Source organism: Pseudomonas sp. PDM14 (assembly GCF_014851905.1).
GTDB lineage: Bacteria > Pseudomonadota > Gammaproteobacteria > Pseudomonadales > Pseudomonadaceae > Aquipseudomonas.
On record NZ_JACVAQ010000002.1, the window covers coordinates 1,126,601 to 1,353,865 of the forward strand.

The following is a 227,265-nucleotide window of genomic DNA, read 5'->3' on the forward strand; positions in this document are numbered from 1 at the left end:
CGGCCGACCTGCGCACCGAACTGGAAGGCAATGTGAGCTTCTGGTTCAAACTGCTCGGCGGCAAGGGCATGGTCTGACGCCCGCCTCAACCGGCCTTGTCGAGCGGCTGGTGTTCGCGGCAGATCAACTCGATGGCCGCAGGCGCCAGCGGTTCCTGGGTCAGCCCGCAGAACGGCTGGCCATCTCGCTGCTCATGAAAGCGGCAGCTGTGACACAGGCCGAAGCCCGGCACATCCTGATTGCGCTGGATGGTGCGTAGCAACGTGCCGAACAGCCGCTCCAGCTGCACCGCCTGATCGCCCATCTGCGCCAGCGCTTCGGTGAGAAACGCCGGGGGCGCAATCGCCGCCACCAGATCCAGCGCCGGCGCCGTCAGTTCCAGGTGCACGCTGCGTTTGTCCCGCGGGTCCTGTGCCTTGACGATCAAGCCCTTGCCTTCCAACGCCTTGAGCGACTGCGACACCGTGCCCTTGGTCAGCCCCAGGTACTCGGTCACCGCCAGCGGCGTGTTCGAGTAATGGTTGCAGCGCGCCAGATACAGCAACGCACTGACCTGGATCGGCTGCAGATCCGCCAGCAGCGGGTGCTGGCGGTTCCACACCCGCATCAGGCTGGTGAGCCGTTCAAACAGATCGAATAGTGCAGTGCCGGTCATGGGAATCACTCCTGTCGATAAATAGTATCGAATAAAAACCATATTGACAAAGAAGCGAACGAGAGTAGCCTTCGCATCAGTATCGATTCGATACCAAATCATTACTACCAGCACTTCAGGAGATTAGGAAATGACCAACGCACGCTTCTACCATGCCGGCTGTCCCGTTTGCGTATCGGCTGAACAGACCCTGCTCAACCTGCTCGACCCGAGCGTCAAGGTCGACGTCATTCACCTCGGCGATATCCCGGCACGTGTTGCCGAAGCCGAAGCGGCCGGCGTGCAGTCGGTTCCGGCACTGGTGGTCGACGGTCAGGTGCTGCACCTGAACTTCGGCGCCGCCATCGCCGACCTGAAATAAGGGGCTGCCATGAAAGCCCCTTTCGTATTCGCCCTCAGCGCACTGCTGGCGAGCCAGGTCTGGGCCCACGGCCCGGGCGGCATCCACAGTGAAAAAGGCCAGGCCGACGCCGCCTTCGATCTCGTTCACACCCGCGTCTTCAGCGAAGGCGACAACCTGGTGTTCGAACAACTGGTCGACGGCAAGGCCGGCAGCCGCATCCCGTCCGCCACCGGCAGCTTCGCCAAGGCCGAGGTCTATAGCTACGTCTGGCCGACCAGCCTGGACAGCGGCTCGGTGGGTTTCGAGCAGGGCTCGGGCATCCTCGCCCTGGCACTGACCTCGCACCCGGACTTCGACGACACCCCGCAGTTGGATGAAAACGGCGACGGCAAGAAGGACAACGACGGTGGCCTCTGGCACTCGCACTAGGTAGTGCTGACCAAGGACGCCAGTTGCGGCCCGAGCGGCCTCAAGGTGCGTGACATCCCCGAAGGTGCCAAGCCAAAGCTGCCGGCGACCTGGCCCGGCGCGCCGATCTACATCGACTCGCCCGGCTACGACCTCAGCGTGCAGAACGACGCCGCGCAGATCCGCGTACCGCTGGCCGCCGTTGGCTTCCCGCAGAGCTTCAACTACGACGGCGTCACCGCGGCGCTCAAGGTCAACGCCGACCTGCACAACCCGCTGCTCTGCGTGAGCAGTGTGTGGGACGTGGCGTCCGGCGACCTGTCCCTGCCCGGCACCTGGAAACTCAAGGAGAAGCAGTGATGAACGTGAAAGTTTTCGACACCCACGTACGCACGAGTGACGGTCGTTATCTACATTTCGATGTGTTGACCAGTGGTGGCGACTCGGCGCAAGCCGGGCAGTTCGCCCGCAGCTGGCTGGCCCGCCAAGGTGTACAGGAGGCGGACATCGCGCAGAGCGAATGCCAGTTCTGTCACAGCGAGTTCGCCACCCCGGCGGTGGCGGAGTCGATCGACAAACAGGGCTACTACATCATCCCGCTGCAAGGCTGCTAGGAGCACGACATGGACGCGTATCAGCCCCTCAACTGCGATCTGCATGACTACCTCGAGATCGCCTGTCTGTACGGCTACCGGTTGCTGGTCGAACAGGTAGACGGCTCGAGCTTCGAAGCCAAGGCGCTGACCACACGAACCAACGCCGCCAAGGAGGAGTTCTTCGTCCTGCTCCGGGACGACGGCCCCTGCGAGGTGCGCCTGGACCAGTTGCTGGCGATCACGCCGCTGATCGCCAACGGCCGCTTCGGACGTGTCGAGCTCAATGGCCTATCTGCGCCATCTGATTTCGCAGTCGTTACAGCAAAAAACCACGGCCCTCACGGGTCGTGGTTTTCTGCTGTCTGGCTGGCTGATTTGAGCAGATGAATCAGTCGAGCAGCACGGCATGGCCGGCCAGCGGGTCGATGTCGCCAGCGATCAGGGCTTCCACCAGCTGCTGCGCCGCGTCCAGACCGGCGTGCTGGTTGATCTGCATCCACGCGTGCTGCGGGTCGCTGACGCGGCGAATGAACGCCAGCTGCGCCTCGTTGAACCGGCGCGTCACCTCCTCCGGGCCCCAGTCGGCGTTGCGTTTCTTGATCTGGTACGGGGCAAAGTACGGCTGCGGCTGCGGGCCCGGCAGGCTCATGTCCGCCTCGCCGATGTGCTCGTGGCTCTGCGCCGAGCCGGCGTAGCAGTCGTGCACCAGGGCGCTGCCGAAATGCTGGTGCACCCGCGCGCGCAGGCTGCGGTTGCCAGAGAAGTCCACGTACAGGGTCGGCAGCGACGGATCGAGCTTCTCCACATCGGCGTATTCAACCGCGCGGGCGTAGCAGCCAAGTTCCTCGACGAAGCCGGTGTTGCCAGCCGAGGTCAGGCCGATCAGCTCGACGCGCGGATTGCTCTCCAGGCAGAAAGCAGTGCCGTAGGCAGTCTTGCTCGACGCGCTGGATACCACCACTTGGCGTGCGCCGAAGAAGTCGTTGTCGTCGAGGAAGTCCGCGAGCATGAATGAGGTGATGAACAGCGGACGCAGGAGCATCTGATAGTCCTCGTCCGCCGCCCGGTAGGCCGCGTCAGTGCTGATGCGCTGGTACTGGTTGTAGGCCGAGGTCAGTTGCAGGCGATGCTCGGCACCATCGTAGAAACCCCGCTCGCCAATGCGCACCGGCTTCATCACCACGTGGCTGGCGATCGGCCAATAGCCGTAGAAGCGCTCGCCCTTGGCAATGCCCTCGACGGTGGTCTCGACCACCTCGGCAAAGCCCCAGGCCGGCATGTGGAACCACTCGGCCGCGCCGGTGGGGAAGAAATCCCAGTAGCGCAGGTGCGGTGTTTCACCGAACGCGGCGTAGGTGATGTTGTTGGTGGTCAGGGCCACGCGGCTGATGCGCAGCAGCGCCTCGCCGGGCTGCAGGGTCGGCAGCGGCTGGGTGTGGATGCGGGTCTGCTGCATGTCCGCTTTGTTGTTCTGGAGCTGGCTGATCACTGTCATGAGGGCGAACCTTGAGGGCGTGAAACGACGGAGAAATGACTGTAGCCTGTGCCGCTGACTGACGGGTTCGGAAAGCCATGACCAGCAAAGCACCTGCCGAAAGCCGCGCCAAACCGCTCAAGCGCCCGACCCAGGCGCGGGCGAAGGTCACCGTGCAGGCGATCTTCGACACCTATGTTCGGATTTGGCAGCGCGATGGCTGGAAGCGCCTGACCACCCGCGCCATCGCCCTCGAGGCCGGGGTCGCGGTGGGCACCCTGTACGACTATTTCCCCAGCAAGCACGCCCTGCATTCGGGTTACGTGCGCCACTGCATCGAGTCCCTGCTGGAGGCCATCGAAGTGCAAGCGGTGCAGCCCGGCGACCTGAGCTGGCAGGCGCGGGTGAGCAAGCTGGTGCGCATCCTCTCCGGCGTGGAGGGCAACCAGAACTGGTTCCACCCGGACATGCTCGAACTGGAATCGCAGGTTGCCGAGCAGAAACACCAGCAACGCGCCTACGAAGAAATGCGCGGCATCTGGCGCCGCGTACTGGATGCTGCCGCCGATCTGCCCGCCATGCCCGACCCGGCCACCATCGACGCGCTGCACCTGGCCGTATGGGGCGGCCGCCGCTACGCCCTGCTGCTGCAACTGGATCAACCGGGCATGCAGCGCTGGGCGGAGCAGATGGAGCGCTTCTGTCAGTTGGCAATCAGCAACTCGGTGGCAGACGGGGCCTAGATCCCACCGCTTACACCGCGCCCAAACCTCTTACCCCTGGTGCAGCGCCCGGTAATGGCTGGGCGCCATCCCCACCACCTTTCTGAACAGCCGGGAAAAGTAGTAGGGGTCGTCGTAGCCCAGCTGTTCGGCGACCTGCTTCACTTGCGCCGCACCCTGGTCGAGCAGGCGGCAGGCGTGAGCCATCTTCAGGTTGATGAAGTCCTCGATCGGCGCGTGGCCGGTCAGCGCGCGGTAGGTCTTGGCGAAGTGAAAGCGCGACAGCTTGAACTGCGCCGCCAGCTCGTCGAGGTTGAGGCTGCCATGCAGGTGCGCGCGCATCACCGCCTGCACCGCGTCCACGTCGAGCACCCGCCCGGATTTCAGCTTGGCCCGCGCCGGCAGTACCGCCAGCGAACTGAGCAGCGCCTGCAACTGGTGCGCGGCATGGAGGAAGTGCGCCGGGTTCAGGCCCTGGCGGTGCAGGCCGAGGAGCGCCTCGAAGTCGGCCAGCAGGCGCGGTTGCAGGCCGATCCGGCGCAACCGTGCGGGGCCGAGCAGGCGCAGGAAGTCCTCGCACAAGGCGCCGTCGAAATGCACCCAGTAGATCGTCCAGGGCCGCTCGGCATCGGCGCCGTAAGTGTGTGCCTGGCCCTTGGGCAACAGCAGCAAGTCGCCGCCGCCGACCTCCAATCGTCCATCCTCTTCCTGCAGCCAGCCCCGCCCGGCGCGGCAGTAAATCAGCAGGTGATCGTCCGGTTGCGGGCGCTGCATGCGGTGCCCCGCGGCTTCCGGGTAAAAGCCCAGAGCCAGCGGATAACAGCCACTGGACAACGCATGGCGGGCCAACACGCGACGCAGGCGCGGCGGCGTGACGAAGCGCACACCGTTGGCCGGCAGCGGCCAGTTGGAGGTTTCCACTCGGGTGCTCAAGGTCCCGCTCCGCAGACTGAATGCCAAGATCGTCCATCCTTGACGCAAGATCGTCAATCCACAGTGTCGCCTTCACTGGCTATAAAGGGGCACAAAACAAGAATCAGGAGGCCCGCGATGCCCCGTGTGATCCCCCAGTTGATCGATGGTCAATGGCAAGCCAGCCAGGCCGGCGAACTGATCGAAGTTACCGACCCTGCCACCCAGGAAGTCCTGGCCCTGGCGCCCAAGGCTACGCACGAGGAAATCGAAGCGGCCATCGCCAGCGCCAAGACGGCCTTCCTCAGCTGGCGCGAAGTGCCGGTGCCAGAACGCGCGCGGCTGATGCTGCGCTACCAGCACCTGCTCAAGGAACACCACGACGAACTGGCGGAAATCCTCGCCGCGGAAACCGGCAAGACCTTTGCCGATGCCAAGGGCGATGTCTGGCGTGGCATCGAGGTGGCCGAGCACGCCGCCAATATCTGCAGCCTGATGATGGGCGAGACGGTGGAGAACGTCGCCCGCGAGATCGACACCGCCAGCTACATCCAGCCGCTGGGCGTATGCGTCGGCATCACCCCGTTCAACTTCCCGGCGATGATCCCGCTGTGGATGTTTCCGTTGGCCATCGCCTGCGGCAACACCTTCATCCTCAAGCCGTCCGAGCAGGACCCGCTGACCCCCAACCGCCTGGCCGAACTGTTTATCGAAGCTGGCGCACCCAAAGGCGTGCTGCAGGTACTGCATGGCGCCCGCGAGGTGGTCGACACCCTGCTCACCCACGAAGACATCCGCGCCATTTCCTTCGTCGGCTCGGTGCCGGTGGGCCAGCACATCTACCGCACCGGCACCCAGCACTTGAAGCGCGTGCAGGCCTTCGCCGGGGCGAAGAACCACATGGTGATCATGCCGGACGCGCCAAAGGACCAGGTCATCAGCAACCTGCTCGGCGCCAGTTGTGGCGCGGCCGGACAGCGCTGCATGGCGATCAGCGTGGCGGTGTTCGTCGGTGATTCGAAAGCCTGGATCGACGACCTCGCCGCGCAGATTGCCGACCTCAAACCCGGTTACTGGAAAGACCCGAGCGCCGCCTACGGCCCGCTGATCAGCCAGCAGGCCAGACAGCGCGTGCTGCGCCTGATCGCCGAGGGCAAGGCCGAGGGGGCGCAGTGCCTGGTCGACGGTTCGCAGTGCACGGTCGAAGGCTATCCGAACGGCAACTGGCTCGGCCCGACCCTGTTCCGTGGCGTGACCAGCAAGATGGGCCTGTACCGCGAGGAGATCTTCGGCCCGGTGCTGGTGTGCATGGAAGTCGACACCCTGGAGCAGGCCATCGAACTGGTCAACGCCAGCCCCTACGGCAACGGCACCTCGATCTTCACCCGCTCCGGTGGCGCGGCGCGGCGCTACCAGCACGCTGTGGAAGTGGGCCAGGTCGGCATCAACGTGCCGATCCCGGTGCCGCTGCCGTTCTTCTCCTTCACTGGCTGGAAGGGCTCGTTCTATGGCGACCTGCACGCCTACGGCAAGCAGGCGGTGCGTTTCTACACCGAGACCAAGACGGTCACCAGCCGCTGGTTCGACGACGACGCGGCAAGCACCGCACTGGGGCCGAACATGACCATTCAGCTCAAGTGAGATTCCTTGACGCACTGCAATGCAGCACGTCATACGACCAAAAGAGAATGCCTCCTCGCGCGTTGCGGCCTCACAGTCGGCAGCAACATAACAAGAACATGGAGGATCACGATGAAACGACTGACTGCCTGCCTGGCCCTGTGGGCCGGGCTCGTTGCCTGTGTACAGGCTGCTGAGCCGATCACCCTCGGCCTCAACTACCCGCGCACCGGCAACTACAAGGAGGAAGGTTTGGCCCAGATGCGTGGTGCCCTGCTGGCCATCGACGAGCTCAACGCCAAGGGCGGCGTACTCGGTCGACCGCTGCGCCTGTCCAGCTACGACAGTGCCTCGCGCCCGGAAAAGGCGGTGAAGAACGTCGACAAGCTGGCCGACGAAGGCGCGGCGATGCTCTTCGGCGGAGCCTCTAGTGCGGTGGCCATCGCCGCCGGCAAGCGCGCCCAGCAGCGTGGCCTGCTCTACTTCGGCACCCTCACCTACTCCAACGACACCACCGGCAAGGACGGCCACCGCTACCTGTTCCGCGAGTGCAACAGCGCCTGGATGAGCGCCCGCGTACTCGGCCAGTACCTGGCCAAGACCCTGCCGGGCAAGCGCTACTTCTACGTCACCGCCGACTACACCTGGGGCACCACCAGCGAGAGTTCGCTGCGCGAAACCACCGCCACCCAGGACACCGCCAACAACCCCGGCGTGAAGGTGCCATTCCCCGGCGCGCGCCTCTCCGACTACCAGAACGCCCTGACCCAGGCCGCCGCGAGCAAACCCGACGTGCTGGTGCTCGTGCTGTTCGGTGACGACCTGGTGCGCGCCATGCGCATCGCCGAGACCCTCGGCCTGACCAAGAGCACGCAGATTGTCGCGCCGAACCTGACCCAGGGCATCATCGAGCAGGCCGGCCCGAGCCTGATGGCCGGCGTACTGGGCACCGAGCCCTGGACCTGGACCGTGCCCGAGCGCGAAGGCTCGGAGGCCGGCAAGGCCTTCGTGCGCAACTTCACCGAACGCAACGGGGTCTACCCTTCCAGCTCCGCCGCCTCCGCCTACAGCATCGTCTACCAGTGGGCCGATGCCGCCACGCGCAGCAAGAGCCTCGACAGCGAAACCCTGATCAAGGCCCTGGAAGGCCACAGCTACAGCCTGCTCAAGGGCCCGCAGCAATGGCGCGCCTTCGATCACCAGAACGTGCAGACGGTCTATGCCGTGCGGGTCAAGCCGCGCGCCGAGGTGATGAAGGACGGCCTGCACCAGGACTACTTCGAGATCGTCCACCAGCTGGACGGCGAACAAGCCGCGCCCAGCCTTGCCGAATGGCAGGCCGAGCGGCGCGCCGCCAAGCAACCACCGACATTGCAGTGAGGGCCCATGGACTTTGAGCTGACCGAAGAACAACGCCTGCTGGTCGACAGCGCCCGCGCCTTCGCCGCGCGGGAGCTGGCGCCACACGCGGCCGACTGGGACCGCGACCATCACTTCCCGGTGGACGTGATCAAGCGCGCCGCCGAACAGGGTTACCTGGCCCTGTACCTCAAGGAAGAGGATGGCGGCCTCGGCCTGTCGCGGCTGTCCAGCTCGCTGATCTTCGAACAGCTCTCCGCCGGCTGCGTGGCCACCACGGCGTTCCTGACCATCCACAACATGGCTTCGTGGATGCTCGCCTCGTTCGCCGATCAGGCGTTGAAAGACGCCTGGCTGCCGCGCCTGGCCAGCGGCGAGCTGCTGGCCTCCTACTGCCTGACCGAACCGGACGCCGGCTCCGACGCCGCGCGCCTGCGCACCCGCGCCAGGCGTGACGGCGACGACTATGTGCTCGACGGCAGCAAGTGCTTCATCTCCGGCGCCGGTAGCACCGATGTGCTGATCGTCATGGCGCGCACCGGCGAGGACGGCGCCAAGGGTGTGTCCTGCTTCCTGGTACCGGGCGACGCGCCGGGCGTGAAGTACGGGCGCAACGAACTGAAGATGGGCTGGCGCGCGCAGCCGACCCGTACCATCACCTTCGAGGGCGTGCGCATCCCGGCGGGCAACCGCATCGGTCCGGAAGGCCAGGGCTTCGTCTACGCCATGAAGGGCCTGGACGGTGGGCGCATCAACATCGCCAGCTGCTCGCTCGGCGCGGCCCAGGCGGCGCTGGAGCAGTCGCTGCGCTACGTCGAGGAGCGCAAGCAGTTCGGCAAGGCACTCAGCGAATTCCAGGCCCTGCAGTTCAAGCTGGCCGACATGCTCACCGACCTCACCGCCAGCCGGCAGATGGTGCGCCTGGCCGCCCACAAGCTCGATCACGGCCATGCCGAGGCCAGCCTGTACTGCGCGATGGCCAAGCGGTTTGCCACCGACCACTGCTTCGACCTGTGCAACCAGGCCTTGCAGCTGCACGGCGGCTACGGTTACCTCAACGACTACCCGCTGGAGCGCTGGGTGCGCGACAGCCGTGTGCACCAGATTCTGGAAGGCACCAACGAGATCATGCGGGTGATCATCGCCCGCCGCCTGCTGGATCAGGGCGGCCTGCTCGATCGCCTGTTGTAGCCTTTGATTAGGCTGTTGAACCGCAGGCAACACCGCACCTGTAGGAGCCAGCTTGCTGGCGATCAGTGCCCTGCAGGTATCGACTTCGCTAGCCAGGATCGCCAGCAAGCTGGCTCCTACAAACGCAGACCGTTGTGAGGATATTCATGAGCAACGCCATCGAAGCCTACAAACCCGGCGTCTTCGACCTGACCCACAAGCTCACCGTGGAGAAGCACGGCCACACCGCGCTGATCACCATCAACCACCCGCCGGCCAACACCTGGGACCGCGACTCGCTGATCGGCCTCAAGCAGCTGATCGAACACCTCAACCGCGACGACGACATCTACGCCCTGGTGGTGACCGGCCAGGGCGGCAAGTTCTTCAGCGCCGGCGCCGACCTCAACCTGTTCGCCGATGGCGACAAGGGCCGTGCCCGCGAGATGGCCCGGCGCTTCGGCGAAGCCTTCGAGGCGCTGCGTGATTTCCGCGGTGTGTCGATTGCCGCGATCAACGGCTACGCCATGGGCGGCGGCCTGGAATGCGCCCTGGCCTGCGATATCCGCATCGCCGAACGTCAGGCGCAGATGGCCCTGCCGGAAGCCACCGTGGGCCTGTTGCCCTGCGCCGGCGGCACCCAGGCGCTGCCCTGGCTGGTCGGCGAAGGCTGGGCCAAGCGCATGATCCTCTGCGGCGAGCGCATCGACGCGGAAACCGCGCTGCGCATCGGCCTGGTCGAGCAGGTGGTCGACACCGGTGAAGCACGCGGCCATGCCCTGCTGCTGGCGGCCAAGGTCGCACGGCAAAGCCCGGTGGCGGTGCGCACCATCAAGCCGCTGATCCAGGGCGCCCGCGAGCGGGGCGCGAACACCTGGCTGCCCGAGGAGCGCGAGCGCTTCGTCGACCTGTTCGACGCCGACGACACCCGCGAAGGGGTCAACGCCTTCCTGGAAAAACGCGACGCGCACTGGCGCAACAAATAATCCGAGCCCACAGGGCCCCGAACCACGCACGGTGGAGCCCGCGCCTCCACCCCATGATGGAACCGAACATGAACGTGCACTTCGAAGAACGCCCCGGCCTGCACGGCTACCGCATCGGCATCGCCAGCCTGGATGCGGAAAAGAGCCTCAACGCCCTGACCCTGCCAATGATCGAGGCGCTGAACGCCAAGCTGCGCCAGTGGGCCGAGGACGAGCACATTGCCTGTGTGCTGCTGCGCGGCAACGGACCCAAGGCCTTCTGCGCCGGTGGCGACGTGGTGCAACTGGTCGAACAGTGCCGCGCCCACCCCGGTGAAATCCCGCCGCTGGCACGGCGCTTCTTCGCCGACGAATACCGCCTCGACCACCTCATCCACACCTATACGAAACCGCTGATCTGCTGGGCCCACGGCCACGTGCTGGGCGGCGGCATGGGCCTGATGCAGGGGGCCAGCGTGCGCATCGTCACCCCCGGCAGCCGCCTGGGCATGCCGGAGATCAACATCGGCCTCTACCCGGATGTCGGCGGCAGCTGGTTCCTCGCCCGCCTGCCAGGCAAGCTCGGCCTGTTCCTTGGCCTCACCGCCAGCACCATCAACGCCCGCGATGCCCTCGACCTCGACCTCGCCGACCGCTTCCTGCACGACGCCCAGCAGGAGGTGCTGATCGAAGGCCTGGTGCAGATGAACTGGCAGGAACAGGCCCCGGCACAGCTCAACAGCCTGTTGCGCGCGCTGGAACACGAAGCCCGCGACGACTTGCCGCCCGCGCAGTGGCTGCCGCGCCGCGCGCGCATCGATGCGCTACTCGACGTCGGCGACCTGCCGGCCGCCTGCCACGCCCTCACCGCCCTGCACGACGACGAAGACGGCCTGCTGGCCCGCGCCGGCAAGACCGTCGCCGCCGGCTGCCCGCTCTCCGCGCACCTGGTGTGGCAGCAGATCGCCCGCGCCAGGCACCTGTCGCTGGCCGAGGTGTTCCGCATGGAATACGCCATGAGCCTGAACTGCTGCAGCCACCCGGAATTCCCCGAGGGCGTGCGTGCACGGCTGATCGACAAGGACCAGACGCCTCGCTGGCACTGGCCGGACGTGGCGAGCATCCCCGCCGCGGTGGTCGACGCGCACTTCGCCCCGGCCTGGGACGGCGGCCACCCGCTGGCGGACCTCTAGCATGTCCGCCCAACTGCAACGCGCCCTGGCCTTCCAGGCCCTGCATCAGCGCGAGGGCTGCTTCGTCTTGCCCAACCCCTGGGACGCCGGTTCGGCCAAGGCCCTGGCCGGTCTCGGCTTCGAGGCACTGGCCACCACCAGCGCCGGGCTGGCCTTCAGCCTCGGTCGCGCCGATGGCGCCAACCGCGTGAGCCGCGAAGAAACCCTGGCCAATGCGCGGGCGATCATCGAAGCCACGGGCCTGCCGGTGGCCGCGGACCTGGAAAACGGTTTCGGCGACAGCCCCGCCGATTGCGCTGAAACCATCATCCTGGCCGCCCGCGCCGGCCTGGTCGGCGGCTCGATCGAAGACGCCAGCGGCCGGCCCGATGCACCGATCTACCCCTTCGAACTGGCGGTCGAGCGTATCCAGGCTGCCGTCGCCGCCGCACGCAGCCTGCCCTTCCCCTTTCTGCTCTGTGCCCGGGCGGAAAACTTCCTTCACGGCCGTGCCGATCTCGACGACACCATCCGTCGCCTGCAGGCCTACGCCGAGGCCGGCGCCGACGTGCTGTTCGCCCCCGGCCTGACCACCGCGGAGCAGATCGAGGCGGTGGTACGCGCTGTCGCGCCCACGCCGGTCAACGTGGTCATGGGCCTGGCTGCCGCGCGTTTCTCGGTCGCCGAGCTGAGCGCACTGGGCGTCAAACGCGTCAGCCTCGGCTCCTCCCTGGCCCGCGCCGCCTTCGGCGCCTTCCTGCGCGCCGCTGAGGAAGTGCACAGCCATGGCACCTTCGACTTTGCCGAGCAGGCCGCCCCGTTTGCCCGCGTCAACGCCCTGTTCGAGACGTGATCCGCGATCCCTCATCCACCCCGGCAAGGAGAACAACAATGACCACGATTGCCTTCATCGGCCTCGGCCACATGGGCCTGCCCATGGCCCGCAACCTGCTCAAGGCCGGCCACCGCCTGCGCGTGTTCGACCTGGTCACGGCAGCGGTGGAGGAACTGGCGGGCGAAGGCGCAACGCCTGCGCGCGACGCCGCCGATGCCGTGCGCGACGCGGCCGTGGTGGTGAGCATGCTGCCGGCCAGTCGCCACGTCGAAGGCCTGTACCTGGGCGACCAGGGCCTGCTGACGCAGATCACCCCCGGCACCCTGGTGCTGGAGTGCTCGACCATCGCCCCGGATTCCGCACGCAAGGTCCACGCCGCAGCCGCCGCACGCGGCATCGCCCTGCTCGACGCGCCGGTGTCCGGCGGCACGGCAGGCGCCACGGCCGGCACCCTGACCTTCATGGTCGGCGGCAAGGCCGAAGCCCTGGAGAAGGCCCGGCCGATCCTCGATGCTATGGGCCGCAACATCTTCCACGCCGGCCCCGACGGTGCCGGCCAGGTAGCCAAGGTGTGCAACAACCAGCTGCTCGCGGTGCAGATGATCGGCACCGCCGAAGCCCTGGCCCTGGGCGTGGCCAGCGGCCTCGACCCGGCGGTGCTGGCCGAGATCATGCGCCAGAGTTCCGGTGGCAACTGGACCCTGGAGAAGTACAACCCCTGGCCTGGGGTGATGGAGAACGCCCCGGCCTCCAAGGGTTACAGCGGCGGCTTCATGGCCGAGCTGATGACCAAGGACCTCGGCCTGGCCCAGGAAGCCGCCCAGGCCACGGCCAGCAGCACACCGATGGGCGCCCTCGCCCTGCAGCTGTACCGCATGCTGCTCAAGCAAGGCGACGGCAAGCTGGACTTCTCGGCAGTGCAGAAGCTGTTCGTCGAGTAGCGTTTGACACGCCCCGCTGGCCGTAGTCGGCGCCATGCGCACCGCATAACAACGATTGGCATGGTGGGCGCCGCTGCGCAGAGTGAGGGAAACGACCAACACGGCGTGCCCACCAATGAAAACGCCGCACTGCTGCGGCGTTGCTCTTTTCCGGTACGTGATCACCGCTCGCGCAGTGCCTCGGCGCGTGCACGGATGATCGGTTTGAGCAGGTAGCTGAGGATGCTCTTCTTGCCGGTGATGATGTCCACCGAGGCCACCATGCCGGGGATGATCAGCAGCGGATGCTCGTCTGTGCCCAAATGGCTGCGGTCGGTGCGCAGCTGGATCAGGTAGAAGCTGTTGCCTTCTTCATCGGTGATGGTGTCGGCACCGATCTGCTCCAGCTTGCCCTGCAGGCCGCCGTAGATGGTGTAGTCGTAGGCGGTGAACTTGACCACCGCCTTCTGCCCCGGATGAAGGAAGGCGATGTCCTGCGGACGGATGCGCGCCTCGACCAGCAGCGTGTCGTCCAACGGCACGATTTCCACCAGATCGCTGCCCGGCTGGATGACGCCACCGATGGTGTTGACCAGCAGCTGCTTGACGATACCGCGCACCGGTGAGGTGACCAGGGTGCGGTTGACCCGATCCTCCAGCGCCTTGCCAGTCGACTGGATCTTGCTCAGTTCGGTACGCGCCTCGTTCAGCTCGGTCAGCGCATCACTGCGAAAACGCCCGCGGGTCTCGTCAACCTTGCGCTGCACTTCCTTGATCGCCGACTCGGCGCGCGGGATGGCCAGCGTGGTGGCTTCGAGCTGGCCGCGGCTTTCCACTTCGGCGCGCTTGAGGCGCAACACTTCCACCTGGGAAATCGCCCCCTCGGCCACCAGCGGCTCGGACATCTGGATTTCCTGGCGCAGCAGGTTGAGGCTGTTGCGGTACTGACCCTGCTTGGAGGCGAACTCGCGAAGCTCCTGCTGACGCTGGATCAACTGCTCTTCGAGGCCGGCGATCTCGTCCTTCAGTTGCTGCTGGCGGCTGACGAACAGCGCGGTCTCGCTTTCCGCCAGGCCCGGCGCCTTGCTGCGCACCTCGTCGGTAATCTGCAGCTCGCGCCCGGCCACTTCGGCGCTCAGGCGCTCGACGCGCATCAGCAGCGACAGGCGGTCAGCCTCGGTCTCGCCAACGTTGGAAGCGAAGCGGGTGTCGTCCAGGCGCAGCAGCGGATCGCCGACTTCGACGATCTGCCCTTCGCGCACGAACAGCTGGGCGACGATGCCGCCCTCGAGGTTCTGGATCTTCTGCAGCTTGGATGAGGGAATGGCCTTGCCGTCGCCGCGGGTCACCTCGTCGATCTTGGCGAAGTGGGCCCAGATCAGGCAGAACGCGACGAAGCCGATGAGCCCCCAGATGGTCAGGCGGATGACCCGTGGCGCATCCTCGATCAGCGCCTTGCCGACTTCCGGCATGGGCTCGTCGCCCTGCCCCGCGCGCTTGCCAAAGTAGGCGCCGATGGAACGCTTGGCGCTGTTGACGTTGTCCTTAGCCGACACTGATCTGCCCCTTCTTCAGCGCTTCCATGACCGTGCTTTTCGGGCCGTCGGCGATGATTTCGCCACGGTCGACGATGATCAGCCGGTCCACCAGCGACAGCATCGAGGAACGGTGCGTGACCAGCAGCAGGGTCTTGCTGCCGATCACCGCGCTCAGGCGCTGCTTGAGGCGCTCTTCACCAGGGTTGTCCATGGCGCTGGTCGGCTCGTCCAGCAGCAGGATCGGCGGATCGAGCAACAGCGCACGGGCCAGCGCCACGTTCTGCCGCTGACCACCGGAAAGGTTCTGACCCCGCTCGCCAACCTGCAGCTCGTAGCCCTTGGCGTGCAGCCGTACGAACTCGTGCACGCCGGCCAGCTCGGACGCCTGCAGGACCAGCTCGTCTTCGACATAGCGGGCGCCGGACATCAGGTTGTCGCGCAAGGTGCCGGAGAACAGCTGGATGTCCTGCGGCACGTAGCCGATGTTGTGGCGCAGGTCGCTGACGTCCAGCTGGCGCACGTCGATGCCATCCACCAGCAAGCTGCCGGAATCGGCCTGGTGCAGGCCGACGATCAGCTTGGCCAGCGAGCTCTTGCCCGAGCCGCTGCGGCCGATGATGCCGATCTTCTCGCCGGGGCGAACCACCAGGTTGATGTTCTTCAGCGCGGCCTGCTGCTGGTCCGGATAATGGAAATCCAGCTGGCGGAATTCGATGGCACCCTGCAGCGCCTGGCGCTTGAGCGGGCGCTCGTCGGGCTGGCGCTCCTGCGGCAGGTCCATCATCTGGTTGACCGAGCCCATGGTGACGCGCGCCTGCTGGTAGCGGGTGAGCAGGCCGGACATCTGCGTCAGCGGGCCGAGTGCGCGGCCGCTGAGCATGTAGCAGGCGATCAGGCCACCCATGCTCAGGTTGCCGTCGATGATCTGGTACACGCCAAAGACGATGACGATCACCCCGGCCATCTGCTGCAGCAGCACGGTGGCGTTCATCGCCAGGCTCGACAGCATGCGCACGCGCAGTTCGAGGCGACTCAGCGTGCCGATGGTCTGCTCCCACAGGTACTGGCGCTCGCTCTCGGCGTTGTTGACCTTGACCGCATCGAGGCCGGACAGGGTTTCGATCAGGCTCGACTGGCGCTCGGCGGCCAGCGCCATGGTGCGCTCCATGGTTTCCGCCATCGGGCGCTGCAGGCTCCAGCTGATCAAGGCCGCCAAGGGGAATGCCAGCAGCGGAATCCACACCAGGTGACCGCCGAGCATGGCGATCACCGCGAGGATCAGGATGGTGAACGGCAGGTCAATGATGCTGGTCATCGTCAGCGAAGCGAGGAAGTCGCGCAGCGACTGAAACTCATGGATGTTCTGCGCGAAGCTGCCGACCCGCGCAGGGCGGTACTTCATGGACATGCCGGCGATGCGTTCGAACAGCGTGGCGGAAATGATCAGGTCGGTCTTCTTGCCGGCCAGGTCCAGGCACAGGCTGCGCAGGGTCTTCAGCAGCAGGTCGAAGGCGAAGGCGCCGGTCACACCGATGGCCAGCACCCACAAGGTGGCAGCAGCTTGGTTGGGCACGACGCGGTCGTAGACGTTCATCACGAACAGTGGCGTGACCAGGCCGATCAGGTTGATCAGCAGGCTGGCGGCGACGGCGTCGACATACAGCCAGCGCGAACGCTTGAGGGTGTCGCGAAACCAGGACGTGGTACGCGGAATCAGCTCGCCGCGGTTGAGATCGAATTTGTGCTGCGGCTGGGCGAAGAACACCTGGCCACTGTAATCGTCGTTCAGCGCTTCCAGGCTGACCAGCACTTCGCCGCCCTCGCTCTCGCAGGGCATGACCCGGGCACGCTTCTCCTCGTCCCAGCCCAGCAGCAAGGCGCTGCGCCCGTCGCGCAGCAACAGCAGCGCGGGCATGGCGATGGCCGGAATCTGCTGCAGGTCGCGGCGCAGCCAGCGCCCCTGCAGGCCGGCACGCGCAGCAGCGCGCGGCAGCAGATCGGCACTCAGGCGTTGTTCGGGTAACGGCAACCCCGCCGTCAGCATGGCGCGGCTGACCGACTTCTGATGCAGGAGGCAAAGCGACAGCAAGCTGTCCAGCAGTGGATCGTCATAGCGGTCCCGAGGGTCGCTACGGGTCTGGGTCTGACTGATATCTACTGCCACAGGGGTCACTCTTGCGCCGGGGAAAGCTGACTCAAAGCCACGGGGAGCATAGACCGGAACCCACCAGCGCAAGGTCTGGAACCTTGCACGGGTGTGGCTCGCGATGCATCGGCCGGCGAGGGACTCAGTTCAGACCTGGCAGCGTCGCTTCGGTCTGGATCTCGTCCAGCGGTGCGGAGGCCATCGGTGCAACCACGCCCTGACTCTTGAGCAGCGCGCCTATGGTGGCCTTGATGCGGTACTGAGTAAACAGCTCCGTGAAGCGAACTTCTTCCAGTCGACGAGATGCAGTGAACAGCTCGTTCTCGCTGTCCAGCAGGTCGAGCAAGGTGCGCTCGCCGAGGCTGAATTGCTTCTGGTAGGACTCACGCACGCGGCTGCTGTGGTCGACGTACTGTTGCGCGATGGGCAGTTGCTGACGGGCATTTTCCAGGGCGTTCCAGGCCAGGCCCAGTTCCTCGTTGAGAACCCGCAGGGCGTTGTTACGGATGTCCATCGCCTGGTTGGTCAGGTGTGCCTTGGATTGCAGGTCGGCCTTGTTGCTGCCACCGGCAAACAGGTTGTAGCGCATGCGCACCATCGCCTGCCATTCGTTCGAGTGACCGGTCACGCCATCGATGTTGTTGTCGGCACCGTGCGACAGCTCGGCGTCGAAACGCGGGTAGAACGGCGACTTGGCGGCTTCGTACTGCTGCTCGGTGGCCTTAACGTCGGCCTCGGCGGAGCGCAGCAGCGGGTTGTTGGCGAGCATTTCACTGCGCGCAGCCTGCAGGTCCGCCGGCAGTTGGCCCAGCAGGCCGGCCGGCAGGCTCAGTTCGGTCGGCTCGAGACCCACCACGCTGTAGTAGTTGACCCGCGCATCGGCGAGGTTGGTCTGCTCGGTGATCAGGTTGTTGCGCGCCTGCGCCAGACGCGCTTCGGCCTGGTCGAGGTCAGCCATGCGCCCGACGCCGCGCTCGCTGCGCAGGGAGATCTGGTCGTAGATACGCTCGTGGCTGCTCAGGTTGTTCTGCGCCAGACGCACCATCTCTTCACGGTTGATCACGTCGATGTAGGCACGCACTACATCCAGCGCGGTGCGCTCGGAAGTCCCCATCAGTTCATAGGCGCGCGCGTTGACGGTGGCACGCTGGCGAGCGACCTCACTCTTGGTGGCAAAACCGTCGAACAGCATCTGCTGCAAGCGCAGGCTGGACTCGCCGCGCGTCAGGGTTTCATAGGAATGATCACCACCACCGCGAGTGCCCGGACTGTCGGTTCCTTCGCGGCCATAACCGGCCAGCAGGTCGACTCGCGGAAGGTAGCCGCCCTTGGCTACATTCATCTGTTCTTCCACGGACAAACGGGCATTTACGCCGGCCTGGATCTCCGGATGGTTTTCCAGGGCACCCTGGATGGCTTCGCTCAGTGTCTGAGCCTGGGCAGAAAGAGAAAGAGTGAAGATCAACGGCAACGCGACGGATGAAAAACGCATGATGAATGAAAGTCCCTAGTGCAGTGGCAAGACGGGTAGGCGCAGCTGAAAAGTCGCTTAAAAGCCCCTTATTAATGGCGCTGATTAAGCCGCCGCATTAAAGCGACGCAGTTCACAAAATAAACTTATCGATATCAAAGTGACATCAGGGGTGGCGATTGTTTATGATCATCAGCGAGCGGTCAATACTTTGGCATATTATCAATTCCAAATCGAAATAAGCCATTTTTCTGGCGAGTGTTTTTTGTCACCTGATTAATCGATTTTTGACGCCTACCCCTACACTATCTGCGTGCGCAACGGACTAAGTGCGCAGCCTTAAGGAGCAAACCCATGAGTGTTGTCGCCATCATCAAGAGCATCGTTGGCCAGGTTTTCGCCGTCTCTGTGGACGGATTCAAACGCCAGGTCTTCGAAGGCGACCAACTGCTCGCAGGTGAACAGCTCCTCACTGCCGCTGGCGGCAGCGCCACACTGCAACTGGTGAATGGCGACGTCATTCAGCTCGGTGCCAACGCCACCTGGCAGGCCGGCAATTCCGATACGGCAACGGCCGCAGACGACCAACCGAGCGGCGATCTGGAGCAGGCACTGGCAGCCGGCTTCGACCCTACCACGCAACTGGATGAAACCGCCGCGGGCGCAGCAGCCGGCGGTGCGGGCGGTGCAGCAGGTGGCGGCCACAGCTTCGTGGTGCTGGATGCGACCGGCCAGCAGTTGGATCCGACCATCGGCTTCCAGACCGAGGGACTTGGCTTCGACGGTGTGGCACAGGATGAGCTGAACGGTTTCGCTGACACGAATACTGCGCGTGCCGTGCAACCTAACCGCGCGCCGACGGCTCAGGCCGACACATTCACCGTCAATGAAGACGGCACCATCACCATCGACGTGCTCGGCAACGACAGCGACGCCGACGGCGACACCCTGAGTATTTCCCAGGTCGACGGCCAGGCCATCGCCGAAGGCGGCACGGTCAACGTCAGCAATGGCTCGGTCACACTGACCAACGGCCAGCTGGTCTTCACCCCGAACGCCAATTACAACGGCCCGGCCAGCTTCACCTACACCGTGACCGATGGCGCACTCAGCGCAACCGGCACAGTCAGCGGCACGGTCACGCCGGTCAATGATGCACCGGTAGCCGTCAACGACAGCCTCACCGCCACCGAAGATACCCCCGTCACCTTCTCCGCGGCTGATCTGCTCAGCAATGACAGCGACATCGATGGCGACACCCTGACCATTGCCAGCGTTACCAGCGGCAATGGCGGTACCGCTGTGCTCAACGCGGATGGCACGGTGACCTTTACCCCGAACACCAACTTCAATGGCACGGCGGACTTCACCTACACCGTCACCGACGGCAGCCTGGTATCCAATACCGCTACTGCCACCATCACCGTTGCAGCTGTGAACGACGCACCGGTAGCCGTCAACGACAGCATCGTTGTCACCGAAGACACCCCGTTCACCGGCAACCTGCTGACCAATGACACCGACGTCGATGGCGACTCGCTCAGCGTTACCCAGTTCAGCCTTACTGCCCTGCCCGCCTTCACTTTTGCTGCTGGCAGCACCGCGACCATTCCGTTCGTTGGCCGCCTGACTGTCGCCAGCGACGGTACCTTCACCTTCACGCCAAGCGCGAACTACGCGGGTCCGGTGCCGCAGTTCACCTATACCCTCAGCGACGGCTCGCTGACGGATACGGCCACCCTGAACATCAGCATCACTGCGGTGAACGATGCGCCAGTCAACAATGCTCCGGGGGCAGTGAGCGTCAACGAAGACGCCACGTTGCGCCTGAACGGCGGCAACCGCATCAGTGTCGGCGATGTGGACAACCTCAATCTGAGCACCACGCTGAGCGTCGAGCACGGTATCCTGACGCTGGCCAATATCCCCGGCATCACCATCACCGGTAGCGGCACCGACACCATCACCCTGTCGGGCAATCAGCTGCTGATCAATCTCGCCCTCAACGGCCTGCGCTACATCCCCGACGCCAATTACAACGGTGCCGACCAGCTGACCATCACCACTACCGATGGCAGCCTGAGCGATGTAGACACCGTCGCCATCACCGTCAACCCGGTGAACGATGCCCCCACCAACTCGCCAGTGACCCTCACCGCCATCGCGGAAGACAGTGGCCCTCGCGTGATCACCCAGGCCGAGCTGCTGGGTAACGCCAGCGACATCGACAGCCCAACACTGACCGCCAGCAACCTGAGCATCAGCACCGGTAATGGCACCCTGGTCGACAATGGCGACGGCACGTGGACCTACACCCCTGCCGCCAACGATGACACGCAAGTCAGCTTCACCTATACGGTCAGCGACGGCGTCGCATCGGTGCCTGGCAGTGCCAGCCTGGACATCACCCCGGTCAATGATGCACCGACCGCCGTCAATGACAGCTTCGTCGTCACCGAAGACACGCCTTTCACTGGTAACCTGCTGACCAACGATTCCGACATCGAGGGAGATTCACTCAGCGTTACCCAGTTCAGCATCACTGCGCTGCCCATCTTCACGTTTGCCGCCGGCAGCACTGCAACCATCCCCTTAGTCGGTCAACTGACGGTCGCCAGCGACGGTACCTTCACCTTCACACCGGCTCCTAACTACAACGGCCCGGTGCCGCAGTTCACCTATACCCTCAGCGATGGCTCACTCACCGACACGGCCACGCTGAACCTCAGCGTCGCTGCCGTGAACGATGCACCGGTCAACAACGTACCGGGCGCCCAGAGTGTCAATGAAGATGGCTCGCTGCGTCTGAACGGCGGCAACCGCATCAGTGTCGGCGACGTGGACAATGCCAACCTGAGCACCACGCTCAGCGTCGAGCACGGCGTGCTGAATCTCAGCGGGTTCCCGGGCGTCACCATCAGCGGCAGCGGGACCAGCAGCCTCACGTTGTCCGGCAATCAGGTGCTGATCAACCTGGCACTCAATGGCCTGCGCTATGTCCCAAGCGCCAACTACAACGGCGCCGACAAACTGACCGTCACCACCACCGACGGTAGCCTGACCGATACCGACACCGTCGACATCACCGTCAATGCAGTTAACGACGCACCTGTCACCGTTGCCGACAGCATCGTCGTTGCCGAAGGCGGCACCGCAACCCTGTTGGTGGGGGGCGCCACCAGCCTGCTGGCCAATGACACCGATGTCGATGGTGACGCCTTGACCGCCATACTGGTGTCCGGCCCCACCAACGGCACGCTGACCCTTAATGCCAACGGCACGTTCAGCTATACCCACAACGGCAGCGAAACCACCACCGACAGCTTTACCTATCGCGCCAACGACGGTACCGCCAACGGCAATATCGTGACCGTCAATATCGGCGTCACACCGGTCAACGATGCACCGGTTGCTAACGATGATTTCTATACCACCAACGAAGGCCAGCCTCTGGTTATTCCGTTCAGCACGCTGACAGTCAACGACACAGATGCTGATGGCGATACCCTGCATGTTGCCTCGGCATCCAACATTGTAAACGGCACCCTCTCTGTAGTGGGTGGCAACCTGGTCTTCACGCCTACTGCGGGCTTTAGCGGCACAGCAAGTTTTACGTATAGCGTAAGTGACGGAAAGGGGGGCAGCTCCTCGGCTACGGCATACATCACCGTTAACCCGGTGAACGATGCACCCGTCGCCGTCGCCGACAGCATTACCGTCGCCGAAGGCGGTACCGCCACCTTCCTGATCGGCGGTGCGACCAGCGTGCTGACAAACGACACTGATGCCGATGGTGATTCTCTGACCGCCATTCTGGTCACCGGCCCCATTAATGGCACGCTGACACTGAACGCCAACGGCACGTTCAGCTACACCCACAATGGCAGTGAAACCACCACTGACAGCTTCACCTACAAGGTCAACGACGGCACCGTCGACGGCAACATCGTCACCGTCAACATCGGCGTCACACCGGTCAACGACGCGCCTGTTGCTAACAATGACACCGCGACAACCAACGAAAATGCCTCCGTCACTATCGCCGTTCGCTCCAACGATACCGACGCGGAAGGCAATTCACTGACCGTCACCGGAGTCACCCAGGGCGCTAACGGCTCTGTAGTGATCGACGCCGTAACGGGCAATCCGATCTACACCCCCAACGCAGGCTTCGTGGGCTCGGACAGCTTCACTTACACGATCAGTGACGGGAACAGCACGTCTTCGGCGACGGTAAATATCACCGTCGTCGACGTACTGCCGACCGTGACCATCGCCGACATCACCACCACCGCCGACAACACCCCGACCTTCAGCGGCACTTCGTCCAATACTTCGGGCAACCTGACCCTGACCGTCAACGGTTCCGACTACACCGTTACCCCGAACGCCGATGGCACCTGGTCCTTCACCCTGCCAACCAACGCTGCGCTGGCAGACGGTGACTACACCGCCACCATCAAAGGCAGCGATGCACAGGGCAACGAGGCCGATGACAGCGACGCCTTCACTGTCGACGTACTGCCGACCGTGGCCAGCATCGTCATCGCCGACCCGGCCCTGAGCATCGGTGAGACCACCAGCGTCACCATCACCTTTACCGAAGCCGTCAAAGACTTCGATAACAACGATGTCACCGTGCAGAACGGTACCCTCGGCACCCTCACCAGCACCGACGGTGGCGTGACCTGGACCGGGACCTTCACCCCGACAGCCAACATCGAAGACACCACCAACGTCGTCACCATCGGCACCGGTTACACCGATACCGTGGGCAACGCCGGTAGCGCCGCTACCAGCGACAACTACACCGTCGACACCAAAGCCCCGACCCTGAGCGTCGACATTGCGGCAACCAGCCTGGCCATGGGTGGCACCTCGACCGTCACCTTTACCTTCTCCGAACCCCCGGTCGGCTTCGCCGTGGGCGATATCAGCTCGCCGAACGGCAACGTCAATAACCTGGTGCAGAACCCGACCAATCCGGCTGTCTGGACCGCAACCTTCACGCCGAACGCCAACTTCACCGGCACCGTGACCGTTAGCGTCGCTAATGGCACCTATACCGATGCTGCTGGCAACGCCGGCACCGGCGGTAGCGATTCGGTGGCCGTCGATACTGCAGCGCCGACAGCAGCCATCGACATCGTCAGCATCTCCGACGACACCGGCACTCCGGGCGATTTCATTACCCGCGACAGTACGCTGACCGTCAGCGGTACCGTTGGCACCCTGGGTAGTGGCGAGAAAGCACAGATCAGCATCGATGGTGGTGCTAACTGGACCGACCTGACCGTCAGCAATGGCAACTGGAACTATGTCGACGGCCGTACCCTGGCGCTGGGTGACCACACCTATCAGGTACGCGTCGTGGACACCGCCGGCAACGTCGGCGCCAGCGACACACAGAAAGTGACAATCACCGCCAACCAGGACCCGGTTGCGGTAAACGACCCAGGCACACTGGGCGGCCTGACCGGCCAGTACTACGCCTACCACGAAGGCCCGGACGGCGGAAACCTGAGCTCCCTGGCCCAGGTACGCACCTTCATCGGCGCCAACGCGGCAGATGCTTCGTTCGTTGCCAACAACATCAACTACACGCTGAGCGGTGGTGACCTAGGCGGCAACAATAACCTGCAGTCCTTCCTGGGCTCCGATGCGGCTTCGCTGAATGGTGTCGACCCCGAGAACAGCAGCGATGCCATCATTCGCCTGAGTGGCACCGTGCAGCTGCAGGCTGGTAGCTACCAGTTCCAGGTCCGTGCCGACGACGGCTACAGCATCCTGATCGATGGGATCGTCGTCGCTCAGTTCGACGGCAACCAGTCGCCGAGCTCCAACAGTGGTGCATTCACCATCAACGACTCGGGCTCCCATACCATCGAGATCATCTACTGGGATCAGGGCGGCCAGGCCGTGCTGCAACCGACACTGAGCTTCAATGGTGGGGCCTTCCAGACGCTGGACAAGTTCTCGCCGCACCAGGCCAACTCGGCACTGGTAACCGCGGAAGACACCAGCCTGAATATTTCGGCGGCCACCCTGCTGGGCAACGACACCGATGCTGACGGCGACAGCCTGAGCATTGTCAGCGTTGGCAACCCAACTCATGGCACCGTCGTGCTCAACACGAATGGCAGCATCACGTTCACACCAGCCAGCAACTACTACGGCCCAGCCACATTCACCTACGTGATCTCCGACGGCCATGGCGGCACCAGCACCGCCACGGTCACCGTCAACGTAACCTCGGTGAACGACGCGCCCGTTGCAGTCGCAGCGCCTGCATCCGGAAACGAAGACAGCGTTATCGCCGTAACCCTGAGCGGTACCGATGTGGACGGCACCGTCGCCAGCTTCAAGCTGGCCAGCATGGCTGCCAACGGCACTTTCTACAGCAACGCATCCGCCACCACTGCGCTGACCCTGAACAGCGTGATCAACGCTACCAGCAACGCAGCCACTATCTACTTCAAGCCCAACCAGGACTGGAACGGCAACACCAGCTTCCAGTTCACCGCCACCGACAACAACGGGGCCGTCAGTACCGCCACAACCGGCAACATCAACGTGATCTCCGTGAACGATGTACCGGTGGCTGTCGCCACCCCAGCATCGGGCAACGAAGACAGCGTTATCGCCGTGACTCTGCGCGGCACTGACGTGGACGGCACCGTCGCCAGCTTCAAGCTGGCCAGCATGGCCGCCAACGGCACCTTCTACAGCGATTCCAGCGCCACGACAGCGCTGACCCTGAACAGCGTGATCAACGCTACCAGCAACGCAGCCACTATTTACTTCAAGCCCAACCAGGACTGGAACGGCAACACCAGCTTCCAGTTCACCGCCACCGACAACAACGGCCTTGCCAGCCCGGCTGTTACCGGCAGCATCACCGTCAACCCAGTCAACGATGCGCCTGTAACCCGCGCCGACAGCATTACCGTCGCCGAAGGCGGCACTGCGACCGTACTCGTGGGTGGGGCCACCAGCGTCCTGGCCAACGACACCGATGCCGAGAACAACACCCTGAGCGCAGTATTGGTTTCCGGGCCAGTCAACGGCATGCTGACCTTGAATGCCAATGGCACCTTCAGCTATGTGCACAACGGCAGCGAGACCACTAGCGACAGCTTTACCTACCGGGCAAACGACGGCACAGCCAACGGCAACATCGTGACCGTCAACATCGGCGTCACGCCGGTCAACGATGCACCAACCACCACACCGGTGACCCTGACCGCCATCGCTGAAGACAGCGGTGCTCGGATCATCACCCAGGCTCAGTTACTGGCCAACGCCAGCGACGTCGACGGCCCGAGCCTTACCGCTACCAACCTGAGCATCAGCTCTGGCAACGGCACGCTGGTCAACAACGGCAATGGCACCTGGTCATACACCCCAGCAGCCAACGACGACAGCAACGTGACGTTCAGCTACACCGTCACCGATGGGAGCGCCTCGGTTGCCGGCAGCGCCACGCTGGATATCACCCCGGTCAACGATGCACCAACCACCACACCGGTGACCCTGGCCGCCATCGCTGAAGACAGCGGTGCTCGGATCATCACTCAGGCTCAGTTGCTGGCCAACGCCAGCGACGTCGACGGCCCGAGCCTTACCGCTACCAACCTGAGCATCAGCTCCGGCAACGGCACGCTGGTCAACAACGGCAATGGCACCTGGTCATACACCCCAGCAGCCAACGACGACAGCAACGTGACATTCAGCTACACCGTCACCGATGGCAGCGCCTCGGTTACCGGCAGCGCCACGATGGATATCACCCCGGTCAACGATGCGCCTGTAACCCGCGCCGACAGCATCACCGTCGCCGAAGGCGGTACCGCGACCACACTCGTAGGTGGGGCCACCAGCGTTCTGACCAATGACAGCGATATCGAAAACAGCCCGCTGAATGCAGTGCTGGTCACCGGCCCAGCCAACGGCACCCTGACGCTGAATGCCAATGGCACCTTCAGCTACGTGCACAACGGCAGCGAGACCACCAGCGACAGCTTTACCTACCGGGCGAATGACGGCGCTGCCAACGGCAACATCGTGACCGTCAACATCGGCGTCACGCCAGTCAATGATGCGCCGACGATTTCCGCCAGCAGCGCACGTGTGTCCGAGGAAGGCCTACCTGGCGGTCGCACTGACACCGCCGGGGTTTCCGACACCACCAACGCCACTACAGTCTCAGGCAAGATGAGTATCCAGGATGTTGATAGCAGCAGCCTGAGCGTCACCCTCAATGCCCCGACCGCGACGGTCACCTCCGGTGGTCAGACCGTTATCTGGGCCGGTGTCGGCACAGGCCTGCTGATTGGCTATGTAGGCAGTGCTGCCCCGGCCAACGAAGCCATCCGCGTCAGCATCGACAATAGCGGCAACTACAACGTCACCCTGTCGAAGCCGCTGGACCACAGTGGCGCCAATGTTGAAGACGTACTCCAGCTCGGCATCGGGGTAACTGTCAGCGATGGTGCGCTGTCTGCTAATAGCACCCTCACCGTGGGTATCGAAGACGACATGGCGAGCGGCGCCATCGTGCGCACCTTGGAGGTTCCGGTCGACACTATCGTCATCAAGAACCTGCAAGGTGGCTGGACTGGCCAGACGTTCGACTCAGGCACGCAGTCTTCCACCACAGCCAACCGAGATACAGACAGCCTCACCGACGCCATCTACTGGGGCAACTCCGATGGTCGCTCAGGCTACGAGCTGGTGGACAACACTGCGCTGACCAACTCCACTGGGCAAACGGTCACTGCAGGATCACTCTTCAAGCTGGCGGACTTCTCGCACGTCAACCAGCCGGTAGACAGCGATATTGCATCGCTGGACAAGGTCAACATGACCATGAGCATGGATGTGGTCATCAACGGCACTACGGTCAAAGTACCGTTCACCGTACTGCTCGATCACACGGAAACACCGAACGGCAACAACTCCAACTCACTTGCCGCGCGCGACATCATCACTCTGCCGAGCCAGGACGTGACGGTGGTGCTAAACGGCCAGACTTACTCGTTCAGCCTCGAAGGCTTCAAAGACAGCACCGGCAGTATCGTAAACACGATCTACACCAACGAAAATGCAACCAGCACTTTCGAGGTTTACGGCAGCCTCAATACCACCCTGGCTATGCCGAGTGTCTCCGGTAGCGTTGCCGGTACCGCAGGCGCGGATGGCTTCGGTAGTGTGACCTGGGGCAACCTGGCCAATGACTACGGCACCCTGACCACCACAGCCGACGGCGGCTACCGCTTCGTCCTTAACGAGGCCGGTTATGCCTTGATCCAGAAGGGCACTGCAGTACCTGCTCCGACGTTCAGCTACACCGTTCGCGACAAGGACGGTGATGCCTTCAGCAGCACGCTGACCATCAATCTGCAGGCAGATAAAGACTCCACGCCGGTGGCGAATGACAACTTTGCCCAGGCGGTAGTGACTCAGAGACTCATCGACAGAACAGATGTCACAGGATTTTCGGTGACTGATACTCGCAGTTTCGGGGGCGATAATGATCCCAACGAAGGGTCTTCTGTAGTCACCAGCGGATCTATGACAGTTTCCGGCGGTACTGGCATCATCACCTTCAATGCCACATTGAGCGGTAGCAACAATGACTACTACCGGTTTGCGCTGGAAAAGCTGAACGGCAACACGTGGACTACTGGAAACTATACGGACCTAGCCAGCAGCAATACCGTCAGCAATCTGGCCGCTGGCACCTATCGACTTCGCCTGCAGGTGCTGGATCGGTCCTCAGGTAGCGGCAATGCCACTGCAACGCTGACCAACATTGCATTGGTCACCACACTGCTTACGCCAATGATCGAAGCGGCAGCTGCGAGCGGCAATGTGCTCACCGACACCAACAACCATGTCGGCAGCACTAACAACTGGGGCTCGGTAGACAGCCTCGGCCAGGAAGCCACCTTCATCAGCGCGGTCAACGGCCAAAACGTGACGAGCAGCGGCCTTACTACCATCAACGGCCAATACGGCGTGCTGTCGGTCAAAGCGAACGGTGACTACACCTACACACCGATCGCCAATATCAGCAACGTCGGCAAAAGCGAGACCTTTACCTACACCCTGAGCCAGGCGGATGGCGATCACGACACCGCCAACCTGGTCATCAACATTGGCAGTACCCCCTACACCGAGCCTACGCCGATTACCGGCAGCGGCACGTTGAACGGTACTAGTGGCGACGATGTGATCCTGGGAAGCGCCAATACCGACACTCTGACGGGTAACGCTGGCAACGACCACCTTGAAGGCAAAGGCGGCAACGACACCCTGTACGGCAACGCTGGCAAGGACATCCTTATCGGCGGCGAAGGTGATGACATCCTCTACGGCGGCGCGGGCAGCGACACCTTCGTCTGGAACGCTGGTCATCTCGGCAAGGACGTCATCAAGGACTTCACCATCAGCGGTACCGAGCGCGACACCATCGACCTGCGCGACCTGCTGCAGGGCGAGAATGACGGCAACATCGGCGACTTCCTGCGCGTGGTGACTACCGGAACCGAAACCAAGCTGGAAATCAGTACCCATGGCGAGTTCGCCCATGGTGCCGTAGCAGATGTCACCATCACCCTGGAAAACGGCGGTGCACCGGTGGATCTGTCCAGCTATGGTTCCACTTCGTCGCAGATCATCAACTCGCTGATCGCAGGTGGCGACAACGCCATCGTCAAAGTCGACCACTGATGACAAAGGCTCCCGCTGCCGCCAGGCAGCGGGTACGCTTGGGCGACGTCAACGGCCGAGGACAAGATCATGCTGTATGTGAAACGCGACGCCTGGGGCAACCTGGAGCGGGTGGAGCCGGCGCCATTCGATGGGATGGATGGCGAGCTGGTGGCCGACAGCCAGGAGGCTCAGGCCTGGTTCGCCAACCAGACCGTGGAAAACAGCCTGCTGCAGCTCAAGCAGAGTGACCTGGATATGATCCGCGTGCTGGAGGACCTGATCACCGCGCTGATGCACAAGGGCGTGGTGCGCATTACCGATCTGCCGGAAGCCGCCCAGGCCAAGCTGGTCGGTCGCAGCAAGGCGCGTGATGCCCTGGGTGGGGCGCATAGCCTGATCAATGATGAAGAAACCGGGCTGATCTAGGCGTTTACCACTGCTCGCTTGAGCCGCTGCAAGACTCGTCGAGATCAGCTCCGGCTGCGTTCTTGATCGCTTCCCGTATTTGCTCGCCCCACGTGGTGCTCTTGGGCAGAAATGGCCGGATCACACGGGCGCAGAGCCTCCTGCCATGCATCCCCTCACAGAGCGAACCGGGCTGAGAAACACCCCGATCCTGTGTGCGTAGAGTGCGCCGTGCGCACCGCCAAAGCCGAAGACAAGTTACCAGCGCACCTGTGCAAATAGGTCCGGCGCCCACGCCCTACGTATACTGCCGACCGCGTCTATCAGAAGCGACCCGTGCCGTTAATGGTGCGCACGGCGCGCACCTTGTGCGCTCCTAACAGCACGCCGCGAGATTGGTTGATTACTCCCAGGGTTGCGGCTCGCCGAACAGACGGCCCTGCACGCCGAGAATGCCCATCGAGCGCAGCACCTGCCACTCGCCTTCGGTTTCCACACGCTCGGCAATCAGCGGCAGGTCGATGCTGTTGGCCGCACGCTGCATGGCTTCGATGAACAGGCGTTTGTCGTCTTCCTGATCGATGGCGCGAATGTGGCTGCCATCCACCTTGATGTGGCTCAAACCGAGTTTGGCCAGGTTGCCGATCATGCTGAAGCGCCCGCCGAAGTGTTGCAGCGCCAGGCCGAAGCCAAGCGCGCGCAGGCGCTGGGCCAGCGATTGCAGTTCGTCCTGCTCGGGTAGCTGGTCTTCGTCCAGCTCAATGACCAGGCGCCCAGCGAGTTGCCCGTGCTGGCGCAGCTTGTCGTAGAGGCTGGCCAGTGCCTGCGGATCACGCAGGGTGCTGCCGGACAGGCTCAATGCGACGCTGTCGCTGCTCTTGAGCAGATGCGCCAGCACCTGATCGAGCATGCTCAGGTCCAGGCGCGCGGCCCAGCCGAAGCGCTCCAGCCAAGGCAGAAAGCGCCCGGCCGGCAACAGGTTGCCCTGGTCGTCGAGCAAACGTGCCAGCACCTTGTGGTGCAGCACCCGCTCAGGTTGGTTGGCGTCGACCACCGGCTGCGTGTACAGCTGCACGCGGCCCTGGTTGAGGGCAGCATCCAGCAGGCGATGCCAGACCTGGCGCTCATCCGCCGCCTGCTGCGGCACCTCGTGGTCGTGGCAGGCCCAGTTCCGTTCAGTCTGGCTGGCCGCCTGGGCCAGGGCTTCATCGGCAGCCTGGTAGATGCCGGCAGGCTCGTCGGTCGGTGCAAAGGCGGTCATGCCGATATGCGCCACCGGCAGGCTGTCGGTCACGCCGGTCTGCTGCAGCGTGCTCAGGGCCTGGTCGAGGGTTTCGGCCAGCTGCTCGGCCTCGTCGCGCTGCAGGCCGACAGCAAGCAGGGCGAACTCGCCGCCGCGGTTGCGCGCCAGCACATAGCGGCCACGGCTGAGCAGTTGCAGCTGCTCGCCGACCGCCTTGAGCAACTGGTCGGTACGCTGGCCGCCGATACGCTGGTTGAGCCCGGCCAGGTCATTGATGCGCAACAGCAGCAGGAAGCCGCTGCTGGCCTTCTCGCCACTCAGGCGGTTGTGCAGCTGCAGGTCGAAATAACGGCGGTTGGCCAGCCCGGTGAGGCTGTCCTCGTAGGCATCGGCCCGCAGCTTCTCACTGCGCGAAGCCTCTTCGGCAAACAGCGCCTTGAGCTTCTCCACCATCTGGTTCATGGCGCTGACCACGCGGCGGAACTCCGGGGTCTTCGGCAGCGCCGGCAGGCTAAGGAACTCGCGCCGGGCGATGGCATTGGACTGCTCCACCAGGTACTCCAGCGGGCGCAACTGGCGTTTGAGGAACAGCACGCCCAGGCAGATGCACAGCACGCTGCTCATGGCCAGCCAGGTCAGTATCCCCAGCGCGCTCTGCCAGAGCTTGCCGACGGCGAACAGCGGGTGGCTGATCACTTCCACCCGTGCGGCCTGGCGCCAGCCATCGCTGACGATGGCATCGCCGCTGGCCGGCGCGAGGTCGACCAGCCGGGCGAACCACTCCGGCGCAGTCGCGACCACCGGCACACCGCTGCGCTCGACCAGCACCTCGCCACTCTCGCCATCCAGCACGCGGATGCTCTGGAAATAGCCACTGTCGAAGATCGAGCTGACCATCAGCTCCATCATCGGCACATCCTCGGCATGCGGGCTGAGCGACAGGCCCAGCGCCGTGGCAGCGTCCTGGGCATGGGCACGCAGCTGGTTGACCTGCTGCTCGCGCGAGCTCTCGACGCTGACCAGAAAGCTACCGGTGAAATTCACCAGCATCAGCACGCAGATGGCGATGAACAGCTGTTTGAACAGTGACATGAATGACCCCCTCGGCCGAACTCAGGGAAAGCCCTCGGCACGCATTTTTCTCAAAAGATCCTGCCAGCGCGACAGACGCTTGGCATCGCCGACCTGCTTGCCGCCGCCCGCACCGGGCAGCCACAGGCCTTCGGCATTGAAGGCATAGACCGGCACCAGATCGGTCCGGCGGTTGGCCGGTTCGATGGCATCGATCAGGTTATCCAGCACCAGCGGTATCGCCGATGGCTGCGGGTAGTAGGTCAGCACCATGTGCGCCTGGTTCTGGCGCAGTGCCTTGACGTAGGTGATGCGCAGTTTTTCGCTGGGTACACCTAGCTGGCGCAGGCTGAAATACTTGGCGATGGCGAAGTCCTCGCAGTCGCCGGCACCGCGAAACAGTGCCTCGACCGGCGTGGCCCAGTAATCCTTGACCCGCCAGAGCACGATGTCGTCGCGAAAGCGCAGGCGCAGGTTGAAGAACTGATTGACGGCCTTGAGCTGCTGCTGCTCGGGCTTGCCCTGCTGCTGCTCGAGCAGGCGCTGCCAGTCGCTGATGCGCCCGCGCCCTTCGCCCAACGGGCCGTAGAGCTGCTCGGCACGCGTGTTGATCAGGGTGAAGTCCCAGTCGGCCTGCAGAACGCCAGCAACAACCAGGCAGACCAGCAAAATGAGCGCTTTTGCGGGCCTACCGAGATGCTGCTGAAAGGACACCAGGCGACGGAGCGGCAAAGCCGGCACACCCATACCGATTAACGGCAGTCATGGTGAGCGGCGCAGGCTGAAAACACAATCCTCCGCCCGCCGATCAAGGGCCGCTACTTACCTCAGGTTACGCCGCTCTCTGCCCTCCGGGCGCTGCTGCGGTGGGCGAAAGTCGTGGCGCTGCTGGCGAGGGTCCTGGCGGTAGCCTTGCTGCCAGCGGTCGTGGCGGGGTTGCCAGGACTGGCGGCGGTCGCGGTCATGTTCGCGGCGTTGCTGCCAGGTGTGCTCGTGGTAGGCACGGGGCGCGCCACGTAGCTCCTGATTGCGCGGGCGACCGTCCTGCCAACCGTAACGCCCGTCATAGCCTGGGGCATAGTGGGAGTGGCGGCGGTCCTGGTAACGGTCGCGGTGCCAGGCACGGCGATTGTCATCGTAATAGCCACGGTAGATCGGCCGTGACTCGTAGCGCTGCACGTGGCCACCGTAATAGCCGTCGTACTGCCGGTAGTAGTTGCGATCATCGCCACCGTAGGCGACGCACCCGCTGAGGCTCAGACCCAGTACTGCACCAAGAATCAATTTGCTGGACATGGCGGCCTCCTTCGACCGCTGGGACAGCGCCGACCAGTGCCGGCACCCGGGATCGCTCCCACTGGCTTTGACTGCTCGCCAACAGCTGAAGTGCGGCGAGTGCCGCGCGCATAAGTTGTATCCGCGCGTTACTCCTGCGCACCAGCACGGCGCCCGCATGGCGCCTTGTTGGTGCAACGTGCCGATGCAGAGCGCTCGCGTGTGCCAAGCGGAGCACACAATCACGGTCGATCCGGCGATTGGCACGCCGTTCGCTTGGCAGCCGTTGCAGGATGCAGCCCATCGAGGGCCAGCCGTCAGACAATCAGCAATGGTCGACTAGGGTTCCGATCTGCCGCAGGCAGGTGTCTGGTCCGAGAGTGGGCAACCTCGCGAGGGGTCACACGGAGGGATAAAAGCCCGGGAGAACGCGCAGCGCGGCTGCCGCCATCCTGTTCTTTTTTCCTGGCCCGAGGTTGCAATGTCCCTTCGCTCACTGATCCGCTTCACCTCCTGTTCCATCCTCGCCCTGGCGCTGCTGCAGCCCGCCCATGCCGCACCACAGAAGTCCTTCAAGGTCTGCTGGTCGATCTATGCCGGCTGGATGCTCTGGGGGCAGATGGCCGAACAGGGCATCATCGACAAGTGGGCGAAGAAGTACGGCATTCAGATCCAGGTCGAGCAGGTGCCCGACTACGTGGCCTCGATCGAGCAATACACCGCCGGTGACTACGCCGCCTGCTCGATGACCAACATGGACGCCCTGACCATCCCCGCCGCTGCCGGCGTGGACTCCACCGCACTGATCGTCGGCGACTTCTCCGCCGGCGCCGACGGCATCCTGGTACGCGGCGGCAACCGCGACATCAAGGACCTGCGCGGCAAGACCATCCTGCTGGTGGAAAACTCGGTGTCCCACTACCTGCTCAGCCGTGCGCTGGAATGGGCGCACCTGAGCGAAAGCGACGTCAAGGTGGAGAACGTTTCCGACAAGGATCTGGCCGCCGTCTGGCGCAGTGGCAAGGGTGACGCGGTGGTGACCTGGAACCCGATCCTCTCCGACCTGCGCCAGGACGGCGACACCACCCTGGTGTTCAGCTCGCACCATATTCCCGGCGAGATTCTCGACCTGCTGGTGATCAACAGCGCCACCCTGGCCGCCAACCCCGAGCTGGGCAAGGCGCTGACCGGCGCCTGGTTCGAGGGCATGCGCCTGATGGGCATGCCGACCGACGAAGGCCGCGCCGCGCGCACGCAAATGGCGGTCGCCGCCGGCACCGACCTGGCCGACTTCGAGAATCAGCTGAAAACCATCCGCTCCTTCTACGCACCGCGTTCGGCCTATGCCTTCGCCAGCAGCGAGAAGATGCCGGCACTGATGCAGCGCGTGGCCAACTTCGCCGACGCGCACAAGCTGCTCGGCGCCGATGGCAAGGGCCTGGAGCACCTGGGCATCAGCTTCAGCGGCGCGCGCGTACTGGGCAATCCGGCACAGGTGAAGCTGCGCTTCGACCCGGCGTACATGGAAATGGCCGCCAACAAGAACCTGTAACACAGCGGCACCATAACGGTCCGCTCGAGCTATGCGCGCACCACAACGGCGCAACGCTCACCTAACGCCCCCCATTCGACCCGCGCGAAGCCGCGTCGAATGGGCCCAAGGCGAGCTGGCACGATGTTCGCTTTAACCGATTCATGCAGAAACCCCGCAAGGGGTGCGGCACGACAATTTGCAATGGCTGACTAGGGTTCCGGCTCGACTGCTCCAGGTAGGAGACAGACGAGTGACTGGTCCGAGAGTTGGCGACCTCGTTCGGGGTTACACGGCGGGACAAAAGCCCGGGAGAACGCGCCACCTGTTGATGCAGGAAAGTGTCGCGCCGCTCCTGCCCGTATTCCCAGAACTGGAGGTTCATCCATGCGCAAGTCCCTGCTGTCCTCGCTGATCGCCGCCGGCCTCGCTGCCGCCCTGAGCATCCCTGCTCACGCCGAAAAGAAAGATCACTTCAACGTCTGCTGGACCATCTACGCCGGCTGGATGCCGTGGGAATACGGCCAGGCCGAAGGCATCGTCGCCAAGTGGGCGAAGAAGTACGACATCGCCATCGAAGTGACCCAGCTCAACGACTACGTCGAGTCGATCAACCAGTACACCGCCGGCCAGTTCGATGGCTGCACCATGACCAACATGGACGCCCTGACCATCCCCGCTGCTGGCGGCGTGGACAGTACCGCGCTGGTCATCGGCGACTTCTCCAACGGCAACGACGGCATCGTCATCAAGGGCGAGAAGAAGACCCTGGGCGACCTCAAGGGCATGGACGTCAACCTGGTCGAACTCTCCGTCTCCCACTACCTGCTCGCCCGCGGCCTGGAAAAGGCTGACCTGAGCGAGAAGGACCTGAAAGTGGTGAACACCTCCGACGCCGACATGGTCGCCGCCTTCGCCACCGACGACGTCAAGGCGGTGGCCACCTGGAACCCGCTGCTGGCCGAAATCGAAGCCACCCCGGCGGTGACCAAGGTGTTCGACTCCAGCCAGATTCCCGGCGAGATCATCGACCTGATGGTGGTCAACAGCGAAACCCTGAAGGACAACCCGGCCCTGGGCAAAGCCCTGACCGGCGCCTGGTACGAAATCATGGCGACCATGAGCGCCGATTCGGCCGCCGGCAAGGCTGCCCGCGAGCACATGGCCAAGGCCTCCGGCACCGACCTGGCTGGCTACGAAGCCCAGCTCGCCGCGACCAAGATGTTCTACAGCGCCAAGGATGCCGTGGCCTTTGCCAACAGCCCGAAACTGCCGGCGACCATGAGCAAGGTGGCCAGCTTCTCCTTCGACCACGGCCTGCTCGGTGAGGGCGCGCAGAGTGCCGACGCGATCGGCATGAGCTTCGCCCGCGGCGTGGTTACCGGTGACAAGAGCAACGTCAAGCTGCGCTTCGACCCGTCGTTCATGCAGATGGCGGCCGACGGCAAGCTGTAAGGCAGCTGCCTTTAGCCCCCTCTCCCTCCGGGAGAGGGCTGGGGTGAGGGAGAAACCGTGCAGTTCAAAAGCCCTCACCCCTAGCCCCTCTCCCAGAGGGAGAGGGGAACGTGAACGTCCGAGGAACACCATGCGCCTGATCAACCGACATCCGGACCGCGGCGGCCGTCTGCTGCTGATCCTGCTGCCGTTCGCCCTGCTGCTGTTCGCCTACTTCGTGGGCTCGGCGGCGCGGCTGACGGAGAACCCCAACGACAAGCTGTTGCCCAGCGCCAGTCAGATGGTCAGCGCAATCGACCGCCTGGCCTTCACCGAAGACAAGCGCAGCGGCAACTACCTGTTCTGGGAAGACAGCGCGGCCAGCCTCAAGCGTCTCGCCATGGGCATCGGCATCGCCGCCCTGGCCGGCCTGTGCCTGGGCATCGCGGCGGGTATCCTGCCGCTGTTCCGTGCACCGCTGTCGCCGCTGCTGACCGTGCTGTCGATGGTGCCGCCACTGGCGATCCTGCCGATCCTGTTCATCGTCTTCGGCCTCGGCGAATTGTCCAAGGTGATGCTGATCGTGATCGGCATCACCCCGGTGCTGGCCCGTGATCTGGAGCAGCGCGCCCGCGAGATTCCCACGGAAATTCTGATCAAGGCACAGACCCTTGGCGCCAGCACCTGGACCCTGATCCTCCGTGTGGTGCTGCCGCAACTGCTGCCGCGCCTGCTGATCGCCCTGCGCCTGGTGCTCGGCTCGGCCTGGCTGTTCCTTATCGCCGCCGAAGCCATTGCCTCCACCGATGGCCTCGGCTACCGCATCTTCCTCGTGCGTCGCTACATGGCGATGGACGTGATCCTGCCGTACGTGGTGTGGATCACCCTGCTCGCCTGGCTGATGGACCTGGGTCTGCGCCAGCTCACCCGCCTGTGCTTCCCCTGGTATGAGGGAGCGAAAGCATGAGCGCCTTTATAGAAGTGAAGAATGTGTGGCAGGAATACGGCGATCAGGTCGTATTGGAAAGGCTCAACCTGAGCATCAACGAGGGCGAGTTCTGCACCCTGGTTGGCGCCTCCGGCTGCGGCAAGTCGACCTTCCTGCGCCTGCTGCTGGGCCAGGAGCGCGCCAGCCGTGGCGAGATCCTGCTCGGTGGCCAGCCGCTGGCCGGCGAGCCGGATAGCAGCCGTGGCGTAGTGTTCCAGCGCTACTCGGTGTTCCCGCACCTGAGCGTGCTGGACAACGTCGCCATCGGCCTTGAGCTGCCGCGCTCAGCGCTGCTCGGCCGCCTGTTCGGCGCCGCCAAGCGCGACGCCCGCGCCCAGGCCGAGGTGATCCTCAAGAAGGTCGGCCTCGGCCACGCCCTCGACAAATACCCCAGCCAGCTCTCCGGCGGCATGCAGCAGCGCCTGGCCATCGCCCAGGCGCTGATCATGAAGCCGCGCGTGCTGTTGCTCGACGAACCCTTCGGCGCCCTCGATCCGGGCATCCGCAAGGACATGCACGCCCTGCTGCTGGAGCTGTGGCACGAGACCAAGCTGACCGTGTTCATGGTCACCCATGACCTGAGCGAGGGCTTCAGCCTTGGCACCCGCCTGCTGGTGTTCGACAAGACCCGCATCGACCCCCACGCGCCGAACGCCTTCGGCGCGCGCATCACCTACGACATCCCCCTGAATAGCGACCGCCGCGCCACCCGCGCCGCCGTCGAAGCGCTGCCGGCGCATGTCACCGGCACCGTGCAACCGGCCCTGTAAGGAGCAACCATGACCGCATCCCTGACCCTGCGCCCCAGCCTGTACGAAGAACTCGTCCCCGGCGGTGGCCACACCTCCTTCGTCCTCAAGCGCGGCCAGCTGCTGCGCATCACCGACCTCGAAGGCGGCGCCAACGTCAGCCTGCTGCTGCTTTCCGCCGCCGAGAAAAGCGAGCGCCTGAACCTGCCCGACACCCTCAAGTGCCAGCACACCGCCAAACTCACCGCCGGCCACTGCCTGTACTCGGACATGGGTCGCGTGCTCGCCGCCATCACCGCCGACACCTGCGGCTGGCATGACAGCTTTGGTGGCGTGCTCAACGCCGAGGAAGTCAGCGAGAAGTACGGCGCCGGCCGCTACCAGGAACTGCGTAACGGCTACTTCCGCAATGGCGTGGACAACCTGCTGGTGGAAATGGGCAAGTGGAACCTGAACATCCAGGATCTGCTGATGGCGCTCAATCTGTTCAGCAAGGTCAGCGTCGACGGCGACGGCCGCTTCCACTTCGAGCCCGGCAACTCCAAGGCCGGCGACTACATCGAGCTGTACGCGCCGATGGACACCCTGGTGGTGCTCACCGCCCTGCAGCACCCGCTGGACCCCAACCCGCAGTACGCACCCAAGCCGGTGCAACTGAGCTGGAGCAAGGTCGAGAGCGACGGCATCAGCGTGCTCTGCCGCACCTCGCGCCCGGAAAACGGCCGCGGCTTCCACAACACCGAACGCCTGTACATCTGAGGACGCCGACATGAGCCTTACCGCCAGCGACAAACACGCCGCCACCGCCGTCTACCGCCACGAGATCCCGGCCGGCGAGCCGTTCCTCTGCGAAGTCAAAGCCGGGCAGACCGTGCGCCTGCTCGACCTCGAAGGCAACCAGGCGGTCGACACGCTGTTCTTCAGCGCGAAAAACCCGCGCGAGCGTTACGACCCGCAACGCACCCTGCGCAAGCAGAACAGCGTGTACCTCACCACCGGCACCGTCCTCTACTCCAACCTGGGCAACCCGCTGCTGACCATCAGCGCCGACACCTGCGGCCGCCACGATACCCTCGGCGGCGCCTGCGCCCAGGAGAGCAATACGGTCAGATACGCCCTCGACAAACGCTACATGCACAGCTGCCGCGACAACTTCCTGCGCGCCAGCCTGCACGACGGTCGCCTGGAGAAGCGCGACATCGGCGCCAACATCAATTTCTTCATGAACGTGCCGGTGACGCCCGAGGGCGGCCTGACCTTCGAGGACGGCATCTCCGCACCGGGCAAGTACGTCGAGTTGGTCGCGCACATGGACGTCATCGTGCTGATCTCCAACTGCCCGCAACTGAACAACCCGTGCAACGGCTGGAACCCAACCCCGGCCGAGGTGCTGGTATGGGACTGAACCGGTTTATTCCGGACTTCGTCCGGAGCGCCGGGGGCCCTGCCAACCTGCGCCTGTGGCTGTACCAGCTGAGCCAGAGCCGCTCGGGCCAGTGCCTGGACGCCTCCTCCCCTCTCCCTCCGGGAGAGGGGCCGGGGGTGAGGGATGCGCGATCCAACACTGAAAGCCCCTCACCCTAACCCTGGCTACGCGCCCCGCTCCAAAGGGAGAGGGAGCAAAGCATTTCCCACCCCGGACGACCGTGGTGCAGACCGAATAGCGGCGGGACGGCCCGCCAACCCTTTCGAGGGCAAGCAGATGTTCGACAAACTCCTGATCGCCAACCGCGGCGCCATCGCCTGCCGCATCCTGCGCACCCTGCGCCAGCTCGATGTGCAGGGCGTGGCCGTGTACTCCGAGGCCGACGCCGCCAGCCTGCACATCCAGCAGGCCGATGAAGCCTTCAGCCTCGGCGAGGGTCCGGCCGCCGGCACCTACCTGGTGGTGGACAAGATCCTCGCCGTGGCCAAGCAGACCGGCGCGAAAGCTATCCACCCCGGCTACGGCTTCCTTTCCGAGAACGCTGCCTTCGCCGAAGCCTGCGAAGCCGCCGGCATCGCCTTCGTCGGCCCGACGCCGGAGCAGCTGCGCGTATTCGGCCTGAAGCACACCGCCAGGGCGCTGGCGAAACAGCACGGCGTACCAATGCTGGAAGGCACCGAGCTGCTGGAAAACCTCGACGCCGCGCTCAAGGCTGGTGAAGAAGTCGGCTACCCGGTGATGCTGAAAAGCACCGCCGGCGGTGGCGGCATCGGCATGCGCGTGTGCAACAGCGCCGCCGAGCTGAGCGACGCCTTCGAGGCCGTCAAGCGCCTGGGGCAGAACAACTTCAGCGACAGCGGCGTGTTTATCGAGAAGTACATCCAGCGCGCCCGCCACCTGGAAGTGCAGGTGTTCGGCGACGGTAAAGGTGAAGTCCTCGCCCTGGGCGTGCGCGACTGCTCGGTACAGCGACGCAACCAGAAAGTGCTGGAAGAAACCCCGGCACCCAACCTGCCGGCCGGCATGGCCGACGAGCTGTGCGCGGCGGCAATCAAGCTGGCCAAGGCGGTCAGCTACCGCAGCGCCGGCACCGTGGAATTCGTCTACGACAGCGAGGCCGAGCGCTTCTACTTCCTCGAAGTGAACACCCGCCTGCAGGTCGAACACGGCGTCACCGAACAGGTGTGGGGCGTCGATCTGGTGCGCTGGATGATCGAACTGGCGGCCGGCGACCTGGCCCCGCTCAGCGAACTGGCGAAAGATCTGAAACCCAGCGGCCATGCCATCCAGGCGCGTCTGTATGCCGAAGACCCGGGCCGCGACTTCCAGCCGAGCCCCGGCCTGCTCACCGCCGTGCAATTCCCGAAGGCCGACGGCAAGGCCCTGCGCATCGACACCTGGGTCGAAGCCGGCTGCGAGATTCCGCCCTACTTCGACCCGATGATCGCCAAGGTCATCACCTGGAAGCCAACTCGCGAAGAAGCCAGCGCCGCGCTCAGCCAGGCCCTGTCCGATACCCTGCTGTACGGCGTGGAAACCAACAGCCAGTACCTGCGGCAGATCCTGGTCGACGCCCCGTTCGCCAGCGGCTCGCCATGGACCCGCTGCCTGGAAGGCCTGACCTACCAGGCGCACACCTTCGAGGTGCTCTCCGCCGGCACCCAGACCACCGTGCAGGACTTCCCCGGCCGCCTCGGTTACTGGGCAGTTGGCGTGCCGCCGTCCGGGCCGATGGACGACCGCGCGCTGCGCCTGGGCAACCGCCTGCTGGGCAATGACGAAGGCGCCGCCGGCCTGGAAATCACCATGAGCGGCCCGCTGCTGCGCTTCAACACCGATGCGGTGGTAGCGATCACTGGCGCAGAAATCCCGCTAAGCGTGGACGGTGTGGCACAACCGCTTAACACCGCACTGCTGATCAAGGCCGGCAGCACCCTGAGCCTCGGCACCATCGCCGGTAGCGGCGCGCGCTCGTACCTGTGCCTGCGCGGCGGCCTGCAAGTGCCGGAATACCTGGGCTCGAAAAGCACCTTCACTCTCGGCCAGTTCGGCGGCCACGGCGGCCGCGCCCTGCGTGCCGGCGACGTGCTGCATATCCCCGCTCTGAGCGATGCGAACAACGGTGCGCAACTGCCTGACGCGCTGTGCACCGCCCTGCCCGCCGTCCGGGAAATCCGCGTGATCTACGGCCCGCACGGCGCGCCGGAGTACTTCACCCCGGCCTATATCGACACCTTCCTCGCCACCGACTGGGAAGTGCACTTCAACTCCAGCCGCACCGGCGTGCGCCTGATCGGCCCCAAACCGGAGTGGGTGCGCGACAGCGGCGGCGAAGCCGGCCTGCACCCGTCGAACATCCACGACAACCCCTATGCCATCGGCGCGGTGGATTTCACCGGCGATATGCCGGTCATCCTGGGGCCTGATGGCCCGAGCCTGGGCGGTTTCGTCTGCCCGGTGACCATCATCGAGGCCGACCTGTGGCAGCTCGGCCAGCTCAAGGCCGGCGACAAGCTGCGCTTCGTACCGGTCAACATCGACACCGCGCGCCAGCTGGCCAAGGCGCGCAAGGCCGAAGTCGCCGGGCTGGAAGCCGTCGCGGTGAGCTGGAAGCCGATCCCGCTGGAGCCGCCGGTGATCCTCGACATCGGCAGCCAGGACAAGCGCCTGGTCGCCCGCCTCTCCGGCGACACCCACCTGCTGCTGGAAATCGGCCAGGCCGAGCTGGACCTGGTGCTGCGTTTCCGTGGCCATGCGCTGATGCAGGCGCTGGAGGCGAAGAACCTCAACGGCGTGATCGACCTGACTCCGGGCATCCGTTCGCTGCAGGTGCACTACCAGCCGGAAACCCTGTCACTGGCCAACCTGCTGGCGGTGGTGATCGGCGAGTGGGACGCAGTGTGCAACGCCCAGGACCTCAAGGTGCCATCGCGCATCGTCCACCTGCCGCTGTCCTGGGACGACCCGGCCTGCCAGTTGGCCATCGACAAGTACATGACCACGGTGCGCAAGGACGCACCCTGGTGCCCGAGCAATCTGGAGTTCATCCGCCGCATCAACGACCTGCCCAACCTGGATGAGGTCTACAAGACCGTGTTCGACGCCAGCTATCTGGTGATGGGCTTGGGCGACGTCTACCTCGGCGCACCGGTGGCCACGCCGCTGGACCCGCGCCATCGTCTGGTGACCACCAAGTACAACCCGGCACGCACCTGGACCGCCGAAAACTCGGTGGGCATCGGCGGCGCCTACATGTGCGTGTACGGCATGGAAGGCCCCGGCGGTTACCAGTTCGTCGGCCGCACCCTGCAGATGTGGAACCGCTACCGCGAAGTCGCCGCCTTCCATGGCAAGCCCTGGCTGCTGCGCTTCTTCGACCAGATCCGCTTCTACCCGGTGGCGGCCGAAGAGCTGCTGCAGATCCGCCGCGACTTCCCGCTCGGCCGCTATGAACTGCGTATCGAAGACAGCGAACTGGCCCTGGCCGACTACCAGGACTTCCTCACCGAGGAAGCCGAGGGCATCGACGCCTTCCGCACCCAGCAACGCGCCGCCTTCGACGCCGAGCGCCAGCGCTGGATCGCCTCCGGCCAGGCTCATTACGAGAGCGAGGAAGTAGTCGCCGAACTGGGTGACGACGCCCCGCTCACGGCCGGCCAGCACAGCATCGACAGCCACATCGCTGGCAACCTCTGGCAGGTGCAGGTCGAGGAAGGCAGCACGGTGAAGGCTGGCGATGTGCTGGTGATCCTCGAGTCGATGAAGATGGAAATCCCCCTGCTCGCCCCGCGCGACGGCGTGGTGCGCGAAGTCCGCGTACAGCCTGGCTCGCCGGTGCGTGCCGGCCAGCGCGTGGTGGTGCTGGAAGAGGCCTGAAGCAGTACGGACCCGTAGGGTGGGCCACGCGGTGGATGGAAAACGCCAGCTACGCGCCCCGATCCACCCTACGAATTTGAGCCACACACGGACTACCCCCTCTCCCTCCGGGAGAGGGCCGGGGTGAGGGAGCGAGATCGGTCGCTGCGACAAGGTGGCCGACGAAAGCCCCTCACCCTAACCCTCTCCCAAAGGGAGAGGGAACGAACCGTAGGCTGGGTCAGGCTCTATCGACCCAGCACGAACTCGCAAGAAACGAGGAAGCCTGACATGACCCACGAATTCGACCTGCGCCTCGGCGCGCTGAAAACCGCCTACACCGATGGCAGCCTGACCCCGCGCCAGCTGATCCTTGCCCTGCATGACAAGGCCGCTGCGCTCAACCCGGAATTCCACCTGTTCATCCACCTGCTCAGCACCGCCGAGCTGGAGCCCTACCTGGCCGCGCTGGACGGCAAGTCGCCAGCCGAGCTGCCGCTGTTCGGCGTGCCCTTCGCCATCAAGGACAACATCGACCTGGCCGGCGTGCCAACCACCGCCGCCTGCCCGGCCTTCGCCTATGTGCCCGAGTCCAGTTCCACCCTGGTCGCCCAGCTGATCGCCCTCGGCGCCGTACCGCTGGGCAAGACCAACCTCGACCAGTTTGCCACCGGCCTTAACGGCACCCGCTCGCCCTATGGTGAATGCCGCAACAGCGTGCACCCGGACTACCCGTCCGGCGGCTCCAGCGCTGGTTCGTCGCTGGCCGTGGCGCTGGGTGTGGCCAGCTTCGCCCTCGGCACCGACACCGCTGGCTCCGGCCGCGTGCCGGCAGCGCTGAACAACCTGGTCGGCCTCAAGGCGACCAAGGGGCTGATTTCCACCGCTGGCGTGGTGCCGGCCTGCCGCACCCTGGACTGCGTGACCTACTTCACCGCCACTGCCGTCGAGGCCAGCCAGTTGCTGGCACTGACCGCCAAGCTGGATGCCCGCGACGAATACAGCCGCGCCAACCCGCTGTGGAACGACGCCAGCGCCTTCGGCAAGCCGCGCGCCGGTTTCCGCTTCGGCGTGCCCACGCAGCTGGAATTTCTCGGCTGTACGGAAAGCCCGGCGCTGTTCGCCAGCACCATCGAACAGTTGAAAGCCCTCGGTGGCGAAGCGGTGGAGATCGACTTCGCGCCCTTCCTCGAAGCCGCGCGCCTGCTCTATGAAGGCCCCTGGGTCGCCGAGCGCTATAGCGTCGCCGGCGCGCTGATCGAGCAGCAGCCGGACGCCGTACTGCCAGTGATCAAGGCCGTGCTGGAAAAGGCACCGGGCACCACCGCCGTCGACGCCTTCCGCGCCCAGTACCGCCTACAGGCGCTCAAGGCGATCTGCGACCGCATCCTCGCCGAGGTCGATTGCATCCTCACCCCGGCCTACCCACGTCCGGTGACGCTGGACGAGCTGCACGCCGAACCGGTCAAGCGCAACTCGGACCTGGGCTACTACACCAACTTCATGAACATGCTCGACTACGCCGCCGTCGCTGTGCCAGCAGGCTTCATGGCCAACGGCCTGCCGTGGGGCGTGACCCTGTTCGGCCGCGCCTTCACCGACCAGTACCTGCTGAGCCTGGCCGACGGCCTGCAGCGCCAACACGGCCTGCCGCTGGCCGGTGCGCGCGCGCTGGATACCCCGACCCCGGCCACCGTCGCCCGCAACGACCGCGCCCGCGTGGTGGTGTGCGGTGCACACCTCGACGGTCTGCCGCTTAACTGGCAGCTCAAGCAGCGCGGCGGCCGCCTGCTGCAAGCCACCCAGAGTTCGCCGGATTACCAGCTGTACGCCCTGGCCGGCGGCCCACCCTTCCGCCCGGGCATGGTTCGCGTCGCCGAAGGTGGCGTGGCCATCGCCGTGGAAGTCTGGGAACTGCCGAGCACCGAGCTGGGCTCGTTCCTCACCGGCATTCCCGCGCCGCTGGGGCTGGGCAAGGTGCAGCTGGCCGATGGCAGCTGGGAAACCGGCTTCATCTGCGAGCCATACGGCCTGGCCGGCGCCGTCGACATCACCCACTTCGGCGGCTGGAAGGCCTACATGCAGAGCAAGGGCTAAGCCGCCCGCTGGTAGCTGAGGATGCGCCCCCGAAACGGCGCCTGCGGGTCGTCCAGGTCATTGAGCAGATCGGCCTGCTGCTGGTAGCCGTGGCTGAGCATCTCGCGGCTGAAGCGTGCGCTGTTGCCGCGCCCCGGATCGACGATCAGCACCTCGGCCACCGGTTTGCTGTGGCGGTCGATGAAGCCGGCGAGCAGGCCCGGATGGTCACGCTCGTAGAGCAGGTCGCTGCCGATGATCAGGTCGAACAGACCGAGCTCGAGGTAGGCCTCGGCCCAGTCGCAATCCTGGTAATCGATCGGTTGCAGCTCATTGAGCGTGGCGTTGCGCAGCAGGAACTCGCCAGCCAGCGGGTGATGGTCGCTGGCGGTGATATCGGCGCCCAGGCGTTGCAGCACCAGGCTGCTCAAACCCAGGCCACAGCCCAGTTCGAGAATGCGCAGACCCTCGGTGGGAAAGCGGCTCATGGTCTGCGCCAGTACCTCGCCGGACGGCCACAGCTGGCCGAACAGCGACCAGGTGGCCGAGGAAATCCCCGCTCGCTCGGCCAGACCGTCGTGGTCGGCGAACTGCTGCTTGTCGCGCAGGGAACACAGGTGGAAATCCTCGGCACCGATGCTGAGGGTGGAATACTTGATGCGATAACCCGGCATGGCGACGCTCGGCTTGCTGCAGGCGTCGCATGGCGGCGACAGGTCCGGAACGGATCAGCAAGGGGCAGCGCGGGCGCGCTGCAGGTCACCGAGGAGTACCTCATGCGTGCACGGTATGCCCTGCGCCCACGGCAGGCAAGGAACTCCGCACACCCTGCCCCACGGACTATGCTGCAATGACCCGCAGTCGGCGGCAGGCGATCCCCCGCATCGCTCAGCGAACCGCGTCACCGCGGTGGAAACTACCGCGCGCCCGGTGACGCCAGACGCGCCGGCACGCTAGCATAGCGCCATCATCACAAGGCTTTTCCGTCATGCCGCTGCAGTCGTCCCGCAAGGCCCAGAACTACCTGCTCCTGCTTCTGCTGATCCTCCTGCTCGGTGGTTTCCTCGCCACCAGCCTGGTCAGTTACTACGCGTCGCGCGACAGCATCCGCCACAACATCGTCACCACCGAACTGCCGCTGACCTCCGACAACATCTACTCGGAGATCCAGAAAGACCTGGTGCGGCCGATCCTCATCGCCTCGATGATGTCGCGCGACACCTTCGTGCGCGACTGGGTGCTGGCCGGCGAGGCCGATGCCGAGCCGATGACCCGCTACCTGCGCGAGGTGCAGGAGCACTACGGCGCCTACACCAGCTTCTTCATCTCCGACCGCACGCACACCTACTACCAGGCCAAGGGCGTGCTGAAGACCGTCAAGCAGGAGGAGCCGCGCGACGTCTGGTACTTCCGCGTGCGCGACATGCAGGACCTCTACGAGATCAACGTCGACGTGGACATGGCCAACCATGACGCCATGACCATCTTCATCAACTACAAGGTGTTCGACTACCAGGGCAATTTCCTCGGCGTGACCGGCGTGGGCCTGACCGTCGACGCCGTGGTCAAGCTGGTCGACGACTACCAGCAGCGCTACGAGCGCAGTGTGTACTTCGTCGACACCACCGGCCGCCTGGTGCTCACCGGCGCCAGCGGCGGCCCGCTGAACGCCCGTTCCGGCCAGTCGCTGAACACCATCCCCGGCCTGGAAAGCCTGCAGGCCAAGGTGCCGACGCCCACCAGCGGCAACTTCAAGTACCAGGAAAATGGCCGCAACCACTTCCTCAACGTGCGCTTCATTCCCGAGCTGGAGTGGTACCTGTACGTCGACAAACAGGAAGAAAGCGCCCTCGCCGGCATCCGCCACACGCTCTACCTCAACCTGCTGATCTGCGCGCTGATCAGTGGCGTGGTGATGTTCATGGTGCACCTGGCGATGCGTCGCTATCAGCTGCGCATCGCCGCCCTGGCGACCACCGACGCGCTCACCGACCTGCCCAACCGCCGCGGCTTCAACCTGCTGGCGACCCAGGCCCTGCACGAGAGCAAACGCAGCCGCAATCCGCTGAGCGCGCTGCTGATCGACATCGACCACTTCAAGCAGCTCAACGACACCTATGGCCACCTGGCCGGCGACGAAGTGCTGCGCGGCTTCGCCCAGCACCTGCAGAGCAACCTGCGCCAGTCAGACATCATCTGCCGCTGGGGCGGCGAGGAATTCATCCTCCTGCTCAAGGACACCGGCAGCAGCACCGCGCGCCAGCTGGCCGAGAAGATTCGCCAGCAGACCGCGGACAGTCGCTACAGCTACGGCGGCGTCAACCTGCAGATCACCACCAGCATCGGCCTCACCGAGCTGCACGCCGACGATACCCTCGACCGCCTGATCGCCCGCGCCGACCGCGCGCTCTACCGGGCCAAGCAGTCCGGGCGCGACCGGGTCTGCGAAGAGACCTTCGAGCCCCTGGAATGACCGACACCAACCGCTGCCCGCGCTGCGGCCAGGTCAACGCCTGCGGCATGAGCGAGGTCGAGAACGGTACGCCGTGCTGGTGCTTCACCACGCCCATCGACCGCGCGGTACTCGACGCCCTGCCCGAGGAACAGCGCGACCGGGCCTGCCTGTGCAGCCGCTGCGCCCAGGGCCTGCCCGTCGAGCCGGCCGCCGACTGAGCGATGCGCCTCGACCGTTTCCTCAGCAACCTGCCCCGGCACAGCCGCGCTGACGCGCGTCTGCTGCTCGCGGGCGGACGCGTACGGGTGGATGGTGCAACGGTGCGCGACGGCCGCGTTGAGGTACGCGAGTTCAGCCGCATCGAACTCGACGACGAGCTGCTGCAGGCCGGCAAACCGGCGCGCTACTTCATGCTCAACAAACCGCCCGGCGTGGTCAGCGCCACCGAGCATGCCGAGCACCGCACCGTACTCGACCTGCTCGACGAGCCGGACAAACACGAACTGCATATCGGCGGGCGCCTCGACCTCACCACCAGCGGCCTGCTGATCATCACCAACGACGGCCTCTGGTCGCGCCGCCTGACCGAACCACGCAGCCGCCTGGGCAAGGTCTACCGGGTGACCACCGAACAGCCAATCACACCCGAGTACATCGAGGTGTTCGCCCGCGGCCTGTACTTCACCTACGAAGACCTCACCACCCTGCCTGCAGAGCTGGAAATACTCAGCAGCCACGAAGCGCTGCTGACCCTGCACGAAGGCCGCTACCACCAGGTCAAGCGCATGTTCGGTCACTTCCAGAACAAGGTCATCGGCCTGCACCGCGAGCGCATGGGCCCGCTGCAACTCGACCCGGCCCTGCAACCCGGTGAGTACCGTGCTTTACATGCCGACGAGATCGGCCTGATTTGAACCGAAGTGGGGCCAGGGCGGGGTCAACGCACCTGAACAGGTCGGGCAATCGACCTTCCAGCGGGTAACGCAAAGCAATCGTCCAAGTGACTTGCAGCGGTCATACAAGCCTGCTTGAATCCCAATCAACGGTCCGCTTGTGACCGAAGAGTCACACATAACTTCTAAGACGCTTTTTCCAGATTCAAGGTGCCACGGCACTGCAAACGGGGCTGCCCACATCTCGCCAGCACGGAAGATGCCCGGATCGGAAAAACACCCCGCCTCATAACAAACGCCGGCAAGCCAGTACCTGCCGAGCAAGGCTCCCCAGTTCTCAAGGCATATGCCTACCTGTCGACGTTCGCGCCGCCGAAACCATCCGGCTGCGCGCCCGCAACGCCGTACTCAGGGGCATGCACGATGAGACCAGAAATCGCTGTGTTGGACATTCAGGGGCAATATCGCGTTTACACGGAGTTCTACCGATCCGACAGCGCCGAGCAAACCATCATCCTGGTCAACGGCTCGCTCTCGACCACCGCCTCCTTCGCGCAGTCGGTGCGCTACCTCTACCCGCATTTCAACGTGGTGCTGTTCGACCTGCCCTACGCCGGGCAATCGCGCGAACACAACGACCACACGCGGCTGATGAGCCGCGAGGAAGAAGCCGACATCCTGCTGGAGCTGATCGAGCAGTTCGCCTGCGACATCCTCCTGTCCTTCTCCTGGGGCGGCATCGCCACCTTGCAGGCACTGGCGCGGCGCCCGCGGCGGATCGTCAAGGCAGTGATCAACTCGTTCTCGCCGGTGGTCAACCCCTCGATGCTCGGCTATCTGCAACGCGGCGTGGACGTGATGCGCGCCTGCGATCGCGAGAACATCGGCGCCGTGCTCAACGCCACCATCGGCAAGCACCTGCCCTCGCTGTTCAAGCGCTACAACCACCGCCACGTCAGCGGCCTGGAACCCTACGAGTACGCGCAGATGAGCCACCACGTGGAGACCGTGCTGAACATGGAAGGCCGCTCCTGCGTCAGCTTCGCCGGCCAGATCGACATCCCGGTGCTGTTCGTCAACGGCGAGTGGGACGAGTACACCACCGCCGAAGATGCCCGCCTGTTCGCCCAGTACGTGCGCCACTGCGAGTTCCGCATCATCAACCAGGCCGGGCACTTCCTCGACATGGAACACAAGGCCGCCTGGCTGCAGACCCGTGACGCCCTGCTGGCCTTCCTGCTGCCACCACTGGGCCAACAACGCCCGCGCAGCACCGCGCGGGAGCAGCACGCCCTGGTTGGCTGAGGGGGGATGTCCGAGCTTGCCGAGAAGGTCAGGATCGCGACGTTCAGCAACACAGCGGCATGCCGGGCAGAGGAATCAGCTTCACCTGTGCGGGTGATTCTGGTACAAAGGCAGCCGCTCGAAGCGGGCGTCGTATAATGGCATTACCTGAGCTTCCCAAGCTCATGACGAGGGTTCGATTCCCTTCGCCCGCTCCAGAATCCAAAAGATAAAGCCCTGTTTTTACGGGGCTTTGTCGTTTCTGGGGTTTAGTGGTGTCGAAGAAGTGTCGAGCATTCTGGCGATAGCTAACCAAAAAACGATGCGTTCAACAGGCCATTAGCGCTTGCTCACTGGCATTACATTTCCAAAATGCGATTCGCGATGGCAGTTCGGACACAAGGCGATTGCGTTGGCTACTGTGTCATCGCCACCGTGAGCCAGTTGCTGGACGTGATGCACCTCAAGATACGGTGTGCTGTCTCGGCGGCGTACAAAGGGGGCCGGACGCGAGCACCGTTCGCAATGACCATTAGCTCGAAGAAGAACCTCGGCAACTACATCTGGATTGCGATCATACTCACGTACCACCCTATAAATGACCCCGGGCCTCTGGACTGCTTCTGCCAGTCGTTTGGCACGAGCTGAAGGGCTATCAGTAATTGATGCCTGAACTCTCCTCTCAAGATCACCTGGCAGACTCTCCAGCTCTGCTATCCCTGCCAGTTGCCCCATGTACTTTTGGTGGACTGCTCGCAAACCTCGCTCGACGCTGATCGAGTTGAGCCCTTCTAGGTATTGAATATGCCCCATAAGTGCTTGGAGTGCGGTTAGGAGTGCCTCGGGCCCAAGTGGAAGCAAGTCATCTAGCATCAAGCGAATAGCCGCAGCGCTGACTGTAGCTTTCATCGGCGTGCCATTGCGCAGGTGCTTATAGCAGTTCAGATAAGCATTGGCCGTATGGCCGGCAAAGCCATGTTGTTCAATCAGTTGGGCGTAAGCACTCTGCCGAGACAACTCACCGCGCTCACACTGCTTCGCTAAGCCAAGGGCGATCAAGGCCCGATCTTCGGTTACTAGCCGACGGGGCAAGCTATGTACTCCTACCTATTCGATCCAAGATTGAGCCATATCAAACCGATGAAAGCGCTTGAATGACGTGCTTCGGGTCTTTGTAGATTGCCCGGAGCAACGCTTTTGCAGGGCCGGTAGGTTCACGGCGGCCTTGTTCCCAGTTGCGCAGCGTACCGAGCTGAACATCGATCATGGCGGCGAACTTGGCTTGGGTCAGGCCGGTGGCCTTGCGGATTTCCTTAACCTGCAGGGCATCCACGGCGAACTCCCGCGAAGGCTGACGTTCGCCACGACGGATCTCGTCCATCTGCTGGACGCTTTCCAGAAGGTCGTCAAAGAGCTTGTTCATGGTGATTACCTCCACCCATCAATAATTTGCTTGAGCACTTTGCGCTCATCGGCTGACAGATCATCCTTCTCGTTCTTCGGATAGATCAGCAGCAATGCGATCTGGGAAGCGGACGTGAAGTGGTAGTAGATGACCCTGGAGCCGCCACGCTTACCGTGACCACTGGAAGCCACACGCACCTTGCGGATGCCACCAGTCCCTTCGATCACATCTCCCATATCGGGCCGCTCGGCCAGCAGGCGCTGAAACTCTGCATAGCTGTCGTCACTGAGCAGCTCTTTCAGACGCTTCGTGAAAACCGGGGTTTCAATAAAGATCATGTCAAAATAGTACGCCAGTGGCGCACCTCCATTCAATTGGTTTAACTACTGGCAGTGGTCGGGAAGTCAGCCATGGGCCCCAACCTGATTGCGTCATGCAGATGCTCAGGCGCCAAGTGGGCGTAACGCATCGTCATGCTCAGCGAGGCATGACCCAGGATCTCTTTCAGCGTCACGATGTGCCCACCACCCATGATGAAGTGAGCGGCGAAGGTGTGGCGCAGGATGTGACTAGACTGCCCCTTGGGTGGCTTGATCGAGGTTTCGAGCAGAACCTTGCGGAACACGCCAATGCAGTTAGTGAACGGCCCATGCTCGCTCCAGTGCTTATGGATCGAATCCACCAGGGACTGAGTAACCGGAATCGCCCTCACCCGCTTCGACTTTGTATTGGCGAAGGTTATAACCCCTGAGCCGATCCTTTCCGGGGTCAAAGCCTGGGCCTCTCCCCACCTCGCCCCTGTCGATAAACAGATCACCGCGACCATGTAACTGTGCGGTGCGGTATCTCGAGTACGCAGATCCTCCAGCAGCGCAGCTATCTGCGGTTTGGTCAGGTAGGTCAGCTCACGCTCCTGTAGCCGAATCGGCTTGATACGGGTGAACGGGCACGGATAGTCGATCACGTCGAGCTTGTGCAGTTCGTTATAGACGGACTTCAAATAACCAAGCCGGTTGTTAGCGGCTTTTCCTGTCACGCCCAGGGCAAGCCATCGAGCCCGAACCATAGCGGTCGCAGCACCATCAACCTTGATGGCAACAGGGTCCCGTGATCGCACCCTCGCCTACGCGAAAGCCTTGCGGCTTCGCCCCCGCGCCAATGGTCCAACCGCATTTTCATCTGAAACTCTTCCAGGGGTTCTTGCTCGCTTTTATCAAAGAAAAAGGGTCATTAAGACTCAAAACTAAGTCATAAAGACACCATAGAAAAAGAGTCATTAAAACACTAAATATTTTAACTAATTGATTTTTATCGGTTAATTACTTGGCACAAAATCTGAAAAAGGTAGATCCGCCTTCAATCGAAACCATAAAGGATCAACCATGAAAACCGCTCCATGCCTTGCACTGTGCCTCGGTCTGTCTCTGCCGCTGTTCGCCGCGGCGGACCAGGTGATTCGCGAAGTTCCCGATACCACCGCCGGCAAAGGCGTCGGCACGCTCAGCGGCCTGATGCTGGGTGCGGCTGCCGGCGGCCCGGCCGGTGCCATCGTCGGGGCGGGTGCCGGCTTCTTTCTCGGTGGCGCCACGCAACAGGGTGCCGGCCTCAGCGAGCGTGCCTACGAGGTGGAAAGCGAGGCCGGTGAACGCCACACCGTGCGCTCGCCCAACGCCAGCTTCGCTCCGGGGCAGACCGTGACCCGCAGCGGTTCGCGCATCCACCGTTCGTACCGCTAACAGGAGTCGCATCATGCTCAATGAACAGTTCAACGACCGTATCGCCGTGGTCACCGGCGCCAGTTCAGGCATCGGCCTGGCGTTGACCGAGGGCCTGCTGCAACGCGGTACCCAGGTGCTGGCCATGGCTCGCCGTGAGGGCGGCCTGGCGGATCTGCACGCACGCTTCGGCGACCGCCTGCACTGGCTGGCCGGTGACGTCAGCCAGCAGGCAGACCTCGAGCGCCTGGCACAACGGGCGCGCGCCCTCGGGCCCATCGACTTTCTGGTGCCGAATGCCGGTATCGCCCAGCTCGCCGATGGCCTCGACAGCCACGCGTTCGACCGTCAGTGGGCGGTGAATGGCGCCGGCGCACTGAATACCCTGGCGGTATTGCGCGAGCAGCTGGCCAAGCCGGCGTCGGTGGTGTTCATCGCCACATTTCTCTCGCAGGTGACCTTCCCCGGGCTCGCCGCCTACATCGCCTCGAAGACGGCGCTGAAGGCACAGGCGCGCACGCTGGCGGTGGAGCTGGCCACCCAGGGCATTCGCATCAACCTGGTATCGCCCGGCCCGACCGCCACGCCGATCTGGGGCTCACTAGGGCTGGACGACACGCAGCTCGCCAGCGTCGCCGGCAGCGTCAACCAGCGCCTGCTCAGTGGCCAGTTCCTCGAACCCGGCGCCGTCGCCGACGCCATCCTGTTCCTGCTCTCGGATGCCGCGCGCGGCCTCTATGGCCAGGATCTGGTGGTGGACAACGGCTATACCCTGCGTTGATGCGCCCACCGCGCGACTGAAAAAGCTCCCTTGGTAACCAGGGCCCAAGCTGTGTTGCGGGCCCTGTTTTTTTATACCTGCAGAATGCTCAGCGCGACTGGCGCAGCACACGCGCAGCACTCGCCAGGTTTGCCGTCCGCTGGCGCCGCAAGCGCCGCCAGCCGAGGACCACGCCGGTCAGGCTGATCGCCAGGCCGCCGAGGCTGAAGGCGATGATCAGCACCTCGCGCAGCAACGGCCGCTCCAGCAGCGGTTGCCAATCCCAACTGTGCAGCAGGTTGAACAGCCAGCGTCCGCTGCGGCCACTGGCATCCAGCTGCAGCACCACCGCGCCGCTGCGTGGGTCGAGGTACAGCCAAGTCTGCGCCGGGTCGTCGAAACGCACCTGCAGCACCGGCAGCGGACGTGTTTGGTTGCCGTACATGCTCTGCGCTTCCCGTGCGTAGTAGTAACTGTCGTAACGCTGCAACACCGCGACCTGCTGCTTCCCCTCGGGTTGCATCGCCCGAGCGGCGTTTCGCAGCAACTCGTCGGGCAGCTGCTGCAGTGGTAGGCCGCCCTCCTCCTCCAGGGCCAGTACGCGGCTGCGACCGGCGCCATCGCGCGCGGTGAGGTAGGCCGTGCCGGCCAGCATCCGCCATTCCAGCTCGCGCGCCTGCACACCGCTCTGCTGCATGCGCTGCAGGACGTCGGCAGGTGCCAGCGTCAGGCGTTCGGCGCTCAACGCACCGCCTTGGTAGGCGGCGAGCGACAAGGTCGACTGATTCTCGAACAGGTGCCAGGGGCGCATCGACATCAGGCCGCTGAAGATCCAGGCGATCAGCACCAGGCCGAACAGCATGCCGCCGACGTGATGCCAGCGGGCGAAGCCGCTGTACGGCGTGCGCGCGCCGTTGCGGTAGGGCCGCGAGAAGCGCCAGCGCAGCACGCCGACCACCTGGCCGAGCAGCGCCATGGCGGTGGCCGCGAGCGACAGGTAGATGACGATGTCGGTCCACCAGTTGCTGTCGCGAAAGGCATACAGCCAGTGCAACCAGGCGCCGAGCCAGTTCCACGCGCGCTCGTTCCAGGTCGCGTCGCGCACCACCGCACCGCTGCGGCTGGAGATGTACAGCAGGCGCTGCTCGGCATCGTCGAGCTGCACCACGTGCAACGGCCGATCGCCATCCAGGGCGCGCGAACGACTCCAGGTGTCTTCCTCTACCTGCTCGCGGTAGTGCGCGGCAACGCTGCCATCGAATTGCCGCGCGCTGGCCAGCGCCTGTTCGGCGTCGACCCGTTCGATGCGCCCGCCGCTGCGCGCATCCACTGCCACGCTGCGGCCATCGGCATAGCCGAGCAGGTAGCGCGGCGTGCCCGCCGCCGAGGTCAGGCGCAGGGTCGCGGGCGGCTGCTCGACGCCGCTGGCGCGCAGGGCATCGGCAGCGCTGATGCAGCAGGTGCGCGGGTCGAGCACCGGCAGCCGCGCCAGGTGCTCGGCCGGGGTCAGCTTGGGGTAGCCGACGTACAGCATGACCACCCCGGAGACGAACCACAGCGCCATGAAAAGGCAGAGGACGATGCCCAGCCAGCGGTGCCAGAGGTACAGATGGCGCTTGATCTTCATGGCCTAGAACCGCGTGTCCAGGGCGACTTCGAAGGTGCGTGGCGCGCCCATGTAGTACTGCGTGCCGTAGGCCTGCTTGGCGTACACCTCGTCGGTGAGGTTGCGCACCCGTGCGGTGACGGCGGTGTGCTCGTCGATCCGGTAGCGGGCGAAAGCACCGTACAGGGTGTAGGCCGGCGCCTTGACCGTGTTGGCGTTGTCGGCGAACACCGAGTCGACGTAACGCGCATCCACACCCGCCGCCCAGGCCGAGGTGATCTCGTAGGTCAGCCAGAGGTTGGCGACGTTGTCCGGCACGTTGATCGGCGTGTTGCCCTTGCGCGACACCGACACGCCACCTGCGGCCTCGTTGAACTCGTCATACTCGGCGTCCACGTAGGCGTAGTTGGCTTCGGCCAGCAGCTGCGGGGTGATCTGCAGCTTGCCCGCCAGCTCGATGCCGCGCGAGGTCTGCTGCCCCGCCTGCACGGTCAGGTTGGGGTTGCTCGAATCGCGCACGGCAAAGTCGCGGCGCACGATCTGGTACAGCGCCACGGTGGCCGAGCCACGGCCGTCGAGGAAGTCGAACTTGCTGCCCGCCTCCCACTGCTCGCCCTTGGACAGGTCGAACAGGCCGACGTTGGAGTAGGTCGCCGAGGCCAGCGAACCCGCGGGCAGGTCCGCCGAGGTGCTGTATTGCAGGTAGAGGTTGGCCGCTGGCGTGAGCTCATAGACCACGCCGAGGCGGCCACTGAGCGGCTCCCAGGTGCGCTCGAAATAGGCCGGGCTGGTGGCGGAGACCGTGCCGTAGTTGGTCACCTCCATGTTCAGATGGTCATAGCGCAAGCCGCTGAGCAGCGACAGGCGCTCGCTGAGCATCAGGCGGTTTTCCAGGAACACCGCCGCGGTGGTGATCTCGTGGCGGCGCTGCTTGCGCAGGCCTGCGTTGACGCCAGGAATGTCGTAGAAACTACCCGGATCGAAGTGATCCGGGTCCACACTGTCGCTCCAGCTGCTGCCGGTTGGGTGCAGCGTCTGGCGCATGCGCGAGTAGTCGACGCCCAGCGACCATTGGTTGCCGAGGCCGAACAACTGGTTGTCATGGCGCAGTTCCAGGCGATTGCCGAGTACGTTCTGGTCGTGGCGCTGCAGGTAGGCGCCGGAGCGGGCAACGTCGCCGGCAGCGTTGTAGCTGTAGGTCTCGATGTTGCGATAGTCGCGCTGGGCGTTGTAGTGGTAGAGCGTGTTCTGCAGGCTGCTGGCCTCACCGAGGTGGTAATCGGTGATCGAGCGTACCCAGCGCACGCGCTGCTCGTAGCGGCCATCGCCGGCGTTGTAGTTCTCGAAGCGGCGGCTCTTGTCGATCTTCATCGTGTCGCGGCCCGGAAGGACCGGCGTGCCCCAGTACGGGCTGTCTTCCTGGTCCTCCAGGTACTCGATGGCCAGCGTATGGCTCAGGTCCGGCGTCAGGTCGCTGAGCAGGGAAAAAGCGAAGCTGCTGGTCTCGCGCTGATTACGGTCGATGTAGCCATTGCCGTTGCCACGACTGAAATCCAGGCGCGCGAAGTGGCGCGCGTCGGCCTCGTCACCGAGCGCCTGATTGAGGCCGAATGATACGTCCGACTCATCGAAGCTACCGTAGCGCAAACGACCTTCGACCAGGTTCTCGCGGCTGGCGAGCTTGGAGAGGTAGTTGATCGAGCCGCCCACGGCGCCGGCGCCATAGAGGAAGGTCGACGGCCCGCCGATCAGCTCGACGCGGTCGATCATCCAGGCGTCCACCGGACGGGTCGCGCTGCTGTAGCCGAGATTGATGCCGTTGTAGAGCTGGGTGATCTGGTTCTGGGTGAAGCCGCGGTAGGAGACGAAGCCGCCGTAGCCGGGGTTGGCCGAGGCATTCACCCCGGTCATGCCGTTGATCACGTCCTGGGTGTCCGTAGCCCCGCGCGCCTCGATCACGCTGCGGTCGGCGACGCTCACCGAGGCCGGGGTTTCGCGGGCGGTAAGGCCCAGGCGCGAGCCGGTCTTGATCGGCTGGTCGAGCACCAGGCCCGAGGGTTGTTCCTTGATTGCGCTGACGGTGCTGCCAGGCAGTTGCAGCGCGTGGTCGGCCCACGCGGTGTTGCAAGCGCTGAACAGCAGCGCCAGGCAGGCATATTTCTGGGTCATGCAGCATATCCATGCAGGGAAAATGACTCGCCCGAGCGACCGCGGTAGCGGCCTGGGCGGTGGCGTCATGCAGGGTTATGCGAGAGGCGAAGCGCGGGGATTTAGCGAGGGCCAGAGGTAGCGCGGCGGCGCTTGTGCCCCGTTCGACTGCTCGTTCGGCAGCGCGGCGAGCGGCGCCTGGAAATCCACGCCCCAGTTGGCGGAGTTGAGCGCCAGGGCCATGCCGAAGGAAGAACACAGCGGGCAGGAATAGTCGGCCATGGCATGACCGGTTTCGTCACCGCCCAGCTCGACACCGGAACCGTGGGCGCTTTCCGAACAGAAGCCGCCGTCCAGGCCGCTGAGGCTGAGGCCGCTCATCTGGCCGTGGTGTACGCCGCAGACGAACAGGCTGAAGAGCACGCTGACGAATAGCATCAGGGCGATCAGCGAGCGGTCTGGGCGGGCAATTTTCATGGCGGCGACTCTAGCATTGCGGTCCGGCAGTACAGAAGCGGCGCGGCAAAGACGTTTTGCCGCACCCTGCCCCGTAACCCCGTATGGATTGCCGAGCCGGCAGGCCACGCGGGACGACGCTGAAGATCATTCAAGACCAGCGCGGTGCATCTGGCAACGCCTGGCGCGCGCCGCCGACACGCACCCGCAACCTGGCTGAAAACTGTAACAGGCACCGAGAAAAGCTGAACCGGCGACGACGCGACGGGCTCCAAACTGCAACGAGCCATCGGCTCCCGGCAAGCGAGGATGCAGCCATGTCTACCTGGGCCATCGCCTTCAGTCGTGACAACAGCACCAACAAGATCGAAATCGACAGCGCGACCAAGCCAACCATGGAGAAGGCCGTCGCACAGGTTATGAAGTGGGCCGAAGCCAACGTCGAACCCGAGCACCATGAAGATACGCAGATCGATTCGCGCGAGCGGGCGACCCTGCTGCTCAAGCGCTACGGCATCACCATCACCGGTATCGCCCAGGTGTAACCCACCGGGCACCAGAGAGCGGAGGACACATGCAGAAGTTGGGAGAAGTGGTGTTCACCAAAGGCCGGTTCACGGTCGTCGAACGCATCGAAAACCATGCCGATGGCACCCTGGAGGTCGTCGGTCATTCGGTGCACGGGCCAGGCGCCGATTCGAGTTGGCTGTGCACATTGAACGCGGCAGTGGCCCAGGCCGAGAAGCTGGCGGCCGAAGACACGTCCGCCTGATGTAGAGGCCGCCGACTGGGCGGCCTCGTCTTCCTGCTATCCGTTGCGTTTGCAGCGGCTTTCCTTGGTAGCCACGCCGCGGGCTCAGGCCATCACGTCGACCGAGTTGCCCAGGTTGGGCGGGTTGCTGGCCGGATTGGGAATCGCCTGGATCGCGCCGATGGCGGTTTGCGACTGCATCTCCAACGCCTTCTGCAACATGATGACGGAGATGGTCGCGTTGGTCTGCGCGGCGTTGGCCGTGGATACGGCGCTGGCAATGCCTGATAACTCCATGCTCACCTCCACGAAAAAACAGGGCTGATGGAGGGTCGACTGGGCCGCGCTAACCGAAGTTCCCAGCCCCGGACCGGCGTGCCCTCGAGCGCAGCCGGTTTCACGCCAATCCGCCGCCTTCGCCATCCGCTGTCAACGCGACCGCGTGCAACGCTGCAGCCAGCGAGCCAAGGGTGTCGCCAGCCTGCCCGCCGCCACGCGCCAGCCACCTGCTAACACTGCAACCGACCGCTGGTCGCCGCACCTCGGCGAGGTGCACGAAGGTAGCGGTTCCGTTGCAATTTTTAACTCGCCTGCGCGGCGCCCTTCATGTTATTTGTCCCTGCCACCGCCCAACCTGGTTTGCCAGGGTGTAACGCAGCGACTTCGCCAGAAAACTGCGGCACGGGTCAGGTCATTTGCTTGAACTGTCCTGCGTCTCAGCGCAGATGCCGGACAGGTATTAGGGGATGGGTCGACCACCAGTCGGCCCACGTCAGAACAAGCCAACCGGGGATCGACATGAAAAGGCTTGTGCTGCTGGCCATCGTGCTGGCGCTTGCCGGCTGTTCCGCAACTGCCAAAACCTATGAGAAGAAAGGCCGCAAAGGCTTGCACATCAATTGCTCCGGGCTCACCTCGAGCTGGGAACAGTGCGAGCAACGGGCACGCGATGCCTGCGGCACCAAGGGCTACAAGGTCATGGCCAAGGCGGGCGGCGAGACCGGTGAGGATGACCCGGCAGACTTCGTATTCGGCCTCAACCCTGCAGGCTTCTCCAGCCGCAGCATGATCGTGCTGTGCAAATAGCGCAGTACTGCTGGATTATTCAGATGCGGCGACAGGGCGTGTAACGAGGAATAGTCGAAAAAGACCCTGCCCCATCAAACGACTCATCACAGCCGCTGTTGCGCAGAACAGTGGACGCTCAGCAATCGCTCTCTACAGCCGAAACGATGCGATATCCGACGCCATGCTGCGTATGGAGAAGTGCAGTCGAGAATGGCTTGTCGATAGTTTGACGAAGCAAATGAATGTGGCTGCGCAGGCTGTCGCTGTTGGGTGGCTCATCACCCCACAGGGCTTCCTCGAGCACTTCGCGACGAACGACTGACGGGCTTCGCTGCATCAGGATTTTCAACAGCTGCATCGTCAGACGATTGAGCCTTAGCACCTTGCCCGCGCGCGTTACCTCTGAAGTATCGAGGTCGTAGGTCAGGTCAGCCACCTGCAGCCGTCGTTTCTGGCGCCCGTGGGAGCGTCGAAGCACCGCTTCGATACGTGCCACCAGCTCCGCCAGAGAGAACGGTTTGATCAGGTAGTCATCCGCACCCGAGCGCAGTCCTTCGAGGCGGTCCTCGAGCGTGTCCCGCGCAGTGAGCATCAGTATTGGCACCGCATTGCGCGCTTCGTTGCGCAAGCGTTGGCACAGCTGCACACCGTCCATGCCCGGCAACATGAGATCCAGCACGATCAAGTCGTAATGCGCGCTGGTAGCCAGGTGCAAGCCGGCCAGGCCGTCCTGGGCGCAGTCGACGCTATAACCCTTGATCTCGAGGTAATCGAGCAGGTTGGCAAGAATGTCGCGGTTGTCCTCAATGACCAGAATGCGCATTCACGATCTCTTCACGGAAGTTGATCCTTTTTTCACATTGCATTGACGAGCGCCTGACGAAGGCGACGACAAACTGCGGCCGTTCATCCATCAGGGATCCTACGATGCCACAGTTTCACTACGCCCAACTGCGCTACTTGAAGATCGTCATGCTCAGCTGGCTGGGTGTGTTCACGCTCACGCGATGCCTGCTGTTGATCACCCATTTCGGCGATGCCGACGCGTCGCTTACAGATTTGTTCGGCATGTTCAGCGTGGGCCTGATCTACGACCTGAGTTTCCTGCTCTATGCCGCGGCGCCACTGGCAACCTACCTGCTGCTATGCCCGCAACGTCTCTGGCGGCACCGCTCGCATCAATGGCTCCTACGCGTGCTGCTGGGCCTCAGTCTGTTCGCCATGCTGTTCACTGCAGTCGCCGAATGGCTGTTCTGGGACGAGTTCGGTGTGCGCTTCAACTTCATCGCAGTCGACTATCTGGTGTACTCCGAAGAAGTGATCAACAACATCCTCGAGTCCTACCCGATCTACCCATTGCTGGCTCTACTGGCCCTGATCGCTGCTGGCATTACCGCAGCACTGCGCCATCAACTAACAGCAGCATTCGCGGCGCCTTCAATCAGCACATCGAAAGCAGCAGTGGCACTCGGTGGCCTTGTGCTCATCGCCCTGGCCTCTACCGCGCTGATCGGCCAGAACTTTCCACGCGGCCTAGGCGGGAACGCCTATCAGCGCGAGCTGGCCAGCAACGGGCCGTTCCAGTTCTTCGCCGCGTTTCGCAACAACGAGCTCGACTATCAGCAGTTCTACGCGACGATGGACGACCACGAGGTTGCTCAGCAACTGCGCAGCGAACTGGCCGAGCCGAACGCCCACTTCATCGGTCAGGACCCCATGGATATTCGTCGGCTGATCGACAACCCAGGCGAGCAGCAAAAGCACAACGTCGTCCTCGTCACCATCGAGAGCCTGAGCGCACGCTACCTGGGTAGCTTCGGCGATACCCGCGCGCTGACACCGAATCTCGACGCGCTGCGCCAGCACAGCCTGTTCTTCAACAACTTCTATGCCACCGGCACTCGCACCGACCGGGGGCTGGAGGCCATAACGCTCTCGATTCCACCGACACCAGGCCGCTCGATCGTCAAACGTATTGGCCGCGAATCGGGCTACGGCAGCCTTGGCCAGCAGTTCAATGCGCTGGGTTACGACAGCGTGTTCATCTATGGGGGGCGCGGCTACTTCGACAACATGAACGCCTTCTTCAGCGGCAATGGCTATCGCATCGTTGACCAGAGCAGCGTTGCCGAGCGCGACATCTCGTTCAAGAACGCCTGGGGTATGTCTGACGAGGATCTCTACACCCAGACACTCGCAGTGGCCGATGCCGATAACGCTGCCGGCAAACCGTTTTTCCTGCAGTTGATGACCACGTCCAACCACCGCCCCTACACCTACCCAAACGGGCGGATCGACATTGCCTCAGGCGAGGGCCGTGAAGGTGCGGTGAAGTACACCGACTACGCCATCGGCCAGTTCCTGGCCAAAGCCAAGGAAAAGCCCTGGTTCACCAACACGATCTTCCTCTTCGTCGCCGATCACACCGCGGGCAGCGCCGGCAAAGAAGACCTGCCGGTGGCCAACTACCATATTCCGCTGTTCATCTACGCGCCGGGGCTTATCCAGCATCAGGAGTTTTCCAAGTTAACCAGCCAGATTGACCTGGCACCCACGCTGCTGGGTCTACTCAACGTCGACTACACCTCTACGTTTTTCGGCCGCAACGTCTTGCGCGATGACGCGGCCCCGGGTCGCGCGTTGCTGGGCAACTACCAGCACCTCGGACTGTTCGACGGCGTCGACCTTGCCATTCTGAGCCCGCGCCGAGGCATCCGGCGACATGATCACGCGCAGGGCAACAGCCAGGAGTCGATCAGTACGACAGCGGACGCCTTGGTACGCCGAGACGTGGCGTACTACCAGGGTGCGAGCCATGCCTTCAACAGCGGCTTGATCGCCTGGCATCAGCCAAGCGCACCTGAACGCACTGCCACACATGAAGCAATCAGCGCGCTTGCCCCCTGAGCCAGGAATAACGCCATGACTACCGCTATTGCATTCGCTTCACGTCCGCTGAACTGGCGCCTGGTATTCGGCGTTCCGCTCGGTCTGATGGCGCTGCTGCTGATCGTCGATCCCGTCAGGATAGATTTTGCACTCGCGCATCTTTTCTACCTGCCTGGCCAAGGCTTCATCGGCAAGAACAGCTTCTGGCTGGAAGATGTTCTCCATGATCGTGCCAAGCAGGCGGTCATCCTGCTGGGCGTCCTGTCCATCGCCGGCTTCATGCTCAGCCTGCTACCAACACGCCTGCGTGCCTGGCGGCGCCATCTGGGCTACCTGGTATTGGCCCTGGGACTCTCGACAAGCATTGTCACGCCACTGAAAACGCTCACTGGCGTGCAATGCCCCTGGAGCCTGAGTGAATTCGGGGGCCAGGAAACTTTCAGCTCGCTGATTGGGGAGCGCCCCGTCACCGAGAACCCCGGCCGTTGCTGGCCAGGCGGGCATGCGTCTGCAGGATTTTCGCTACTGGCATTTTTCTTTGTGCTGCGTGATCGGCACCCGCGCCTGGCGCGCATCGCACTAGTCACGGCACTGGCACTCGGTTCGCTGTTTTCATTGGGCCGGATGATGCAAGGCGCACACTTCCTTTCTCACAACCTGTGGACGTTGCTCTTCGACTGGCTCATCTGCGCAACGTGCTATCGCCTGGTGCTCTACCAGCGGGAAAAAACGCCGCGACTGCTTCTATCGGTACCACCCAAACATCTGTCATTTCAAGCACCTGAATCTGCCAACAAGCTCAGTAGACCGCACTGCCACATAAGGTAAAGCAGCATGTCTCACACCTGGCGTCCCCCTCGACCGCAAGCGCTCGCAACCACCTTGATGGGCTTGAGCAGCCTCGCCTTACTGCTCGCAGTGCCGCTTACGGCACTACTCCTGTCTGGCTGCCAGAGCACCCGAGAACACATGCTTGGCGAAGGCTACCCACTCGCCTTCGTCGATGGCTTCGATGCCGGATGCAGCAGCGGCAGAAAGGCAGCGGGCTCACTCGACTCATTCCGTAAAGATGTGCCCCGCTATCTGCAAGACAAGCTTTACGCAGGCGGCTGGGAAGACGGTTTTCGCCAGTGCCATGGCCAGCTGGAAGCCGAAATCGAACGCGACCTGCATGAGCCCAGCGAGCGAGACCGCGAATGGCGTCACCATGTGCAACAGAGCATGGGGCAGGCGTTACGACAGAAGTGAGTGTGCGCCCTGACACCATACGCACCAGGACATACCTGATAACTCGCACTGCAAATCCCCGCACTCGAGCAGCTAGCGGCGGCGCACCGAGTCGGTATAGTTGGCCGCCTTCGGGCCAACTGCCCCCAGCACGAGACGCCACGCATGTACCACGGGGAAAAATTCAACGCCTGGACCCACCTGGTTGGCGCGGTGCTGGCGTGCATCGGCGCGATCTGGCTGCTGGTCCTGGCGGCGCTCACGGGCGAGCCGCTGAAGATCGTCAGCGTGGCCATCTACGGGGTCGCCCTGGTCGTGCTGTACAGCATCTCCACGCTGTACCACAGCCTGCGCGGGCGGGCGAAGCTGATCATGCGCAAGCTCGATCACCTGTCGATCTACCTGCTGATCGCCGGCAGCTACACGCCGTTCTGCCTGGTCACGCTCAAGGGCGCCTGGGGCTGGACGCTGTTCGGCATCGTCTGGACGCTGGGCCTGATCGGCATGCTGCAGGAGATCAAGCCGCGCTCGGAGGCACGGGTGCTGTCGCTGATCATCTATGCGGTGATGGGCTGGATCGTGCTGATCGCCATCGAGCCGCTGCTCGCCGCGCTGGGCCGTACCGGCTTCACCTGGCTGGCCGCGGGCGGCATCTTCTACACCGTCGGCATCGTGTTCTTCGCCTACGACAGCCGCTTCCGCCACTGGCACGGCATCTGGCACCTGTTCGTCATGGCCGGCAGCCTGCTGCACTTCGTGGCCATCCTGCGCTACGTCATTTAGGTCCTACGGGAAAATGCCTGCGCACGGCGACTTCTCGCAGGGTGCGCTGTGCGCACCAAGCAGCCCATCATAGGCCCTGGTGCGCACAACGCCCCCTGCAACAGACGGCCGCACGGCCTGTTGCCCCGCCACCACTCATCGCCGCAAATGAACACGGCCTGCGGCATCCAGTCGGTTACTTAACACCCCTCTCAGGAGAACCGACATGGTTGCATTCGATCCCCAGTCGCGTCGCGCGGCCCGCCATCCCCATCAGCAGCAGAACATTCCCAACTGGGAACGCGCGCTGTCCACCGGCGCCGGCATCATCCTCACCGGCCTAGGTCTGCATCGCGGCGGCCCGGTGGGCCTGGTCAGGATCGCCGTCGGTAGCCTGCTGCTGGCCCGTGGCGGCACCGGCCACTGCAACGTCAAGGGCCTGCTCGACGACCCGCAAACGGAGATCCGCCACCTGCGTGCCCGCATGCGCCAGCTCAGTGCAGCCCTGGCCAAGGCATCCGCGCACAGCACCAACTCCCGTGTACTCCGCCCCGCGCCGAGCGACGACGTGTTCGACGCCACCCAGATTCCCGGCGGGACCTATGCCATCGACCCGGCTACCGCCAGCCGCATGAGCGGCCGCTTCTAAGCATCTTGTTTCGCCACCCAGGGTGCGCATCGCGCGCCCTGGGTGAACCTCGCCGACCTGCAGCCCTGCACATTCAGCCCAACCTTTTGCCCGGCGCGCCGGTCAACTGAACAACGCAACTCGCGCCCGCAGCAGGACTATCGACGTCTCATGGACCTGGTCATCGCCCGCCCCGAGGGGCTCTACTGCCCACCCGGCGACTTCTACATCGACCCCTGGCGCCCGGTCGAACGCGCGGTGATCACCCACGGTCATGGCGACCATGCGCGCGGTGGCAGTCGCCACTACCTCGCCGCGGCTGCCGGCGCCGGCATCCTGCGCACCCGCCTGGGTGCCGACATCAACCTGCAGACCCTGGACTACGGCGAACGCCTCGACCACCACGGCGTGACCCTCAGCCTGCACCCTGCCGGGCACGTGCTCGGCTCGGCCCAGGTGCGCCTGGAATACCGTGGCGAAGTCTGGGTCGCATCCGGCGACTACAAGGTCGAGCCGGATGGCACCTGCACGCCGTTCGAGCCGGTGCGCTGCCACACCTTCATCACCGAATCGACCTTCGGCCTGCCGATCTACCGCTGGCAGCCGCAGGCGCAGATCTTCGCCGGCATCGATGACTGGTGGCGGCAGAACCAGGCGGCCGGACGCGCCAGCGTGCTGTTCTGCTACGCCTTCGGCAAGGCGCAGCGCATCCTCCATGGCATCGACGCGGGCATCGGACCGATCCTCGGACACGGCTCGATGGAGCCGCTCAACCAGGTCTACCGCGATGCCGGCGTGCACCTGCCGCCGACCCTCTACGCCGGCGACTTCAAGAAGAGCGACCCGCTGTTGCGCCAGGCGCTGATCCTCGCCCCGCCCTCGGCCGGCGGCAGCACCTGGATGCGCCGCTTCGGCGAGTACAGCGACGCCTTCGCCAGCGGCTGGATGATGCTGCGTGGCACGCGCCGGCGCCGTGGCGTCGACCGTGGCTTCGTGCTTTCCGACCATGCCGACTGGCCAGGCCTGCTCTGGGCCATCGAGCAGACCGGCGCCGAGCGGGTGTTCGTCACCCACGGCTCGGTCAGCGTGCTGGTGCGCTACCTGCGCGAACAGGGCCTGGATGCCCAGGGCTTCGGCACCGAGTACGGCGACGAAGACGAGACCCCACCCAGTGCGGAAGCGGAGCCGAGCCCATGAAGGCCTTCGCCGACCTCTACGGGCGCCTCGACGCCACCACCTCGAGCAACGCCAAGCTCGCCGCGCTGCAGGATTACTTCCGCGCCGCCAGCGCCGAGGACGCCGCCTGGGCGGTGTTTTTTCTCGCCGGTGGGCGGCCGCGGCAACTGGTGCCGTCGCGGCAGCTGCGCGAGCTGGCGATGCAGGCGGCCAACCTGCCGGAATGGCTGTTCGAGGAAAGCTATTCGGCGGTCGGCGACCTGGCCGAAACCATCGCCCTGCTGCTGCCCGAATCCAGCCACGAATCGGATGAAGGCCTGGCCGTTTGGGTCGAGGAAAAACTCCTGCCCCTGCGCGGCCTGCCGCCGGAAGAGCTGGCCGCACGGCTGCCGGCATTCTGGGCACAGCTCGACCGCCAGGCGCTGATGGTCTGCATCAAGCTGATCACCGGCGCCTTCCGCGTCGGCGTGTCCAAGCTGCTGGTGACCCGCGCCCTGGCCAGCCTTGCCGACATCGACGCCAAGCGCGTGGCGCAGCGTTTGGTCGGCTACACCGACCTCTCGCACCGGCCCAGCGCCGAGAGTTATCGCCGGCTGATCGCCGCCGAATCGGACGACGAACACGCCCAGCGCGGCGGCCAGCCCTACCCGTTCTTTCTCGCCCACGCCCTGCAACTGCCGGTGGACACCTTCGAGGAAAACCTCGGTCCGGTCGACGCCTGGCAGGTGGAGTGGAAGTGGGACGGCATCCGCGCCCAGCTGGTCAAGCGCGACGGTCGCCTGTGGCTGTGGTCGCGCGGCGAGGAGCTGATCAGCGAGCGCTTTCCCGAGCTGGACGAGCTGAGCGCGCGCCTGCCCGACGGCACGGTGATCGACGGCGAGCTGGTGGTCTGGCGCCATCCACCGGCCATCGGCACCGAACAGGCCAGCCTGATGGACGTCGACCTCGACAGCGCCGCCCTGGAAGCGGACGTGGAAGACAACGTCGAGCGCTACGGCATCCAGCCCTTTGCCCTGCTGCAGCAGCGCATCGGCCGCAAGACCCTGGGCAAGAAGCTCCTCGAAGAGGTGCCGGTGGCCGTGCTCGGCTACGACCTGCTGGAGTGGCAGGGCCATGACTGGCGCAGCCGGCCGCAACACGAACGACGCGCTCAGCTGGAACAGGTGATCGCCGCCTGCGCCAGCCCCAGACTGATGCCTTCGCCCCTGCTGCACGGCACCAGCTGGCAGGCGCTCGCCGAGCAGCGCGAAGCGTCGCGCCGCCTCGGCGTCGAGGGGATGATGCTCAAGGCCCGCGATTCGCTGTACGGCGTGGGCCGGACCAAGGACATGGGCGTGTGGTGGAAGTGGAAGGTCGACCCGTTCAGCGTCGACGCCGTGCTGATCTACGCCCAGCGCGGCCACGGCCGCCGCGCCAGCCTCTACAGCGACTACACCTTCGCCGTGTGGGACGGCCCGCCGGGTGCCAGCGAGCGCAGCCTGGTGCCGTTCGCCAAGGCCTATTCCGGGCTGACCGACGAGGAAATGCGCAAGGTCGACGCCATCGTGCGCAAGACCACCGTGGAGAAGTTCGGCCCGGTGCGCAGCGTCACCCCGACCCTGGTCTTCGAGCTGGGTTTCGAGGGCATCGCCCTGTCCAAGCGACACAAGAGCGGCATCGCCGTGCGTTTCCCGCGCATGCTGCGCTGGCGGCAGGACAAGCGTGTGGAAGATGCCGACACCCTGGCCATCCTCCAGGACCTGTTGCAATGAGCCTGGCCAGCGCCTGGTTCGTCCAGCGCGGGTGGAAGGCCTTCGCCTTCCAGAAGGAAGTCTGGCAGGCGGTGGCCAAGGGCGAGTCCGGCGTGCTGCACGCCACCACCGGCTCAGGCAAGACCTACGCGGTGTGGCTGGCCGCACTCAATCGCTTCGCCAGAGTCACACCGGCGATCACCAGCAGCGGCCAGCCACGCAAGCGCCAACCGGCTGCGGCGCCGCTCAGCGTGCTGTGGATCACGCCGATGCGCGCGCTGGCCGCCGACACCCAGCGCGCCCTGCAGGCGCCGCTGGACGACTTGAACATTGCCTGGAGCGTCGGCCTGCGCACCGGCGACACCGGCAGCAGCGAACGCGCGCGCCAGGGCCGCAAGCTACCCAGCGCGCTGATCACCACCCCGGAAAGCCTGACCCTGCTGCTCACCCGCAGCGATGCCGAGGCGCAGTTCGCCGGCCTGCGCATGCTGGTGGTGGACGAGTGGCACGAGCTGCTCGGCAACAAGCGCGGCGTGCAGCTGCAACTGGCGCTGGCGCGGCTGCGGCGTTGGAATCCGGGGCTGATCGTCTGGGGCCTGTCGGCGACCCTGGGCAACCAGCAGCACGCGTTGCAGGTGCTGCTCGGCGACACGCCGGGGCGCCTGGTGCAGGGCAAGCAGGACAAGCGCCTGCGCATCGACACCCTGCTGCCACCGGGCATCGAACGCTTTCCCTGGGCCGGGCACCTAGGCCTGCGCATGCTGCCGCAGGTGGTCGAAGAGGTCGAAACCAGCGGCACCAGCCTGCTGTTCACCAACACCCGCTCGCAGGCGGAGATCTGGTACCAGGCGCTGCTCGACGCCCGCCCGGACTGGGCCGGGTTGATCGCCCTGCACCACGGCTCGCTGTCGCGCGAGGTGCGCGACTGGGTCGAACTGGGCCTCAAGGAAGGCCGCCTGAAAGCCGTGGTGTGCACCTCAAGCCTCGACCTGGGGGTGGATTTTCTGCCGGTGGAACGGGTGCTGCAGATCGGCTCGGCCAAGGGCGTGGCGCGCCTGCTGCAACGTGCCGGGCGCTCCGGTCATGCACCGGGGCGCGCTTCGCGGATCAGCCTGGTACCGACCCACGCCCTGGAGCTGGTCGAAGCCGCCGCCGTGCAGGACGCCGTTGCCGCCGGACGCATCGAGGCCCGGCAGTCACCGGAGCAGCCGCTCGACGTGCTGGTTCAGCACCTGGTCAGCATGGCCCTCGGCGGCGGCTTTCGCCCCGCTGAACTGCGCGAGGAAGTGCGTAGCGCCTGGGCCTATCGCAACCTCAGCGATGAACACTGGCAGTGGGCCCTGGCCTTCGTCCGCCACGGCGGCAACTCGCTGACCGCCTACCCCGACTACCAGCGCGTAGAGCCCGACGAGCACGGCATCTGGCGCGTGCCCAATGCCGCCCTCGCGCGGCGCCACCGGATGAGCGTCGGCACCATCGTCAGCGACGCCAGCATCGCCGTGAAATTCTGGGCCAAGGGCGGCAGCGGCGGCTCGCTGGGCAGCGTCGAGGAAGGCTTCATCGCCCGCCTGCGCCCCGGCGACTGTTTCCTCTTCGCCGGGCGCCTGCTGGAACTGGTGCGGGTGGAGAACATGACCGCCTACGTCAACCGCGCCAAGGCCCGCAAGGCCGCGGTACCGCGCTGGAATGGCGGGCGCATGCCGCTCTCCAGCGAACTGGCCGACGCCATGGTGGCGCGCTTCGGCGAAGCGGCACAGGGCCAGTTTCGCGGCCCAGAGATGCAGTTGCTACGGCCGTTGCTGGACGTGCAGCAGGCCTGGTCGGCGCTGCCCACCGCCGACTCGCTGCTGGCGGAAACCCTGCACTCGCGCGAAGGCTGGCACCTGTTCCTCTACCCTTTCGCCGGGCGCAGCGTGCACCTGGGGCTGGCCAGCCTGCTGGCCTGGCGCCTCGGCCAGTTGCAACCGGCGACCTTCTCCATCGCCGTCAACGACTACGGCCTGGAGCTGCTCTGCGCCAGCCCCGTGGACTGGCCGCGCTGGCTCAACGCCGACCTGCTGCGCAGCGACGACCTGCTGCACGACGTGCTCGCCAGCCTGAATGCCGGCGAACTGGCGCGGCGGCGCTTTCGCGAGATCGCGCGTATCGCCGGGCTGGTGTTCGGCGGCTACCCCGGCGCAGCAAAAAGCGTGCGCCAGCTGCAAGCCTCCAGCGCGCTGTTCTTCGACGTGTTCCAGCAGTACGACCCCGACAACCTGCTGCTCGGCCAGGCCCAGGAGGAAGTGCTGCGCCAGGAGCTGGACGTGCAGCACCTGCAGCACACCCTGCAACGCCTGCGCGGGTTGCGCCTGGACCTGCGCGCGGTGAAGCGCCCGCCGCCGCTGGCCTTTCCCCTGCTGGTCGAGCGCTTTCGCGAGAGTCTCAGCTCGGAGAAGCTCGCCGACCGCATCGCCCGCCTGCTCGCCGACCTGGAAAAGGCTGCCGGCCCTGGTGCCTACCACGTCGCCACCGCGCCACAGGTGGAGCGTGAACGCCCGCGGGCGCGCACCCCGCGGCTGAGCAAGGACGGTCGCCCACGGGTGAAGAAGCGCACCGGCTAACCGACCTGGAGGAACACCGCCATCGATCCGACCCACGCCCCCACACCCGCTCTGGCCGTGCCGATCGCCGGCCAGGAAATCTGGCTGCTGGCCGACAAGGCGCTGTACTGGCCCGCCGGCGAGGCCCTGCTGATCGCCGATATCCACTTCGGCAAGGCGGCGGCCTACCGCGCCCTCGGCCAGCCGGTGCCGCAGGGCACCACGACCCACAACCTGCAGCGCCTGGATGCCCTGCTGGCGCAGTACCCGTGCCGGCAGCTGATCTTCCTCGGCGATTTTCTGCATGCGCGCCAGTCCCATGCGCCAGCCACCCTGGCGGCGCTGCACGCCTGGCGCGAACGCAACGACGAATTGCAGATCCTGCTGATCCGCGGCAACCACGACCGCAGTGCGGGTGATCCACCGGCAACGCTGAACATCCAGGTGGTCGCCGAACCGCACCTGCTCGGCCCGTTCGCCCTGCAGCACGAACCCGATCCGCATCCCAGCCACCATGTGCTGGCCGGCCACGTGCACCCGGTGTGCGTGCTGCGCGGGCGCGGCCGCCAGCGCTTGCGCCTACCTTGCTTCAGCTTGGACGAGGGGGTTTGCCTGCTACCGGCGTTCGGCGCCTTCACCGGCGGCATGCAGGTCGACGCAAAGGTGGGGCGACGGTTGTATGCGCTGGGGGATGGTGGGGTGTGGCCGGTTTAGCAGGCGTGTATTCGTAGCGCGATGCCCTCAGTGTCGGCGGTCGAGCAGGTTCACCACCAGGCGATCCAGCCAGCCCCACAGGCGCTGTTTCAGCCGACGCAGCAGCGGGCGGTTGTGCCAGTCGTCGAGGGTTATTTCGCGGCTCTTCTCGAAGTCCTCGATGAAGCATTCGGCCACCGCCAGGGTCAGCGCCGGGTCGAGTGCCTCGATATTGGCTTCGAGGTTGAAGCGCAGGTTCCAGTGGTCGAAGTTGCACGAACCGACACTGACCCAGTCGTCGACCAGCACCATCTTCAGGTGCAGGAAGCGCGGCTGGTACTCGAAGATGCGCACCCCGGCGCGCAGCAGGCGCGGGTAGTAGCGCTGCCCGGCGTAGCGCACCGGCGGGTGATCGGTGTTGCGCCCGGTGAGCAGCAGGCGCACTTCCACCCCGCGCTTGGCGGCGCGAATCAGGTGGCGGCGGACCTTCCAGCTCGGCAGGAAATACGGCGTGGCCAGCCACAGGCGCTGGCGCGCGCGGCTGACGTTGCGCAGCAGCGACTGCACGATATCCAGGTGCTGGTTGGCGCTGGCGTAGGCCAGGCGACCCATGCCCTGCCCCGCCGGCGGACTCGCTGGCAGATGGGCCAGGCCCGGGCCCAGCGCGCGCTTCCACGGACGACGCTCTTCGCAGGCATGCCACTGGTGGTCGAACAGTTGTCGCCAGTGCGCCACCAGCGGCCCTTCCACGCGCACCATCACTTCGTGCCAGCAGTGTTCGGGGGCATCGGCATCCCAGAACTCATCGGTGGCACCGGCGCCGCCGACGAACACGCTGTGCTCGTCGATCAGCAGGATCTTGCGGTGATCGCGGTACAGGTTGCGCAGGCCGCGGCGCCAGCGGATCGGGTTGTACAGGCGCAGCTGCACGCCAGCGGCGAGCATGCGTTCACGCGCCGCGCGGCTGAGTTTGAGGCAGCCGAAATCATCGAACAGGCATTGCACCTCGACACCGCGCTCGGTGGCGGAGACCAACGCCTGGATCAGCGCATCGCAGCAGCTACCGTCCTCGACCATGTACAACTCAAGGGCCACGCGGCGCTCGGCGCGGGCGATCTCCACCAGCATCGCGGGAAAGAAAGCCGGGCCGTCGACCAGCAGTTCGAAGCGGTTGCCGGGTTTCCAGGGAAAGATCGAGCCGCTCATCGCGAGGTGAAGATCAGCACGGCGCCCACCGGCACGGCGAGGCCGATGCTCGCCAGGCGTGCCGAGGTGCGCAGCGCCTCGACGCCGTCGACCAGGCCGAACTGTTCCGCCTGCAGCACCAGCGGCGCCAGCGTCACCACCTGAAAGCGTCGATCGTCCAGGCGCGTGGCCAGCAGCTCGGCGATGTAGCCGTGCTTGCGCCCGCGGATTTCCACCTGGATCGGCAGGCGCAGTTCCAGCTGCGCGCCGGGTGCCAGGTTGGTGATCGGCGCCAGGTTGAGCTGGGCCATGATGCGCGCCTCGGGAAATTTCTCGACCTCGAACAGCAGGCTGCGCAAGCGCTCGTCGCGCACCGGAATGCCGGTGCTGACCGACTCCAGCTCCACGCGCAGGCGCGCCGCGCCCTTGTCGTCGACCTGGCCGTGCAGGGTCAGGAAGCGGTGCACCTCGGAGAAGTTGCCGGCCTTGGTGGAGATGAACGACAGGCGTGAGGACTCGTTGTCCAGGTACCAGTCGGCGTGCGCTGGCAGGGTCAGGCAGGCGGCGACGAGGAAGGCATACAGCTTGGGCATGGGGGCTCGCGGTTCGGCTGGTTCACGCCACGATAACGGCCCGCGCCGGCAATGCAAAGGCCATGTGGCCGTAGCGGTTTGCCCGGGCGTCGCCCCGCGTGCAGCGCTGCGCGGGGGACGTGTTCGGCCGTACCGTCAGGCGATGCTGCGATCAGGGCAGCGGATCGGCCTGCGGCTGCAATTGGCAACCTTCACGCGGGCCGGTCCAGGCCGCCGTCTGGTTGCTGCCCAGGCCACGTGCGGTCACCCGTTTGCGGGCGGCATCATCGAGAAAGTCGCTGAGCGGCAGGTACTGTTTGACGTAGCCGGCGCAGTACTCCGCCGGGTTGCCGACCACATAGCGGCAGGAGCAGTACTCCTTGGCCGAATACGCGCCGACGATGCCGGGGAAGGCCGCCAGGTGCGTGCGGTTCTGCCAGCTCCACAGGGCCAGCAGAACCAGCAACGCGGTGAGGACGAAGAGCAGCGGATGGCGCTTGATCATGGCTGTGCTCCGGTGAAAGCGGCCAGGGCACGCTTGAGCAGTTCGTTGTGCTGGTAGCTGCCGTCGCGGTCATCGGCGAAGCGCACGATCACCAGGTTTTCCTCGGGCAGCACGTACAACGCCTGGCCCCAGTGACCGAGCGCGGCAAAGGTGCTTTCCGGAGCATCCGGCCACGGCTTGGCGGCATCTGGCAGCGCCACGTTGAGCCACCACTGCCCACCCGGCACCGCGTCGTGCGGTTTCTCCGGGTTGGGCTGGTAATTGGTGAACGGCGTGCGGTTGAACGCCACCCAGGCGGCCGGCAGCAGCTGCTTGTCGCCCCAGCGCCCATCGCGCTGCATCAGCAGGCCGACGCGGGCCAGGTCACGGGCCGTGAGGTAGGCGTAGGACGAGGCGACGAAGGTGCCGGCGGCATCGCGCTCCCACACCGCCGAGGTGATGCCCAACGGCTCGAACAGCGCCGTCCACGGGTAATCACGGTACGCCTGCTCGCCGAGCATCTGCCGCAGCGCCGCGGACAGCACGTTGCTGTCGCCGCTGGAATAACGAAAGCGCGTACCCGGCACCGCATCCAGGCCGTGGCTGGCGGTGAACCCCGCCATGTCGCCGCGCCCGCGGGTGTAGAGCATGGCCACCACCGAGGATTTCAGCGGCGCGTATTCGTAGTCCTCCTGCCAGTCCAGGCCCGAGGCCCAGTTGAGCAGATGGCCCATCTTCACCGACGGGTGCGCGCTGAACGCGGTGTAGTGCTTGGCCACTGGGTCATCAAGGCGGAAACGTCCTTCGCCGAAGGCCACGCCGAGCACGCTGGTGAACAGGCTCTTGCTGATCGACCAGGTCAGGTGCGGGGTCTGCGCGGTGGTGGGCGTGGCGTAGCGCTCGTAGACCAGCACGCCATCGCGGATCACCAGCAGCGCGTCGGTGCGCACACCCTGGCGGGTGGCGTCGTCGCGCGGGGCGAAGGCATAGGCTTCCAGCTCGGCCAGCGCCGGGCTGGCAGGTGCCGGCTGACTGACCCAGTCGGCGGCGGGCCAGGTCTGTGCCAGCAACGGACTGGCGCACAGGCAAAGCAGGCCGCCCAGGGTCAGGCGGCGCAGGGTGGCAAGGGGCATGGGACGCTCTCGTTGGCAACGAAAGCGCGAACCCTAGCATGCACACGATGACCGGCAACAGCGCCGAAGCCGCCGTCCGTGGCGGGCATCCGGCCAGGGTGGCAGCTCAGTCCGGCAGGCGGTAATCCTGCTGGGTCATCAGGTCCAGGCCGCACTCCAGGGTCTCGATCCAGTCGAGGAAGGCGTTGATCATCGCCGCGCCGACGAAGGGCCGGCCGTGCTGCGGCACGATCATCTCCACGTCCATCTCGCGGACCATCTTCACCCACAGCCGGCAGACCTTGTTGCAGGCCATGTAGCGGCGGTGGAAGCCGGCCATGTTGGGGATGTGGTTGACGAAATCGACCACCGGGCTGGCATCGTCGACCATCGAGGCCCCCATGTCGCCGGAGAAGAGGATCTTGCTCACCGGGTCGTAGATCTGGAAGTTGCCCACCGAGTGCAGGAAGTGCGCGGGTACGGCCTTGAGCTTGCACTTGCCGAGGCTGAACGACTGACCACGATCCGGCAGCGCGACGATGCGGTCGTAGGTGTTGATGCCGTGGCTCAGCGACAGGTAGTTGGCCGTCAGGTGCGGCAGGAAGCGCGCCCACAGCTTGGAGCAGATCACCCGCGCACGGGTGTGCAGCAGCCACTTGTCCAGCGAGGCGATGATGTCGGGGTCCTGGTGCGAGGCGAAAATGTAGGTCAGCGACTGCAACGGAATGTGCTTGGACAGCTCCAGCGACAAGGGCGTGTAGGTCAGATCGCCACCCGGATCGAGCAGCAGGTACTGCTCGTTGTCGGTGATCAGGAACTGGTTGGATTGCACACCCTCGCCACTGACCAGGTCATCGAACATCAGGCATTGATGGGTGCCGTTATCAAACAGCACGATAGGCTCGCGGCGCATGTAAACCTCGTAAGGAGAAAGCAAGGCGAGCTTAGGCGCATGCGGGCGGCAGCTTACTGACCTGGGTCAAGTCGGGTGATTTCTACCGGGCGATAAGACCCGAAAAGGCCTGCGCCGTCGCAGGGGCGCAGACAGCGCCACGGACATGTCGGGTGGATGACGCTCTGCCTATCCACCACAGCCCGCTCGGTGGGTCGATGAGGCGCGCGCCTCCTACGCCAAACCCACCCTATGCCTGCAGCGTCGCCAGGGCGTTCTGCAGGCGTTTTTCTCGTGCCGTGCGGGCGATCTCCAGCAGGTTGCAGTCGCGCTGCCACAACGCCGCCCACTGCGCCGGGCCGGCCGCCATGGCCGCGTCGACGTCGTTGCGCAGGGCGGCGAACTGGGCGAACAGCCCGGCCAGGATCACGTGGGTAGTGGCCGCGCCAACGCACAGGCAGCTGACTTCCGCGCAACCGGCAAGCAGGCCGAGCAGGCGCAGCTGCAACGCCGCTGGCCAGCCACTGTCCTCGCCCACGCCGTACAGCCAGGCACCCAGCGCGCTGAGCACATGCAGGTCCTCGATGGTGCGGAAAGGTTTGGCGTAGGCATCCCAGCCATCGCCGGCAAGGCGTTCGCAGTGGGCATTGTCCAGGTGCAGGCGACCGTGGCTGACGTCCGGCATCAGCGCCAGTGCCGGCAGGTTTTCAATGCGCACGCCGGGGTCGCCATTGCGCACCACGCCCAGCGCCAGTTGCGGCGAAGCGCCGGCCGCTTCCACTCGCGCCACCACCAACAGCCAGTCGGCGGCATCGGCGGCGGTGACGAAGTCCTTGCGCCCGTTGAGCTGCAAATCATCCAGACGCGTGCTCATGTCCGCCGGGCGGGTGCTGCGATTCTCGGTCACGCACAGCGCGCCGAGGGTGCGCGGCGCGGCCGGCCACAGTGCCCGCAGGGCGCCCTGGTAACCGGCGAGAAAGGCCAGCCCCGGCGTGGCCGCCAGCCGCCCGCCGAGCACGGCCAAGGTGAACGGCGTGTCCTCGCCAACCTGTGCCAGCAGGGCCGCGTACCAGTCGTCCAGCGCGCCGCCGGCCAGGCGTTCACGGGTGTGCAGCAGGGTTTGCCAGGGCATCGCACCATTCCTCTCTCGGATTTCCCAACCTCGCGCCACCACCGGGCGAGGCACAACACATCAGACGATCAACCGCCCGCGAAGCGATCTGCCACGTCATGAGCGCCTGGCAGTGCCAGCCGCCACGACCGCCGGCGGCTGTCATACAAGCATCACTGAATCTTCATGGTTGTGACACCGCGTGTACCTAGCCTGACTTTGCCCAACAAGGTCGACCGGCCGCAACTCCTTCAAGGCCGGCTTACGGAGGCTACCCCGAATGACCACGATCGTGCGTACCCGCGATACCGCTGCCGAACGCCGCCTGCAGGCCGAACGCCTGATTGGCCCCGATGCCCTGCGTGAGGCCCAGGCCCTGCGCTTCGCGGTGTTCAGCCGCGAGTTCGACGCCAAGCTCAAGGGCGAGGAATTCGGCCTCGACATGGATGACTACGACCCGCACTGCCAGCACATCGGCGTGCGTGACCTGAACAGCGGACGCCTGGTCGCCACCACCCGCCTGCTCGACCATCGCGCGGCCGCCAGCCTCGGTCGTTTCTACAGCGAAGAAGAATTCAGCCTGCACGGCTTGGCTCATCTGCAAGGCCCGGTACTGGAGATCGGCCGCACCTGCGTCGACCCGGCCTACCGCAACGGCGGCACCATCGCCGTGCTCTGGAGCGAACTGGCCGAAGTGCTCAACGAAGGCGGCTACCGCTACCTGATGGGCTGCGCCAGCATCCCCATGCAGGACGGCGGCATCCAGGCCCAGGCAATCATGCAGCGCCTGCGCGAACGCTACCTGTGCACCGAACACCTGCGCGCCGAACCCAAGCACCCGCTGCCGACCCTGGACGTGCCGGGCAACGTCATCGCCGAGATGCCGCCGCTGCTCAAGGCCTACATGCGTCTGGGTGCCAAGGTCTGCGGCGAACCGTGCTGGGACCAAGACTTCCAGGTCGCCGACGTGTTCATCCTGCTCAAGCGCGACGAGCTGTGCCCGCGCTATGCCCGCCACTTCAAGGCCGCGGTCTGAGAACCCGTCCCGGATCTCTTGATCGTCGGCCATGCTGCGTTGAAATCGGCCTCGGAAAGCGGCTTGCCGCTAACGCGCTTTAGCGCGACCCGGAGGGCGAGTGGAGCGAGTACTGCTCATTTACAGGCTGTAAACTCCGCGTCCTCGCCCAATTTCGCCTTGCCTGGCTCTAGCTCAAAAGACCCGAAACAGGTTCTAACAGCCCTCATCCGGAGTCTGAGAGCCATGATGAAGAAACTGCGCCTCTATTTGCGCCTCGCCCGCCTCGGCGCCGTGCTGTTGCTGGGCATGTGCCTGGCCAGCGGCGTCGCCCTGGTCGAACGTTTGCACCGCGGCGAGCTGATGGCACTGCGCCAACGCCTGACCTGCTGGTTCATGCGCCGCCTCAGCGGCGCCCTGCCGTTTCGCCTGCAGCTGCAGGGCGAGCTGCCGCGCGAGCCGATGCTGTGGGTCAGCAACCATGTGTCGTGGACCGACATCCCGCTGCTCGGCCAGTTGCTGCCGCTGTCGTTCCTGTCCAAGGCCGAGGTGCGCACCTGGCCACTGGCCGGCTGGCTGGCGCACAAGGCCGGCACCCTGTTCCTGCGTCGCGGTTCGGGCGACAGCGCCCTGCTCGCCCACCAGCTGCATCGCCACCTGAGCGCCGGCCGCCAGTTGTTGATCTTCCCCGAAGGCACCACCACCGACGGCCAGCAGGTACGCACCTTCCACGGCCGCCTGCTGACCAGCGCCATCGAGGCCGGCGTGCCGCTGCAGCCGGTGGCGATCCGTTACCTGCGCGCTGGCGAGAGCGATCAGCTGGCGCCCTTCATCGGCGACGACGACCTGCTCTCGCACCTGCTGCGCCTGTTCGCCAGCGACTGCGCCACGGTGCAGATCCAGCTGCTCGCGCCCATTCCCAGCCAGGGCATGGAACGCAACGCCCTGGCCCGCCAGGCACAGCGCGCGGTGCAGGTGGCGCTCTTCGGCGAGCCGCAAGAGCAGGAACGCGCGGCGGCGTAAGGCAGGTCCATCGATCGCTCCCACGCTCCGCGTGGGAGCGTAGGTGAGGACGCTCCGCGTCCGCGGACTCACGCTGGCACTGAGTGGCGCGGAGCGCCACCGGCGGCATTCCCACGCGGAGCGTGGGAACGATCAGGCAGCCCGAGTCACGCGATGACCCGCGCGACCAACCTACCGCCCTTGCTCCCGCAGCGCTGTCCCGGCGAAACGCTGCAGCTCGGGATAGAAGCCGTGAAAGTCCTCCAGCAGCGGCTCGTACAACCGCTGCAACTCGTCCATCGCGCCATCGAGCATCTGCGGGCGGGACAAGCGGCGGCTCATGCCGAATAGCACCTGCTCCAGCACGGCGAAGTCGCGGTAGCTGCCTAGCCAATCCTGGGCGGCCATGCGCGGGGCGACGTAGGCCAGGCGTTCGGGCAGGTCGGGCTGATTGGCCAGCACCTGATAGACCCGCGCGGTGAACTGCGCCAGCGGCACGCTGGCGTAGTCCTGCCAGTGCAGCGCCAGGCAGTGGTCGAAGAACAGGTCGAGAAGAATCCCCGAGGTACGCCGGCGGGCGGCCGGAAAGCGTGCGCGGGCACGCTCGGTGAGCGCGTGGCTGTCGGTGAAGGCATCGATACGCCGGTGCAGGCGGATGGCCGCCTCGATCTCGGCGGGAAAGCGCCCCTGCAGCGGGCCTTTGACGAAGTCGCCATACAGGCTGCCAAGCAGCTCGTGAGGCTGATCGCCGCCCAGGTGCAGGTGAGCCAGGTAGTTCATCGCAACACCTCGCTGATACGCCCGCTGCGCCAGGCCTTGGGCGTGGCACCGAGCCAGCGGCGGAAGGTGCGGCTGAAGTTGCTGGTGTCCTGGTAACCCAGACGCTCGGCCACCGCCTCGACGCTCAGCGGGGTGTTCAGCAGCAGCCAGCAGGCCAGCTCCTGGCGCACCTCGTCGAGCAGGTGCTGGTAATGGCTGCCCTCGTCACGCAGGCGGCGGATCAGCGTGCGCTCGGACAGGTGGAATTCCTCGGCCAGCTGGGTCAGCGTCGGGTAGCGCCCTTCGCTGGCGAGCAGGCGCAGCTGCACCCGCGTGGTCCAGTCGCCGCCCTGCTCGACGCCGAGCAGCTGGTGCTCGCAATCACGCAGGGCGATGCGTGCGGCGTTGGCGTCGGCGCTGAGGCTGGGCAGGTCGAGCCAGGCGATGGGCAGGCTGATGCGATACGCCGCGCACTCGAAATGCACGTTGGCACCGAACAGCTCGCGGTAACGCGCGCCCCAGGCCGGCTCGGGGTAGGGAAACTCGAAACGCATGTCACCGGCCGGCAGCGCGCCACACACCGCTTCGAGCAGGCGCAGCAGCGTACCGGCGACGGTGGCCAGCACATGCTCGCGAATGTCGCCGAGGTCGAACTCCTCGTCGCCCTGCAGCCAGTAGCGCTCACCGTCCTGATAGCCACTGAGGCGCATGCTACTCAGGCGCAGCACGCTGAAACGCTCGATCACCTGCAACACGCCACGCAGGTCGGCGCAGGCCACGGCGGCGTATCCGACCGGGCCGTGGGCAGACACCTGGGTGGAGCAGCCGATCTCCAGGCCCAGCCACGGGCATTCGGTGAGCTGCACGGCGCGGCGCACCAGGCGCTGTACCTGGGCAAAGCTCAGGCGGCGGTTATCGCCATGCAGCTGCTGCCAGTCGAGGCCGCAGCCCTCGGTAATCTGCCCTTCGCTGAAGCCGCGCTGGCGCAATGCCGCGCACATCAGGCGGGCGTAGATCGGGTGCAGGTAGGGCTGCAACGGCGAGACAGAAGCTGGCATGGCGTCGTCCGGCGGCGGAATGAGTTGTCACCATATGACGATTATCTGCCCAGCTCAACGGTGTTGTGCCGAGTCCCCGCGCGCCATTCTCGCTACAGGTCGCAGAACCCGAGGAGAACAACAAATGGATACGCTTGCCCCTTCCACACTGCCCTACCGTGACGGCAAACGCTGGCTCTGGCTGTATTCGCTGCTGGTGCCCTGCCTGGGCCTGAGCGGCCCTGCGCTGTACTTGCTGGTATCGCCCGACCAGGCCTGGTTGTGGTTGTCGCCGGCGTTCTTCTACTTCGCCATCCCGCTGCTCGACGCGCTGATCGGCGAGGACCCGAGCAACCCGCCGGAGTCGGAAGTGCCGGCGCTGGAAGCCGACCTCTACTACCGGCGCATCACCTATGCGCTGGTGCCGCTGCTGTGGCTGGGCTTCATCGCCAACGCGGCGTTCGTCGCCACCCAGCCGCTGAGTTGGTACGGCGTGCTGGCGATGATCATCTCCACCGGTGGTGGCCTCGGCTTCGCCATCAACCTCGGCCACGAAATGGGCCACAAGAAACCCCAGCTGGAACGCTGGTTGGGCAAGCTGGCCCTGGCACTGGGCTGCTACGGGCACTTCTACGTGGAGCACAACCGCGGCCATCACCGCGACGTGGCGACGCCGGTCGACCCGGCCTCGTCGCGCATGGGCGAGCACATCTACCGCTTCGCCCTGCGCGAGCTGCCCGGCGGCCTGCGCCGTGCCTGGCAACTGGAGAAGGAACGCCTGGGGCGCTGCGGCAAATCGGTGTGGAGCCTGGACAACGAAATCATCCAGCCGGGGCTGATCAGCCTGGCGCTGTACGGCGGCCTGCTGCTGGTGTTCGGCGTCGACCTGCTGCCCTACCTGCTGCTGTCTGCTTTCTGGGGCGCCTTCCAGCTGACCTCGGCCAACTACCTGGAACACTACGGCTTGCTGCGGCGCAAGCTGGACAACGGCCGCTACGAGATCTGCCAGCCGCACCATTCGTGGAACAGCAACCACCTGTTCTCCAACTGGGCGCTGTTCCACCTGCAGCGCCACTCCGATCACCATGCCCACCCGACGCGGCGCTACCAGTCGCTGCGCAACTTCCCCGACCTGCCGCGCCTGCCCAGCGGCTACTTCGGCATGTACCTGCTGGCGTACTGCCCACCGCTGTGGTTTCGCGTGATGAACCCGCGCTTGCTGGTGGCAGTGCATCGCGATGCGGCACGGATCAACTTCCAGCCCGGCATGCGCGAACAGCTGATGCGCCGCTACGAGCTGCAGGACGCGCCGGCATGAGCCAGCACCGCTGCCCCGAATGCGCTTATCACTACGACGAAACCGCGGGTGACCCGCAGCAGGGGTATCCACCCGGCACCCACTGGGAGGCATTGCCAGACGCCTTCGCCTGCCCCGACTGCGCAGTGCGCGGCAAGGCCGACTTCGAGCACCTTGCCCAAACGGCCCCGCACAATAGCTGAACGAAGCCCGCCCTAACGCCTCTGAAACCTGTGCAGGAACAGAGGCGCCCTCCCCTTCATCATGCCCCTTAGAACCTGTTCAAAGTCTGCTGCGCGTCGGCCCTGCTGCGTTAAAACCAGGCTCGGATGCGAGCCCAGGCTAGGCGCCCCCATCAGAATGCTCATTTACAGCTCGTAAACTCCGCTTCCTCGCCTGTTTTTGTGGGGCCGCCTAGGCCTTACAGGGCTCTAGCTCGCGAGGCTTTGAATCAGGTTCTTAGAAGCAAAAAATCTCGGCTGATTGCAAATTCATATTTGAATATCGCGATCTAACGATATATAGTTCCCTCCATCGCGATAAACCGAACTACCAAGTGACTGCCATGCCTGTCGACATCGACGAAATCATCAAAGCCCTGTCCCACCCGGTCAGGCGCGAAATTCTCACCTGGCTGAAGGAGCCGGAGCAGCATTTCGCCGATCAGGATCACCCGTTGGAATTCGGCGTGTGTGCTGGCCAGTTCGAGCGCTGCGGCCTGTCGCAGTCGACCGTATCGGCACACCTCGCCACCCTCCAGCGTGCCGGCCTGATCAGCAGCCGCAAGGTTGGCCAGTGGAGCTTCTTCAAACGTAACGAAGAAGCCATCCAGGCCTTCCTCGAACAGTTCCGCCAAGAACTCTAAGAACTCAGACCCAGCCACGGCCCAAGCGCCGTGGCATCCAAAAAACCGTTTCCTCAGGAGCAGGCAACATGCCTCTTGCGCTTCTCGTACTCGCTTTATCCGCGTTTGCCATCGGCACCACGGAATTCGTCATCATGGGCCTGCTGCCCGATGTCGCCGCCGACCTGGGCGTGAGCATCCCCGGCGCCGGCTGGCTGGTAACCGGCTATGCCCTGGGCGTGGCCTTCGGCGCGCCTTTCATGGCCCTGGTCACCTCCAGCTGGCCACGCAAGGCCGCCCTGCTGACGCTGATGAGCATCTTCATTCTCGGTAACCTGCTCTGCGCCCTGGCTGCTGACTACGAGCTGCTGATGGTCGCGCGGGTGGTCACCGCGCTCTGCCACGGCGCCTTCTTCGGCATTGGCTCAGTGGTCGCCGCCAGTCTCGTTCCGGAAAACCGCCGCGCCTCCGCCATCGCCCTGATGTTCACCGGCCTGACCCTGGCCAACGTGCTCGGCGTGCCGCTGGGTACAGCGCTCGGCCAGTACGCCGGCTGGCGTTCGACCTTCTGGGCCGTGACCGGGATCGGCGTAGTCGCCCTGATCGGCCTGTGGCGCGTGCTGCCGGCCATGCGTGATGAAGAGAAGGCCAACCTGCGCGCCGAACTCGCGGCCCTGCGCGGCATCGGTTTCTGGCTGGCACTGAGCACCACCGTGCTGTTCTCCGCGTCGATGTTCGCCCTGTTCACCTACATCGCCCCGCTGCTCGGCGACGTCACCGGCGTTTCGCCGCGCGGCGTGACCTGGACCCTGCTGCTGATCGGCCTGGGCCTGACCGTGGGCAACATCGTTGGCGGCAAGCTGGCTGACTGGCGCCTGGCGACCACCATGGCCGGCGTATTCGCCAGCCTGGCCCTGCTCAGCACCCTGTTCAGCTGGACCAGCCAGGCGCTGATCCCGGCGGAAATCACCCTGTTCCTCTGGGCCGTGGCCGCCTTCGCCGCCGTGCCGGCCCTGCAGATCAACGTGATGACCTTCGGCAAAGCCGCGCCCAACCTGGTGTCCACCCTCAACATCGGCGCCTTCAACCTCGGCAACGCGCTGGGCGCCTGGGTCGGTGGCGTGGTTATCGCCCAGGGCCTGGGCCTGACTGCCGTACCGCTGGCCGCGGCGGCGCTGGCCGTACTGGCCCTGCTCGCCACCCTCCTGACCTTTTCCCTGGCGACCGGCACTTCCCGCCCGGCCGTCGCACTCGACTGAATCCATCCAAGGAGATCCACCCATGCCAACGCTTTTCGACCCCATTCAGATCGGCGAACTCGACCTGCCGAACCGCATCGTCATGGCCCCGCTGACCCGCTGCCGCGCTGAAGCCGGCCGCGTGCCCGGTGCCCTGATTGCCGAATACTACGTACAGCGCGCCTCGGCCGGCCTGATCATCAGCGAGGCCACCTCGGTCACGCCGATGGGCGTCGGCTACCCGGACACCCCCGGCATCTGGTCCGACGAGCAGGTCAAGGGCTGGCACAACGTCACCCGTGCGGTGCACGCCAACGGCGGGCGCATCGTCCTGCAGCTGTGGCACGTCGGGCGCATTTCCGACCCGCTGTATCTGGATGGCGAAACTCCGGTGGCGCCGAGCGCGATCAAGCCCGCCGGCCACGTCAGCCTGGTTCGCCCATTGAAGGACTTCGTCACCCCGCGCGCCCTCGACACCGAGGAAATCGCCGACATCGTCGAGGCCTATCGCCACGGCGCTGAAAATGCCAAGGCCGCCGGCTTCGACGGCGTCGAGATCCACGCCGCCAACGGCTACCTGCTCGACCAGTTCCTGCAGGACAGCACCAACCAGCGCAACGACCAGTACGGCGGCTCGCTGGAAAACCGCGCGCGTCTGCTGCTGGAAGTCACCGACGCAGTGATCGGTGTCTGGGGTGCCGGCCGCGTTGGCGTGCACCTGGCGCCGCGTGCCGACTCCCACGACATGGGCGACTCCAACCGCCACGAAACCTTCGGCTATGTCGCCCGCGAGCTGGGCAAGCGCAAAGTTGCCTTCCTCTGCGCCCGCGAGAAGGTCGCCGACGACAGCCTGACGCCGTACCTCAAGGAGCAGTTCGGCGGCGTGTTCATCGCCAACGAGCGCTTCACCAAGGAGCAGGCCAACACCTGGCTGGCCGAAGGCAAGGCCGATGCCGTGGCATTCGGCATCCCCTTCATCGCCAACCCGGACCTGCCCCAGCGCCTGGCCAGCGACGCGCCGCTCAACGAGCCGCGTCCGGACCTGTTCTACGGCAAGGGCCCGGTCGGCTATATCGATTACCCGCGCCTGTAAGTCGCGACCGCAGGGCGGGTCGATGGCGCGTAGCGCGCTCTTCGGCCTGCCGCGGCGATACGATCAGGCAATGTCCCTGTTTCGTGTTGCGTCATCTGCCTAGCCACTTTCGTGCGGTCAGATGCCTCCGGATTCCCGCCGGCGGGATGGCGGAGTGGGTGGAACGACGCGGCGCTACCGCTGCCTCGTCATTCCCGCGCAGGCGGGAATCCAGCTCGGTATGGGCAGGCGAAATGCTCGCTCCGGGCAACGCGTAACAGCGACGTAGCCAATAAAAAGCCCCGCCTAGGCGGGGCTTTTTATTGGGCGACGGTTACTCAGCGGGCGTTGAGCTGCTGCTGCAGGTTCTGCACCTGCGCCTGGAGGGTGCTGATGTTACGCGTCATCTGCCCGCGGAAAGCGTCGAACTCGGCGTTGTTCTGCGAGGCAGCCGGGCGGTTGTCCAGCTCGCTGCGCAGCACCAGCAGATCCTGCTCCAGACGGCCGATGGCCTGGCTCGGGTTGCCCTGCTTCTTCAGCGCCTCGACATCGCTGCCCAGGCTCTTGAGCTGACTTTCAAGCTTGCCGACGCCGGCCAGGCCGCTCTTCTGCTCGCTGGCCAGGGCGGTGAGCTTGCCGTCGAACTGGCCGGTGACGGTCTGCTGGCTCTTCAGGTCGGCGCCCAACTGGTCGATGCGCTTGACCTGGGCGGCTTGCTGGCTGGACACGTTCTGTTGCTGCTTGCTCAACTCGGCGAGCTTGGTCTCCAGCTGTTTGACCCGCAGTTTCACTTGCTCGCTGCCGCTGGTGACGTTGGATTCGGTGGCCACTACCTTGCCGGAGATGTCCTGGATGCGCCCGGCGGCTTCTTCGCTGATGCGCGCGAAGCTTTCCTGGGTAGCGACCAGTTGCTGTTCCATCAGGGAGATCTGCTGGAAGCTCCACCAGCTCACCCCGCCCAGGGCGATGGCCATTGCCCCGACCAAGGCCCACAGCGCGCCGGAACTGCCCGAGCGGGCAACTGGCGCCGCAGCGGTGCTGCGTGCGCCATAAGCCGGCTGGTGGCGGTCGATGGCCGCGTGTCCAGGGGCGAAATCGTCCTGGTCGCGGGTGTCGGTGGTCAGGCTGGGAATATGGTCGAGTTCGTCGCGAGCATCGTTGCGCATGGGGAAACCTTCAGGAAAAGCATCGAGGTCGAAAATCTGCCGGCAGTATACCCGTTAGGGTCCACCACCCGCAGCGCTGCGCCAGACAAGTGCAAGGCGCACCAGCCACGGGCAGCTCTGCCCCTCATTGACCTGTGACGAGCCGCACAGTTCGCGGCCTCGCTGCGTTGGTACGCACCTTGCAAAACCCCTGGCGAGGTATCGGGGGATACCTGGCTGGCGCGAAGCCGGTCACGCTGGATTCAACTGATCAGGGGAACAGCATGGAACTGAATAAAGCCGTACTGGATTGCATGCAGGCCTTGCGCCGTCGTCTGCGTGACGAGCTGTGCGTGGACATCCGCCTCAGCCAGCCCGACGCCGTGGAAGCCATGCTGATGGCCTGCCTGCGCTCGAGCGACCAGGAAACCCGCAGCCTGGGCATTCGCCTGGCCGAAATGAGCGACTTCCAGGCCCCCGCCACGCACGCCGATGACGCCCACGCAGCCCCGCGCCAGCAGTACCGTGGCCACGTCCAGCCGAGCGCCGAGATCATGCCGATCGCCCCGCCGGCCGCCGTCGCCGAAGCCCCACGCGGCTCGGTGCGCATGTACCGCGGCCAGCGCATCTACGCCTGATCGACCCGCTCGCCGAGCGCCGCCGCGACTCGCAGAACCTCGCGCCACTGGACGAGCGTGACGCCGCCAGCTAAAAGTCAGCTGACAGCACCGTCGAGGGATCTCCGATGACGACACGCCCAGCTTGGCTCGAATGCCTGGAAAGGGAGCCCAGTGCTCCGTTCGAAGCGGCCCTGTGGATTGCCGCCGAGCATGACCCACAGGTGCAGCCTGCCGCCCTGCTGCGCGACTTCGGCAATCTGCGCCAGCAGGTCGCCGCCGGGCTGCCGCAACTGCCACCGAACGAGCTGGCGCAACCGCTGCTGCGACGCCTCAATGAGCTGGGCTTCCACGAAGACGACGATTACCCGCTGCGCCCGCACGCGGCCCTGCTGCATCTGGTGCTGCAACGCCGACGCGGACAGCCGCTGTCCCTGGCGCTGATTGCCCTGGAACTGGCGCGGCAGCTGGGCATTGCCCTGCAGGCGGTGAATTTCCCCGGCTACCTGCTGGTGCGCGTGCCCGGTGCCGATCACCTGCTCGACCCGTGCAACGGCCGGCGCCTGTATACCCGCGACTGCCGCGAGCTGCTGGCGCGCGTCGCTGGCACCAACAACGAACTCAACGCCGCCCACCTGCAAAGCTGCGATGCCCGCGCCCTGCTGCTGCGCCTGTCGCGCAACCTGTGTCAGCTGCACAGCAACGACGGCAACCACCTGGCTGCGCTGAAGGACGCCGAGCGCATTCTGCTGCTGGCCGAGCCACGCGCCGAAGACCACCTCACCCGCGCCGCCATCTACCGCGCCCTGGATTGCCCGCAAGCCGAACGCTATGACCTGGAACGCGCGTTGCTGCTGTGCGACGACGAGCCGGAGCGCATCCGCCTCGGCCATCGCCTGCGCGAGTTGAGCAGGACCCCGGCCCTGCACTGACAGCCGCGGGCAGCTTTTCCGCACGCATGAAAAAGGCCGACGAATCGGCCTTCTTATCAAACAGCGAATGGATCAGCCAATGTGCTTCTGCAGGTTGGCCATCATCTCGCGCAGCGCGGTGACGTTGTCATCCGGGTGGACCGCCCCCTCGAAGTCGCCGATCTGCTTCCAACTGGCCGCCACGTCTTCCGGGCTGAAGCCGACGCGCGGGTCGAAACCGGCGCCCAGGCTGCGCTCCCAACGCACCTTGCCCATCCAGCCGCCACCGACTTCGTAGAGGCCGGACGTGTCCTTGCACTGCTCGCTACCGAGGAAGACCACCAGCGGGCTGACCAGCTCGGGCTTGAGCTGCTCGAACACCTGCGGCGGGATCAGGCCTTCGGTCATGCGCGTGCCGCCGGTGGGGGCAATGGCGTTGACCAGGATGTTGCTCTTGCGCCCTTCGATCGCCAGGGTGCGGGTCAGGCCGTACAGGCCCAGCTTGGCCATGCCATAGTTGCTCTGGCCGAAGTTGCCGTAGATGCCGGAGGTGGATGCGGTGAAGATCACGCGGCCGTACTGCTGCTCGCGCATGTGCTCCCACGCCGCGCGGGTCACCTTGTAAGCGCCCTCGACGTGGACCTTGTAGACCAGATCCCAGTCAGCGTCCTCCATCTTGTGGAAGGACTTGTCGCGCAGGATGCCGGCGTTATTCACCACCACGTCGATACGACCGAAGGCGTCCAGCGCGTTCTGCACGATCTTGTCGCCGTCGGTGACCGAATCGTGGTTGGCCACGGCAGTACCGCCAGCGGCCTGGATTTCCGCGACCACCTTATCTGCGGCCGAGGCGTTGGCGCCTTCGCCGTGAGTGCTGCCGCCCAGATCGTTGACCACCACACGGGCGCCATGCTTGGCGAACAGCAGCGCGTGGGCACGGCCCAAACCGCCACCGGCACCGGTGACGATGACCACTTTGTCTTCGAATCGAACGGCATCACTCATGAAGCGGACCTCTTGGCAGGTGGCAAAGCAGCGAGTGTCAGGCAGCGCAGAGCGCTTCACAAGGAAAAACGGGCTGCCTGAATGTCACTCGATAAGACGACGGGATGGTCAGACCCTGACCACCGCTACGCGCCGTTACTGGCCACCGCCGCTGCCGCCACCGCTTGCACCGCCCGCGCCGCCACCTGCAGCACCACCGCCGGTTGCGCCGCCAGTGGAACCACCACTGGTGCCGCCAGCAGGACCGCCAGTAGTGCCGCCACCGGTAGTACCGCCGGTGCCAGTACCCATGCCGCTGCCCGAGCCGCCCATGCCAGTGCCAGTACCGGTTCCGGTGCCAGGCGCAGTTGTGCCAGTGCCGGTTCCAATCCCGGTACCAGTGCCGTTGGTTCCCGGCGCGGTGGTGCCGTTCCCGGTGCCGATACCGTTGCCATTGGTACCGTTACCGATGCCGGTTCCGGTTCCAGTGCCATTAGTACCGGTGCCAATCCCGGTCCCGGTCCCGCTACCGTCGGTGCCAGGCGTCGGTGCCCCCGGCGTTGTAGAGCCCGTGCCAGTGCCGTTGGTACCGGTGCCAGTGGTCGAAGGCGAGCTGGGCGACGTCGGGCCGGGCACGGTCGGGCCCGTGGCGTCGGTTTCGGCGAAGGCTGGGACGGACAGGCTGGCCAGCAGGCCACTGAAGAGCAGTGCGGAAAGCTTGTTGTTGTTCATGGGTCACCTCAATGAAATTGAATGGTTACCCTGAAACCGACTGCCGCTCGGCGAGCGCTGTTCGAGTTAGTGGATCAACGGTAGCCGTCCGCACTGGCCGTACTCGGCGGGCAACCATCGTCATGCGCCGCAGGCGCAGCAACGGCGTCGAAGCGGTAACTGGCGTCATGGTCCGGCGCGCCACCGGCGATGATCAGGAACATGCCGAAGCTGCTCTCGTGCAACTGCATCTGCAGGTGGTCGTCACGCACCCGCACCTGCGCCTCGCGCGACTGCCGCCCCCAAGCCAGCGGTGGCAGGCCGCTGAAGTAGCTCTGCTCGTGGAAGAAAGCTTGCTCGCGCCACTCGCCCTGCAGCTCCATGCGCGCCACGCAGCGCGCCTGGCGGTACAGGCTGAGCTGCAGATAGCCGTCACCGAGCCGGCGCAGGTGCACGTATTCACCCTCGGGTTGCGCCTGACCAATCGGCGCCAGCTCGCGCCACAGGTAGCGCGGCACGGCCGTGGGCTCGGCGAGATTCTGGTACCAGCCGTCCCAAACAGGTGTAGGGGATACACGCTCGTGACCGCCACAGGCGGTCAGCGCCAGCAGCGCGCTGCCAACCAGCCCGGCTCGCCAGCCGATGGGCATCAGCCGGCTCAGGCGACGCGGATCAGGCTGAGGTGGTTGTACAGGTGCATCACATGCGCCTGGGCGTAGTCCTCGGGGCTGAGCAGGCCATAGGCGAAGTGCGGCTGCAGCGCCTCGGTGTGCGCGGCAAAACGCTGCAGGGACTGCTGCAGGCGGGCGATGGCGGCATCGGTGGACGCCGGTTCGGCCAGCGGCGCGGCACCGGGAATCGGCTCGATCAGCGAGTGACGCATGGCGCCACGGGCAGCAAACACGGAAAACGCCAGCGGCCCGACACTCTCGCGGAACCAGGCCGGTTTCAGCTCCGGAAAGCCATCCAGCGAATACTCGACACTCTGCGCGCAGTGGTTGAATACCTCGGCCGGGCTCCAACCCTTGCTGCTCACCAGCTCACGGCCGACCAGGCCGGCGAGCACCTGCTGCGCGCCCTCCAGGCTCAGCGCCGCCGGCGCCGGGCCGGTGGGCAAGGCCCAGAAGCCGCCACCGAGTGCGGCCACGCCGCCAACCGAGAGAAGTGCGAGAAGGTGCCGTCTGTTCATGCGCGGTCGAGTCCCTGACGAAAGGTGAGGTAGTGCTGCAGCACCGCCTGTGGTGCTTCGGTCTGCGGATAGTGGCCGATATCCTCGAGCAGAACCGTGTCCGGGTTGGCGATCAGTTCGCGGTAGCGCGCGACCATGTGCGCCCCGGAAATCGGATCGAGCGCGCCATCGATCACCCGCAGCGGTACCCCGCCCTTTTGCATCGCCGTTACCCAGCGTTCGCGCTGCTCGCGGCGATCGAGGATGTAGCGGATCAGCCGGTGCATCACCGCCGGGCCGTCGTTGTGCGCGATCAGCGCCCAGAAGGCGTCCAGCTCGCTCTCGCTGGGCGGCGTCTGCGGGCCGAACACCTTGGTCAGGTTGGCCTTCAGCTTGGCGCGCGAGAACAGCCTGCCGAGCAACGGTCCCAACGGGCTGAGCAGCAGTTTCTGCATCAGCACCGGGCGATGGGTCTCCGGGAACAGTCCGCCATTGAGGAACACGCAGCTGGCGAGCTGGATGTGACCGTCATGGTGCCGCGCCAGCAGTTCCTGGGCCACGCTGTCGCCATAATCGTGCGCCAGCACATGCACCGGCCCGTCGACGCCCAGGTGGGCGAGCAGCGCCTGCTGCAGGTCAGCCTGTTCCAGCAGGCTATACAAGTGAGCGCGCGGCTTGGCCGAATAGCCGAAACCGAGCATGTCGCAGGCGATCAGCCGGTAGCGCTCGGCCAGGGGCTGCCAGAGGTAATGCCAGTCCCAACTGGCGGTGGGGAAGCCGTGGATCAACAACAATGGCTCGCCGTCTGCCGGCCCCGCCGTCCAGTAGCGAATCGCGTGCCCGCCAAAGCTGAAGCCCTGCCCCTGCGCGCGCCAGTCCGCCAGGGCAATACCAGGCAGCGCCATCAGTTGGCGTAGCCGGGCATCTGCTGATCGAGCTTGCGCAGCAGCGCCGGCCACGGCAGCGCGCCACCCATGCCCTGCGGGCTTTTCATCACGCCGGCGATCATCGCCCGGGCGCCGTCGAGGATCTGCTGCGGAATGTGGATCAGCTCGGTGCCGCCACTCTGCGCCATGATCTGGATTTCGCAGGCGCGCTGCAGGGTGAACATGCCGAGGAAGGCATCGGCGATGCTGCCGAACGCGGTCATCAGGCCGTGGTTGGGCAGGATCATGAAGTTCTTGTCGCCCAGGTCGGCCTGCAGGCGCGATTTCTCGTCGTGATTCAACGCCACGCCTTCATAACCGTGATAAGCCAGGCTGGCGAGCACGAACAGCGACTGTTGCGACAGCGGCAGCAGGCCGCCCTTCTGCGCCGACACGGCGATCCCGGCCGGGGTGTGAATATGCAGCACGCAGCCGGCGTCATGCCGCACTTCGTGCACGGCGCTGTGAATGGTGTAGCCGGCCGGGTTGATGTCGAACGGGCCGTCCATCAGCTTCTTGCCGGCCAGGTCGACCTTGACCAGGCTCGACGCGGTGATTTCGTGGAACATCAGCCCGTAGGGGTTGATCAGGAAGTCTTCGGTGCCCGGCACCTTGGCCGAGATGTGGGTGAAGATCAGGTCGTCCCAACCGTACAGGGCGATCAGGCGGTAGCAGGCGGCCAGGTCGACGCGGGTCTGCCATTCGGCAGCGGACACCTGGTCGCGTACGTTGATTTCGGGAAAGGCTTGTGCAGCGGTCATGGCGAAATCCTCGGTTTGTTGTTGTGCCGAAGAGTCTAGTGACCTGTGCGCCAAGGCATAGTCGCCTTGCAGGCCAGCTTAGTGACCGTGGCGGTCAGCCCCCACTCGCCCGGCCGCGAGTGGCCAGACGGGTGGACTGCCGCGATTAACCCTGCAGCGTGGCGATGAATTCGACCAGCCAGGGCTGGGCATCGTCCTCGGGGGTCACGCTTTCGCTGGCGTCCAGGCGCAGCATCGGCAGTGCCTCGCGCATGCCCAGTTCGAGGAATAGCTCGCGCATCAGCTCGCCGCCGCCGCAGAAGGTGTCGTAGCTCGAGTCGCCCAGCGCGACCACGCCGGCCGGGCGCCCGCTCCACGCCGGAAAGGTGTCACGGATCTCGTAGTAGAGGCCCTGCAGGTTGCCGGGCAACTCGCCCATGCCGGTGGTCGAGGTCACGGCCAGCAGTGCATCGGGGGCGAAGCCCTGCAGGTCGGCGAGGCTGGTGCCGGCCTTGTACCAGGTCTCGAAACCGGCGGCCTGCAGCAGGCTCTGGGCGCGGTGGGCGACTTCTTCGGCGGCGCCGTAGACCGAACCCGACAGGATGGCGACTTTCATGCAGAACTCCGAAACATGTTGATAATCCCTCGCATTATGCCGCAAGTGGACAGTGCATCGGGATGACTTAGAATGCAGCCAACTGCGCCTCCAGAGCCCGAACCATGATCAATGCCAAGCTGCTGCAACTGGTGATCGACGCCTCCAACGACGGCATCGTGGTCGCCGAACAGGAAGGCGACGACAACATTCTGATCTATGCCAATGCCGCATTCGAGCGCCTGACCGGCTACGCCAGCGACGACATTCTCTACCAGGATTGCCGCTTCCTGCAGGGCGAAGACCGCGCCCAGCCGGCCGTGGCCGTGATTCGCCAGGCCGTGCTCAGCCATCAGCCATGCCGCCAGGTGATCCGCAACTACCGCAAGGACGGCAGCGCCTTCTGGAACGAGCTGTCGATAACCCCGGTGTTCAACGACGGCGACCAGCTCACCTATTTCATCGGCATCCAGAAGGATGTCAGCGAGGAAGTCATCGCCAAGCAGCGGGTAACGGAACTCGAAGCCGAAGTTGCCCGTCTCAAGGAAGAGCTCGCAGCCTTGAAGTCGCCACGCTAACCCCGCCCCCAGCGCCCCTGGCGCTTGCCATCGCTTGCGACAGCTCGCCCCCACCCCACGAGCCCGTTCCCCACGAGGGTGAAGTCCGTGTCCGAGCAGTCCGTATTGTCCAGCGAAGAGCTGGATTTCATTCAACACATGTTCGACAGCCCGCTGATCGGCAAGCGCCTGCAGATCCCGACCTTCAATGTCGACGGTGATCCGCGTGGCAACGCCCTGCTCAGCGCACTGGCGCAGAACGCCCAGCTGAGCCTGGATGCGCGCTTCGATGGCTACTGGATGTCGTTCCCGGTGCAGATGATCGAGGACGAACTGCACAACCTGCAGCTCGAACTGGGTGCGCCGAGCATTTTCGAGGAAGGTGCCGTGCAGCGTCCTCTGCGCCTGCACCTGGAAACGCCGTTGCCCCTGCTCGACGACAATGCCCGGCCCAGCGACCTGCAGGTGCAGCAGATTTCCCCCAACGGCCTGCTGGTCAGCGGCGCGGCGCTGCTGCCGGTGCAGTTCGACCTGTGGCTGCCGCTGCCCGAGCAGGACGCCATCGCCGTGCGCGGCCGGCTGGTTCGCCTGGTAGCGCCGCACCAGGGCGCCTACGTACTCAGGCTGCGCCACGCCGAGCACGCCGAGCGCCTGCGTCAGTTCATCTTCGAGCAGCACCGCCGCCAGCACCCGGAACTGCAACTGCCGCGCTGAGCTATTTTCCCGCGATGCGGCAAATGTCTCGCGCGGGAAATATCAATCGTCTAGCCTTGTCCGTCCTGGCAGATTGCCGTCGCAGACGCCGCCGCGCGATGCGTATAGGCCAAAGCAATCGTGCTCATGGCCTCAATCAATTAAGAGATTCCGGCCAACCCCGTTAGGATGGCCTCCATCAAATTACCAACCCCCTGAAGGAGTTCACTGATGTCTCTGATCAACACTCAAGTACAGCCTTTCAAAGCCAACGCGTTCCACAACGGCAAGTTCATCGAGGTCACCGAAGAAAGCCTGAAAGGCAAATGGTCGGTCCTGATCTTCATGCCGGCAGCCTTCACCTTCAACTGCCCTACCGAAATCGAAGACGCTGCCAACAACTACGCCGAGTTCCAGAAGGCCGGTACCGAAGTGTACATCGTCACCACTGACACCCACTTCTCGCACAAGGTCTGGCACGAGACTTCCCCGGCTGTCGGCAAGGCTCAGTTCCCGCTGATCGGCGACCCGACCCACGTTCTGACCAACGCCTTCGGCGTGCATATCCCGGAAGAAGGCCTGGCCCTGCGCGGTACCTTCGTGATCAACCCGGAAGGCGTGATCAAGACCGTGGAAATCCACTCCAACGAGATCGCTCGTGACGTCGGCGAGACCCTGCGCAAGCTGAAAGCTGCCCAGTACACCGCTTCGCACCCGGGTGAAGTCTGCCCGGCCAAGTGGAAAGAAGGCGAGAAGACCCTGGCTCCGTCCCTGGACCTGGTCGGCAAAATCTAAAAATGGATGGAGGGCTGCTGCGCTAGGCAGTGCTGCGTTGAACTAAGACTCGGGCTGCTCATTTACAGCTCGTAAAGTCGCCCGCGACTCCGACCGGCCCTCGTCTTAGTTCGCCTTGCACTGCCGTCGCTCGCGACGCGCTCCACTCCATTTTTCGCCTCACGAAGCCTTACCAGGCTTCAGCAGGCGCCCGAACGCCCGGGCGCGATCCGCCCGGGCGTTTGTTCGTCCGAAATTCGTAAAAGGAAACCTGTCATGTTGGATGCCACTCTTAAAACCCAGTTGAAGGCCTACCTCGAGAAGGTCACCCAGCCGTTCGAGATCGTCGCGTCCCTCGATGACAGCGACAAATCCCAGGAAATGAAGGGTCTGCTCGACGACATCGTCAGCCTGACCGACAAGATCACCCTGAAGACCGATGGCAGCGACGCTCGTGTCCCATCGTTCTCGCTCAACCGTGCCAACGGCAATATCAGCCTGCGCTTCGCCGGCATTCCGATGGGCCACGAATTCACCTCGCTGGTACTCGCCCTGCTACAGGTCGGCGGTCACCCGTCGAAAGCCGCACCCGAGATCCTCGAGCAGATCCGCAACATCGAAGGCGAATTCAACTTCGAGACCTACTTCTCGCTGTCCTGCCAGAACTGCCCGGACGTGGTCCAGGCGCTGAACCTGATGGCCGTGCTCAACCCCAACATCCGCCATGTCGCCATCGACGGCGCGCTGTTCCAGGAAGAAGTCGAGCAGCGCCAGATCATGGCCGTGCCGAGCATCTACCTGAACGGCGAACTGTTCGGCCAGGGCCGCATGGAGGTCGAGCAGATCCTCGCCAAGATCGACACCGGCGCCGCCGCGCGTGATGCCGAGAAGCTCAACGCCAAGGATGCCTTCGACGTGCTGGTCATCGGTGGTGGCCCGGCCGGCGCCGCGGCGGCGATCTACGCCGCACGTAAAGGCATTCGCACCGGCGTTGCCGCCGAGCGCTTCGGCGGCCAGGTGCTCGACACCATGGCCATCGAGAACTTCATCTCCGTGCAGGAGACCGAAGGGCCGAAACTGGCGCGCGCCCTGGAAGAGCACGTCAAGCAGTACGAAGTCGACATCATGAACCTGCAGCGTGCCAGCGCCCTGATCCCGGCCAGCGCCGAGGGCGGCCTGCACGAGGTCAGGTTCGAGAGCGGTGCCAGCCTCAAGGCCAAGACCGTGATCCTCTCCACCGGCGCACGCTGGAGGGAAATGAACGTGCCCGGCGAGCAGGAGTACCGCAACAAGGGCGTGGCCTACTGCCCGCACTGTGACGGCCCGCTGTTCAAGGGCAAGCGCGTGGCGGTGATCGGCGGCGGCAACTCCGGCGTGGAAGCGGCCATCGACCTGGCTGGCATCGTCGCCCAGGTCACCCTGCTCGAATTCGACAGCCAGCTGCGCGCCGATGCCGTGCTGCAGAAGAAGCTCTACAGCTTGCCGAACGTCACCGTGATTACCAGCGCCCTGACCAGCGAAGTGAAAGGCGACGGGCAGAAGGTCACCGGCCTGGTCTACAAGGACCGCAACTCCGAGGCCTTCAACGACATCGAGCTGGAAGGCATCTTCGTGCAGATCGGTCTGCTGCCGAACTCCGACTGGCTGAAAGGCACCGTCGAGCTGAGCAACCGTGGCGAAATCATCGTCGACGCCCGTGGTGAAACCTCGCTGCCGGGCATCTTCGCCGCCGGCGACGTAACCACCGTGCCGTACAAGCAGATCGTCATCGCCGTGGGCGAAGGGGCCAAGGCCTCGCTGTCCGCCTTCGACCACCTGATCCGCCACAACTGATCACGGCACACCAACGAAAAAGCCGGGTATCTCGCGATACCCGGCTTTTTTATTGCCGCCGAATGTTCGGCGCACCGTGCGCACCCTAGGTCATCGCTCTGGCCTCTTGCATCCGCGTGGCCTACTGGGCGCTGAGCACCCGGTACTCATCCTGCGCCAGCTGGTCGGTGAGGCCGCTGACGAAATCCAGCAGCAGACGGGTGCGGTGGTAGAACTCCCACAGCGGCGCGTCGGCGCCTTGCTGCTGGGTCAGGGCCTGGCGGTAGGCACTGAGCAGGTGGGTTGGCAGACGGCGGATCAGCATGCGCAGGTCGGCGCGGCCGCCCCCGGCGAGCATGGCCTGAAAGGCCTCGCCATCCAGGCCAAGCAAGGCGCCATACACCTCGAGCAGGCCCTGCAGGATGCGCAGTCCCTGCAGCTGCAACGTGTCGACCTCGCGGTGGCAGAACACGTGCTCGGCGCCAACGGTCTTGAAGGTCTGCACCACCGCGCAGGCGGCGCTGTCGTCTTCCAGCAGGGCACGGTCGAGGGTGCCGGCGAACACTGCGTCGAGCTGCTCGATGAACTGCTCGGCGGCGTGCTGCACCAGCGGGTGGATCAGGTTCACCCGCAGGCGGATGAAGAACTTGCCGACCTTGTCCACCGGCTCGTCGGCGGCCCGCTGCCAGGCATCCTGCAGCAGCTCGGCGAAACTGCGACCCTTGGCATCGATCACGCTGTCCAGCGGTTTGAAGCGGGCGAAGGTATCACGCAGCAGCTCGCAGAGCCGGTCGAGGTCGAGGATGCCCTTGACCACGGCGTCTTCCAGGTCGGCCAGGCAGTAGGAAATGTCGTCCGCCGCCTCCATCACGTAGACCAGCGGGTAGCGCGTCTGCGGCGCCATGCCCAGGGCCTGCCACAGCCCCTCGACGAAGCCTTCCTCGCTGAGGTAGAAGCCGGGCTTCTTGCGCAAGTAGGCACCGGCGCTGCCCTTCGGTGGGCGGGGTTGATGGGCGGCGCGCACGTACTTGAGCATGCACGCCGCCTGGCTGTAAGTCAGGTTCATGTCGTGCAAACGGTGCACCAGGCGGATGGCCTGGGCGTTGCCTTCGAAGGCGTTGAGGTCGGCGAGCATGCGCTGGCGCAGCTCGTTATCGCTCGGCGTTGGCACCGCCGCGGCGAACAGCCCGTCGAGGTGCCGGGCGCACCAGTCGCCGATGGCGAATTCGCCGAAGTGGCCGAACGGCGGGTTGCCCACGTCGTGGGTCAGGCAGGCCATTTCCACCAGGGTTTCCAGGGCGCCGTCGAGGCCGTCGAGGCCATGTTCGGCAGCCCGCGGCCCGAGCTTGTGGAACAGCGTGCGCACGATGTGCCGACCGACCTGCTGCACCTCCAGCGAATGGGTCAGGCGGCTGCGCACCGCGGCGTTGCGTTCCAGCGGGAAGACCTGGGTCTTCTGCTGCAGTCGGCGTACCGCGGCGCAGTTGATGATGCGCCCGCGGTCGCTTTCCAGCCGCTCGATCAGCTCGTCCCGCCACTCCGCGCCGTGCCCCGTGGGCAGCTCGCTGCCGTCACGCGGACGCCGCAGGGAAATCTTCGCCTTGAAATCCACTCACCCACTCCCTCTGCCGATTGCCCTGCAGAGCCTACAGTGACCGCCTGCCCTTGGCCACGCGGCGCCGGCACCTTATCCTCTCGACCTACCCTATTCCGCGATCCGGCCCACCGATGAACCCCGACGATCTCCTGCTCCTGGTCACCCGCACCATGCCCTTCGGCAAGTACAAGGACCGCCTGATCGCCGACCTGCCCGGCCACTACCTCAACTGGTTCGCCCGCGAAGGCTTCCCCAAGGGCGAGATCGGCCGCCTACTCGCGCTGATGCAGGAGATCGACCACAACGGCCTCAAGCCGCTGCTCGACCCGCTGCGCCAGCGCCGGGGCTGATCCGCCGATAGCGCACCATTTGCATCCGCAATAACGTCACCTCGGGGCTTCATCGCCGCGCGCCGGAGGATTAGGGTGAGGCCTTTGCCACTCCCTGCCACTTGCCCGAGGACTCACCATGCACCCCTACTTCAGCCTCAAAGGTCGCACCGCCCTGGTCACCGGCGGCACACGCGGCATCGGCCGGATGATCGCCCAGGGCTTCCTCGAAGCCGGCGCGCGCGTGTTCATCTGCGCCCGCGATGGCGCGGCCTGCATCCAGGTGGCCGAGGAACTGTCGCTGTACGGTGAGTGCATCGGCCTGCCGGCGGACCTGTCCAGCGAGGAAGGCGCACGCGCCCTCGCCGAGCACCTGGCCATCCACGCTCAGCAGCTGGACATCCTGGTCAACAACGCCGGCACCACCTGGGGCGCGCCGCTGGAAAGCTACCCGGTGCGCGGCTGGGAGAAGGTCATGCAGCTCAACGTCACCTCGGTGTTCAGCTGCATCCAGCAACTGCTGCCGCTGCTGAAAAAGGCCGGCAATGCACAAAGCCCGGCGCGGGTGATCAACATCGGCTCGGTGGCCGGCATCAGCGCCTTCGGCGAGCAGGCCTACGCCTACGGGCCGAGCAAGGCCGCGCTGCACCAGCTGTCGCGGATCCTGGCCAAGGAACTGGTCGACGAGCACATCAACGTCAACGTCATCGCGCCGGGGCGTTTCCCCAGCAAGATGACCAAGCACATCGCCCAGGACGAAGCGGCCATGGCCGAAGACGTCGCGGTGATCCCCATGAAACGCTGGGGCCGCGAAGAGGAGATGGCCGCCCTGGCGATCAGCCTGGCCAGCGCGGCTGGCGCCTACATGACCGGCGCGATCATCCCCATCGACGGCGGCTTCACCCTGTAACCCCCATGTATCCCTTGCGCGCAGTGCTGCGCGCCAAGGGCACCACTGTCCCCGCCTCTCTTGCCCAGCACGCGCGCTGCAGCCGCCTTGGCAGCAATGCCCAGCCCTGCGGCGCACCCGCACAAATGCCATGAACCTTACCGACTGGCCCTCTCACTAACGCAAGAGAGCCGGCAATTCGCCGCCTCGCTGCCGTGCGTTGTCCCGTCCAAGTAAGGATAAAAAAATGATCACTACATCCGATATTGCTGCAACTGCCCTGGATGACCCCGCCAACACCTCCGGCGTTTCCTGGGCCGCGATCTTCGCTGGCGCAGCCGCTGCGGCGGCGTTATCGCTGATCCTCATCCTGCTCGGCTTCGGCCTCGGCTTCAGTGCGGTATCGCCCTGGAGCAACGAAGGCATCAGCGCCGAGGGACTGGGGATTTCGACGATCATCTGGCTCGCCTTCACCCAGCTCCTCGCGGCGGGCATGGGCGGTTACCTGGCCGGTCGCCTGCGGCTGAAGTGGACCACCCTGCACAGCGACGAGGTGTTCTTCCGCGACACCGCCCACGGCTTTCTCGCCTGGGCCGTGGCCACTCTGCTGACCGCCACCGTGCTGGTCGGCTCAGTCAGCGGCATCGTCGGCGCCGGTGTTCAGGCCAGTGCGCAAGTCGCCTCCGGCGCGGCACCCACGGCTCTGGCTGGTGCCGAGGACGAGTACGGCTATTACATCGACGGCCTTTTCCGTGACGACCGCCCGGCGCCGAGCGCCGATGACGCCGCGCACAGCGTGGTTGCCCGCATCCTGGCGCGCAGCCTGGACAACGATGGCGAGCTGGCGCCAGCCGACCGCGCCTACCTCATCCAGCTGGTGAGCCAGCGCACCAACCTGTCCGCCACCGAGGCCCAGGCGCGTGTCGACGCGGTCTACGCCCAGGCGCGCGAGAGTGTGCTACAGGCCAAGCAGACCGCCGACGAGGCACGCAAGGCCGCCGCACACGCGACCCTGTGGATGTTCGTCGCCCTGCTGATCGGCGCCTTCGTCGGCAGCTTCGCCGCCACCCTCGGCGGTCGCCACCGTGACACCGCGGTGATTCTGGTCAGCGACTACCGCACCACCACCGCCCCTCTTCGCTGATAGACAAGGAGAACAGACATGCGCTCACTTCTGCTGTGGTTCCTCGGTGTACCGATCCCGCTGATCATCCTGATCGCGCTGCTGACCTGATCATCCGACAGGTCGAAAAAAAGGCCGCGTCCCTGCCGGGACGCGGCCTTTTTCATGGTGCGCTGCGTTACTCCGCCTGGGCGGCCTTCAGCGCCTCATAGGCCGGCGCAGCGTAGATGCCGACGTCCACCGCCAGCTCCAGCACGCGCGGCAGGTCGCTGGTGTAGACCAGCACCGCCTGCAGCTCGTCATCCAACGGCTCGCTGATGTCCAGCAACACGTAGCCGCTCTTCTCCTTGTACAGCGCCGAGAGCTGCACCTGAATACGGTTGAGCGCCTTCAGCGGCTCGACCTTGACCAGTTGCTTGGGCTTGAGGTTGAACGCCACCTCGGGACCGAAAGACTCGACGATCTGCTGAAACAGCGCATCGTAGCTGTCGGCCTGGAACAGCACGGTTTCCGGCAGGCTGCCGATCACCACCCACTCGCCCAGCGGGATGGGGAAACTGTCGTCGTAGTTGATGTCCGGGTTGGCGGCGAGAAAGGCCTGCGGGTCGGCGTAGGCCTGCGCGGCTTCGTCGGCGATGCGCGCGATCTCCTCCTCGGTCATGCAGCCGGAGCTGATCAGGGTGATGAGTTCGAGGAGTTGGGCTTGCATCGGGGTCATCCTGGCGCCTTGGGTGGGCGCTTAGGATACAGGGCCGACGCCGGGTGGGCGAAATTCGCTCTATATGACGCGGGCCTTTTTCTGCGCCCTTGCATGACGACGGCTTCTTTCCCTTCCAGCACCGAGTCCCTTCCACGCCCCCGTGCGAGGGCGATGGTGCGAAGGATGGCAGCGTTCGGCAGACGTCGACGCTGCTTCGTTATCAACCCGTCATCCCCCGCGCAAGCAGGGACGCCGAGGTCACCTGCTCTCAGCGCAGCTTCTCCAGCATCTGGTAATACCACATGCCGACCGACAGCATCGGGTTGCCGAAGATATCGCCCAGCGGCACCTTGATGTGCTTGCAGCTGGCGAAGGTGTCGAACTGGCCCAGGGTGCCGGTCAGGGCGTTGGCCATGATCTCGCCCATGATGTGGGTGGTGGCGATGCCGTGGCCGGAGTAGCCCTGGCAGTACCAGACGTTGTCCGACAGCTTGCCCAGCTGCGGGATGCGGTTCATCACGATGCCCATGGCGCAGCTCCACTGGAAATCGATCTGCACGCCCTTGAGCTGCGGGAAGGTGCGTTCGATGCACGGCCGCAGTTCGCCGGGGATGTCGCGCGAGTCGCGCCCGGAGTAGTTGGCGCCACCGCCGAACAGCAGGCGGCCATCGGCGGTCAGGCGGTAGTAGTCGAGGACGAAGCGGCAGTCGTACACGGCCAGGTCCTGCGGGTTGATGGTTTTCGCCAGCTCGCCCAGCGGTTCGGTGGTGACGATGCCGCCCATGGCCGGGAAGATCATGCCCTTGAGCTGCTTGCGTTCGAGCTTGTGGTAGACGTCGCCGGCCAGCAGCACCTGCTTGGCGTCGATGCGGCCCTGGGCGGTGATCACCGCCGGGTTGGCGCCGTGGACGATCTCCAGCACCTCGGAATGCTCGAAGATCAGCGCGCCCAGGCTCTCGGCCGCACGCGCCTCGCCGATGCACAGGTTGAGCGGGTGCAGGTGCATGTTGCGGGTGTTCTTCACCGCGCCCAGGTACAGCTCGCTGCCCAGGTGCGCGCGCATGCCGTCGCGGTCCAGCAGGCTGACCTCGTCGCCCATGCCGCGGCGCTGGGCTTCCTCGTAGGCGCTGCGCAGCTCGTCCATGTGGCTGGGCTTCATCGCCGCGTGCAGGTGGCCGTGCTTGAGGTCGCAGGCGATGCCGTACTTCTCGACGCGGCCCTTGATGATCTCGTGGCCGCGCCAGCGCAGGTGCCAGATGAAGTCGTCGACCTCGGCGCCGATCTTGTTGCGCATCTGCGTGCGCATGGCCTCGTCGCCGGACAGGCTGCCGGTGACCTGGCCACCGTTGCGCCCGGTGGCGCCCCAACCGATCTTGTGGGTTTCGACGATGGCCACCTTGAGCCCGCGTTCGGCCAGTTCGACCGCCGTGGCGACGCCGGTGAAACCGCCGCCGATGATCACCACGTCGACGCTGACCTGGCCCTGCAGGGTCGGGTAGTCGGTCTCCTGATTCAGCGTCGCGGTGTAGTAGGACGGTGTGCGCTCGGCGGCGGCACGGGTGGTTGGCAATGCAGCGGTCATGGCAGGTGTTCCTTGTGCGTGGGGTGGAAACCGCGAAGCGCTTCCACCACGGGTCGTGGCATACGTAGTGCGGGCCTGCGGCTGGGCGACAGGCCTGGTCGCGGCGGCGAACGGTGGATTCAGCAAGCGTCAGGCATGGGTCAGGTACCAGCGCCAGTCCTGCTCGCCGACCTCGCCCATGAACTGGCGGTACTCGGCACGCTTGATCGCCAGGTACACGCGCAGAAATTCCTCGCCCAGGGCATCACGCGCCCAGGCGGAGTTTTCCAGCGCCTCGAGCGAGGTCAGCCAGTCGGTCGGCAACAGCGTCTTGGCCTGGGCATAGCCGTTGCCGGTGACCGGCTCGCCCGGATCGATCTGCTCGCGGATGCCGCGGTGGATGCCGGCGAGAATCGCCGCCGCCGCCAGGTAAGGGTTGGCGTCGGCGCCGCAGATGCGGTGTTCGAGGTGCCGGGTATGGGCCGGGCCGCCGGGTACGCGCAGGCTGACGGTGCGGTTGTCGACACCCCAGGTCGGCGCCAGTGGCGCGTAGCTGTTGGCCTGGAAGCGCCGGTAGGAATTGGCATTGGGGCAGAACAGCAGCAGCGAATCGAGCAGCGATGCGAGCATGCCGCCGACCGCCAGGCGCAGCAGCGGCGTGCCGGCCGGGTCGTCGCTGGCGAACAGGTTGTGCCCGGCGGCATCGGCCAGGCTGACGTGCATGTGCATGCCGGTGCCGGCGATGTCGTCGAATGGCTTGGCCATGAAACAGGCCTGCATGCCGTGCTGATGGGCCACCGCCTTGACCAGGCGCTTGTAGCGCACGGCCTGATCCATCGCCGCCAGCGCCTCGCCATGTTCCAGGGTGATCTCCACCTGCCCCGGTGCGTACTCGGAAATCGCCGTGCGCGCCGGGATGCCCTGCTGCTTGCAGGCGGCATAGAGGTCGGCGAGGAACGGTTCGATCTGTTCCAGCTCGCGCAAGCCGTAGACCTGGGTGCTGCGCGGACGCTGGCCGTCGCTGTCACGCGCTGGCTGCGGGCGGCCGTTGGCGTCACGCTGCTGGTCGAGCAGGTAGAACTCCAGCTCGCAGGCCATCACCGGGTGGTAGCCATCGGCCTTGAGCTGGTCGATCACCCGCACCAGCAGGTGGCGCGGGTCCGCCACGGCGGCCGGCAGGCCTTCGCTGGGGTGCATGCTGACCTGCACCGCGGCGGTGGGAATCCTGCGCCAGGGCAGGCGCACCAGGCTGCCGGCCAGTGGGTAGGCGCGGCAGTCGATGTCACCGACATCCCAGACCAGCCCGGAATCCTCCACGTCTTCGCCGTGCAGGCTCAGGCCGAGGATCGTGCTCGGTAATGGTCGGCCGCTTTCATACACAGCCAGCAGTTCCTCGCGGTGCAGCAGCTTGCCGCGCGGCACGCCGTTGGCGTCGAGGATGAATAGCTCGACCATGTCGATATCGGGGTTGTCTTGCAGAAAGGACCTGGCGTCCTCGACGGGGGCGAAATTCATGCTGTTCTCGCTTGGCGCACACTGGCGCGCGTTGTCCGGACCACGGCCACCCATCGTCACGCTAGACGGGCATCAGGGCAGACAAAAACCTTTGGCGGCAGGCTGCGGACATGGCGCAGCCATCTGATCGATCAGCGGGCGAACAGGCCATCCGGCGGGCGAGCATGACGGCAATGCCAGAGCGCCCAGAAGGCCAGCAGCAGATTGCGCAAAGAGGGTGAGTTGCCAACGCAGAACCGCATCCTTGGGGGGAAGGATGCGGCTGAAACCCGGGGGGAATGCGTTGGCGAACTCATGGCCGCAGAGACTCGCATGGCATTCAGTTGTGTTTAAATTCGATTTTTTACATGTTCAGTTCTGCATGTACTAAACATTGCGCCGCGCGTTCATCTGCGTCAGCACGCGCTCGGCGTTCTCCGTGCAACCCATACCTTCCGGGCGCGCCTCGATGCTGGCGATGACGGCCAGCAGCCGCGCCTTGTTCTGCGCCAGACGCTCCTGCATCTGCTCGATCTCGCCGACCTTGCGCTGCAGGCTGGCCAGCAGCTGATCGTGCGGCCAGTTCTCCTGGCCGGCATCGGGCAACAGGCGGCGCACCTCATCGAGGCTGAACCCGGACTGCTGCGCGCTGGTGATGATGCCCAGCGTCTGCACCATGTGCTCCGGGTAGTCGCGATACCCATTGGCCTGACGTTGCGCCGCGATCAGCCCGCTGGCCTCGTAGAAGCGGATGCGCGAGGCCGCCAGGCCACTGCGCCTGGCCAACTCACCGATTTTCATGTTGCGCTCCTGTTGCCTATTGACATTAAAGTTAACTTTAACCTTAGTCTGGCCTCGTCAGCCACCACCGGAATGCCACCATGCCCCTCTTCAACCCCCTGCAACTGCCCAACGGCAGCATCATCGGCAACCGTATCGCCAAGGCCTCCATGGAGGAAAACCTGGCCGATGCGAGCCAGGGCCCGTCCGCCGACCTGCTGCGCCTGTATCAAGCCTGGGCCGCAGGTGGCGTCGGGCTGCTGCTGACCGGTAACGTGATGGTCGATCGCCGCGCCATGACCGGCCCCGGCGGCGTGGTGCTGGAAGACGAGCAGCAACTGGAGAAATTCCGCGAATGGGCGCGCATCGGCCGCAGCCACGGCGCGCAGTTCTGGATGCAGATCAACCACCCTGGTCGGCAGATGCAGGCCAACCTCGGCCAGCAGACCGTCGCGCCTTCGGCGATCGCCCTGGAGCTGGGCGGGCTGTCGAAGATGTTCCCGGTGCCCAAGGCGCTGAGCGAGGCGGAAATCGACGCGCTGATCCAGCGCTTCGCGCGCACCGCGCAACTGGCCGAGCAGGCCGGTTTCAGCGGTGTGCAGATCCACGCGGCGCACGGCTACCTGCTCAGCCAGTTCCTCTCGCCCCTGAGCAACACCCGCACCGATCAGTGGGGCGGCAGCCTGGAGAATCGCGCGCGCCTGCTGCTCGACGTGGTCAAGGCAGTGCGCGCCGTGGTGGCGCCGGAGTTCTGCGTGGCGGTCAAACTCAACTCGGCGGATTTCCAGCGCGGCGGCTTCGATGCCGCCGATGCCCAGCGCGTGGTGCTGATGCTCAACGAGCAGGCGGTCGACCTGGTCGAACTGTCCGGCGGCAGCTACGAAGTCCCGGCGATGCAGGGCGAAGCCCGCGACGGCCGTACCCTGGCGCGTGAAGCCTACTTCCTCGAGTTCGCCAGCCAGATCGCCGCCATCGCGCGCATGCCGGTGATGGTCACGGGCGGCATTCGCCGCCGTGCAGTGGTCGAGCAGGTGCTCGCCAGCGGCGTGGCCATGGCCGGCATCGCCACCGCGCTGGCCATCGAGCCAGAACTGCCGAAGCACTGGCGGGCCGGGCAGGACAGCAACCCGCAACTGCCGCCGATCACCTGGAAGAACAAGCCACTGGCCTCGCTGGCGACCATGGCCGTGGTCAAGTTCCAGATGCGCCGACTGGCCCGAGGCAATCAGCCGAACCCGCAGGTATCACCGCTGCGTGCCCTGTTGTGCGAACAGCTGAAGACCCTGCGCCGCACCCGCCAGTACAAGCGCTGGATCAGCCGTCAGGCCTGAGGCCCGAGCCCGTCGAGCACCCGCCGGCTGCGCTCGAACCAGCCGAGCAGGTAGTCGGCCAGGGCCTGGGTGCGACGTGGCAGGTTGCCCTGCCACGGGTGGACCAGGAACACCGGCGTGCTGCGTGTCTGGTAGTCGCGCAGCAGCCACAGCAGGCGGCCGTCGGCCAGTTCATCCTGCACCATGTAGGACGGCAGGCGAGCGATACCGGCCCCGCTCAGCGCGGCCTTCTTCAGCAGGCTGTAATGGTTGCTCGCCAGACCGCCGCGCACCTGCACCCGCTCCAGCTGGTGCTGGCGGTGGTACAGCCACTCCTCGAAACCGGCGTAGTGGGTGTTGAGCAGGCACTGGTGCTCGTTTAACTGCGCCGGCTCCTGCGGCGTGCCATGCAGGGCCAGGTACGCCGGCGCCGCGCAGGTGATCTCCTGCAGGGCGAACAGGGGTTTGGCCACCAGGCGCTCGTCCAGGTGCTGGCCGGAGCGGATGCCCAGGTCGAATCCCTCGGCGACCAGATCGCGGTAGCTGTTGGACAGGTCCAGCTCGACGCGAACCTGCGGATGCTGGCGGATGAAGTCCACCAGCAGCGCATCGAAGAAGGTCTCACCCAGCGACACCGGCACGGTCAGGCGCACGCTGCCCGCCACCTCTTCCTGCAGACTCTGCACCACTTGCCGTGCGCGCTGCGCCTGGGCCTGTAACGCCTGCGCCTCGGGCAGCAGGGCCGCACCGGCGGCTGTTAGGTGCAAACGTCGCGTGGTGCGATGCAGCAACACACTGCCAAGGCTGCGCTCGAGCTGGCTGATGCGCTTTGACAGCTGGCCCTTGCTACACCCCAGGCGCTCGGCCGCCGCGGTGAAACTGCCCGCCTCCAGCAGCAGGGCGAAGGCTGCCAGGTCTTCCAGATCACTCATGGGGCTGTGCTCGATTGTTTCCTTGTGAGAACCAAAGGTTTCACATTGCCTGGATTATTGGCAACAACCGACGCCCTAGACTAAGTGCCTCATCCAGCCAGCGAGAGCACTTCCCATGAAAATCATCCTGATCGGCGCCAGCGGGACCATCGGCCAGGCCGTGGCCCGTGAACTGAGCGAGCGCCATGAACTGATCCGCGTCGGCCACGCCAGTGGCGAGCTGCAGGTCGACATCACCGACAGCGGCTCGATTCGGCGCCTGCTCGAACGCACCGGCCCGTTCGACGCACTGATCAGCACCGCCGGCAAGCTGCATTTCGGCGCGCTGGAGGACATGAGCGAAGCCGAATACGCCATCGGCCTGCAGGACAAGCTGATGGGCCAGGTCAACCTGGTGCTGATCGGCCGTGAATTCGCCAACGATGGCGCCTCGTTCACCCTCACCTCCGGCGTACTCAGCGAAGACCCGATCCGCCACGGCAGCTCGGCGAGCATGGTCAACGCCGCGCTCGACGGCTTCGTCCGCGGCGCCGCCGTGGAGCTGCCGCGCGGCCTGCGCATCAACAGCGTGAGCCCGACGGTGCTGGTCGAGTCGCTACCGGCTTACGGTCCGTTCTTCCGCGGCTTCAAGGCCGTGCCGGCAGCCGAGGTCGCCCTGGCCTACGCCAAGAGCGCCGAGGGCCGGCAGACCGGCCAGGTGTACAAGGTGCTGTGAACCCCATGCGAGGCTGAAACACGCAATCGCGCTGGCGAGCGTTGCAGGCGTGTGCGATAAAACCGCGCTGACCCTGTCCAAGTGTTGCGACGTGCGGGCCGCCATCGAGCAGCCCCGCGCCTTAACCGATCAATGCGGCAGCATTCGCCCCTCGACCACAAGGACGCCACCATGACCGGCCTTTTGCGCCTCGCCTCCCTGTTCACCATCGCCCTGCTCGCCGGTTGCGGCACCAGCGCGGAAAAAGCCCCCGTGTCCGACCCCGACAGCGCCCTGGTACCGGTGGTCAGCGCACCGACGGCCGATCTCGACAGTCGCTGCAACGCCGACTCGGTGCAGGACCTGATCGGCAAGCCCATCAGTGACGAGCTGGCCGTGGAGGCGCGCGACGATGCCGAGGCGCGCTACCTGCGCATCACCCGACCGAATCAGCCGGTGAGCATGGATTACAACGCGCAGCGCCTGAACATCGACACCGACGACAACGGCGTGATCAAGCAGCTCAGCTGCGGCTGATCACGCCGGGGGCTGGTCGGCGTTATGGCTGGCCAGTTCCATCTGACGGATCAGCCCGGCGCCGATCAGGTACTGGAAGACCTGCAAGTGCGGTTGCTGCAAGTGCTCCTGCAGCGCCTCGGCGCTGCTCCAGACGCCATGCAGGTGCCAGCTGTCCGCACCCTGCTGGCGCAGCTCATACCCCAGGCACCCAGGATCGCGCTGCACCCGCGCTACCAGCTCGGCCAGGTGCACACCCAGTTCTTCGCTGCGGCCGAAGTTGGCGCGGATCAACGCCCGGCTGATCATCTGCTCGCTCATGTGATGCTCCTGTGCGAAGGCCACGCCCTCGCTGCGTGCGGGATGGCGAAGCGCGGCCGCCTCGGCGGACATGGGCGCGAGTCGCAGGCGGCGCTGGCTGCAACGCGCATCGAGCCCCGAACGGGCCCGGCAGATACCGTCGCGGGCCGCGCTGATGAGGGTTTGGGCGATGCTGGGCATGGAGAGTGTCCTCGTGCGGGCTCGACGGAGTTCAAGCCAGGGCAAGGATGCGCAATGCGCACCAGCGAGCGGTATTCGATTGCTGCGCATTTCTTGCCTGATCCTGCGAGTACGCCGAAACGCGCGAGCGCCTCACAGGTGAACGCACCACGCCCAGCGGCGGTTCGATCCGCTACCATGCGCGGGTCTTCACCGGTGCAGCCCCGTCATGTCCCATACCGTCTCGCCCGTCGGCTTCGTGCGCTCCTGCTTCAAGGAGAAATTCGCCATCCCGCGCCAGCCCCAGCTGGCCCCGGCCGCTCGCGGCGTGCTGGAACTCGTGCCGCCGTTCGACAAGGGGGAAGCGGTTGCCGGGCTGGAGCAGGTCAGCCACGTCTGGCTGCTGTTTCTCTTCCACCAGGCGCTGGAGGACAAACCTCGATTGAAGGTGCGCCCGCCGCGCCTGGGCGGCAATACCTCGCTCGGCGTGTTCGCCACCCGCGCCACCCACCGGCCGAATGGCATTGGCCAGTCGGTGGTGCGCCTGGACAAGGTCGAGCCAGGGCGCCTGTGGCTGTCCGGCATCGACCTGCTCGACGGCACCCCGGTGCTGGATATCAAACCCTACGTGCCCTACGCCGACAGCGTGCTGGCGAGCAATGCCATCGCCGCCGAGGCGCCGCAGCCGATTCCATTGAGTTGGGACGACCAGGCGCTGCAACAGGCCCATGTTCACGGCCAGCGCCTCGGCGAGCCGCTGTTCGAGCTGATCGAACAATGCCTGGCTCAGGACCCGCGCCCGGCCTACCAGGTGCCGGAGCCAGAGCGGCGCTACGGCGTGCGGTTCTGGGATGTGCAGGTGCGCTGGCACTACCCGCAGCCGGGGCAGATCCACGTGCTCGAAGTCGTCCCGGCCTAGAAACGACAAACCCGCCTGCTGGCGGGTTCGTCGGTACGGCGAGTAGTGTTTACTTCTCGACGAAGGCGCGCTCGATCAGGTAGTCACCCGGATCGCGCATGCGTGCGGAGACTTTCAGGCCGAAGCTGTCGAGCACTTCGCTGGTCTCGTCGAGCATGCTCGGACTGCCGCAGATCATCGCGCGATCGTCCTGCGGGTTGATCGGCGGCAGGCCGATGTCTGCGAACAGCTTGCCGCTGCGCATCAGGTCGGTCAGACGCCCCTGGTTCTCGAACGGCTCGCGGGTCACGGTCGGGTAGTAGATCAGCTTGTCCTTCAGCGCGTCGCCGAAGAACTCGTTGCGCGGCAGGTGCTCGGTGATGAACTCGCGGTAGGCGACTTCGTTCACATAGCGCACACCGTGAACCAGGATGACCTTCTCGAAACGCTCGTAGGTTTCCGGGTCCTGGATCACGCTCATGAACGGCGCCAGGCCAGTGCCGGTGCTGAGCAGGTACAGGTGCTTGCCCGGGTTGAGGTCATCGAGTACCAGCGTGCCGGTGGGCTTCTTGCTGATGAGGATCTCGTCGCCTTCCTTGAGGTGCTGCAACTGCGAGGTCAGCGGACCGTCCGGCACCTTGATGCTGAAGAACTCCAGTTGCTCTTCCCAGTTCGGGCTGGCGATGGAATAGGCACGCATGAGCGGGCGCCCGTTCGGCTGTTGCAGGCCGATCATGACGAACTGGCCGTTTTCGAAGCGCAGGCCCGGGTCGCGGGTGCACTTGAAGCTGAACAGCGTGTCGTTCCAGTGATGAACGCTGGTGACGCGCTCCGAATTGAAGTTGCTCATGCTCGGGTAGCTCCGAAAAATAAAGGCTGCCAGCGCCCTTCGACGCAATTGCGCGACATTGTAGTGACCGCCACAATATCTGTTAACTGAATTATCAAGATATAGGTTATCGGTTATATAGATATGCGATTTACTCTCCGTCAGTTGCAGGTTTTCGTCACCGTCGCCCAGCAGGAAAGCGTCTCCAAAGCGGCGCAACTGCTCTCGCTCTCGCAGTCGGCGACCAGCACCTCGCTGACCGAGCTGGAGCGCCAATCCGGCTGCCAGCTGTTCGACCGCGCCGGCAAGCGCCTGAGCCTCAATGCGCTGGGTCGCCAGTTGCTGCCACAGGCCGTCGCCCTGCTCGCCCAGGCGCGCGAGATCGAGGACCTGCTCAATGGCAAGAGCGGTTTCGGCTCGCTGGATGTCGGCGCCACGCTGACCGTGGGCAACTACCTGGCGACCTTGCTGATCGGCATATTCATGCAGCGCCATCCCGAGTGCCAGGTCAGCCTGCAGGTGCAGAACACAGCGAATATCGTCCAACAGATCGCCCACTACGAACTTGATCTGGGTCTAATCGAAGGCGATTGCCAGCACCCGGATATCGAGGTGCAACCCTGGGTCGAGGACGAACTGGTGGTGTTCTGCGCGCCCGGCCACCCGCTGGCGAAATCCGGCGTGGCCTCGCTGGAGGCGCTCAGCCGCGAGGCGTGGATCCTCCGTGAGCAGGGCTCGGGCACGCGGCTGACCTTCGACCAGGCCATGCGCCATCACCCCACACCGCTGAACATCCGCCTGGAGCTGGCGCATACCGAGGCGATCAAACGCGCGGTCGAGTCGGGCCTGGGCATCAGCTGCATCTCGCGCCTGGCCCTGCGCGATGCCTTCCGCCGCGGCAGCCTGGTGCCGCTGGAGACGCCGGGCATCGACCTGCGCCGGCAGTTCTACTTCATCTGGCACAAACAGAAATACCAGACCGCAGCGATGCGCGAGTTCCTCGAACAGTGCCGTGAGCTGACGGTGGGGGTGACGCGCAGCGACCAGATCGTCCTGCCGCCGATTGCCTGACGGGCGTCAGGCCGACGCCTGGATCGGGTGGAAGCTGAAGTAGTTGCGCAGCGCCTCGACCATCTCGACGTACTCGGCGGGGGGCGCGACCAGGCTGAAGCCGGAGTCGAAGCTGCCGGGGGTGACGTCTTCGCGGCTCCACTGGCAGGTGGCATAGAAGTCGATGTGACGGATCTGCCCATCCTGACCGGGAATCTTCAGGCGCATGTCGAAGCGTGCATTGACCAGCATCGGCAATTGGCTGATCAGCATCAGGCCGTCCAACGACACGTTGCCGATATAGCCCATGGGCTTGTCGGTAAAGCGGTTGAAGACCTTTAGGTAATAAGGCAACTGATGACGTTCGATGCGGCGCTGCATAAATATGATGGCCAATCGCTACGAAGGGGTTTTCGAGTATGGGCGCAGAGCCGGCATCGCGCCAGACTCAGCCGCACCGCTCGGCAATTCGGGTCGACAAACGGCTACGTGCGGCCTCCACTTCGGCATCCTGGTAATACACCCGGTTGCCGTCGGCATCGGTGCGAAAGTAGCGCCCATCCCGGTTGATCTGCTCCAGCTTGTCGCGCAACTGGCCGCATTCCTGGCTGCGCTTGGCATGGGCCTCGGCAGCGCGGGAGTCGGCCTGGGCCTTTTCCGCCCGGCGCGCATCGAAGAATTGCGCGGTCCGAGCCTCACGCTCGCGGGTGGCGTCGTCGCGCTCGACCACCTGGGGTTTCACCTCGATCTGTTGCGCGCTGGCCGCACCGGGCCGGGCACCGAAGTGCACACGGCCCTGCTCGTCGGTCCAGCGGTAGATTTCCGCACTCGCCAGCGCAGGCAGCAGCAACACGCTCAACAGCAGATAACGCATGATTCGCTCCCTCGAAAAGCAGAGCTTAAACCGGCCGCCGCGCGAGTGAATAGCGCTGACGGATCAGAGCGCCGCCGGCGAGGCCTTGGCCGGCTCCGGCGCACCGTGATGACCCAGCTGCTGCAGGGTTTCCAGGCGCGCACGGGCGCGGTAGGCGTACTCGCTGGCCGGGTAACGGCTGATGATGAACTGGTAGGTCTGCGCCGCATCGACGAACAGGCTCTGGCGCTCCAGGCACTGGCCGCGCAGCAGGGAAATTTCCGGCTGGATGTAACTGCGCGAACGGCTGCTGCGCTCGGCGCGCGACAGGTCGAGCAGCGCCTGGTCGCAATTGCCCAGGTCGTAGTTGCGGTAGGCCTCGTCGAGATGCCGGTCGAGCGCCACGCGGGTGCAACCGGCCAGGCCGGCCATCAGGGTAAGAATGATCAGAATGCGCATGCTGGTGTCCTCCACATTTTCACAGTATCGGCCGGGGTGGATTTTTCTGCAGCCGCACAGCGGCATCTTGCCCGCCTGACGACGCCGACAAGGTAGTGAACGAGAACAATGACTACAGTTTTTTGCCGTAGTAGCCTCAGCGCACGCAGCAATCCTGGAGTCCCCGCATGACCTTGCGCCGTACCAAAATCGTCGCCACCCTCGGCCCCGCCAGCAACTCGCCGGAAGTTCTCGAACAACTGATCCTCGCCGGCATCGACGTGGCCCGTCTGAACTTCTCCCACGGCACTCCCGACGAACACAAGGCCCGCGCCAAGCTGGTGCGTGACCTGGCCGCCAAGCATGGCCGCCACGTCGCCCTGCTCGGCGACCTGCAAGGCCCGAAGATCCGCATCGCCAAGTTTGAAGGCAAGCGCATCGAGCTCAAGGAAGGCGACATTTTCCGCCTCTCCTCCAGCCACTCGCGCACGGCGGGCACCAAGGAAGTGGTCGGCATCGACTACCCCGATCTGATCAAGGATTGCGACATCAATGACGAGCTGCTGCTCGACGACGGCCGCGTGGTCATGCAGGTCGAAGCCAAGCGCGCCGACGAGCTGGAATGCCGCGTACTGATCGGCGGCCCGCTGTCCGACAACAAGGGCATCAACCGCCGCGGCGGTGGCCTGACCGCGCCGGCCCTGACCGAAAAGGACATGGCCGACATCAAGCTGGCCGCGGAAATGGAAGTCGACTACCTGGCTGTGTCCTTCCCGCGCGACGCGGCGGACATGGAACTGGCCCGGCGCCTGCGTGACGAGTCGGGCGGCACCGCCTGGCTGGTGGCGAAGATCGAACGCGCCGAAGCCGTGGCCGATGACGCCGCCCTCGACGGCCTGATCCGTGCCAGCGACGCGGTGATGGTGGCCCGTGGCGACCTCGGCGTGGAAGTCGGCGATGCCGAACTGGTCGGCATCCAGAAAAAAATCATTGCCCACGCCCGCCGCTACAACAAAGCCGTGATCACCGCGACGCAGATGATGGAGTCGATGATCCACAGCCCGATGCCGACCCGTGCGGAAGTCTCCGACGTAGCCAACGCTGCGCTGGACTACACCGATGCGGTGATGCTCTCGGCCGAGAGCGCCGCTGGCGAATACCCGCTGGAAGCCGTGCAGGCCATGGCCCGCGTCTGCCTGGGTGCGGAGAAGCATCCGACCAGCCAGAAATCCAGCCACCGCATCGGCCGCCAGTTCGAGCGGTGCGACGAAAGCGTGGCCCTGGCGACCATGTACACGGCCAACCACTTCCCGGGCGTCAAGGCGATCATCAGCCTCACCGAAAGCGGCTACAGCCCGCTGATCATGTCGCGTATCCGCTCCTCGATCCCGATCTACGCGTTCACCCCGCACCGCGAAGCGCAGGCCCGTGTAGCGCTGTTCCGCGGCGTCTACACCGTGCCGTTCGACCCGAAGAGCATGCCCGCCGACAAGGTCAGCCAGGCCGCGGTGGACGAACTGCTGAAACGCGGTGTGGTGGAACCAGGCGACTGGGTGATCCTGACCAAGGGTGACAGCTACCACGGCACCGGCGGCACCAACACCATGAAGATCCTGCACGTCGGCGACCAGATGGTCTGAGCTGCTGCAGCACTGAAAAAGGCCGCTCGATGAGCGGCCTTTTTATTGCGTGATCCGTAGGGTGCGCTTCAGGCGAACCTGGAGAAATCCGGCTTGCGCCGCTGCATGAATGCCGACAGCGCCTCCAGCGCCTCGGGCGATTTCAGGCGCTGACCGAACAGCGCGCCCTCCTCCTCGATCACCTTGCGTAACTCTTCGCGTCCCGGTGTGCGCATCAGGCGTTTGCTGTCGGCGATGGCCGAGGGCGCCAGTTCTAGGAAGCGCCGCGCCATCTCGCGGGCCTTGGCCAGGGTGCTCGGACCGTCCTCGAGCACGCCGCTGGCAATGCCCCAATCCGCGGCCTGTTGACCATTGAAGCTCTCACCGAGCAGCAGCAGTTCCGCCGCCCGGGCCTGCCCGAGCAGGCGCGGCAGGATCAGGCTGGAGCCGAACTCAGGGCACAGGCCGAGGTTGACGAAAGGCATTTTCAGCTTGGTGTCACGCGCCACGTAGACCAGGTCGCAATGCAGCAAAAGCGTGGTGCCAATACCCACCGCCGGCCCCGCGACGGCGGCGACCACCGGCTTGCTGAACTCGAACAGCGCGCGCATGAAGTGGAACACCGGGCTGTCCAGGCTGGTCGGCGGCGCCTGGAGGAAATCGGCGACATCGTTGCCGCTGGTGAAGCATTCCGCGCCACCGGTAATCAGCACCACGCGCACGCTGCTGTCGCCATCGGCGGCGTCCAGCGCATCGCCCATGCGGTTGTACATGTCGCGGGTCAGCGCGTTCATCTTGTCCGGACGATTCAGGCGCAGGGTCAGCAGGCCGCCATCACGCTCGACCAGAATGTGCTCGCTCATCAAATGTTCCTCACTGGTGCCGGACGCACCGTGAGCAGGCTCAGGCGCGCGGCAGAAAGACGTCGGCCAACAGCTGGTTGCGCGGCAGGCCGGCCAGGTACAGGCGCCGGGCAAAGCGTTCAACGCTGGCAGGAGAGCCGCAGAGTAAGGCGCGGGTTTGCCGTGAAACAAGCTTCAGTTCCGCCAAAACCGCCGCCAGCTCGGTCGCGTCCAGCTGTTCGACCTGCACCTGCGAATACTGCGCCGCCAGCTCGCACAGTGGTCCGGCGAGGTACAGTTCGGACCGCTCACGTGCCACGTGCAGCAAGCGAATCGGCCCCTGGTGCTGCTGACGCAGCGCCTCGCGCAGGATGCCCCACAACGGCGCCAGCCCGGTACCGGCAGCCAGCAGCCACAGCGGGCGCTCGCTCCAGTCGGGGTCGTAGTGCAGCGCCCCACCACGCAGTTCGCCCAGACGCAGTGGTGCGCCAGGCTGGAAGGTGCGCGCGGCGTCGCTGAAGGCGCCGCGCTCGTGGCAATCGATATGGAATTCCAGCCAGGAATCGAGCCCCGGCACGCTGGCCAATGAGTACGGGCGAGCCAAGCCATCGGCAGTCCACAGCAGCAGATGCTGGCCGGCGCTGTAGCGCAGCGGTTTGTGCGGCTGCACGCGCAGGCGCAGCACGTCGGCACTCAGCCAGTCGCAGGCGAGGATATCGGCCGGCAAGCCGTCACGCAGGGGGTCGAACACCTCCACTGCGAGGTCACCGCTGACCCGGCACTGGCACGCCAGGCACCAGCCCTGGGCACGCTGCGCGGCGTCCAACGCCTCGGGCATGTCGTCCTGCACCTCACCGGCGATGCAGCGCACCAGGCAGGCATGGCAACTCCCGGCGCGGCAGCTGTAGGGTACGCGCAGGCCGGCCTGGTTGAGGGCATCGAGCAAATTGCTGCCCGCCGGGACCGACCAGCTGCGCCCAGCAGCCAGCAGATCAGGCACCCGTGCTCTCCCAGGCGGCGTCGCAACGGTTGCGGCCGCCACGCTTGGCCCGATAGAGCGCCTGGTCGGCGCGCTGCAACGCCTCGTCCAGGTCGTCACCTGGATTGAGCAGGGTCATGCCGGCGGACAGGCTGAGGTTGGCCACCTGCACGCCGACCGGCTCGGCACTGGCGAAGGCCTCGCGCAGGCGCTCGCAGCAGCTGGTGAACTGATCGGCATCGGTATTGGGCAGGAACAGGACGAATTCCTCGCCACCGTAGCGGGCCAGCACGTCGCCATCGCGCAAGCAGGCCCGCCCCACGGCGGCAAAAGTCTGCAGGACACGGTCGCCAGCGGCATGGCCGTGCACATCGTTGATGCGCTTGAAGTAATCCAGGTCGATCAACGCCAGGCCATGTTGCCGTCCCGGCGCCAGGTTATCCAGCTCACGCAGCGCCAGGCGCAGGAAATGGCGGCGGTTGTACAGGCCGGTCAGCTCGTCGGTGGCGACCAGGTCTTCGAGCTGGCGCATCATGCCGCGCAGGGTGTCCTGGTGCGCCTGCAAGGCGTAGCGACGCTGGCGCATACGCTGGCGCAGGGCCTGCACGTAGCTGGCGAACAGACTCTGCCAGACCAGGGCAATGAACAGTGCGCAGCACTGCATCAAGGCCAGGCCGGGATCACTGAGGCGCATCTGATAGCCTTCCCAGAGGTTCACCAGGGCGAAACCGAAGAACGCCAGCGCCGCGCAGCGCACGAACACCCGCGGCTGCAGCTGGAACACGCCGAACATCAGGATCAGGACGTAGAACATCATCAGTGTGCCGCGTGCCGTGTCGAACTGGGCGATCAGGCAGGTCAGCAGGATGACGCCGACCATCACCTGGGCTTCGGTCAGGCTGGGGTCGCGAAAGCGCAGGTTGTCACCGCGCAGGAACAGCGCCAGGAAGATCAGTTGCGAGACGGCCGCCAGGCCGCTGAAGGTGGTCGCGCCGATCAGCGCACCACGGTACAGGTCGTTGTACACCGCGACCCAGAGCAGCACGGTAATCAGACCGTACGTCCCCACTGCCATGCCGAAACGCTTCAGCAGCAGGCTTTGCAACGTACGCTGGGAGACACTGGAATTGTTCGTGCTCATGGGCTCCATCCCGTACTGGCACCTTGCCGCCACTCTACCCCTGTGATCACAAAAAACCTAGGAAGAATGCGTGACATACGTGCACAGTCGGTTTGTCTTTCAGACCTAGGTCGACTGCCGGCGACTGTGCCCGACAGCTCTGCCGCGCTATACTTCGGCGCCCTTTTTCTTGCACCTGCGCCGGGTCGTGGTCCGGCGCTTCCCTACTGATGTTCCCAACTAGAGGAGCGCTTGCATGACCGTGATCAAGCAGGATGACCTGATTCAGAGCGTCGCCGACGCGCTGCAGTTCATCTCCTATTACCACCCCGTCGACTTCATCCAGGCCATGCACGAGGCGTACCTGCGCGAAGAATCGCCGGCTGCACGCGACTCCATGGCGCAGATCCTGATCAACTCGCGCATGTGCGCCACGGGCCACCGGCCGATCTGCCAGGACACCGGGATCGTCACCGTGTTCGTCAAGGTCGGCATGGATGTGCGCTGGGATGGTGCAACCATGAGCCTCGACGACATGATCAACGAGGGCGTGCGCCGCGCCTACAACCTGCCGGAAAACGTCCTGCGCGCCTCCATCCTGGCCGACCCGGCCGGTGCACGGAAGAACACCAAGGACAACACCCCGGCGGTGATCCACTACTCCATCGTCCCAGGCAACACCGTGGAAGTGGACGTGGCCGCCAAGGGCGGCGGCTCCGAGAACAAGTCGAAGATGGCCATGCTCAACCCGTCCGACTCGATCGTCGACTGGGTCCTCAAGACCGTGCCGACCATGGGCGCCGGCTGGTGCCCGCCGGGCATGCTCGGCATCGGCATCGGCGGCACCGCCGAGAAAGCCGCGGTGATGGCCAAGGAAGTGCTCATGGAACACATCGACATCCACGAGCTGAAAGCCCGCGGCCCGCAGAACAAGATCGAGGAAATGCGCCTCGAGCTGTTCGACAAGGTCAACCAGCTGGGCATCGGCGCCCAGGGCCTCGGTGGCCTGACCACCGTGCTCGACGTGAAGATCATGGACTACCCGACCCACGCAGCCAGCCTGCCGGTATGCATGATCCCCAACTGCGCCGCCACCCGCCACGCACACTTCGTGCTCGACGGTTCCGGCCCGGCCGAACTGGAAGCGCCGGACCTCTCCGCCTACCCGGAAATCGTCTGGGAAGCCGGCCCGAGTGCACGCCGCGTCGACCTCGACACCATCACCCCGGAAGACGTGCAGAGCTGGAAACCGGGCGAGACCGTGCTGCTCAACGGCAAGATGCTCACTGGCCGCGACGCCGCGCACAAGCGCATGGTCGACATGCTGAACAAGGGCGAAGAACTGCCGGTCGACCTCAAGGGCCGCTTCATCTATTACGTCGGCCCGGTCGATCCGGTCGGTGATGAAGTGGTGGGCCCTGCCGGTCCGACCACCGCCACCCGTATGGACAAGTTCACCCGCCAGATCCTCGAAAGCACCGGCCTGCTGGGCATGATCGGCAAGTCCGAGCGCGGCCCGATCGCCATCGATGCGATCAAGGACAACAAGGCCGTGTACCTGATGGCCGTCGGCGGCGCCGCCTACCTGGTCGCCCAAGCGATCAAGAAGTCCAAGGTGCTGGCGTTCGCCGAACTGGGCATGGAGGCGATCTACGAGTTCGAGGTCAAGGACATGCCGGTCACCGTGGCGGTCGACACCAAAGGCGAGTCGGTGCACATCACCGGCCCGGCGATCTGGAACAAGAAAATCATCGAAAGCCTGGCTGTCGAAGTGAAGTAAGCATTCGCGCGTGACGAAAAAGCCCGGCTCGATGCCGGGCTTTTTTATGGGCGTTTCTCAGCACACTGCTCGTGCAGGGTGACTCAGGCGTCATCGACCCAGCGGGCGGGCTTACGGTGGGTATAAGGCCTTGAATGCCTGATGCGTCAGCGTTACGGGTGGTGCGCACGGCGCACCCTACGGGAGTCGGCTCAGGTATCCAGACGCCCGGCAAGAAACTGCTGCAGGCGGCGCTGCATCAGTCGGCCTTCGCTGCCCAGGCGGGCGATCGGCGAGCCGTCGAGTTGGTCCTCGATCAGTTCGGCCACCTCGCCGGCCAACAGCAACGGGCACGGTAATACCAGTGCCTGACGCCCCAGCAGTTTGGCCAGGTCGTCAGCCGGCGGGCGGTTGGAGAACAGCACCAGCGCCTGCGGCCGGACCTTCTCGCAGACCAGCGCCAGCTCCGCCAGCGGCTGCCCGAGCGCCAATACCTGCACGCGCGACTCGCCATCGCCCAGCAGCAACCCGGCGACCAGCAACTCCAGTTCCTGACAATGTCCGGGGATGCTCGCCAGCAACACGTCTACCGAACCGCTCGCCGCCAGTTGCAGGCGCTGCAGGGCGCGGGCGCGCAGGAAACTGTCGAGAAACAACCACTCGCTGGTCTGGCCGAAGTCGTCGCGCCGCGCGAGCAACTCGCGCCACACCGGCATCAGCACATCCTGGAATACCGCCACCAACGGGTAGCTGGAGAAGATCTGGCCGTAGAGACGCTCCAGCTGCGCCGCGTCGAACTGTGCGACGCAGTGGCGGATGCGCGCCTGCCACTCGCCCCACTCGCCATCGACCACCTGCTGATACCCCGGCGCCGAGGCCGCCAGGGCACTGCTGCGCGCGAGCAGCTTGCCGACCTTGCTCACCGGCACGCCGCGGGCGATCCACGCCAGGATGCTGCGTACCGCGTCGATATCGTCGCTGGAATACAGGCGATGGCCACTCTCGGTACGGGTCGGCTGGATCAGCCCGTAACGCCGCTCCCAGGCACGCAGGGTCACCGGGTTGACGCCGGTGACGCGCGAAACCTCACGAATGGGGAACAGCTCTTCCTGCTGCAGCGATGCAGAAGCCAGGAGCCGGCTGGCGAGTTCGTTCATGGGCATGGGGCCGGGAAAAGATCGGCAGAGTGTACCGCACCACGCGCGCGGCGCTATGCACCGGCGCGGGGCCGCACGCACGCTGTCGGGGCGCAGGCGTCGGCATGCGGCCGGATCCCGCACTTTCCAGCCCGACGGCAGTCCACAGCAATGCGCGGCTCTGGCGTATTTCGCAAAAATCGGAATAATCCTTGCCTGTCATTTGCGTCGCGCCATCACCCCGGTGCCACGTATCGCGCCATGCCCTATCCGGGCAGCGCCCGCTGCAAGGAGATACACAATGTCTGCCGATCCCGTCACCTTCATGGTGGCTCGCCGCGTTCCCCGCGAGCGTTTCGACGAATTCCGTTCCTGGCTGCACGAAGGTGAGCTGCTGGCCGCCGACTATCCCGGCTATCTCGGCTCGGGCGTGCTGGCCCCGCCACCCGATGACGACGAGTTCCAGATCGTCTTCCGCTTCGCCGACGAAGCCACGCTGACCACCTGGGTGCACTCCGAGGCACGCGGCGCCTGGTTGCAGCGCGGCAGCGGCCTGTTCAGTGAACCGCAGGAGCTGCACGTGCGCGGCCTCGACGCCTGGTTCGGCAGCACGCCGCAGAAGCCGCCGCGCTGGAAGCAGAGCGTGGCCATCTGGCTGGCGTTCTTCCCGGTCTCACTGGGCTTCAACCTGCTGTTCGGCGGCTGGCTCGGCGAACTGCCGCTGGCCCTGCGCATCCTCCTCAGCACCCTGGCGCTGACGCCGCTGATGACCTACTGGTTCATCCCGCTGTCGACCCGTCTGCTCGAACCCTGGCTGCAGGCGCGCCAGCGTCACGCCCAGGTACAGACGCGCTGATCCACCGGCCCCATCACGGGGCTGGCGCAGCACTCGTTTCCCCGCCTGAACCGACGCACAGCGCGCATCTCCACAAGATGCGCATGGTTGTACCGCCATACCCCTTGCGATACCGTTGCCCGGGCCTGCGCAGCCCCTGGCTGCGTGCCTTTTTCATCGTGTCCTGCGAGCCCGTCATGAGTGTGTGCAACGCCCCGATCCTGATCACCGGCGCCGGCCAGCGCATCGGCCTGCACTGCGCCGAACGCCTGCTCGACGACGGTCATCGGCTGATCGTCAGCTACCGTAGCGAACGCCCCGGCGTGCAGCTGCTGCGCGAGCGTGGCGCACTGACGCTGCAGGCGGACTTCTCCAGCGAAGCCGGTATCCAGGCGTTCATCGATAGCCTGAAGGGCCACACCGACAGCCTGCGCGCAATCGTCCACAACGCCTCGGACTGGCTCAGCGAAACGCCGGGCAACGAAGCTGCGGTGTTCCAGCAAATGGTCAGCGTGCACATGCTCGCGCCCTACCTGATCAACCTGCAGTGCGCCGAGCTGCTGCAGCGCTCGAACAACGCCGACATCGTGCACATCAGCGACGACGTGGTACGCAGCGGCAGCGGCAAGCGCCCGGCCTACTGCGCCAGCAAGGCCGGCCTCGACAGCCTCACCCAGTCCTTCGCCGCGCGCTTCGCCCCGACCATCAAGGTCAACGGCATCGCCCCGGCCCTGATCCTGTTCAACGAGGGCGACGATGCGGCCTACCGCAGCAGACGCCTTGCGGAATCGCCCCTCGGCATCGAGCCCGGCGCCGATGTCATCTACCAGAGCCTGCGCTACCTGCTGGACAACCCCTACGTCACCGGCACGACGCTCGCCGTCAATGGCGGCCGCCACCTCAACTGAGGCGTGCCGCGAGGACCTAGCCCATGAACCCGCACCTGCCCCACCACTATCGCGCGATTCTCGTCGGCCTCGGCGAGAACCCCGAACGCGAGGGCCTGCTCGACACCCCCAAACGCGCCGCGAAGGCCATGCAGTACCTGTGTCACGGTTACCAGCAGTCGCTGGACGAGATCGTCAACGGCGCGCTGTTCGCCTCGACCAACGACGAGATGGTGATCGTCAAGGACATCGAGCTGTATTCGTTGTGCGAACACCACCTGCTGCCCTTCATCGGCAAGGCGCATGTCGCCTACATGCCCACCGGCCGCGTGCTGGGCCTGTCAAAGGTGGCGCGCATCGTCGACATGTACGCGCGGCGCCTGCAGATCCAGGAGAACCTCACGCGGCAGATCGCCGAGGCCATCCAGAGCGTCACCCAGGCCGCCGGCGTGGCCGTGGTGATCGAGGCGCAGCACATGTGCATGATGATGCGCGGGGTGGAAAAGCAGAACTCGTCGATGAACACCTCGGTTATGCTGGGCGCCTTCCGCGCGTCCAACACCACCCGCCAGGAATTTCTGCAACTGATCGGACGGAGCAAGTAAATGCCACGACTGGACCCCGGCATGGCGCGTATCCGGGTCAAGGACCTGCGCCTGCGCACCTTCATCGGCATCAAGGAGGAGGAAATCCTCAACAAGCAGGATGTGTTGATCAACCTCACCATCCTCTACCCCGCCGACGAAGCCGTGCGCGACAACGACATCGAACACGCCCTCAACTACCGCACCATCACCAAGGCGGTGATCCGCCACGTCGAGGAAAACCGTTTCGCCCTGCTCGAGCGCCTGACCCAGGAAATTCTCGACCTGGTGATGAGCAACCCGGACGTGCGCTACGCCGAGGTCGAGGTCGACAAACTGCACGCCCTGCGCTTCGCCGAGTCGGTGTCAATCACCCTCGCCGCCCAGCGCTAGGCACACGCTTTCTACTGCCCTGCTGCGCCCTGCGCAGGGCATTGCTGCCGACCGGCAGCACTTCTATCATTCGCCCCCTTGCGCAAACTGGGAGTCAGCCATGACCGAGCAACAACGCCTCGAACTGGAAGCCGCGGCTTTCCGCCATCTGGTTCAGCACCTGCGTTCTCGCCCCGATGTACAGAACATCGACCTGATGAACCTCTCCGGTTTCTGCCGCAACTGCCTGTCCAAGTGGTACAAGGCCGCCGCCGATGAGCAGGGCGTGGACATCGACATGGAGCAGGCCCGCGAGGTTGTCTACGGCATGCCGTACGCCGAGTGGAAAGCCCAGCACCAGAAAGAAGCCAGCACCGAGCAGCTGGCCGCATTCACCAAAGGACAGCAACCATGAGCCAGCTGCAAGACTTCCGCGCCCGCCTGCACAGCGAGCAGTTCCTCTTCGCCGAAACGCTGGCGTTCATCGCCGAGCACTACGACTACCAGCAGAGCGCCTTTCGCAACGGCCACGTCGACAACGCCGCCGGGCAGAACGAAGGCTCGTGCAAGACCCTCGGCCTGGCCCTGCTCGAAGGCCTGAGCCTGGAAGAAACCCTGCGCGCCTTTGGCGAGCACTACCGCGCCGTGCTGGCCAGCCCCGACGGCAGCGACCACGGCAACATCCGCGCCCTGCAGGACACCGGCCTGCCGGGGGTGACGTTCGAGCGGCAGGCGTTGAGCCGCAAGTAAGCCGCTAGCGATTCACCGCGCAGAAAAAAGCCCCGCCGTAGCGGGGCTTTTTCATTCAGGGGCGGTGGTGGGCCTGCGCGGGATGTCCACATACGCCGCGGTTTCAGCACGGCCTCACAGCGCGTCGAGGTAACGCTCCACATCGAGCGCCGCCATGCAGCCGGCGCCGGCGGAGGTAATGGCCTGGCGGTAGACGTGATCGGCCACGTCGCCCGCGGCGAACACGCCCGGCAGGTTGGTCGCGGTGGCATTGCCGTCGCGGCCACCGTTGACCACCAGGTAGCCATCGCGCAGCTGCAGCTGACCGTCGAACAGCGAGGTGTTCGGCGTGTGGCCGATGGCCACGAACAGACCGTCGACCTGCAGCTGATCGTGGCTGCCATCGCGGTTCTTCAAGCGCACACCGGTCACGCCCATGGCGTTGCCCAGCACTTCGTCCACCTCGGCGTGCAGCTTGAGCACGATCTTGCCCTCGGCCACGCGTGCCTGAAGCTTGTCCTGCAGGATTTTCTCCGCACGGAAGCTGTCGCGACGGTGCACCAGGGTCACCTTGCTGGCGATGTTGGCCAGGTACAGCGCCTCTTCCACTGCGGTGTTGCCGCCGCCGACCACCGCTACCTCGCGGTTGCGGTAGAAGAAGCCGTCGCAGGTGGCGCAGGCGGACACGCCCTTGCCCATGAAGGCCTCTTCCGAAGGCAGGCCCAGGTAGCGCGCGCTGGCACCGGTGGCGATGATCAGTGCGTCGCAGGTGTAGGTGCCGCTGTCGCCTTGCAGGGTGAACGGCTTGCCGGCCAGATCCACGGCGTTGATGTGGTCGAAGACGATCTCGGTCTCGAAGCGCTCGGCGTGTTCCTGCATGCGCTGCATCAGTGCCGGGCCGGTCAGCCCGTGGGGGTCGCCCGGCCAGTTGTCGACCTCGGTGGTGGTGGTCAGCTGGCCGCCGGCCTGCATGCCGGTGATCAGCAGCGGTTTGAGGTTGGCCCGCGCGGCGTACACCGCCGCGCTGTAACCGGCGGGGCCGGAACCGAGGATGATCACCCGGGAATGGCGCACTGCTGACATGGGGCACTCCTGCCGGCAACGACCGGCGCGAAAAAAGGGGCTGCCCGGAAGCACTTGGGGAAGGCTTGGGACATGCGGACAACCCGTAAAGTGGCGCGTGCCGATGCACGCGTTTGCTGGAGGCCACCCTAGTCGCGGGCAGGCGCCAACAAAAGTTGCCATTCTCAATGTCGCCCATCGACTGTGCCTATACTTGCCAGCGAACACTTCATGCGGTGGATAGCTCATGCCCGTGCGCAACCGCCTGCTCCTGCTGTTCCTGCCGCTGATGCTGCTCAGCCTCGCGGCGGTGTGGTTGCTCAGTCAGCAGATACTGTTGCAACGCTTTGACCAGCTGGATGCGGAACAACTGGCCGACGATGCCAACCAGCTGCACCTGCAGCTGCACCAGGAAATGGCTCGCCTGACCATGCAGGGCCGCGACTGGGCGTGGTGGGACGACACCTACAATTTCGTCGAGGACCACAACCGCCGCTACGTCGAGAAGAACCTCGACCTCACCACCCTGGTCAACCTGCGCCTGCACTTCCTGCTGATCTACGATCGCCAGGGCCGCCTGATCGAACAGCGCTGGAACCTGCCCGCCGCCAACCAGCTGATCACCGCCAACGGCGCCAGCCTTCCTGCTGCCCAAGAGCAGCAGCGCCTGGTCCTGGAGCAGATCGAGCAGTACGGCATCAGCCGCTATCGCCGCGACCCGCGCGAAACCGTCAGCGCCTGGCTCAAGGTCGGCGGTCTGCCGGCGTTGGCCAACAGCACGCCGACCAGCCGCACCGGCGACGGCATCGAAGCCAACGGCAACATGGTGATGGGCTACTTCCTCACCCGCGAACTGATCAAGGAACAGCAGAACCAGTTGCTGATGCAGTTCCAGCTGGCCGACAACCAGCCGGTACCTGCCGGCTCGTTCCCCCTCGACATCAGCAGCAGCCACGCCAGCAGCCAGGCCTGGCTGACCCCGCGCCAGCTCGTCGGTGACCACCAGGAAACCCGCCTGGTCCTGCTCGACGACCAGGGCCAGCCGGTGATCAGCTTCGCCCTGCAGCGCGAGCGGCCGATCTACCAGCAGGGCCGGCAGAGCATCAACCTGTTCGTCTTCAGCGTGCTGGTGATCATCCTGCTCGGCGCGGCCGGCGGCTTCCTCGGCCTCGAGGTGTGGGTAATCCGCCGCCTGCAGCAGATGAACCGCGCGGTTTCCGCCATCGGCCAGCACAACGACAGCGAGCGCCTGCACGAAACCGGGCATGACGAATTCGGCCAGCTCGCCGGCGAGATCAACCAGATGCTCGAACGCATCGAGCAGAGCGAACGACGCGACCGGGTGATCCTCGACAACATCCAGGACGGCTTCTTCGAACTCGACGTCAGCGGCAAGGTGATGTCAGCCAACCGCTCGCTGGAACAGATGCTCGGCTACCCGCCCGGCGGCATGCGCGGCCAGCCCATCGTCGACGTGCTGCACAGCGACGACGCCCTGCGCACCCGCGCGCAGTTCATTGCCGCGCTGGAGGCCGAGGGCAAGGCGGTGATCAGCGCCCAGCTCAAGCGCCGCGACGGCAGCTTCGGCCACTTCGAAGGGCGCTTCTCGGTGATTTACGGCCAGGGCAACCAGCGCATCGGCTATCGCGGCATCGTGCGCGACGTCAGCGGCCAGGTGGCGCTGCAGAATCGCCTGATGGACATGGCCTACCGCGATCCGCTGACCGGCCTGGGCAACCGCAAGGCCTTCCTCGAGCAGCTGCGCCTGAGCATCGAGGAAGCCGACACGCACCAGCGCAGCCTGGCGCTGTTCTACATCGACCTGGACCGCTTCAAGGAGGTCAACGACCGCTTCGGCCACGACGCTGGCGACGAGTTGCTGACCCTGATCGCCGAGCGCCTGCGCAGCAGCCTGCGTGACCCGGACCGTATCTATCGCCTGGGCGGCGACGAATTCACCCTGCTGATGCCCGGCGGCACCCGCGAATCGGCGCAGCGCCTGGCCGACCGACTGCTGAGCAACATGCAGCAGCCGATGAACGTGCGCCAGGGCCTGATCGACTTTGTAACGCCCAGTATCGGCATCGCCCTGTACCCGGAGCACGCCAACGAGGCCACCAGCCTGATCAGCGCGGCGGATCACGCCATGTATCAGGCCAAACGCCAGCGCAACAACGCCTGCGTGTACCAGCCCAGCGCCCTTTCGTCGACCACGGAAAGCCGGTAAGGTCGGCGCATTTTCCACCTCCGGGAGACGTCGATGCCCACCCCCGCCCTCTCTGGCCCGCAGTATCTGGGCGAAGGCCTGAAGCTGGTCCTGAGCCCTGGCCTGCGCCTGTTCGTGCTGCTGCCGCTGACGGTCAACCTGCTGCTGTTCATCGGCCTGATCGTGCTCGCCATGCAGCAGTTCGGCGGCTGGGTCGACACCTTCATGCCCAACCTGCCGGACTGGCTGAGCTTCGTGCAGTACATCATCTGGCCGCTGTTCGTGCTGGTGGTGCTGCTGATCATGTTCTTCAGCTTCACCATGCTCGCCAACATCATCGCCGCGCCGTTCAACGGCTTCCTCGCCGAGAAGGTCGAGGTGGTAGCCCGCGGGCGAGACGACTTCCCGCCCTTCAGCTGGGCCGAGCTGATGGCCATGGTGCCGCGCACCATCGGCCGCGAGCTGCGCAAGCTGGCGTACTTCCTGCCACGCGCCATCCCGCTGCTGATCCTCACCTTCATCCCGGTGCTGAACCTGGTGGCCGCACCGCTGTGGATCCTCTTCGGCGTGTGGATGATGGCCGTGCAATACATCGACTACCCGTGCGACAACAACAAGGTCTCCTGGGACGACATGCTCGCCTGGCTACGCGAGAAACGCTGGCAGAGCCTGGGCTTCGGCGGCGCGGTGTACCTGGCGCTGCTGATTCCCTTCGTCAACATCCTGGTCATGCCCGCCGCCGTCGCCGGGGCCACGCTGTTCTGGGTGCGCGAACGCCAGCCGGGCGCCGTCACAAAGGCGTAACGCCGCCGTCACGTCTCCTACATGGCGCCGGTCGACACTGGCGCCATGAATGTCACAAGCCTGCACATCGCCTTGATCAGCGAAACCTTCCCGCCGGAAATCAACGGCGTCGCCAACACGCTCGGCCGCCTTAGCCAGGGCCTGATCCAGCGCGGCCATCGCCTGCAGCTGATTCGCCCGCGCCAGTTGGCGGACGAGCAGCAGGCCAGCGACGAGCACCTGCTGCTGACCCGTGGCTGGCCGCTGCCCGGCTACCCCGGCCTGCAGTGGGGCCAGTCGTCGCTGCACAAGCTGCTACGACGTTGGCAACGTCAGCGCCCGGACGTGCTCTACATCGCCACCGAAGGCCCGCTGGGGCTGTCAGCCTTGCGTGCGGCGCGGCGCCTGGGCATCCCGGTGGTCAGCGGTTTTCACACCAATTTCCAGCAGTACACCGGGCACTACGGCCTGGGCCTGCTGACCCGTGCGCTGACCCGCTACCTGCGCTGGTTCCACAACCGCACGCGGATGACCCTGGTACCCAGCCCGAGCCAGCGCCTGGAGCTGCAGCGCCGCGGTTTCGAGCGCCTGATGCTGCTGGCCCGTGGCGTCGACGGCCAGCTGTTCCATCCCAGCCACCGCTCGCCTGAACTGCGCGCCAGCTGGGGCCTGGGCCAGGACGATATCGCCGTGCTGCATGTCGGCCGTCTGGCCGCGGAGAAGAACCTGGCGCTGCTGGTACGCAGCTTCCGCGAACTGCAGCAACGCTTCCCGCAACAACGCCTGAAGCTGGTGCTGGTCGGTGACGGCCCGCTGCGCGCACAGCTGCAAGAGGAACTGCCGCAGGCGATCTTCTGCGGCGTGCAACGCGGTACCGCACTGGCCGAGCATTACGCCAGCGGCGACCTGTTCCTCTTTCCCAGCCTTTCGGAAACCTTCGGCAACGTGGTGCTCGAGGCCCAGGCCGCCGGGCTGGCGGTAGTGGCTTACGACCAGGCCGCCGCCGCGCAACATATTCACCACGGACACAACGGCGCGCTGGCCATGCCGGGCGACGAGCAGGGCTTCATCGACGCCGCCTGCTGGCTGCTGGAAGACCGCGAGAGCCTGCGCAGCGTGCGCCTGAATGCCCGCCAGCACGCCGGCAAACAGGGCTGGGATGCCATCGTCGCGCAGTTCGAGCACCTGCTGCAGGATGCCAGCAGCGCACATATCACGGACGAAAAAAAGCCCCGGTGTGCCGGGGCTTGAAGCGTGATGCGGCGCCTGGCGCCGCACCCGATGCCAAGGTGATCCTGTGGTTCCCACGCTCCAGCGTGGGCTCCTGACCTTGAGCGCTCCCACGCAGAGTGTGGGAGCGCTCAAGCGGGCAGGATTAGACCAGCTGTTTCAGTGCTTCGCGGCTGAACGGCAGGATGTCCTGCTCGCGGCCTTCGCGAACCTTCTGCGCCCAGTCCGGGTCGACCAGCAGCGCACGGCCCACGGCCACCAGGTCGAACTCCTGCTTGTTCAGGCGCTCCAGCAGATTTTCCAGGCTGGCCGGCTCGGCAACCTTGTCGGTGTTGACCATGAACTGCAGGAATTCGCCGTCCAGGCCGACGCTGCCCACGGTGATGGTCGGTTTGCCGGTCAGCTGGCGGGTCCAGCCGGCCAGGTTGAGATCGGAACCTTCGAATTCCGGCTCCCAGAAGCGACGGGTCGAGCAGTGGAAGATGTCCACGCCGGCGTCGGCCAGCGGCTTGAGGAAGGCACCCAGGGCTTCCGGCGTCTGCACCAGGCGCGCGGTGTAGTCCTGCTGCTTCCACTGCGAGAAACGGAAGATGATCGGGAAGTCCGGGCCGACCGCGGCGCGCACGGCCTTAATCAGCTCGATGGCGAAACGCGAACGCTGGGCCAGGTCGCCGCCGTACTCGTCGGTGCGCTGGTTGCTGCCTTCCCAGAAGAACTGGTCGACCAGGTAGCCGTGGGCGCCGTGGATTTCCACCCCGTCCATGCCGATGGCCTGGGCGTCACGGGCAGCCTGGGCGAAGGCCGCGATGACTTCGTCGATATCGGCCTTGGTCATGCCGTGCACGACCACGTTGCCTTCCTTGATCTTCTCGCTCGGGCCGTAGCCCGGCACGCTGGCGTCCGGCTCGGTGCCGAGCTTGCGCACGTTGCCCACGTGCCACAGTTGCGGAACGATCTTGCCGCCTTCGGCGTGCACCGCGTCGACCACCTCTTTCCAGCCGGCCAGGGCGTCTTCACCGTAGAAGCGCGGCACGTGCGGGTAGCCGTTGGAAGCCTTGTGGCCAACGGTGGTGCCTTCGGTGACGATCAGGCCGACACCCGCGGCAGCGCGGCGACGGTAGTACTCGACGACCTTGGCATTGGGCACGCCGCCCGGGGAGAAGGAACGGGTCATCGGCGCCATTACCACACGGGTCGGCAGCTCCAGGTTGCCCAGCTGGAAGGGTTGAAACAGGGCTTTTGCAGGGGCGTTCATGGGGACTCCAAATGCCGGGCAGATGACCGGTCGTCTCGTTTACGGGCAATAAAAATCAGGGCTGCAGAAGCAGTTCCAGACGGGTGTTGAAGGCGTGCAGCGGAGCCGAACCGGCGCCAACCTTGAGGCGGGCCAGCACGCCCTGCCAGGCGCTGTTGATGAAGGTGGCGAGGTTGTCGCAATCCTCGTCGGCCGCCAGTTCGCCAGCCTCTTGAGCCAGCTCCAGGCACCCGCGCAGGATGTCCACCGAGGCCTGCTGGATAGCATCGACCTGGGCGCCGATGGCCGGCAGCAGGTCGGCCATCTCGAAACTCAGGCTGCCGATGAAGCAGTGGTACTCGGCCTTGTCCTGGCGGGCGAAATGGCCCTGCAGGTCCTGGTAATAGGCGAGGATGCGCGCACGCGGGCTCAGCGCCGGATTGGCCAGAGCCTCGGCATAGCGCTGCAGGCGCGGACGGTAGACGAACTCGAGGGCGTGCAAGGCGAAGTCTTCCTTGCTGGCGAAGTAGTGATAGAACGAGCCTTTGGGAATGCCCGCAGCCTGGACGATCTCCTGCACCCCGGTACCGTGGTAGCCGCGGCGGGTCATCACCGCCGAGCCCTTGGCCAGGATCAGGTCGCGCTTGTCGAGTCGGATGCTGTTGTTCATGCCGCCAGCATATGACCGGTCGTCTCGCCCCGCCCAGCACTATTGATAGGGGTGATTGAGGGGCATAGCAGGGTGAGGGACTGCCTACAGCCAGGTGACCTGCTGCTCCAGCGGAAAACGCAGCCGCGGGTTGTACACGTCCTTATCCCCCTGATGCCCGACCGCCAGCAGCATGATCGGGATCGCCGCGCGCGGCAGGTCGAGCACGCGGCGCAGGCGCACCTCGTCGAAGCCCTCCATCGGGCATGTGGCGAAGCCGTGGCTCTGGAACGCCAGCATCAGGTTCTGCGCCGCCAGGGCGGTCGACTTCACCGCCCAGATACGCATGTCGGCCCTGCTGTTTGGCTTACGCATCAACGGCTTGCGCAGCGCCACGATGCGCAGCAGCTGGCGCTTGAAGAAGCCCAGCAATCCCAATGGCCCCTGGTTGTACTGGAACGGCGCAGTCCTGGCGTAGAAGTCGCGAACGCGCGCCGGCACCTCGGGCTCCGGCCAGAAGGTGATGATGTCGCGGCAGGCCTGCCGCCAGGTATCGGGACGCGCCAGCACGGCAATGATCAGCGGTGCCTTCGCCGCGTTCTGGCTCATGCATACCGGATGCAGACGCGCGAGCAGCTCGGCGTCGCGGATCACCTGAAAGCTCCAGGGCTGCAGGTTGCAGGAGTTGGGCGCGAGGGTCGCCAGTTCCAGGCAGTCGCGAATGACCGCCTCGGGCACCGGCTCGGCGGTGAAACGTCGCACCGCGCGGCGGCTTTCGATCAGCGCGCGCAGGGCAGCGGGTGAGACATGGGCGGCGGTATCGTCAGGAGAGAAGCTGTTCATCGCGGGTGTCCTCGGCAGATCACCCGATTAAGCCGCCGATGACCACAGGCAACAAGCACCCGGTGCCGAACAGCCCAGGCATTGGCGCAAATGCCCGCCTATCCGAGCCATGCGCCGAACCGATCAGCCGAGGGCTTTCTCGATGGCCTGGATCACTGCGGGATCATCCGGGGCGGTGCGCGGCGAGAAACGCGCCAGCACGCGGCCATCGCGGCCAACCAGGAACTTCTCGAAGTTCCAGGTGATGTCGCCGGGAAACTCCGCACCCTCGCCCGCCAGCAGGCGGTACAGCGGATGACGCCCAGGACCGTTGACCTCGAGCTTGCTGCCCAGGGGGAAGCTCACGTCATAGTTGAGGCTGCAGAACGCGCGGATTTCTTCCTCGCTGCCCGGCTCCTGACCGGCGAACTGGTTGCACGGCAGGCCGAGCACGGTGAAGCCGCGTTCGCGGTACTGCTGGTAGAGGTTTTCCAGGGCCGCGTACTGCGGAGTCAACCCGCACTTGGAGGCCACATTGACCACCAGCACCAGTTGGCCCTTGTACGGCGCCAATGGCAGATCCTGGCCATCCAGCGCACGCAGGTTCAGGTCGTGAAAGGCACTCATGGCTAACTCCTTGTGAACGCAACACAAAATCCGCGCAGAGGAAAAAAAGGCGCCCGCGGGCGCCTTTTCCGTTCGCTGAGCTTAGCAGCCGCGCCTGCGGGTGAAACGACCATAAGTCGTATTGCGCAGCCGCCAATCAGGCCGTCGATCCGCTTTCGCCGATCACGCTCGGACTCAGTGGTGGTGACCACCTTCACCGTGGATGTGGCCGTGGGCCAGCTCTTCGGCGAGGGCGTCACGCACGCTGACTACCTTGACCTTGAAGTTCAGACGCTGGCCCGCCAGCGGGTGATTGCCGTCAACGATCACGTCGTCGCCATCGAGGTCACGCACGGTGACGATCTGCATGCCGCCGTCCGGGCCGGAAGCGTGGAACTGCATGCCCACTTCCAGTTCGTCGACGCCTTCGAACATGCTGCGGTTGAGGGTCGCAACCAGCTCGGCGCTGTACTCGCCATAGGCGTCGGCCGGCTCGATGGTCACATCCAGCTCGTCGCCGGCCTGCTTGCCTTCGAGCGCCTTTTCCAGGCCGACGATGATGTTGCCGGCACCGTGCAGGTACGCGAGCGGCGCGCCGCCTGCGGAACTGTCGATGACCTCCCCGGCGTCGTTGGTCAGGGTATAGTCGATGGAGACAGCCTTGTTGGCGGCGATCAGCATGGGGCGAGACCTTTTGCAAAAGATTGAAGAACGCGCAAGTTTACCTGCCGATTCGACCGAAAGCGACCCGAGCGCAGACGGACGGAACCCAACGACGACGGTCCTCACAGGCTATCGCCGGGACGAGGAGGGGCACTGGGTGGCCGAGCTTGCCTGCGGCCATACGCAGCACCTGCGTCACCTGCCACCCTGGCAGAATCGCGCCTGGGTGGACGACCCGGAACTGCGCCAGCAACGGGTCGGTCAACCCTTCGAATGCGGCTGGTGCGCGCAGCAGCGCGACAAACCCGCCAACGGATAGAACGCTAGCCAAGGAGCACGCATGCCGGCACGCAACATTCTGGTGATCAACTGCGGCAGCTCGTCGATCAAGTTCGCCCTGATCAACGAGGCCCACTCGCATTTCACCCTCAGCGGCCTGGCCGAACGCCTGGGCAGCCACGACGCCGTGCTGCACTGGCAACGCGGCGACGAGAAAGGCAGCCTGATGCTGCCCGACGGCGACCACCGCGCCGCCCTTGCCCAGTTGCTGCCGCTGGTGCAGAACGCCGCCGGCGGCACGCTGCACGGCATCGGCCACCGCGTGGTCCACGGCGGCGAACACTTCACCAGCGCCAGCCTGCTCGACCCGCAGGTGATCGCCGCGATTCGCGCCATCGCCCCGCTGGCCCCGCTGCACAACCCGGCCAGCCTACTGGGCATCGAAGCAGCCCTCAGCCTGCACCCGCAGCTGCCGCAGGTGGCGGTGTTCGACACCGCGTTCCACCAGAGCCTGCCCGAACACGCCTACCGCTACGCCGTGCCGGAACACCTCTACCGCGAGCACGGCGTGCGCCGCTACGGCTTTCACGGCACCAGCCACCGCTACGTCAGCCACCGCGCCGCGGAAATCGCCGGGCTGGCCGTCGGCGACAGCAGCTGGCTGTCCGCGCACCTGGGCAACGGCTGCTCGACCTGCGCCATCGTCAACGGCCAGAGCCGCGACACCAGCATGGGCATGACCCCGCTCGAAGGCCTGGTAATGGGCACCCGCAGCGGCGATGTCGACCCCAACCTGCACGGCCACCTGGCCCGCGCTCTGGGCTGGAGCCTGGAACAGATCGACGCGATGCTGAACAAGGACAGCGGCCTGCTCGGCCTCTCCAGCCTGTCCAACGACATGCGCAGCCTGGAACAGGCGCGCGATCAGGGCCACGTCGGCGCCACGCTGGCCATCGAGGTGTTCTGCTACCGCCTGGCCAAGTCCCTGGCCGCCATGAGCTGTGCCCTGCCACAGCTGGACGGCCTGATCTTCACCGGCGGCATCGGCGAGAACTCGCCCCTGGTGCGGAGCAAGACCGTGGCCCACCTGAAACTGCTCAACCTGGCCCTGGACAAGGAGGCCAACGCCCGTAGCATCCGCGGCGTCGGCGGCCCGATCCAGGCCTACGGCCACCCGCGCGTGCTGGTGGTGCCGACCAACGAGGAGCGGCAGATCGCCCTCGACACCCTCGCCCTACTCCACTGAAGGCGCCCGTTCGCATGCATACGTTTTTCATCGCCCCTACCGGCTTCGGTGTCGGCCTCACCTCGATCAGCCTCGGCCTGGTCCGCGCCCTGGAACGTGCCGGGCTCAAGGTCGGCTTCTTCAAGCCGATCGCCCAACCGCACCCGGGTGACGAAGGCCCGGAGCGCTCCACCGAACTGATCGCCCGCACCCTCGGCCTGACGCCGCCCAAGCCGCTGGGCCTGCCCCACGTCGAGCGCATGCTCGGCGATGGCCACCTCGACGAACTGCTGGAAGAAATCATCAGCCTCTACCAGCAGGCCGCCGAAGGCATGGACGTGCTGATCGTCGAGGGCATGGTGCCGACCCGCCACGCCAGCTACGCGGCGCGGATCAACGTGCACCTGGCCAAGAGCCTGGACGCCGAGATCATCCTGGTCTCGGCGCCGGACGGCGAGTCGGCGCAGGACCTGATCGAACTGTCCGACCGTATCGAAATCCAGGCGCAACTGTTCGGCGGCCCGAAGGACCCGAAGGTACTCGGCACCATCCTCAACAAGGTTCGCGGCGAAGGCTTTGCCGACCGCCTGCAAGAGCTCTCGCCGCTACTGAAGACCGAGGAATTCCACCTGCTCGGCTGCATTCCCTGGCAGGAAGAACTCAACGCCGCGCGCACCCGCGACATCGCCGACCTGCTCGGCGCGCGGGTGATCAACGCCGGCGACTACGAACAGCGCCGGGTGATGCAGATCGTCCTCTGCGCCCGCGCCGTGCCCAACACCGTCCAGTTGCTCAAGCCCGGCGTGCTGGTGGTCACCCCTGGCGACCGCGACGACATCATCCTCGCCGCCAGCCTGGCCGCGATGAACGGCGTGCCGCTGGCCGGCCTGCTGCTGTGCAGCGATTTCCCACCAGACCCGCGGATCATGGAGCTGTGCCGCGGCGCCCTGCAGAGCGGCCTGCCGGTGCTCAGCGTGAGCACCGGTTCGTACGACACGGCGACCAACCTCAATCGCTTGAACAAGGAAATCCCCATCGACGACCGCGAGCGCGCGGAGAAGGTCACCGAATTCGTCGCCGGGCACATCGATCATGACTGGCTCAAGCAACGCTGCGGCAGCCCGCGCGAGCCGCGCCTGTCGCCACCGGCATTCCGCTACCTGCTGATGCGTCGCGCCCAGGCGGCGAACAAGCGCATCGTCCTGCCCGAAGGCAGCGAGCCGCGCACCGTGCAGGCCGCGGCGATCTGCCAGGCCCGTGGCATCGCCCGCTGCGTGCTGCTGGCCAAGCCCGACGCCGTGCTGGCGGTGGCCAAGGCGCAGGGCATCGAGTTGCCGCCAGGCCTGGAAATCCTCGATCCGGACCTGATCCGCGAGCGCTACGTCGAGCCGATGGTCGAACTGCGCAAGGGCAAGGGCCTGACGGCGCCGGTGGCCACCGCGCAACTGGAAGACACCGTGGTGCTGGGCACCATGATGCTCGCCCTCGATGAGGTCGACGGCCTGGTTTCCGGCGCCATCCACACCACCGCCAACACCATCCGCCCGGCCCTGCAGCTGATCAAGACCGCACCGGGCTACAACCTGGTGTCATCGGTGTTCTTCATGCTCCTGCCGGATCAGGTGGTGGTCTACGGCGACTGTGCGGTAAACCCCGACCCGACGGCACCGGAGCTGGCGGAGATCGCCCTGCAGAGCGCGGCGTCGGCCGAAGCCTTCGGCATCCCGTCGCGGGTGGCGATGATCAGCTATTCGACTGGTGACTCGGGCAGCGGCAGCGAGGTGGAAAAGGTCCGCGAGGCCACCCACCTGGCGCAGGCGCAGAACCCGCACCTGCTGATCGACGGCCCGCTGCAGTACGACGCCGCCGCCATCGACAGCGTCGGCCGGCAGAAAGCGCCGAACAGCCCCGTGGCCGGCCGCGCCACGGTGTTCATCTTCCCTGACCTGAACACCGGTAATACCACCTACAAGGCCGTACAGCGCAGCGCCGAATGCCTCAGTGTCGGGCCGATGCTGCAAGGGCTGCGCAAACCGGTGAACGACCTCTCGCGTGGGGCGCTGGTCGACGACATCGTCTACACCATCGCCCTGACCGCGATCCAGGCGGTGGCCAAGAAGTCGTAGGGCCGTTCGTGCCGTGATCGCTCCCACGCTCCGCGTGGGAGTGCGCTTGCAGGCGTTCTGCGTGCGTGGAACGTCCCTGATGGAGTTTTCCTATGGCGCGTGGGAAACCTTCACTCGCCAGCCCCCTCACCCGCCCAGGCGGGCGTGCGCTAGAATCGCGGCCACCTGCTGCGCCGGACGACAACCAGGCTGACCAACGAGTCCGCCCCAGCACTTGCCGTTCAGTGTACAAGCGTTAACCTTGGCACCGGAAAGCCCGGCGCCACAAAGCGCCGCAGATGTTTCGACCGATTCCGGGGCACACAGAATGCCCCTCTTTCAGGAGGCGCGCGCGCCCATGCTGCACTTTCTCCCTGCCCCGCTGCTCGGCCTGCTGGCCAGCCTGATGCTGGCGCTGAACACCCTGATCTGCTGCTGGCCGCTGTTCGCCGTCTCGCTGCTCAAACTGCTGGTGCCGGTACCGGCGATCCAGCGCGTCCTGCGCTTCGTCATGCACGGCATCGCCGAGTTCTGGATCAGCGTGAACAAGTTCTGGATGAACATGGTGCGGCGCACCGAGTGGAACGTTCAGGGCCTGCAGCGCTTCGACATGAAGCACTCCTACCTCGTCACCAGCAACCACCAGAGCTGGGTCGACATCCTGGTGCTGCAATACCTGATGAACAAGCGCCTGCCCTTCCTCAAGTTCTTCCTCAAGCAGGAGCTGATCTGGGTACCGATGATCGGCCTGTGCTGGTGGGCGCTCGAGTTCCCCTTCATGAAGCGCTACACCAAGGCCTACCTGGCCAAGCACCCGGAAAAGCTCGGCCAGGACCTGGCCACCACACGCAAGGCCTGTGCGCGTTACAAGACCAACCCGGTGTCGGTGTTCAACTTCCTCGAAGGCACGCGCTTCACCCCGCAGAAGCACGCGGAGCAGCAATCACCCTTCAAGTACCTGCTCAAGCCCAAGGCTGGCGGCATTGCCTTCGTGCTTGACGCGATGGGCGAGCAACTGCACTCGATCGTCAACGTGACCATCCATTACCCCGGCGGCAATCCGGGGTTCTGGGACCTGCTCAGCGGCCGTATCGGCGAGGTGGTGGTGCGCTTCGAGGAGCTGCCGATCCCGGCCGAGTTTATCGGCCAGAACTATGACCAGGACGCCGCCTACCGCCTGCAGTTCCAGCAGTGGGTCAATCAGCTCTGGGAAGCCAAGGACGCCGAACTGGAACGCCTGCACGCGGAGTTCCCAGGCAAGGACTGATCACGAGCCCGGGCGCCAGATCGTCCAGTCCAGCTTGCTCGGAAAGGTCGTGGCCTGCTCCACCGGCAGGCCCGGCGCCACCAGAAAACCCTGCATGGTCGTGCACTGATGGGCGATCAGCCAGTCGCGCTGGGCCACGGTTTCCACGCCCTCGGCAATCACCTCCAGGTCGAGGTGATGGCCAAGGTCGATGATGGTGCTGACGATCGCCGCGTCTTTCGGCGAGTCGAGCATGTTGGAGATGAACAGGCGGTCGATCTTCAACGTATCCAGTTCAAAGTGACGCAGGTAGGCCAGCGACGAATAGCCGGTGCCGAAGTCATCGATGGCGATGCGCACCCCCAGCGAACGGAGCTGGCGCAGCTGCTCGCTGGCGGTGTCGACATCCTGCATCAGCGCACTCTCGGTCACCTCCACTTCCAGTTGTGACGGTTTCAGGCCGATCTCGCCAAGCAGGCGGCGCAGGTCATCGACCAGTTGCGGCATGCTGAACTGCACCGGACTGACGTTGAGGCTGATCACCAACTCCTCGCCGAAGCGCTCACCCCAGGCCAGGCATTGCTGGATGCCCTCGTGGAAGATCCAGTCGCCCAGGCGATTGATCAGCCGGGTCTCCTCCAGCAGCGGAATAAATACCCCCGGCGAAATGGTTCCGGCGACCCGGTGCTGCCAGCGCAGCAGCGCCTCAAAACCACGCAGGCGGCCGCTGGCAAGGTCGATCTGCGGTTGATAGACCAGGCGGAAATCATCCTGCTCGATGGCCATGCGCAGGCTCTCTTCGAGCATCAGCCGCGAGCGCGCGCGGCCGTTCATTTCCGGGGAGAAAAAACGGTATTGCTGACGCCCCGCGCGCTTGGCCTCGTACATGGCCATGTCGGCGGCGCGCAGCAGGCCGTCGACGCTCTGTCCGCATTCGGGAAAACAGGCGATGCCGACGCTGGCACCCAGGGTGAATTCGACACCGTCGACCTTCTGCCGGGTCGACACCAGTTCGATGAGTTTTTCCGCCACGCGAGCGGCATCCTCGGGGTGGTCCAGCGAGTCGAGCAGCGCGGTGAACTCGTCGCCGCCCATGCGCGCCAGCACATCGTAAGGACGCAGGCAGGTCTTCAGCTGTTCGGCGACACGGCGCAGCACCTGGTCGCCTGCGGCGTGGCCAAGGGAGTCGTTGATGCGTTTGAAGCCATCCAGGTCGAGGTAGAGAATCGCCATGCGCTTGCCGCTGCGGTCGATGCGCGACAGCGACGACTCCAGGGTCTGGTGGAAACCGCGGCGGTTGTACAGGCCGGTCAGGGCATCGGTGATGGCCTGGGACTCCAGCTGGGCGTGCAGGTTGCGCACCACCGACATGTCGAGGGCGATCAGCACCATGGAATCCTGGTACTGCGGCAGAGGCGAACAGGACAGTGCCACCGGCAGGAAGCTGCCGCTGAAAGTGGTCAGCACCGCATCGTGCAGACGATAGGTCTGGCCTTCGCGCCAGTGCTTGAAGAACTCGGTCTCCTGCCAGTTCTCCGGCATGTCCGGCGACTTCAGGTAGTTCAGCAGCGAGCTGCCGAGCAGGTCGTCGATTTCCGCATGGAGCATCTGCGCCATGGCCGGATTGACGAAGCTGATGGCACCGAGCCGATCCAGCACGACGATGCCTTCGGACGCGTTCTCCAGCACCGAGGCATTGAAGGCGCGCGCGCTGTCCAGTTGCTGGCTGAGCAGCTGCAGTTCGTGGCGATGGCGCTCGTGCTCGAGCAGCGCGTTGATCTTGTGCTTGAGCACGCTGGGATCGAACGGCTTGAGGATGAAATCCACTGCGCCGATGGCATAGCCGTGCAGCACCGAGTCCTCGGTGTGGGCAATCGCCGAAAGGAAGATGATCGGCGTGTGCCGGGTATGCGGGCTGCCCCGCATCAGCCGAGCCACTTCGAAGCCGTCCATGCGCGGCATCTGCACGTCCAGCAGGACCAGGCCGACGGGCTCGTCGATCATGCACTGCAGGGCCGCCTCGCCGGAGTTCACCGTGCGCACGTCCCAGTCGCTGTCGCCGAGCAGTGCCTCCATGGCGATCAGGTTTTCCTCGCGATCGTCCACCACCAGCAGCACCTGATCCTGGCAATCGACTGACACCTCAAACTGTGCCAGCTGCATACTCACCTCCTGCGGCAATCACTGATGTCAGCGCGTAACCGGCTCGTCTCCGGCATAGCCTGTGGATGACAGTGGTCTTGCTACGATAGTCCGTTATCACTGCTTGTCTCCCTGAGCCCGGCGCGATGCCTCGGGCGTGGTGCTGAGCCAGCGCTGCAGCAGGTCCAGCAAATCCTGGCGAGCCACCGGCTTGGCCAGGTAGTCATCGGCGCCGGCGGTGATGCATTTCTCCCGGTCGCCCTTCATTGCATGAGCCGTCAGAGCTATGACCGGAATCCGGCAATCATGTTCTTCCTTTAAAATTCGCGTGGCGGTGTAGCCGTCCATCACCGGCATGGCCATGTCCATCAGGATCACGTCGAACGGCTCGCGGGCGAAGCATTCCAGAGCCTCCACACCATCCTTGGCCGGTGTCACGTGCAGGCCGATCTCGTCAAGCAGCGCCGTCATCGCGTAGATGTTGCGCATGTCGTCATCCACCAGCAGCACGCGCTTGCCGTTCAGAACCGGCGCGGTACTGGCCGGCGGCGTACGCACCGCGGCAAGAAAGCCCTGCACCGCCGAGTCGAGCGCGGCAAGGTCGTTGCCACTCTTGCGCACCACCACCGCCGAGTAATGGCGCAGGCGCTGCAGGTCCTGGTGGCTGACATCGACACCGGTGTTCACCACCACGCGGGTGCCGTGCAGCGGCCGTTCGCGGTGCATCGCCTCGAGCAGGTCGAAGCCGTCCTGATCGGGCAGGTTGAGGTCGATCACCACCGCACCGAACGGTTCGCGGGCATACAGCTGCAGCGCCTGGGCGGCAGTCGCAGCGGGCGTACAGGTGAAGCCGAGCTGCTGCAGGTGTTCGCCGTAATACGCCCGTTCGGCATCGACATCTTCCACCAGCAGCAGTGGCCGCTCGGCCTGCCCCGGCACGGCAAGGTCCTGGAAGACCTGCTCCAGGGCCTGACGGCCGATCGGTTTGACCAGATAGTGGGTACCGTCGGCCTGCCAGTCCTGCGGCTGCGGCACGCAGGAAATGATGTGCACCGGCACCTCGCGGTGCTGGGCCAGGCCACGCATGCGGCGATAGATCTGCCAGCCGCTGATGTCCGGCAACAGGATGTCGAGTACCACCGCGACGAAGCGCTCGCTCTGCAGCAATTCGATGGCCTGCTTGCCACTGCGGCACTGCACGCAGGAAAAGCCGTGGGCCTGGGCAGCCTCGGCGATCACCGAGGCGAAATTGGCGTCGTCCTCGACGATCAGCATGGCCGGCCCCTGACCACTGCGTACCGGTGCGCTGACCGGGGGCTCGTGGGCATCGACCTGCACCGGCGCCACCACCGGCAGCTGCACGATGAACCGCGAGCCCTGGCCGGGCGTACTCTGCAGGCTGATCTGCCCACCCAGCACTTCGACCAGCTGACGGGTGATGGCCAGGCCCAGGCCGGTGCCTCCGAAGCGCCGGCTGGTCGACCCATCGATCTGCTGAAAGGCTTGAAAGATGCGCTCGTGCTGCTCCGCTGCAATGCCGATACCGGTGTCCCGCACGACGATCTGCAGGGTCTCGCGCTCATCGTCCAGCGGCGTGGGCGAGCAGGCGATGGTCAGCTCGACCTCGCCGCTCTCGGTGAACTTCAGCGCGTTGGACAGCAGGTTGCGCAGGATCTGGTGCAGGCGCCCGCGGTCGCTGTTGATCACCCGCGGCACACCCGGCTCGACATGGCTGAACAGCTGCAGGCCCTTCACCTCGGCCATCGGCCGCAGGCTGGCATCCAGTTCGACGAGCATGTCGTGGACGTTGAGCGGCTCCAGCCTCAGCTGCACACGACCGGCTTCGATCTTGGCCAGGTCGAGCACGTCGTTGATCAGCTGCAGCAGGTCGTTGCCGGCGCGATAGACGATGTCGGCATGCTTGACCTGCTTCTCGGTCAGGTTGCCGGCGGCGTTCTGCTTGAGCTGTTCGCTGAGGATCAGGATGCTGTTCAGCGGCGTGCGCAGCTCGTGGGACATGTTGGCGAGGAATTCCGACTTGTAGCGGTTGGCCAGCGCCAGTTGCTCGGCCTGTTCACGCAGGCGTTTCTCGGCGGCCTTGCGCTCGCTGATATCGATGATCACCGCCTGCACCAGCATGTCGTCGCCGCTGCGCAGGGGCGACAAGCCGACCTCCAGCGGAATCAGCCGACCATCGCGGTGCTGGCCGAACAGTTCACGGTTGTTGCCCATGCGCCGCGGCGACGGGTCCTGGGTGAACACCTGGCGCAGACCAGAGTGCAGGCCGCGCAGGGTTTCCGGCAGCAGCCGCTCCACTGGCTGGCCGAGCAGTTCGTCACGGCTGTAGCCGAACATCTGCTCGGTCTGCCGGTTGACCATGCTCACCAGCCCCTTGGCATCGGCGAGCACGATGGCGTTGGGCGAAGCCTCGACCACCAGGCGGAAGCGCTCCTCGGCGGCCTTGCGCGCGCTGATGTCGATGATCACCGCCTGCACCAGCACGTCGTGACCGCTGCGCAGCGGTGAGAGCCCGACCTCGAGCGGAATCGAACGACCATCGCGGTGCTGGCCGAACAGCTCGCGGCTGCCCCCCATGCGACGAGGCTCCGGACTCTCCTGGTACTGCGCACGCAAGCCCACATGGGCTGCGCGAATCGCTTCCGGCAGCAACATTTCCACCGGTTGCTGCAGCAACTCCTGACGCGGGTAACCGAACATTAACTCGGTCTGCCGGTTGACCATGGCGATCAGCCCGCGACTATCGACCAGCACGATGGCGTTGGGCGAGGCCTCGACCACCATGCGAAAACGCTCTTCGCGCTCGCGCAGCCCCTGGGCCTGGCGCTCGCTTTCGACCATCGCCCGCTCACGCAGGAACAGGTAGCCACCAACCAGCAACGACAGCAGCAGCGCGGCCAGCAGGCCGGTGCTCAGGCCCACGGTCAGCGTACTGTTGCGCAGGGTCTGCTCGTACTGCGGTGTACTGCCGACCTTGAGCAGCCATTCGCGGCCGTAGACGTTCAGCGTGCGCGATGCCTGCAGCCGCGAAGTGGCCTCGCGACCGTCGAACTCCTGCAGCAGATGCGCGCCGCCCTGGGCGTCGACCAGCTCGATCCAGAACAGATCACTGCTGCTGCCGAGAATCCCGTGCATCAGATCGGCCATGCGAAAGGAACCGGAAACCATGCCGAGCAACGCAGCCTGGCGCTCCTCGACACTGCTCAGCGGCACGTTTTGCCGATACACCGGCAGGTACAACAGCACGCCGCTCTGCACGTCCTGCTCGGTTTCCTGCTTGAGCCTGAGCGGCCCGGTGAGCGCCGCTTCGCCACCGTCGCGGGCTCGGCTAATGGCCTCGCGACGCGTGCTCTCACTGAACATGTCGAAGCCCAGCACGCGGCGGTTGCGCCAGTTCAGCGGATGGACGAAATCGACGATCAGGTATTCGTCGCGAACCCCGGTCGGGTAGATCTGGAAATAGGCCCGCCCTTCGGCCTGCACGCGCTGCAGAAAGGGTCCCAGCGTGGCGCGCTGCAGGTAGCGTCCCCAGCTCAGCGCCTGGATGCCGGGGTAACGGTCCTGCAGCTGCAGCTGATCGGTAGCGCGCTGCCACTCATCGTCGGAAACCTCCGAACTGCCGGCGAGCAGGCCGGACATGCCGCGCAGGACCATTTCATAGGCGCGCATGCGCTCGCGCACACTCTGCTCGACGCCATCCACCGCCAGGTCGAAGCGTTCCTGCTGAGCGGCTTCGCTACCGGCATTCAGCGTCCACCATTGCCAACCGACCAGCGCACCCAGACCGACCAGCAACAGCAGCGTAACCAGAAGGGGAATCCAGGGTTTGCGGGCACTAGGGGCAACGGTAAGGGTGTCGTCCATGAACTCTCCTGATCCATCCACATGCCACAGGCATGCGCCGACACCTGTTGTGCCGGGACCTTCTGGCAGTTTAGTCAGGATTTACGCAGGCATCGGACTGACGACAGACGGCAGGAAAAAAGCAGAAAGCCCTCTTCCGAGGGCTTTCTTGTGTCGCTGCGCCAGCGCTTACTGCTGAGCAGGCAGCGGCCGCAGATTGACCTCGACGCGGCGGTTCTGCGCACGCCCCGACTCGTTGGCGTTGCTCGCCACCGGCTGGTCCGGGCCGGCACCTCGGGTGCTCACCCGGGCCGCGTTCACACCCTGCGCCTGCAGGTAGTTGGCTACGCTCTGCGCACGGCGTTGCGACAGCGCCATGTTGTGCGAGTGGCTGCCGGTGCTGTCGGTATGGCCGACGATCTCGATGCTGTTCTGATCGTACTGGCGGAACGACGTGGCCAGGTTGTTCAGCGGCGTATAGAAGTTGCTGGCGATGTCGGCCGAGTCGGTGGCGAAGGTGATGTTGCCCGGCATGATCAGCTGGATGTTGTCGCCCTGGCGCTCGACCTGAACGCCAGTGCCTTCCATGCTGCGGCGCAGCTCCGCTTCCTGCTTGTCGACGTAGTAGCCGTAGCCCGCCCCCGCTGCGCCGGCGACGGCGGCACCGATCAGCGCACCCTTGCCGCGCTTGTCGTGGTTGATCGCGGCGCCGGCGGCGGCACCGGCCAGTGCGCCGAGGCCACCGTACTTGGCGGTCTTGCTCATGCCGCCGGAATTCTGATTGCCGTTCTGGCTGGTGTTCTGGTTGTCGTACGGATTCTGCGAGGCACAGCCTGTGACCAGTGCGACGACAGTGGCAGCGAGGATCAGGCGTGGGGTAGTCAACATGTTTGGGGCTCCCGAAAAAGCTAGGACCAGCCTGAGTGGCTGACAAGGGCTTAGAGCCCTGCCGGCAACGAAGATTCCCTGACCGCCGTCACGCGCGCACGAACGGGTTGTCGCGCATCTCATCGCCCAGGCGGGTATCCGGGCCGTGACCGGTGACCACCGTAGCCTCCTCGTCCAGGCTGTACAGACGCTGTTTGATCGAGCGCTCGATGGTCGCGTAATCGCCACCCCACAAATCCGTGCGCCCGATGCCGCGGCGGAACAGCGTGTCACCGGCGATCAACAGCTTGGCCTGGGGAAACCAGAAACTCATGGAGCCTGGCGTATGCCCCGGCGTGTGCAGCGCCACACCGCAACCGCAGGCCAGCTCCTCGTCGTCGGCCAGCCACTGATCCGGCGCCGGCACCGGACGATAAGGCACGCCGAACATGCGGCACTGCATTTCCAGGTTGTCCCAGAGGAACTGGTCTTCCTGGTGCAGGTGCAGGGTCGCGCCCGTCAGTTCCTTCAACTGGCCGGACGCCAGGAAGTGATCGAGATGGGCATGGGTGTGGATGATGCTGACCAGCGTCAGCCCATGCGCCTGCAGGCGCGCGAGGATCATCTCCGGCTCGCCGCCCGGATCGACGACGATGGCCTTCTTGCTCAGCGGATCACCGATCAGCGTGCAGTTGCACTGCAAAGGGCCGACGGGGAAGGTTTCGCGAATCAGCGTGGGCGGCGTGGGGCTCATCTGGCGGGTCTCATGGTTGCTCCGGGCGCGCACGATAGTCGCCCGGCCGCTTGCCCGTCCATTTCTGGAAGGCACGGCGGAAATTGGAAGGGTCGCTGAAGCCCAGCAACAGGGCGATTTCGAACAGCGGCAGGTGGGTGGTAGTCAGGTACTGCAACGCCAGGCGCTTGCGCACTTCGTCGAGCACTTTCTGGTAGCTGGTACCGGCTTCGGCCAGGTGCCGACGCAGGCTGCGGCCGCTGGTATGCAGGGCGTGCGCCGCGCTGTCGAGATTGGGGAAGTCGCCAGGGCGCGCCAGGAGCAGGCGGCGCAAGCGGGTGAGCAAGCCATCCTCGACATCCAGAGCCGCCAGCAGCGCCTCGCACTGCTCCTCGCACATGCGCATGGTCGCCGGATTGGCCAGCGCCATGGGTTTGTCCAGGTATCTGCGCGGCAGTTTCAGCCAGTGCCAGGGCTGGTCGAACAACGCGTCACAGCCAAACACCTCTCGGTAGCGCTCGGCATGTACGGGGCGCGGATGAACGAAGCCGACCTGCACCTGCTGCGGTTCCTCGCCCAAGAGAAACCCGGCGATGCTGTAGAGCGCGGCAAACAAGCCCTCAGCAGCAAAACGCCCGAGCACGCCAAGGGGAATCGACTCGTTGGCCCGCAACTCCAGGTAATCCTCGTGCTCGACCAGCTCCAGGTCGAAGGTCAAGCCGAGTACCCGGTAATACTTCAGCGCGAAGTGCACCGCGCGCTCCAGCGTAGGGCTGGAGAGCAGCGCATAGCCGAGGATGCCGTGCGCCGAGGCGTTCAGCCGCTGCCCCAGCAGCAGACCCAACGCCGGCTCCTTGCACAGAACCAGCGCGCTATTACCCAGAAAATAGATGGCATTCAGTGACAGGCGGCCGCTGGCATTGTGCAGGCACTCGCTTGAAAGGCCGGCATGTGCCAGCAACTGCTCTCTGCCCACACCCCGCTCCGCGGCTAGCTCCAGCAGAGCTTCGGCGTAAGTCATGGGCACCAGTTCGGTGTCGAGAGTAAGCAGTTTGCGCATGGTCGTCCGGGTCTCGCGATGGCCATAAATGACCGGAACAATGGCTGAAGATAACCTTGTCCGACAAAACCCCACAAGGCCATAGTCGCTGCACGCCATAACAACGACTGGGAGGCCTCATGTCCAATCCCACACCGCCCGACCTGACGATCAAGCCGCGCCAGCCTGGTTTCGACCTGCCGCAACCCTGGTTGCGCCACTGGCATGGCGACAATGCCTTCAAGAGCCACTTCTTCGACGCCATGTCGCTGCTGTTCCCCGATGGCGAGCGTTTCTTCATCGACTCGGTACGCCACTACCGCGACCGGGTAACCGATCCCCAGCAACAGGAGCAGATCCGCGGCTTCATCGGCCAGGAGGCGCACCACAGCCGCGAACACCAGCACTACAGCGACGCCCTGCGCGCCACCGGCTACGACCTCGACTATCTGGAACATCGCCTGAAGCGGCGCCTGGCGTTCGTGCGCAAGCACCTGCCGCCCAAGGTACACCTGGCCTCCACCGTCGCGGTGGAACACCTGACCGCGATCATGGCCGACGCCATCCTGCAGAATCCTGACTGGCTGGAGGGTGCCGACCCGGCCATGGCGCGACTGTGGCGCTGGCATGCGCTGGAAGAAAGCGAGCACAAGGCCGTTGCGTTCGACCTCTATCAACAGGTCGGCACCAGCCCCTGGCTACGCCGCCGGGCAATGATTTACAGCACGCTGTACTTCACCCTCGACACCTTCAAGGGCCTGGTGCACATGCTCAAGCGCGATGGTTTGCTATGGAACTGGCAGGTATGGCGCGACGGCCTGGCCTGGCTGTGGGGCAGCCGCGGCATTCTGCGTCCGCTGGTGCGGGTCTACCTGGACTTCTACAAACGCGACTTCCATCCGTGGCAGCACGACAACCTGCACATCATCGAGGACTATCGGCGCCAGTTCGACCTGCCACTGCAGGCCGATTGATCAGCGCAGCAATCCCAGGCCCTTGGCGCGCGCCACGGCCTGGGTGCGCCGCTCGACGCCGAGCTTGCTGTTGATGTGGCGGGCGTGGGTCTTCACCGTGTGCAGCGAGATGAACAAGCGCTCGCTGATTTCCTGATTCGAACAGCCCAGCGCGATCAGGCGCAGCACCGCCAACTCCCGCGTACTCAGGGTGTCCGTGGCGGCGAGGGCGACCACGTCCTCACCCTCCTCGTCGGGCTCGGGCAGGTGCTCGCGCAGCGCTTGACTCAACGGGGTCGCCGGCGCGACCAACAGCTGTTCGCGCAGCCAGTCCGGCTTGTGCGCCAGCAGCTCGTGGAACGGCAGCAAGCCACCGCCAACCGCCGCACCCAGGCAGCTGTGCAACTGCTGCTGGGCATCACGCTCGCGACCTGCGGCACACAGCAACAGGCTCAGCTGCACCTGGGCAAAGACGCCGATCAGATGCCCACCACAGCCTTGCGCACGCATCACCAGGGCGCGCAGGCGGCGCTCCGCAGCGTCGCCCTGCCCCTGCAAACGCTCCAGCGCCGCACGGTGCAGCTCGATGTGCAGGGACAGCTGTGGGTGAAACTCCGGCGCGGTTGCCGGCTCTTCGCCGCCGTAGGTTTCCGCCAGGCGCAGGAGCCAGGCATTGGCCAGGTCGGTCTGCCCCTGGCTCAGCCACAACTCGCACTTGGCCAAGGTGATCATGGCCAGGTAGTACACCGGCGGCACATCCCAGATGTGCATCAGCCGCTCGGCCTCGGCCAGCAGCGAAAACGCTTCGGCATAGCGCCCGGCACGCCCTTCCTGGCTGGCCAGAATGCAGTAGCCGACCAGCAGGCTGATGTCGCGACAGGCGCGCGCCTCGGCAATCCCGGCGAGCAACTTTCTGCCGCCTTCTGCGGGCTGCAGGCGTAGCACCAGAAGAAAACCTTCATAGAGAGTCAGACGCGCGCGCACAGCGTAGACACGCTGCGCCGGCAGGTTGCGCAAGCGCTCCAGACCATGGCGAATCTCTTCTAGCGCGCGAACGATCTCGCCACGGGCCAGCAGCACCCGACCACGGTTGTAGTGACAAAGCGCCTCGAACAGCGGGTTGCCCTGGCGCTGCGCCAGCTCCAGCGCCTCACGGTTGAGCCCGCGGGCACGCCACAGGTCACCTTGCACCACGGCAAGGTTGGCCAGATTGAACAGGCACAGCAGACGAGGACCGAAACGATCCGGCGGCAACGCGGCCAGCGCTTCGGTGCAATAACGCGCCGCGCGCTCACTGTCGCCCCGACCGCGGGCGATCACGCCACTGACCGCCAGCCACTGTGCCAGCAAGGACTGCTGCGCCTGCGCCGAAGGTGCGGGAAGGAAGCGCTCGAGCTGGTTGGCCAGGTCTTCCGCCGCATCCAGTTGGCAGGCCAGGGCCAATGCCCAGCTGTATAGCGCGATCAGTCGCGGCGTGCTGCTGAGCAGGCTATCGGGCAAGTCCATCTTCCAGCGCAGCAACATGGCGACGTTCTGCTCGGCCAGTAGATGCTCCTCGGAAAAGCTCTGCACCAGATTGGCAGCGACGTCCGGCTGACCTGCGCGCAGGGCCTGCTCCACCGCGTCGTCGAGCAAGCCATGGGCACTGAACCAGCGGCACGCACGCAGGTGCAGACTCGACTGCGGAACGGAAAAACCCGGTGCAGGGTTGGCACGCAGCAGATCGGAGAACAGGTGGTGGTAGCGGAACCAGCGCCCACTCTCATCCAGCGGCACCAAGAACACCTGATTGGCCTGCAGGTGCTGGAGAATCGCCGCACTGTCGTGGCTGTCGCGCACCGCATCGCATAGTTCGACACAAAAGCGGTCGAGGCAGGCTGTGTCATAGAGGAAGGCCTGCACATCGGCAGCCTGGCGCTCGATCACCTCTTCCAGCAGGTAATCGCGGATCAGCCCTTGGGCACCATGCAGGTCCTGCGGCAGCTCCTCACTGGCATGCTCATCGAGGGTGAGCAGCCACAACCGCAAGCCGGCGACCCAACCTTCGCTGCGCTGCAACAGGCAATCCAGCGCCTCGCCTTGCAGGCGACTGCCCTGGCTGACCAGCAGCTCGCGGGTTTCCGCGGTGGTCAGGCGCAGGTCCTGTTCCTGCAGTTCGAGCAACTGCCGTGACAGGCGCAAGCGCGCCAGGTGCCAGTCCGGACGCTGGCGACTGGTCACCAGCAACAGCAAGCCACTGGGCAGATGATTGAGGAAGAACTGCAGGCAGCGATCGAGGACCGGGCCCTGTGCCAGGTGGTAATCGTCCAGTACCAGCAGTAACGGCGCCGTCTCGTCCAGGCGCTCGCCAAGTTCATCGAGCAGGCCATCGAGCAATTCTTCGAAGGCGAAAGGCTGATGACGCTGACGCATTTTCAGCAGGCCCAGCGCTTCGTCACCGATACCTGGATAGTGCCGGCGAAGTCCCTCGAGCAGGCGCTCAAGGAAGCGCCCGGGGTCGCTGTCGCGGCGAGTGAGGCTGAGCCACAGATTTTGCCAGGCCGCCGGCAGGCGCTCGCAGAACTCGATCGCCAGCGAACTCTTGCCAAATCCTGCCGGCGCACTGACCAGCAACAGCCGTCCACTCATGCCCTCGGCAAGCTGCTCGCAGAGACGCGGGCGCAGGACATGCCCCTCAGGCAGCGGAGGCCGGAAGAAACGGCTTTCACTGGCACTGGCGGGTACATAGGCGAGGCCGGGGGAGCGGGACAGATCGGTCACGTGACAGGCATGCGCTCAATGGCTGGCTAAGTGCCCGCAGACTATCCCCTTGTCTTGCGCATTTGAAGCCCATCAGTCGCCACAACGAAAAAAGCCGGCGCAAGGCCGGCTTTTTCTTGTAACACGACGCGAGATTAACGCACGCCGGCCTGACGCAGAGCGGCCGGGGTGTAATCGCTGGAAGAGGCCTTGTAGTTGAAGTCGTAGGCTTTTTTCTCCTCGTTCTTCATACCCAGGGCCAGGTAGCGACCGGAAATCACGTCATACAGGGTTTCCAGGGTGTACCAAGGAACCTGCTTGTCGTAGTAGTACTGGGAGTGCGCTTCGGCCACACGCCACAGCGAACCACGGCCGTCGTAGTGGTCGATGACCGCTGCTTGCCAGGTGTCCTCGTCGATGTACATATCACGCTTGGCGTAGATATGACGTTCGCCGGCTTTCAGGGTACCGGTCACGTGCCATACGCGGTGCAGCTCGTAGCGGCTCAGGTCCTGGTTGATGTGACCAGCTTTGATTACGTCAGCATATTTCAGCTGCGGCGAATCGAGAGCATAGGTGTTGTACGGGATGTAGATCTCTTTCTTGCCGTTCAACTTCCAGTCATAACGGTCAGGTGCACCGTTGTACATGTCCAGGTTGTCGGAAGTACGCAGACCGTCTGCAGCGGTACCCGGGCCGTCGTAGGAAACCTGCGGGGCTCGGCGAACACGACGCTGACCGGCGTTGTACAGCCACGCCAGACGCGGCTCTTTCACCTGGTCGAGAGTTTCGTGTACCAGCAGTACGTTACCTGCCAGACGCGAAGGAGCCGTCACACGCTGTTTGAAGTAGAACAGGATGTTGGTCGGCTTGCTCGGATCGTAGTCGGTCAGGCTGGTCGGGAAGGTGAATTCGTCCTGGAAGTAGACCAGGCTGAACGAACCATTGGCCTGCGGGGTAGCCTGGGTAACCAGACGACGCACGCTGCCGCCACGGTAGCGGGTGATCTGGTTCCAGACTGCTTCGAGGCCGTTCTGCGGGATCGGGAACGGGTTCGCGGTCTTGAAGTTTTCCAGACCGTTGCCGCCCTGAACCAGCTTGGTGTTAGCCGCGTTGTGCTTGGCGTCATCCTGCACGCTTTGCGGAACGGTAGCCGTACGGTGCGTGGTGTACACCGGGATGCGATAGCTTTCCGGGTAGCGTTTGAACATGGCCAGCTGGCCAGGGGTCAGCTTGTCCTTGTACTGGTCGACGTTCTTCGAGTCGATGGTGAAGAGCGGCTTCTCGTTGGCGAACGGGTTCGACAGGAAACCACGTGCGTCCACGGTACCGGCATCCTTCGGCAGACCACCGGTCCACTCAGGGATGCTGCCATCGGCGTTGCCGGCTTTCTCGGCGCCCAGCGGAGTCAGGGTAGCACCCAGCTTGGCAACTTCATCAGCCGATACGGCAGCCATTACGCTGGTAGCCAGCAGAGACAGAGCCAGAGCACCGGATTGCAGCAGGTATTTTGTTGTTTTCATGTGCATGTCTTTCCTCAAGATTCCTGTGCTTAGAAGTTCACGCCGAAGCTGAGAGCTACGAAGTCACGATCATCAACGGTTGTGTACTTACCATCGAAGAAGTTGGTGTAGGACAGGTTCGCGGTGTAGGTGTTCTGGTACTCAGCTTCCAGACCCAGGCTGATTGCCTTGCGACCTTCCTCGAAGTTGCCGCCTGGGCCAGGCGAGTAACCCTCAACATCATGCGACCAGGCTGCGCTCGGTTTAAGGTTCACACCGGCGAAAACGTCTGGGTATTCCCAGATGGCGCGAGCGCGATAGCCCCAGGAGTTGGCGGTGGTGAAACCATCATTGTCACAACCTTTAGCGACGTTGCCGCCATCAGGACTGGCGCCACCGGTGCCTCTGTTCAAAGCAAGGCACATATCACCGCCCGACCCAAAGATCGGATCGCGGCCATAACGGATATCATTGGAGTTTTCCAACCCCCCCACATGAGTCCAGCCGACCTCACCCACCAGAGTCAAGCGAGAAGCGCCCATCACCTGATCGAAGAAGTGCGTGAAGGTGGTTTGCAACTGAGTCACTTCCTTGCGACGGTAGCCATGCAACAGACCCTCGGCATCCGCGTTAAGAGGCGAAGCAAGCCCGTAAGGATTAACAACCACGCCCGGCGCTACAGTCAGCGCAACGCCCTTTACCCCAGCGTAAAGAATGTCGGTAGAGTTCAGCTGTACCGGCGCATTAGGGCGATAACTGACTTCACCGGACCATGCGGTGCCTGTAGGCAGAGTGGTAGAGAAACTCAGGCCATACAGTTTGATATCTTCCGGGTACTCCATGAAATAGCCGCCGTTGGCCGCCAAGACAGTTGCACCAGAGCCAGCAGCTACCGAGGGAGATGCACCCAGCCCCAAGTTACCTTGTGCAATCGTGTTCGCCGTAGCGATAGCTCCAGCGCTAGCGCCCACACCGCTGAAAATTGGTGCACGACTGTGATAGTTCATGAAGTAAGCACCGAATTCGGTGTCTAGAGGCTCGAACATGTAGCGGAACGCCAGGCCCCATTGGCCGGAGTCACGGGCATCCTCATCACCATAACGAGGAACGACCACCCCCTCACTGGTAGAGGAAACCAGATCTACATTGCGACCCGGTATGGCATTGAGGGCATCAATGTTGCCGTTGATCGCAGCCAGCTGTGCCGGGCTCAAAGATGAAAGAACATTGAGATTGTTGTCGCAACCATCCGCAACGATATCAGCCTGGGAGAAGAAGGTGCCGCAGTTGTCGGCAACGGTCTGATCCCATTCCAGCTGGTAGAAAGCCTCAGCGGACAAGTTCTCAGTCAGGCTCTGCGAAACGTAGAACATATTGACCGGGATCAGACCTTCCTTGACCTCGGCGCCAGGGCGACGAAATGCAGAAACGTCGACCGGGTTGATCGAGTTGATGCCGTTCTGGATGAAGGTACTTTCACCCCAGCTCACGACCTGCTTGCCAAAACGCACGGAGCCTGGCTGATCAGCAATGTCGTAGTTGTGGTAGACGAAGGCGTCGAGTATTTCTGCCCCGGACGACTGTGCGCCTTGCTTCCGGTTGGAGTCGGAAATGTCCTTGAACTCACGGCCTTCGTCTTTCAGCTCGAAGTCATACCAGTACTTGCCGCGAACAAACACACCGGTATCGCCATATTTCAGTTCGAGGTCGTGGATCCCCTTGAAGATCTTCGAAAAAGTTTCACCTTTCTTGAAGTTCAGATGGCCATCGTCGGAGGTCTGCGAGAGACCCTTGCCGCCATTGTTGGCACCAATCAGGTTTTTGTCGGGATTAGCTGTCGACCAGCTAGCACCTACGGAGAGGGACGAATCCACCTGCCCTTCGATTTCGCCGATATTGAAGCTCACTGCGAGAGCTGGAGTGGCGAGTGTGGAAGCGAGGCTGACTGCCAAAGGCAGCTTGGCCAGACGCCAGAATTGTTTAGTTGTTGTCATCGACGCTACTCCATGTGTTTTTTGTTATGGATGGTGCGGACTATAGCCAGACGGTAGTAGGGCTAGATCCCTCTAAAGTGTGATTTCCAGCCCCCGACCGCTCTAGACCGGCCAGTCACAAACTACCCATCGATCTAGAGCGGTATCGGGACAGCAATTTATGAGCCAAGCGTTTGATCGGAATCCATCAAACAGGTGAAAAACCCGTGAAAGCGCCTAGAGAGTAGAGAGAAATTCGCTCCCTGCCGCCTGCCACTGAACGATATCCAGACGAATTCGTTTCTTGTCCAGTTTGCCAACGCTGGTTTTGGGAATATCGGTAACAACGGCGATCTGACTGGGTATCGCCCACTTGTTGATATGCCCCTGTTCGACGAAAGGTTTGAGGTGTTCCTTCAGGCCTTTGGCATCCAGCTGCTGACCATCGCGCAGCACCAGCAGGGCGAACGGGCGCTCGCCCCACTGCGGATCGGCGATACCGACCACGGCCACTTCGCGAACGGCCGGGTGACGACTGATCAAATCTTCCAGTTCCAGCGAGGACAGCCATTCGCCGCCGGTCTTGATCACATCCTTGATGCGGTCGCGGATGTCGATGAAACCGAAGTCATCCAGCGTGGCCACGTCACCGGTGTGCAGCCAGCCGTGCTCCCACAGTTCGGCGCTTTTCTGCGGTTCGTTGAAGTAGCCCATGGTCAGCCACGGCGCGCGCAGTACCAGCTCACCCTGGGTCTCGCCATCGGCCGGCAGCAGGCTGCCATCCGGGCCCATGAGGGCGGCTTCGACCATCGGCACCGGAACGCCGGCCTTGATCCGATAGGTGATGCGCTCATCCTCGCTGCCAGCCACCATCTCATCGTTGATGTGCGCGCAGGAGATCAGCGGGCAGGTCTCGGACATGCCGTATGCGGCGGTCAGCTGGATGCCGCGCGCCTTGGAGGTTTCGTACAGTGCACGGTTCAGCGCGCTGCCGCCGATGATGACCTTCCAGCCGTTGAAGTCCACGCCCTGCCCCGCCTTGGCGTTGAGCACCATCTGCAGAATGGTCGGCACGCAGTGGGAGAAGGTGACCTTTTCCTTTTTCCACAGCTCGACCAGCAATTCCGGGTCGTAGCGGCCCGGATAGACCTGCTTGATGCCGAGCATGGTGGCCACGTAGGGAATACCCCAGGCATGCACGTGGAACATCGGCGTGATCGGCATGTACACGTCGTTGGTGCCCAGCAGACGCACGCTGTCCAGGCTGCCCAGCACGCTCGCCTCGGCCAGGGTGTGCAGCACCAGCTGGCGATGGGTGAAGTACACACCCTTGGGGTTACCGGTGGTACCGGTGGTATAGAAGGTGGTGGCGACGGAGTTCTCGTCGAAGTCCGGGAAGTCATACTTCGGGCTGGCGGCAGCCAGCAGGCTCTCGTACTCGCCGACCAGGTTCGGCAGCGCGGCGGTCTTCTCCTCGCCATCGGTCAGCAGCAGGGTCTTCTTGACGGTGGTCAGCTGCGCCTCGACGGCGTTGTACAGTGGCACGAACTCACTGTTGACCAGCACGAAGCGGTCCTCAGCGTGGTTCATGGTGTAGAGAATCTGGTCGGCCGAGAGGCGAATGTTGATGGTGTGCAGCACCGCGCCAATCATCGGGATGGCGAACATGCACTCCAGGTAACGGTGGCTGTCCCAGTCCATCACCGCCACGGTGTCACCTGCCTGCACACCGGCCTCGGTCAGCACGTTGGCCAGGCGCGCCACGCGCTCGTTGAAGGTGGCGTAGCTGTAACGCAGCTTGTCGCGGTAGACGATCTCGCGGGTCTTCTCGTAGCGGCTGCCGGAGAGCAGCAGGCGCTTGATCAGAAGCGGAGCCTGGTTGGCGTTTTCAGCCGGCGGAATGACACGGGTCTGCAGCATGGGCGCACCTTTTTTCTTGGAGTTTTTCTATGGCGCCCAATCTAGAGCCGTCGAGCGACAGCCAAATCAGCCCAAAGAATGATTTTCCCCGTGACTCTTTGGCCATTTTCGGTCACGCAGTAGAATCGGCGGCATCAGCCGCGCGCGGCTTCACCACAACGAGGTAATCCTGATGTCCGATATCGTCATCGTCAGCGGCGCCCGCACCCCCATGGGTGGCTTCCAGGGCAGCCTGTCCGGCGTTGCCGCTGTGGATCTTGGCGCCATCGCCATCCGCGAGGCGGTAGCCCGTGCCGGCATCCAGCCGGAAGATGTGCAGGAAGTGATCATGGGCTGCGTACTGCCTGCCGGCCTCAAGCAGGGGCCGGCGCGTCAAGCCTCGCTGAATGCCGGCCTGCCAGCGGCCACAGGCTGCACCACCATCAACAAGCTCTGCGGCTCCGGCATGAAGGCCGTGATGCAGGCCTTCGATGCACTCAAGGCCGGCAGCAACAGCGTGATGATCGCGGGCGGCATGGAAAGCATGTCCAACGCCCCCTATGTGATCGAAAAGGCCCGCAGCGGCCTGCGCATGGGCCATGGCGAGATCAAGGACCACATGTTCCTCGATGGCCTGGAAGACGCTCGCACCGGCCGCCTGATGGGCTCCTTCGCCCAGGAAACTGCCGACCAGTACGGCATCACCCGCGAGCAGATGGACGCCTACGCCATAGAGTCGCTCAAGCGTGCCCAGGCTGCGATCCAGAGCGGCGAGCTGGCCAGCGAGATCGTTCCGGTCACCGTCACCAGCCGCAAGGGCGAGGTGGTGGTCAAGGACGACGAACAACCGCTCAACGCCAATCTGGAGAAGATTCCGGGTCTCAAGCCGGCGTTCCGCAAGGACGGCACCATCACCGCCGCCAACGCCAGCTCGATTTCCGATGGTGCCAGCGCCTTGGTGCTGATGACTGCCGATGAAGCGGCCCGCCGCGGCCTCAAGCCGCTGGCCAGGATCGTCGCCCACGCCACCCAGAGCCAGGACCCGAGCGAATTCACCATCGCGCCGATCGGCGCCATGAGCAACCTGTTCAAGAAGACCGGCTGGAACAAGGACGATGTCGACCTGTTCGAGATCAACGAAGCGTTCGCCATGGTCACCATGCTGGCCATGCGTGAACACGGCCTCGACCACGCCAAGGTCAACGTCTTCGGCGGCGCCTGTGCCCAGGGCCACCCGGTCGGCTCCACGGGTTCGCGCCTGATCGTGACGCTGATCAACGCCCTGCAGAAGAAAGGCGGCAAGCGCGGTGTGGCCTCGCTGTGCATCGGCGGTGGCGAAGCCACTGCGGTGGCCATCGAACTGCTCTGAGCCCGAGGCAACGAAAAAGCCCCGCCCAGGCGGGGCTTTTTCATGGTCGCGCGAAAAGAAGGCGCAGCAGCAATACCGACCACTACGCACTCAAGCCATCCGGCAGATCGCTCAGCGCAGCTCGCTGAACGCCAGCTTCACCCCCAGGCCGATCAATACGGCGCCCATGACCCGGTCGAACCAATGGCCCATCCGCGCGAAGCCGGCGCGCACCCGCGACTGGCTGAACAGCAGCGCCACCAGGCAGAACCACAGCGCGGTGGCGAACGCCAGGTACACGCCATAACCGGCCTGCACCGCCAGCGGCGTGTGCGGGTTGATCACCACGGTGAACAGGGACAGGAAGAACAGCGTGGCCTTGGGGTTCAGCCCATTGGTGACAAAACCGGTCATGAACGCCGCTAGCGGCGCGCGCGCCTGGCCATCCCCCGTCACGTCCAGCGCGCCCTCGGCCGCCGGCTTGGCACGCAACGCCTTGATGCCGATATACAGCAGGTAAGCCGCCGCCAGCCATTTCAGCGCGTTGAACAGAACGATCGACTGCGACACGATCAGGCCGATCCCAAGCAATGAATAGCCGACGTGCACGAAGATCCCCATGCCGACACCGGCAGCGGTCCAGACACCGGCACGTCGGCCATGCGCCACGCTCTCGCGAACCACGATGGCAAAGTCCGGCCCAGGACTGGCCACAGCCAGCAGATGGATCAGGGCAACGGTGAGAAATTCCGCCCAGTACATGGAACCTCCGAACAAGGGACAAGTGCATCAGGCTGGCAACCTTACGCCAGCTCACCTCGCCACAACAGATACAGCCACCTGGAAACACCTCCATATCGGCCACCGGCAGGCGAGTAATGAACAGTGGTTCTGAGCGGCTTCAACACAGGCAAACCGCGTAAAACCGGCTCGACGGCTCATCAGCGTCAGGCGAAGGAGCACACCTCAGCAAAAGGCCGTCGCAGACGCCCGCACGAAGCGAGCAACGGCCCAGTCCCGGCCATAAAACGGTTCCTTTCACTAAGCGTCTGAATTAATTTGAAATTCAAACCGACCCGTCAGCAAAGGCCGATGCCATGACCAGCAGCACCCGAGCAGTATTCCTTGATCACGCCTCTCTCGACCTCGGCGACCTTGATCTGCAGCCCCTGCGCCAGGCGTTCGACGAGCTGGTACTGCATTCAAGTAGCCAGCCTGGCGACATCGCCCAGCGTCTGCAGGGAGCACACGTGGCGATCAGCAACAAGGTGGCGCTCGACGCCGCTAGCCTCGCCGCCTGCCCGGAGCTGAAGCTGATCCTGATCTCGGCCACCGGCACCAACAACGTCGACCTCGCGGCCGCTCGCCAGCAGGGCATTACCGTGTGCAACTGCCAGGGCTACGGCACGCCATCGGTGGCCCAGCACACGCTGCTCCTGCTACTGGCCCTGGCCACTCGCCTGCCCGACTACCAGCAGGCCGTGCGCGGCGGTGCCTGGCAACAGGCAGCGCAGTTCTGCCTGCTCGACTTCCCGATCATCGAGCTGGAAGGCAAGACCCTCGGCCTGCTCGGCCACGGTGAACTCGGTGGTGCCGTGGCGCGCCTGGCAGAAGCCTTCGGCATGCGCGTGCTGCTCGGCGCCCTGCCCGGCCGGCCGCCACGCGCCGACCGTGTTCCGCTGGACGAACTGCTGCCCCAGGTGGACGCCCTGACCCTGCACTGCCCGCTCACCGAGCAGACACGCAACCTGATTGGCAAGGCAGAACTGGCGCGGATGAAGCCCACCGCCCTGCTGATCAACACCGCCCGCGGTGGCCTGGTCGACGAGCAGGCGCTAGCCGATACCCTGCGCGCCGGCCACTTGGGCGGCGCGGCGTTCGACGTGCTCACCGAGGAACCGCCGCGTCAGGGCAACCCGCTGCTCGCAGGCGATATCCCGCGACTGATCATCACCCCGCACAGTGCCTGGGGCAGCCGCGAGGCACGCCAGCGCATCGTCGGCCAGCTCAGCGAAAACGCCGCCGCATTCTTCGCCGGCACGCCGCAACGCGTGGTCAGCTGACCCAACGATTCGCCACGGCAACCGCCGCGCACCTGCACGACGGCTGTCGCTCGCTCCCCGGCACCTCGGCTTGTAAACTACGCGCCCTTTTCATGGCCGGAGACACGCATGGACCCCCGAAGCGAAGTACTGCTGCGTCAGGCAGACCTCTTCCAGGGCGACCTGCTGCTCGCCGGCCTGCCGGCCGATGACCTGCTCGCGCAGTTGCCAACAGCCCACGGCTGGAGCTGGCATGCCGGCGAACAGCACACCCTGCTGACTCGCTTTGGCGAACGCAGCCACTTCGGTACCCAGGCGCCCGAACGCGCCTTCTCAGCTGCCGTGCTGTTCCTGCCCAAGTCCCGCGAGCTGACCGCCTACCTGCTGCAGGCCCTGGCCGCGCGCCTGGGCGGCGGCCTGCTGTACCTGGTCGGCGAAAAACGCGCCGGCATCGAGCGCGCCGCCAAGCAGCTCGCCGTCTACGGAAAACCACGCAAGCTGGACAGCGCGCGGCATTGTCAGCTGTGGCAGGTCAGCATCGACCAGGCACCAGCGGTACCGGACCTCGACGCCCTGGCACAACGCTACGAACTGCAGCTGGCCGACGGCCCGTTGCAGGTGCTCAGCCTGCCCGGCGTATTCAGCCACGGTCGCCTGGATCGCGGCAGCGCCCTGCTGCTCGAACACCTCGACGGCCTTCCCGGCGGCCACCTGCTCGACTTCGGTTGCGGCGCTGGCGTGCTCGGTGCGGTCCTCAAGCGCCGCTACCCGGACAGCTGCGTCAGCCTGCTGGATGTCGATGCCTTCGCCGCCGCCAGCAGCCGCCTGACCCTGGCCGCCAATGGTTTGGAGGGCGAGGTAATCTGCGCTGACGGCATCGCCGCCGCCCCCTCGGAACTGACGGCGATTCTCAGCAACCCGCCGTTTCACCAAGGCGTACACACCCACTACCAAGCCAGCGAAGACCTGCTGCGCCAGGCCCGCGAGCACCTGAACAAGGGCGGCGAGCTGCGCCTGGTGGCCAACAGCTTCCTCACGTACCCACCGCTGATTGAAATCCACCTCGGCCCCTGTCGCACGCTGGGCAAGGCTGACGGTTTCAGCATCTACAGCGCCCGCCGCGGTTGAGCCGCCGCTTCACACAGCCGTGCGCCGGTCGTGAGGTTGCGTTTGCCCGACCAGCACCCACACTGCATTGACGCCGCCCTGCCCGCGGCGCCGCCCCCGTTGTCGAGACGCTTGTGAAAACCACTGACCAGGACGCCGGGCTGGTGTTCGCCACATCCCCGGAAGGCACGCCGCCGACCCTCAAGCGCGCACTCAAGGCGCGCCACCTGAACATGATCGCCATCGGCGGCTCGATCGGCACCGGCCTGTTCGTCGCCTCCGGCAGCACGGTGGCCAGCGCCGGTCCCGGCGGCGCGCTGGCCGCCTATGCGCTGATCGGCATCATGGTGTTCTTCCTGATGACCAGCCTCGGCGAGCTGGCCGCCTACATGCCCGACTCCGGCTCGTTCTGCACCTACGGCAGCCGTTTCATCGACCAGGGCTTCGGCTTCGCCATGGGCTGGAACTACTGGTACAACTGGGCCGTGACCATCGCCGCCGAGCTGGTGGCGGCGCAGCTGGTGATGAGCTTCTGGTTCCCCGACGTGCCGGGGCTGTACTGGAGCGGGCTGTTCCTGGCACTGATGTTCTTGCTCAACTTCTTCTCGGTGAAGGGCTTTGGCGAGAGCGAGTTCTGGTTCGCCCTGATCAAGGTCGTCGCCGTGGTGATCTTCATCGGCATTGGCCTGGCCAGCATTTTCGGCATCATGAGCGGCGTCGACTCGCCCGGCTTCAGCAACTTCACCGACGGTGACGCGCCCTTCGTCGGCGGCCTGCAGGCGATGATCGGGGTGGCGATGATCGCCGGCTTCTCGTTCCAGGGTACCGAGCTGATCGGCGTCGCCGCCGGTGAGTCGGAAAACCCGCGCAAAACCATTCCTGTAGCAATCCGCCAGGTGTTCTGGCGCATCCTGATGTTCTACATCCTGTCGATCTTCATCATCGGCATGCTGATTCCCTACACCGACCCGAACCTGCTGAAGACCGGCGACGACAACATCAGCACCTCGCCCTTCACCCTGCTGTTCGAGCGTGCCGGGCTGGCCGCAGCCGCCGGGGTGATGAACGCGGTGATCCTCTCGGCGATTCTCTCGGCCGGCAACTCGGGGATGTACGCCTCCACCCGCATGCTCTACACCATGGCCACCCAGGGCAAAGCGCCGCGCCTGTTCGCCCGCCTGTCGCGCAGCGGCGTGCCGCGTTACGCGCTGTACGCCACCACGCTGGTCGGCATGCTGTGTTTCTTCACTACCTTCGTCGGCGACAAGACGGTCTACACCTGGCTGCTCAACACCTCGGGCATGTGCGGCTTCATCGTCTGGCTGGGCGTGGCCGCCTCACACTATCGCTTTCGCAAGGGCTTCCTCGCCCAGGGTGGGAACCTCACGGATCTGCCGTACCGTGCCAAGTGGTTCCCGTTCGGTCCGCTGTTCGCCTTCAGCCTGTGCCTGGCGATCACCCTGGGGCAAAACTATCAGGCCTTCATCGGCGATCAGGTCGACTGGGCCGGGCTGGTCGCCACCTACGTCAGCCTGCCGTTGTTCCTCGCCATCTGGCTGGGCTACCGCCTGAAACACGGCAGCTGCTTCGTGCGCTACGAAGAGATGGACGTCAGCCCGACGCGCGGCGAAACGCCATAAGCGCTTGCCGTCGCCAGCCGCATTGGGCAGAATTCGCCCCGTCCTAGGGGAGTAGTCTCCCGTGAGCGCCCGCTCACCCGGCATGCGTCAACATACTTGGTCCACAGACCATGGCGCATGCGACTCAAGGCTCGTCAGAAGCCTGGGTTTGACAAGACCTATGACACGTACACCTTACCCGGGGCGGGGAGGCGCACGTGTCATAGCTAACCGTCGAACCTGCCCCCGTAGGAATACCCTGATGTTGGAATCCCTGTTCGTCCCTACCGGAATCGTCGCGCTAGCCGAAATCGGCGACAAGACGCAGCTGCTCGCCCTGTTGCTGGCCTGCCGCTTCCGTCGGCCCTGGCCGATCATCTGGGGCATCGTCATCGCCACCCTGGCCAATCACGCCGCCGCCGGCGCCGTGGGCAACTGGGTCGCCAGCTTCTTTTCACCCACCGCCCTGCGCTGGATCCTCGCCGGCAGCTTCGCCGCCGTTGCCCTGTGGACGCTGATCCCCGACAAGCTCGACGATGACGAGGAATCCCATCTCAAGCGCTTCGGCCCGTTCCTCACCACGCTGATCGCCTTTTTCCTCGCCGAGATGGGCGACAAGACCCAGGTGGCGACCATCATGCTGGCCGCACAGTACCCGGACTTCCTCATGGTGGTGATCGGCACGACCCTGGGCATGCTGATCGCCAACGTGCCGGTGGTACTGGCCGGCAACTTCGCTGCCGATCGTCTGCCACTGACGCTCATTCGTCGCCTCGCCGCACTGGCCTTCGCTGCCCTCGCCATCTACGCGGCCTGTCAGGCACTGGGGCTCGGCGCCAGCGGCTGATGCGCAAGGCCGAAACGGCTCCCGGCGGGGCGATTCCGCCGGCGCGGCGGGCTGGGTAATCTGTGCAACACGATGCCAGTCCAGCCCGACCAAGGAGTAGTAGATGTCACTGGATGAGATGAAGAAACGGGTGCGTCAGCACATCGAGCTGAGCTGGAACAAAGGCCACCTGGCCCTGGCCGAACAGCTGCACAGCGCCGACTTTCTCTACAAGAGTTCCTTCGTCGGCCGCCCCCTGGGCAGTGCGGCCTTCACCGGCATGGTGCGGGAAATCCGCCAGGCCATGCCGGACCTGGAAGTGGTGCTCGAAGAGTGCATCGCCGAAGGGCAGAAGGTGGTGACCTGGAGCACCCTGATCGGCACCATCCAGAAACCTGCGCTGGGCTACCCGCCCAGCGACAAGGTCCTCAGCATCTCGGCCATGGCCTTCTGGACCCTCACGCCCGCTGGCGAGATCCGCGAGATCTGCACCATGTTCGACATGGAAAGCTTCCGCGCCCAGCTCGGCCTGGAAACCCGCCCCTACGCCGAAAAAGCCCTGCCTTAACCCGATACCCTCAGGTGCCGCTGCGCTCAGCGCTGGCCCTTGGCCTGCTCGTACAGCGGCATCACCTTGGGGATCGCCGCCTGCAGCGAGGCGATGCGATTGCTCGACGCCGGGTGCGTGCTCATGAATTCCGGCTGCGAGCCGCCACCGGCCTTGCTCATCTTCTGCCACAGGCCGACCGCCGCGTTCGGGTTGTAACCGGCACGCGCCGACAGCTCCAGGCCGATGATGTCTGCCTCGTTCTCGTTGCCACGGCTGTTGGGCAGGGTCATGCCGTACTGCACTGCAGTGTCGGCCAGCACCATGCTGTTCTCACCGAGGCCGAGCAGCGCACCGGCGCCCTGCTTCGCCACCTCGATGCCATAGGCCTTGGACATGGCTTCGCGGCTGTGCTCGCGCAGGGCGTGGGCGATCTCGTGGCCCATGACCGCGGCAATCTCGTCGTCGCTGAGCTGCAGCTTCTCGATCAGGCCGCTGTAGAAGATGATCTTGCCGCCGGGCCCGCAGTTGGCATTCAGCTCCTCGCTGTCGATCAGGTTGACCTCCCACGGCCACTGCGCGGCATCGGCGCGGAACACCGGGGCCTGCTTGATCAGCCGCGCGGCGATGGCCTGCAGGCGCTTGGCGTTGGCGCTGCTCTTGTCCAGCACGCCCTTGCCCGACGCTTCGCTCAGGGTCTGCTGGTAGGACTGCGCATACATCTGATTGACCTGGTCGGTCGACAGCATGCTGAACATGTACTGCTTGCGCTCCACGCCCACCGCGCCGCCACTGGTGGTATTCACCGCCTGGCACGCCGCCAGGGCGCAGCAGACTGCCAAGGCCGACAGACGAAACAGATTATTCATGCCATTGCTCCTAGATCGGTGAAGGGGCTCGCCGCAACCGCGACGACGCTCGAATCGGGGCCGTATGCTAGGCCGGCGCCTGCGCGGCGACAACCTCACTTGCACTCTGGCCAATCGCCATCTTTGCTACAGACAACACGCCCGGCGAGGCGTGCGCTTATGCCCGACAGGGCCTTGCAAAGGCACCTTGCGCGGGCTAATGCTTTGCCATTCATCTGCCGATAAAGCCAGGGACAGGCACAACCCAATGATGTGGAGCCCCTATGCGATTCAAGTCCATCCAGTTTTCCGTCGCGGCACTGGCCGGTGCCAGTGTCCTGGCCGTGGTTGTGGCGCTGGTGCTGTACTCGCTGTTTTCCGGGGCGCGCACCCAGGCGATGGTCGAGGACAGCACGCGCGGCCTGCTCGAGCAGATGATCAAGGACCGTCTGGTCACCCTGGCCGAAGCCCAGGTCAGCCAGATCCAGCGTGAGCTGGAATACCCGCTGATCGTCGCCGGCAACCTGGCCCAGACCAACGCCCTGATGGGCGAAACCGACGCCAACGGCAATGCGCTGATCGGTGCCAGCCGCGAAGAGCTGTCGAACCTGCTGCGCAACGTGGTGGTGAAGAACCCCAGGCTGATTGACGCCTACATCGGCTGGGAGCCGAATGCCTTCGACCAGGACGACGACCTCTACGCCGGCCAGACCGAGAACGCCTACGACGAATCGGGGCGCTTTATGCCCTGGTGGTACCGCAAGGCGGATGGCACGCCGACGGCCGAACCGCTGGGCTCGGACATGGAAAACGAGAAGCGCCTGCCCACCGGCGTGCGTGCCGGCGAGTACTACCTGTGCCCGCGCGAGACCAAGAGCATCTGCATCATCGACCCGGCACCCTACGAAATGGGCGGCAAGATGGTGATGATGGCCTCCTTCAACGTGCCGATCCTGGTCAATGGCCAGTTCCGTGGCGTGGTCGGTGCCGATCTCGCGGTGGACTTCGTCCAGCAGCTGCTGAGCAAAGCCGACGCCGAGCTGTACGACGGCGCCGGCGAGATGGCGCTGATCTCCACCAACGATCGCCTGGTCGCCTACACCAAGGACGCCAGCAAGCTCGGTGAACCGAGCGCACAGACCTTCAGCGGTCTCGGTGACCTGAAACAGCTGCAGCTGGGCAAGGCACACCTCAGCACCGACGACGCCAACGGGCAGATCCAGCTGCTGCTGCCCTTCTCCGTGGCCAACACGCCGACCCGCTGGACGCTGGTCATGCACCTGCCGCAGAGCGCCGTGTATGCCGAGCTGCTGACCTTGCAGGAAGAGCTGCGCAGCCAGCACGACACCGATATCTTCGGCATGACCGTGGTCGGCCTGCTGATCGCCGGGCTTGGTCTGATCGTGGTGTGGTTCGTCGGTTTCGGCATCGCCCGCCCGCTGAAACAGATGGTCGCCATGCTCGACGACATCGCCAAGGGTGACGGCGACCTGACCAAGCGTCTGGAGGTCAACCGCGTCGACGAACTCGGGCAGATCGCCAGTGGCTTCAACACCTTCCTCAACAAGCTGCAGGTGATGATCCGCGACGTGGTCAGCTCGGTGCAAAAGGTCAGTGACTCCTCCGAGCACACCGCCGACATCGCCATCCGCACCAACCAGGGCGTGCAGCGGCAGATGGCCGAGATCGATCAGGTCGCCACCGCCGTGCACGAGATGACCGCCACCGCACAGGACGTGGCGCGCAACGCCACCCACGCTGCCGAGGCCGCCAACCACGCCGACCGCTCGGCCAACGACGGCAAGCGCATCGTGCAGAACACCTCCAACGCGATCGCCGTGCTGGCCACCGAAATCGGCCGTGCCGTGGGCGTCGTGCAGACCCTGGCCAAGGACAGCGAGAACATCAACGCCATCCTCGTGGCCATTCGCGGCATTGCCGAGCAGACCAACCTGCTCGCGCTCAACGCCGCCATCGAGGCCGCCCGTGCCGGCGAGCAGGGCCGCGGTTTTGCCGTGGTCGCCGACGAGGTGCGCAACCTGGCGCAGAAGACCCAGCAGGCCACCGAAGAAATCCAGTCGATGATCCAGCAACTGCAGAGCGGCACGCGCGAAGTGGTCAATGTCATGGAGCACAGCCAGACCAAGACCGACGACAGCGTGCAGCAGGCCGCAGCCGCGGCCGAGGCGCTGGAGGCGATCACCCAGGCGGTGTCGGTGATCAACGACATGAACACGCAGATCGCCAGTGCGGCCGAGGAGCAGAGCGCGGTGGCCGAGGACATCAACCGCAACGTCACCAACATCGGCCAGGTTGCCGCGGAAGTGGCCGGCGGTGCCGACGAGGCCAGCGCGGCCAGCGCCGAGTTGACCAAGCTGGCCGAACAGCAGCGCCGGCTGATCAACCAGTTCCGCGTGTGAACCCACGGCGATGGGGCGCCCTGCCCCATCGCCATCCCACCCGATCACAGACGAACAACCACACACAGGCTGCGCCGTGCGCACCGGTAGCTGGCGCGCATGTCATCATCCGGCTGGCGGTGAGTTACGTGTCATGAAGACACGCTTGCTGGGTCGACAAAGCGTGACCCCACCCTAGGCATTGCTAGCCCTTGTGCGCCCAGCGCTGGCGAAGCCAGTCGAGGTCTTCCGGGCGGGTCACCTTGAGGTTGTCCGCGCGCCCCTCGATCAGGCGCGGGAACAGCCCTGCCCACTCCATCGCCGAAGCTTCGTCGGTCACCGCCACGCCCGCGACCAGCGCGTCGGCCAGGGCCCGGTGCAAGGCGGAGAAACGAAACATCTGCGGGGTAAACGCCTGCCAGATCACGCTGCGGTCGACGGTCTCTGCCACACGCCCATCGGCGCCCACGCGTTTGAGGGTGTCGCGCGCCGGTACGGCGAGCAGGCCGCCAACCGGGTCGTCGGCCAGCTCGGCGAGCAGCTGATCGAGATCGGCGCGCGCCAGGTTCGGCCGCGCGGCGTCGTGCACCAGCACCCAGTCATCGGCCTTGGCGCCCAGCTCGAGCAGGTGCAGTAACCCGTTGAGCACCGAGTCGGCACGCTCGCTGCCGCCCTCGACGCGACGAACGCGTGCATCGCCCGCCACCGGCAACGCCGGCCACCACGGGTCGTCTGCCGCCAGCGGCAGCACCAGGCCCTTGAGCCGGGGGTGGTCGAGAAAGCAGTCGAGGGTGTGCTCGAGCAAGGTGCGCCCGGCCAGTTCGAGGTATTGCTTGGGACGGTCGGCACGCATGCGCGAGCCGATTCCGGCCGCCGGGATGATCACCCAGAACGCCGGCAGGACTGCCGCGCTCATTCGGCCAACTGATAGAGGGTCTCGCCCTCTTTGACCATACCGAGTTCGTGACGGGCACGCTCCTCGACGGTCTCGGTGCCCTTCTTCAGCTCCATCACCTCGGCTTCGAGGATCTGGTTGCGCTCCAGCAGACGCTCGTTCTCGCCCGCCTGTTCGGCAATTTGCCGCTTCAGGTCGGTCACCTGGGCCAGGCTTCCGTCACCCACCCACAAGCGGTACTGCAGGCCGGAAAGAACCAGCACCAGTACGACGAACAACCAGTAGGGGGCTTTAGCCATCAGGGAAACCATATACAAAGGGCAGCTTGCGCTGCCCTTTTACCATTCTTTACCCGGCCAGTGAAAACGTCAGCGACGAATCCCCGGTCGGGCTGGCACCATTGCGTGGAACCTGTTCGACGCCTTGCGAGCCGGAGCCCTGCCCCGCAGGGCAGCAGGTCCGGCGCGCAGTCGACGCCGAGCGCGTTCTCAGCCGCGGAACTCGGCGCGGCCCTTGTACGGTGCCTTGCCAGCCAGTTGCTCTTCGATGCGCAGCAGCTGGTTGTACTTGGACACGCGGTCGGAGCGGCACAGGGAGCCGGTCTTGATCTGGCCAGCAGCGGTGCCCACGGCCAGGTCGGCGATGGTGCTGTCTTCGGTTTCACCGGAACGGTGCGAGATCACGGCGGTGTAGCCGGCGGCCTTGGCCATCTGGATGGCTTCCAGGGTTTCGGTCAGCGAACCGATCTGGTTGAACTTGATCAGGATCGAGTTACCGATGGACTCATCGATGCCACGCTTGAGGATCTTGGTGTTGGTCACGAACAGGTCGTCGCCCACCAGTTGCACCTTCTCGCCGATCTTGTCGGTGAGGACTTTCCAGCCAGCCCAGTCGGACTCGTCCATGCCGTCTTCGATGGAGATGATCGGGTAGCGCTCGGTCAGGCCGGCCAGGTAGTCGGCAAAACCGGCGGCGTCGAACACCTTGCCTTCACCGGCCAGGTCGTACTTGCCGTCTTCGAAGAACTCGGAAGAGGCGCAGTCCAGGGCCAGGGTCACGTCAGTACCCAGTTTGTAGCCGGCATTGGCCACGGCTTCGGCGATAGCGGCCAGGGCGTCTTCGTTGGAGGTCAGGTTCGGCGCGAAGCCACCTTCGTCACCGACGGACGTGCTCAGGCCACGGGCCTTCAGCACGGCTTTCAGGTGATGGAAGATCTCGGTGCCCATGCGCAGCGCGTCGGAGAAGGTCTTGGCGCCAACCGGCTGAACCATGAACTCCTGGATGTCGACGTTGTTATCGGCGTGCTCGCCGCCGTTGATGATGTTCATCATCGGCACCGGCATGGAGTACTGACCCGGCGTGCCATTGAGGTCGGCGATGTGCGCGTACAGCGGCACGCCCTTGGCCTGAGCGGCAGCCTTGGCGGCGGCCAGGGACACGGCGAGGATGGCGTTGGCGCCCAGCTTGCCTTTGTTCTCGGTGCCGTCCAGGTCGATCATGGCCAGGTCGAGGGCTTTCTGCTCACGGGCGTCTTTGCCCAGCAGCAGGTCGCGAATCGGGCCATTGATGTTGGCCACGGCTTTCAACACGCCCTTGCCTAGGTAACGGCTCTTGTCGCCATCACGCAGTTCGAGCGCTTCGCGCGAACCGGTGGAAGCACCGGACGGCGCACAGGCGCTGCCGATGATGCCGTTTTCGAGGATTACATCGGCTTCTACAGTGGGGTTGCCACGGGAGTCGAGAACCTCACGGCCCTTGATGTCGACGATTTTTGCCATTCTTGTTAGCTCCAACAGTTGAAAGATGCAGTTCCAGAGACGTGGAAACCGCTCAAGGCCGTAGTAGACCCTGAGCGGCGCTCCTTAAGCAGTCTCGATTGGCGCAAAGCTCTTGATCAGGTCATCCAGCTGCTTGAGCTGGGTGAGGAAGGGTTCCAGCTTGTCCAGACGCAACGCGCACGGGCCATCGCACTTGGCGTTGTTCGGGTCCGGGTGGGCCTCGAGGAACAGACCCGCCAGGCCCTGGCTCATGCCGGCCTTGGCCAGGTCGGTGACCTGGGCACGACGGCCGCCAGCAGAATCAGAACGGCCGCCCGGCATCTGCAGGGCGTGGGTGACGTCGAAAAACACCGGGTAGTTGAACTGCTTCATGATGCCGAAGCCGAGCATGTCCACTACCAGGTTGTTGTAACCGAAGGAGGAACCGCGCTCGCAGAGAATCAACTGGTCGTTACCCGCTTCTTCGCATTTGGTCAGGATGTGCTTCATCTCCTGCGGCGCGAGGAACTGGGCCTTCTTGATGTTGATCACGGCGTTGGTCTTGGCCATCGCCACCACCAGGTCGGTCTGCCGCGAGAGGAAGGCCGGCAGCTGGATGATGTCGCAGACCTCGGCCACCGGCGCGGCCTGGTACGGCTCGTGGACATCGGTGATCACCGGCACGCCGAAAGCCTTCTTCACGTCTTCAAAGATCTTCAGCCCCTCTTCCAGGCCTGGGCCGCGGAAGGAGGTGACGGAGGAACGGTTGGCCTTGTCGAAGCTGGCCTTGAACACGTAGGGAATGCCGAGCTTCTCGGTCACGCGCACGTATTCTTCGCAGGCCTGCATGGCCAGGTCGCGCGACTCGAGGACGTTGATGCCACCGAACAGCACGAAGGGCTTGTCGTTGGCGATCTCGATGTCGCCGACACGGATGATCTTCTGGGTCATGCCTTGCGCGCCTTCTGGGCCAGTGCCGCATTGACGAAACCACTGAACAGCGGATGACCGTCACGCGGGGTGGAGGTGAATTCCGGGTGGAACTGACAGGCGACGAACCACGGATGATCCGGCGCCTCGACCACTTCGACCAAAGCGCCGTCGCCGGAGCGGCCGGAAATCTTCAGGCCCGCCTCGATCAGCTGCGGCAGCAGGTTGTTGTTCACTTCGTAACGGTGGCGGTGGCGCTCGACGATGACATCCTTCTCGTAGCAGCCACGCACCAGCGAACCGGCTTCCAGCTGGCAGTCCTGCGCCCCCAGACGCATGGTGCCGCCGAGGTCGGAGGCGTCGGTGCGCACTTCGGTGGCGCCGGTGGCGTCCTGCCATTCGGTGATCAGACCAACCACCGGGTGACCGCTGTTCTGGTCGAACTCGGTGGAGTTGGCGTCTTTCCAGCCCAGCACATTACGGGCGTACTCGATCACCGCGACCTGCATGCCGAGGCAGATACCCAGGTACGGGATCTTGTTCTCGCGGGCGTATTGCACGGTCTTGATCTTGCCTTCTACGCCGCGCAGGCCGAAGCCGCCCGGGACCAGGATGGCGTCGACGCCTTCGAGCAGGGACACGCCCTGGTTCTCGATGTCTTCGGAGTCGATGTAGCGCAGGTTGACCTTGGTGCGGTTCTGGATACCGGCGTGACTCATCGCTTCGATCAGCGACTTGTACGCGTCCAGCAGCTCCATGTACTTGCCGACCATGGCGATGGTGACTTCCTTCTCCGGGTTCAGCTTGGCATCGACCACGCGATCCCACTCGGAGAGGTCGGCCGGGCCGCACTGCAGGGCAAAGCGCTCGACGACGAAGTCGTCCAGGCCCTGTGCGTGCAGCACCGACGGAATCTTGTAGATGGTATCGACGTCTTCCAGACCGATCACCGCACGCTCTTCGACGTTGGTGAACAGGGCGATCTTGCGCCGCGAGGACAGGTCGACTTCATGGTCGGAGCGGCAGATCAGCACGTCCGGCTGCAGGCCGATAGAGCGCAGCTCTTTCACCGAGTGCTGGGTCGGCTTGGTCTTGGTCTCGCCCGCAGTGGCGATGTACGGCACCAGGGTCAGGTGCATCAGCATCGCGCGCTTGGCGCCGACTTCGACACGCAGCTGGCGGATCGCTTCGAGGAACGGCTGAGACTCGATGTCGCCAACCGTGCCGCCGATCTCGACCATCGCCACGTCAGCGTCGCCGGCACCCTTGATGATGCGGCGCTTGATCTCGTCGGTGATGTGCGGAATGACCTGGATGGTCGCACCCAAGTAATCACCACGGCGCTCGCGGCGCAGCACGTCTTCATAGACGCGGCCGGTGGTGAAGTTGTTGTTCTGGGTCATCGTGGTGCGGATGAACCGCTCATAGTGGCCCAGGTCGAGGTCGGTCTCGGCGCCGTCGTGGGTGACGAACACCTCGCCGTGCTGGAACGGGCTCATGGTGCCCGGATCGACGTTAATGTAGGGGTCCAGTTTGAGCATGGTGACCTTCAGGCCCCGCGCCTCCAGGATGGCCGCCAGTGATGCCGAGGCGATGCCTTTCCCCAATGAAGAAACAACACCACCCGTGACGAAGATGTAGCGCGTCATGAAAAATCCTAGAAGTCTGCGTTCAAGCGGTCAGCGCCGCCGGGGTGAAAGCGCAGGCCGGCACACCTGGCCAACCTGAAATAAGCATGCCGCCACGGGTTCCGGGGGAATCCGCAGAAGCAGTAACAAGACGGGAGCGTAGTCTACCGGAAAGGCCCTTTCAGCTCAAACCTTGGTCGTTCGTCGGTGGCGACCAGCGCAGCTGCCATTCGCCAACCTGCACACCGTCCAGCCCCGGCAGATTGGCCACGGCCAGCAGTTGGTCATCCACGTAGAGCAGGGGCAGACGCGCGCGCACAAACGCGGGGATGCGCCGCTCGTTGAGCAGGCGCTTGAGGTCCCGATGGCCCCGCTGCGGCAACACCATCACCTCGCCGCCCTGGCGATAACGCACCTGCACCACGCTATCTGGAAGCTGACCCTGCAGGTGCAACCGACCATTGCCTGGAAGCGCCAGTGGCAGAGCAAGGTCGACCCACATTACGGGCTCGCTGACCGGCTGCAGCCATTCGCCGCCGAGCCACCACAACCGTCCGTCGGCGCGGTGCAGCTCGCCGCGAGCGAGACGCCAGATCGGCGCACGGTCCGACTGCGCATCGCGCAGATCGCCCCAGCCGGCCCAGTGGTCGCTGTTGGGCAACTCCGTGAGTGGCGCCAGCCAATGGCGCAAGGCATTGCGCTGCCTGGCCGGCGACAGCTCGCGCAACTGCTCCAGCGCCAGTGACGGCAGGCCGAGCCAGGCAAACTCGCTGGGCGCAGCGACCGTCGCGAGGTCGGCCTGGGCCAGCTCATCGAGCAGTTGCTGCGCTTCGCGCAGATGTTCCGCCGTGCGCGCCAGATTGGCCGAGGCTTGCGGCCAATACCGGGCAAGCAGCGGTAACGCCTGGTGACGGAGAAAATTACGCGACAGCTGCATGTCGGTATTGGAAGGGTCCTCGATCCATCCCAGTTCATGCGCCTGGGCATAAGCCTCGAGTTCGGCGCGAGGTACATCCAGCAATGGGCGCAGTAGAACACCCTGCCCCAGCTCACGCTGTCGCGGCATTGCCGCCAACCCACGCACACCGGCGCCGCGCAGCAGACGGAACAACAGCGTCTCGGCCTGATCGTCGCGGTGCTGGGCCAGCAGCAGCACCTCGCCGGCCTGCGTGATCTGACGGAACGCCGCGTAACGCGCCTCACGCGCGGCGCGTTCGATACTGGCACCGCCTGCAACCTGCACGTACTCGATCTGCAGCGGCACGCCGAGCTGCGCGCACAACCGCTGGCAATGCGCCGGCCAGCTGTCCGCCACCGCCTGCAAGCCATGGTGCACATGGATTGCCGACAAGGGCGGCAACGCGTGCCGGCGTGCCAGGCTGGCGAGCAGATGCAGCAGCACGCTGGAATCCAGTCCGCCGGACAGCGCAATGCGCCAGGCAGGCGCCTGGCGCCAGGGTTGCAGCGCGCTCAGCAGTCGGGATAGGAGATCACTCATGGCGCCAGCTTAAAACAACACCCGGCTAAAATATCAACCGGTTAAAACAGCAACGGGCCCAGAAGGGCCCGTGTGCTGAAACGCTCGACGCAATCAGGCGATGCCGTAGCTCATCAGGCGCTGGTAACGGCGCTCCAGCAGCGCACCGGTTTCCAGTTCGCGCAGGCCCTTGAGCTGAGTCAGCAGATTCTCGCGGATGCTAGCGGCGGCAGTGGCCGGATCGCGGTGAGCGCCACCCAGCGGCTCGCCGATCACCTGATCGACGATGCCCAGGCCTTTCAGGCGCTCGGCGGTGATGCCCATGGCCTCGGCGGCGTCCGGCGCCTTCTCGGCGGTCTTCCACAGGATCGAGGCACAGCCTTCCGGCGAGATCACCGAGTAGGTGGAGTACTGCAGCATGTTCAACTGATCGCAGACTCCGATGGCCAGCGCGCCACCGGAACCGCCCTCGCCGATCACCGTGGCGATGATCGGGGTTTTCAGGCGCGACATCACGCGCAGGTTCCAGGCGATGGCCTCGCTCTGGTTGCGTTCCTCGGCATCGATGCCCGGGTAAGCACCGGGGGTGTCGATAAAGGTCAGGATCGGCAGCTTGAAGCGCTCGGCCATTTCCATCAGCCGGCAGGCCTTGCGGTAGCCTTCGGGGCGCGGCATGCCGAAGTTGCGGCGCACCTTCTCGCGCACTTCGCGGCCTTTCTGGTGGCCGATGATCATCACCGGCTCGTCGGCGAGACGGGCCACACCACCGACCAGCGCGGCATCGTCGGAGAAGTGACGGTCGCCATGCAGCTCGTCGAACTCGGTGAAGATGTGCTCGATGTAATCCAGGGTGTACGGGCGGCGCGGGTGCCGCGAGAGCTGGGAGATCTGCCAGCTGCTGAGGTTGCCGAAAATGCTTTCGGTCAGGGAACGGCTCTTGTCCTGCAGACGGGAAATTTCGTCGCTGATGTTCAGCGCATTGTCGTTACCGACCAAGCGCAATTCTTCGATCTTGGCTTGCAGGTCGGCGATCGGCTGTTCGAAATCGAGGAAGTTCGGGTTCATAGGCGTCCGTCTTGCTTCGGCGGCCATGCGGCCGGGCGGCTGGTTCCGTTTGGCGCCCTACCATAAGGGATAAGGCGTCCAGGGTCGAGACCGAGCGGGCAGGCCTGTGGCCCGCCGCTCAGCGGTATTGGAGGAAGACGTTGTCGCGGCCGAACTGGTCACGCAGCGCCTGGATCAAGCCATCCGCCGGGTCGATGCGCCACTGCTCGCCGAACTGCAGCAAAGCCCGCGCATCGCTGCCGCTGTAGTCCAGCGTCAGCGGACAGGCGCCGCGGTACTTGGCGAACAGCTCGGCCAGCCAGCGCAGGCGATCACCCTGTAGCGCCTCACGCGCCACGCGCAGGCGCAGGCTCTCGGCCAGGCCGGTGCGTGCCTCTTCCAGGCTCATCACGCGCTTGGCGCGCAGCCGCAGACCGCCGGAGAAGTCATCGTTGCTCACCTCGCCCTCGACCACCACCAGCGCATCGCTCTGCAGCAGGGCCTGGTTGCTGGCGAAGGCATCGGCGAACAGCGAGGCCTCGATACGCCCGGAACGGTCGTCGAGGGTGATGAAGCCCATCTTGTCGCCCTTCTTGTTCTTCATCACCCGCAGGTTGACGATCAGCCCGGCGATGGTCTGCGACTCGCGCGCCGGGCGCAGGTCGATGATGCGCTGGCGGGCGAAACGGCGCACTTCGCCTTCGTACTCGTCGATCGGGTGGCCGGTCAGGTATAGGCCGAGGGTGTCCTTCTCGCCTTTGAGGCGCTCTTTCAGCGACAGTTCGCGGGCGTTGCGGTGGTTGACGTAGACATCCGCCTCGGGCTCGGAGAACAGCCCGCCGAAGAGGTCGGCGTGACCGCTGTCATGGCTGCGTGCGGCCTGCTCGGCCGCCTGAACTGCCTCCTCCATCGCGGCCAGCAGCACCGCACGGTTCTGGTCGATGTTGGCCTGGTAGGCCTTTACCTCGTCGAAGAAGTGCGGCCCCAGGCGATCCAGCGCGCCGCCACGAATCAGCGCTTCCAGGGTGCGCTTGTTGATGCGCTTGAGGTCGACGCGCGAGCAGAAATCGAACAGGTCCTTGAACGGCCCTTCCTGACGGCACTCGACGATGGCCTCGACCGGCCCCTCACCCACGCCCTTGATCGCCCCCAGGCCGTAGAGGATGTTGCCCTCCTCGTCCACGGCGAACTTGAACTCGGAGCTGTTCACGTCCGGCGCCAGAATGCGCAGCTTCATGTTGCGGCACTCTTCGATCAGGGTCACGACCTTCTCGGTGTTGTGCATATCCGCCGACAGCACCGCGGCCATGAATGGCGAAGGATGGTGCGCCTTGAGCCAGGCGGTCTGGTACGACACCAGGCCGTAGGCGGCAGAGTGGGACTTGTTGAACCCGTAGCCGGCGAATTTTTCCACCAGGTCGAAGATGTTGCCTGCAAGGTTCGCGTCGATGTTGTTGCCGGCGCAGCCTTCGATGAAACCGCCGCGCTGCTTGGCCATCTCCTCGGGCTTCTTCTTACCCATGGCCCGGCGCAGCATGTCCGCGCCGCCGAGGGTGTAGCCCGCCATCACCTGGGCGATCTGCATCACCTGTTCCTGGTACAGGATGATGCCGTAGGTGGGCTTGAGCACCGGCTCCAGGCCTGCGTACTGGTAATCCGGGTGCGGGTAGGACAGCTGCTCGCGACCGTGTTTGCGGTTGATGAAGTCGTCCACCATGCCCGACTGCAACGGACCGGGGCGGAATAGCGCCACGAGGGCGATCATGTCCTCCAGGCAGTCCGGCTTGAGCTTCTTGATCAGCTCTTTCATGCCGCGGGATTCGAGCTGGAACACGGCCGTGGTCTCGGCCTTCTGCAGCATGGCGTAGGTCGGCTTGTCATCCAGCGGGATGAAGTCGATGTTGATCAGGTCCTTTTCCGGCACGCCCTTGCGCCGCTGTTCGCGATGGATGGTCTCCAGCGCCCACTTGATGATGGTCAGCGTACGCAGGCCGAGGAAGTCGAACTTGACCAGGCCGGCCGCCTCCACGTCGTCCTTGTCGAACTGGGTGACCAGGCCGCCGCCTTCGTCATCGCAGGCGATCGGCGAGAAGTCGGTGAGTTTGGTCGGCGCGATGACCACGCCCCCGGCGTGCTTGCCGGTACCACGGCAGATGCCCTCGAGCTTGAGCGACATCTCCCAGATTTCCGCGGCCTCTTCGTCGGTCTTGAGGAAGTCGCGCAACGGCTCCTCCATCTCGAAGGCCTTTTCCAGGGTCATGCCGACTTCGAACGGAATCATCTTCGACAGGCGATCGGCCAGGCCGTAGGACTTGCCCTGCACCCGCGCCACGTCGCGCACCACCGCCTTGGCCGCCATGGTGCCGAAGGTGATGATCTGGCTCACCGCGTTGCGGCCGTATTTCTCGGCCACGTAGTCGATCACCCGATCGCGGCCGTCCATGCAGAAGTCGACGTCGAAGTCGGGCATGGACACGCGCTCGGGGTTGAGGAAGCGCTCGAACAGCAGGTCATAGGCCAGCGGGTCGAGGTCGGTAATCTTCTGCACGTAGGCCACCAGCGAACCGGCGCCCGACCCCCGGCCCGGGCCGACCGGCACGCCATTGCTCTTGGCCCACTGGATGAAGTCCATAACGATCAGGAAGTACCCGGGGAATCCCATCTGGATGATGATATCCAGCTCGAAATTCAGCCGGTCGATGTAGACCTGACGCTTCTCTTCGTAATTGGGCGTGGTCTCTTTCGGCCAGAGCACCGCCAGACGCTCTTCCAGGCCGTCGAAGGACACCTTGCGGAAGTACTCGTCGATGGTCATGCCTTCCGGCACCGGGAAATCCGGCAGGAAGTACTTGCCCAGCTGCACCTCGATGTTGCAGCGCTTGGCGATCTCGACGGTGTTTTCCAGTGCCTCGGGAATGTCGCTGAACAGCTCAGCCATTTCCGCGGGCGACTTCAGGTACTGCTGGTCCGAGTAGCTGCGCAAGCGCCGTGGATCATCCAGCGCGCGCCCCTCGCCGATACACACGCGGGTCTCATGGGCCTCGAAGTCACCCTGCTTGAGGAAGCGCACATCATTGGTCGCCACCAGCGCCGCACCGCAGCGCTCGGCCAGGGCCACGGCGGCATGCACATGTTCTTCGTCGTTGACCCGCTCGCAGCGGTGCAGCTCGAGATAGAAGCGCTCGGGGAACACCGACTGCCACTCGGCCAGCAGGGCTTCGGCGCGGCCAGGCTCACCACCCAGCAGGGCCTGGCCGATCTCGCCATCCTTGGCCCCGGACAGGGCGATCAGCCCTTCGGCCGCCGCCTTCACCCAGTCGCGCTGGATGATCACCATGTCGTTGCTCTGGCCTTCGCTCCAGCCGCGCGAGACCAGTTCGGTGAGGTTGCGATAGCCCTTGGCGTTCATCGCCAGCAGGGTCATACGGCTCAGCGGGCCGTCTTCGTCGTCGCTGGCCAGCCAGATGTCGGCGCCACAGATCGGCTTGATCCCGCCGCCCTGCGCCGCCTTGTAGAACTTCACCAGCGAGCACATGTTGCTCATGTCGGTGACCGCCACCGCCGGCATGCCGGCACCCGCCACAGCCTTGATCAACGGTTTGACCCGGACCAGGCCGTCGACCAGGGAGAATTCGGTATGCAGGCGCAAATGGACGAACGTGGCGGTCATGACAATCCCGTACAGAACACAAAAAACGACAAGGCCCGGATTGTACCGGGCCAGGACTCAAACGACAGCTTGCGCTGTGATTACTCGACCTTTTCCAGCACCGCGCGAACCGGTGCGAACGAGCGCCGGTGGATCGGCGTGGCACCCAGGCGCTTCAGCGCTTCCAGATGAACGGGCGTCGGGTAGCCCTTGTGGCCAGCAATGCCGTAACCAGGGTACTGCGCATCGAGCGCGAGCATCTCGCGGTCGCGGCTGACCTTGGCCAGGATCGATGCCGCGGCGATGGCCGGCACCTGGGCGTCGCCCTGGATCACTGGCGCGCAGGGCACTGCCAGCTTGGGGCAGCGGTTGCCGTCAATCAGCGCCAGCTTGGGCGTGATCTGCAGGCCTTCGACGGCGCGCTGCATGGCCAGCATGGTGGCATGCAGGATGTTCAGTTGATCGATTTCCTCGACCTCGGCACGGGCGATGCACCAGGCCAGCGCCTTTTCCTTGATCTCATCGAAGAGCTTTTCCCGGCGCGCTTCGGTGAGTTTCTTCGAATCATTGAGGCCGAGGATCGGCCGCGCCGGATCGAGGATCACCGCGGCGGTGACCACCGCGCCACACAACGGGCCGCGACCGACTTCGTCGACACCAGCGACCAGCTCCTCGACCAGGCTGAAGTCCAGGCCCATCTGCATCAGGCTTCCCCTACCAGTTTCAGCACGGCATCGGCGGCCTGCGCGGATGCATCGTGGCGCAGCGCGCGGTGAATCACGTCGAAACCTTCGGTCTGGATCTGCCCGCCATCGAGCAGCGGCGACAGGGTCTGCGCCAGAGCATCCGGGGTCGCCGCATCCTGAATCAGCTCGGGCACCAGCATGCGCTCGGCGAGCAGGTTCGGCAGGGAAATGTACGGACTGTGCACCAGGCGTTTGAGAATCCGGTAGGTCAGCGGTGCAACGCGGTAGGCCACCACCATCGGCCGCTTGAAGAGCAAGGCTTCGAGGGTCGCGGTGCCGGAGGCAATCAGCACCGCATCGCAGGCAGCCAGTGCCTCGTGCGAGCGGCCATCGAGCAGCATCAGCGGCAGGCTGCGGCTGCCGAGCATCTGTTCCAGCTGTGCGCGGCGCTCGGCACTGGCGCAGGGCAGGACGAAATGCACACCAGGGCGCAATGCACGCAGGCGCTCGGCGGCATCGAGGAACAGCTCGCCAAGCCGCGTCACTTCGCCACCACGGCTGCCGGGCATCAATGCGACCACCGGGACATCGTCCGGCAGACCGAGGCTTTCTCGCGCGGCCTGACGGTCGGCGCGCAGCTCGATGGTATTGGCCAGCGGATGACCGACGAAACGCACCGGAACGTCATGTTCCAGGTAGAAACGTGCCTCGAACGGGAACAGGGTCAGCATCAGGTCGCAGGCGTCGCGGATCTTCAGCACCCGCTTCTGCCGCCACGCCCAGACGGACGGGCTGACGTAATGTACGGTCTTGATTCCGGCCTGACGCAGCTTGAGCTCGAGGCCGAGGTTGAAGTCAGGGGCGTCGATGCCGATGAACACGTCGGGGCGCTCTGCAATCAGCGTACGGATCAGACGCTTGCGCCGCGACAGCAGCTCCGGCAGGCGGCCGAGCACTTCGACCAGGCCCATCACCGACAGGCGCTCCATGGGGAAGTAGCTGCTCAGGCCTTCGGCCTGCATGCGCGGGCCGCCGATGCCGATGAATTCGATGGAAGGATGACGGGCTTTGAGCGCCTGCATCAGGCCTGAGCCGAGGATATCGCCGGATGCTTCACCGGCAACCAGCGCGATTCGCAGAGGACGGGCCATGGCTCAGCGGGTGATGCCGCGGGTCGAAGCCTGGATCGAGTCGCGGAATACCGCCACTTCCGGAAACTGCGCCGAGGATTCGGCCAGCTCGGCCAGCGCCTGGTCCACCGTCAGCCCCTGGCGGTAGACCACCTTGTAGGCGCGGCGCAGGGACTGGATGGCTTCAGCACTGAAACCACGACGGCGCATGCCCTCGAAGTTCATGCTGCGCGCTTCGGCCGGGTTGCCGAAGACGGTGACATAGGCCGGTACGTCCTTGCCGATCGCTGTGCCCATACCGGAAAAACTGTGGGCGCCGATGCGGCAGAACTGATGAACCAGGGTGAAACCGGAAAGGATCGCCCAGTCGTCCATTTGCACGTGGCCGGCCAGCGCGGTGTTGTTGACCAGAATGCAGTTGTTGCCGATCACGCTGTCGTGACCGACATGGACGTACGCCATCAGCAGGTTGTGATCGCCAATGGTGGTTTCCGAACGGTCCTGCACGGTGCCGCGGTGAATGGTCACACCTTCGCGGATGACGTTGTGATCACCGATCACCAGGCGAGTGGCCTCGCCCTTGTACTTGAGGTCCGGCGTGTCTTCGCCGACCGAGGAAAACTGGTAGATCTTGTTGTGCTTGCCGATGCGTGTGGGGCCACGAATGATTACGTGCGGGCCCACGATTGTCCCCTCGGCGATTTCCACATCCGGCCCAACGATCGACCAAGGGCCGACCTGAACGTCATCCGCCAGCTTGGCTGACGGATCGATGATGGCGCGAGGGTCAATCAAACTCATAGTTTGCGTTCCGCACAGATGATTTCGGCAGAGCAGACTTCCTTGCCGTCGACGCTGGCCTTGCACTCGAACTTCCAGATGCTGCGCTTGGTGCTGAGGAAGCGTGCCTCCAGCACCAGCTGGTCGCCCGGCAGTACCGGCTGACGAAAGCGCAGTTTGTCCGAGCCGACGAAATAGTAAAGAGTGCCATCAGCCGGCTTCACGTCGAGCATCTTGAAGCCGAGGATACCGGCGGCCTGCGCCATCGCCTCGATGATCAGCACGCCCGGCATGATCGGGTGTTCGGGGAAGTGGCCATTGAAGAACGGCTCGTTGATGCTGACATTCTTGTAGGCGCGAATCGTCTTGCCTTCAACATCCAGGTCAACCACCCGATCTACCAACAGAAAAGGGTAGCGGTGCGGCAGATATTCGCGAATTTCGTTGATGTCCATCATTTCCAAGGAAGCCTGTTCAAAAAATAGGGGCGTGCGTCAGACGCGGGTCAGGCATCTGATGAGGCATCGTCGCCCGGGGTCACTGCCGCGAGGCGCTTTTCCATGTCGCGCAGGCGGCGTGCCATGTCGTCGAGCTGGCGAATGCGCGCTGCGCTCTTCTTCCAGTCGCCGGCGGTTTGCATCGCGGTGCCGGAAGAATAGGCGCCGGGCTCGGTGATCGAGCGGGTAACCATGGTCATCCCGGTGACGAACACGTTGTCGCACACCTCGATGTGGCCAACCATGCCGACACCGCCAGCAATCATGCAGTGCTTGCCGATCTTGGTGCTGCCGGAAATGCCGACGCAACCAGCCATAGCCGTGTGATCGCCGATCTGCACGTTGTGCGCGATCATGATCTGGTTATCGAGCTTTACGCCGTTGCCGATCTGCGTGTCCGCCAAGGCACCGCGGTCAATGGTGGTGTTGGCACCGATCTCGACATCATCACCGATGGTCACGCCACCGATCTGCGCGATCTTCTGCCAGACGCCCTTCTCGTTGGCAAAGCCGAAGCCTTCACCGCCGAGCACCGCGCCGGACTGGATGACCACGCGCTTGCCGATCGTCACGTCGTGGTACAGCGTCACCCGCGGCGCCAGCCAGCCACCTTCACCAATCGAACTGCGCGCACCGACCACGCACTGCGCACCAACGGTAACGCCGGCAGCAATCTGCGCGCCGCTTTCGATCACGGCATAGGCACCAATGCTGGCAGTCGCATCGACGAAAGCATCCGCTGCAACACAGGCCGTCGGATGAATACCAACCTCGGACACAGGTTTGCGATCGAACAGATGAGAAAGCTGGGCGTAGGCCAGATAAGGATTGGCTACCAGCAACGCATCACCGACATAGCCTTGGGCATCCGCTGCGGTCAGCAGCAGCGCACCGGCCTGGGTCTCGGCGAGAAATTTGCGGTACTGGGCATTGGCCAGAAAACTGAGCTGATCGGGCCCGGCATCCTGCAAGGTCGCCAGGCCACTGATCGCTTTGTCTGCAGCGCCACGCAAGGTGGCGCCGAGACGCTCGGCCAATTGACCGAGAGTGAACTGCACTGCGCTCATGATCAGCGCAGCTTGTTCATACGCTCGATGACCTGACGGGTGATGTCGAACTGCGGCTTGACGTCGATTACCGCACCGCGCTCCAGCACCAGGTCAAAGCTGCCGCCCTTGATGACTTCTTCCACAGCCTTGTCCAGCTTCGGCTTGAGCTGCTTGAGCATGTCACGGTCGGATACGGCCTTGGCTTCGTTCAGCTCCTTGGACTGGAACTGGAAGTCACGCGCTTTCTGCTTGAACTCGAGCTCAAGACGCTCGCGCTCGGCCTGCTGCATCTTCTCGCTGTCCTTGACCAGACGGTCCTGGATGCGTTTGGCGTCGGTTTCGAGCTGCTTCAGCTTGTTCAGCTGCGGACCGAACTTCTTCTCGGCATCCACGGCGTACTTCTTCGCTGCATCGGACTCAAGCAGGGCCATTTGATAGTTCAGTACTGCCACTTTCATCTCGGCAAACGCCGGGGTTGCCACCATGGCGACGGTGAGCAGAACCAGTTGAGTCAACTTACGCACGATGCACTCCTGCAACAAACACTGTTGTCATTGATCTAGCAATTAGAAAGTCTGGCCCAGAGAGAACTGGAAGATCTGCGTGTCGGCATCTTCCGGTTTCTTGATCGGCGCAGCCAGAGCGAAACTCAGCGGGCCGAGAGCGGTAATCCAGGTAACACCGACACCAACCGAGCTGGCGAGTTCGCCGAAATCCAAGTCGCAGCTATCACCACGGGCCTTCTGAATCTTGCTGCAATTGGTGTCGTATACGTTACCCACGTCCCAGAACAAGGCGGTGCGCAGGGAGCGCTGATCCTTGATGAACGGCAGCGGGAACAGCATTTCGACACCACCTTGGACCAGAACGTTGCCACCGAATGGCAGCGGATCCTGATCCGGGTCGGTAATGCGTCCGTACTGATCGCGAGCGCCGCTGTTGTTGACGCTGCCATCGGCGTTACGAACAAGACTCGGGGTGCTGCGCGGACCGAGGGTGCTGTCTTCGAAACCACGTACGGAGTTGAAGCCACCGGCGTAGTAGTGCTCGTAGAACGGCAGGTCGGACGTGGAGCCATAACTGTCGCCATAACCCAGTTCGGTATGGAAACGCAGGGTGTAGTTCTCGGTGATCGGCTGGAACAGCTGGCCACGGTAGTCGAGTTTGAAGAACGACAGGTCGCTGCCCGGAACGGTGCTTTCCAGCACCAGGCTCTGCGAGTAACCACGGGTAGCCATCACGCCACGGTTGAGCGTGGAGTCGGACCAGCCAATCGAAGCCTTCAGATTCAGGTAGTTGTCCCCTTCCTGCTCGATGAAGTCGAGGATCTCGTCAACGGTGTAGCGGCCGGTGTCGATGCTGTCCTGCTGAATGGTCAGACCGTAGGTCAGACGCGACGTCTCGCTGATCGGGTAGCCGATGCTGACACCCGCACCCAAGCTGTCGACCGCATAGCTGGATACGTCGACGTCGAGGTCATCGTAGTCGGTGGTGCGATAGAAGGCGTTGTAACCCAGGCTGACGCCATCGGCGGTCCAGTAGGGGTCAACGAAACCGAAGTTGTAGCGGGTCTGGTATTCGGAGCGGGTCAGACCGACGCTGACCTTGTTACCAGTACCGAGGAAGTTGTTCTGGCTGATCGAGCCACCGAGGATCAGACCGGCGTTCTGGGCGAAACCGACGCTGGCGGTAATCGAACCCGAAGCCTGCTCTTCGACGCTGTAGTTGACGTCGACCTGATCGTCGGAGCCCGGCACTTGCGGGGTCTCGACGTTGACTTCCTTGAAGTAGCCCAGGCGCTCCAGACGGGTCTTGGACTGGTCGATCAGGTAGGTCGAAGCCCAGCCGCCTTCCATTTGGCGCATTTCCCGGCGCAGCACTTCGTCTTCGGTCTTGGTATTGCCACGGAAGTTGATGCGGTTGACGTAGGCGCGCTTGCCCGGATCGACCATGAAGGTGATCGATACGGTGTTGTCTTCGTCATGCGGTTCCGGCACGCCGTTGACGTTGGCGAAGGTGTAGCCTTCGTTACCCAGGCGACGGGTGATCAGCTCGGACGTGGTGGTCATCACCTTGCGCGAGAAGACCTGCCCTTCCTTCACCAGCAGCAGCTTCTTGACGTCCTCTTCCGGCACTTTCAGGTCGCCGGAGAGCTTGACCTCGCGAACGCTGTACTTCTCGCCTTCGTCGACGTTGACGGTGACGTAGACGTGCTTCTTGTCCGGGGTAATGGATACCTGGGTGGAGGAGATATCCATGTTGATATAGCCACGGTCCAGGTAGTAGGAGCGCAGGCGTTCCAGGTCACCGGACAGTTTTTCGCGAGCGTACTTGTCATCGTTCTTGAAGAACGACAGCCAGTTGGTGGTCTTCAGCTCGAACAGGTCGATCAGGTCTTCATCGGAGAAGACGCTGTTGCCGACCACGTTGATGTGCTGGATGGCCGCGACCGAACCTTCGTTGATGTTGATCTTCAGCGCCACGCGGTTGCGCGGCTGCGGGATCACTTCCGCTTCGATCTCGGCCGAGTAGCGGCCCTGAGCCACGTACTGGCGCAGCAGCTCGTTGCGCACGCCTTCAAGCGTGGCGCGCTGGAAGATCTCACCTTCGGACAGACCGGACTGGTTCAGGCCCTTCATCAGGTCTTCGGTGCTGATTGCTTTGTTGCCTTCGATCTCGATGCCAGAGATGGACGGACGCTCGACCACGGTAACCACCAGCACGTCGCCATCACGGCCAAGCTGGATGTCCTGGAAGAAACCGGTTTTGAACAGGGAGCGAGTCGCTTCGACGAGGCGACGATCATCGGCCTGTTCGCCGACGTTGAGCGGCAGCGCGCCGAACAGGCTACCCGCGGAAACCCGCTGCAGGCCGTTGACGCGGATATCTGTGATGGTGAAGGACTCAGCGTGAACTTCGGCGATCATCAATGCGGCGAGGACCGCAGGTAGCAGCAGACGTTTCATGAAGTCCTTTCTTATTCCAACTGACAATAAAGAAACTGCCGCGATACGCGGCAGCTTCGGCATTCAGCGATTGGTTACAAGCGACCCAGATCGTTGACCAAGGCCAGCAACATCACCCCAAGCACCAGACTGATACCAATCTGCATGCCCCAACCCTGTATCCGCTCTGAAAGCGGGCGGCCTCGTACCCATTCGATCATGTAGAACAACAGGTGTCCCCCATCCAGAACCGGGATGGGCAACAGGTTGAGAACCCCCAAACTGATGCTCAACAGGGAGAGGAAATAAAGAAAGTCCCCTACCCCGGACTGGGCCGAAGCGCCCGCCACTTTAGCAATGGTTATCGGCCCGCTCAAGTTTTTTACCGAGAGCTCGCCGACCAGCATTTTGCGGACCGAATCGAAGGTCAGCAGCGTCATGTTCCAGGTCCGCCGCAAGCCTTCAACCGCACCTTCCAGCGGACCGAAGCGGACCTCGCGCAGCATCTCCTGCGGCCAGTTGACTTCGCCCGGACCAACACCCAGGTAACCGCTGCGCGCCTCGTCTTCACCGCGTACGCCGAGCTTGACCGGCACGTCCAGCACCTGGCCATCACGCTCGACACGCAACACCACGTCCTTGCCAGGCGAACGCTTCATCACGTCCAGCACCTGCTGCCAGTCATCCAGGCGCTCGCTATCGACCGCCAACAGGCGATCGCCCTGCTTGATGCCGGCCGCATGCGCCGGACCTTCGGGAACGACAACCTGCAGGACTGGCGCGATGGCCGGGCGCCACGGACGGATACCCAGCGCCACCAGCGGATCAGGCTGCTCGACACCACGCTGCCAGTCCTTCAGCTGCAGCTGACGGGTAACCGCCACGGTAGAGCCTGGCTCGAGCAGACGCAGCTGCAACTCGCCACTTTCACCTAGGCGGCGCACCAGTTGCAGATTGACCGCGGACCAACCGGTGGTCGACTCGCCATCCACCTCGATGATTTCCTGCCCGGCCTGCAAGCCCGCCTGGGCAGCAATGCTCTCGGGCTCGACCGCACCGATAACCGGCTTGACCTGCTGACTGCCGAGCATCGCTAGCACCCAAAAAAACAGAATGGCCAGCAGAAAATTGGCAATCGGCCCCGCTGCGACGATGGCGATGCGCTGGCGTACCGATTTGCGATTGAAGGATTGATCGAGTTGGTCCGGCGGGACATCGCCCTCACGCTCGTCGAGCATCTTGACGTAGCCGCCCAGCGGGATCGCCGCGACAACGAACTCGGTGCCCTGGCGGTCATGCCAGCGCAGCAACGGGCTGCCGAACCCCACGGAGAAGCGCAGCACCTTGACGCCGCAGCGCCGCGCGATCCAGAAATGGCCGTATTCATGGATGGTGACCAGCACCCCGAGCGCAATCAGGGTGCCGAAAAACATGTACAGCGCGCTCATCGTCTTCCTCCGGACTCAACGCCCGTGGCGGTTCAACCATTCGCCGGCAAGGGATCGCGCCCTGGCATCGGCCTGCAGCACCGACTCAAGGCTTCCAACCGGGACCGTCGCCTCAAGATTCAGCACTTCGTCGATGATACCCGCGATCTCCGGGAAGCGGATGCGCCGTTCGAGAAACGCCGCAACCGCAACCTCGTTCGCCGCATTGAGCATCGCCGGCGCCGTACCGCCCGCCTCTGCCGCCTGACGCGCCAGCCGCAGGCAGGGAAAACGCTGCTCATCGGGACGCTGAAAGTCCAGGCGGGCAACGGCGAACAGGTCCAGCGGCGGCACACCGGAGTCGATACGCTGCGGCCAAGCCAGGGCATGAGCGATCGGTGTGCGCATGTCCGGATTGCCCATCTGCGCCAACACCGAGCCATCGACATAATCGACCAGTGAGTGAATGACGCTTTGCGGGTGGATGACCACCTCGACCTGCGCCGGCCGGGCATCGAACAGCCAGCAGGCCTCGATCAGCTCCAGGCCCTTGTTCATCATGCTTGCCGAGTCCACGGAGATCTTGCGCCCCATGGACCAGTTCGGGTGCGCACAGGCCTGTTCGGGGCTGACATGCTCCAGATCGGCCAGTGGGGTTTCGCGAAACGGCCCGCCCGACGCGGTGAGCAGGATGCGTCGCACCCCCACCGCCGGCAGCCCGCGCGCGTAATCGCCGGGCAGGCACTGGAAGATCGCATTGTGTTCGCTGTCGATCGGCAGGAGCACCGCGCCACTCTTGCGCACGGCCTGCATGAACAGGGCACCGGACATGACCAGCGCCTCCTTGTTGGCCAGCAGGACCTTCTTGCCCGCCTCGACCGCCGCCAGCGTCGGCTGCAAGCCTGCCGCACCGACGATCGCCGCCATCACCGCATCGACGTCGGGGTGGGCCGATATCTCGCACAGCCCGGCTTCGCCCCAGAGCACGCGAGTCGCCAGGCCGGCCGCCTGCAAACCACCTTGCAACACACGCGCCGCGTCCGCATCCGCCACCACGGCGAACTGCGGACGATGCTTGAGGCAGAGCTGCTCGAGTTCGCCGAGCCGGGAAAAACCGGACAAGGCGAACACCTGATAGCGTTCGGGATGGCGGGCGATCACATCCAGCGTGCTGAGACCGATCGAACCTGTCGCACCCAGCACCGTGATCCGCTGCGGATGACTCACTGCGCGCCCCAGCCAGCCAGCCAGAGCAACACGACGAATACCGGCACCGCTGCCGTGAGGCTGTCGATACGGTCCAGCACGCCGCCGTGACCCGGCAGCAGATTGCTGCTGTCCTTGATCCCGGACTGACGCTTGAACATGCTTTCGGTCAGGTCACCAACCACCGAGACCAGTACCACCAGCGCGGCACCTGCCATCGCGATGAGCAGGCTGCCGGCCTGCCAGCCTTGCTGCACACCCACGACGGCAGTGATCAGCAGACTGGCAATCAGCCCGCCGACCAGGCCTTCCCAGCTTTTGCCGGGACTGACGCGCGGCGCGAGCTTGCGCTTGCCGAAGCGTTTGCCGGCGAAGTAGGCGCCGATATCGGCACCCCAGACCAGCACCATGACCGCAATGATCAACAGATTCGCCTGTGGCCACAGCTTGAGCTGCACCAGCCCCTGCCAGGCCGGCAGGAGAATCAGCAGGCCGATCAGCAGACGCCCGGGCAGACCACCCCAGTAACGACTGCTCGACGGATAGCTCAGGACCAGCAATGTCGCCGCCACCCACCAGACCATCGCAGCAGCGAGCAGCCATGGCGCCAGGACCGGAGTCAGGTAGGCGAGATACAGCAGCAGCGCAACCACGGCGGCATAGCCGACACGCAGCGGCTGCGCAGCCAGCCCGGCCAGACGCGCCCACTCCCAGGCGCCCAGGGTCACGACCGCACCGATGAACAGGGCGAACGCGCCGCCCTCGAGCAGAAAGAAACCACACAGGGCGATCGGCAGCAGAATCAGCGCCGTAATGATCCGTTGCTTGAGCATCAGCGGGCTACCTCGGCTTCCACCTGCTCGCCGGTTTTACCGAAGCGACGCTGGCGGGTAGCGAAATCGGCCAGCGCAGTGCGCATGGCGTCGTGTTTGAAATCCGGCCAGAACAGCTCGGAGAAATACAGCTCGGAATAGGCCAACTGCCAGAGCAGAAAGTTGCTGATGCGGTGCTCGCCACCGGTACGAATGCACAGGTCCGGCAACGGCAGATCGCCAGTAGCCAGGCAGCCCTGCAACAACCCGGGCGTGATGTCCTCGGGTTGCAGATGGCCGGCCTGCACCTCACGCGCCAGACGCTGGGCGGCCTGGGCGATATCCCACTGGCCACCGTAGTTGGCGGCGATCTGCAGGATGAAGCGACTGTCGCCCGCCGTCTGCTGCTCAGCTTCGCGCATCGCAGCCTGCAGCTCGGGATGGAAACGCGAGCGATCACCGATGATGCGCAGACTGATGGCATTGTCCTTGAGCTTGCGCGCCTCGCGGCGCAGCGCCGAGAGGAACAGCTCCATCAGTGCACCGACCTCTTCCGCCGGGCGCTGCCAGTTTTCACTGGAGAAGGCGAACAGGGTCAGTACCTCGACCCCGGATTCGGCACACACCTCGATCACTGCCCGCACCGCATCCACGCCGGCCTTGTGCCCGGCCACGCCAGGCAACAGGCGCTTCTTCGCCCAGCGGTTGTTACCGTCCATGATGATGGCCACATGACGTGGCACTATCGCGGCTGCTTCCTGCTTGTTCTTGGCCATAGCGAAAAGACCGTCAGACCGCCATCAGATCGGATTCTTTGGCTTCCAGCGCCTTTTCCACTTCGGCGACGAACTTGTCGGTCAGCTTCTGCACGTCGTCGGCAGCACGACGCTCTTCGTCTTCGCTGATTTCCTTTTCCTTCACCAAATCCTTCAGCTGCGCCAGGGCATCGCGACGAATGTTGCGCACGGCAACGCGGGCGTTCTCGGCTTCGCCGCGGGCCTGCTTGGTGTAGCCCTTGCGGGTTTCTTCGGTGAGCGCCGGCATGGAGATCAGCAGCAGTTCGCCAAGGTTGGTCGGGTTGAAGCCCAGGCCAGAGCTTTGGATTGCCTTGTCGACAGCGGCTAGCATGTTGCGCTCGAATGCAACCACCTGCAGGGTGCGTGCATCCTTGACGGTGACGTTGGCGACCTGGTTCAGCGGCGTGTCGGCACCGTAGTAAGGCACCATCACGCCAGCAAGAACACTTGGGTGGGCCTGACCGGTACGAATCCGGCCGAACGCCTGGCTCAGCGATTCCAGACTCTTCTGCATGCGCTCCTGCGCGTCTTTCTTGATCTCATTGATCATTGTGTACTCTCCTCGATCAGGGTTCCTTCGGCGCCACCCACCACGATATTGAGCAGGGCACCCGGCTTGTTCATATTGAAGACCCGCAGCGGCATGTTGTGGTCGCGGCACAGACAGATGGCTGTCAGGTCCATCACGCCCAGCTTGCGATCGAGCACCTCGTCATAGGTCAGGCGCTCGAACTTCTCCGCATTCGGGTCCTTGAAAGGGTCGGCAGTGTACACGCCATCGACCTTGGTGGCTTTGAGAACCAGATCGGCATCGATCTCGATGGCACGCAGGCAGGCGGCCGAGTCGGTGGTGAAGAACGGGTTGCCGGTACCGGCGGCGAATATCACCACCTCACCGGTCTTGAGATGACGCATGGCCTTGCGACGATCGTAGTGATCGGTCACGCCAACCATCGAGATGGCGGACATGACCAGCGCCGGGATGTTCGAGCGCTCCAGCGCGTCGCGCATGGCCAACGCGTTCATCACGGTGGCGAGCATGCCCATGTGGTCGCCGGTGACCCGATCCATGCCGGCCGCGGACAGCGCCGCGCCGCGGAACAGGTTGCCACCGCCAATCACCAGGCCGACCTGCACGCCGATACCGACCAGCTGGCCGACTTCCAGCGCCATGCGATCCAGTACTTTCGGGTCGATGCCGAAATCTTCCGAGCCCATCAGGGCCTCGCCGCTAAGTTTGAGAAGAATGCGTTTATAGCGAGGTTGGCGACCACTCACCTGCTGAGCCATGCGTGTCTCTCCTGCGGCGTCGTTTTGAACCGAAGCCTGCGGCTTCGGGATGTACCCGGCAGTCAGACCGCCACCGGGTGAATTTGTGCGGCGTCAGGGCGATTATGCCCCGCGCTTTGCAAAAGAGGCTGCACGCATAAGCGGGCAGCCTCTTCGGTACGACAGTGTAGAACCGTCTTACTGCTTGCTGGCGGCAGCCACTTGAGCAGCAACTTCGTCAGCGAAGTTGTCGACCGGCTTCTCGATGCCTTCACCAACCGCGAAACGGGTGAAGGAAACGATTTCCGCGCCGCCTTTCTTGGCCAGGGCACCGACGGTGATCTCCGGATCCTTGACGAAGGCTTGCTCAACCAGGCTGGCCTCGGCCAGGAACTTGGTGATACGACCGGAAATCATCTTCTCGACGATTTCAGCCGGCTTGCCCTTCATCTTGTCTTCGTTCAGGGACAGGAAGACGTTCTTCTCGCGCTCGATAGCTTCGGCAGAAACCTGGCTCGGCAGGAGGAATTCCGGGTTGCTGGCAGCCACGTGCATGGCGATGTCCTTGGCCAGCTCGACGGTGCCGCCTTTCAGCGCCACGACCACACCGATCTTGTTGCCGTGCAGGTAGGAACCCAGCACGTCGCCTTCGACGCGGGCCAGACGACGGATGTTGACGTTCTCACCGGTCTTGCCGACCAGCACCAGACGATCAGCTTCACGGGCTTCGATCAGCGGCTCGACGGTGGTCAGCTTGTCGGCGAAGGCCTTGTCGACGCTGGCGGCAACGAATGCCTTGAAGTCGTCTTGCAGGGCCAGGAAGTCGGTCTGCGAGTTGACTTCCAGCAGAACGGCGGACTTACCGTCGTCCTTGATGGCGATCGCGCCTTCGGCGGCGATGTTGCCAGCCTTCTTGGCGGCCTTGATGGCGCCCGAGGCACGCATGTCGTCAATGGCTTTCTCGATGTCGCCGCCGGCCTTGGTCAGGGCCTTCTTGCAATCCATCATGCCTTCGCCAGTGCGCTCACGCAGTTCTTTAACCAGGGCTGCAGTAATTTCTGCCATGTTCTTGATCCTCTTGAATCGGTAGTCAACCAATCAACCCGGACACCGGGTACAAATTCGTAAGTGGCAAAAAGGGGGCCTAGCCCCCTTCTTGCGCAACGGGAACGTTAGTTGCCCGCTATCAGCCTTCGCTGGCCTCGGAGCCAGCAGCTTCTTCGACGAACTCGTCGGTGCCGCCAGCGGCGTTGCCGCGACCACGGATCACGGCGTCAGCCATGGCACCCATGTACAGCTGGATGGCGCGGATGGCGTCGTCGTTACCCGGGATGATGTAGTCAACGCCTTCCGGGCTGCTGTTGGTATCGACAACGCCGATGACCGGGATGCCCAGCTTGTTGGCTTCGGTGATGGCGATGCGCTCGTGGTCAACGTCGATCACGAACAGAGCGTCCGGCAGACCGCCCATGTCCTTGATACCACCGAGGCTGCGGTCCAGTTTTTCCAGATCGCGCGAACGCATCAGCGCTTCTTTCTTGGTCAGCTTGGTGAAGGTACCGTCCTGAGACTGGGTTTCCAGCTCACGCAGGCGCTTGATCGAAGCGCGGATGGTTTTGTAGTTGGTCAGCATGCCGCCCAACCAGCGATGATCGACGTACGGCGAGCCGCAACGTGCTGCTTCTTCAGCGACGATCTTGCCAGCGGAACGCTTGGTGCCGACGAACAGAATCTTGTTTTTACCGGAAGCCAGCTTCTCGACGAACGACAGAGCGTCGTTGAACATCGGAAGGGTCTTTTCCAGGTTGATGATGTGGATCTTGTTGCGCGCGCCGAAAATGAACTTGCCCATTTTCGGGTTCCAGTAACGGGTCTGGTGGCCGAAGTGCACACCGGCCTTCAGCATATCGCGCATATTGACTTGGGACATGATAGTTCCTTGATAAGTCGGGTTAGGCCTCCACGCGCCCCAATCTCCAACCCTTGCGGGCACCCAGGAAATCGTGTCGACACGTGTGCGGATTAAAGCTTTGCGAGCCCACTGCCCGTAAAGCGGCGCGTTTTATACCATGAAAAGCCGCACCAGGCTAGCGCAAACCCGGCACGCGAATGCCGCCCCGCTCTATACGGGGCGGCGCCGCGGCCTGCCTTTCTGCTAGAATCGCCGTCTTCCCGTTTTTGCCTTGCGTCCATTGGCGCCGAGAGAGCCTGCATGACCGTCACCATCAAGACTCCCGAAGAAATCGAAAAAATGCGCGTGGCCGGCCGCCTGGCCGCCGAAGTGCTGGAGATGATCGGCGAGCACGTCAAACCCGGCGTCACCACCGAAGAAATCGACCGCATCTGCCACGATCACATCGTCAATGTGCAGAAAGCCATTCCGGCGCCGCTGAACTACGGCGCCGCACCGGGCCGCCCGGGCTTCCCCAAGTCGATCTGCACCTCGCTCAATCATGTGGTCTGCCACGGCATTCCCAACGAGAAGCCACTGAAGGATGGCGACGTCCTGAACATCGACGTCACCGTGATCAAGGATGGCTACCACGGCGACACCAGCAAGATGTTCATCGTCGGCAAGGTGCCGGAGTGGGCGATCAAGCTGGCACAGGTCACCCAGGAGTCGATGTACAAGGGCATCCAGCTGGTCCGCCCCGGCGCACGCCTGGGCGACATCGGCGAGGTGATCCAGAAGCACGCCGAGAAGAACGGTTTCTCGGTGGTGCGCGAGTACTGCGGCCACGGCATCGGCGCGGTGTTCCATGAAGAACCACAAGTGCTGCACTACGGCCGCGCCGGCACCGGCATGGAACTCAAGGAAGGCATGACCTTCACCATCGAACCGATGCTCAACCAGGGCCGCCCGGAAACCCGCCTGCTCGGCGATGGCTGGACCGCCATCACCAAGGACCGCAAGCTCTCCGCGCAGTGGGAGCACACCGTGCTGGTCACCGCTGACGGCTACGAGATCCTTACCCTGCGTAGCGACGACACCATCGCCCGCACCAACGCCTGACGCACTCATATAGAAGGTAGGCCCGCATGCCGCAGATGGACCCGGAGTTGTTTGATCGCGGCCAGTTCCAGGCGGAACTGGCGCTCAAGTCCAGCCCCATCGCTGCGTTCAAGAAAGCCCTCAAGCAATCCCGCGAGGTGCTCGATGCGCGCTTTCGCCAGGGCCGCGACATCCGCCGCCTGGTCGAGGACCGCGCCTGGTTCGTCGACCAGATACTGCGCTGCGCCTGGGAGCGCTTCGACTGGAGCGAAGACGCCGACATTGCCCTGCTGGCGGTTGGCGGCTATGGCCGGGGCGAGCTGCACCCCTACTCCGACATTGACCTGCTGATTCTGCTGGAAAGCGCCGACCACGAGACCTTCCGCGAGCCGATCGAGGGCTTCCTCACCCTGCTCTGGGACATCGGCCTGGAAGTCGGCCAGAGCGTGCGCTCGGTGGACGAGTGCGCCGAAGAGGCGCGCGCCGACCTTACCGTCATCACCAACCTGATGGAAAGCCGCACCATCGCCGGCCCCGAGCGCCTGCGCCAGCGCATGCAGGAAGTCACCGGCAGTGACCGCATGTGGCCGAGCAAGGACTTCTTCCTGGCCAAGCGCAAGGAGCAGAAGGCGCGCCACGCCAAGTACAACGACACCGAATACAACCTCGAACCCAACGTGAAGGGCTCGCCCGGCGGCCTGCGCGACATCCAGACCATCCTTTGGGTCGCCCGCCGCCAGTTCGGCACGCTGAACCTGCACGCGCTGGTCAAACAGGGCTTCCTGGTCGAAAGCGAGCACAACATGCTCGCCTCCAGCCAGGACTTCCTGTGGAAGGTGCGCTACGCCCTGCACATGCTCGCGGGGCGTGCCGAAGACCGCCTGCTGTTCGACCATCAGAGCAAGATCGCCACCCTCCTCGGCTTCGAGGAAAGCGACGCGAAGATGGCCGTCGAGCGTTTCATGCAGAAGTACTACCGCGTGGTCATGGCCGTCGCCGAGCTCAACGACCTGATCAACCAGCACTTCGAGGAAGTCATCGTGCGGGCCGGCGAAAGCGGCCCGACGCAGCCGCTGAACAGCCGCTTCCAGCTGCGCGACGGCTTCCTCGAAGTCACGCACCCCAACGTGTTCAAGCGCACTCCCTTCGCCATCCTCGAAGTCTTCGTGCTGCTCGCCCAGCGCCCGGACATCCAGGGCGTGCGCGCCGACACCATTCGCCTGCTGCGCGACAGCCGCGACCTGATCGACGACGATTTCCGCCGCGACATCCGCAACACCAGCCTGTTCATCGAGCTGTTCAAGTCGCCCCAGGGCATCCACCGCAACCTGCGACGGATGAACCGCTACGGCATCCTCGGCCGCTACCTGCCGGAGTTCGGCCATATCGTCGGGCAGATGCAGCACGACCTGTTCCACATCTATACCGTCGATGCGCACACGCTGAACCTGATCAAGCACCTGCGCAAACTCAAGTGGCCGGAGCTGGCGGAGAAGTTCCCGCTGGCCAGCAAGGTCATCGACAAGCTGCCCAAGCCCGAACTGATCTACCTCGCCGGGCTCTATCACGACATCGGCAAGGGCCGCGGCGGCGACCACTCGGAGCTCGGCGCGGTGGATGCCGAAGCCTTCTGCGTGCGCCACCAGCTGCCCAACTGGGACAGCCGTCTGATCGTCTGGCTGGTGCAGAATCACCTGGTGATGTCGACCACCGCCCAGCGCAAGGACCTCTCCGACCCGCAGGTGATCTTCGACTTCGCCCAACTGGTCGGCGACCAGACGCGCCTCGACTACCTCTACGTGCTCACCGTGGCCGACATCAACGCCACCAACCCGAGCCTGTGGAACTCCTGGCGCGCCAGCCTGCTGCGCCAGCTGTACACCGAGACCAAACGCGCCCTGCGCCGCGGCCTGGAAAACCCGCTGGACCGTGAAGAGCAGATCCGCCAGACCCAGAGCGCCGCTTTGGACATCCTGGTGCGCGCCGGCATCGACCAGGACGACGCCGAACAACTGTGGAGCCAGCTCGGCGACGACTACTTCCTGCGCCACACCGCCGGCGACGTGGCCTGGCATACCGAGGCCATCCTCCAGCACCCGACCGGCAACGACCCGCTGGTGCTGATCAAGGAAACCACCCAGCGCGATTTCGAGGGCGGCACGCAGATCTTCATCTACGCGCCGGACCAGCACGACTTCTTCGCGGTGACCGTGGCGGCGATGGACCAGCTCAACCTGAACATCCACGACGCCCGTGTGATCACCTCGACCAGCCAGTTCACCCTCGACACCTACATCGTGCTCGAGGCCGAAGGCGGCTCGATTGGCGACAATCCGGCGCGAATCAAGCAGATTCGCGAGGGCCTGGTCGAGGCGCTGAAGAACCCGGACGACTACCCGAACATCATCCAGCGCCGCGTGCCACGCCAGCTCAAGCATTTCGCCTTCGCTCCGCAGGTGAACATCCACAACGACGCACAGCGACCGGTCACCGTGCTGGAGATCACCGCCCCGGACCGCCCCGGCCTGCTGGCGCGGATCGGCAAGATCTTCCTCGACTTCGACCTGTCGCTGCAGAACGCCAAGATCGCCACGCTCGGCGAGCGGGTAGAAGACGTGTTCTTCGTCACCGACGCGCACAACCAGCCGCTGTCCGATCCGGAACTCTGTGCACGCCTGCAGGAAACCATCAGTGCCCAGCTGTCGGAGGCGAACAACGCCGCGACCGTGGGCCGTATCAGCATTTGAACGCAGTGGCGCCCGACGCCGGCCCGACACCCTGACGCCTAAGCAGCGCCGGGTGCAGCAACAGGAAACGACCATGAATGACGCACTGAACCAGCTGCAACCCTACCCGTTCGAGAAGCTCCGCGGCCTGCTCGCCGGTGCCCAGCCGCCGGCCGCCAAGCGCCCGATCGCGCTGTCCATCGGCGAACCCAAGCACCGCTCGCCGGCCTTCGTCGCCGAAGCGTTGAGCGCCAACCTCGACCAGCTGGCCGTGTACCCGACCACCCTGGGCATTCCGGCCCTGCGTGAAGCCATCGCCGCCTGGTGCGAGCGCCGTTTCGGCGTGCCGAGCGGCTGGCTGGATGCCGCGCGCCACGTGCTGCCGGTCAATGGCACCCGCGAGGCGCTGTTCGCCTTCACCCAGACCGTGGTAAAGCGCGCCGCAGCCGGCCAGCAGCCGGGCCTGGTAGTCAGCCCCAACCCGTTCTATCAGATCTACGAAGGCGCAGCCCTGCTCGCCGGCGCCGAGCCACACTACCTGCCGTGCCTGGCCGACAATGGCTTCAACCCGGATTTCGACGCCGTCAGCGCGGATGTCTGGCAGCGCACGCAGATCCTCTTCCTCTGCTCGCCCGGCAACCCCACCGGCGCCCTGGTGCCACTGGCCACCCTGAAGAAACTGATCGCCCTGGCCGACCAGTACGACTTCGTCATCGCCGCCGACGAGTGCTACAGCGAGCTGTATTTCGACGAGGAAAACCCGCCGCCCGGCCTGCTCAGCGCCTGTGCCGAACTGGGCCGCAGCGATTTCAAGCGCTGCGTGGTATTCCACAGCCTGTCCAAGCGCTCCAACCTGCCAGGCCTGCGCTCCGGCTTCGTCGCCGGCGACGCCGACATTCTGCAATCTTTCCTGCTGTACCGTACTTACCACGGCTGCGCCATGCCGGTGCAGACTCAGTTGGCCAGCGTCGCCGCCTGGAATGACGAAGCCCACGTGTGCGCCAACCGCGACCTGTACCGCGAGAAATTCGACGCCCTGCTCGACATCCTTGGCCCGGTGCTCGACGTGCAGCGCCCCGACGGCGGCTTCTACCTGTGGGCGAAGACACCGGTCGACGACCAGACCTTCACCCGCGACCTGTTCGCCCGCGAGCACGTCACCGTGGTACCGGGTTCCTACCTGTCGCGCGAGGTAAATGGCGACAATCCCGGGGCTGGCCGCGTGCGCATGGCCCTGGTCGCGCCACTGGCCGAATGCGTGGAGGCCGCCGAGCGCATCCGCGCCTTCGTCAAAGGCCTGTGATCAAGGACCGATAAACAAGGATTCGAGCATGAGCATCACCCTGTACGGCATCAAAGCCTGCGACACGATGAAAAAAGCCCGCACCTGGCTCGACGAGCACGGCGTGGCCTACAGCTTCCATGACTACAAGGCGTCGGCCATCGACCGCGCCAACCTGGAGAAGTGGTGTGCCGAACACGGCTGGGAAACCGTCCTCAACCGTGCCGGCACCACTTTCCGCAAACTGGACGAGGCGCAGAAAGCCGACCTCGACCAAAACAAAGCCATCGAGCTGATGCTCGCCCAGCCGTCGATGATCAAACGCCCGGTGCTCGACCTGGGCCATTCGACCCTGGTCGGTTTCAAGCCCGAGCGTTACGCCGAGGCCGTGAAGCCCGCATGAACATGATCGCCTGGCCGCACGCACGCACTGCCCGGCCAGCCTGAGCCACCCTATTCAGCAAGAGGAATTGCCATGTCTACCCCACTTTTCAGCATCGCCTTCGGTGTTGGCACCCAGAACCGCCAGAACGCCTGGCTGGAAGTCTTCTACGCCCAGCCGCTGCTCAAGCCATCGGCCGAACTGGCCGCCGCCGTCACCCCGATCATCGGCTACAGCAGCGGTAACCAGGCGCTCACCCTGAGCAGCCAGCAGGCGTCCGACCTGGCCGCCGCGCTGAAGACCATCGACCCGCAGCAGGCTGCCCTGCTGACCCGTCTGGCCGAAAGCCAGAAGCCGCTGGTCGCCACCGTACTGGCCGAAGACGTCGCGCTGACCTCCACACCCGAGGCCTACCTCAAGCTGCACCTGATCTCCCACCGCCTGGTCAAGCCGCACGGCCTGAACCTGACCGGCATCTTCCCGTTGCTGCCGAACGTGGCCTGGACCAGCCAGGGCGCCATCGACCTGGCCGAGCTGGCCGAGCGTCAGCTGGAAGCGCGCCTGAAGGGCAAGCTGCTGGAAGTGTTCTCCGTGGACAAGTTCCCGAAGATGACCGACTACGTGGTCCCGGCCGGCGTGCGCATCGCCGACAGCTCGCGCATTCGCCTGGGCGCCTACATCGGTGAAGGCACCACCGTGATGCACGAAGGCTTCGTCAACTTCAACGCCGGCACGGAAGGCCCGGGCATGATCGAAGGCCGCGTTTCCGCTGGCGTATTCGTCGGCAAGGGCTCGGACCTGGGTGGCGGTTGCTCGACCATGGGCACCCTGTCCGGCGGCGGCAACATCATCATCAGCGTTGGCGAAGGCTGCCTGATCGGCGCCAACGCCGGTATCGGCATCCCGCTGGGCGACCGCAACATCGTCGAGGCCGGCCTGTACGTCACCGCCGGCATCAAGATCGCCCTGCTCGACGACCAGAACAACCTGGTCAAGGTGGTCAAGGGCCGCGACCTGGCCGGCCAGCCGGACCTGCTGTTCCGTCGCAACTCGCAGAGCGGTGCGGTGGAGTGCAAGACCAACAAGACCGCGATCGAGCTGAACGAGGCGCTGCACGCGCACAACTGAAAATCGGTCTGAAGGTGAACAGGCCGGGCCCATGCCCGGCCTGTCTATTTATACTCAGCACGAATTCCCGCGGTACCACAGCCCATGTCACTGATCTCGCCCTGGCGCGCCGACTTCCCCGGCATTCTGGCCCTCGCAGCAGAAGGCCAGACCTACCTGGACAGCGCCGCCACCACGCAGAAGCCGCAGGCCATGCTGGATGCGCTGCAGGCCTACTACGCCGGCGGCGCGGCCAACGTGCACCGCGCCCAGCACCTGCCGGGCGAGCGTGCCACACGCGCCTTCGAGGCCAGCCGGAGCAAGGCCGCCGCGTGGCTGAATGCGGCCAGCAGCGAGGAAATCGTCTTCACTCGTGGCGCCACCGAGTCCCTCAACCTCCTGGCCTACGGCCTGGAGCATCGCTTCAGCGCCGGTGACGAGCTCGTCATCAGCGCCCTGGAGCACCACGCCAACCTGCTGCCCTGGCAGCAACTGGCGCAACGCCGTGCGCTGAAGCTGGTGGTGCTGCCCCTCGACGCCCAGGGAGAGATCGACCTGCAGCAGGCCGCCAGCCTGATCGGCCCGCGCACGCGCCTGCTCGCCGTGAGCCAGCTGTCCAACGTGCTCGGTCGCTGGCAGCCGCTGGAGCAATTGCTCAGCCAGGCCCACGCGCACGGCGCGCTGACCGTGGTCGACGGCGCCCAGGGCGCGGTGCACGGCCGGCATGACGTACAGGCCATGGGCTGCGACTTCTACGTCGGCTCCAGCCACAAGCTCTACGGCCCGGAAGGTGTCGGCCTGCTCTACGGCCGCCGTGCGGCGCTGGCGCAGCTGCGCCACTGGCAGTTCGGCGGCGAGATGGTGCAGCAGGCCGACTACTACACCGCCAGCTTCCGCCCGGCGCCGCTGGGCTTCGAGGCCGGCACGCCAGCGATCGCCGGGGTGATCGCCCTCGGCGCGACCCTCGACTACCTGGCCGCGCTCGACCACCACGCCGTGAGTGCCCATGAAGCCGCGCTGCACGCGGCGCTGCTCGACGGTATGGCGGCACGCGACGGCATCCACCTGCTCGGCGCGCCCCACGCGGCCCTGGCCAGCTTCACCGTGGACGGCGTGCACAGCGGCGACCTCGCCCACCTGCTCACCGACCAGGGCATCGCCGTGCGCGCCGGGCACCACTGCGCCATGCCGCTGATGCAGCGCTTGGGTCTTGCCGGGGCGATCCGTGTGTCACTGGGGCTGTACAACGACGAAGGCGACCTGCAGCGCTTCTTCGCCGCGCTGGACAAGGCCTTGGAGCTGCTGCGATGAACCTGCCAGCTCCCGCCCGCGAGGCGCTCGACGCCTTCACCGCCTGCCCTGGCTGGGAGCAGCGTGCACGCCTGCTGATGCAGTGGGGTGAGCGCCTGCAGCCATTGAGCGATGAAGAGAAGCAGAACGCCAACCGCGTGTCCGGCTGCGAGAGTCAGGTCTGGCTGGTCGGTGAATACACGGGCGGCGCCTGGCAGTTCCGCGCTGCCAGCGATGCCCGGCTGATCCGCGGCCTGCTGGCGGTCCTGCTGGCGCGGATCGACGGCGTGCCCGTCGCCGAACTGGCCGTCCTCGACCTGCCCGACTGGTTCAACCAGCTGGGCCTGGGGCGCCAGCTGTCACCTTCGCGCAGCAACGGCCTGAATGCCGTGTTGCAGCGCATGCGTGAATTGACTCGGGGTTAGCCACCCGCGGTGGAAACGGCTTCGCGCTTGCCACCCTATCCAGCAGAGTTCGCAGGCCAGTATCCAGCCTGCGCTCAACGGTCAGTCACGCTCGCGAGCGGTCAGGCCACGAAGGAAGTTGCGCAGCACCTGGTCGCCGCAGAGGCGGAAGTTCTTCTGGTCCGGCTTGCGGAACAGCGCACTCAGCTCGGCCTTGGTCATCGGCAGGTCGGCGGCCTGGAGGATCGCGTGCATGTCGTCGTCACGCAGCTCGAAGGCCACGCGCAGCTTCTTCAGCACGGTGTTGTTGGTCAGACGCTTTTCGTGCGGCACCGGCGGGCGACTGTCGTCCTTGCCGCGTTTGAAGTACACCAGGCCGTCGAGGAAATGCGCGAGCACTTCGTCGCTGCAAGGCTCGTAGCCTTCCTCGTCGTCCTTGAGCAGGTAGGCGCCGATCTGCTCGACGCTGACCGGGTAATCCGCCAGCTGGCAGATTTCCACGACCTTGGCATCGTTGACATCCAGCAGGTAGCGCAGGCTGCGCAGCACATCGTTGTTCATCATCAAAAGAAGTCTCGTCGAAGCCTGCGCCACGTAGGCGACTGGGCGGGACCGCACGGCTCGTGGCCAGCGGCAGGGGCGGCGATTATACGGCCTGGCCGGCCGAGTCGCGGCAGATAAAGCGACAGCGGCCGCCGACCAGGCGTCATGCCGGCCTGGCGCCGCGCTCCGAGGGCCGCCGCGCACCGGCTACCAGCTTGTCGATGATCTTCGCCGCCGCGACCATGCCAAAGGTCGTGGTGACCATCATCGAGGCGCCGAAACCGCCGGCGCAGTCGAGCCGCGTGCCGTCGCCGGGCAGCACCTTGGCCTGGCAGACCGTGCCATCGGGTTGCGGATAGCGCAGCTGCTCGCTGGAGTACACGCAGGTGATGCTGTAGGTGCGCCCCGGCGTGCGCGAGAAGCCGTAGTCACGCCGCAGCAGCGAACGCACCTTGGCCACCAGCGGGTCGTTGAAGGTCTTGTTGAGGTCGGCGACCTGCACCTGCGTCGGGTCGACCTGGCCGCCCGCGCCGCCGGTGGCGACGATCTGGATCTTGCGCCGCTTGCACCAGGAGATCAGCGCCGCCTTGGCGAACACGCTGTCGATGCAGTCGATCACCGCGTCCATCTCTTCGGTAATGTACTCGGCCATGGTCTCGCGGGTGACGAAGTCGGCCACCGCGTGCACCGCGCAGTTCGGGTTGATCGCGCGCAGGCGCTCGGCCAGCACCTCGACTTTGGCCTTGCCGATGGCGCCGCTCAGGGCGTGCACCTGGCGGTTGGTGTTGGTGATGCACACGTCATCCAGGTCGAACAGGGAAATTTCGCCGACCCCGGAACGGGCCAGCGCCTCCGCCGCCCAGGAGCCCACGCCACCGACGCCGACCACCGCCACGTGGGCCGCATTCAGGCGTTCCAGGCCTTCGTTGCCATAGAGCCGGGCGATGCCGCCAAACCGCTGTTGATCCACTGCCATTGCCATCTACCGTCACAAACCGGCCGGCATTATAGGGCGCGCGGCGGCACTTGCCTCCCCGCGCCGGCCAGTGGCAGACGCCGGGCGCATCGACCCGGCCATGGGTACCTGCGCGGATGCGCTCGAACTTCCCGCAGGCAACGCTGCCCAACGCCCTGAAATCCCCTGCCAGAGCCCGTGATTACGGGCCTGGCCAGTGCTATACAGGTAACGGGCCGCGGAGTAGCATGCGCGCCGACCGGCGAGCGCCGGTCCCCTTACCCTGTTCCAACCTGCGGAACCTGATGACAGCTATGCCTACGCGCAAATTCGGACTCAACCTGGCGGTGTTCGTGGCAGTTGCCGCGCTGTTCACCGGCATCTGGGCGCTCTATAACCGACCGGTCTCCGCACCGGACTGGCCGGAGCAGATCTCCGGCTTTTCCTACTCGCCGTTCCGCGCCGGGCAGAACCCGCAGCAGGGGATCTACCCCAGCGAAGAGCAGATCCGCGACGACCTCGAATTGCTGAGCAAGCACACCGACAGTATCCGCACCTATTCGGTGGACGGCGCGCTGGAGATGATCCCGCGCATCGCCGAAGAGTTCGGCCTGCGCGTGACCCTGGGCGTGTGGATCAGCCCGGACGAGGAACGCAACGAGCGCGAGATCGCCAAGGCCATTGAGATCGCCAACAACTCGCGCAGCGTGGTTCGCGTGGCGGTGGGCAACGAAGCCCTGTTCCGCCGCGAGGTCACCACCAAGCAGCTGATCGGCTTCATGGATCGCGTGCGTGCCGCGGTCAAGGTGCCGGTGACCACCTCTGAGCAGTGGCACATCTGGCAGGAATACCCGGAACTGGCCGACCACGCCGACCTGATCGCCGCCCACGTGCTGCCCTACTGGGAGTTCGTGACGATGGAGGACTCCACCGAGTTCGTCCTCGAGCGCGCCAAGGACATGCGCAACCTGTTCCCGAAAAAACCGCTGCTGCTGTCCGAAGTCGGCTGGCCGAGCAACGGCCGCATGCGCGGCGGCGCCGACGCCTCCCAGGCGGACCAGGCGATCTACCTGCGCACCCTGGTCAACGCGCTGAACGCCAAGGGCTACAACTACTTCGTCATCGAGGCCTTCGACCAACCGTGGAAGGCCAGTGACGAAGGCTCGGTGGGCGCCTACTGGGGCGTGTACAACCTCGACCGCCAGGCCAAGTTCGCCTTCGAAGGTCCGATCGTGGCCATTCCGCAATGGCGCCTGCTGGCCATCGCCTCGGTGGTCCTGGCCCTGCTGACCCTGGCCCTGGTGCTGATCGACGGCAGTTCGCTGCGCCAGCGCGGACGCACCTTCCTCACCTTCGTCGCCTTCGCCGGCGGCTCGGTGCTGGTGTGGATCGGCTACGACTACAGCCAGCAGTACAGCACCTGGTTCAGCGCCACGGTCGGCCTGCTGCTGGGTATCGGCGCCTTCGGCGTGTTCATCGTGCTGATTACCGAAGCCCACGAGCTGGCAGAAACCGTGTGGACGCGCAGCCGCCGCCGGCCGTTCCTGCCGGTGCTCACCGACACCGCCTACCGGCCCAAGGTCTCGGTGCACGTGCCCTGCTACAACGAGCCGCCGGAGATGGTCAAACAGACCCTCGATGCCCTGGCCAACCTCGACTACCCCGACTTCGAAGTCATCATCATCGACAACAACACCAAGGACCCGGCGGTGTGGGAACCGGTGCAGGCCTATTGCGAACAGCTCGGCCCGCGCTTCAAGTTCTTCCACGTCGCGCCCCTGGCTGGCTTCAAGGGCGGTGCACTGAACTACATCCTGCCGTACACCGCGCCGGATGCCGAAGTGATCGCGGTGATCGACTCCGACTACTGCGTTGACCGCAACTGGCTCAAGCACATGGTGCCGCACTTCGCCGATCCGAAGATCGCCGTGGTGCAGTCACCGCAGGACTACCGCGACGGCAACGAAAGCACCTTCAAGAAGCTCTGCTACGCCGAGTACAAGGGCTTCTTCCACATCGGCATGGTCACCCGCAACGACCGCAACGCGATCATCCAGCACGGCACCATGACCATGATCCGCCGCACCGTGATGGACGAGCTGAAGTGGGCCGACTGGACCATCTGCGAAGACGCCGAGCTGGGCCTGCGCGTGTTCGAGAAAGGCTATTCGGCCGCCTACGCTCACCAGAGTTTCGGCCAGGGCCTGATGCCGGACACCTTCATCGACTACAAGAAGCAGCGTTTCCGCTGGGCCTATGGCGCCATCCAGATCATGAAGGGCCATGCCCGCAGCCTGTTCCTCGGCAAGGATTCCGAGCTCAAGCGCGGCCAGCGTTACCACTTCATCGCCGGCTGGCTGCCGTGGATCGCCGACGGCCTGAACATCTTCTTCACCATCGGCGCGCTGCTCTGGTCGGCAGCGATGATCATCGTGCCGACGCGGGTCGACCCGCCGTTGCTGATCTTCGCCATCCCGCCGCTGGCGCTGTTCTTCTTCAAGTTCGGCAAGATCATGTTCCTCTACCGCAAGGCCGTCGGGGTCGACCTGGTGCGCGCCTTCCAGGCCGCGGTGGCCGGGCTGGCGCTGTCGCACACCATCGCCAAGGCGGTGCTGTATGGCGCGTTCACCAAGACCATCCCGTTCTTCCGCACGCCGAAGATGGCCTCCAACCACGGCATCATGGTGGCGCTGGCCGAAGCCCGCGAAGAAGTGTTCATCATGCTTCTGCTGTGGGGCGCGGCACTCGGCATCGCCATCGTCCAGGGCCTGCCGAGCGCGGACGTGAAGTTCTGGGTGGCCATGCTCCTGGTGCAGTCGCTGCCCTACCTGGCGGCGCTGATCATGGCCCTGCTCTCCTCGTTGCCAAAACCGCTCAGCGAGGATGCCAGCGACGTGCCGGCGGCGATCTGATCGCCCCGGCAGTCGGGCAACCCGGCACGTTCCACCAGTCAAAACGGCGGCCAATGGCCGCCGTTTTGCTTTAAGATGGCGGCCTTTTCCGCGCCCCGTACCGCTTTCCGGAGTCCCTCCATGCCCGCCCTCACGCCGACCCTCGAACTCGCCTGCGAACTGATCCGTCGCCCTTCGGTCACCCCCGAAGACGCCGACTGCCAGACGCTGATGAGCGATCGCCTGGCCGCCGCCGGCTTCGCTGTCGAGCGCATGCGCATCGAGGACGTGGAGAACTTCTGGGCCACCCACGGCCAGGGCGACTGCCCGGTGCTGTGCTTCGCCGGGCACACCGACGTGGTGCCGACCGGCCCGCTGCAAGCCTGGCAGCACCAGCCGTTCGACGCGCTGATCGATGAACAGGGCATGCTCTGCGGCCGTGGTGCGGCGGACATGAAGGGCAGCCTGGCGTCGATGATCATCGCCGTCGAACGCTTCGTCGCCGACCACCCGCAGCACAGCGGACGCATCGCCTTCCTCATCACCAGCGACGAAGAAGGCCCGGCCCATCACGGCACCAAGGCCGTGGTCGAGCGCCTGCGCGAACGCGGCGAGCGCCTGGACTGGTGCATCGTCGGCGAGCCGTCGAGCACCGACCTGGTCGGCGACGTGGTCAAGAACGGCCGCCGCGGCTCGCTCGGCGCCACCCTCACCGTGCACGGCAAGCAGGGCCACGTAGCCTACCCGCACCTGGCGCAGAACCCGATCCACCTGGCCGCGCCGGCGCTGGCCGAGCTGGCCGCCGAGCACTGGGACAACGGCAACGCGTTCTTTCCGCCGACCAGCTTCCAGGTCTCCAACCTCAATGCCGGCACCGGCGCGACCAACGTCATCCCCGGCGAGCTGAAGGCGATCTTCAACTTCCGCTTCTCCACCGAGTCGACGGTCGAAGGCCTGCAGCAGCGCGTCAGCGACATCCTCGACAAGCACGGCCTGGACTGGCACATCGACTGGGCGCTGTCCGGCATGCCGTTCCTCACCGAGCCGGGCGCCCTGCTCGACGCCGTGGCCGCCAGCATCAAGGCCGTCACCGGCCGCGAGACCACGCCCTCCACCTCCGGAGGGACTTCGGACGGCCGCTTCATCGCCACCCTCGGCACCCAGGTGGTCGAACTCGGCCCGGTCAACGCCACCATCCACCAGGTCAACGAGCGCGTACTCGCCGCTGACCTCGATGTGCTGACCGAAATCTACTATCAGACCCTGGTGCGACTGCTCGCATGAGCCTGATCTGCCCGATCTGCCAGCAGGCGCTGCAGAGCGTCGACAACGGCATCGCCTGCCCGGCCAATCATCGCTTCGACCGCGCCCGCCAGGGCTACCTGAACCTGCTGCCGGTGCAGCACAAGAACAGCCGTGATCCCGGCGACAACGCCGCCATGGTCGAGGCACGCCGACGCTTTCTCGACGGTGGCCACTACGCGCCGCTGGCCCGTCGCCTGGCCGAGCTGGCCGCCGAACGCGCGCCGCAGCGCTGGCTGGATATCGGCTGTGGCGAGGGCTACTACACCGCCCAGCTTGCCGCGCTGCTGCAGGGGGCCGACGGCTACGCGCTGGACATCTCCCGCGAAGCGGTCAAACGCGCCTGCAAGCGCGCGCCGCAGCTGACCTGGCTGATCGCGAGCATGGCCCGCGTGCCGCTGGCGGACGCCAGCTGCAACCTGCTGGCCAGCGTATTCAGCCCGCTCGACTGGGCCGAAGCCGCGCGCCTGCTCGCCCCCGGTGGCGGCCTGCTGCGCATGGGTCCGACCCGCGAGCACCTGATGCAGCTGCGGCAGAAGCTCTACGACGAAGTGCGCGACTACGACGACGAAAAGCACCTCGAGCTGATCCCCGCAGGCATGCGCCTGGCGCACAGCGAAACCTTGCGCTTTCCCCTGCAACTGACCAGCAGCGAAGCCCGCGCCGACCTGTTGGCGATGACCCCGCACGGCTGGCGCGCCAGCGCCGAACGCCGCGCGGCGGTGATCGCCGAAGACTTCGAAGTTACCGTCGCCATTCGCTACGATTGGATCGAGAAAATCTAGGGATACCCTCATGCGCCAACCCGATATCGAGATCTACCTCAAGGATGCCGACCACAAGGCCATCGCCGCCTGGCTCAATGACGCCATCGGCCCGGTCAGCGACTGGCACCAGCAGGGGCAGACCTTCAAATGCCGCGCTGGCGACGTGCCGGTGACTTGGCTGCCGAAGGCCGTGGGCAAGTGGCACAGCCTATTCCTGGAAAGCGACGCCACGCCCTGGGCGGATGACCTGGCCTGCGCCCGCGCCGCCTTCGCCGCACTGGACGTCGAGGTGCGCTGCGCACCGGGCGGCTGGGACGAGGAGGAAAGCGTGGAAACGGCCGATCGCTGGATTCGCATCAGCAGCGACGGCGAAGAAGAGATCGTCTGGCGCACCGGCTGATACCGGCAGGAAAACAAAAGGCCCGTCACTGACGGGCCTTTTGTTTGTACCGCGGTCCGGATTCAGACCTGGGCGACGTCTTCCGCCTGCAGGCCCTTCTGGCCTTCGATCACGGAAAACTCGACCTGCTGCCCCTCGACCAGCGAACGGTGACCTTCACCGCGGATGGCACGGTAGTGAACGAACACGTCCGCGCCGCTTTCACGCTGAATGAAGCCATACCCTTTGGAATCATTGAACCACTTGACGGTTCCGATCTCACGATCAGCCATTACCACTTCCCTCGAATCACATTTTTATTATTGCCCTGACGGGCCTCGACGGTTCGGCACAACGATCTTCTTCATCTCTCCGAGCCCGGCCAGGCAAGCATGGAACGGGTGGTTTGAATGGCGTTCATAATGCGACCGCTTCGCGAGTATAAAACAAGTTTCGGCGCTGCCAAGGTTTTTCTACACAGCCCTGCAGGCCATGCAAGACAAGGCCTGCAGCCTTTTACGGCTAGTGCACGACGAGCAGATCGGTCAGCTTTTTCGCCAGCGTCTGGTACTGCGTCGCCTCCAGGCGATAGGCCCAATCCGGCTTGCCCGGCAGGCGTTGCGCATCGAGGCCGCTGCCCGGTTTGAGTGTCAGCCAGTACTGCTCGCCCTGTTGGTGCAACGCCCCGACCAGCTCCTGGCCGGCGGCGGTCTTGAGGCGAAACCGCAGCGCCGGCTCGCCCTTGAAACCGACCTGAGCCAGCGGCGCGGCATCGGCGAAGCGCAGGTCGGCGAACAGCAGCACCATGCTGTTCGCCGCCGCCTCGTGGGTCAGGCGTCGCCCCGGCGGCACGTCGCGTACCTGCACGTTGCTCGCCTCGCCCTCTCCGCGGTACAGCACCAGCGGCGCCACGCGCGGCTGTTCGAGCACCAGCTCGCGCACCTCGGAGAAGGGAATCTGCGTGACGCGGCGATCCAGCCACTGCAGCTCGGTCTGCGGCAGTTCGATGTGCTGGTCGATCAGCCAGCTCTGCGTATCGCCGGCCATCCGCACCAGCTGTCCGCCGTGCTGGCCGGGCTTGCCGATCAGCAACATCAGCGCCTGGCCGTCGGCCAGTTGCACGCTGAGGCGCGTGCCCTGCTGCCCCACCGCGCCCAGCTCGGCCAGGCCCAGCTGCGTCAGCCGTTCGGGGTTATGCGTACGCGCCTCGACCTTGCGCGCCTTTTCCAGCACGCCCAGCAGGTGCTCGACCAGGCCCGGCACCACCGGGTAACCAGCCTTGGCCGGCACCAGCCAACCCTGCTCGCGGCGCTCCAGGCGTACGTGCAGTTGCCCCGGCTGAGTTATCTCGATGGCGCGTACCTGTTCGGTCTTGCCCTGCAGCGCTGGCAACCAGACCTCAGCGGTATGCTCCCGCGCCTTCTGTTCGCGGTGCTCGACCCCGTACCAGCCCAGCCCCAGCACCCCGACCAGTATCGCCAGGCCAATCACGCCATTGCGCCCCATCAGCTCTCCCCCTTTCACCCGACTCTACCGGCATACCCAGCCTGGTAGACCGGTCACCTTGCCCCAAGGTGCCCGCCCAGATAGCAAAAACCGCCGGGAAAGACGCAGCGCGAAGGCTGTGCTTTCCCGGCGGTCGGTTACCGCAGCGCTAGCGACTCAGCGTTGTTTGCGCCGACGCAGCAGCCACAGCGCCAGCACGCCCAGGGTCAGCACCAGTGGCACCAGGGCTATGTTGGCGGCCTTGAGCACGCGACCGAGGTCCTCGATGCGCGAATTCAGCTCGTAGCGCACCTCACGCAGCTCCTTGCGGATGCGCAGCTTCTCGGCCACGAACTGCTGCACGGTCGCCTGCTGCTCGGGCGTCAGCTCCAGGGCCTTGGTCGGGTCCTGGTTCTGCAGGGCGGCGAGCTTCTGCTCGGTTTCGGCCAGGCGCTTCTGCAGGGTTTCCTCCTGGATCCTGAACTTGGCATCGGCCTCGCGCTGCATCGCATCGACCACCTCGAACGGACGGCTGAAGCGACCCCGCGAACGCACGCTGATCAGCGCCTCGCTGCCGGACAGGTTGTCCAGGGCATTGATGGCGAAAGCGGCGTTGTCGGCGAACGGCTGTGGCATGCGCTGGCCGAAGAAGTCCTGCACCTGTACCCACATGCGGTCGCTGAGCAGATCGGTGTCGGCCACGGCGATGACGTTGATGTTGTCGGCGGACTTCAGGCCATCCTTCTGCCCTTCGATGCCGTTGGGGAAGGCGCTCTGCACCGGGCCGCTGATGCGCGCGGCAACGGCGTAGCGCTCGCCGGTCGGTTGCAGGTCGCGGATCAGGCTTTCCGGGTTGCTCAGGGTGGCAAAACGCGCCGCATCGAACGGCATGGCGTATTCGGAACTCTGCAGCAGCGGGGTAAAGGTGGTCTTGCCGCCCTCGATCGGCTCGAGGATGCCGCTGGTGGCGACGTTGACGCTCTCCAGCCCCGAGGTGCTGATGTCGTCCTGGCTCATCGCCCGGCTCGGCAGGCTCAGCCAGCCGGCGTGACGCACCGGGCGCTGGCCCTGGCCAACACCGACCGTCATCGCGTAGGAGCCGTCACCAAGCACCTTGCCCGGCACCAGACGCAGGCCCCAGGCCTTGAACAGCGGCTCCAGGTCCGACGACTTGTCCATCTCGTCGCCCGGCATCATCGGCATCGCGGTGTCGGCCTCGCTGTAGGGGTCGACGAACACCAGCAGCTTGCCGCCACGCAGGACGAACTGGTCGACCGCGTACAGGGTCGCTTCCGGCAGCGCCTTGGGGTGTACCAGCAGCAGCACCGAAACCTGATCCGGGATCTTGTCCAGGCCGATCTTCAGGCTCTCGATCTTGAACAGCTGGCGGACTTCCTCCATCACCATCCACGGCGCGGTCGGCTGGCGGCTGGCCATGTCGAAGCCACCGTTGATCTGCAACCCGGAAAGCACGCCGACCACCGGCCGCTCGGGCTTGGCCAGGGTCTGCACCAGCTGGCTGAGCTGGTACTCGAGGAACTCTTCCTGGTCGAGCTGGAAGAACGGGATCACCTGCTTGCCGTCCACCGAGTTGGTGCCGGCCAGGCCGAAGTAGATCTGGTCGCCGCCCTGGTTCGCCGGCACGCCCTGCAGGCCGAAGCTGGCGGCCTTGTCTTCCTCTTCCGAGAACGGCTCGGGGTCGATCACATGCAGCTTGATCTTGCCATTGGCCTCGCGCTCGTAGGCCTTGAGCATCTCCTCCACGCGCTTGGCATAGTTGCGCAGCACCGGCAGCTCGCGGGCGGCATTGTCGGAGTAGAAGAAGTGCAGGTCGATCGGCTCATCCAGCTCGCCGAGAATCTGCTTGGTACCAGCGGTGATGGTGTAGAGCTTCTGTTCGGTGAGGTCCAGGCGCGCGCCGCTGAGGGTCAGCCCGGAGAACATGTTGAAGGCGAGGAACGCCAGCGCGATCAGCAGCAGGCCGACGCTCGAATACATCAGTTTTTTCATCTTCAGTCAGCCTTCTTCAGATCGACCACGACGGCGGTGGCGGCAAGCCACGCAGCCATCAGGGTGATGAAATAGAGCAGGTCGCGCAGGTCGATCACGCCCTTGCTGATGGCATCGAAGCGAGTCAGGAAACTCAGCGAGGCCACGGCATCCAGCACCCATTGCGGCGCCCAGCCGGTAAAGGCATCGAGCACCATGGGGAAGCCGCTGACGATGAACAGGAAGCAGGCGCTGACGGCGAGGATGAAGGCGATCACCTGGTTCTTCGCCAGGGCCGACATGCACGAGCCGATGGCCAGGTAGGAACCGGCCAGCAGCCAGCTGCCGATGTAGCCGGTGACGATGGCGCCGTTGTCCGGCTGACCCAGGTAGTTGACCGTGATGATCATCGGGAAGGTCAGCAGCAGGGCGATGCCGGCGAAGATCCAGGCGGCGAGGAACTTGCCGGTGACCGCCTCGAAGCGGGTGATCGGCAGGGTCATCAGCAGCTCGATCGAGCCAGACTTGCGTTCCTCGGCCCACAGGCGCATAGCCAGGGCCGGCACCAGGAACAGGTAGAGCCACGGGTGGAAGTTGAAGAACGCGGTGAGATCGGCCTGGCCGCCCTCGAAGAAACCACCCAGGTAAAAGGTGAAGACCCCGGACAGGACCAGGAAGATCAGGATGAACACGTACGCCAGCGGCGTGGCGAAGTAGCTCGCCAGCTCGCGCTTGAAGACTACCGGCAACTGTTTCATGCCGCCTCTCCCCGGGTCAGGTTGCGGAACACTTCATCGAGCCGGCCGCGTTCCACGTCCAGTTCCTTGATCTGCCAGCCACGCTGGGCGATCAGTTGGTTGACCTGGGTGAAGATCACCTCGCCCGGCTGGGCCAACACGGTGAGGCTGTGCTCCAGAGCGTTCTCCTCGACGCCGGCCACACCCGGCAGCGCGGCGAGCGCGGCGCGGTCCAGCTCGCTGGTACCAACCAGGGTCACCGCCTGGTGGTAGCGCGAACGGCTTTCCAGCTCGAACGGCGTGCCATCGGCAACCACCTTGCCGGCGGCGATGACCACCGCGCGGGTGCACACCGCCGAGACTTCTTCGAGGATGTGGGTGGAGATGATCACGATCTTGTCGGCGGCCAGGCTCTGGATCAACTGGCGCACCTGGTGTTTCTGGTTCGGGTCGAGGCCGTCGGTGGGCTCGTCGAGGATCAGCACCTTGGGATCATGCAGGATCGCCTGGGCCAGGCCGACACGGCGCTTGAAGCCCTTGGACAGGGTGTCGATGGACTGGCCGAGGACCTTGTCCAGTTCCACCTGGCCGACCGCCCGCTCGACCCGCGAGCGCTTCTCGGCGCCCCGGAAGCCACGGACTTCGGCGATGAATTCGAGGAAGCCGCGCACCGTCATGTCGCCATAGCACGGCGCGCCTTCGGGCAGGTAACCGATCTGCTGCTGGGCCTTGAGGGTCTGCTTCTGGATGTCGAAGCCGAGGATGCTGGCGCTGCCGGACGTCGGCGCGAGAAAGCCGGTGAGCATCTTCATGGTGGTGGATTTGCCGGCACCGTTGGGGCCGAGAAAGCCCAGCACTTCCCCCTGCTGGACATTGAATGACAGGCCGTCAACGGCCGTGTGCCCCGCAAAACGCTTGGTCAGGTTTCTTATTTCGATCATGGCCTCTCACCGTCGCGATAAAGGCCGCCCCCACGCCGATTGCGGCGTGCCGAGCGAGCCACAGAATGCCGGCCGGACTATAAGGAGTCGGTCGTCGGCAAAGCAAGACAACTGTTCCCGGGAAAAGTTGCTTATCTTTTCCAGCGCCATAACGCTTTTGCCGCCAGCCGGGGGATACGGCAAACTATCGCCCCCGTCACACCCGCAGAGTCCCTATGACCCGCTCACCCTTCCGCCGCCTTGTTTTTGGGGCCCTGCGCCGCCTGCTGTACCTCTGGGTGCGCTCGGAAACCATCAATCAATCGGCCTTTACCCTCAAGCTCGACCGCAGCAAGCCGGTGTTCTACGTGCTGCAGCAGCCGTCGGCGAGTGACCTTGCGGTGGTCGATACGGAGTGCACCAAGGCCGGCCTGCCGCGCCCGGTCCTGCCGGTGGCCGTGGGCGATCAGATCGAACCTGCCGCCTTCTTCTACCTGACCCCCGAGCCAGGCTGGTTCGGCGGCCACGACAAGCGCGGCGCGCCGCCGGCACTGATCCGCATCCTCGCCGCGCTGGATCGCCACGAAGTCGACGACGCACAGATCGTCCCGGTCAGCGTGTTCTGGGGCCAGTCGCCGGACCGCGAGACCAGTCCGTGGAAGCTGCTGTTCGCCGACAGCTGGGCCGTTACCGGGCGCCTGCGCAAGTTCGTCAGCATCCTGATTCTCGGTCGCAAGACCCGCGTGCAGTTCTCCGCGCCGATCCACATGCGCGAGCTGCTGGCCCAGGACAAGGGCCTGCAACGCACCCAGCGCATGGTCCAGCGCATCCTGCGCGTGCACTTTCGCAACCAGAAGTCCGCGGTCATCGGCCCGGACGTGTCGCACCGGCGCAACCTGGTCAAGGGCCTGATCCACGGCCCGCAGGTACGCCAGGCGATCATCGAAGAAGCCGAGCGCGAGAAGATCAGCATCGAGAAGGCCGAAGCCCAGGCGCTGCGCTATGGCAACGAGATCGCCTCGGACTACACCTACACCGCCATCCGCTTTCTCGAGCTGGTCCTGAGTTGGTTCTGGAACAAGCTGTACGAGGGCATTCAGGTCAACCATATCGATGCCGTGCGCGAGGTCGCCCACGGCAACGAGATCATCTACGTGCCCTGCCACCGCAGCCACATCGACTACCTGCTGCTGTCCTATCTGCTGTTCCGCAACGGCCTGACCCCGCCGCACATCGCCGCCGGGATCAACCTCAACATGCCGGTGATCGGCAGCCTGCTGCGCCGCGGCGGCGCCTTCTTCATGCGCCGCACGTTCAAGGGCAACCCGCTGTACACCGCGGTGTTCAACGAGTACCTGCACACCCTGTTCAGCCGCGGCTTCCCGGTGGAGTACTTCGTCGAAGGCGGCCGCTCGCGCACCGGGCGCATGCTGCAGCCCAAGACCGGCATGCTGGCCATCACCCTGCGCAGCTTCCTGCGCTCCAACCGCCTGCCGGTGGTGTTCGTACCGGTGTACATCGGCTACGAGCGCGTGCTCGAAGGCCGCACCTACCTTGGTGAGCTGCGTGGCGCGGCGAAGAAGAAGGAGTCGATCTTCGACATCTTCAAGGTCATCAGCGCGATTCGCCAGCAACGTTTCGGCAGCGTCTGGGTCAACTTCGGCGAGCCGATTCGCCTGGCCGAATTCCTCGATCAGGAACAGCCGGACTGGCGCACCCAGGACTACGGCACGCAGTTCCGCCCGGACTGGCTGAACGCGACCACCAACCGCCTCGGCGAATGCGTGGCGCAGCACCTCAACGAGGCCGCTGCGGTCAACCCGGTCAACCTGGTAGCCCTGGCGCTGCTCTCCACCAGCAAGCTGGCGCTGGACGAGAAGGCCCTGGAGCGCGTGCTCGACCTGTACCTGGCCCTGCTGCGCCAGGTGCCCTACTCGCCGCACACCACCCTGCCCGAAGGCGATGGCCAGGCACTGATCCGCTATGTGCAGAGCATGAACCTGCTGGCTGAGCAGAAGGATGCGCTGGGCAAGATTCTCTACCTGGACGAGCAGAACGCCGTCCTGATGACCTACTACCGCAACAACGTGCTGCACATCTTCGCCCTGCCGGCACTGCTGGCGAGCTTCTTCCAGAGCAGCTCGCGGATGAGCCGCGAACAGATCCTGCGCTACACCACCGCGCTGTACCCGTACCTGCAATCGGAGCTGTTCATCCGCTGGCCGGTGAGCGAGCTGGAAGGTGTGGTCGACCAGTGGCTGGCGGCGTTCGTCGAACAGGGCCTGCTGCGCCAGGAAGACGGCGTGTACATCCGCCCAGCACCGAGCTCGCGGCAGTTCGTTCTGCTCACCCTGCTGGCCCGCGCCATCGTGCAGACCCTGCAGCGCTTCTACATGGCCACCGCCCTGCTGATCAACGCCGGGCAGAACGTGCTCTCGGCCGAGCAGCTGGAGAACCTGTGCACGGTGATGGCCCAGCGCCTGTCGATCCTCCATGGCTTGAACGCCCCCGAGTTCTTCGACAAGAGCCTGTTCCGCCACTTCATCCAGACCTTGCTCGACGAAGGCGTGCTGCGCCAGGACAGCGCCGGCACCCTCAGCCACCACCCGCAGCTGGCGGAGCTGGCCGAGGGCGCGGCCAAGCGCGTGCTGCCGGCGGAGATTCGCCTGTCGATCCGCCAGGTCGCTCTGGAGCGCGGCGAAGAGGCTGACGAGGCGCAAGCGCCGGTTTGACGCTCCTCTGATTGATGCACCAATAAAAAGGGCCTCACATGCGGCCCTTTTTATTACCTGATGGTTCCCACGCTCCAGCGTAGGAACCCGCCCGGGACGCTCCGCGTCCCACAGACGCAGAGCGTCTGCAGCTGCATTCCCACGCGGAGCGTGGGAACGATCAACGAAGCCACACGGGCCCCACTTACCTCACTTGATACCGAGGCGTTTGGCCAGGCGGCTGAGGTTGGCGCGGTCCAGGCCCAGCTCACGGGCCGCATCGACCCACTTGTTGCCATGCCGCGCCAGTGCCTGCTCGATCATCCGCCGCTGGAACGCGTCCACCGCCTCGCGCAGATCCTGCCCCGCCGCCATGTCGACATCGGCCTCGACCTGCTGCGCCTGCGCCTGTTCGGCCGGGCTTTCCCGCGGCAGGTCGAGCGCGCGGTCGTCGATGCTGAGGATGCGCGGGCGCTCCGCATGCTGGGCCAGGGCCTTGAGCGCGGCGCGGCCGATCAAGTGTTCCAGCTCGCGCACGTTGCCCGGCCACGAGTAGCCGAGCAGTGCCTTCTGCGCCTCCGACGTCAGGCGCAGGCTGCGCAGGCCCATGCGCGCGCGGTTTTCCTCGAGGAAGTAACCAGCCAGCAGCACCACATCACGACCGCGCTCGCGCAGCGCCGGCACCTGCAGCGGATAGACGCTCAGACGGTGATAGAGGTCGGCGCGGAAGCGTCCGGCCTTGACCTCGGCTGCCAGGTCACGATTGGTCGCGGCGATGACCCGCACATCGACCTTGTGCTCGCGATCCGAGCCGACCCGTTGCAGTTGGCCGCTCTGCAGCACGCGCAGCAGCTTGGCCTGCACCGCCAGCGGCAACTCGCCGACTTCGTCGAGGAAGATGGTGCCGCCGCTGGCCAGCTCGAACTTGCCGCTGCGCTCACTGACTGCACCGGAGAACGCACCGCGGGCATGGCCGAACAGCTCGCTCTCGACCAGGGTTTCCGGCAACGCCGCGCAGTTGAGGCTGATGATCGCCTTGCGCGCCCGCGGCGAGGCAGCGTGGATCGCCTCAGCCACCAGCTCCTTGCCGACGCCGGTCTCGCCGGTAATCAGCACCGTCAGCTCGCTGTCGCCAACCAGACGGATCTCGTCCTGCAGCTTTTTCTGCGCCGTGCTCTGACCGATCAGCTCGCGAGCCCGGCGATGGCCCGCTGCCTGTTTGTAGACCTCGGTCAGCTGGCGCTCGTCCTCGACCCGCCGCGCCAGCACGTTGATCCGCTCGCTGGCCTTGACCGTCGCCGCGGCGAGGCTGGCAAACGCTTCCAACGCGCCGAGGTCGAGCTGCTCGAAACTCGCCGGGTCAAGCGCATCTAGGGTCAGCAGCCCCCACAGCTGGCCATCGAGGTAGATCGAGCAACCCAGACAGTCATGTACCTCCAGGTGGCCATGCACGCCATCGACCAAGCCGTCGTATGGATCGGGCAAACCGCAGTCGGCGGCGAAACGCACCGGGCCACGGTGTTCCAGCAGTTGTTGCAGACGCGGGTGCTCGGTCGCCTTGAAGCGCCGACCGAGGGTGTCCTGGCTCAGGCCCTGCACCGCCACGGGGGTGAGCACGTCGTCGCTGAGTTTGAGCAGCGCCACCGCATCGCAGGGGAACAGCTGCAGCGACGATGCCAGCAGGCGGCGGTAACGCTCCTCGTCGCTGAGCTCCTTGGACAGGTCGGCCACCAGGGGAATCAGAGTTTGCAGCAGGCGATTGGGGGTGGTCATGGCGGGCGTCCCTGGGCGTGCAAATCGAACAGGCCGGCGAAAGCCGGCCAAACAGAGTCTATTCGACCATAAAAAATGTCCAAATGACTACCACAAAGCCTCTGTCATTTTGACTCTTAAAAACTCAATCCATTGATTTAAAACAATTATTTTGTTGGCACGAAACATGGAATATGAACAAGCAAAGGCCGCCATCAGGTAGCCGATGTTCAGGAGGATGCATCATGATCGAGTTCTTCAGCTGCCCGAGAAATGTCCTGCGGGTCTCCAACCAACTGCTGTGGGCCGGCGCCGCCATGCTGCTGGCCGGTATCGGCATCGCCTACGGCCTCGAGCGCCAGCTCGAGATCGGCCCGCTGGTGGTTGCCCACTCGGCGGTCATCATCGGCCCGAGCTTCCTGAAAATTGGCTACGTGATGCGCCTGGCGGCCCATGCCGGCATGCGCAAGGCCAACTGGGAGGCCAACTGTGCAGTTGCTTGATCGCAGCGCGGCCCTGGCCATCCGCCCCATCTGGCGGCTGGCCTTCCGCCCGTTCTTTTTAGGTGGCGCGCTGTTCGCCGTGCTCGCCATCGCCGTCTGGGCACTGGCGCTCGCCGGTTACCTGTCCTGGCAACCGGTCGGCGGCATGCTCGCCTGGCATCGCCATGAAATGCTCTTCGGTTTTGGTCTGGCGATCATCGCCGGCTTCCTGCTCACTGCCGTGCAGACCTGGACCGGCATGCCCGGCCTCTCCGGTCGCCCGCTCGCCGTGTTCTTCGCCCTCTGGGCAGCCGCACGCCTGGCCTGGTTCTGTGCGCTCCCCCCCAGCCTGCTGGCGGCGCTGCAACTGAGCGTCATCGCCGCGCTGGTGGTGCTGTTCGGCAAACGCATCATCGCTGCACGACAGAAAAACAACGCGCCGATCGTGGTGGTGCTGACCCTGCTCGGCGCCTGCCAGGCGCTCAACCTGTACGGTCTGATTAACACCGACGACGCCCTGCAACGCCAGGGCTCGCTGGCCGGCCTGTGGCTGGTCGCGGCGCTGATGGGCATCATCGGTGGGCGCGTCATCCCCTTCTTCACCCAGCGCGGCCTGGGCCGCACCACCCAGGCACCGGCCAAGCCCTGGCTGATGTGGTCGATCCTCGCCTGTTCGCTGCTGATCGCCGGGCTCACCGCCGTGGGCGCCAACCGGCAAGCGCACTGGCAGCTGGCACCGCTGTTTCTACTGATCGGTGGCCTGCACCTGACGCGCCTCGTGCTCTGGTACGACCACGGCATCTGGCGCGTGCCACTGCTGTGGTCACTGCACACCGCGTACCTGTGGATGGCCTGCGCCGCATTCGGCATGGCGCTATGGCACCTCGGCCTGCTCGCCCAGCCCAGCCTGGCAGCCCACGCCCTGGCGGTCGGCGCCATGGGTGGCCTGATCCTGGCCATGCTCGCCCGCGTCAGCCTCGGCCACACTGGCCGCCCACTGACACCTCCAGCGGCGATCACCTGGGCCTTCGTCGCCCTGAACCTGGCAGCCGTTTCACGGGTGCTGCTGGCCGCCTTCAGCACTACCGGCCTATGGCTCGCTGCAGCGGGCTGGTGCCTGGCCTTCCTGCTGTTCCTGCGTCACTACGCGCCGCTGCTGTGGGCGCCACGACCGGACGGCAATCCGGGTTGAACCGGCAACGCCCCTAGCGCATCAAGCGCATCGGGGCGATTGCCGTTTGGCGCCGCTGCCCGGCTCCGTTAAGCTCGGTGCATTCCCCCGCGCAAAGGACATCACCATGCTCCGCATCACCGCACTCGTCGCTGGCCTCGCCCTCTCGGCCAACGCCTTCGCCCTGTCCATCGCCGACCTCAGCCAGACCGACGCCAGCAGCGGCCTCAAGGACGCCCTGACCCAGGGCGCCAAGGTCGCCGTACAGCAGCTCGGCAAGCCAGGCGGTTTCAGCAACAACGAACAGGTGCGCATCGAACTGCCGGGCAAGCTCGGCAAGGCCGCCAAGACCATGAAGATGATGGGCATGGGCGACCAGGTCGAGCAGCTGGAAACCAGCATGAACAAGGCCGCCGAAGCCGCTATGCCGCAGGCCCAGGCGCTGCTGGTGGACGCCGTGAAGAAGATGAGCGTGACCGACGCCAAAAGCATCCTCGCCGGTGGTGACGATGCTGCCACCCAGTACCTGAACAAGACCAGCCGCGAGCAGATTCGCGCCAAGTTCCTGCCCATCGTCAAGCAGGCCACCGACAAGGTCGGCGTAGCTCAGCAGTACAACGCCCTGGCCAGCAAGGCTTCGGCCTTCGGCGCCTTGGACGCGAAGAGCGCCAACGTCGAAAACTACGTCACCGATAAAGCCCTCGACGGCCTGTTCGAGATGATCGCCCAGCAGGAAGCCAGCATCCGCGAAAACCCGGCTGCCGCGGCAACCAGCCTGGCGAAGAAGGTATTCGGCGCGTTGTAATACCTGGCGCATAAAAAAGCCCGGCACATGCCGGGCTTTTTTTATCGGTCGACTTTAGCGGCGCACTTCCTTGACCCGGAACCAGGCAGCGTAGAGCGCCGGCAGGAACAGCAGTGTCAGCGCCGTGGCGACGATCAGGCCACCCATGATCGCCACCGCCATAGGCCCGAAGAACACACTACGCGACAGCGGAATCATCGCCAGCACGGCCGCCAACGCGGTGAGCACGATAGGCCGGAAACGCCGCACGGTGGCCTCGATCACCGCCTGCCAGCGGTCATGGCCGGCGGCGATGTCCTGCTCGATCTGGTCGATGAGGATCACCGAGTTGCGCATGATCATCCCCGACAGGGCGATGGTGCCGAGCATGGCGACGAAGCCGAACGGCTGCTGGAACACCAGCAGGAACAGGGTCACGCCGATCAGCCCCAGCGGCGCGGTGAGGAACACCATCACCGAGCGCGAGATGCTCTTCAGCTGCAGCACCAGCAGGGTCATGACCACCAGGACGAACAGCGGAATACCGGCGACCACCGACTTCTGCCCACGGCCGGAATCCTCCACCGTGCCGCCGACTTCCAGCAGGTAGCCGCTGGGCAGCTCGGCACGGATCGGATCGAGGGTCGGCATGATCTGCTTGACCAACCCGGCCGGCTGCTCCTTGCCGTAGATGTCGCCAAGCACGGTGACGGTCGGCAGGCGGTCGCGGTGCCAGATCACACCTTCCTCGAAGCCGTATTCGAGGGTGGCGATCTGCGAAAGCGCCACGCTCTTGCCGTTGCTGATCGGCACAGACAGGCTCGGCAGCAGCTCCAGCTCCTGACGCTCGCGAGAAGTGCCGCGCAGGAGGATCTCGATCAGCTCGTTGCCTTCACGGAACTGGCTGACACTGGAACCGGACAACGAACTCTGCAGGAACTTCGACACGTCGGCGGTGCTGACACCCAGGGCGCGGGCACGCTCCTGGTCGATGTTCAGGTAGACCACCTTGCTCGGCTCTTCCCAGTTCAGGTGCACGTTGGATACGTGCGGGTTCTCGCGCACCTTGCCGGCCACTTCACGGGCAATCGCTCGGACCTCGTCGATGTGCTCGCCGGAGATGCGGAACTGGATCGGGAAGCCCACGGGCGGACCGTTTTCCAGGCGCGACACGCGGCTGCGAACGGTGGGGAAATCATCGTTCATCACGTCGATCAACCAGCTGCGCACCTCTTCGCGGTCCTTGATGCTCTTGGTCAGCACCACGAACTGGGCGAAACGGGTAGCGGGCAATTGCTGGTCCAGCGGCAGGTAGAAGCGCGGCGAACCGGTGCCGACATAGGCCACGTAGTTGTCGATGCCCTTGTGGCCCTTGAGCTTGGCCTCCAGGCGCTTGACCTGCTCCTCGGTGGCCTTGAGCGACGAACCTTCGGTGAGCTTGAGGTCGATCATCAGCTCCAGGCGACCCGAGGCCGGGAAGAACTGCTGCGGCACGAAGCGGAACAGCACCACGGACGCGATGAACAGGCCGATGGTGACGGTGATCACCAGGCGGCGATGGCGTACGCACCACTCCACCACCTCACGCACGGTCTGGTAGAAGGTCGTCGCGTACGGGTCGTGAGCGCCAGTGCCGCCATGTTTCTTCGCATGCTGCTTGGCCAGATCCGGCAGCAGCCGGTCACCCAGGTAAGGCACGAATACCACGGCGGCGATCCAGGACACCACCAGGGCGATGGTCACCACCTGGAAGATCGAGCGGGTGTACTCGCCGGTGCCGGACTGCGCGGTGGCGATCGGCAGGAAGCCGGCGGCGGTGATCAGGGTACCGGTGAGCATCGGGAAGGCTGTGCTGGTCCAGGCGAAACTCGCCGCCTTGAGCCGGTCGTAACCCTGCTCCATCTTGATCGCCATCATCTCCACGGCAATGATTGCGTCGTCCACCATCAGCCCCAGCGCCAGCACCAGCGCGCCGAGGGAAATCTTGTGCAGGCCGATGCCGAAGTAGTGCATCAGGGCAAAGGTCATCGCCAATACCAGCGGGATCGACAGCGCCACCACCAGGCCGGTGCGCATGCCCAGCGAGAAGAAGCTCACCAGCAGGACGATGATCAGCGCCTCCGCCAGCACGCGGACGAATTCACCGACGCCGGTTTTCACCGCGGCTGGCTGGTCGGAAACCTTGCGCAGCTCCATGCCCAGCGGCAGGGTCTGCTGCAGGTTGGCCAGTTCCTTGTCCAGCGCTTCGCCGAGAACCAGGATGTCGCCACCGCTCTTCATCGACACGGCCAGGCCCAGCGCGCTCTGGTCCATGAAGCGCATGCGCGGCGCGGGCGGATCGTTGAAGCCGCGCTGCACCTCGGCCACGTCACCGATGCGGAACGTGCGGTCGCCAACACGAATGGGGAAATTGCGGATCTGTTCGACGGTCTCGAAGCGCCCGGAAACGCGCAACTGCACGCGGTCGGTGGTGGCCTCGAAGAAGCCCGAGGACGCCACCGCGTTCTGTTCTTCCAGCGCCTGCTGCACGGCCGCCAGCGGCAGGCCGAGGGTGGCCAGCTTGACGTTAGACAGCTCGATCCAGATCTTCTCGTCCTGCAGGCCGAGCAGTTCGACCTTGCCCACGTCCTTGACCCGTTGCAGCTGCAACTGCAGGCGGTCGGCGTAGTCCTTGAGCACGGCGTAGTCGAAACCCTCGCCGGTCAGCGCGTAGATGTTGCCGAAGGTGGTGCCGAACTCGTCGTTGAAGAACGGCCCGCGCACGTTGGGCGGCAGGGTGTGGCGGATGTCGCCGACCTTCTTGCGCAACTGGTACCAGAGTTCGGGGATGTCCTTGGAGTGCATGGAGTCGCGGGCCATGAAGGTCACCACCGATTCGCCCGGACGCGAATAGGACATGACCATCTGGTAGTCGCCGGTCTCCATGACCTTCTTCTCGATGCGCTCGGTGACCTGCCGTGACATTTCCTCGGCGGTCGCGCCCGGCCAGTCGGTACGCACGACCATGGCCTTGAAGGTGAATGGCGGGTCTTCGCTCTGCCCCAGCTTGGTGTAGGACATGGCGCCGACCACGGCGATGACGATCATCAGGTAGAGCACGATCGCGCGGTTGCGCAGCGCCCATTCGGACAGGTTGAAGGACATGTGCTTACTCCTTCACGGCCAGGTCGACGTTGCGATTGTCGCGGTCGACCGGCTTGACCTTCTGTCCATCCAGCAGCATCTGCACGCCTGCTGAAACGACCCAGTCGCTCTCCTTCAGGCCTTCGAGAATCGACACGCGCTCCTGGCCATAGCGGCCAATGCGCACCGGCGTGCGCACAACCTTGGATTCCTGCGGGTCGATGACCCACACGTAGGGCGCATCCTTCTCCGCGGTCAGCGCCGACATCGGCACCGACAGCGGCACATCGCCAGCGGCCTTGATCGCCACACGGGCGCTCTGGCCGAGTTCGGCCGGGACTTCGCCCTCGGTGAAGGAGACACGGGCGGCGAAGGTGCGCGATTGCGCGTCGGCAGCCGGCGACAGCTCGCGGATGCGTCCGGGGAATTGCTTGCCCGGTTGCGACCACAGCTCGACGCTGACGTCCTGGCCGATGCGGAAACGCTCGAAGGCGTGCTCGGAGACGCTGAACAGCACTTCGCGCTCGCCGTCGGCCGCCAGGGTGAACACCGTCTGCCCCGCCGCGACCACCTGCCCGACCTCGGCCAGGCGCCGCGCGATCACACCATCCTGGGAGGCGCGCAGCACCGAGTAGCCGGCCTGGTTGTTGGCGACGTTGAATTCCGCCTGGATCTGCTTGAGCCGCGCTTCGCCGGAGCGGTACTGGTTTTCCACGTTGTCGAACTGCGAGCGGCTGATCATCTGCCGCTCCAGCAGTTTCTGGTAACGGTCACGCTCGGCGCGCACCAGCTTCAGATTGGCCTGGGCCGCAGCGACCTGGGCGCGGGCGGCTTCCAGTTGCAGCTTGACGTCTTCGGGGTCGAGCTCGGCCAGTGGCTGGTCCTTCTTCACCCGTGCCCCGGCATCGACCAGGCGCTTGCTGATCTTGCCGCCGATGCGGAACGCCAGCTCCGGCTCATAGCGGGCACGCACCTCGCCTGGGTAGGTCTCCATGGCATCGCCGGCAGGCAGCGGATGCACCACCATCACCGGCCGGACCGGCGCTTCGACGGTTTCGCCGTTGCCGCAGGCAACCAGCAACGTAAGCAGACTCAGAGGCACAGCGAGGGACAGGGCATGGCGGAACATGATGAATGACCTTTCGCGAAAAGCAGGTTTGGAATATTTATACTGCGCGGTATAGTAAAAATACCAAACTCACCAGTCCAGTATTAAAAACGCGAAATGTCCGACAATCTGTTACAGCCTCAAAGTGGCCCCGGACGGCCGAAAGATCCTGCCAAGCGACTGGCCATTCTCGAAGCCGCCAAGCGGCTATTCATGAGCAATGGCTACGAAGGCAGCAGCATGGATGCCATCGCGGCGGAAGCTGGCGTGTCGAAACTCACGGTGTACAGCCACTTCACCGACAAGGAGACGCTGTTCGCCTGCGCGGTGGAGTCCAAGTGCGAGGAACAGCTGCCGCCCCTGCGCTTCGAGCTGCGCGCGGATGCCTCCATCGACAGTACCCTGCTGGCCATCGGCCGCGGCTTCGATGCGCTGATCAACAGTGACGAGTCGGTGGCGATGATGCGCCTGGTGATGACCCAGACCGGGCAGAACCCGGAGCTGGGCAAACTGTTCTACGAAGCCGGCCCGCAGAAAATGCTGCTGGCCATGGAGCACTTGCTGCAGCAGGCCGATCAGCTTGGCCAGTTGCGGGTCGAGCAACCGCAGCGAGCCGCCGAGCACTTCTTCAGCCTGCTCAAGGGCGGCTGCAACTTCCGCCGTCTGGTCGGCTGTGGCGAACAACCGTCCAGCGCCGCGACCGACATCCACGTGCAGGATGTCGTCAGCCTGTTCCTGCGCGCCTACCGCCCCTGATCAGGGCTTGAGCGCCTTCTTCGGGTAGATGTCATAGCGGCTGGACTTGCCTTCCAGCGCATAGCTGGGCTTGGGCCCGTCGACAATCGGCGCCTTGCGCGGGCGCTTGACCACCACCCGGTGCGTGGCCAGCGCCAGAGCCGCCTGAAGCAGCGCCGGGGCGTCCATGTCGTTACCGACCAGCGGGCGAAACAGGCGCATCTCTTTCTTCACCAGGGCGCTCTTGTCGCGGTGGGGGAACATCGGGTCCAGGTAGATCACCTGCGGCGCCTCGCCTTCCCAGCGCTCCATCAGTTCGATGGCATTACCGGTGCGCAGAGTCATCTGCGTGGCGATGGGCGCCACCTCAAAATCGCCGCGCGCGCGCTCCAGACCATCTTCGAGCAGCGCGGCGATGATCGGCTGGCGCTCGATCAACGTCACGGTGCAGCCCAGGCTCGCCAGCACGAAGGCATCACGACCAAGACCGGCAGTGGCGTCCAACACCACGGGCCGCACGCCAGGCTGAATGCCGACGGCCTTGGCAATCATCTGTCCGCTGCCACCCCCGAACAGCCGCCGGTGCGCCACCGCACCCTCGACGAAATCCACCCGCACCGGCCCCGGCGCCTGCGGCCCCAGTTCGGCCAGTTGCAGGCCGGCATCGCCCAGCTGCAGGGCAAACTGCGCCTCGCCGCCAACCGGCAGCCCCAGCCTTCGCGCCCAGGCTTGCACCGCGCCGGCAAAGGCAGGAGCCAGGGCTTCAACACGGATTGTGGCTGGCAGCCCTTCATCACTCATCAGACATACGCTCGAAAATGTTCAATTCAGCCGGCACGCGGCCGATACCCGGATAGGTCGCCATTTTGCCAGACGCCGCCGGCGTCGGTAGCACGAGTTGAGCATGTCCGATACACCGTCCATTTCTCGCAGCCTTGCCAGCTCCGCACCCGCCGTGGAAACACCGGCGGCGCCAGGTTTCGCGCACCCGGCGCACCGCGAGGAACTGGCCGAAGCCGGCAGGCAGGTGGAGAGTTTCCGCCAGGTCCTTGACCAGCGCGCCTGGGAGCTGGCTGTGAGCAGCCCCCGGCGTGGGCAGAAGGTCGATCCCTGGCTACTCGATCTGGCCGCAGCCAGCGCGCCATTGGTGGACAGTACTGTCGGTGAGCCGGAAATCCAGGCAGCAGCACTGGAAGTCCTGCTGCTGACTCGCCCCGAGGTCGGTCGCTCGCGTACCAAGACGCTAAGCGAACACAGCATCGCCCTGCGACAGACCGAAGCGGCCGGCACCTATGGCCGTGTCGCGCAGCTGCTCAGCCCGGAACCTGCGCCCGAAAGCGACGAACCGAATAACGCAGCCACCCCGGCAACCCGCTAGCGGCACAGGCGAAACATGCCCATGTCGACGTGGAAATGATCGTGGTGGGCAGCGTTGTATTCCGGCCCCAGGGTGATGTTGAAGTGTTCGCAGGCAGCATCGCGCACCTTGCGCAGGAACCGCGCTTCATCGCCCTCGCCCTGCCAGTCACGCGCCAGGGTGATGCGCTGGCCGTCGCGCAGACGAAAGCCCGCGATATCCAGGGCATTGGCCGAAGCATGCTGGCTGCGGCGCTGGCTGTTACCGATGTTGCGGCAGGCAAAGCTGCCGAAGTGCTCGATGCGCGTCACCGGCTGGCCGAACACCTCCTGCGCGGCCGGCTGCAGACCGTGGCGTTCGAACAGTGCGTAGGCCACCGCCAGCTTGCAGGTGGCCAGGTAGCTGCTGTTGAAGCTCACACCCGAGCCGCGCACCCGCACGCTGTTTTCCAGCGGGCAGTCGGCGGCCGGCGTGCTGTCAGGCAACAGGTCATACGTGAGCGAACTGCTGCTCAAGGCCTGCACACAGAGCGCAGGATCCTGCTGCAGGCGCATCAGTTTGAAACCGGTCAGCAGGCTCGGCGGGTCCTGCACATCGAGCGGCGCCCAGGGATTCCACTGGCGCGGCACATCCAGCCATTGCTGGTACACCGCCATCGGTACACCGACCAGCACGGCGAGCAGGCTCAGCCAGAACAACCGGCGCAGAACAACAGCCATCGCGCGGCAGACTCCTCGGGAAATGAGTGGAAACCCTAGCCGCAGAGCGCCTGGGTCGGCACGCAGAATGCGTTACCGGGTACTTCAGAGCAGACCGAGCTGCTCACGCTGGAGTTCAGGCTCTGGCAGCGCCGGCAGGCCAGGCAGGCGCTCGCCCAGCCGCGCATGGAAGCGCATGGCCTGGGCGGCAGCCAGCTTGTTGTCCGGCGTGTGCAGGACTACGTAGGGCTTCAGGCCCTGCTCGATCCACTCGGCGACCTTGCTCACCCAGGGCAACAGGAAGGGTTCGTTGGCCTGCAGATCCGGCCCGCCGATGAAGCGCACCTGCGGGCTGCCGCTGAACGCCGCAGGACGAGTCGGCAGGCGCGGCTTCTTCGATTGCGCGTGCAGCACCGCGGGATCGCTGGATACGCAGCTGAACAACGCGCGCGAATCCAGGCAGATGCGCTCGACGTCGCGTGCCTGCAGGTGGCGATTGAGCAGCCGCTCCTCCTCGCCCTTGGCGAAGAATGCCGGATGGCGCAGCTCGACGGCGATCGCCCGGTCGGCGAACTCATCCAGCCAGAACAGCAACTCGCCCAGGCGCGCCGGGCCGAAACTCGCCGGCAACTGCAGCCAAAGCGGCGCCACGCGGGAACCTAGCGGTGCGAGCAGACGAAGAAAGTCGGCGGTGGCGGCAAGCTGCTCGCGCAGGTCGCCTTCGTGGCTGACATCGCGTGGCAACTTGGCGCAGAAGCGAAAGCCCTCGGGCA

206 protein-coding genes, 1 tRNA gene, 1 pseudogene and 3 riboswitches (2 of these 211 only partly in view) are annotated in these 227,265 nt (G+C 64.8%); of the genes and pseudogenes, 105 read left to right on the top strand and 103 right to left on the bottom strand.

The window, feature by feature from the left end; genetic code table 11:
• A protein-coding gene (locus IB229_RS17825; protein WP_192331246.1) for an HDOD domain-containing protein crosses the window boundary here: on the top strand, window positions 1-77 show its 3' end. 775 nt of this gene lie to the left of the window's left edge; only the last 77 of its 852 coding nucleotides appear in the window; the start codon falls outside the window, past its left edge; its stop codon occupies window positions 75-77.
• Between the two features lie 8 nt (window positions 78-85).
• Here the strand turns inward: IB229_RS17825 and IB229_RS17830 are convergent, their stop codons facing one another.
• The gene (locus IB229_RS17830; protein WP_192331247.1) at window positions 86-655 is read right to left on the bottom strand and encodes a MarR family winged helix-turn-helix transcriptional regulator; all 570 of its coding nucleotides are present in this window, start codon (window positions 653-655) and stop codon (window positions 86-88) included.
• A gap of 130 nt (window positions 656-785) precedes the next feature.
• Between IB229_RS17830 and IB229_RS17835 the strand changes: the two genes are divergently transcribed.
• The 5 genes from IB229_RS17835 to IB229_RS17850 are packed head-to-tail and all read left to right on the top strand — an operon-like array spanning window position 786 to window position 2,389.
• Window positions 786-1,016: a glutaredoxin domain-containing protein gene (locus tag IB229_RS17835; RefSeq protein WP_192331248.1), complete on the top strand. Its 231-nt coding sequence runs from the start codon at window positions 786-788 to the stop codon at window positions 1,014-1,016.
• A gap of 9 nt (window positions 1,017-1,025) precedes the next feature.
• A complete protein-coding gene (locus tag IB229_RS21950) occupies window positions 1,026-1,427 on the top strand; it encodes a hypothetical protein (RefSeq protein ID WP_225579170.1) in 402 nt (133 codons plus the stop codon).
• A 3-nt stretch (window positions 1,428-1,430) separates the two neighbouring features.
• Window positions 1,431-1,766, top strand: a complete 336-nt coding sequence (locus IB229_RS21955; protein ID WP_225579171.1) for a hypothetical protein — start codon at window positions 1,431-1,433, stop codon at window positions 1,764-1,766.
• On the top strand, window positions 1,766-2,020 hold the full coding sequence (locus IB229_RS17845) for a DUF2024 family protein (RefSeq protein WP_192331249.1): 255 nt from the start codon (window positions 1,766-1,768) through the stop codon (window positions 2,018-2,020). The genes IB229_RS21955 and IB229_RS17845 overlap by 1 nt, the downstream gene beginning before the upstream one ends.
• Before the next feature lie 9 nt (window positions 2,021-2,029).
• On the top strand, window positions 2,030-2,389 hold the full coding sequence (locus IB229_RS17850; RefSeq protein WP_192331250.1) for a Rho-binding antiterminator: 360 nt from the start codon (window positions 2,030-2,032) through the stop codon (window positions 2,387-2,389).
• 1 nt (window position 2,390) lies between these two features.
• On the opposite strand, the gene IB229_RS17855 is transcribed toward IB229_RS17850, so the two are convergent.
• A complete protein-coding gene (locus IB229_RS17855) occupies window positions 2,391-3,497 on the bottom strand; it encodes a DUF2855 family protein (RefSeq protein ID WP_192331251.1) in 1,107 nt (368 codons plus the stop codon).
• 77 nt (window positions 3,498-3,574) lie between these two features.
• Between IB229_RS17855 and IB229_RS17860 the strand changes: the two genes are divergently transcribed.
• Window positions 3,575-4,219 (top strand): TetR/AcrR family transcriptional regulator, encoded by a 645-nt coding sequence (locus IB229_RS17860; RefSeq protein ID WP_192331252.1) that lies wholly within the window; start codon window positions 3,575-3,577, stop codon window positions 4,217-4,219.
• Between the two features lie 30 nt (window positions 4,220-4,249).
• Here the strand turns inward: IB229_RS17860 and IB229_RS17865 are convergent, their stop codons facing one another.
• Window positions 4,250-5,131: an AraC family transcriptional regulator gene (locus IB229_RS17865; protein ID WP_192331253.1), complete on the bottom strand. Its 882-nt coding sequence runs from the start codon at window positions 5,129-5,131 to the stop codon at window positions 4,250-4,252.
• A 117-nt stretch (window positions 5,132-5,248) separates the two neighbouring features.
• Between IB229_RS17865 and IB229_RS17870 the strand changes: the two genes are divergently transcribed.
• The 7 genes from IB229_RS17870 (at window position 5,249) to mmsB (ending at window position 13,172) form a co-directional block, all read left to right on the top strand.
• The gene (locus tag IB229_RS17870; protein WP_192331254.1) at window positions 5,249-6,751 is read left to right on the top strand and encodes a CoA-acylating methylmalonate-semialdehyde dehydrogenase; all 1,503 of its coding nucleotides are present in this window, start codon (window positions 5,249-5,251) and stop codon (window positions 6,749-6,751) included.
• A 111-nt stretch (window positions 6,752-6,862) separates the two neighbouring features.
• Window positions 6,863-8,110 carry an ABC transporter substrate-binding protein gene (locus IB229_RS17875; protein ID WP_192331255.1) on the top strand — a complete coding sequence of 416 codons (1,248 nt, stop codon included), beginning with the start codon at window positions 6,863-6,865 and terminating at the stop codon, window positions 8,108-8,110.
• A 6-nt stretch (window positions 8,111-8,116) separates the two neighbouring features.
• The gene (locus IB229_RS17880) at window positions 8,117-9,280 is read left to right on the top strand and encodes an acyl-CoA dehydrogenase family protein (RefSeq protein ID WP_192331256.1); all 1,164 of its coding nucleotides are present in this window, start codon (window positions 8,117-8,119) and stop codon (window positions 9,278-9,280) included.
• A gap of 146 nt (window positions 9,281-9,426) precedes the next feature.
• Window positions 9,427-10,245: an enoyl-CoA hydratase gene (locus IB229_RS17885; protein WP_192331257.1), complete on the top strand. Its 819-nt coding sequence runs from the start codon at window positions 9,427-9,429 to the stop codon at window positions 10,243-10,245.
• Between the two features lie 68 nt (window positions 10,246-10,313).
• On the top strand, window positions 10,314-11,417 hold the full coding sequence (locus IB229_RS17890; RefSeq protein ID WP_192331258.1) for an enoyl-CoA hydratase/isomerase family protein: 1,104 nt from the start codon (window positions 10,314-10,316) through the stop codon (window positions 11,415-11,417).
• Between the two features lies 1 nt (window position 11,418).
• Window positions 11,419-12,249 (top strand): isocitrate lyase/PEP mutase family protein, encoded by an 831-nt coding sequence (locus IB229_RS17895; protein ID WP_192331259.1) that lies wholly within the window; start codon window positions 11,419-11,421, stop codon window positions 12,247-12,249.
• A 38-nt stretch (window positions 12,250-12,287) separates the two neighbouring features.
• Window positions 12,288-13,172, top strand: a complete 885-nt coding sequence (gene mmsB / locus IB229_RS17900; protein WP_192331260.1) for a 3-hydroxyisobutyrate dehydrogenase — start codon at window positions 12,288-12,290, stop codon at window positions 13,170-13,172.
• A gap of 161 nt (window positions 13,173-13,333) precedes the next feature.
• Here mmsB and IB229_RS17905 read toward each other — a convergent pair whose 3' ends face one another.
• From IB229_RS17905 to IB229_RS17915, 3 genes are all read right to left on the bottom strand, one after another.
• Window positions 13,334-14,623 (bottom strand): HlyD family type I secretion periplasmic adaptor subunit, encoded by a 1,290-nt coding sequence (locus tag IB229_RS17905; protein ID WP_192331607.1) that lies wholly within the window; start codon window positions 14,621-14,623, stop codon window positions 13,334-13,336.
• 73 nt (window positions 14,624-14,696) lie between these two features.
• Window positions 14,697-16,853 (bottom strand): type I secretion system permease/ATPase, encoded by a 2,157-nt coding sequence (locus IB229_RS17910; protein WP_192331261.1) that lies wholly within the window; start codon window positions 16,851-16,853, stop codon window positions 14,697-14,699.
• Window positions 16,854-16,977: 124 nt separating this feature from the next.
• On the bottom strand, window positions 16,978-18,327 hold the full coding sequence (locus IB229_RS17915) for a TolC family outer membrane protein (RefSeq protein WP_192331262.1): 1,350 nt from the start codon (window positions 18,325-18,327) through the stop codon (window positions 16,978-16,980).
• Window positions 18,328-18,660: 333 nt separating this feature from the next.
• On the opposite strand from IB229_RS17915, the gene IB229_RS17920 reads away from it, so the two are divergent.
• Window positions 18,661-29,040: a retention module-containing protein gene (locus IB229_RS17920; RefSeq protein ID WP_192331263.1), complete on the top strand. Its 10,380-nt coding sequence runs from the start codon at window positions 18,661-18,663 to the stop codon at window positions 29,038-29,040.
• 69 nt (window positions 29,041-29,109) lie between these two features.
• Window positions 29,110-29,448: a tryptophan synthase subunit beta gene (locus tag IB229_RS17925; protein ID WP_192331264.1), complete on the top strand. Its 339-nt coding sequence runs from the start codon at window positions 29,110-29,112 to the stop codon at window positions 29,446-29,448.
• A gap of 382 nt (window positions 29,449-29,830) precedes the next feature.
• On the opposite strand, the gene lapD is transcribed toward IB229_RS17925, so the two are convergent.
• The 3 genes from lapD to IB229_RS17940 form a co-directional block, all read right to left on the bottom strand.
• A complete protein-coding gene (lapD, locus tag IB229_RS17930) occupies window positions 29,831-31,762 on the bottom strand; it encodes a cyclic di-GMP receptor LapD (RefSeq protein WP_192331265.1) in 1,932 nt (643 codons plus the stop codon).
• A 21-nt stretch (window positions 31,763-31,783) separates the two neighbouring features.
• Window positions 31,784-32,488, bottom strand: coding sequence for a cysteine protease LapG (gene lapG / locus IB229_RS17935; RefSeq protein WP_192331266.1), 705 nt, complete (start codon window positions 32,486-32,488; stop codon window positions 31,784-31,786).
• A 75-nt stretch (window positions 32,489-32,563) separates the two neighbouring features.
• Window positions 32,564-33,037, bottom strand: a complete 474-nt coding sequence (locus IB229_RS17940) for a hypothetical protein (RefSeq protein WP_192331267.1) — start codon at window positions 33,035-33,037, stop codon at window positions 32,564-32,566.
• Between the two features lie 307 nt (window positions 33,038-33,344).
• Window positions 33,345-33,445, top strand: a riboswitch (guanidine-I (ykkC/yxkD leader).
• A gap of 52 nt (window positions 33,446-33,497) precedes the next feature.
• On the opposite strand from IB229_RS17940, the gene IB229_RS17945 reads away from it, so the two are divergent.
• The 8 genes from IB229_RS17945 (at window position 33,498) to atzF (ending at window position 45,096) form a co-directional block, all read left to right on the top strand.
• Entirely contained in the window at window positions 33,498-34,568 is a 1,071-nt protein-coding gene (locus IB229_RS17945; protein ID WP_192331268.1) for a putative urea ABC transporter substrate-binding protein, read from the top strand.
• Window positions 34,569-34,748: 180 nt separating this feature from the next.
• A riboswitch (guanidine-I (ykkC/yxkD leader) is annotated at window positions 34,749-34,864 on the top strand.
• Window positions 34,865-34,934: 70 nt separating this feature from the next.
• Window positions 34,935-36,002, top strand: coding sequence for a putative urea ABC transporter substrate-binding protein (locus IB229_RS17950; RefSeq protein ID WP_192331269.1), 1,068 nt, complete (start codon window positions 34,935-34,937; stop codon window positions 36,000-36,002).
• Window positions 36,003-36,132: 130 nt separating this feature from the next.
• Window positions 36,133-36,948, top strand: coding sequence for an ABC transporter permease (locus IB229_RS17955; protein ID WP_192331270.1), 816 nt, complete (start codon window positions 36,133-36,135; stop codon window positions 36,946-36,948).
• Window positions 36,945-37,739 carry an ABC transporter ATP-binding protein gene (locus IB229_RS17960; RefSeq protein ID WP_192331271.1) on the top strand — a complete coding sequence of 265 codons (795 nt, stop codon included), beginning with the start codon at window positions 36,945-36,947 and terminating at the stop codon, window positions 37,737-37,739. Before IB229_RS17955 ends, IB229_RS17960 begins: the two co-directional genes overlap by 4 nt.
• Before the next feature lie 9 nt (window positions 37,740-37,748).
• On the top strand, window positions 37,749-38,477 hold the full coding sequence (locus tag IB229_RS17965) for an urea amidolyase associated protein UAAP1 (protein WP_192331272.1): 729 nt from the start codon (window positions 37,749-37,751) through the stop codon (window positions 38,475-38,477).
• Window positions 38,478-38,487: 10 nt separating this feature from the next.
• A complete protein-coding gene (locus IB229_RS17970; protein ID WP_192315737.1) occupies window positions 38,488-39,123 on the top strand; it encodes an urea amidolyase associated protein UAAP2 in 636 nt (211 codons plus the stop codon).
• 297 nt (window positions 39,124-39,420) lie between these two features.
• Entirely contained in the window at window positions 39,421-43,020 is a 3,600-nt protein-coding gene (gene uca / locus IB229_RS17975) for an urea carboxylase (RefSeq protein ID WP_192331273.1), read from the top strand.
• Window positions 43,021-43,290: 270 nt separating this feature from the next.
• Window positions 43,291-45,096 (top strand): allophanate hydrolase, encoded by a 1,806-nt coding sequence (gene atzF, locus IB229_RS17980; protein WP_192331274.1) that lies wholly within the window; start codon window positions 43,291-43,293, stop codon window positions 45,094-45,096.
• Here the strand turns inward: atzF and IB229_RS17985 are convergent.
• On the bottom strand, window positions 45,093-45,749 hold the full coding sequence (locus IB229_RS17985; protein WP_192331275.1) for a class I SAM-dependent methyltransferase: 657 nt from the start codon (window positions 45,747-45,749) through the stop codon (window positions 45,093-45,095). The genes atzF and IB229_RS17985 overlap by 4 nt on opposite strands.
• A gap of 314 nt (window positions 45,750-46,063) precedes the next feature.
• Here IB229_RS17985 and IB229_RS17990 point away from each other — a divergent pair, with 314 nt between their 5' ends.
• From IB229_RS17990 to IB229_RS18010, 5 genes are all read left to right on the top strand, one after another.
• Entirely contained in the window at window positions 46,064-47,548 is a 1,485-nt protein-coding gene (locus tag IB229_RS17990; protein WP_192331276.1) for a sensor domain-containing diguanylate cyclase, read from the top strand.
• Window positions 47,545-47,748 (top strand): cysteine-rich CWC family protein, encoded by a 204-nt coding sequence (locus tag IB229_RS17995; protein WP_192331277.1) that lies wholly within the window; start codon window positions 47,545-47,547, stop codon window positions 47,746-47,748. The genes IB229_RS17990 and IB229_RS17995 overlap by 4 nt, the downstream gene beginning before the upstream one ends.
• Before the next feature lie 3 nt (window positions 47,749-47,751).
• Window positions 47,752-48,444, top strand: a complete 693-nt coding sequence (locus IB229_RS18000) for a pseudouridine synthase (protein ID WP_192331278.1) — start codon at window positions 47,752-47,754, stop codon at window positions 48,442-48,444.
• Between the two features lie 402 nt (window positions 48,445-48,846).
• Window positions 48,847-49,728 (top strand): alpha/beta fold hydrolase, encoded by an 882-nt coding sequence (locus tag IB229_RS18005; RefSeq protein ID WP_192331279.1) that lies wholly within the window; start codon window positions 48,847-48,849, stop codon window positions 49,726-49,728.
• Window positions 49,729-49,851: 123 nt separating this feature from the next.
• Window positions 49,852-49,925 (top strand) — tRNA-Gly (locus tag IB229_RS18010).
• A 121-nt stretch (window positions 49,926-50,046) separates the two neighbouring features.
• Here IB229_RS18010 and IB229_RS18015 read toward each other — a convergent pair.
• The 4 genes from IB229_RS18015 to IB229_RS18030 form a co-directional block, all read right to left on the bottom strand.
• Window positions 50,047-50,766 carry an HNH endonuclease gene (locus IB229_RS18015; protein WP_225579172.1) on the bottom strand — a complete coding sequence of 240 codons (720 nt, stop codon included), beginning with the start codon at window positions 50,764-50,766 and terminating at the stop codon, window positions 50,047-50,049.
• Between the two features lie 73 nt (window positions 50,767-50,839).
• On the bottom strand, window positions 50,840-51,130 hold the full coding sequence (locus IB229_RS18020; RefSeq protein WP_192331280.1) for a helix-turn-helix domain-containing protein: 291 nt from the start codon (window positions 51,128-51,130) through the stop codon (window positions 50,840-50,842).
• 5 nt (window positions 51,131-51,135) lie between these two features.
• Complete coding sequence (locus IB229_RS18025) at window positions 51,136-51,450, bottom strand: type II toxin-antitoxin system RelE/ParE family toxin (RefSeq protein ID WP_192331281.1); 315 nt, start codon at window positions 51,448-51,450, stop codon at window positions 51,136-51,138.
• Window positions 51,451-51,491: 41 nt separating this feature from the next.
• Window positions 51,492-52,148 (bottom strand): tyrosine-type recombinase/integrase, encoded by a 657-nt coding sequence (locus IB229_RS18030; protein WP_318652120.1) that lies wholly within the window; start codon window positions 52,146-52,148, stop codon window positions 51,492-51,494.
• Between the two features lie 346 nt (window positions 52,149-52,494).
• On the opposite strand from IB229_RS18030, the gene IB229_RS18035 reads away from it, so the two are divergent.
• Window positions 52,495-52,848: a hypothetical protein gene (locus IB229_RS18035; protein WP_192331282.1), complete on the top strand. Its 354-nt coding sequence runs from the start codon at window positions 52,495-52,497 to the stop codon at window positions 52,846-52,848.
• A gap of 13 nt (window positions 52,849-52,861) precedes the next feature.
• The gene (locus IB229_RS18040; RefSeq protein WP_192331283.1) at window positions 52,862-53,608 is read left to right on the top strand and encodes an SDR family NAD(P)-dependent oxidoreductase; all 747 of its coding nucleotides are present in this window, start codon (window positions 52,862-52,864) and stop codon (window positions 53,606-53,608) included.
• An 88-nt stretch (window positions 53,609-53,696) separates the two neighbouring features.
• Here IB229_RS18040 and IB229_RS18045 read toward each other — a convergent pair whose 3' ends face one another.
• The 3 genes from IB229_RS18045 to IB229_RS18055 form a co-directional block, all read right to left on the bottom strand.
• On the bottom strand, window positions 53,697-55,208 hold the full coding sequence (locus tag IB229_RS18045) for a PepSY domain-containing protein (RefSeq protein ID WP_192331610.1): 1,512 nt from the start codon (window positions 55,206-55,208) through the stop codon (window positions 53,697-53,699).
• Window positions 55,209-55,217: 9 nt separating this feature from the next.
• Entirely contained in the window at window positions 55,218-57,362 is a 2,145-nt protein-coding gene (locus IB229_RS18050) for a TonB-dependent receptor (protein WP_192331284.1), read from the bottom strand.
• 75 nt (window positions 57,363-57,437) lie between these two features.
• Window positions 57,438-57,818 carry a DUF2946 domain-containing protein gene (locus IB229_RS18055; protein WP_192331285.1) on the bottom strand — a complete coding sequence of 127 codons (381 nt, stop codon included), beginning with the start codon at window positions 57,816-57,818 and terminating at the stop codon, window positions 57,438-57,440.
• 296 nt (window positions 57,819-58,114) lie between these two features.
• Between IB229_RS18055 and IB229_RS18060 the strand changes: the two genes are divergently transcribed.
• On the top strand, window positions 58,115-58,342 hold the full coding sequence (locus IB229_RS18060; protein WP_192331286.1) for a hypothetical protein: 228 nt from the start codon (window positions 58,115-58,117) through the stop codon (window positions 58,340-58,342).
• 29 nt (window positions 58,343-58,371) lie between these two features.
• On the top strand, window positions 58,372-58,569 hold the full coding sequence (locus IB229_RS18065) for a hypothetical protein (RefSeq protein WP_192331287.1): 198 nt from the start codon (window positions 58,372-58,374) through the stop codon (window positions 58,567-58,569).
• Window positions 58,570-58,653: 84 nt separating this feature from the next.
• Here the strand turns inward: IB229_RS18065 and IB229_RS18070 are convergent, their stop codons facing one another.
• Window positions 58,654-58,845, bottom strand: a complete 192-nt coding sequence (locus tag IB229_RS18070) for a YjfB family protein (protein WP_192331288.1) — start codon at window positions 58,843-58,845, stop codon at window positions 58,654-58,656.
• A gap of 501 nt (window positions 58,846-59,346) precedes the next feature.
• Between IB229_RS18070 and IB229_RS18075 the strand changes: the two genes are divergently transcribed.
• Complete coding sequence (locus tag IB229_RS18075) at window positions 59,347-59,634, top strand: hypothetical protein (RefSeq protein ID WP_192331289.1); 288 nt, start codon at window positions 59,347-59,349, stop codon at window positions 59,632-59,634.
• Window positions 59,635-59,752: 118 nt separating this feature from the next.
• Here the strand turns inward: IB229_RS18075 and IB229_RS18080 are convergent, their stop codons facing one another.
• Window positions 59,753-60,439, bottom strand: a complete 687-nt coding sequence (locus tag IB229_RS18080) for a response regulator transcription factor (RefSeq protein ID WP_192331290.1) — start codon at window positions 60,437-60,439, stop codon at window positions 59,753-59,755.
• A 104-nt stretch (window positions 60,440-60,543) separates the two neighbouring features.
• Here IB229_RS18080 and IB229_RS18085 point away from each other — a divergent pair, with 104 nt between their 5' ends.
• The 9 genes from IB229_RS18085 to pdeM all read left to right on the top strand — a co-directional run bounded on the left by IB229_RS18085 (window position 60,544) and on the right by pdeM (window position 71,321).
• On the top strand, window positions 60,544-62,523 hold the full coding sequence (locus tag IB229_RS18085; protein WP_192331291.1) for an LTA synthase family protein: 1,980 nt from the start codon (window positions 60,544-60,546) through the stop codon (window positions 62,521-62,523).
• Window positions 62,524-62,538: 15 nt separating this feature from the next.
• A complete protein-coding gene (locus IB229_RS18090; protein WP_225579174.1) occupies window positions 62,539-63,333 on the top strand; it encodes a phosphatase PAP2 family protein in 795 nt (264 codons plus the stop codon).
• Between the two features lie 6 nt (window positions 63,334-63,339).
• Window positions 63,340-63,753 (top strand): hypothetical protein, encoded by a 414-nt coding sequence (locus IB229_RS18095; protein ID WP_412547796.1) that lies wholly within the window; start codon window positions 63,340-63,342, stop codon window positions 63,751-63,753.
• 144 nt (window positions 63,754-63,897) lie between these two features.
• A complete protein-coding gene (trhA, locus tag IB229_RS18100; protein ID WP_192331292.1) occupies window positions 63,898-64,515 on the top strand; it encodes a PAQR family membrane homeostasis protein TrhA in 618 nt (205 codons plus the stop codon).
• A gap of 205 nt (window positions 64,516-64,720) precedes the next feature.
• Window positions 64,721-65,143 (top strand): DUF2892 domain-containing protein, encoded by a 423-nt coding sequence (locus IB229_RS18105; protein WP_192331293.1) that lies wholly within the window; start codon window positions 64,721-64,723, stop codon window positions 65,141-65,143.
• A 150-nt stretch (window positions 65,144-65,293) separates the two neighbouring features.
• The gene (locus IB229_RS18110; RefSeq protein ID WP_192331294.1) at window positions 65,294-66,319 is read left to right on the top strand and encodes a ligase-associated DNA damage response exonuclease; all 1,026 of its coding nucleotides are present in this window, start codon (window positions 65,294-65,296) and stop codon (window positions 66,317-66,319) included.
• Window positions 66,316-68,049, top strand: coding sequence for an ATP-dependent DNA ligase (locus tag IB229_RS18115; RefSeq protein WP_192331295.1), 1,734 nt, complete (start codon window positions 66,316-66,318; stop codon window positions 68,047-68,049). Before IB229_RS18110 ends, IB229_RS18115 begins: the two co-directional genes overlap by 4 nt.
• A complete protein-coding gene (locus IB229_RS18120) occupies window positions 68,046-70,628 on the top strand; it encodes a ligase-associated DNA damage response DEXH box helicase (RefSeq protein WP_192331296.1) in 2,583 nt (860 codons plus the stop codon). The genes IB229_RS18115 and IB229_RS18120 overlap by 4 nt, the downstream gene beginning before the upstream one ends.
• A 51-nt stretch (window positions 70,629-70,679) precedes the next feature.
• Window positions 70,680-71,321, top strand: a complete 642-nt coding sequence (gene pdeM / locus IB229_RS18125; protein ID WP_192331613.1) for a ligase-associated DNA damage response endonuclease PdeM — start codon at window positions 70,680-70,682, stop codon at window positions 71,319-71,321.
• A 27-nt stretch (window positions 71,322-71,348) separates the two neighbouring features.
• Here pdeM and IB229_RS18130 read toward each other — a convergent pair whose 3' ends face one another.
• The 6 genes from IB229_RS18130 to IB229_RS18155 all read right to left on the bottom strand — a co-directional run bounded on the left by IB229_RS18130 (window position 71,349) and on the right by IB229_RS18155 (window position 76,677).
• On the bottom strand, window positions 71,349-72,506 hold the full coding sequence (locus IB229_RS18130; protein WP_192331297.1) for a phospholipase D-like domain-containing protein: 1,158 nt from the start codon (window positions 72,504-72,506) through the stop codon (window positions 71,349-71,351).
• The gene (locus IB229_RS18135) at window positions 72,503-73,078 is read right to left on the bottom strand and encodes a YceI family protein (protein ID WP_192331298.1); all 576 of its coding nucleotides are present in this window, start codon (window positions 73,076-73,078) and stop codon (window positions 72,503-72,505) included. The genes IB229_RS18130 and IB229_RS18135 overlap by 4 nt, the downstream gene beginning before the upstream one ends.
• Window positions 73,079-73,229: 151 nt before the next feature.
• Window positions 73,230-73,562, bottom strand: a complete 333-nt coding sequence (locus IB229_RS18140) for an amidase (protein WP_192331299.1) — start codon at window positions 73,560-73,562, stop codon at window positions 73,230-73,232.
• Window positions 73,559-74,674: a serine hydrolase domain-containing protein gene (locus IB229_RS18145; protein WP_192331300.1), complete on the bottom strand. Its 1,116-nt coding sequence runs from the start codon at window positions 74,672-74,674 to the stop codon at window positions 73,559-73,561. Before IB229_RS18145 ends, IB229_RS18140 begins: the two co-directional genes overlap by 4 nt.
• Window positions 74,675-74,780: 106 nt before the next feature.
• Window positions 74,781-75,566: an MBL fold metallo-hydrolase gene (locus IB229_RS18150; protein WP_192331301.1), complete on the bottom strand. Its 786-nt coding sequence runs from the start codon at window positions 75,564-75,566 to the stop codon at window positions 74,781-74,783.
• 229 nt (window positions 75,567-75,795) lie between these two features.
• Entirely contained in the window at window positions 75,796-76,677 is an 882-nt protein-coding gene (locus tag IB229_RS18155) for an acyl-CoA dehydrogenase family protein (RefSeq protein WP_192331302.1), read from the bottom strand.
• 259 nt (window positions 76,678-76,936) lie between these two features.
• Here IB229_RS18155 and olsB point away from each other — a divergent pair, with 259 nt between their 5' ends.
• Both olsB and IB229_RS18165 read left to right on the top strand, forming a co-directional pair.
• Window positions 76,937-77,692, top strand: coding sequence for an L-ornithine N(alpha)-acyltransferase (gene olsB / locus IB229_RS18160; protein ID WP_192331303.1), 756 nt, complete (start codon window positions 76,937-76,939; stop codon window positions 77,690-77,692).
• 228 nt (window positions 77,693-77,920) lie between these two features.
• Entirely contained in the window at window positions 77,921-78,694 is a 774-nt protein-coding gene (locus IB229_RS18165) for a lysophospholipid acyltransferase family protein (RefSeq protein WP_192331614.1), read from the top strand.
• A 171-nt stretch (window positions 78,695-78,865) separates the two neighbouring features.
• On the opposite strand, the gene IB229_RS18170 is transcribed toward IB229_RS18165, so the two are convergent.
• Window positions 78,866-79,453, bottom strand: a complete 588-nt coding sequence (locus tag IB229_RS18170; RefSeq protein WP_192331304.1) for an ACP phosphodiesterase — start codon at window positions 79,451-79,453, stop codon at window positions 78,866-78,868.
• Window positions 79,450-80,490, bottom strand: coding sequence for an AraC family transcriptional regulator (locus IB229_RS18175; protein WP_192331305.1), 1,041 nt, complete (start codon window positions 80,488-80,490; stop codon window positions 79,450-79,452). Before IB229_RS18175 ends, IB229_RS18170 begins: the two co-directional genes overlap by 4 nt.
• 124 nt (window positions 80,491-80,614) lie before the next feature.
• On the opposite strand from IB229_RS18175, the gene IB229_RS18180 reads away from it, so the two are divergent.
• From IB229_RS18180 to IB229_RS18200, 5 genes are all read left to right on the top strand, one after another.
• Window positions 80,615-81,787 (top strand): alkane 1-monooxygenase, encoded by a 1,173-nt coding sequence (locus tag IB229_RS18180; RefSeq protein WP_192331306.1) that lies wholly within the window; start codon window positions 80,615-80,617, stop codon window positions 81,785-81,787.
• Complete coding sequence (locus IB229_RS18185) at window positions 81,784-81,969, top strand: rubredoxin (RefSeq protein WP_192331307.1); 186 nt, start codon at window positions 81,784-81,786, stop codon at window positions 81,967-81,969. The genes IB229_RS18180 and IB229_RS18185 overlap by 4 nt, the downstream gene beginning before the upstream one ends.
• A 362-nt stretch (window positions 81,970-82,331) precedes the next feature.
• Window positions 82,332-82,631 carry an ArsR/SmtB family transcription factor gene (locus tag IB229_RS18190; RefSeq protein WP_192331308.1) on the top strand — a complete coding sequence of 100 codons (300 nt, stop codon included), beginning with the start codon at window positions 82,332-82,334 and terminating at the stop codon, window positions 82,629-82,631.
• A gap of 68 nt (window positions 82,632-82,699) precedes the next feature.
• On the top strand, window positions 82,700-83,869 hold the full coding sequence (locus IB229_RS18195) for an MFS transporter (protein WP_192331309.1): 1,170 nt from the start codon (window positions 82,700-82,702) through the stop codon (window positions 83,867-83,869).
• A 22-nt stretch (window positions 83,870-83,891) separates the two neighbouring features.
• Complete coding sequence (locus IB229_RS18200) at window positions 83,892-84,941, top strand: alkene reductase (RefSeq protein ID WP_192331310.1); 1,050 nt, start codon at window positions 83,892-83,894, stop codon at window positions 84,939-84,941.
• A 317-nt stretch (window positions 84,942-85,258) separates the two neighbouring features.
• Here the strand turns inward: IB229_RS18200 and IB229_RS18205 are convergent, their stop codons facing one another.
• Window positions 85,259-86,086, bottom strand: a complete 828-nt coding sequence (locus IB229_RS18205; protein WP_192331311.1) for an ATPase — start codon at window positions 86,084-86,086, stop codon at window positions 85,259-85,261.
• Window positions 86,087-86,349: 263 nt separating this feature from the next.
• On the opposite strand from IB229_RS18205, the gene IB229_RS18210 reads away from it, so the two are divergent.
• Window positions 86,350-86,703, top strand: a complete 354-nt coding sequence (locus IB229_RS18210; protein ID WP_192331312.1) for a hypothetical protein — start codon at window positions 86,350-86,352, stop codon at window positions 86,701-86,703.
• Between the two features lie 107 nt (window positions 86,704-86,810).
• Window positions 86,811-87,614: a SirB1 family protein gene (locus IB229_RS18215; RefSeq protein ID WP_192331313.1), complete on the top strand. Its 804-nt coding sequence runs from the start codon at window positions 86,811-86,813 to the stop codon at window positions 87,612-87,614.
• Window positions 87,615-87,686: 72 nt separating this feature from the next.
• Here IB229_RS18215 and IB229_RS18220 read toward each other — a convergent pair whose 3' ends face one another.
• The 7 genes from IB229_RS18220 to IB229_RS18250 form a co-directional block, all read right to left on the bottom strand.
• Window positions 87,687-88,598 (bottom strand): SDR family oxidoreductase, encoded by a 912-nt coding sequence (locus IB229_RS18220; protein ID WP_192331314.1) that lies wholly within the window; start codon window positions 88,596-88,598, stop codon window positions 87,687-87,689.
• Between the two features lie 125 nt (window positions 88,599-88,723).
• Window positions 88,724-88,966, bottom strand: a complete 243-nt coding sequence (locus IB229_RS18225; protein WP_192331315.1) for a hypothetical protein — start codon at window positions 88,964-88,966, stop codon at window positions 88,724-88,726.
• A gap of 417 nt (window positions 88,967-89,383) precedes the next feature.
• Window positions 89,384-89,938, bottom strand: a complete 555-nt coding sequence (locus IB229_RS18230) for a hypothetical protein (protein ID WP_192331316.1) — start codon at window positions 89,936-89,938, stop codon at window positions 89,384-89,386.
• Between the two features lie 8 nt (window positions 89,939-89,946).
• Window positions 89,947-90,477 carry a DUF1569 domain-containing protein gene (locus tag IB229_RS18235; protein ID WP_192331317.1) on the bottom strand — a complete coding sequence of 177 codons (531 nt, stop codon included), beginning with the start codon at window positions 90,475-90,477 and terminating at the stop codon, window positions 89,947-89,949.
• On the bottom strand, window positions 90,474-91,361 hold the full coding sequence (locus IB229_RS18240; protein WP_192331318.1) for an alpha/beta fold hydrolase: 888 nt from the start codon (window positions 91,359-91,361) through the stop codon (window positions 90,474-90,476). Before IB229_RS18240 ends, IB229_RS18235 begins: the two co-directional genes overlap by 4 nt.
• A complete protein-coding gene (locus IB229_RS18245; protein WP_192331319.1) occupies window positions 91,361-92,143 on the bottom strand; it encodes a class II aldolase/adducin family protein in 783 nt (260 codons plus the stop codon). The genes IB229_RS18240 and IB229_RS18245 overlap by 1 nt, the downstream gene beginning before the upstream one ends.
• Before the next feature lie 145 nt (window positions 92,144-92,288).
• Window positions 92,289-92,738 carry a flavodoxin gene (locus IB229_RS18250; protein ID WP_192331320.1) on the bottom strand — a complete coding sequence of 150 codons (450 nt, stop codon included), beginning with the start codon at window positions 92,736-92,738 and terminating at the stop codon, window positions 92,289-92,291.
• A gap of 104 nt (window positions 92,739-92,842) precedes the next feature.
• Between IB229_RS18250 and IB229_RS18255 the strand changes: the two genes are divergently transcribed.
• The 4 genes from IB229_RS18255 to ahpF all read left to right on the top strand — a co-directional run bounded on the left by IB229_RS18255 (window position 92,843) and on the right by ahpF (window position 96,574).
• The gene (locus IB229_RS18255; RefSeq protein ID WP_192331321.1) at window positions 92,843-93,295 is read left to right on the top strand and encodes a PAS domain-containing protein; all 453 of its coding nucleotides are present in this window, start codon (window positions 92,843-92,845) and stop codon (window positions 93,293-93,295) included.
• Window positions 93,296-93,382: 87 nt separating this feature from the next.
• Window positions 93,383-93,988: a hypothetical protein gene (locus IB229_RS18260; protein WP_192331322.1), complete on the top strand. Its 606-nt coding sequence runs from the start codon at window positions 93,383-93,385 to the stop codon at window positions 93,986-93,988.
• Window positions 93,989-94,198: 210 nt separating this feature from the next.
• Complete coding sequence (gene ahpC, locus IB229_RS18265; protein ID WP_192331323.1) at window positions 94,199-94,762, top strand: alkyl hydroperoxide reductase subunit C; 564 nt, start codon at window positions 94,199-94,201, stop codon at window positions 94,760-94,762.
• Window positions 94,763-95,017: 255 nt separating this feature from the next.
• Entirely contained in the window at window positions 95,018-96,574 is a 1,557-nt protein-coding gene (gene ahpF, locus IB229_RS18270) for an alkyl hydroperoxide reductase subunit F (RefSeq protein WP_192331324.1), read from the top strand.
• Between the two features lie 121 nt (window positions 96,575-96,695).
• On the opposite strand, the gene dgt is transcribed toward ahpF, so the two are convergent.
• Window positions 96,696-98,165, bottom strand: a complete 1,470-nt coding sequence (gene dgt, locus IB229_RS18275; protein ID WP_192331325.1) for a dGTPase — start codon at window positions 98,163-98,165, stop codon at window positions 96,696-96,698.
• A gap of 116 nt (window positions 98,166-98,281) precedes the next feature.
• Here dgt and IB229_RS18280 point away from each other — a divergent pair, with 116 nt between their 5' ends.
• The 3 genes from IB229_RS18280 to IB229_RS18290 all read left to right on the top strand — a co-directional run bounded on the left by IB229_RS18280 (window position 98,282) and on the right by IB229_RS18290 (window position 100,512).
• Entirely contained in the window at window positions 98,282-98,500 is a 219-nt protein-coding gene (locus IB229_RS18280) for a DUF3820 family protein (protein WP_192331326.1), read from the top strand.
• A gap of 118 nt (window positions 98,501-98,618) precedes the next feature.
• A complete protein-coding gene (locus IB229_RS18285; protein ID WP_192331327.1) occupies window positions 98,619-99,389 on the top strand; it encodes an SDR family oxidoreductase in 771 nt (256 codons plus the stop codon).
• Between the two features lie 226 nt (window positions 99,390-99,615).
• The gene (locus IB229_RS18290) at window positions 99,616-100,512 is read left to right on the top strand and encodes a hypothetical protein (protein ID WP_192331328.1); all 897 of its coding nucleotides are present in this window, start codon (window positions 99,616-99,618) and stop codon (window positions 100,510-100,512) included.
• 157 nt (window positions 100,513-100,669) lie between these two features.
• Here the strand turns inward: IB229_RS18290 and IB229_RS18295 are convergent, their stop codons facing one another.
• From IB229_RS18295 to IB229_RS18310, 4 genes are all read right to left on the bottom strand, one after another.
• Window positions 100,670-101,200, bottom strand: a complete 531-nt coding sequence (locus IB229_RS18295) for a hypothetical protein (protein ID WP_192331329.1) — start codon at window positions 101,198-101,200, stop codon at window positions 100,670-100,672.
• 259 nt (window positions 101,201-101,459) lie between these two features.
• Complete coding sequence (locus IB229_RS18300) at window positions 101,460-102,773, bottom strand: NAD(P)/FAD-dependent oxidoreductase (RefSeq protein ID WP_192331330.1); 1,314 nt, start codon at window positions 102,771-102,773, stop codon at window positions 101,460-101,462.
• Between the two features lie 129 nt (window positions 102,774-102,902).
• A complete protein-coding gene (locus IB229_RS18305) occupies window positions 102,903-104,267 on the bottom strand; it encodes a glutamine synthetase family protein (protein ID WP_192331331.1) in 1,365 nt (454 codons plus the stop codon).
• A gap of 366 nt (window positions 104,268-104,633) precedes the next feature.
• Entirely contained in the window at window positions 104,634-105,047 is a 414-nt protein-coding gene (locus IB229_RS18310) for a MerR family transcriptional regulator (RefSeq protein WP_192331332.1), read from the bottom strand.
• Window positions 105,048-105,127: 80 nt separating this feature from the next.
• Between IB229_RS18310 and IB229_RS18315 the strand changes: the two genes are divergently transcribed.
• Complete coding sequence (locus IB229_RS18315) at window positions 105,128-106,357, top strand: NADH:flavin oxidoreductase/NADH oxidase family protein (protein ID WP_192331333.1); 1,230 nt, start codon at window positions 105,128-105,130, stop codon at window positions 106,355-106,357.
• Here the strand turns inward: IB229_RS18315 and IB229_RS18320 are convergent.
• Window positions 106,348-107,268: a LysR family transcriptional regulator gene (locus tag IB229_RS18320; RefSeq protein ID WP_192331334.1), complete on the bottom strand. Its 921-nt coding sequence runs from the start codon at window positions 107,266-107,268 to the stop codon at window positions 106,348-106,350. The genes IB229_RS18315 and IB229_RS18320 overlap by 10 nt on opposite strands.
• Window positions 107,269-107,383: 115 nt before the next feature.
• On the opposite strand from IB229_RS18320, the gene IB229_RS18325 reads away from it, so the two are divergent.
• Together IB229_RS18325 and IB229_RS18330 are read left to right on the top strand one after the other, a co-directional pair.
• Window positions 107,384-107,983 (top strand): short chain dehydrogenase, encoded by a 600-nt coding sequence (locus IB229_RS18325; RefSeq protein ID WP_192331335.1) that lies wholly within the window; start codon window positions 107,384-107,386, stop codon window positions 107,981-107,983.
• A gap of 171 nt (window positions 107,984-108,154) precedes the next feature.
• Complete coding sequence (locus tag IB229_RS18330; RefSeq protein ID WP_192331336.1) at window positions 108,155-108,499, top strand: I78 family peptidase inhibitor; 345 nt, start codon at window positions 108,155-108,157, stop codon at window positions 108,497-108,499.
• On the opposite strand, the gene IB229_RS18335 is transcribed toward IB229_RS18330, so the two are convergent.
• Entirely contained in the window at window positions 108,500-108,979 is a 480-nt protein-coding gene (locus IB229_RS18335; RefSeq protein WP_192331337.1) for a putative quinol monooxygenase, read from the bottom strand.
• A 208-nt stretch (window positions 108,980-109,187) separates the two neighbouring features.
• Between IB229_RS18335 and tsaA the strand changes: the two genes are divergently transcribed.
• On the top strand, window positions 109,188-109,877 hold the full coding sequence (tsaA, locus tag IB229_RS18340) for a tRNA (N6-threonylcarbamoyladenosine(37)-N6)-methyltransferase TrmO (RefSeq protein WP_192331338.1): 690 nt from the start codon (window positions 109,188-109,190) through the stop codon (window positions 109,875-109,877).
• A gap of 49 nt (window positions 109,878-109,926) precedes the next feature.
• Here tsaA and fpr read toward each other — a convergent pair whose 3' ends face one another.
• Window positions 109,927-110,706 carry a ferredoxin-NADP reductase gene (gene fpr, locus IB229_RS18345; protein WP_192331339.1) on the bottom strand — a complete coding sequence of 260 codons (780 nt, stop codon included), beginning with the start codon at window positions 110,704-110,706 and terminating at the stop codon, window positions 109,927-109,929.
• Between the two features lie 123 nt (window positions 110,707-110,829).
• Here fpr and IB229_RS18350 point away from each other — a divergent pair, with 123 nt between their 5' ends.
• Window positions 110,830-111,756, top strand: a complete 927-nt coding sequence (locus IB229_RS18350) for a LysR family transcriptional regulator (protein ID WP_192331340.1) — start codon at window positions 110,830-110,832, stop codon at window positions 111,754-111,756.
• Window positions 111,757-111,762: 6 nt separating this feature from the next.
• Here the strand turns inward: IB229_RS18350 and IB229_RS18355 are convergent, their stop codons facing one another.
• From IB229_RS18355 to IB229_RS18365, 3 genes are all read right to left on the bottom strand, one after another.
• The gene (locus IB229_RS18355; protein ID WP_225579175.1) at window positions 111,763-112,116 is read right to left on the bottom strand and encodes a PilZ domain-containing protein; all 354 of its coding nucleotides are present in this window, start codon (window positions 112,114-112,116) and stop codon (window positions 111,763-111,765) included.
• A gap of 67 nt (window positions 112,117-112,183) precedes the next feature.
• A complete protein-coding gene (locus IB229_RS18360) occupies window positions 112,184-112,609 on the bottom strand; it encodes a DUF4124 domain-containing protein (RefSeq protein WP_192331341.1) in 426 nt (141 codons plus the stop codon).
• Between the two features lie 63 nt (window positions 112,610-112,672).
• Window positions 112,673-113,047, bottom strand: coding sequence for a tetratricopeptide repeat protein (locus IB229_RS18365; RefSeq protein ID WP_192331342.1), 375 nt, complete (start codon window positions 113,045-113,047; stop codon window positions 112,673-112,675).
• A 167-nt stretch (window positions 113,048-113,214) separates the two neighbouring features.
• Here IB229_RS18365 and pyk point away from each other — a divergent pair, with 167 nt between their 5' ends.
• Complete coding sequence (gene pyk, locus IB229_RS18370; protein WP_192331343.1) at window positions 113,215-114,666, top strand: pyruvate kinase; 1,452 nt, start codon at window positions 113,215-113,217, stop codon at window positions 114,664-114,666.
• 68 nt (window positions 114,667-114,734) lie between these two features.
• Here the strand turns inward: pyk and IB229_RS18375 are convergent, their stop codons facing one another.
• Genes IB229_RS18375 through IB229_RS18385 form a run of 3 tightly spaced genes read right to left on the bottom strand, consistent with a single transcriptional unit; the run spans window position 114,735 to window position 117,607 of the window.
• Window positions 114,735-115,508 (bottom strand): enoyl-CoA hydratase, encoded by a 774-nt coding sequence (locus tag IB229_RS18375; protein ID WP_192331344.1) that lies wholly within the window; start codon window positions 115,506-115,508, stop codon window positions 114,735-114,737.
• 40 nt (window positions 115,509-115,548) lie between these two features.
• Entirely contained in the window at window positions 115,549-116,487 is a 939-nt protein-coding gene (locus IB229_RS18380) for an iron-sulfur-binding ferredoxin reductase (RefSeq protein ID WP_192331345.1), read from the bottom strand.
• Complete coding sequence (locus IB229_RS18385; protein WP_192331346.1) at window positions 116,480-117,607, bottom strand: sensor domain-containing diguanylate cyclase; 1,128 nt, start codon at window positions 117,605-117,607, stop codon at window positions 116,480-116,482. The genes IB229_RS18380 and IB229_RS18385 overlap by 8 nt, the downstream gene beginning before the upstream one ends.
• A gap of 235 nt (window positions 117,608-117,842) precedes the next feature.
• On the opposite strand from IB229_RS18385, the gene IB229_RS18390 reads away from it, so the two are divergent.
• Window positions 117,843-119,366, top strand: coding sequence for a fumarate hydratase (locus IB229_RS18390; protein WP_192331347.1), 1,524 nt, complete (start codon window positions 117,843-117,845; stop codon window positions 119,364-119,366).
• A 191-nt stretch (window positions 119,367-119,557) separates the two neighbouring features.
• Here IB229_RS18390 and IB229_RS18395 read toward each other — a convergent pair whose 3' ends face one another.
• The gene (locus IB229_RS18395) at window positions 119,558-120,502 is read right to left on the bottom strand and encodes a MerR family transcriptional regulator (RefSeq protein WP_192331348.1); all 945 of its coding nucleotides are present in this window, start codon (window positions 120,500-120,502) and stop codon (window positions 119,558-119,560) included.
• A 280-nt stretch (window positions 120,503-120,782) separates the two neighbouring features.
• Between IB229_RS18395 and IB229_RS18400 the strand changes: the two genes are divergently transcribed.
• The 6 genes from IB229_RS18400 (at window position 120,783) to IB229_RS18425 (ending at window position 123,909) form a co-directional block, all read left to right on the top strand.
• On the top strand, window positions 120,783-121,337 hold the full coding sequence (locus IB229_RS18400) for an antibiotic biosynthesis monooxygenase (RefSeq protein WP_192331349.1): 555 nt from the start codon (window positions 120,783-120,785) through the stop codon (window positions 121,335-121,337).
• A gap of 182 nt (window positions 121,338-121,519) precedes the next feature.
• On the top strand, window positions 121,520-122,224 hold the full coding sequence (folM, locus tag IB229_RS18405) for a dihydromonapterin reductase (RefSeq protein WP_192331616.1): 705 nt from the start codon (window positions 121,520-121,522) through the stop codon (window positions 122,222-122,224).
• Window positions 122,225-122,247: 23 nt separating this feature from the next.
• Window positions 122,248-122,808 carry a GTP cyclohydrolase I FolE gene (gene folE / locus IB229_RS18410; RefSeq protein ID WP_192331350.1) on the top strand — a complete coding sequence of 187 codons (561 nt, stop codon included), beginning with the start codon at window positions 122,248-122,250 and terminating at the stop codon, window positions 122,806-122,808.
• Window positions 122,809-123,180 carry a dihydroneopterin triphosphate 2'-epimerase gene (folX, locus tag IB229_RS18415; RefSeq protein ID WP_192331351.1) on the top strand — a complete coding sequence of 124 codons (372 nt, stop codon included), beginning with the start codon at window positions 122,809-122,811 and terminating at the stop codon, window positions 123,178-123,180. It abuts the gene before it with no gap.
• Window positions 123,181-123,280: 100 nt separating this feature from the next.
• Entirely contained in the window at window positions 123,281-123,574 is a 294-nt protein-coding gene (locus IB229_RS18420; RefSeq protein ID WP_192331352.1) for a DUF1244 domain-containing protein, read from the top strand.
• Window positions 123,571-123,909, top strand: a complete 339-nt coding sequence (locus IB229_RS18425) for a HopJ type III effector protein (RefSeq protein ID WP_192331353.1) — start codon at window positions 123,571-123,573, stop codon at window positions 123,907-123,909. The genes IB229_RS18420 and IB229_RS18425 overlap by 4 nt, the downstream gene beginning before the upstream one ends.
• 114 nt (window positions 123,910-124,023) lie before the next feature.
• On the opposite strand, the gene trxB is transcribed toward IB229_RS18425, so the two are convergent.
• Complete coding sequence (trxB, locus tag IB229_RS18430; protein ID WP_192331354.1) at window positions 124,024-124,971, bottom strand: thioredoxin-disulfide reductase; 948 nt, start codon at window positions 124,969-124,971, stop codon at window positions 124,024-124,026.
• Between the two features lie 226 nt (window positions 124,972-125,197).
• On the opposite strand from trxB, the gene IB229_RS18435 reads away from it, so the two are divergent.
• The 3 genes from IB229_RS18435 to IB229_RS18445 are packed head-to-tail and all read left to right on the top strand — an operon-like array spanning window position 125,198 to window position 129,190.
• On the top strand, window positions 125,198-127,177 hold the full coding sequence (locus tag IB229_RS18435) for a diguanylate cyclase domain-containing protein (protein WP_192331355.1): 1,980 nt from the start codon (window positions 125,198-125,200) through the stop codon (window positions 127,175-127,177).
• A gap of 33 nt (window positions 127,178-127,210) precedes the next feature.
• Window positions 127,211-127,960: a sulfate transporter CysZ gene (gene cysZ / locus IB229_RS18440; RefSeq protein WP_192331356.1), complete on the top strand. Its 750-nt coding sequence runs from the start codon at window positions 127,211-127,213 to the stop codon at window positions 127,958-127,960.
• A 21-nt stretch (window positions 127,961-127,981) separates the two neighbouring features.
• Window positions 127,982-129,190 carry a glycosyltransferase family 4 protein gene (locus tag IB229_RS18445; protein ID WP_192331357.1) on the top strand — a complete coding sequence of 403 codons (1,209 nt, stop codon included), beginning with the start codon at window positions 127,982-127,984 and terminating at the stop codon, window positions 129,188-129,190.
• A 124-nt stretch (window positions 129,191-129,314) separates the two neighbouring features.
• Here IB229_RS18445 and IB229_RS18450 read toward each other — a convergent pair whose 3' ends face one another.
• The 5 genes from IB229_RS18450 to IB229_RS18470 form a co-directional block, all read right to left on the bottom strand.
• Window positions 129,315-130,424 (bottom strand): NADH:flavin oxidoreductase, encoded by a 1,110-nt coding sequence (locus tag IB229_RS18450; RefSeq protein WP_192331358.1) that lies wholly within the window; start codon window positions 130,422-130,424, stop codon window positions 129,315-129,317.
• A gap of 55 nt (window positions 130,425-130,479) precedes the next feature.
• Window positions 130,480-131,073, bottom strand: a complete 594-nt coding sequence (locus tag IB229_RS18455) for a TetR/AcrR family transcriptional regulator (RefSeq protein ID WP_192331359.1) — start codon at window positions 131,071-131,073, stop codon at window positions 130,480-130,482.
• Window positions 131,074-131,157: 84 nt separating this feature from the next.
• Entirely contained in the window at window positions 131,158-131,895 is a 738-nt protein-coding gene (locus IB229_RS18460) for a nitroreductase family protein (RefSeq protein ID WP_192331360.1), read from the bottom strand.
• Between the two features lie 123 nt (window positions 131,896-132,018).
• Window positions 132,019-132,501: a glutathione peroxidase gene (locus tag IB229_RS18465; RefSeq protein WP_192331361.1), complete on the bottom strand. Its 483-nt coding sequence runs from the start codon at window positions 132,499-132,501 to the stop codon at window positions 132,019-132,021.
• 174 nt (window positions 132,502-132,675) lie between these two features.
• Window positions 132,676-133,161, bottom strand: a complete 486-nt coding sequence (locus IB229_RS18470) for an FKBP-type peptidyl-prolyl cis-trans isomerase (protein WP_192331362.1) — start codon at window positions 133,159-133,161, stop codon at window positions 132,676-132,678.
• Between IB229_RS18470 and IB229_RS18475 the strand changes: the two genes are divergently transcribed.
• From IB229_RS18475 to IB229_RS18490, 4 genes are all read left to right on the top strand, one after another.
• On the top strand, window positions 133,130-133,462 hold the full coding sequence (locus tag IB229_RS18475; protein ID WP_192331363.1) for a DUF3565 domain-containing protein: 333 nt from the start codon (window positions 133,130-133,132) through the stop codon (window positions 133,460-133,462). The genes IB229_RS18470 and IB229_RS18475 overlap by 32 nt on opposite strands.
• A 21-nt stretch (window positions 133,463-133,483) precedes the next feature.
• A complete protein-coding gene (locus tag IB229_RS18480) occupies window positions 133,484-134,668 on the top strand; it encodes an acetate kinase (protein ID WP_192331364.1) in 1,185 nt (394 codons plus the stop codon).
• Window positions 134,669-134,682: 14 nt separating this feature from the next.
• The gene (gene pta, locus IB229_RS18485) at window positions 134,683-136,773 is read left to right on the top strand and encodes a phosphate acetyltransferase (RefSeq protein ID WP_192331365.1); all 2,091 of its coding nucleotides are present in this window, start codon (window positions 134,683-134,685) and stop codon (window positions 136,771-136,773) included.
• Between the two features lie 337 nt (window positions 136,774-137,110).
• A complete protein-coding gene (locus tag IB229_RS18490; protein ID WP_192331366.1) occupies window positions 137,111-138,019 on the top strand; it encodes an acyltransferase in 909 nt (302 codons plus the stop codon).
• Here the strand turns inward: IB229_RS18490 and IB229_RS18495 are convergent, their stop codons facing one another.
• The 5 genes from IB229_RS18495 to IB229_RS18515 form a co-directional block, all read right to left on the bottom strand.
• Entirely contained in the window at window positions 138,020-140,161 is a 2,142-nt protein-coding gene (locus IB229_RS18495) for a putative bifunctional diguanylate cyclase/phosphodiesterase (RefSeq protein ID WP_192331367.1), read from the bottom strand.
• Window positions 140,162-140,257: 96 nt separating this feature from the next.
• A complete protein-coding gene (locus IB229_RS18500) occupies window positions 140,258-144,022 on the bottom strand; it encodes a response regulator (RefSeq protein ID WP_192331368.1) in 3,765 nt (1,254 codons plus the stop codon).
• A 168-nt stretch (window positions 144,023-144,190) separates the two neighbouring features.
• Window positions 144,191-144,889 (bottom strand): OmpA family protein, encoded by a 699-nt coding sequence (locus IB229_RS18505; RefSeq protein WP_192331369.1) that lies wholly within the window; start codon window positions 144,887-144,889, stop codon window positions 144,191-144,193.
• Between the two features lie 88 nt (window positions 144,890-144,977).
• Window positions 144,978-145,622 carry an MBL fold metallo-hydrolase gene (locus tag IB229_RS18510; protein WP_192331370.1) on the bottom strand — a complete coding sequence of 215 codons (645 nt, stop codon included), beginning with the start codon at window positions 145,620-145,622 and terminating at the stop codon, window positions 144,978-144,980.
• 10 nt (window positions 145,623-145,632) lie between these two features.
• The gene (locus tag IB229_RS18515; protein ID WP_192331371.1) at window positions 145,633-146,661 is read right to left on the bottom strand and encodes an AraC family transcriptional regulator; all 1,029 of its coding nucleotides are present in this window, start codon (window positions 146,659-146,661) and stop codon (window positions 145,633-145,635) included.
• Window positions 146,662-146,780: 119 nt separating this feature from the next.
• Between IB229_RS18515 and IB229_RS18520 the strand changes: the two genes are divergently transcribed.
• Complete coding sequence (locus tag IB229_RS18520) at window positions 146,781-147,614, top strand: metal-dependent hydrolase (protein ID WP_192331372.1); 834 nt, start codon at window positions 146,781-146,783, stop codon at window positions 147,612-147,614.
• Here the strand turns inward: IB229_RS18520 and IB229_RS18525 are convergent, their stop codons facing one another.
• The 4 genes from IB229_RS18525 to IB229_RS18540 all read right to left on the bottom strand — a co-directional run bounded on the left by IB229_RS18525 (window position 147,615) and on the right by IB229_RS18540 (window position 155,727).
• Window positions 147,615-150,353, bottom strand: coding sequence for a LuxR C-terminal-related transcriptional regulator (locus IB229_RS18525; RefSeq protein WP_192331373.1), 2,739 nt, complete (start codon window positions 150,351-150,353; stop codon window positions 147,615-147,617).
• A 134-nt stretch (window positions 150,354-150,487) separates the two neighbouring features.
• Window positions 150,488-151,855, bottom strand: coding sequence for a DUF1329 domain-containing protein (locus tag IB229_RS18530; RefSeq protein WP_192331374.1), 1,368 nt, complete (start codon window positions 151,853-151,855; stop codon window positions 150,488-150,490).
• A 29-nt stretch (window positions 151,856-151,884) separates the two neighbouring features.
• A complete protein-coding gene (locus tag IB229_RS18535; protein ID WP_192331375.1) occupies window positions 151,885-153,828 on the bottom strand; it encodes a DUF1302 domain-containing protein in 1,944 nt (647 codons plus the stop codon).
• A 216-nt stretch (window positions 153,829-154,044) separates the two neighbouring features.
• Window positions 154,045-155,727: a fatty acid--CoA ligase gene (locus IB229_RS18540; protein WP_192331376.1), complete on the bottom strand. Its 1,683-nt coding sequence runs from the start codon at window positions 155,725-155,727 to the stop codon at window positions 154,045-154,047.
• A gap of 172 nt (window positions 155,728-155,899) precedes the next feature.
• Here IB229_RS18540 and IB229_RS18545 point away from each other — a divergent pair, with 172 nt between their 5' ends.
• Window positions 155,900-157,075: a thiolase family protein gene (locus IB229_RS18545; protein ID WP_192331377.1), complete on the top strand. Its 1,176-nt coding sequence runs from the start codon at window positions 155,900-155,902 to the stop codon at window positions 157,073-157,075.
• 111 nt (window positions 157,076-157,186) lie between these two features.
• On the opposite strand, the gene IB229_RS18550 is transcribed toward IB229_RS18545, so the two are convergent.
• Window positions 157,187-157,816 (bottom strand): LysE family transporter, encoded by a 630-nt coding sequence (locus IB229_RS18550; RefSeq protein WP_192331378.1) that lies wholly within the window; start codon window positions 157,814-157,816, stop codon window positions 157,187-157,189.
• A 335-nt stretch (window positions 157,817-158,151) separates the two neighbouring features.
• Here IB229_RS18550 and IB229_RS18555 point away from each other — a divergent pair, with 335 nt between their 5' ends.
• The 5 genes from IB229_RS18555 to IB229_RS18575 all read left to right on the top strand — a co-directional run bounded on the left by IB229_RS18555 (window position 158,152) and on the right by IB229_RS18575 (window position 163,216).
• Complete coding sequence (locus IB229_RS18555; protein WP_192331379.1) at window positions 158,152-159,117, top strand: 2-hydroxyacid dehydrogenase; 966 nt, start codon at window positions 158,152-158,154, stop codon at window positions 159,115-159,117.
• 108 nt (window positions 159,118-159,225) lie between these two features.
• Window positions 159,226-160,224 (top strand): class I SAM-dependent methyltransferase, encoded by a 999-nt coding sequence (locus IB229_RS18560; protein ID WP_192331380.1) that lies wholly within the window; start codon window positions 159,226-159,228, stop codon window positions 160,222-160,224.
• A gap of 143 nt (window positions 160,225-160,367) precedes the next feature.
• Window positions 160,368-161,843, top strand: coding sequence for an amino acid permease (locus tag IB229_RS18565; protein ID WP_318652125.1), 1,476 nt, complete (start codon window positions 160,368-160,370; stop codon window positions 161,841-161,843).
• A gap of 34 nt (window positions 161,844-161,877) precedes the next feature.
• Window positions 161,878-162,058: riboswitch (yybP-ykoY riboswitch) on the top strand.
• Window positions 162,059-162,087: 29 nt separating this feature from the next.
• Window positions 162,088-162,669, top strand: coding sequence for a TMEM165/GDT1 family protein (locus IB229_RS18570; RefSeq protein WP_192331617.1), 582 nt, complete (start codon window positions 162,088-162,090; stop codon window positions 162,667-162,669).
• 103 nt (window positions 162,670-162,772) lie between these two features.
• Entirely contained in the window at window positions 162,773-163,216 is a 444-nt protein-coding gene (locus IB229_RS18575) for an ester cyclase (protein WP_192331382.1), read from the top strand.
• 26 nt (window positions 163,217-163,242) lie between these two features.
• On the opposite strand, the gene IB229_RS18580 is transcribed toward IB229_RS18575, so the two are convergent.
• Complete coding sequence (locus IB229_RS18580) at window positions 163,243-164,064, bottom strand: M48 family metallopeptidase (protein ID WP_192331383.1); 822 nt, start codon at window positions 164,062-164,064, stop codon at window positions 163,243-163,245.
• A gap of 1,340 nt (window positions 164,065-165,404) precedes the next feature.
• On the opposite strand from IB229_RS18580, the pseudogene IB229_RS22355 reads away from it, so the two are divergent.
• Both IB229_RS22355 and IB229_RS22360 read left to right on the top strand, forming a co-directional pair.
• Window positions 165,405-165,605 (top strand): annotated as a pseudogene (locus IB229_RS22355) (HAMP domain-containing protein); the annotation flags it as partial.
• Between the two features lie 114 nt (window positions 165,606-165,719).
• Window positions 165,720-166,463 (top strand): methyl-accepting chemotaxis protein, encoded by a 744-nt coding sequence (locus IB229_RS22360; protein ID WP_412547807.1) that lies wholly within the window; start codon window positions 165,720-165,722, stop codon window positions 166,461-166,463.
• 184 nt (window positions 166,464-166,647) lie between these two features.
• Here the strand turns inward: IB229_RS22360 and ispD are convergent, their stop codons facing one another.
• From ispD to rpsB, 23 genes are all read right to left on the bottom strand, one after another.
• Entirely contained in the window at window positions 166,648-167,358 is a 711-nt protein-coding gene (ispD, locus tag IB229_RS18590) for a 2-C-methyl-D-erythritol 4-phosphate cytidylyltransferase (RefSeq protein WP_192331385.1), read from the bottom strand.
• Entirely contained in the window at window positions 167,355-167,636 is a 282-nt protein-coding gene (ftsB, locus tag IB229_RS18595; RefSeq protein ID WP_412547797.1) for a cell division protein FtsB, read from the bottom strand. Before ftsB ends, ispD begins: the two co-directional genes overlap by 4 nt.
• A 189-nt stretch (window positions 167,637-167,825) precedes the next feature.
• Window positions 167,826-169,115 carry a phosphopyruvate hydratase gene (eno, locus tag IB229_RS18600; protein WP_192331386.1) on the bottom strand — a complete coding sequence of 430 codons (1,290 nt, stop codon included), beginning with the start codon at window positions 169,113-169,115 and terminating at the stop codon, window positions 167,826-167,828.
• Window positions 169,116-169,199: 84 nt separating this feature from the next.
• Window positions 169,200-170,045, bottom strand: a complete 846-nt coding sequence (gene kdsA, locus IB229_RS18605) for a 3-deoxy-8-phosphooctulonate synthase (protein ID WP_192331387.1) — start codon at window positions 170,043-170,045, stop codon at window positions 169,200-169,202.
• On the bottom strand, window positions 170,042-171,673 hold the full coding sequence (locus IB229_RS18610) for a CTP synthase (RefSeq protein ID WP_192331388.1): 1,632 nt from the start codon (window positions 171,671-171,673) through the stop codon (window positions 170,042-170,044). Before IB229_RS18610 ends, kdsA begins: the two co-directional genes overlap by 4 nt.
• Before the next feature lie 160 nt (window positions 171,674-171,833).
• Window positions 171,834-173,150 carry a tRNA lysidine(34) synthetase TilS gene (tilS, locus tag IB229_RS18615; protein ID WP_192331389.1) on the bottom strand — a complete coding sequence of 439 codons (1,317 nt, stop codon included), beginning with the start codon at window positions 173,148-173,150 and terminating at the stop codon, window positions 171,834-171,836.
• A gap of 93 nt (window positions 173,151-173,243) precedes the next feature.
• Window positions 173,244-174,194 (bottom strand): acetyl-CoA carboxylase carboxyl transferase subunit alpha, encoded by a 951-nt coding sequence (gene accA / locus IB229_RS18620; RefSeq protein ID WP_192331390.1) that lies wholly within the window; start codon window positions 174,192-174,194, stop codon window positions 173,244-173,246.
• Between the two features lie 118 nt (window positions 174,195-174,312).
• Window positions 174,313-177,843 (bottom strand): DNA polymerase III subunit alpha, encoded by a 3,531-nt coding sequence (gene dnaE / locus IB229_RS18625; RefSeq protein WP_192331391.1) that lies wholly within the window; start codon window positions 177,841-177,843, stop codon window positions 174,313-174,315.
• An 80-nt stretch (window positions 177,844-177,923) separates the two neighbouring features.
• Entirely contained in the window at window positions 177,924-178,526 is a 603-nt protein-coding gene (gene rnhB / locus IB229_RS18630) for a ribonuclease HII (protein WP_192331392.1), read from the bottom strand.
• Complete coding sequence (gene lpxB / locus IB229_RS18635) at window positions 178,526-179,659, bottom strand: lipid-A-disaccharide synthase (RefSeq protein WP_192331393.1); 1,134 nt, start codon at window positions 179,657-179,659, stop codon at window positions 178,526-178,528. Before lpxB ends, rnhB begins: the two co-directional genes overlap by 1 nt.
• 3 nt (window positions 179,660-179,662) lie before the next feature.
• Window positions 179,663-180,439, bottom strand: coding sequence for an acyl-ACP--UDP-N-acetylglucosamine O-acyltransferase (gene lpxA, locus IB229_RS18640; RefSeq protein WP_192331394.1), 777 nt, complete (start codon window positions 180,437-180,439; stop codon window positions 179,663-179,665).
• Window positions 180,436-180,876: a 3-hydroxyacyl-ACP dehydratase FabZ gene (gene fabZ / locus IB229_RS18645; protein WP_192331395.1), complete on the bottom strand. Its 441-nt coding sequence runs from the start codon at window positions 180,874-180,876 to the stop codon at window positions 180,436-180,438. Before fabZ ends, lpxA begins: the two co-directional genes overlap by 4 nt.
• Window positions 180,877-180,923: 47 nt before the next feature.
• Window positions 180,924-181,982 (bottom strand): UDP-3-O-(3-hydroxymyristoyl)glucosamine N-acyltransferase, encoded by a 1,059-nt coding sequence (gene lpxD, locus IB229_RS18650; RefSeq protein WP_225579177.1) that lies wholly within the window; start codon window positions 181,980-181,982, stop codon window positions 180,924-180,926.
• 2 nt (window positions 181,983-181,984) lie between these two features.
• Window positions 181,985-182,488: an OmpH family outer membrane protein gene (locus IB229_RS18655; protein ID WP_192331396.1), complete on the bottom strand. Its 504-nt coding sequence runs from the start codon at window positions 182,486-182,488 to the stop codon at window positions 181,985-181,987.
• Between the two features lie 42 nt (window positions 182,489-182,530).
• Window positions 182,531-184,930: an outer membrane protein assembly factor BamA gene (gene bamA, locus IB229_RS18660; protein WP_192331397.1), complete on the bottom strand. Its 2,400-nt coding sequence runs from the start codon at window positions 184,928-184,930 to the stop codon at window positions 182,531-182,533.
• Window positions 184,931-185,004: 74 nt separating this feature from the next.
• Window positions 185,005-186,357 carry a sigma E protease regulator RseP gene (rseP, locus tag IB229_RS18665; RefSeq protein WP_192331398.1) on the bottom strand — a complete coding sequence of 451 codons (1,353 nt, stop codon included), beginning with the start codon at window positions 186,355-186,357 and terminating at the stop codon, window positions 185,005-185,007.
• A gap of 15 nt (window positions 186,358-186,372) precedes the next feature.
• A complete protein-coding gene (ispC, locus tag IB229_RS18670; protein WP_192331399.1) occupies window positions 186,373-187,563 on the bottom strand; it encodes a 1-deoxy-D-xylulose-5-phosphate reductoisomerase in 1,191 nt (396 codons plus the stop codon).
• Complete coding sequence (locus IB229_RS18675) at window positions 187,560-188,375, bottom strand: phosphatidate cytidylyltransferase (protein ID WP_192331400.1); 816 nt, start codon at window positions 188,373-188,375, stop codon at window positions 187,560-187,562. Before IB229_RS18675 ends, ispC begins: the two co-directional genes overlap by 4 nt.
• Window positions 188,375-189,130 (bottom strand): polyprenyl diphosphate synthase, encoded by a 756-nt coding sequence (gene uppS / locus IB229_RS18680; RefSeq protein WP_192331401.1) that lies wholly within the window; start codon window positions 189,128-189,130, stop codon window positions 188,375-188,377. The genes IB229_RS18675 and uppS overlap by 1 nt, the downstream gene beginning before the upstream one ends.
• A gap of 13 nt (window positions 189,131-189,143) precedes the next feature.
• Window positions 189,144-189,701 (bottom strand): ribosome recycling factor, encoded by a 558-nt coding sequence (gene frr / locus IB229_RS18685; protein WP_192331402.1) that lies wholly within the window; start codon window positions 189,699-189,701, stop codon window positions 189,144-189,146.
• Window positions 189,698-190,441, bottom strand: coding sequence for a UMP kinase (gene pyrH / locus IB229_RS18690; RefSeq protein WP_192331403.1), 744 nt, complete (start codon window positions 190,439-190,441; stop codon window positions 189,698-189,700). Before pyrH ends, frr begins: the two co-directional genes overlap by 4 nt.
• Window positions 190,442-190,618: 177 nt before the next feature.
• Window positions 190,619-191,485, bottom strand: a complete 867-nt coding sequence (tsf, locus tag IB229_RS18695) for a translation elongation factor Ts (RefSeq protein ID WP_192331404.1) — start codon at window positions 191,483-191,485, stop codon at window positions 190,619-190,621.
• 121 nt (window positions 191,486-191,606) lie between these two features.
• A complete protein-coding gene (rpsB, locus tag IB229_RS18700; RefSeq protein ID WP_192331405.1) occupies window positions 191,607-192,350 on the bottom strand; it encodes a 30S ribosomal protein S2 in 744 nt (247 codons plus the stop codon).
• A 282-nt stretch (window positions 192,351-192,632) separates the two neighbouring features.
• Here rpsB and map point away from each other — a divergent pair, with 282 nt between their 5' ends.
• The 7 genes from map (at window position 192,633) to IB229_RS18735 (ending at window position 200,624) form a co-directional block, all read left to right on the top strand.
• Entirely contained in the window at window positions 192,633-193,433 is an 801-nt protein-coding gene (gene map, locus IB229_RS18705; RefSeq protein WP_192331406.1) for a type I methionyl aminopeptidase, read from the top strand.
• A gap of 26 nt (window positions 193,434-193,459) precedes the next feature.
• The gene (locus IB229_RS18710) at window positions 193,460-196,159 is read left to right on the top strand and encodes a [protein-PII] uridylyltransferase (RefSeq protein ID WP_192331407.1); all 2,700 of its coding nucleotides are present in this window, start codon (window positions 193,460-193,462) and stop codon (window positions 196,157-196,159) included.
• Window positions 196,160-196,232: 73 nt separating this feature from the next.
• Complete coding sequence (gene dapC / locus IB229_RS18715; RefSeq protein ID WP_192331408.1) at window positions 196,233-197,441, top strand: succinyldiaminopimelate transaminase; 1,209 nt, start codon at window positions 196,233-196,235, stop codon at window positions 197,439-197,441.
• Window positions 197,442-197,469: 28 nt separating this feature from the next.
• Window positions 197,470-197,823 carry an ArsC family reductase gene (locus IB229_RS18720; protein WP_192331409.1) on the top strand — a complete coding sequence of 118 codons (354 nt, stop codon included), beginning with the start codon at window positions 197,470-197,472 and terminating at the stop codon, window positions 197,821-197,823.
• 72 nt (window positions 197,824-197,895) lie between these two features.
• On the top strand, window positions 197,896-198,930 hold the full coding sequence (gene dapD / locus IB229_RS18725; RefSeq protein WP_192331410.1) for a 2,3,4,5-tetrahydropyridine-2,6-dicarboxylate N-succinyltransferase: 1,035 nt from the start codon (window positions 197,896-197,898) through the stop codon (window positions 198,928-198,930).
• A gap of 84 nt (window positions 198,931-199,014) precedes the next feature.
• Window positions 199,015-200,220, top strand: coding sequence for an aminotransferase class V-fold PLP-dependent enzyme (locus IB229_RS18730; protein WP_192331411.1), 1,206 nt, complete (start codon window positions 199,015-199,017; stop codon window positions 200,218-200,220).
• Window positions 200,217-200,624 carry a SufE family protein gene (locus tag IB229_RS18735; RefSeq protein WP_192331412.1) on the top strand — a complete coding sequence of 136 codons (408 nt, stop codon included), beginning with the start codon at window positions 200,217-200,219 and terminating at the stop codon, window positions 200,622-200,624. Before IB229_RS18730 ends, IB229_RS18735 begins: the two co-directional genes overlap by 4 nt.
• 81 nt (window positions 200,625-200,705) lie before the next feature.
• Here IB229_RS18735 and IB229_RS18740 read toward each other — a convergent pair whose 3' ends face one another.
• Window positions 200,706-201,167: a DUF1456 family protein gene (locus tag IB229_RS18740; RefSeq protein ID WP_192331413.1), complete on the bottom strand. Its 462-nt coding sequence runs from the start codon at window positions 201,165-201,167 to the stop codon at window positions 200,706-200,708.
• 142 nt (window positions 201,168-201,309) lie between these two features.
• Window positions 201,310-202,122, bottom strand: a complete 813-nt coding sequence (tcdA, locus tag IB229_RS18745) for a tRNA cyclic N6-threonylcarbamoyladenosine(37) synthase TcdA (protein ID WP_192331414.1) — start codon at window positions 202,120-202,122, stop codon at window positions 201,310-201,312.
• A gap of 293 nt (window positions 202,123-202,415) precedes the next feature.
• Here tcdA and IB229_RS18750 point away from each other — a divergent pair, with 293 nt between their 5' ends.
• The 4 genes from IB229_RS18750 to IB229_RS18765 all read left to right on the top strand — a co-directional run bounded on the left by IB229_RS18750 (window position 202,416) and on the right by IB229_RS18765 (window position 207,461).
• Window positions 202,416-205,013 carry a glycosyltransferase gene (locus IB229_RS18750; RefSeq protein WP_192331415.1) on the top strand — a complete coding sequence of 866 codons (2,598 nt, stop codon included), beginning with the start codon at window positions 202,416-202,418 and terminating at the stop codon, window positions 205,011-205,013.
• A gap of 75 nt (window positions 205,014-205,088) precedes the next feature.
• Window positions 205,089-206,276: a succinyl-diaminopimelate desuccinylase gene (dapE, locus tag IB229_RS18755; protein ID WP_412547798.1), complete on the top strand. Its 1,188-nt coding sequence runs from the start codon at window positions 205,089-205,091 to the stop codon at window positions 206,274-206,276.
• Window positions 206,273-207,079 (top strand): putative RNA methyltransferase, encoded by an 807-nt coding sequence (locus tag IB229_RS18760; RefSeq protein ID WP_192331417.1) that lies wholly within the window; start codon window positions 206,273-206,275, stop codon window positions 207,077-207,079. The genes dapE and IB229_RS18760 overlap by 4 nt, the downstream gene beginning before the upstream one ends.
• A 10-nt stretch (window positions 207,080-207,089) precedes the next feature.
• On the top strand, window positions 207,090-207,461 hold the full coding sequence (locus IB229_RS18765) for a hypothetical protein (RefSeq protein ID WP_192331418.1): 372 nt from the start codon (window positions 207,090-207,092) through the stop codon (window positions 207,459-207,461).
• A gap of 62 nt (window positions 207,462-207,523) precedes the next feature.
• Here the strand turns inward: IB229_RS18765 and IB229_RS18770 are convergent, their stop codons facing one another.
• The 5 genes from IB229_RS18770 to IB229_RS18790 all read right to left on the bottom strand — a co-directional run bounded on the left by IB229_RS18770 (window position 207,524) and on the right by IB229_RS18790 (window position 212,592).
• Complete coding sequence (locus IB229_RS18770) at window positions 207,524-207,733, bottom strand: cold-shock protein (RefSeq protein ID WP_192331419.1); 210 nt, start codon at window positions 207,731-207,733, stop codon at window positions 207,524-207,526.
• Between the two features lie 229 nt (window positions 207,734-207,962).
• Entirely contained in the window at window positions 207,963-208,946 is a 984-nt protein-coding gene (locus IB229_RS18775; protein ID WP_192331420.1) for a DUF4340 domain-containing protein, read from the bottom strand.
• Between the two features lie 156 nt (window positions 208,947-209,102).
• Window positions 209,103-210,935 (bottom strand): GldG family protein, encoded by a 1,833-nt coding sequence (locus IB229_RS18780; protein WP_192331421.1) that lies wholly within the window; start codon window positions 210,933-210,935, stop codon window positions 209,103-209,105.
• Between the two features lie 2 nt (window positions 210,936-210,937).
• Window positions 210,938-211,672 (bottom strand): ABC transporter permease, encoded by a 735-nt coding sequence (locus tag IB229_RS18785; RefSeq protein ID WP_192331422.1) that lies wholly within the window; start codon window positions 211,670-211,672, stop codon window positions 210,938-210,940.
• Window positions 211,669-212,592: an ABC transporter ATP-binding protein gene (locus IB229_RS18790; protein ID WP_192331423.1), complete on the bottom strand. Its 924-nt coding sequence runs from the start codon at window positions 212,590-212,592 to the stop codon at window positions 211,669-211,671. The genes IB229_RS18785 and IB229_RS18790 overlap by 4 nt, the downstream gene beginning before the upstream one ends.
• A 215-nt stretch (window positions 212,593-212,807) precedes the next feature.
• Here IB229_RS18790 and plsB point away from each other — a divergent pair, with 215 nt between their 5' ends.
• Window positions 212,808-215,303, top strand: coding sequence for a glycerol-3-phosphate 1-O-acyltransferase PlsB (gene plsB, locus IB229_RS18795; RefSeq protein WP_192331424.1), 2,496 nt, complete (start codon window positions 212,808-212,810; stop codon window positions 215,301-215,303).
• A gap of 189 nt (window positions 215,304-215,492) precedes the next feature.
• On the opposite strand, the gene norR is transcribed toward plsB, so the two are convergent.
• On the bottom strand, window positions 215,493-217,055 hold the full coding sequence (gene norR, locus IB229_RS18800) for a nitric oxide reductase transcriptional regulator NorR (RefSeq protein ID WP_192331425.1): 1,563 nt from the start codon (window positions 217,053-217,055) through the stop codon (window positions 215,493-215,495).
• Window positions 217,056-217,279: 224 nt separating this feature from the next.
• On the opposite strand from norR, the gene IB229_RS18805 reads away from it, so the two are divergent.
• The 3 genes from IB229_RS18805 (at window position 217,280) to IB229_RS18815 (ending at window position 219,492) form a co-directional block, all read left to right on the top strand.
• Window positions 217,280-217,537, top strand: coding sequence for a transmembrane sensor/regulator PpyR (locus tag IB229_RS18805; RefSeq protein ID WP_192331426.1), 258 nt, complete (start codon window positions 217,280-217,282; stop codon window positions 217,535-217,537).
• A complete protein-coding gene (locus tag IB229_RS18810; RefSeq protein WP_192331427.1) occupies window positions 217,524-218,708 on the top strand; it encodes an NnrS family protein in 1,185 nt (394 codons plus the stop codon). The genes IB229_RS18805 and IB229_RS18810 overlap by 14 nt, the downstream gene beginning before the upstream one ends.
• A gap of 106 nt (window positions 218,709-218,814) precedes the next feature.
• Complete coding sequence (locus IB229_RS18815; RefSeq protein ID WP_192331428.1) at window positions 218,815-219,492, top strand: DUF4197 domain-containing protein; 678 nt, start codon at window positions 218,815-218,817, stop codon at window positions 219,490-219,492.
• Window positions 219,493-219,546: 54 nt separating this feature from the next.
• On the opposite strand, the gene IB229_RS18820 is transcribed toward IB229_RS18815, so the two are convergent.
• Both IB229_RS18820 and IB229_RS18825 read right to left on the bottom strand, forming a co-directional pair.
• Complete coding sequence (locus IB229_RS18820; RefSeq protein WP_192331429.1) at window positions 219,547-222,615, bottom strand: efflux RND transporter permease subunit; 3,069 nt, start codon at window positions 222,613-222,615, stop codon at window positions 219,547-219,549.
• Between the two features lie 4 nt (window positions 222,616-222,619).
• Entirely contained in the window at window positions 222,620-223,723 is a 1,104-nt protein-coding gene (locus tag IB229_RS18825) for an efflux RND transporter periplasmic adaptor subunit (RefSeq protein ID WP_192331430.1), read from the bottom strand.
• 96 nt (window positions 223,724-223,819) lie between these two features.
• Here IB229_RS18825 and IB229_RS18830 point away from each other — a divergent pair, with 96 nt between their 5' ends.
• Window positions 223,820-224,458, top strand: a complete 639-nt coding sequence (locus tag IB229_RS18830; RefSeq protein ID WP_192331431.1) for a TetR/AcrR family transcriptional regulator — start codon at window positions 223,820-223,822, stop codon at window positions 224,456-224,458.
• Here IB229_RS18830 and IB229_RS18835 read toward each other — a convergent pair whose 3' ends face one another.
• The gene (locus tag IB229_RS18835) at window positions 224,459-225,238 is read right to left on the bottom strand and encodes a class I SAM-dependent methyltransferase (RefSeq protein WP_192331432.1); all 780 of its coding nucleotides are present in this window, start codon (window positions 225,236-225,238) and stop codon (window positions 224,459-224,461) included.
• Window positions 225,239-225,341: 103 nt separating this feature from the next.
• Here IB229_RS18835 and IB229_RS18840 point away from each other — a divergent pair, with 103 nt between their 5' ends.
• Window positions 225,342-225,815: a hypothetical protein gene (locus IB229_RS18840; protein WP_192331433.1), complete on the top strand. Its 474-nt coding sequence runs from the start codon at window positions 225,342-225,344 to the stop codon at window positions 225,813-225,815.
• Here the strand turns inward: IB229_RS18840 and IB229_RS18845 are convergent.
• The gene (locus IB229_RS18845; protein ID WP_192331434.1) at window positions 225,812-226,513 is read right to left on the bottom strand and encodes an extensin family protein; all 702 of its coding nucleotides are present in this window, start codon (window positions 226,511-226,513) and stop codon (window positions 225,812-225,814) included. The two genes, IB229_RS18840 and IB229_RS18845, sit on opposite strands and share 4 nt — an antisense overlap.
• A gap of 84 nt (window positions 226,514-226,597) precedes the next feature.
• Window positions 226,598-227,265: the 3' portion of a DUF72 domain-containing protein gene (locus tag IB229_RS18850; RefSeq protein WP_192331620.1), read on the bottom strand. Its footprint extends 193 nt past the window's final position; the window shows 668 of its 861 coding nt (coding positions 194-861); its start codon lies off the right edge, out of view — the gene reads right to left on this strand; it ends in the stop codon at window positions 226,598-226,600.

Excerpts from the sequence above, each read along its gene's own strand:
- IB229_RS18480 (WP_192331364.1), top strand. The coding sequence starts at position 133,484 with ATGCCGGCACGCAACATTCTGGTGATCAACTGCGGCAGCTCGTCGATC.
- IB229_RS18280 (WP_192331326.1), top strand. The coding sequence starts at position 98,282 with ATGAACCCCGACGATCTCCTGCTCCTGGTCACCCGCACCATGCCCTTC.
- map (WP_192331406.1), top strand. The coding sequence starts at position 192,633 with ATGACCGTCACCATCAAGACTCCCGAAGAAATCGAAAAAATGCGCGTG.
- IB229_RS18325 (WP_192331335.1), top strand. The coding sequence starts at position 107,384 with ATGAAAATCATCCTGATCGGCGCCAGCGGGACCATCGGCCAGGCCGTG.
- IB229_RS18520 (WP_192331372.1), top strand. The coding sequence starts at position 146,781 with ATGTCCAATCCCACACCGCCCGACCTGACGATCAAGCCGCGCCAGCCT.
- IB229_RS18750 (WP_192331415.1), top strand. The coding sequence starts at position 202,416 with ATGCCTACGCGCAAATTCGGACTCAACCTGGCGGTGTTCGTGGCAGTT.
- pyrH (WP_192331403.1), bottom strand. The coding sequence starts at position 190,441 with ATGGCTCAGCAGGTGAGTGGTCGCCAACCTCGCTATAAACGCATTCTT.
- IB229_RS18675 (WP_192331400.1), bottom strand. The coding sequence starts at position 188,375 with ATGCTCAAGCAACGGATCATTACGGCGCTGATTCTGCTGCCGATCGCC.
- IB229_RS18205 (WP_192331311.1), bottom strand. The coding sequence starts at position 86,086 with ATGCGCAACGATGCTCGCGACGAACTCGACCATATTCCCAGCCTGACC.
- IB229_RS18150 (WP_192331301.1), bottom strand. The coding sequence starts at position 75,566 with ATGCGCCGCGAGCCTATCGTGCTGTTTGATAACGGCACCCATCAATGC.
- IB229_RS18290 (WP_192331328.1), top strand. The coding sequence starts at position 99,616 with ATGATCACTACATCCGATATTGCTGCAACTGCCCTGGATGACCCCGCC.
- IB229_RS18475 (WP_192331363.1), top strand. The coding sequence starts at position 133,130 with ATGGAGACAGCCTTGTTGGCGGCGATCAGCATGGGGCGAGACCTTTTG.
- IB229_RS18420 (WP_192331352.1), top strand. The coding sequence starts at position 123,281 with ATGACCGAGCAACAACGCCTCGAACTGGAAGCCGCGGCTTTCCGCCAT.
- IB229_RS18435 (WP_192331355.1), top strand. The coding sequence starts at position 125,198 with ATGCCCGTGCGCAACCGCCTGCTCCTGCTGTTCCTGCCGCTGATGCTG.
- IB229_RS18820 (WP_192331429.1), bottom strand. The coding sequence starts at position 222,615 with ATGTCCTTCAACCTGTCCGAATGGGCGCTGCGCAACCGCGCGATCGTG.
- IB229_RS18060 (WP_192331286.1), top strand. The coding sequence starts at position 58,115 with ATGTCTACCTGGGCCATCGCCTTCAGTCGTGACAACAGCACCAACAAG.
- IB229_RS18790 (WP_192331423.1), bottom strand. The coding sequence starts at position 212,592 with ATGATCGAAATAAGAAACCTGACCAAGCGTTTTGCGGGGCACACGGCC.
- dapE (WP_412547798.1), top strand. The coding sequence starts at position 205,089 with ATGGCGGCCTTTTCCGCGCCCCGTACCGCTTTCCGGAGTCCCTCCATG.
- IB229_RS18085 (WP_192331291.1), top strand. The coding sequence starts at position 60,544 with ATGCCACAGTTTCACTACGCCCAACTGCGCTACTTGAAGATCGTCATG.
- IB229_RS17925 (WP_192331264.1), top strand. The coding sequence starts at position 29,110 with ATGCTGTATGTGAAACGCGACGCCTGGGGCAACCTGGAGCGGGTGGAG.
- IB229_RS18780 (WP_192331421.1), bottom strand. The coding sequence starts at position 210,935 with ATGAAAAAACTGATGTATTCGAGCGTCGGCCTGCTGCTGATCGCGCTG.
- ispD (WP_192331385.1), bottom strand. The coding sequence starts at position 167,358 with ATGAGCGCGGCAGTCCTGCCGGCGTTCTGGGTGATCATCCCGGCGGCC.
- IB229_RS18040 (WP_192331283.1), top strand. The coding sequence starts at position 52,862 with ATGCTCAATGAACAGTTCAACGACCGTATCGCCGTGGTCACCGGCGCC.
- rpsB (WP_192331405.1), bottom strand. The coding sequence starts at position 192,350 with ATGTCCCAAGTCAATATGCGCGATATGCTGAAGGCCGGTGTGCACTTC.
- IB229_RS18505 (WP_192331369.1), bottom strand. The coding sequence starts at position 144,889 with ATGTTGACTACCCCACGCCTGATCCTCGCTGCCACTGTCGTCGCACTG.
- IB229_RS18330 (WP_192331336.1), top strand. The coding sequence starts at position 108,155 with ATGACCGGCCTTTTGCGCCTCGCCTCCCTGTTCACCATCGCCCTGCTC.
- lpxB (WP_192331393.1), bottom strand. The coding sequence starts at position 179,659 with ATGGCCCGTCCTCTGCGAATCGCGCTGGTTGCCGGTGAAGCATCCGGC.
- mmsB (WP_192331260.1), top strand. The coding sequence starts at position 12,288 with ATGACCACGATTGCCTTCATCGGCCTCGGCCACATGGGCCTGCCCATG.
- IB229_RS18140 (WP_192331299.1), bottom strand. The coding sequence starts at position 73,562 with ATGATCAAGCGCCATCCGCTGCTCTTCGTCCTCACCGCGTTGCTGGTT.
- IB229_RS18245 (WP_192331319.1), bottom strand. The coding sequence starts at position 92,143 with ATGACCGCTGCACAAGCCTTTCCCGAAATCAACGTACGCGACCAGGTG.
- IB229_RS17965 (WP_192331272.1), top strand. The coding sequence starts at position 37,749 with ATGACCGCATCCCTGACCCTGCGCCCCAGCCTGTACGAAGAACTCGTC.
- IB229_RS18185 (WP_192331307.1), top strand. The coding sequence starts at position 81,784 with ATGAGCCAGCACCGCTGCCCCGAATGCGCTTATCACTACGACGAAACC.
- IB229_RS18580 (WP_192331383.1), bottom strand. The coding sequence starts at position 164,064 with ATGAATAATCTGTTTCGTCTGTCGGCCTTGGCAGTCTGCTGCGCCCTG.
- IB229_RS18530 (WP_192331374.1), bottom strand. The coding sequence starts at position 151,855 with ATGAAAACAACAAAATACCTGCTGCAATCCGGTGCTCTGGCTCTGTCT.
- IB229_RS18365 (WP_192331342.1), bottom strand. The coding sequence starts at position 113,047 with ATGCGCATTCTGATCATTCTTACCCTGATGGCCGGCCTGGCCGGTTGC.
- IB229_RS18035 (WP_192331282.1), top strand. The coding sequence starts at position 52,495 with ATGAAAACCGCTCCATGCCTTGCACTGTGCCTCGGTCTGTCTCTGCCG.
- plsB (WP_192331424.1), top strand. The coding sequence starts at position 212,808 with ATGACCCGCTCACCCTTCCGCCGCCTTGTTTTTGGGGCCCTGCGCCGC.
- IB229_RS18295 (WP_192331329.1), bottom strand. The coding sequence starts at position 101,200 with ATGCAAGCCCAACTCCTCGAACTCATCACCCTGATCAGCTCCGGCTGC.
- IB229_RS18710 (WP_192331407.1), top strand. The coding sequence starts at position 193,460 with ATGCCGCAGATGGACCCGGAGTTGTTTGATCGCGGCCAGTTCCAGGCG.
- IB229_RS18055 (WP_192331285.1), bottom strand. The coding sequence starts at position 57,818 with ATGAAAATTGCCCGCCCAGACCGCTCGCTGATCGCCCTGATGCTATTC.
- cysZ (WP_192331356.1), top strand. The coding sequence starts at position 127,211 with ATGCCCACCCCCGCCCTCTCTGGCCCGCAGTATCTGGGCGAAGGCCTG.
- IB229_RS18235 (WP_192331317.1), bottom strand. The coding sequence starts at position 90,477 with ATGAACAGACGGCACCTTCTCGCACTTCTCTCGGTTGGCGGCGTGGCC.
- folX (WP_192331351.1), top strand. The coding sequence starts at position 122,809 with ATGCCACGACTGGACCCCGGCATGGCGCGTATCCGGGTCAAGGACCTG.
- tsf (WP_192331404.1), bottom strand. The coding sequence starts at position 191,485 with ATGGCAGAAATTACTGCAGCCCTGGTTAAAGAACTGCGTGAGCGCACT.
- IB229_RS18065 (WP_192331287.1), top strand. The coding sequence starts at position 58,372 with ATGCAGAAGTTGGGAGAAGTGGTGTTCACCAAAGGCCGGTTCACGGTC.
- IB229_RS18170 (WP_192331304.1), bottom strand. The coding sequence starts at position 79,453 with ATGAACTACCTGGCTCACCTGCACCTGGGCGGCGATCAGCCTCACGAG.
- IB229_RS18385 (WP_192331346.1), bottom strand. The coding sequence starts at position 117,607 with ATGAGCACGAACAATTCCAGTGTCTCCCAGCGTACGTTGCAAAGCCTG.
- IB229_RS18090 (WP_225579174.1), top strand. The coding sequence starts at position 62,539 with ATGACTACCGCTATTGCATTCGCTTCACGTCCGCTGAACTGGCGCCTG.
- IB229_RS18310 (WP_192331332.1), bottom strand. The coding sequence starts at position 105,047 with ATGAAAATCGGTGAGTTGGCCAGGCGCAGTGGCCTGGCGGCCTCGCGC.
- IB229_RS18080 (WP_192331290.1), bottom strand. The coding sequence starts at position 60,439 with ATGCGCATTCTGGTCATTGAGGACAACCGCGACATTCTTGCCAACCTG.
- IB229_RS18110 (WP_192331294.1), top strand. The coding sequence starts at position 65,294 with ATGGACCTGGTCATCGCCCGCCCCGAGGGGCTCTACTGCCCACCCGGC.
- IB229_RS18535 (WP_192331375.1), bottom strand. The coding sequence starts at position 153,828 with ATGACAACAACTAAACAATTCTGGCGTCTGGCCAAGCTGCCTTTGGCA.
- IB229_RS18425 (WP_192331353.1), top strand. The coding sequence starts at position 123,571 with ATGAGCCAGCTGCAAGACTTCCGCGCCCGCCTGCACAGCGAGCAGTTC.
- IB229_RS22360 (WP_412547807.1), top strand. The coding sequence starts at position 165,720 with ATGGCCGAGATCGATCAGGTCGCCACCGCCGTGCACGAGATGACCGCC.
- IB229_RS17880 (WP_192331256.1), top strand. The coding sequence starts at position 8,117 with ATGGACTTTGAGCTGACCGAAGAACAACGCCTGCTGGTCGACAGCGCC.
- IB229_RS18145 (WP_192331300.1), bottom strand. The coding sequence starts at position 74,674 with ATGCCCCTTGCCACCCTGCGCCGCCTGACCCTGGGCGGCCTGCTTTGC.
- fabZ (WP_192331395.1), bottom strand. The coding sequence starts at position 180,876 with ATGATGGACATCAACGAAATTCGCGAATATCTGCCGCACCGCTACCCT.
- lpxD (WP_225579177.1), bottom strand. The coding sequence starts at position 181,982 with ATGAGCGCAGTGCAGTTCACTCTCGGTCAATTGGCCGAGCGTCTCGGC.
- IB229_RS18095 (WP_412547796.1), top strand. The coding sequence starts at position 63,340 with ATGTCTCACACCTGGCGTCCCCCTCGACCGCAAGCGCTCGCAACCACC.
- IB229_RS18180 (WP_192331306.1), top strand. The coding sequence starts at position 80,615 with ATGGATACGCTTGCCCCTTCCACACTGCCCTACCGTGACGGCAAACGC.
- IB229_RS18540 (WP_192331376.1), bottom strand. The coding sequence starts at position 155,727 with ATGCTGCAGACCCGTGTCATTCCGCCGGCTGAAAACGCCAACCAGGCT.
- IB229_RS18005 (WP_192331279.1), top strand. The coding sequence starts at position 48,847 with ATGAGACCAGAAATCGCTGTGTTGGACATTCAGGGGCAATATCGCGTT.
- IB229_RS18320 (WP_192331334.1), bottom strand. The coding sequence starts at position 107,268 with ATGAGTGATCTGGAAGACCTGGCAGCCTTCGCCCTGCTGCTGGAGGCG.
- IB229_RS18250 (WP_192331320.1), bottom strand. The coding sequence starts at position 92,738 with ATGAAAGTCGCCATCCTGTCGGGTTCGGTCTACGGCGCCGCCGAAGAA.
- folE (WP_192331350.1), top strand. The coding sequence starts at position 122,248 with ATGAACCCGCACCTGCCCCACCACTATCGCGCGATTCTCGTCGGCCTC.
- IB229_RS18805 (WP_192331426.1), top strand. The coding sequence starts at position 217,280 with ATGATCGAGTTCTTCAGCTGCCCGAGAAATGTCCTGCGGGTCTCCAAC.
- IB229_RS18025 (WP_192331281.1), bottom strand. The coding sequence starts at position 51,450 with ATGATCTTTATTGAAACCCCGGTTTTCACGAAGCGTCTGAAAGAGCTG.
- IB229_RS18740 (WP_192331413.1), bottom strand. The coding sequence starts at position 201,167 with ATGATGAACAACGATGTGCTGCGCAGCCTGCGCTACCTGCTGGATGTC.
- IB229_RS18775 (WP_192331420.1), bottom strand. The coding sequence starts at position 208,946 with ATGGGGCGCAATGGCGTGATTGGCCTGGCGATACTGGTCGGGGTGCTG.
- IB229_RS18350 (WP_192331340.1), top strand. The coding sequence starts at position 110,830 with ATGCGATTTACTCTCCGTCAGTTGCAGGTTTTCGTCACCGTCGCCCAG.
- dnaE (WP_192331391.1), bottom strand. The coding sequence starts at position 177,843 with ATGACCGCCACGTTCGTCCATTTGCGCCTGCATACCGAATTCTCCCTG.
- IB229_RS18215 (WP_192331313.1), top strand. The coding sequence starts at position 86,811 with ATGACGACACGCCCAGCTTGGCTCGAATGCCTGGAAAGGGAGCCCAGT.
- IB229_RS18255 (WP_192331321.1), top strand. The coding sequence starts at position 92,843 with ATGATCAATGCCAAGCTGCTGCAACTGGTGATCGACGCCTCCAACGAC.
- IB229_RS18840 (WP_192331433.1), top strand. The coding sequence starts at position 225,342 with ATGTCCGATACACCGTCCATTTCTCGCAGCCTTGCCAGCTCCGCACCC.
- IB229_RS18335 (WP_192331337.1), bottom strand. The coding sequence starts at position 108,979 with ATGCCCAGCATCGCCCAAACCCTCATCAGCGCGGCCCGCGACGGTATC.
- IB229_RS18500 (WP_192331368.1), bottom strand. The coding sequence starts at position 144,022 with ATGGACGACACCCTTACCGTTGCCCCTAGTGCCCGCAAACCCTGGATT.
- IB229_RS17915 (WP_192331262.1), bottom strand. The coding sequence starts at position 18,327 with ATGCGTTTTTCATCCGTCGCGTTGCCGTTGATCTTCACTCTTTCTCTT.
- IB229_RS18105 (WP_192331293.1), top strand. The coding sequence starts at position 64,721 with ATGGTTGCATTCGATCCCCAGTCGCGTCGCGCGGCCCGCCATCCCCAT.
- IB229_RS18835 (WP_192331432.1), bottom strand. The coding sequence starts at position 225,238 with ATGAGTGATGAAGGGCTGCCAGCCACAATCCGTGTTGAAGCCCTGGCT.
- IB229_RS18730 (WP_192331411.1), top strand. The coding sequence starts at position 199,015 with ATGTCACTGATCTCGCCCTGGCGCGCCGACTTCCCCGGCATTCTGGCC.
- IB229_RS17945 (WP_192331268.1), top strand. The coding sequence starts at position 33,498 with ATGTCCCTTCGCTCACTGATCCGCTTCACCTCCTGTTCCATCCTCGCC.
- fpr (WP_192331339.1), bottom strand. The coding sequence starts at position 110,706 with ATGAGCAACTTCAATTCGGAGCGCGTCACCAGCGTTCATCACTGGAAC.
- IB229_RS17885 (WP_192331257.1), top strand. The coding sequence starts at position 9,427 with ATGAGCAACGCCATCGAAGCCTACAAACCCGGCGTCTTCGACCTGACC.
- IB229_RS18115 (WP_192331295.1), top strand. The coding sequence starts at position 66,316 with ATGAAGGCCTTCGCCGACCTCTACGGGCGCCTCGACGCCACCACCTCG.
- IB229_RS18395 (WP_192331348.1), bottom strand. The coding sequence starts at position 120,502 with ATGAACGAACTCGCCAGCCGGCTCCTGGCTTCTGCATCGCTGCAGCAG.
- IB229_RS18515 (WP_192331371.1), bottom strand. The coding sequence starts at position 146,661 with ATGCGCAAACTGCTTACTCTCGACACCGAACTGGTGCCCATGACTTAC.
- bamA (WP_192331397.1), bottom strand. The coding sequence starts at position 184,930 with ATGAAACGTCTGCTGCTACCTGCGGTCCTCGCCGCATTGATGATCGCC.
- IB229_RS18770 (WP_192331419.1), bottom strand. The coding sequence starts at position 207,733 with ATGGCTGATCGTGAGATCGGAACCGTCAAGTGGTTCAATGATTCCAAA.
- IB229_RS21950 (WP_225579170.1), top strand. The coding sequence starts at position 1,026 with ATGAAAGCCCCTTTCGTATTCGCCCTCAGCGCACTGCTGGCGAGCCAG.
- IB229_RS18550 (WP_192331378.1), bottom strand. The coding sequence starts at position 157,816 with ATGTACTGGGCGGAATTTCTCACCGTTGCCCTGATCCATCTGCTGGCT.
- IB229_RS18845 (WP_192331434.1), bottom strand. The coding sequence starts at position 226,513 with ATGGCTGTTGTTCTGCGCCGGTTGTTCTGGCTGAGCCTGCTCGCCGTG.
- lapG (WP_192331266.1), bottom strand. The coding sequence starts at position 32,488 with ATGGGTGTGCCGGCTTTGCCGCTCCGTCGCCTGGTGTCCTTTCAGCAG.
- IB229_RS18300 (WP_192331330.1), bottom strand. The coding sequence starts at position 102,773 with ATGACCGCTGCATTGCCAACCACCCGTGCCGCCGCCGAGCGCACACCG.
- tilS (WP_192331389.1), bottom strand. The coding sequence starts at position 173,150 with ATGAGTGATCTCCTATCCCGACTGCTGAGCGCGCTGCAACCCTGGCGC.
- IB229_RS18175 (WP_192331305.1), bottom strand. The coding sequence starts at position 80,490 with ATGCCAGCTTCTGTCTCGCCGTTGCAGCCCTACCTGCACCCGATCTAC.
- IB229_RS18195 (WP_192331309.1), top strand. The coding sequence starts at position 82,700 with ATGCCTCTTGCGCTTCTCGTACTCGCTTTATCCGCGTTTGCCATCGGC.
- IB229_RS18240 (WP_192331318.1), bottom strand. The coding sequence starts at position 91,361 with ATGGCGCTGCCTGGTATTGCCCTGGCGGACTGGCGCGCGCAGGGGCAG.
- IB229_RS17960 (WP_192331271.1), top strand. The coding sequence starts at position 36,945 with ATGAGCGCCTTTATAGAAGTGAAGAATGTGTGGCAGGAATACGGCGAT.
- IB229_RS17950 (WP_192331269.1), top strand. The coding sequence starts at position 34,935 with ATGCGCAAGTCCCTGCTGTCCTCGCTGATCGCCGCCGGCCTCGCTGCC.
- IB229_RS17835 (WP_192331248.1), top strand. The coding sequence starts at position 786 with ATGACCAACGCACGCTTCTACCATGCCGGCTGTCCCGTTTGCGTATCG.
- frr (WP_192331402.1), bottom strand. The coding sequence starts at position 189,701 with ATGATCAATGAGATCAAGAAAGACGCGCAGGAGCGCATGCAGAAGAGT.
- IB229_RS18165 (WP_192331614.1), top strand. The coding sequence starts at position 77,921 with ATGAAGAAACTGCGCCTCTATTTGCGCCTCGCCCGCCTCGGCGCCGTG.
- pta (WP_192331365.1), top strand. The coding sequence starts at position 134,683 with ATGCATACGTTTTTCATCGCCCCTACCGGCTTCGGTGTCGGCCTCACC.
- IB229_RS18000 (WP_192331278.1), top strand. The coding sequence starts at position 47,752 with ATGCGCCTCGACCGTTTCCTCAGCAACCTGCCCCGGCACAGCCGCGCT.
- IB229_RS18470 (WP_192331362.1), bottom strand. The coding sequence starts at position 133,161 with ATGCTGATCGCCGCCAACAAGGCTGTCTCCATCGACTATACCCTGACC.
- uca (WP_192331273.1), top strand. The coding sequence starts at position 39,421 with ATGTTCGACAAACTCCTGATCGCCAACCGCGGCGCCATCGCCTGCCGC.
- IB229_RS18315 (WP_192331333.1), top strand. The coding sequence starts at position 105,128 with ATGCCCCTCTTCAACCCCCTGCAACTGCCCAACGGCAGCATCATCGGC.
- IB229_RS17940 (WP_192331267.1), bottom strand. The coding sequence starts at position 33,037 with ATGTCCAGCAAATTGATTCTTGGTGCAGTACTGGGTCTGAGCCTCAGC.
- IB229_RS18390 (WP_192331347.1), top strand. The coding sequence starts at position 117,843 with ATGACCGTGATCAAGCAGGATGACCTGATTCAGAGCGTCGCCGACGCG.
- IB229_RS18135 (WP_192331298.1), bottom strand. The coding sequence starts at position 73,078 with ATGCCCAAGCTGTATGCCTTCCTCGTCGCCGCCTGCCTGACCCTGCCA.
- IB229_RS18210 (WP_192331312.1), top strand. The coding sequence starts at position 86,350 with ATGGAACTGAATAAAGCCGTACTGGATTGCATGCAGGCCTTGCGCCGT.
- lpxA (WP_192331394.1), bottom strand. The coding sequence starts at position 180,439 with ATGAGTTTGATTGACCCTCGCGCCATCATCGATCCGTCAGCCAAGCTG.
- IB229_RS18575 (WP_192331382.1), top strand. The coding sequence starts at position 162,773 with ATGTCACTGGATGAGATGAAGAAACGGGTGCGTCAGCACATCGAGCTG.
- IB229_RS18305 (WP_192331331.1), bottom strand. The coding sequence starts at position 104,267 with ATGAATTTCGCCCCCGTCGAGGACGCCAGGTCCTTTCTGCAAGACAAC.
- IB229_RS18765 (WP_192331418.1), top strand. The coding sequence starts at position 207,090 with ATGCGCCAACCCGATATCGAGATCTACCTCAAGGATGCCGACCACAAG.
- IB229_RS18190 (WP_192331308.1), top strand. The coding sequence starts at position 82,332 with ATGCCTGTCGACATCGACGAAATCATCAAAGCCCTGTCCCACCCGGTC.
- IB229_RS18735 (WP_192331412.1), top strand. The coding sequence starts at position 200,217 with ATGAACCTGCCAGCTCCCGCCCGCGAGGCGCTCGACGCCTTCACCGCC.
- IB229_RS18455 (WP_192331359.1), bottom strand. The coding sequence starts at position 131,073 with ATGAACAACAGCATCCGACTCGACAAGCGCGACCTGATCCTGGCCAAG.
- IB229_RS17890 (WP_192331258.1), top strand. The coding sequence starts at position 10,314 with ATGAACGTGCACTTCGAAGAACGCCCCGGCCTGCACGGCTACCGCATC.
- IB229_RS18130 (WP_192331297.1), bottom strand. The coding sequence starts at position 72,506 with ATGAGCGGCTCGATCTTTCCCTGGAAACCCGGCAACCGCTTCGAACTG.
- IB229_RS18490 (WP_192331366.1), top strand. The coding sequence starts at position 137,111 with ATGCTGCACTTTCTCCCTGCCCCGCTGCTCGGCCTGCTGGCCAGCCTG.
- trhA (WP_192331292.1), top strand. The coding sequence starts at position 63,898 with ATGTACCACGGGGAAAAATTCAACGCCTGGACCCACCTGGTTGGCGCG.
- IB229_RS18560 (WP_192331380.1), top strand. The coding sequence starts at position 159,226 with ATGGACCCCCGAAGCGAAGTACTGCTGCGTCAGGCAGACCTCTTCCAG.
- IB229_RS18375 (WP_192331344.1), bottom strand. The coding sequence starts at position 115,508 with ATGAGCGAGCACATTCTGGTCGAGCGTGATGGCGGCCTGCTGACCCTG.
- IB229_RS18050 (WP_192331284.1), bottom strand. The coding sequence starts at position 57,362 with ATGACCCAGAAATATGCCTGCCTGGCGCTGCTGTTCAGCGCTTGCAAC.
- IB229_RS17970 (WP_192315737.1), top strand. The coding sequence starts at position 38,488 with ATGAGCCTTACCGCCAGCGACAAACACGCCGCCACCGCCGTCTACCGC.
- norR (WP_192331425.1), bottom strand. The coding sequence starts at position 217,055 with ATGACCACCCCCAATCGCCTGCTGCAAACTCTGATTCCCCTGGTGGCC.
- eno (WP_192331386.1), bottom strand. The coding sequence starts at position 169,115 with ATGGCAAAAATCGTCGACATCAAGGGCCGTGAGGTTCTCGACTCCCGT.
- IB229_RS18830 (WP_192331431.1), top strand. The coding sequence starts at position 223,820 with ATGTCCGACAATCTGTTACAGCCTCAAAGTGGCCCCGGACGGCCGAAA.
- dapD (WP_192331410.1), top strand. The coding sequence starts at position 197,896 with ATGTCTACCCCACTTTTCAGCATCGCCTTCGGTGTTGGCACCCAGAAC.
- IB229_RS17905 (WP_192331607.1), bottom strand. The coding sequence starts at position 14,623 with ATGCCGGAAGTCGGCAAGGCGCTGATCGAGGATGCGCCACGGGTCATC.
- ahpC (WP_192331323.1), top strand. The coding sequence starts at position 94,199 with ATGTCTCTGATCAACACTCAAGTACAGCCTTTCAAAGCCAACGCGTTC.
- IB229_RS18445 (WP_192331357.1), top strand. The coding sequence starts at position 127,982 with ATGGCGCCGGTCGACACTGGCGCCATGAATGTCACAAGCCTGCACATC.
- IB229_RS17860 (WP_192331252.1), top strand. The coding sequence starts at position 3,575 with ATGACCAGCAAAGCACCTGCCGAAAGCCGCGCCAAACCGCTCAAGCGC.
- ahpF (WP_192331324.1), top strand. The coding sequence starts at position 95,018 with ATGTTGGATGCCACTCTTAAAACCCAGTTGAAGGCCTACCTCGAGAAG.
- IB229_RS18785 (WP_192331422.1), bottom strand. The coding sequence starts at position 211,672 with ATGAAACAGTTGCCGGTAGTCTTCAAGCGCGAGCTGGCGAGCTACTTC.
- pyk (WP_192331343.1), top strand. The coding sequence starts at position 113,215 with ATGACCTTGCGCCGTACCAAAATCGTCGCCACCCTCGGCCCCGCCAGC.
- lapD (WP_192331265.1), bottom strand. The coding sequence starts at position 31,762 with ATGTCACTGTTCAAACAGCTGTTCATCGCCATCTGCGTGCTGATGCTG.
- IB229_RS18360 (WP_192331341.1), bottom strand. The coding sequence starts at position 112,609 with ATGCGTTATCTGCTGTTGAGCGTGTTGCTGCTGCCTGCGCTGGCGAGT.
- IB229_RS18825 (WP_192331430.1), bottom strand. The coding sequence starts at position 223,723 with ATGTTCCGCCATGCCCTGTCCCTCGCTGTGCCTCTGAGTCTGCTTACG.
- rnhB (WP_192331392.1), bottom strand. The coding sequence starts at position 178,526 with ATGCAGATGGGCCTGGACTTCAGCCTGGTCGAGGAGCTGGTCGCTGGT.
- IB229_RS18075 (WP_192331289.1), top strand. The coding sequence starts at position 59,347 with ATGAAAAGGCTTGTGCTGCTGGCCATCGTGCTGGCGCTTGCCGGCTGT.
- rseP (WP_192331398.1), bottom strand. The coding sequence starts at position 186,357 with ATGAGCGCGCTGTACATGTTTTTCGGCACCCTGATTGCGCTCGGGGTG.
- IB229_RS18465 (WP_192331361.1), bottom strand. The coding sequence starts at position 132,501 with ATGAGTGCCTTTCACGACCTGAACCTGCGTGCGCTGGATGGCCAGGAT.
- IB229_RS18555 (WP_192331379.1), top strand. The coding sequence starts at position 158,152 with ATGACCAGCAGCACCCGAGCAGTATTCCTTGATCACGCCTCTCTCGAC.
- IB229_RS18155 (WP_192331302.1), bottom strand. The coding sequence starts at position 76,677 with ATGCCCTGGCAAACCCTGCTGCACACCCGTGAACGCCTGGCCGGCGGC.
- IB229_RS18510 (WP_192331370.1), bottom strand. The coding sequence starts at position 145,622 with ATGAGCCCCACGCCGCCCACGCTGATTCGCGAAACCTTCCCCGTCGGC.
- IB229_RS18450 (WP_192331358.1), bottom strand. The coding sequence starts at position 130,424 with ATGAACGCCCCTGCAAAAGCCCTGTTTCAACCCTTCCAGCTGGGCAAC.
- IB229_RS17985 (WP_192331275.1), bottom strand. The coding sequence starts at position 45,749 with ATGCCGGGTTATCGCATCAAGTATTCCACCCTCAGCATCGGTGCCGAG.
- trxB (WP_192331354.1), bottom strand. The coding sequence starts at position 124,971 with ATGTCAGCAGTGCGCCATTCCCGGGTGATCATCCTCGGTTCCGGCCCC.
- IB229_RS18230 (WP_192331316.1), bottom strand. The coding sequence starts at position 89,938 with ATGCCCATCGGCTGGCGAGCCGGGCTGGTTGGCAGCGCGCTGCTGGCG.
- IB229_RS18070 (WP_192331288.1), bottom strand. The coding sequence starts at position 58,845 with ATGGAGTTATCAGGCATTGCCAGCGCCGTATCCACGGCCAACGCCGCG.
- uppS (WP_192331401.1), bottom strand. The coding sequence starts at position 189,130 with ATGGCCAAGAACAAGCAGGAAGCAGCCGCGATAGTGCCACGTCATGTG.
- IB229_RS17990 (WP_192331276.1), top strand. The coding sequence starts at position 46,064 with ATGCCGCTGCAGTCGTCCCGCAAGGCCCAGAACTACCTGCTCCTGCTT.
- ftsB (WP_412547797.1), bottom strand. The coding sequence starts at position 167,636 with ATGGCTAAAGCCCCCTACTGGTTGTTCGTCGTACTGGTGCTGGTTCTT.
- accA (WP_192331390.1), bottom strand. The coding sequence starts at position 174,194 with ATGAACCCGAACTTCCTCGATTTCGAACAGCCGATCGCCGACCTGCAA.
- IB229_RS18355 (WP_225579175.1), bottom strand. The coding sequence starts at position 112,116 with ATGCAGCGCCGCATCGAACGTCATCAGTTGCCTTATTACCTAAAGGTC.
- IB229_RS18720 (WP_192331409.1), top strand. The coding sequence starts at position 197,470 with ATGAGCATCACCCTGTACGGCATCAAAGCCTGCGACACGATGAAAAAA.
- tcdA (WP_192331414.1), bottom strand. The coding sequence starts at position 202,122 with ATGGCAGTGGATCAACAGCGGTTTGGCGGCATCGCCCGGCTCTATGGC.
- olsB (WP_192331303.1), top strand. The coding sequence starts at position 76,937 with ATGACCACGATCGTGCGTACCCGCGATACCGCTGCCGAACGCCGCCTG.
- IB229_RS17895 (WP_192331259.1), top strand. The coding sequence starts at position 11,419 with ATGTCCGCCCAACTGCAACGCGCCCTGGCCTTCCAGGCCCTGCATCAG.
- IB229_RS18610 (WP_192331388.1), bottom strand. The coding sequence starts at position 171,673 with ATGACGCGCTACATCTTCGTCACGGGTGGTGTTGTTTCTTCATTGGGG.
- IB229_RS17955 (WP_192331270.1), top strand. The coding sequence starts at position 36,133 with ATGCGCCTGATCAACCGACATCCGGACCGCGGCGGCCGTCTGCTGCTG.
- IB229_RS17920 (WP_192331263.1), top strand. The coding sequence starts at position 18,661 with ATGAGTGTTGTCGCCATCATCAAGAGCATCGTTGGCCAGGTTTTCGCC.
- IB229_RS17845 (WP_192331249.1), top strand. The coding sequence starts at position 1,766 with ATGAACGTGAAAGTTTTCGACACCCACGTACGCACGAGTGACGGTCGT.
- IB229_RS18815 (WP_192331428.1), top strand. The coding sequence starts at position 218,815 with ATGCTCCGCATCACCGCACTCGTCGCTGGCCTCGCCCTCTCGGCCAAC.
- IB229_RS18495 (WP_192331367.1), bottom strand. The coding sequence starts at position 140,161 with ATGCAGCTGGCACAGTTTGAGGTGTCAGTCGATTGCCAGGATCAGGTG.
- IB229_RS18285 (WP_192331327.1), top strand. The coding sequence starts at position 98,619 with ATGCACCCCTACTTCAGCCTCAAAGGTCGCACCGCCCTGGTCACCGGC.
- IB229_RS17850 (WP_192331250.1), top strand. The coding sequence starts at position 2,030 with ATGGACGCGTATCAGCCCCTCAACTGCGATCTGCATGACTACCTCGAG.
- IB229_RS17830 (WP_192331247.1), bottom strand. The coding sequence starts at position 655 with ATGACCGGCACTGCACTATTCGATCTGTTTGAACGGCTCACCAGCCTG.
- IB229_RS17995 (WP_192331277.1), top strand. The coding sequence starts at position 47,545 with ATGACCGACACCAACCGCTGCCCGCGCTGCGGCCAGGTCAACGCCTGC.
- IB229_RS18545 (WP_192331377.1), top strand. The coding sequence starts at position 155,900 with ATGTCCGATATCGTCATCGTCAGCGGCGCCCGCACCCCCATGGGTGGC.
- IB229_RS18020 (WP_192331280.1), bottom strand. The coding sequence starts at position 51,130 with ATGAACAAGCTCTTTGACGACCTTCTGGAAAGCGTCCAGCAGATGGAC.
- IB229_RS18400 (WP_192331349.1), top strand. The coding sequence starts at position 120,783 with ATGTCTGCCGATCCCGTCACCTTCATGGTGGCTCGCCGCGTTCCCCGC.
- IB229_RS17855 (WP_192331251.1), bottom strand. The coding sequence starts at position 3,497 with ATGACAGTGATCAGCCAGCTCCAGAACAACAAAGCGGACATGCAGCAG.
- IB229_RS18220 (WP_192331314.1), bottom strand. The coding sequence starts at position 88,598 with ATGAGTGATGCCGTTCGATTCGAAGACAAAGTGGTCATCGTCACCGGT.
- IB229_RS17870 (WP_192331254.1), top strand. The coding sequence starts at position 5,249 with ATGCCCCGTGTGATCCCCCAGTTGATCGATGGTCAATGGCAAGCCAGC.
- IB229_RS18760 (WP_192331417.1), top strand. The coding sequence starts at position 206,273 with ATGAGCCTGATCTGCCCGATCTGCCAGCAGGCGCTGCAGAGCGTCGAC.
- kdsA (WP_192331387.1), bottom strand. The coding sequence starts at position 170,045 with ATGACCCAGAAGATCATCCGTGTCGGCGACATCGAGATCGCCAACGAC.
- IB229_RS18200 (WP_192331310.1), top strand. The coding sequence starts at position 83,892 with ATGCCAACGCTTTTCGACCCCATTCAGATCGGCGAACTCGACCTGCCG.
- IB229_RS18460 (WP_192331360.1), bottom strand. The coding sequence starts at position 131,895 with ATGAACAGCTTCTCTCCTGACGATACCGCCGCCCATGTCTCACCCGCT.
- IB229_RS17875 (WP_192331255.1), top strand. The coding sequence starts at position 6,863 with ATGAAACGACTGACTGCCTGCCTGGCCCTGTGGGCCGGGCTCGTTGCC.
- dapC (WP_192331408.1), top strand. The coding sequence starts at position 196,233 with ATGAATGACGCACTGAACCAGCTGCAACCCTACCCGTTCGAGAAGCTC.
- tsaA (WP_192331338.1), top strand. The coding sequence starts at position 109,188 with ATGTCCCATACCGTCTCGCCCGTCGGCTTCGTGCGCTCCTGCTTCAAG.
- atzF (WP_192331274.1), top strand. The coding sequence starts at position 43,291 with ATGACCCACGAATTCGACCTGCGCCTCGGCGCGCTGAAAACCGCCTAC.
- IB229_RS18120 (WP_192331296.1), top strand. The coding sequence starts at position 68,046 with ATGAGCCTGGCCAGCGCCTGGTTCGTCCAGCGCGGGTGGAAGGCCTTC.